At 63.6% G+C, this 223,537-nt stretch carries 211 protein-coding genes, 1 tRNA gene and 2 pseudogenes (2 of these 214 cut by a window edge); 92 read left to right on the top strand and 122 right to left on the bottom strand.

Translation table 11 applies throughout. The features are described from left to right. The 5 genes in view from AC0CMF_RS01325 to AC0CMF_RS01305 are tightly spaced (at most 57 nt apart) and all read right to left on the bottom strand, a layout consistent with a single transcriptional unit that may run on beyond the window. Positions 1–1,011, bottom strand: the 5' portion of a protein-coding gene (locus AC0CMF_RS01325) for a M24 family metallopeptidase (RefSeq protein WP_374630318.1). It extends 156 nt beyond the left edge of the window; 1,011 of the gene's 1,167 nt are visible here — the first part of the coding sequence; the start codon lies at positions 1,009–1,011; its stop codon lies off the left edge, out of view. Beyond that, positions 1,008–1,955: a D-2-hydroxyacid dehydrogenase gene (locus AC0CMF_RS01320; protein ID WP_374630319.1), complete on the bottom strand. Its 948-nt coding sequence runs from the start codon at positions 1,953–1,955 to the stop codon at positions 1,008–1,010. Before AC0CMF_RS01320 ends, AC0CMF_RS01325 begins: the two co-directional genes overlap by 4 nt. A 7-nt stretch (positions 1,956–1,962) precedes the next feature. After that, positions 1,963–3,258, bottom strand: coding sequence for a TRAP transporter large permease (locus AC0CMF_RS01315; protein ID WP_122520287.1), 1,296 nt, complete (start codon positions 3,256–3,258; stop codon positions 1,963–1,965). Beyond that, positions 3,255–3,749, bottom strand: coding sequence for a TRAP transporter small permease (locus tag AC0CMF_RS01310; RefSeq protein WP_374630145.1), 495 nt, complete (start codon positions 3,747–3,749; stop codon positions 3,255–3,257). The genes AC0CMF_RS01315 and AC0CMF_RS01310 overlap by 4 nt, the downstream gene beginning before the upstream one ends. Positions 3,750–3,806: 57 nt before the next feature. Continuing rightward, positions 3,807–4,790: a TRAP transporter substrate-binding protein gene (locus AC0CMF_RS01305; RefSeq protein WP_374630144.1), complete on the bottom strand. Its 984-nt coding sequence runs from the start codon at positions 4,788–4,790 to the stop codon at positions 3,807–3,809. 149 nt (positions 4,791–4,939) lie between these two features. On the opposite strand from AC0CMF_RS01305, the gene AC0CMF_RS01300 reads away from it, so the two are divergent. Further along, entirely contained in the window at positions 4,940–5,113 is a 174-nt protein-coding gene (locus AC0CMF_RS01300) for a hypothetical protein (RefSeq protein ID WP_374630143.1), read from the top strand. Positions 5,114–5,137: 24 nt separating this feature from the next. On the opposite strand, the gene kce is transcribed toward AC0CMF_RS01300, so the two are convergent. Together kce and AC0CMF_RS01290 are read right to left on the bottom strand one after the other, a co-directional pair. Further along, complete coding sequence (gene kce / locus AC0CMF_RS01295; RefSeq protein WP_374630142.1) at positions 5,138–6,070, bottom strand: 3,5-dioxohexanoate:acetyl-CoA acetone transferase; 933 nt, start codon at positions 6,068–6,070, stop codon at positions 5,138–5,140. A 36-nt stretch (positions 6,071–6,106) separates the two neighbouring features. Next, positions 6,107–7,033, bottom strand: a complete 927-nt coding sequence (locus tag AC0CMF_RS01290) for a 3-hydroxyacyl-CoA dehydrogenase family protein (RefSeq protein ID WP_374630141.1) — start codon at positions 7,031–7,033, stop codon at positions 6,107–6,109. A 465-nt stretch (positions 7,034–7,498) separates the two neighbouring features. Here AC0CMF_RS01290 and AC0CMF_RS01285 point away from each other — a divergent pair, with 465 nt between their 5' ends. Continuing rightward, positions 7,499–8,260 carry an IclR family transcriptional regulator gene (locus tag AC0CMF_RS01285; protein ID WP_058899587.1) on the top strand — a complete coding sequence of 254 codons (762 nt, stop codon included), beginning with the start codon at positions 7,499–7,501 and terminating at the stop codon, positions 8,258–8,260. Between the two features lie 108 nt (positions 8,261–8,368). On the opposite strand, the gene AC0CMF_RS01280 is transcribed toward AC0CMF_RS01285, so the two are convergent. The 5 genes from AC0CMF_RS01280 to AC0CMF_RS01260 all read right to left on the bottom strand — a co-directional run bounded on the left by AC0CMF_RS01280 (position 8,369) and on the right by AC0CMF_RS01260 (position 13,642). Further along, a complete protein-coding gene (locus tag AC0CMF_RS01280; RefSeq protein ID WP_122520290.1) occupies positions 8,369–9,022 on the bottom strand; it encodes a 3-oxoacid CoA-transferase subunit B in 654 nt (217 codons plus the stop codon). A gap of 11 nt (positions 9,023–9,033) precedes the next feature. Next, entirely contained in the window at positions 9,034–9,687 is a 654-nt protein-coding gene (locus tag AC0CMF_RS01275; RefSeq protein WP_058899585.1) for a CoA transferase subunit A, read from the bottom strand. 164 nt (positions 9,688–9,851) lie between these two features. Continuing rightward, entirely contained in the window at positions 9,852–12,290 is a 2,439-nt protein-coding gene (locus tag AC0CMF_RS01270; RefSeq protein ID WP_374630140.1) for a DUF3141 domain-containing protein, read from the bottom strand. Positions 12,291–12,302: 12 nt separating this feature from the next. Next, positions 12,303–13,067 (bottom strand): enoyl-ACP reductase FabI, encoded by a 765-nt coding sequence (gene fabI, locus AC0CMF_RS01265; RefSeq protein ID WP_374630139.1) that lies wholly within the window; start codon positions 13,065–13,067, stop codon positions 12,303–12,305. 353 nt (positions 13,068–13,420) lie between these two features. Then, entirely contained in the window at positions 13,421–13,642 is a 222-nt protein-coding gene (locus tag AC0CMF_RS01260) for a hypothetical protein (RefSeq protein ID WP_374630138.1), read from the bottom strand. Positions 13,643–13,839: 197 nt separating this feature from the next. Between AC0CMF_RS01260 and AC0CMF_RS01255 the strand changes: the two genes are divergently transcribed. Together AC0CMF_RS01255 and AC0CMF_RS01250 are read left to right on the top strand one after the other, a co-directional pair. Continuing rightward, positions 13,840–15,876, top strand: a complete 2,037-nt coding sequence (locus AC0CMF_RS01255; protein WP_374630137.1) for a cysteine peptidase family C39 domain-containing protein — start codon at positions 13,840–13,842, stop codon at positions 15,874–15,876. Further along, on the top strand, positions 15,869–17,704 hold the full coding sequence (locus tag AC0CMF_RS01250; RefSeq protein ID WP_374630136.1) for an ATP-binding cassette domain-containing protein: 1,836 nt from the start codon (positions 15,869–15,871) through the stop codon (positions 17,702–17,704). Before AC0CMF_RS01255 ends, AC0CMF_RS01250 begins: the two co-directional genes overlap by 8 nt. A gap of 6 nt (positions 17,705–17,710) precedes the next feature. Here the strand turns inward: AC0CMF_RS01250 and AC0CMF_RS01245 are convergent, their stop codons facing one another. The 11 genes from AC0CMF_RS01245 to AC0CMF_RS01195 all read right to left on the bottom strand — a co-directional run bounded on the left by AC0CMF_RS01245 (position 17,711) and on the right by AC0CMF_RS01195 (position 32,611). Then, positions 17,711–18,016, bottom strand: a complete 306-nt coding sequence (locus tag AC0CMF_RS01245; RefSeq protein ID WP_050472807.1) for a hypothetical protein — start codon at positions 18,014–18,016, stop codon at positions 17,711–17,713. A gap of 41 nt (positions 18,017–18,057) precedes the next feature. Next, positions 18,058–19,038 carry a GNAT family N-acetyltransferase gene (locus AC0CMF_RS01240; RefSeq protein WP_374630135.1) on the bottom strand — a complete coding sequence of 327 codons (981 nt, stop codon included), beginning with the start codon at positions 19,036–19,038 and terminating at the stop codon, positions 18,058–18,060. A 248-nt stretch (positions 19,039–19,286) separates the two neighbouring features. Next, positions 19,287–20,261: a TerC family protein gene (locus tag AC0CMF_RS01235; RefSeq protein WP_374630134.1), complete on the bottom strand. Its 975-nt coding sequence runs from the start codon at positions 20,259–20,261 to the stop codon at positions 19,287–19,289. A gap of 222 nt (positions 20,262–20,483) precedes the next feature. Next, a complete protein-coding gene (locus AC0CMF_RS01230; RefSeq protein ID WP_122520297.1) occupies positions 20,484–22,181 on the bottom strand; it encodes a carbamoyltransferase family protein in 1,698 nt (565 codons plus the stop codon). Beyond that, positions 22,181–22,435: an acyl carrier protein gene (locus tag AC0CMF_RS01225; RefSeq protein ID WP_050472803.1), complete on the bottom strand. Its 255-nt coding sequence runs from the start codon at positions 22,433–22,435 to the stop codon at positions 22,181–22,183. Before AC0CMF_RS01225 ends, AC0CMF_RS01230 begins: the two co-directional genes overlap by 1 nt. Next, positions 22,435–24,594 (bottom strand): cytochrome P450 family protein, encoded by a 2,160-nt coding sequence (locus tag AC0CMF_RS01220; protein ID WP_050472802.1) that lies wholly within the window; start codon positions 24,592–24,594, stop codon positions 22,435–22,437. Before AC0CMF_RS01220 ends, AC0CMF_RS01225 begins: the two co-directional genes overlap by 1 nt. A gap of 3 nt (positions 24,595–24,597) precedes the next feature. After that, on the bottom strand, positions 24,598–26,211 hold the full coding sequence (locus AC0CMF_RS01215; RefSeq protein WP_163001281.1) for an AMP-binding protein: 1,614 nt from the start codon (positions 26,209–26,211) through the stop codon (positions 24,598–24,600). Positions 26,212–26,222: 11 nt separating this feature from the next. Then, positions 26,223–28,901 (bottom strand): tetratricopeptide repeat protein, encoded by a 2,679-nt coding sequence (locus tag AC0CMF_RS01210; protein ID WP_374630133.1) that lies wholly within the window; start codon positions 28,899–28,901, stop codon positions 26,223–26,225. Positions 28,902–29,170: 269 nt separating this feature from the next. Then, positions 29,171–31,108 (bottom strand): adenylate/guanylate cyclase domain-containing protein, encoded by a 1,938-nt coding sequence (locus tag AC0CMF_RS01205; protein ID WP_374630132.1) that lies wholly within the window; start codon positions 31,106–31,108, stop codon positions 29,171–29,173. Between the two features lie 24 nt (positions 31,109–31,132). Beyond that, the gene (locus AC0CMF_RS01200) at positions 31,133–31,864 is read right to left on the bottom strand and encodes a hypothetical protein (RefSeq protein ID WP_208977165.1); all 732 of its coding nucleotides are present in this window, start codon (positions 31,862–31,864) and stop codon (positions 31,133–31,135) included. Between the two features lie 273 nt (positions 31,865–32,137). Further along, a complete protein-coding gene (locus AC0CMF_RS01195; protein ID WP_058899575.1) occupies positions 32,138–32,611 on the bottom strand; it encodes an SH3 domain-containing protein in 474 nt (157 codons plus the stop codon). Positions 32,612–32,811: 200 nt separating this feature from the next. On the opposite strand from AC0CMF_RS01195, the gene rarD reads away from it, so the two are divergent. Then, on the top strand, positions 32,812–33,723 hold the full coding sequence (rarD, locus tag AC0CMF_RS01190) for an EamA family transporter RarD (RefSeq protein WP_050472797.1): 912 nt from the start codon (positions 32,812–32,814) through the stop codon (positions 33,721–33,723). Between the two features lie 27 nt (positions 33,724–33,750). Continuing rightward, positions 33,751–34,080, top strand: coding sequence for a DHCW motif cupin fold protein (locus AC0CMF_RS01185; protein ID WP_374630131.1), 330 nt, complete (start codon positions 33,751–33,753; stop codon positions 34,078–34,080). Here the strand turns inward: AC0CMF_RS01185 and AC0CMF_RS01180 are convergent, their stop codons facing one another. The 8 genes from AC0CMF_RS01180 to AC0CMF_RS01145 form a co-directional block, all read right to left on the bottom strand. Beyond that, complete coding sequence (locus tag AC0CMF_RS01180) at positions 34,081–35,904, bottom strand: ABC transporter ATP-binding protein (protein WP_374630130.1); 1,824 nt, start codon at positions 35,902–35,904, stop codon at positions 34,081–34,083. Next, entirely contained in the window at positions 35,901–36,659 is a 759-nt protein-coding gene (locus tag AC0CMF_RS01175) for a DUF1028 domain-containing protein (protein ID WP_472480809.1), read from the bottom strand. Before AC0CMF_RS01175 ends, AC0CMF_RS01180 begins: the two co-directional genes overlap by 4 nt. Positions 36,660–36,662: 3 nt before the next feature. Beyond that, positions 36,663–38,447, bottom strand: a complete 1,785-nt coding sequence (locus AC0CMF_RS01170; RefSeq protein ID WP_472480807.1) for a gamma-glutamyltransferase family protein — start codon at positions 38,445–38,447, stop codon at positions 36,663–36,665. Positions 38,448–38,469: 22 nt separating this feature from the next. Further along, a complete protein-coding gene (locus AC0CMF_RS01165; protein ID WP_472480805.1) occupies positions 38,470–39,339 on the bottom strand; it encodes an ABC transporter permease in 870 nt (289 codons plus the stop codon). Beyond that, a complete protein-coding gene (locus AC0CMF_RS01160; protein ID WP_472480803.1) occupies positions 39,336–40,283 on the bottom strand; it encodes an ABC transporter permease in 948 nt (315 codons plus the stop codon). The genes AC0CMF_RS01165 and AC0CMF_RS01160 overlap by 4 nt, the downstream gene beginning before the upstream one ends. Positions 40,284–40,386: 103 nt before the next feature. Next, positions 40,387–41,898, bottom strand: coding sequence for an ABC transporter substrate-binding protein (locus tag AC0CMF_RS01155; RefSeq protein ID WP_472480801.1), 1,512 nt, complete (start codon positions 41,896–41,898; stop codon positions 40,387–40,389). A gap of 160 nt (positions 41,899–42,058) precedes the next feature. Then, on the bottom strand, positions 42,059–42,802 hold the full coding sequence (locus AC0CMF_RS01150; protein WP_082205921.1) for a FadR/GntR family transcriptional regulator: 744 nt from the start codon (positions 42,800–42,802) through the stop codon (positions 42,059–42,061). A gap of 243 nt (positions 42,803–43,045) precedes the next feature. Then, positions 43,046–43,744: an aspartate/glutamate racemase family protein gene (locus AC0CMF_RS01145; protein ID WP_472481306.1), complete on the bottom strand. Its 699-nt coding sequence runs from the start codon at positions 43,742–43,744 to the stop codon at positions 43,046–43,048. A 118-nt stretch (positions 43,745–43,862) separates the two neighbouring features. Between AC0CMF_RS01145 and AC0CMF_RS01140 the strand changes: the two genes are divergently transcribed. The 4 genes from AC0CMF_RS01140 (at position 43,863) to AC0CMF_RS01125 (ending at position 48,991) form a co-directional block, all read left to right on the top strand. Beyond that, positions 43,863–44,474: a pyridoxamine 5'-phosphate oxidase family protein gene (locus AC0CMF_RS01140; protein WP_058899568.1), complete on the top strand. Its 612-nt coding sequence runs from the start codon at positions 43,863–43,865 to the stop codon at positions 44,472–44,474. 278 nt (positions 44,475–44,752) lie between these two features. Beyond that, positions 44,753–46,798, top strand: coding sequence for a M3 family metallopeptidase (locus AC0CMF_RS01135; protein WP_374630129.1), 2,046 nt, complete (start codon positions 44,753–44,755; stop codon positions 46,796–46,798). Positions 46,799–47,073: 275 nt separating this feature from the next. Then, on the top strand, positions 47,074–48,354 hold the full coding sequence (locus tag AC0CMF_RS01130; protein ID WP_374630128.1) for a toll/interleukin-1 receptor domain-containing protein: 1,281 nt from the start codon (positions 47,074–47,076) through the stop codon (positions 48,352–48,354). Between the two features lie 220 nt (positions 48,355–48,574). Beyond that, positions 48,575–48,991, top strand: coding sequence for a DUF423 domain-containing protein (locus tag AC0CMF_RS01125; protein ID WP_374630127.1), 417 nt, complete (start codon positions 48,575–48,577; stop codon positions 48,989–48,991). 41 nt (positions 48,992–49,032) lie between these two features. Here AC0CMF_RS01125 and AC0CMF_RS01120 read toward each other — a convergent pair whose 3' ends face one another. From AC0CMF_RS01120 to AC0CMF_RS01110, 3 genes are all read right to left on the bottom strand, one after another. Further along, positions 49,033–49,788: an SDR family oxidoreductase gene (locus AC0CMF_RS01120; RefSeq protein WP_374630126.1), complete on the bottom strand. Its 756-nt coding sequence runs from the start codon at positions 49,786–49,788 to the stop codon at positions 49,033–49,035. Positions 49,789–50,004: 216 nt separating this feature from the next. Beyond that, positions 50,005–50,829, bottom strand: coding sequence for an S-formylglutathione hydrolase (gene fghA, locus AC0CMF_RS01115; protein ID WP_374630125.1), 825 nt, complete (start codon positions 50,827–50,829; stop codon positions 50,005–50,007). A 10-nt stretch (positions 50,830–50,839) separates the two neighbouring features. After that, a complete protein-coding gene (locus AC0CMF_RS01110; protein ID WP_050472784.1) occupies positions 50,840–51,967 on the bottom strand; it encodes an S-(hydroxymethyl)glutathione dehydrogenase/class III alcohol dehydrogenase in 1,128 nt (375 codons plus the stop codon). Positions 51,968–52,352: 385 nt separating this feature from the next. Between AC0CMF_RS01110 and AC0CMF_RS01105 the strand changes: the two genes are divergently transcribed. From AC0CMF_RS01105 to AC0CMF_RS01090, 4 genes are read left to right on the top strand one after another with little or no spacing between them, the layout of a single operon-like run. Continuing rightward, positions 52,353–53,606 (top strand): sarcosine oxidase subunit beta family protein, encoded by a 1,254-nt coding sequence (locus AC0CMF_RS01105; RefSeq protein WP_374630124.1) that lies wholly within the window; start codon positions 52,353–52,355, stop codon positions 53,604–53,606. A 10-nt stretch (positions 53,607–53,616) separates the two neighbouring features. Next, positions 53,617–53,922 carry a sarcosine oxidase subunit delta gene (locus AC0CMF_RS01100; protein WP_374630123.1) on the top strand — a complete coding sequence of 102 codons (306 nt, stop codon included), beginning with the start codon at positions 53,617–53,619 and terminating at the stop codon, positions 53,920–53,922. Beyond that, on the top strand, positions 53,919–56,939 hold the full coding sequence (locus tag AC0CMF_RS01095; RefSeq protein WP_374630122.1) for a sarcosine oxidase subunit alpha family protein: 3,021 nt from the start codon (positions 53,919–53,921) through the stop codon (positions 56,937–56,939). The genes AC0CMF_RS01100 and AC0CMF_RS01095 overlap by 4 nt, the downstream gene beginning before the upstream one ends. Next, positions 56,932–57,501, top strand: coding sequence for a sarcosine oxidase subunit gamma (locus AC0CMF_RS01090; RefSeq protein ID WP_374630121.1), 570 nt, complete (start codon positions 56,932–56,934; stop codon positions 57,499–57,501). Before AC0CMF_RS01095 ends, AC0CMF_RS01090 begins: the two co-directional genes overlap by 8 nt. A gap of 87 nt (positions 57,502–57,588) precedes the next feature. On the opposite strand, the gene AC0CMF_RS01085 is transcribed toward AC0CMF_RS01090, so the two are convergent. The 9 genes from AC0CMF_RS01085 to AC0CMF_RS01045 all read right to left on the bottom strand — a co-directional run bounded on the left by AC0CMF_RS01085 (position 57,589) and on the right by AC0CMF_RS01045 (position 67,481). Next, the gene (locus AC0CMF_RS01085; RefSeq protein WP_374630120.1) at positions 57,589–59,079 is read right to left on the bottom strand and encodes an inorganic phosphate transporter; all 1,491 of its coding nucleotides are present in this window, start codon (positions 59,077–59,079) and stop codon (positions 57,589–57,591) included. A gap of 100 nt (positions 59,080–59,179) precedes the next feature. After that, the gene (locus AC0CMF_RS01080) at positions 59,180–59,698 is read right to left on the bottom strand and encodes an NUDIX hydrolase (protein WP_019964806.1); all 519 of its coding nucleotides are present in this window, start codon (positions 59,696–59,698) and stop codon (positions 59,180–59,182) included. Positions 59,699–59,962: 264 nt separating this feature from the next. Continuing rightward, entirely contained in the window at positions 59,963–60,868 is a 906-nt protein-coding gene (locus tag AC0CMF_RS01075; protein ID WP_058899558.1) for a nitrilase-related carbon-nitrogen hydrolase, read from the bottom strand. A gap of 95 nt (positions 60,869–60,963) precedes the next feature. Further along, a complete protein-coding gene (locus AC0CMF_RS01070) occupies positions 60,964–61,167 on the bottom strand; it encodes a hypothetical protein (RefSeq protein WP_050472778.1) in 204 nt (67 codons plus the stop codon). Positions 61,168–61,298: 131 nt separating this feature from the next. Then, positions 61,299–63,131: a single-stranded-DNA-specific exonuclease RecJ gene (gene recJ, locus AC0CMF_RS01065; RefSeq protein ID WP_374630119.1), complete on the bottom strand. Its 1,833-nt coding sequence runs from the start codon at positions 63,129–63,131 to the stop codon at positions 61,299–61,301. 15 nt (positions 63,132–63,146) lie between these two features. Further along, a complete protein-coding gene (gene glpX / locus AC0CMF_RS01060) occupies positions 63,147–64,145 on the bottom strand; it encodes a class II fructose-bisphosphatase (RefSeq protein WP_050472777.1) in 999 nt (332 codons plus the stop codon). A 46-nt stretch (positions 64,146–64,191) separates the two neighbouring features. Beyond that, complete coding sequence (locus AC0CMF_RS01055) at positions 64,192–65,520, bottom strand: homoserine dehydrogenase (RefSeq protein ID WP_050472776.1); 1,329 nt, start codon at positions 65,518–65,520, stop codon at positions 64,192–64,194. 93 nt (positions 65,521–65,613) lie between these two features. Next, on the bottom strand, positions 65,614–66,831 hold the full coding sequence (locus AC0CMF_RS01050) for an LL-diaminopimelate aminotransferase (RefSeq protein ID WP_050472775.1): 1,218 nt from the start codon (positions 66,829–66,831) through the stop codon (positions 65,614–65,616). Positions 66,832–67,142: 311 nt separating this feature from the next. After that, complete coding sequence (locus AC0CMF_RS01045; RefSeq protein ID WP_157757164.1) at positions 67,143–67,481, bottom strand: hypothetical protein; 339 nt, start codon at positions 67,479–67,481, stop codon at positions 67,143–67,145. A 281-nt stretch (positions 67,482–67,762) separates the two neighbouring features. Between AC0CMF_RS01045 and AC0CMF_RS01040 the strand changes: the two genes are divergently transcribed. Both AC0CMF_RS01040 and AC0CMF_RS01035 read left to right on the top strand, forming a co-directional pair. After that, positions 67,763–69,586: a PHA/PHB synthase family protein gene (locus AC0CMF_RS01040; protein WP_050472773.1), complete on the top strand. Its 1,824-nt coding sequence runs from the start codon at positions 67,763–67,765 to the stop codon at positions 69,584–69,586. A gap of 27 nt (positions 69,587–69,613) precedes the next feature. Beyond that, positions 69,614–70,282 carry a DUF6653 family protein gene (locus tag AC0CMF_RS01035; RefSeq protein ID WP_374630118.1) on the top strand — a complete coding sequence of 223 codons (669 nt, stop codon included), beginning with the start codon at positions 69,614–69,616 and terminating at the stop codon, positions 70,280–70,282. Positions 70,283–70,693: 411 nt separating this feature from the next. Here the strand turns inward: AC0CMF_RS01035 and speB (AC0CMF_RS01030) are convergent, their stop codons facing one another. After that, a complete protein-coding gene (gene speB / locus AC0CMF_RS01030; protein WP_472480788.1) occupies positions 70,694–71,653 on the bottom strand; it encodes an agmatinase in 960 nt (319 codons plus the stop codon). A 232-nt stretch (positions 71,654–71,885) separates the two neighbouring features. On the opposite strand from speB (AC0CMF_RS01030), the gene AC0CMF_RS01025 reads away from it, so the two are divergent. Further along, a complete protein-coding gene (locus AC0CMF_RS01025; RefSeq protein WP_472480784.1) occupies positions 71,886–72,848 on the top strand; it encodes a DUF2167 domain-containing protein in 963 nt (320 codons plus the stop codon). Positions 72,849–73,092: 244 nt separating this feature from the next. Beyond that, positions 73,093–74,400, top strand: a complete 1,308-nt coding sequence (gene guaD, locus AC0CMF_RS01020) for a guanine deaminase (protein WP_472480782.1) — start codon at positions 73,093–73,095, stop codon at positions 74,398–74,400. A gap of 2 nt (positions 74,401–74,402) precedes the next feature. Here the strand turns inward: guaD and AC0CMF_RS01015 are convergent, their stop codons facing one another. From AC0CMF_RS01015 to AC0CMF_RS00990, 6 genes and pseudogenes are all read right to left on the bottom strand, one after another. Next, complete coding sequence (locus AC0CMF_RS01015; RefSeq protein WP_374630148.1) at positions 74,403–75,338, bottom strand: hypothetical protein; 936 nt, start codon at positions 75,336–75,338, stop codon at positions 74,403–74,405. Between the two features lie 81 nt (positions 75,339–75,419). Continuing rightward, positions 75,420–75,575, bottom strand: a pseudogene (locus AC0CMF_RS01010) (DUF4236 domain-containing protein); the annotation flags it as partial. Next, positions 75,565–76,449: an ion transporter gene (locus AC0CMF_RS01005; RefSeq protein WP_374630115.1), complete on the bottom strand. Its 885-nt coding sequence runs from the start codon at positions 76,447–76,449 to the stop codon at positions 75,565–75,567. The gene AC0CMF_RS01005 and the pseudogene AC0CMF_RS01010, both read right to left, overlap by 11 nt. 663 nt (positions 76,450–77,112) lie before the next feature. Beyond that, positions 77,113–77,586, bottom strand: coding sequence for a 30S ribosomal protein S9 (gene rpsI, locus AC0CMF_RS01000; protein ID WP_019966502.1), 474 nt, complete (start codon positions 77,584–77,586; stop codon positions 77,113–77,115). Positions 77,587–77,588: 2 nt separating this feature from the next. Continuing rightward, positions 77,589–78,053 carry a 50S ribosomal protein L13 gene (rplM, locus tag AC0CMF_RS00995; RefSeq protein ID WP_019966501.1) on the bottom strand — a complete coding sequence of 155 codons (465 nt, stop codon included), beginning with the start codon at positions 78,051–78,053 and terminating at the stop codon, positions 77,589–77,591. Between the two features lie 204 nt (positions 78,054–78,257). Next, positions 78,258–78,692, bottom strand: a complete 435-nt coding sequence (locus AC0CMF_RS00990) for a PaaI family thioesterase (protein ID WP_472480779.1) — start codon at positions 78,690–78,692, stop codon at positions 78,258–78,260. A gap of 123 nt (positions 78,693–78,815) precedes the next feature. Here AC0CMF_RS00990 and AC0CMF_RS00985 point away from each other — a divergent pair, with 123 nt between their 5' ends. The 3 genes from AC0CMF_RS00985 to AC0CMF_RS00975 all read left to right on the top strand — a co-directional run bounded on the left by AC0CMF_RS00985 (position 78,816) and on the right by AC0CMF_RS00975 (position 80,500). Beyond that, the gene (locus AC0CMF_RS00985; RefSeq protein ID WP_472480777.1) at positions 78,816–79,145 is read left to right on the top strand and encodes a DUF3088 domain-containing protein; all 330 of its coding nucleotides are present in this window, start codon (positions 78,816–78,818) and stop codon (positions 79,143–79,145) included. Positions 79,146–79,238: 93 nt separating this feature from the next. Next, positions 79,239–80,063, top strand: a complete 825-nt coding sequence (locus tag AC0CMF_RS00980; protein WP_472480775.1) for an enoyl-CoA hydratase — start codon at positions 79,239–79,241, stop codon at positions 80,061–80,063. Continuing rightward, the gene (locus AC0CMF_RS00975) at positions 80,060–80,500 is read left to right on the top strand and encodes a CoA-binding protein (protein ID WP_050472765.1); all 441 of its coding nucleotides are present in this window, start codon (positions 80,060–80,062) and stop codon (positions 80,498–80,500) included. The genes AC0CMF_RS00980 and AC0CMF_RS00975 overlap by 4 nt, the downstream gene beginning before the upstream one ends. A 54-nt stretch (positions 80,501–80,554) precedes the next feature. Here AC0CMF_RS00975 and AC0CMF_RS00970 read toward each other — a convergent pair whose 3' ends face one another. Next, complete coding sequence (locus AC0CMF_RS00970) at positions 80,555–80,986, bottom strand: CBS domain-containing protein (protein ID WP_050472764.1); 432 nt, start codon at positions 80,984–80,986, stop codon at positions 80,555–80,557. A gap of 135 nt (positions 80,987–81,121) precedes the next feature. Further along, complete coding sequence (locus AC0CMF_RS00965) at positions 81,122–81,898, bottom strand: rhomboid family intramembrane serine protease (RefSeq protein WP_472480772.1); 777 nt, start codon at positions 81,896–81,898, stop codon at positions 81,122–81,124. 454 nt (positions 81,899–82,352) lie between these two features. Between AC0CMF_RS00965 and AC0CMF_RS00960 the strand changes: the two genes are divergently transcribed. The 3 genes from AC0CMF_RS00960 (at position 82,353) to AC0CMF_RS00950 (ending at position 84,901) form a co-directional block, all read left to right on the top strand. After that, positions 82,353–82,997, top strand: a complete 645-nt coding sequence (locus AC0CMF_RS00960) for a PAS domain-containing protein (protein ID WP_050472762.1) — start codon at positions 82,353–82,355, stop codon at positions 82,995–82,997. A 97-nt stretch (positions 82,998–83,094) separates the two neighbouring features. Next, the gene (locus tag AC0CMF_RS00955) at positions 83,095–83,751 is read left to right on the top strand and encodes a PilZ domain-containing protein (protein WP_058899546.1); all 657 of its coding nucleotides are present in this window, start codon (positions 83,095–83,097) and stop codon (positions 83,749–83,751) included. A gap of 535 nt (positions 83,752–84,286) precedes the next feature. After that, positions 84,287–84,901, top strand: a complete 615-nt coding sequence (locus AC0CMF_RS00950; protein ID WP_472480769.1) for a transglutaminase-like cysteine peptidase — start codon at positions 84,287–84,289, stop codon at positions 84,899–84,901. A gap of 645 nt (positions 84,902–85,546) precedes the next feature. On the opposite strand, the gene AC0CMF_RS00945 is transcribed toward AC0CMF_RS00950, so the two are convergent. From AC0CMF_RS00945 to AC0CMF_RS00935, 3 genes are all read right to left on the bottom strand, one after another. After that, positions 85,547–86,074, bottom strand: coding sequence for a gamma carbonic anhydrase family protein (locus AC0CMF_RS00945; RefSeq protein WP_050472759.1), 528 nt, complete (start codon positions 86,072–86,074; stop codon positions 85,547–85,549). 28 nt (positions 86,075–86,102) lie between these two features. Beyond that, complete coding sequence (locus AC0CMF_RS00940; protein ID WP_082205917.1) at positions 86,103–86,432, bottom strand: DUF6949 family protein; 330 nt, start codon at positions 86,430–86,432, stop codon at positions 86,103–86,105. A gap of 89 nt (positions 86,433–86,521) precedes the next feature. Next, positions 86,522–86,656, bottom strand: a complete 135-nt coding sequence (locus AC0CMF_RS00935) for a hypothetical protein (RefSeq protein WP_282097384.1) — start codon at positions 86,654–86,656, stop codon at positions 86,522–86,524. On the opposite strand from AC0CMF_RS00935, the gene AC0CMF_RS00930 reads away from it, so the two are divergent. Continuing rightward, entirely contained in the window at positions 86,655–87,368 is a 714-nt protein-coding gene (locus AC0CMF_RS00930) for a hypothetical protein (protein ID WP_472480766.1), read from the top strand. The two genes, AC0CMF_RS00935 and AC0CMF_RS00930, sit on opposite strands and share 2 nt — an antisense overlap. A gap of 141 nt (positions 87,369–87,509) precedes the next feature. Here AC0CMF_RS00930 and AC0CMF_RS00925 read toward each other — a convergent pair whose 3' ends face one another. Beyond that, positions 87,510–87,734, bottom strand: a complete 225-nt coding sequence (locus tag AC0CMF_RS00925; protein WP_050472757.1) for a DUF3126 family protein — start codon at positions 87,732–87,734, stop codon at positions 87,510–87,512. A gap of 117 nt (positions 87,735–87,851) precedes the next feature. Then, on the bottom strand, positions 87,852–88,685 hold the full coding sequence (gene cysE / locus AC0CMF_RS00920; RefSeq protein WP_050472756.1) for a serine O-acetyltransferase: 834 nt from the start codon (positions 88,683–88,685) through the stop codon (positions 87,852–87,854). A gap of 163 nt (positions 88,686–88,848) precedes the next feature. Between cysE and AC0CMF_RS00915 the strand changes: the two genes are divergently transcribed. Continuing rightward, positions 88,849–89,652, top strand: a complete 804-nt coding sequence (locus AC0CMF_RS00915) for an enoyl-CoA hydratase (RefSeq protein WP_472480764.1) — start codon at positions 88,849–88,851, stop codon at positions 89,650–89,652. A 107-nt stretch (positions 89,653–89,759) separates the two neighbouring features. On the opposite strand, the gene AC0CMF_RS00910 is transcribed toward AC0CMF_RS00915, so the two are convergent. After that, positions 89,760–90,647, bottom strand: a complete 888-nt coding sequence (locus tag AC0CMF_RS00910; protein ID WP_472480762.1) for an alpha/beta fold hydrolase — start codon at positions 90,645–90,647, stop codon at positions 89,760–89,762. Then, positions 90,644–91,396, bottom strand: coding sequence for an alpha/beta fold hydrolase (locus tag AC0CMF_RS00905; RefSeq protein WP_050472754.1), 753 nt, complete (start codon positions 91,394–91,396; stop codon positions 90,644–90,646). Before AC0CMF_RS00905 ends, AC0CMF_RS00910 begins: the two co-directional genes overlap by 4 nt. Positions 91,397–91,624: 228 nt before the next feature. Here AC0CMF_RS00905 and AC0CMF_RS00900 point away from each other — a divergent pair, with 228 nt between their 5' ends. The 6 genes from AC0CMF_RS00900 to AC0CMF_RS00875 all read left to right on the top strand — a co-directional run bounded on the left by AC0CMF_RS00900 (position 91,625) and on the right by AC0CMF_RS00875 (position 95,946). Further along, positions 91,625–91,870, top strand: coding sequence for a zinc-finger domain-containing protein (locus AC0CMF_RS00900; protein WP_050472753.1), 246 nt, complete (start codon positions 91,625–91,627; stop codon positions 91,868–91,870). An 81-nt stretch (positions 91,871–91,951) separates the two neighbouring features. Next, on the top strand, positions 91,952–93,142 hold the full coding sequence (locus AC0CMF_RS00895) for an FAD-dependent monooxygenase (protein ID WP_472480759.1): 1,191 nt from the start codon (positions 91,952–91,954) through the stop codon (positions 93,140–93,142). Between the two features lie 98 nt (positions 93,143–93,240). Further along, the gene (locus tag AC0CMF_RS00890) at positions 93,241–93,990 is read left to right on the top strand and encodes a competence/damage-inducible protein A (RefSeq protein ID WP_472480757.1); all 750 of its coding nucleotides are present in this window, start codon (positions 93,241–93,243) and stop codon (positions 93,988–93,990) included. A gap of 16 nt (positions 93,991–94,006) precedes the next feature. Continuing rightward, positions 94,007–94,516, top strand: coding sequence for a xanthine phosphoribosyltransferase (gpt, locus tag AC0CMF_RS00885; RefSeq protein ID WP_019966479.1), 510 nt, complete (start codon positions 94,007–94,009; stop codon positions 94,514–94,516). 167 nt (positions 94,517–94,683) lie between these two features. After that, complete coding sequence (locus tag AC0CMF_RS00880) at positions 94,684–95,091, top strand: hypothetical protein (protein WP_058899540.1); 408 nt, start codon at positions 94,684–94,686, stop codon at positions 95,089–95,091. A gap of 108 nt (positions 95,092–95,199) precedes the next feature. Beyond that, positions 95,200–95,946: a L,D-transpeptidase gene (locus AC0CMF_RS00875; RefSeq protein ID WP_457167583.1), complete on the top strand. Its 747-nt coding sequence runs from the start codon at positions 95,200–95,202 to the stop codon at positions 95,944–95,946. A gap of 128 nt (positions 95,947–96,074) precedes the next feature. Here AC0CMF_RS00875 and sfsA read toward each other — a convergent pair whose 3' ends face one another. The 3 genes from sfsA to AC0CMF_RS00860 all read right to left on the bottom strand — a co-directional run bounded on the left by sfsA (position 96,075) and on the right by AC0CMF_RS00860 (position 99,657). Beyond that, on the bottom strand, positions 96,075–96,776 hold the full coding sequence (gene sfsA, locus AC0CMF_RS00870; RefSeq protein ID WP_472480754.1) for a DNA/RNA nuclease SfsA: 702 nt from the start codon (positions 96,774–96,776) through the stop codon (positions 96,075–96,077). A gap of 10 nt (positions 96,777–96,786) precedes the next feature. Then, positions 96,787–98,235, bottom strand: a complete 1,449-nt coding sequence (locus AC0CMF_RS00865) for a TrkH family potassium uptake protein (protein ID WP_472480752.1) — start codon at positions 98,233–98,235, stop codon at positions 96,787–96,789. Between the two features lie 204 nt (positions 98,236–98,439). Continuing rightward, positions 98,440–99,657, bottom strand: coding sequence for a pilus assembly protein TadG-related protein (locus AC0CMF_RS00860; protein WP_162936383.1), 1,218 nt, complete (start codon positions 99,655–99,657; stop codon positions 98,440–98,442). Between the two features lie 636 nt (positions 99,658–100,293). Here AC0CMF_RS00860 and AC0CMF_RS00855 point away from each other — a divergent pair. From AC0CMF_RS00855 to AC0CMF_RS00845, 3 genes are read left to right on the top strand one after another with little or no spacing between them, the layout of a single operon-like run. Then, on the top strand, positions 100,294–101,400 hold the full coding sequence (locus AC0CMF_RS00855; RefSeq protein ID WP_374629460.1) for a methionine ABC transporter ATP-binding protein: 1,107 nt from the start codon (positions 100,294–100,296) through the stop codon (positions 101,398–101,400). Next, positions 101,390–102,067 (top strand): methionine ABC transporter permease, encoded by a 678-nt coding sequence (locus AC0CMF_RS00850; RefSeq protein WP_019966460.1) that lies wholly within the window; start codon positions 101,390–101,392, stop codon positions 102,065–102,067. Before AC0CMF_RS00855 ends, AC0CMF_RS00850 begins: the two co-directional genes overlap by 11 nt. A 38-nt stretch (positions 102,068–102,105) precedes the next feature. Further along, positions 102,106–102,903 (top strand): MetQ/NlpA family ABC transporter substrate-binding protein, encoded by a 798-nt coding sequence (locus tag AC0CMF_RS00845; RefSeq protein ID WP_374629343.1) that lies wholly within the window; start codon positions 102,106–102,108, stop codon positions 102,901–102,903. A gap of 595 nt (positions 102,904–103,498) precedes the next feature. Here AC0CMF_RS00845 and AC0CMF_RS00840 read toward each other — a convergent pair. The 7 genes from AC0CMF_RS00840 to AC0CMF_RS00810 all read right to left on the bottom strand — a co-directional run bounded on the left by AC0CMF_RS00840 (position 103,499) and on the right by AC0CMF_RS00810 (position 110,981). After that, positions 103,499–104,608, bottom strand: coding sequence for an NAD(P)/FAD-dependent oxidoreductase (locus tag AC0CMF_RS00840; RefSeq protein ID WP_374629345.1), 1,110 nt, complete (start codon positions 104,606–104,608; stop codon positions 103,499–103,501). 90 nt (positions 104,609–104,698) lie between these two features. Further along, positions 104,699–106,435: an SLC13 family permease gene (locus tag AC0CMF_RS00835; protein WP_374629347.1), complete on the bottom strand. Its 1,737-nt coding sequence runs from the start codon at positions 106,433–106,435 to the stop codon at positions 104,699–104,701. 126 nt (positions 106,436–106,561) lie between these two features. Beyond that, positions 106,562–107,674 carry a sulfate/molybdate ABC transporter ATP-binding protein gene (locus AC0CMF_RS00830; protein ID WP_050472732.1) on the bottom strand — a complete coding sequence of 371 codons (1,113 nt, stop codon included), beginning with the start codon at positions 107,672–107,674 and terminating at the stop codon, positions 106,562–106,564. Between the two features lie 13 nt (positions 107,675–107,687). Next, positions 107,688–108,557 (bottom strand): sulfate ABC transporter permease subunit CysW, encoded by an 870-nt coding sequence (gene cysW, locus AC0CMF_RS00825; RefSeq protein WP_050472731.1) that lies wholly within the window; start codon positions 108,555–108,557, stop codon positions 107,688–107,690. Further along, a complete protein-coding gene (gene cysT, locus AC0CMF_RS00820; protein WP_050472730.1) occupies positions 108,544–109,401 on the bottom strand; it encodes a sulfate ABC transporter permease subunit CysT in 858 nt (285 codons plus the stop codon). The genes cysW and cysT overlap by 14 nt, the downstream gene beginning before the upstream one ends. A gap of 6 nt (positions 109,402–109,407) precedes the next feature. Beyond that, positions 109,408–110,430 (bottom strand): sulfate ABC transporter substrate-binding protein, encoded by a 1,023-nt coding sequence (locus AC0CMF_RS00815; protein ID WP_374629348.1) that lies wholly within the window; start codon positions 110,428–110,430, stop codon positions 109,408–109,410. A 98-nt stretch (positions 110,431–110,528) separates the two neighbouring features. Further along, positions 110,529–110,981, bottom strand: a complete 453-nt coding sequence (locus AC0CMF_RS00810; RefSeq protein WP_058900761.1) for an RrF2 family transcriptional regulator — start codon at positions 110,979–110,981, stop codon at positions 110,529–110,531. Between the two features lie 251 nt (positions 110,982–111,232). On the opposite strand from AC0CMF_RS00810, the gene AC0CMF_RS00805 reads away from it, so the two are divergent. The 10 genes from AC0CMF_RS00805 to AC0CMF_RS00760 all read left to right on the top strand — a co-directional run bounded on the left by AC0CMF_RS00805 (position 111,233) and on the right by AC0CMF_RS00760 (position 119,681). After that, a complete protein-coding gene (locus tag AC0CMF_RS00805; RefSeq protein WP_019966450.1) occupies positions 111,233–111,703 on the top strand; it encodes an Lrp/AsnC family transcriptional regulator in 471 nt (156 codons plus the stop codon). Between the two features lie 126 nt (positions 111,704–111,829). After that, positions 111,830–112,450 (top strand): RBBP9/YdeN family alpha/beta hydrolase, encoded by a 621-nt coding sequence (locus AC0CMF_RS00800; protein ID WP_162936386.1) that lies wholly within the window; start codon positions 111,830–111,832, stop codon positions 112,448–112,450. Further along, complete coding sequence (locus AC0CMF_RS00795) at positions 112,447–112,731, top strand: hypothetical protein (protein WP_058899527.1); 285 nt, start codon at positions 112,447–112,449, stop codon at positions 112,729–112,731. Before AC0CMF_RS00800 ends, AC0CMF_RS00795 begins: the two co-directional genes overlap by 4 nt. Positions 112,732–112,898: 167 nt before the next feature. Beyond that, the gene (locus AC0CMF_RS00790) at positions 112,899–113,357 is read left to right on the top strand and encodes an RrF2 family transcriptional regulator (protein ID WP_019966447.1); all 459 of its coding nucleotides are present in this window, start codon (positions 112,899–112,901) and stop codon (positions 113,355–113,357) included. A 49-nt stretch (positions 113,358–113,406) separates the two neighbouring features. Beyond that, positions 113,407–114,789: an FAD/NAD(P)-binding protein gene (locus AC0CMF_RS00785; RefSeq protein WP_374629350.1), complete on the top strand. Its 1,383-nt coding sequence runs from the start codon at positions 113,407–113,409 to the stop codon at positions 114,787–114,789. Between the two features lie 104 nt (positions 114,790–114,893). Beyond that, positions 114,894–115,457, top strand: coding sequence for an NAD(P)H-dependent oxidoreductase (locus AC0CMF_RS00780; RefSeq protein WP_050472724.1), 564 nt, complete (start codon positions 114,894–114,896; stop codon positions 115,455–115,457). Between the two features lie 65 nt (positions 115,458–115,522). Next, positions 115,523–116,500: an aliphatic sulfonate ABC transporter substrate-binding protein gene (locus AC0CMF_RS00775; protein ID WP_374629351.1), complete on the top strand. Its 978-nt coding sequence runs from the start codon at positions 115,523–115,525 to the stop codon at positions 116,498–116,500. 32 nt (positions 116,501–116,532) lie between these two features. Then, on the top strand, positions 116,533–117,708 hold the full coding sequence (gene ssuD / locus AC0CMF_RS00770; RefSeq protein ID WP_374629352.1) for an FMNH2-dependent alkanesulfonate monooxygenase: 1,176 nt from the start codon (positions 116,533–116,535) through the stop codon (positions 117,706–117,708). Between the two features lie 187 nt (positions 117,709–117,895). Further along, positions 117,896–118,750, top strand: a complete 855-nt coding sequence (locus AC0CMF_RS00765; RefSeq protein WP_197717500.1) for an ABC transporter permease subunit — start codon at positions 117,896–117,898, stop codon at positions 118,748–118,750. Further along, positions 118,737–119,681 carry an ABC transporter ATP-binding protein gene (locus AC0CMF_RS00760; RefSeq protein ID WP_374629353.1) on the top strand — a complete coding sequence of 315 codons (945 nt, stop codon included), beginning with the start codon at positions 118,737–118,739 and terminating at the stop codon, positions 119,679–119,681. Before AC0CMF_RS00765 ends, AC0CMF_RS00760 begins: the two co-directional genes overlap by 14 nt. 119 nt (positions 119,682–119,800) lie before the next feature. Here AC0CMF_RS00760 and AC0CMF_RS00755 read toward each other — a convergent pair whose 3' ends face one another. The 7 genes from AC0CMF_RS00755 to AC0CMF_RS00725 form a co-directional block, all read right to left on the bottom strand. Beyond that, entirely contained in the window at positions 119,801–120,865 is a 1,065-nt protein-coding gene (locus AC0CMF_RS00755) for an ABC transporter ATP-binding protein (protein ID WP_374629354.1), read from the bottom strand. A gap of 11 nt (positions 120,866–120,876) precedes the next feature. Continuing rightward, positions 120,877–121,710: a carbohydrate ABC transporter permease gene (locus AC0CMF_RS00750; protein WP_019966439.1), complete on the bottom strand. Its 834-nt coding sequence runs from the start codon at positions 121,708–121,710 to the stop codon at positions 120,877–120,879. 3 nt (positions 121,711–121,713) lie between these two features. After that, complete coding sequence (locus AC0CMF_RS00745; protein ID WP_026356113.1) at positions 121,714–122,637, bottom strand: carbohydrate ABC transporter permease; 924 nt, start codon at positions 122,635–122,637, stop codon at positions 121,714–121,716. An 86-nt stretch (positions 122,638–122,723) separates the two neighbouring features. Next, the gene (locus AC0CMF_RS00740) at positions 122,724–123,983 is read right to left on the bottom strand and encodes an ABC transporter substrate-binding protein (RefSeq protein WP_026356112.1); all 1,260 of its coding nucleotides are present in this window, start codon (positions 123,981–123,983) and stop codon (positions 122,724–122,726) included. 35 nt (positions 123,984–124,018) lie between these two features. Next, positions 124,019–125,191 carry a PLP-dependent transferase gene (locus AC0CMF_RS00735; protein ID WP_374629355.1) on the bottom strand — a complete coding sequence of 391 codons (1,173 nt, stop codon included), beginning with the start codon at positions 125,189–125,191 and terminating at the stop codon, positions 124,019–124,021. Beyond that, complete coding sequence (locus AC0CMF_RS00730) at positions 125,188–125,913, bottom strand: FadR/GntR family transcriptional regulator (protein WP_374629356.1); 726 nt, start codon at positions 125,911–125,913, stop codon at positions 125,188–125,190. Before AC0CMF_RS00730 ends, AC0CMF_RS00735 begins: the two co-directional genes overlap by 4 nt. Before the next feature lie 274 nt (positions 125,914–126,187). Further along, positions 126,188–126,275: transfer RNA gene (locus AC0CMF_RS00725), tRNA-Leu, on the bottom strand. Between the two features lie 679 nt (positions 126,276–126,954). Here AC0CMF_RS00725 and map point away from each other — a divergent pair. Both map and radC read left to right on the top strand, forming a co-directional pair. Next, positions 126,955–127,788, top strand: coding sequence for a type I methionyl aminopeptidase (gene map / locus AC0CMF_RS00720; protein ID WP_374629465.1), 834 nt, complete (start codon positions 126,955–126,957; stop codon positions 127,786–127,788). Positions 127,789–127,861: 73 nt separating this feature from the next. After that, complete coding sequence (gene radC, locus AC0CMF_RS00715; RefSeq protein WP_050472708.1) at positions 127,862–128,599, top strand: RadC family protein; 738 nt, start codon at positions 127,862–127,864, stop codon at positions 128,597–128,599. Positions 128,600–128,605: 6 nt separating this feature from the next. On the opposite strand, the gene AC0CMF_RS00710 is transcribed toward radC, so the two are convergent. Beyond that, on the bottom strand, positions 128,606–129,478 hold the full coding sequence (locus tag AC0CMF_RS00710; RefSeq protein ID WP_374629430.1) for a hypothetical protein: 873 nt from the start codon (positions 129,476–129,478) through the stop codon (positions 128,606–128,608). A 376-nt stretch (positions 129,479–129,854) separates the two neighbouring features. Here AC0CMF_RS00710 and AC0CMF_RS00705 point away from each other — a divergent pair, with 376 nt between their 5' ends. Further along, a complete protein-coding gene (locus AC0CMF_RS00705) occupies positions 129,855–132,056 on the top strand; it encodes a putative bifunctional diguanylate cyclase/phosphodiesterase (RefSeq protein WP_472481303.1) in 2,202 nt (733 codons plus the stop codon). A 79-nt stretch (positions 132,057–132,135) separates the two neighbouring features. Here AC0CMF_RS00705 and cueR read toward each other — a convergent pair whose 3' ends face one another. From cueR to ppdK, 3 genes are read right to left on the bottom strand one after another with little or no spacing between them, the layout of a single operon-like run. Continuing rightward, positions 132,136–132,537, bottom strand: coding sequence for a Cu(I)-responsive transcriptional regulator (gene cueR, locus AC0CMF_RS00700; protein ID WP_050472705.1), 402 nt, complete (start codon positions 132,535–132,537; stop codon positions 132,136–132,138). A gap of 1 nt (position 132,538) precedes the next feature. Next, entirely contained in the window at positions 132,539–133,501 is a 963-nt protein-coding gene (locus AC0CMF_RS00695) for an ArgK/MeaB family GTPase (RefSeq protein WP_122520354.1), read from the bottom strand. 3 nt (positions 133,502–133,504) lie between these two features. Further along, the gene (gene ppdK / locus AC0CMF_RS00690) at positions 133,505–136,168 is read right to left on the bottom strand and encodes a pyruvate, phosphate dikinase (RefSeq protein ID WP_374629431.1); all 2,664 of its coding nucleotides are present in this window, start codon (positions 136,166–136,168) and stop codon (positions 133,505–133,507) included. Positions 136,169–136,523: 355 nt separating this feature from the next. Here ppdK and AC0CMF_RS00685 point away from each other — a divergent pair, with 355 nt between their 5' ends. The 7 genes from AC0CMF_RS00685 (at position 136,524) to AC0CMF_RS00655 (ending at position 144,153) form a co-directional block, all read left to right on the top strand. Then, a complete protein-coding gene (locus tag AC0CMF_RS00685) occupies positions 136,524–138,317 on the top strand; it encodes a tetratricopeptide repeat protein (RefSeq protein WP_374629432.1) in 1,794 nt (597 codons plus the stop codon). A gap of 7 nt (positions 138,318–138,324) precedes the next feature. Next, entirely contained in the window at positions 138,325–139,236 is a 912-nt protein-coding gene (locus tag AC0CMF_RS00680) for a 4-(cytidine 5'-diphospho)-2-C-methyl-D-erythritol kinase (RefSeq protein WP_374629433.1), read from the top strand. Positions 139,237–139,446: 210 nt separating this feature from the next. Further along, positions 139,447–140,532 carry an ABC transporter substrate-binding protein gene (locus AC0CMF_RS00675; protein ID WP_374629435.1) on the top strand — a complete coding sequence of 362 codons (1,086 nt, stop codon included), beginning with the start codon at positions 139,447–139,449 and terminating at the stop codon, positions 140,530–140,532. A 1-nt stretch (position 140,533) separates the two neighbouring features. Beyond that, positions 140,534–141,586, top strand: coding sequence for a FecCD family ABC transporter permease (locus tag AC0CMF_RS00670; RefSeq protein WP_374629436.1), 1,053 nt, complete (start codon positions 140,534–140,536; stop codon positions 141,584–141,586). After that, positions 141,583–142,341: an ABC transporter ATP-binding protein gene (locus tag AC0CMF_RS00665; RefSeq protein WP_374629437.1), complete on the top strand. Its 759-nt coding sequence runs from the start codon at positions 141,583–141,585 to the stop codon at positions 142,339–142,341. Before AC0CMF_RS00670 ends, AC0CMF_RS00665 begins: the two co-directional genes overlap by 4 nt. Next, positions 142,338–143,651, top strand: a complete 1,314-nt coding sequence (locus tag AC0CMF_RS00660; protein ID WP_374629438.1) for a hypothetical protein — start codon at positions 142,338–142,340, stop codon at positions 143,649–143,651. Before AC0CMF_RS00665 ends, AC0CMF_RS00660 begins: the two co-directional genes overlap by 4 nt. Continuing rightward, positions 143,644–144,153 (top strand): hypothetical protein, encoded by a 510-nt coding sequence (locus tag AC0CMF_RS00655; protein ID WP_374629439.1) that lies wholly within the window; start codon positions 143,644–143,646, stop codon positions 144,151–144,153. Before AC0CMF_RS00660 ends, AC0CMF_RS00655 begins: the two co-directional genes overlap by 8 nt. A gap of 94 nt (positions 144,154–144,247) precedes the next feature. Here the strand turns inward: AC0CMF_RS00655 and AC0CMF_RS00650 are convergent, their stop codons facing one another. Then, complete coding sequence (locus AC0CMF_RS00650) at positions 144,248–145,183, bottom strand: polyprenyl synthetase family protein (RefSeq protein WP_208982659.1); 936 nt, start codon at positions 145,181–145,183, stop codon at positions 144,248–144,250. 247 nt (positions 145,184–145,430) lie between these two features. Here AC0CMF_RS00650 and AC0CMF_RS00645 point away from each other — a divergent pair, with 247 nt between their 5' ends. The 3 genes from AC0CMF_RS00645 to AC0CMF_RS00635 all read left to right on the top strand — a co-directional run bounded on the left by AC0CMF_RS00645 (position 145,431) and on the right by AC0CMF_RS00635 (position 146,991). Next, entirely contained in the window at positions 145,431–145,664 is a 234-nt protein-coding gene (locus AC0CMF_RS00645) for a putative signal transducing protein (RefSeq protein WP_094461948.1), read from the top strand. A gap of 1 nt (position 145,665) precedes the next feature. Continuing rightward, the gene (locus tag AC0CMF_RS00640) at positions 145,666–146,514 is read left to right on the top strand and encodes a tRNA1(Val) (adenine(37)-N6)-methyltransferase (RefSeq protein WP_374629440.1); all 849 of its coding nucleotides are present in this window, start codon (positions 145,666–145,668) and stop codon (positions 146,512–146,514) included. 144 nt (positions 146,515–146,658) lie between these two features. Next, a complete protein-coding gene (locus AC0CMF_RS00635; protein WP_058899497.1) occupies positions 146,659–146,991 on the top strand; it encodes a hypothetical protein in 333 nt (110 codons plus the stop codon). An 86-nt stretch (positions 146,992–147,077) separates the two neighbouring features. Here AC0CMF_RS00635 and AC0CMF_RS00630 read toward each other — a convergent pair whose 3' ends face one another. Then, positions 147,078–147,350, bottom strand: coding sequence for an usg protein (locus AC0CMF_RS00630; protein WP_334252634.1), 273 nt, complete (start codon positions 147,348–147,350; stop codon positions 147,078–147,080). Between the two features lie 111 nt (positions 147,351–147,461). Then, complete coding sequence (locus tag AC0CMF_RS00625; RefSeq protein WP_374629442.1) at positions 147,462–147,845, bottom strand: c-type cytochrome; 384 nt, start codon at positions 147,843–147,845, stop codon at positions 147,462–147,464. Between the two features lie 265 nt (positions 147,846–148,110). On the opposite strand from AC0CMF_RS00625, the gene AC0CMF_RS00620 reads away from it, so the two are divergent. The 4 genes from AC0CMF_RS00620 to AC0CMF_RS00605 all read left to right on the top strand — a co-directional run bounded on the left by AC0CMF_RS00620 (position 148,111) and on the right by AC0CMF_RS00605 (position 151,623). Then, positions 148,111–149,058, top strand: coding sequence for an AAA family ATPase (locus AC0CMF_RS00620; RefSeq protein WP_374629443.1), 948 nt, complete (start codon positions 148,111–148,113; stop codon positions 149,056–149,058). 11 nt (positions 149,059–149,069) lie between these two features. Then, entirely contained in the window at positions 149,070–150,323 is a 1,254-nt protein-coding gene (locus tag AC0CMF_RS00615; RefSeq protein WP_374629445.1) for a vWA domain-containing protein, read from the top strand. Continuing rightward, complete coding sequence (locus AC0CMF_RS00610) at positions 150,323–151,129, top strand: AraC family transcriptional regulator (protein ID WP_374629446.1); 807 nt, start codon at positions 150,323–150,325, stop codon at positions 151,127–151,129. The genes AC0CMF_RS00615 and AC0CMF_RS00610 overlap by 1 nt, the downstream gene beginning before the upstream one ends. 92 nt (positions 151,130–151,221) lie before the next feature. Beyond that, the gene (locus tag AC0CMF_RS00605; RefSeq protein ID WP_050472689.1) at positions 151,222–151,623 is read left to right on the top strand and encodes a DUF2000 domain-containing protein; all 402 of its coding nucleotides are present in this window, start codon (positions 151,222–151,224) and stop codon (positions 151,621–151,623) included. Positions 151,624–151,630: 7 nt separating this feature from the next. Here AC0CMF_RS00605 and AC0CMF_RS00600 read toward each other — a convergent pair whose 3' ends face one another. Both AC0CMF_RS00600 and AC0CMF_RS00595 read right to left on the bottom strand, forming a co-directional pair. Next, positions 151,631–152,143 carry a L,D-transpeptidase gene (locus AC0CMF_RS00600; protein ID WP_374629447.1) on the bottom strand — a complete coding sequence of 171 codons (513 nt, stop codon included), beginning with the start codon at positions 152,141–152,143 and terminating at the stop codon, positions 151,631–151,633. 148 nt (positions 152,144–152,291) lie between these two features. Continuing rightward, complete coding sequence (locus AC0CMF_RS00595) at positions 152,292–153,431, bottom strand: branched-chain amino acid ABC transporter substrate-binding protein (RefSeq protein WP_374629448.1); 1,140 nt, start codon at positions 153,429–153,431, stop codon at positions 152,292–152,294. Between the two features lie 193 nt (positions 153,432–153,624). Here AC0CMF_RS00595 and AC0CMF_RS00590 point away from each other — a divergent pair, with 193 nt between their 5' ends. Next, complete coding sequence (locus tag AC0CMF_RS00590) at positions 153,625–154,626, top strand: P1 family peptidase (RefSeq protein ID WP_374629449.1); 1,002 nt, start codon at positions 153,625–153,627, stop codon at positions 154,624–154,626. A 21-nt stretch (positions 154,627–154,647) separates the two neighbouring features. Here the strand turns inward: AC0CMF_RS00590 and AC0CMF_RS00585 are convergent, their stop codons facing one another. The 15 genes from AC0CMF_RS00585 to AC0CMF_RS00515 form a co-directional block, all read right to left on the bottom strand. Beyond that, the gene (locus tag AC0CMF_RS00585; protein WP_374629450.1) at positions 154,648–156,741 is read right to left on the bottom strand and encodes a putative bifunctional diguanylate cyclase/phosphodiesterase; all 2,094 of its coding nucleotides are present in this window, start codon (positions 156,739–156,741) and stop codon (positions 154,648–154,650) included. A gap of 180 nt (positions 156,742–156,921) precedes the next feature. After that, positions 156,922–158,574 carry a Na/Pi cotransporter family protein gene (locus tag AC0CMF_RS00580; protein WP_374629451.1) on the bottom strand — a complete coding sequence of 551 codons (1,653 nt, stop codon included), beginning with the start codon at positions 158,572–158,574 and terminating at the stop codon, positions 156,922–156,924. Positions 158,575–158,766: 192 nt separating this feature from the next. After that, entirely contained in the window at positions 158,767–159,567 is an 801-nt protein-coding gene (gene phnE, locus AC0CMF_RS00575) for a phosphonate ABC transporter, permease protein PhnE (protein ID WP_374629452.1), read from the bottom strand. Then, positions 159,564–160,364, bottom strand: a complete 801-nt coding sequence (phnE, locus tag AC0CMF_RS00570; protein ID WP_050472681.1) for a phosphonate ABC transporter, permease protein PhnE — start codon at positions 160,362–160,364, stop codon at positions 159,564–159,566. The genes phnE (AC0CMF_RS00575) and phnE (AC0CMF_RS00570) overlap by 4 nt, the downstream gene beginning before the upstream one ends. A gap of 17 nt (positions 160,365–160,381) precedes the next feature. Further along, positions 160,382–161,209 (bottom strand): phosphonate ABC transporter ATP-binding protein, encoded by an 828-nt coding sequence (gene phnC, locus AC0CMF_RS00565; protein WP_050472680.1) that lies wholly within the window; start codon positions 161,207–161,209, stop codon positions 160,382–160,384. Positions 161,210–161,273: 64 nt separating this feature from the next. After that, the gene (phnD, locus tag AC0CMF_RS00560) at positions 161,274–162,218 is read right to left on the bottom strand and encodes a phosphate/phosphite/phosphonate ABC transporter substrate-binding protein (RefSeq protein ID WP_374629453.1); all 945 of its coding nucleotides are present in this window, start codon (positions 162,216–162,218) and stop codon (positions 161,274–161,276) included. A gap of 246 nt (positions 162,219–162,464) precedes the next feature. Further along, positions 162,465–163,373: a Pnap_2097 family protein gene (locus tag AC0CMF_RS00555; protein ID WP_472480734.1), complete on the bottom strand. Its 909-nt coding sequence runs from the start codon at positions 163,371–163,373 to the stop codon at positions 162,465–162,467. Further along, on the bottom strand, positions 163,370–164,665 hold the full coding sequence (locus tag AC0CMF_RS00550; RefSeq protein ID WP_374629456.1) for an MSMEG_0569 family flavin-dependent oxidoreductase: 1,296 nt from the start codon (positions 164,663–164,665) through the stop codon (positions 163,370–163,372). The genes AC0CMF_RS00555 and AC0CMF_RS00550 overlap by 4 nt, the downstream gene beginning before the upstream one ends. An 11-nt stretch (positions 164,666–164,676) precedes the next feature. Next, a complete protein-coding gene (locus tag AC0CMF_RS00545) occupies positions 164,677–164,961 on the bottom strand; it encodes an MSMEG_0570 family nitrogen starvation response protein (RefSeq protein ID WP_123194618.1) in 285 nt (94 codons plus the stop codon). Next, positions 164,954–166,123: an MSMEG_0565 family glycosyltransferase gene (locus tag AC0CMF_RS00540; RefSeq protein WP_058899484.1), complete on the bottom strand. Its 1,170-nt coding sequence runs from the start codon at positions 166,121–166,123 to the stop codon at positions 164,954–164,956. The genes AC0CMF_RS00545 and AC0CMF_RS00540 overlap by 8 nt, the downstream gene beginning before the upstream one ends. Continuing rightward, positions 166,120–167,094: a sll0787 family AIR synthase-like protein gene (locus tag AC0CMF_RS00535; RefSeq protein ID WP_374629469.1), complete on the bottom strand. Its 975-nt coding sequence runs from the start codon at positions 167,092–167,094 to the stop codon at positions 166,120–166,122. The genes AC0CMF_RS00540 and AC0CMF_RS00535 overlap by 4 nt, the downstream gene beginning before the upstream one ends. A gap of 2 nt (positions 167,095–167,096) precedes the next feature. Next, positions 167,097–167,639 carry an MSMEG_0567/Sll0786 family nitrogen starvation N-acetyltransferase gene (locus AC0CMF_RS00530; protein ID WP_374629457.1) on the bottom strand — a complete coding sequence of 181 codons (543 nt, stop codon included), beginning with the start codon at positions 167,637–167,639 and terminating at the stop codon, positions 167,097–167,099. Beyond that, a complete protein-coding gene (locus AC0CMF_RS00525; protein WP_374629471.1) occupies positions 167,636–168,751 on the bottom strand; it encodes an MSMEG_0568 family radical SAM protein in 1,116 nt (371 codons plus the stop codon). Before AC0CMF_RS00525 ends, AC0CMF_RS00530 begins: the two co-directional genes overlap by 4 nt. Further along, positions 168,681–169,745, bottom strand: a complete 1,065-nt coding sequence (locus AC0CMF_RS00520) for a Nit6803 family nitrilase (protein ID WP_058899482.1) — start codon at positions 169,743–169,745, stop codon at positions 168,681–168,683. The genes AC0CMF_RS00525 and AC0CMF_RS00520 overlap by 71 nt, the downstream gene beginning before the upstream one ends. Before the next feature lie 112 nt (positions 169,746–169,857). Beyond that, positions 169,858–170,340 carry an MSMEG_0572/Sll0783 family nitrogen starvation response protein gene (locus AC0CMF_RS00515; RefSeq protein ID WP_050472672.1) on the bottom strand — a complete coding sequence of 161 codons (483 nt, stop codon included), beginning with the start codon at positions 170,338–170,340 and terminating at the stop codon, positions 169,858–169,860. Between the two features lie 11 nt (positions 170,341–170,351). Here AC0CMF_RS00515 and AC0CMF_RS00510 point away from each other — a divergent pair, with 11 nt between their 5' ends. Further along, positions 170,352–170,684, top strand: coding sequence for a hypothetical protein (locus AC0CMF_RS00510; protein WP_374629458.1), 333 nt, complete (start codon positions 170,352–170,354; stop codon positions 170,682–170,684). A gap of 69 nt (positions 170,685–170,753) precedes the next feature. Further along, the gene (locus tag AC0CMF_RS00505) at positions 170,754–172,157 is read left to right on the top strand and encodes an aminotransferase-like domain-containing protein (RefSeq protein WP_050472876.1); all 1,404 of its coding nucleotides are present in this window, start codon (positions 170,754–170,756) and stop codon (positions 172,155–172,157) included. Between the two features lie 105 nt (positions 172,158–172,262). Here AC0CMF_RS00505 and AC0CMF_RS00500 read toward each other — a convergent pair whose 3' ends face one another. Beyond that, positions 172,263–175,739, bottom strand: a complete 3,477-nt coding sequence (locus tag AC0CMF_RS00500) for an indolepyruvate ferredoxin oxidoreductase family protein (RefSeq protein WP_472480731.1) — start codon at positions 175,737–175,739, stop codon at positions 172,263–172,265. Positions 175,740–175,891: 152 nt separating this feature from the next. Between AC0CMF_RS00500 and AC0CMF_RS00495 the strand changes: the two genes are divergently transcribed. The 3 genes from AC0CMF_RS00495 to AC0CMF_RS00485 all read left to right on the top strand — a co-directional run bounded on the left by AC0CMF_RS00495 (position 175,892) and on the right by AC0CMF_RS00485 (position 182,389). Next, positions 175,892–176,371: an Lrp/AsnC family transcriptional regulator gene (locus tag AC0CMF_RS00495; RefSeq protein WP_019966625.1), complete on the top strand. Its 480-nt coding sequence runs from the start codon at positions 175,892–175,894 to the stop codon at positions 176,369–176,371. Positions 176,372–176,779: 408 nt separating this feature from the next. Next, positions 176,780–177,610 carry a phage tail protein gene (locus AC0CMF_RS00490; protein ID WP_058899480.1) on the top strand — a complete coding sequence of 277 codons (831 nt, stop codon included), beginning with the start codon at positions 176,780–176,782 and terminating at the stop codon, positions 177,608–177,610. Positions 177,611–178,441: 831 nt separating this feature from the next. Further along, positions 178,442–182,389, top strand: a complete 3,948-nt coding sequence (locus tag AC0CMF_RS00485) for a cadherin-like beta sandwich domain-containing protein (protein WP_472481300.1) — start codon at positions 178,442–178,444, stop codon at positions 182,387–182,389. Positions 182,390–182,466: 77 nt separating this feature from the next. On the opposite strand, the gene AC0CMF_RS00480 is transcribed toward AC0CMF_RS00485, so the two are convergent. Next, complete coding sequence (locus tag AC0CMF_RS00480) at positions 182,467–183,711, bottom strand: NAD(P)/FAD-dependent oxidoreductase (RefSeq protein WP_208977174.1); 1,245 nt, start codon at positions 183,709–183,711, stop codon at positions 182,467–182,469. 97 nt (positions 183,712–183,808) lie between these two features. On the opposite strand from AC0CMF_RS00480, the gene AC0CMF_RS00475 reads away from it, so the two are divergent. Beyond that, positions 183,809–184,774 (top strand): sodium:proton symporter, encoded by a 966-nt coding sequence (locus tag AC0CMF_RS00475; RefSeq protein WP_058899478.1) that lies wholly within the window; start codon positions 183,809–183,811, stop codon positions 184,772–184,774. A 69-nt stretch (positions 184,775–184,843) separates the two neighbouring features. Here AC0CMF_RS00475 and AC0CMF_RS00470 read toward each other — a convergent pair whose 3' ends face one another. Further along, complete coding sequence (locus tag AC0CMF_RS00470; protein WP_094461963.1) at positions 184,844–185,686, bottom strand: helix-turn-helix domain-containing protein; 843 nt, start codon at positions 185,684–185,686, stop codon at positions 184,844–184,846. Positions 185,687–185,819: 133 nt separating this feature from the next. Between AC0CMF_RS00470 and AC0CMF_RS00465 the strand changes: the two genes are divergently transcribed. The 4 genes from AC0CMF_RS00465 to AC0CMF_RS00450 all read left to right on the top strand — a co-directional run bounded on the left by AC0CMF_RS00465 (position 185,820) and on the right by AC0CMF_RS00450 (position 188,689). Beyond that, positions 185,820–186,212, top strand: a complete 393-nt coding sequence (locus AC0CMF_RS00465; protein ID WP_374631317.1) for a hypothetical protein — start codon at positions 185,820–185,822, stop codon at positions 186,210–186,212. A gap of 32 nt (positions 186,213–186,244) precedes the next feature. Further along, positions 186,245–186,568, top strand: coding sequence for a DUF1330 domain-containing protein (locus tag AC0CMF_RS00460; protein ID WP_058899475.1), 324 nt, complete (start codon positions 186,245–186,247; stop codon positions 186,566–186,568). Positions 186,569–186,802: 234 nt separating this feature from the next. Continuing rightward, complete coding sequence (gene purB / locus AC0CMF_RS00455; protein ID WP_055453814.1) at positions 186,803–188,131, top strand: adenylosuccinate lyase; 1,329 nt, start codon at positions 186,803–186,805, stop codon at positions 188,129–188,131. Between the two features lie 3 nt (positions 188,132–188,134). After that, complete coding sequence (locus AC0CMF_RS00450) at positions 188,135–188,689, top strand: RBBP9/YdeN family alpha/beta hydrolase (protein ID WP_374631319.1); 555 nt, start codon at positions 188,135–188,137, stop codon at positions 188,687–188,689. A 101-nt stretch (positions 188,690–188,790) separates the two neighbouring features. Here the strand turns inward: AC0CMF_RS00450 and AC0CMF_RS00445 are convergent, their stop codons facing one another. From AC0CMF_RS00445 to AC0CMF_RS00435, 3 genes are all read right to left on the bottom strand, one after another. Continuing rightward, the gene (locus AC0CMF_RS00445; protein ID WP_050472662.1) at positions 188,791–189,006 is read right to left on the bottom strand and encodes a hypothetical protein; all 216 of its coding nucleotides are present in this window, start codon (positions 189,004–189,006) and stop codon (positions 188,791–188,793) included. A 148-nt stretch (positions 189,007–189,154) separates the two neighbouring features. Continuing rightward, a complete protein-coding gene (locus AC0CMF_RS00440) occupies positions 189,155–189,922 on the bottom strand; it encodes an HpcH/HpaI aldolase family protein (protein ID WP_374631321.1) in 768 nt (255 codons plus the stop codon). A 153-nt stretch (positions 189,923–190,075) separates the two neighbouring features. Further along, positions 190,076–190,399 carry a DUF1476 domain-containing protein gene (locus AC0CMF_RS00435; RefSeq protein ID WP_050472660.1) on the bottom strand — a complete coding sequence of 108 codons (324 nt, stop codon included), beginning with the start codon at positions 190,397–190,399 and terminating at the stop codon, positions 190,076–190,078. A gap of 292 nt (positions 190,400–190,691) precedes the next feature. On the opposite strand from AC0CMF_RS00435, the gene purC reads away from it, so the two are divergent. Next, a complete protein-coding gene (gene purC, locus AC0CMF_RS00430) occupies positions 190,692–191,489 on the top strand; it encodes a phosphoribosylaminoimidazolesuccinocarboxamide synthase (protein ID WP_019964626.1) in 798 nt (265 codons plus the stop codon). A gap of 62 nt (positions 191,490–191,551) precedes the next feature. On the opposite strand, the gene AC0CMF_RS00425 is transcribed toward purC, so the two are convergent. Next, positions 191,552–192,232 carry an NADPH-dependent F420 reductase gene (locus tag AC0CMF_RS00425; RefSeq protein WP_122520380.1) on the bottom strand — a complete coding sequence of 227 codons (681 nt, stop codon included), beginning with the start codon at positions 192,230–192,232 and terminating at the stop codon, positions 191,552–191,554. 104 nt (positions 192,233–192,336) lie between these two features. Between AC0CMF_RS00425 and AC0CMF_RS00420 the strand changes: the two genes are divergently transcribed. From AC0CMF_RS00420 to speB (AC0CMF_RS00395), 6 genes are all read left to right on the top strand, one after another. Further along, complete coding sequence (locus AC0CMF_RS00420; protein WP_472480724.1) at positions 192,337–193,266, top strand: LysR substrate-binding domain-containing protein; 930 nt, start codon at positions 192,337–192,339, stop codon at positions 193,264–193,266. Between the two features lie 167 nt (positions 193,267–193,433). Then, the gene (gene purS, locus AC0CMF_RS00415; protein ID WP_019964623.1) at positions 193,434–193,673 is read left to right on the top strand and encodes a phosphoribosylformylglycinamidine synthase subunit PurS; all 240 of its coding nucleotides are present in this window, start codon (positions 193,434–193,436) and stop codon (positions 193,671–193,673) included. 20 nt (positions 193,674–193,693) lie between these two features. Beyond that, positions 193,694–193,801, top strand: a complete 108-nt coding sequence (locus tag AC0CMF_RS00410; RefSeq protein ID WP_197717507.1) for a phosphoribosylformylglycinamidine synthase-associated small membrane protein — start codon at positions 193,694–193,696, stop codon at positions 193,799–193,801. A gap of 70 nt (positions 193,802–193,871) precedes the next feature. Beyond that, entirely contained in the window at positions 193,872–194,543 is a 672-nt protein-coding gene (purQ, locus tag AC0CMF_RS00405) for a phosphoribosylformylglycinamidine synthase subunit PurQ (protein WP_058899472.1), read from the top strand. 26 nt (positions 194,544–194,569) lie between these two features. Continuing rightward, positions 194,570–194,818: a DUF2164 domain-containing protein gene (locus AC0CMF_RS00400; protein ID WP_374628949.1), complete on the top strand. Its 249-nt coding sequence runs from the start codon at positions 194,570–194,572 to the stop codon at positions 194,816–194,818. A 62-nt stretch (positions 194,819–194,880) separates the two neighbouring features. Continuing rightward, positions 194,881–195,849 (top strand): agmatinase, encoded by a 969-nt coding sequence (speB, locus tag AC0CMF_RS00395; protein ID WP_374628950.1) that lies wholly within the window; start codon positions 194,881–194,883, stop codon positions 195,847–195,849. A 25-nt stretch (positions 195,850–195,874) separates the two neighbouring features. Here speB (AC0CMF_RS00395) and AC0CMF_RS00390 read toward each other — a convergent pair whose 3' ends face one another. Further along, positions 195,875–196,123, bottom strand: a complete 249-nt coding sequence (locus AC0CMF_RS00390) for a DUF1127 domain-containing protein (protein WP_374628951.1) — start codon at positions 196,121–196,123, stop codon at positions 195,875–195,877. Positions 196,124–196,224: 101 nt separating this feature from the next. Between AC0CMF_RS00390 and AC0CMF_RS00385 the strand changes: the two genes are divergently transcribed. From AC0CMF_RS00385 to AC0CMF_RS00360, 6 genes are all read left to right on the top strand, one after another. Next, positions 196,225–197,739 (top strand): aminotransferase-like domain-containing protein, encoded by a 1,515-nt coding sequence (locus tag AC0CMF_RS00385; RefSeq protein WP_374628952.1) that lies wholly within the window; start codon positions 196,225–196,227, stop codon positions 197,737–197,739. Positions 197,740–197,911: 172 nt separating this feature from the next. Then, positions 197,912–200,110 (top strand): phosphoribosylformylglycinamidine synthase subunit PurL, encoded by a 2,199-nt coding sequence (gene purL, locus AC0CMF_RS00380; protein ID WP_374628953.1) that lies wholly within the window; start codon positions 197,912–197,914, stop codon positions 200,108–200,110. A 57-nt stretch (positions 200,111–200,167) separates the two neighbouring features. Next, positions 200,168–200,401, top strand: a complete 234-nt coding sequence (locus tag AC0CMF_RS00375) for a BolA family protein (protein WP_374628954.1) — start codon at positions 200,168–200,170, stop codon at positions 200,399–200,401. Between the two features lie 131 nt (positions 200,402–200,532). Continuing rightward, on the top strand, positions 200,533–200,862 hold the full coding sequence (gene grxD / locus AC0CMF_RS00370; protein ID WP_019964614.1) for a Grx4 family monothiol glutaredoxin: 330 nt from the start codon (positions 200,533–200,535) through the stop codon (positions 200,860–200,862). Positions 200,863–200,947: 85 nt separating this feature from the next. Beyond that, a complete protein-coding gene (locus AC0CMF_RS00365) occupies positions 200,948–201,835 on the top strand; it encodes a PGN_0703 family putative restriction endonuclease (protein WP_374628955.1) in 888 nt (295 codons plus the stop codon). 229 nt (positions 201,836–202,064) lie between these two features. After that, positions 202,065–202,595, top strand: coding sequence for a hypothetical protein (locus tag AC0CMF_RS00360; protein ID WP_374628957.1), 531 nt, complete (start codon positions 202,065–202,067; stop codon positions 202,593–202,595). A gap of 39 nt (positions 202,596–202,634) precedes the next feature. Here the strand turns inward: AC0CMF_RS00360 and ttcA are convergent, their stop codons facing one another. Beyond that, positions 202,635–203,564: a tRNA 2-thiocytidine(32) synthetase TtcA gene (gene ttcA / locus AC0CMF_RS00355; protein WP_374629049.1), complete on the bottom strand. Its 930-nt coding sequence runs from the start codon at positions 203,562–203,564 to the stop codon at positions 202,635–202,637. 309 nt (positions 203,565–203,873) lie between these two features. Between ttcA and AC0CMF_RS00350 the strand changes: the two genes are divergently transcribed. Then, on the top strand, positions 203,874–204,599 hold the full coding sequence (locus AC0CMF_RS00350; protein WP_050472643.1) for a proteasome-type protease: 726 nt from the start codon (positions 203,874–203,876) through the stop codon (positions 204,597–204,599). A 30-nt stretch (positions 204,600–204,629) separates the two neighbouring features. Next, complete coding sequence (locus tag AC0CMF_RS00345) at positions 204,630–204,911, top strand: hypothetical protein (RefSeq protein ID WP_374628959.1); 282 nt, start codon at positions 204,630–204,632, stop codon at positions 204,909–204,911. A gap of 136 nt (positions 204,912–205,047) precedes the next feature. On the opposite strand, the pseudogene AC0CMF_RS00340 reads toward AC0CMF_RS00345, so the two are convergent. The 9 genes and pseudogenes from AC0CMF_RS00340 to AC0CMF_RS00300 all read right to left on the bottom strand — a co-directional run. Then, positions 205,048–205,143, bottom strand: a pseudogene (locus AC0CMF_RS00340) (30S ribosomal protein S4); the annotation flags it as partial. Further along, a complete protein-coding gene (locus AC0CMF_RS00335; RefSeq protein ID WP_374628960.1) occupies positions 205,140–206,045 on the bottom strand; it encodes a TIM barrel protein in 906 nt (301 codons plus the stop codon). The pseudogene AC0CMF_RS00340 and the gene AC0CMF_RS00335, both read right to left, overlap by 4 nt. After that, a complete protein-coding gene (locus AC0CMF_RS00330; RefSeq protein ID WP_186391973.1) occupies positions 206,042–207,184 on the bottom strand; it encodes a sn-glycerol-3-phosphate import ATP-binding protein UgpC in 1,143 nt (380 codons plus the stop codon). Before AC0CMF_RS00330 ends, AC0CMF_RS00335 begins: the two co-directional genes overlap by 4 nt. A gap of 40 nt (positions 207,185–207,224) precedes the next feature. Next, positions 207,225–208,109 carry an ABC transporter permease subunit gene (locus tag AC0CMF_RS00325; RefSeq protein WP_058899457.1) on the bottom strand — a complete coding sequence of 295 codons (885 nt, stop codon included), beginning with the start codon at positions 208,107–208,109 and terminating at the stop codon, positions 207,225–207,227. Positions 208,110–208,116: 7 nt separating this feature from the next. Next, complete coding sequence (locus tag AC0CMF_RS00320) at positions 208,117–209,007, bottom strand: carbohydrate ABC transporter permease (protein ID WP_050472639.1); 891 nt, start codon at positions 209,005–209,007, stop codon at positions 208,117–208,119. 90 nt (positions 209,008–209,097) lie between these two features. Then, positions 209,098–210,441 carry an extracellular solute-binding protein gene (locus AC0CMF_RS00315; protein WP_374628962.1) on the bottom strand — a complete coding sequence of 448 codons (1,344 nt, stop codon included), beginning with the start codon at positions 210,439–210,441 and terminating at the stop codon, positions 209,098–209,100. Positions 210,442–211,044: 603 nt separating this feature from the next. Further along, positions 211,045–211,662 (bottom strand): 30S ribosomal protein S4, encoded by a 618-nt coding sequence (rpsD, locus tag AC0CMF_RS00310; protein ID WP_019964611.1) that lies wholly within the window; start codon positions 211,660–211,662, stop codon positions 211,045–211,047. A 239-nt stretch (positions 211,663–211,901) separates the two neighbouring features. Beyond that, positions 211,902–212,690 carry a glutamate racemase gene (gene murI, locus AC0CMF_RS00305; protein ID WP_094461976.1) on the bottom strand — a complete coding sequence of 263 codons (789 nt, stop codon included), beginning with the start codon at positions 212,688–212,690 and terminating at the stop codon, positions 211,902–211,904. Next, entirely contained in the window at positions 212,687–213,547 is an 861-nt protein-coding gene (locus tag AC0CMF_RS00300; RefSeq protein ID WP_050472636.1) for an RNA methyltransferase, read from the bottom strand. Before AC0CMF_RS00300 ends, murI begins: the two co-directional genes overlap by 4 nt. A gap of 215 nt (positions 213,548–213,762) precedes the next feature. Between AC0CMF_RS00300 and pobA the strand changes: the two genes are divergently transcribed. Continuing rightward, positions 213,763–214,932: a 4-hydroxybenzoate 3-monooxygenase gene (gene pobA, locus AC0CMF_RS00295; protein ID WP_472480716.1), complete on the top strand. Its 1,170-nt coding sequence runs from the start codon at positions 213,763–213,765 to the stop codon at positions 214,930–214,932. Here pobA and AC0CMF_RS00290 read toward each other — a convergent pair. The 3 genes from AC0CMF_RS00290 to AC0CMF_RS00280 form a co-directional block, all read right to left on the bottom strand. After that, the gene (locus AC0CMF_RS00290; protein WP_374628964.1) at positions 214,926–215,846 is read right to left on the bottom strand and encodes a helix-turn-helix domain-containing protein; all 921 of its coding nucleotides are present in this window, start codon (positions 215,844–215,846) and stop codon (positions 214,926–214,928) included. The two genes, pobA and AC0CMF_RS00290, sit on opposite strands and share 7 nt — an antisense overlap. A 322-nt stretch (positions 215,847–216,168) precedes the next feature. Beyond that, complete coding sequence (puuE, locus tag AC0CMF_RS00285) at positions 216,169–217,080, bottom strand: allantoinase PuuE (protein ID WP_050472633.1); 912 nt, start codon at positions 217,078–217,080, stop codon at positions 216,169–216,171. 108 nt (positions 217,081–217,188) lie between these two features. Further along, the gene (locus AC0CMF_RS00280; RefSeq protein WP_208991333.1) at positions 217,189–217,584 is read right to left on the bottom strand and encodes a hypothetical protein; all 396 of its coding nucleotides are present in this window, start codon (positions 217,582–217,584) and stop codon (positions 217,189–217,191) included. Between the two features lie 222 nt (positions 217,585–217,806). Between AC0CMF_RS00280 and AC0CMF_RS00275 the strand changes: the two genes are divergently transcribed. Genes AC0CMF_RS00275 through AC0CMF_RS00265 form a run of 3 tightly spaced genes read left to right on the top strand, consistent with a single transcriptional unit; the run spans position 217,807 to position 223,002 of the window. Continuing rightward, positions 217,807–218,400 (top strand): PadR family transcriptional regulator, encoded by a 594-nt coding sequence (locus AC0CMF_RS00275; RefSeq protein WP_050472632.1) that lies wholly within the window; start codon positions 217,807–217,809, stop codon positions 218,398–218,400. Between the two features lie 28 nt (positions 218,401–218,428). After that, entirely contained in the window at positions 218,429–219,529 is a 1,101-nt protein-coding gene (locus AC0CMF_RS00270) for an efflux RND transporter periplasmic adaptor subunit (protein ID WP_058900748.1), read from the top strand. Then, complete coding sequence (locus AC0CMF_RS00265; protein ID WP_374628965.1) at positions 219,526–223,002, top strand: efflux RND transporter permease subunit; 3,477 nt, start codon at positions 219,526–219,528, stop codon at positions 223,000–223,002. Before AC0CMF_RS00270 ends, AC0CMF_RS00265 begins: the two co-directional genes overlap by 4 nt. A gap of 75 nt (positions 223,003–223,077) precedes the next feature. Here AC0CMF_RS00265 and AC0CMF_RS00260 read toward each other — a convergent pair whose 3' ends face one another. Next, positions 223,078–223,537 carry the 3' portion of a CDP-alcohol phosphatidyltransferase family protein gene (locus tag AC0CMF_RS00260; protein ID WP_374628966.1) on the bottom strand. Its footprint extends 461 nt past the window's final position, so only the last 460 of its 921 coding nucleotides appear in the window; its start codon lies beyond the right edge, outside the window; it ends in the stop codon at positions 223,078–223,080.

Below are 223,537 nucleotides of genomic sequence, written 5' to 3'. Positions count from 1 at the left end.
GTCGCGGCGGATCAGCGGGCGCTCCACCATCTCGCAGCCCTGTCCGTGGGCATAAAGCCGTGTCTCGGCTGGCAGGCCGCGTGAAGTCATCCAGACATCATGGGCGGCGGCAATGTCTGCCGGAGCAGTTCCCGGCTTCATCAGGGAAAGCGTATGGTCCTGCGCTTGCCTGACGTTCTCGAACGCCTGCAGGAGGTGGTCATCGGCACGGCCCAGAACCATGGTGCGGGCGATTTCCAGATAGAGGCCGCCGGGGCCGTTGATCTCGATCAGCAGCGACATGTGATCACCCGGCTGAAGGGTGCGGGTCTGGAACGGACGGTTCATGAAGCGGGAGGGCTGCCCCAATGGGGCGGAAAGCCCCAGATAGATCCCCTGATCACTGCCAAGACGGCGGCCCACGGCTTCCGCATGGCTGGTCACGTCCCGGTCGCTCACGCCGGGGCGGATGAAATCGCAGACCTCGGCAAAAACCTTGTCCTGCAAGGCCGCACACTGCCGGATGAGAGAGATTTCCTCGGCACTCTTGATGGCCTTCACCCGGTCCAGCGCATCGGTTGCATCGGTCAGATCGAAGCGGGAAGCCAGAGCACTCATCATGCCATGCGGCAGCGCGGACGGCACCAGAACGCCCAACCGTTCCACGCCCTGCAACGCCTGAAGCAGGAGGTCCGTGTCATAATCAACCGTATAGCCGATCGAATGGAAGGACGGTGTGCCCAGAACCCGGCCCACGCCGCGTGTGGCACCCGCAGCCGTATCCGTCAGCCGGTCGGTGCCGAATGCCCCCATTTCGACCACCACCATCGGACGGTCGGCAAAGAAGACCACGGTGCGCGGATAGCCGTTGTTGGCGGGCACGTCGGTAAACCAGCGGACATAGCCGCCCATCCAGTCCTCACGCGCATGCATGACAAGGGCGTCCAGCCCCAGATCTGCCATGACGCCCCGTGCAACGGACCAGCGGCGCTCCATCTCGGACGCGGTAATGGGTGAGTTGGTCTGCATCATTTGTCCCTCTTGTCCAGACGCCCGGTCAGCGCGGAAACGCCGCCGCGCAGCCAATCGGCCATGTTGCGCGCAACCACCGGCAGCGCCTGTTCGTGATAGGTGGCGGAAAACCCGCCGATATGCGGGGTGACGATGACATTGGGCATCGACCAGAACGGGCTTTCCGGCGGCAATGGTTCGGCGGCGAACACATCCAGCCCCGCCCCTGCAATCTTTCCGCTCCGCAGCACCTCAAGCAGCGCGTCCTCATCGACACAGCCGCCACGGGCAATGTTGATCAGCCAGGCATCCGGACGCATTGCGCCAAGCACCTGCGCATCGATGATGTGATGGGTCTGCGGGCTATGAGGCACGAGGATGACGAGGAAATCGGCCTCATGGGCCGCCTGCGGCAATTCCTCCCGCCGGTAAATCCGGGCAAAGCCCGGCACCTCGGACCGCCCGCTGCTGACGCCGGTCACTGTCATGCCGAAGGCGCGGCAGATCCCCGCAAGGGTTTCCGCAATGGCGCCAAGCCCGACAATGCAGACGGTGCGCCCGCTCAGTAGCGGCTGTTTCCACCGCTCCCAGCGCCCTTGCCGCTGATTGTCCAGCATGGCCGGAAAGCGGCGGATGCCAGCCAGCATCATCAGGATGGCCAGCTCCGACATCTGCGGACCATGAATGCCGCCGCAACTGGTCAGGGCAGCGCCTTTCATCTTCGGATTTCCCAGAAGATTGTCGACGCCGGTCGTCAGGGCCTGAACCCACTCCAGCCGGGGAGCCGCCGCCAGCAGCCGGTCCTGCAGATAGGGAGCAAGGCCGATCAGCACGCGCGCGTCCGCAGCCGCCGCGATGGCCTCCTCCAGATCGCCTGTGGCGGTGATGGACAGCGAGGGAAACTGTTCCGACAAGTGCCTCGCATAGTAGGCAGCCTCGGAGTCAAAGATCACGATACCGGTCATTGATGCCTCAATAGAGCAAGCGTGGCAGCCACAGCGTCAGCTGCGGGAAGGTGAGGATGAGCCCGACCAGAAGAACGGGAGCGATGAGGAACGGCGCGATGCCGCGGTATAGCCCCGACATCGGCATGTCCGGCACCTGCGCGCGGATGATGAAGAGGTTCATGCCCACCGGCGGCGAGATCAGCCCCAGTTCCACCAGCACCACGACCAGGACCCCGAAGAGGATCGGGTCATAGCCGTAGCCCACGACGACCGGCAGGAAGACGGGCACGGTGATCAGCACCATGCCGAAGCCTTCGAGGAAGCAGCCGAGAAGAATGTAGAGGAAGATGATGATGCCCATCACCGTGAACGGCGACAGCTGGGCTTCCAGAGCCAGTTGCAGCAGGGTATCGGGCAGATGGGTCTGGACGATGAACTGGCCGAAGAGCTTGGCCCCCATGATGATGAGGAACAGGGTGCAGGACATCAGGACTGAGGCCTGAACGGCCTTGAGCAGCCCCTCCAAGGACAGGCTGCGCCGGGCGAAGCCGATGAGGATCGCGCCAAAGGCACCGATTGAAGCAGCTTCATTGGGGCTGAAAAGGCCCGTGTAGATGCCGCCGATGGTCACTGCGAACAGCAGCGCAAAGGCCCAGGCGTGACGGAGCGCTGCGATGCGCTCCTTGAACGTGGCCGAAACCTCAACCGGTGCACCGCCCCGGTGAGCAACCCACAGAGCCACGATGCCGTAGAGCACGGCCAGCAGAACACCGGGCAGCAAAGCCGCAGCGAACAGCCGTGCAACCGACTGTTCGGCGATGGACCCGTAAATGACCAGAACGATTGACGGCGGGATCAGGATACCCAGCGTGCCGCCTGCTGCAATGGTGGCCGCCGAATACCCTTCCTCATAGCCTGCGCGTTTCATTTCCGGCAGGGCGATGCGCGTCATGCTGGCAGCCGTTGCCACCGACGAGCCGCAGATCGCCCCGAAGGCGCCCGACGCTGCCACGGTCGCAATGCCCAGTCCGCCGCGCAACCCTGACAGCATGACCTGCGCCGCCCGAAAAAGATCAGACGACATGCGCGAGCCGGACGCGATTTCACCCATCAAGATGAACAACGGGATCACCGACAGGCTGTAGCTGCCGGCCGTGTCGAAGAAGGTGGTGCTGGTGATGAACTTCGCCATGTTCAGATTGTTGAGGAAGATGTTGCCAACCACCCCGACAACCGCCATCGCCAGCCAGACCGGCTGTCGCAGGAAAAGCATCACAAACAGCAGCACGATGCCGGCAATGCCGAACTGAAATCCGGTCATTCGTGCCCCTCCGGCTGCTTGCGCAGATAGTGCAGGATCTGCACCAGCGCGCCCCACATGATCCCGGCCAGGCCAATCAGCGCGACAACCCAGAGGATCCATTGCGGCAGACCCAGTTCCAGTGATTTTTCTCCCCAGCGCAGGGCATCATTCAGCGGGGCGAGCGACGACCAGCCGATGAACAGAACCATAGCCCCTGTGGCAAGGGCTGCGATGGTGCCGAGAATGCGAACCCCGGTCTGGCCAATGACCGGATCGATCAGATCAATGATGATTTCTGCGCGGCGCACGAGCACTGGCGCGGTGCCAAAGGCCACCATGACCAGCAGCGCAATCGAAACCAGATCGATGGCCCCGCGCAGCGGCCTGTTGAAGAGGGCCCGCTGCCCCACATCCACGATGACGAACAGCATCATGGCAATCAGCGCGGCGCTGGCGGTCCAGAGCATGATCCTGGACAGAAGCGGCGGCGTTGGATCAGTATCCTGCATCAAGGAACTCCGGTTCAGGGAAGAGGCCCGCCCCGCAGGGAGCGGGCCGTTCCTGGATCACTTGCTATAGGCTGCGACGAACTCTGCCCCCGGCCCGCTGACGGCCGACACGGCACGCTCGACGATGCCCTCGAAGCTGGAATGGAGCGAGTTGAGCTGCTCGCTGGTCAATTCGACGATCTTCACGCCCTGATCGGTCATGTACTTGCGCGCCACCGCTTCGCCTTCATCCCAGCGCTTGCCGAATGCCTCGGCACGGTCCGGACCTGTGGTTTCCGTGATAAGGCTGCGCTGCTCCTCGGAGAGGCGGTTCCAGGCATCATCGCTGATCACGACCGCAAAGGTGGCCGACACCAGCCCCGGCTCCAGCGAGTAGCGCGTGACCGGCCCCAGATCGAAGGACATCGCCGCCTCAAACGGGAATGCAGCCCCGTCCACCACACCGCGGCTCATGGCATCGGCGGTTTCGGCCGGCTGGACGGCTGCGGGCGATGCGCCCAGCGCCTCGATGACCTGCTGCCAGATGCTGCCCGCATAGCGGATGCGAAGTCCCTTGAGGCTGTTCAAATCCGACGGATCGGTCTTGGCGAAGTGCATCTTCAGCGGCGGTGTGACGGCCATCCAGAGAATGCGAGTTCCCTCATGTTCGGCGGCGAGGTACTGCGGTGCCAATTCGGTCAGGCGGCGCGAGGTGATCTGGCTGTCGCGGCCCGCCGACGGATAAGTCAGCGGCAATCCGGCCAGTTCGCTCATCGGGAAGCGTCCCGGCGTCGCCCCATGCAGAACAACGGTGATATCCGCACCGCCTGCCCGGACCAGATCGAACTGGCGCGGAGCGGGGCCAAGCTGCCCGGCAGGATAAAGCTCAAGCTTCAGCGCGCCATTGGTGCGCTCCGAGAGTTCCTTGCCCCAGTCGGTAATTTCGTGATTCATCGAATGGTTGGGCGGCAGATAGGTCGACACGCGCAGCGTCTCGGCCAAGGCCGCGGTATTCATGCCGATCGCCAGCGCGGCTACGGCTGCAAAGCTCGTCAGTTTCATCCTCATTCCTCCCTTGATGATGAACTGTGGGTCGTTCAGCCTGCGCCCCGCAGGGTCAGCCGGCAGTCCATAGCGCGCGGTTTCGCGGCCACAGTGGGGTAGCTCCGGCGTGCTCCTCTTCCAGCCCGCCGGAGAAAACATGGAGTTTCATGACGCTTGCGCAGGAATGCCTGCCACTTGCAGGCCCGCGCCAGCCGGATGCGCCGGACAGAGCGGAGTTCCTCCTCAACCCCGCTGTGCCCGAAGCCTTTCCGGTGAAGACCCGTCCCGGCACGGCGAACGCCACCTGCAACTCCTGCATGCGTGCACTTGCCGTGATGTGACAGGTCTTCAGCATCATTCTTTTCCTAGAACTGAACCTGATCGCCGCCCTTGAGGCCGAGGATTTCGCGGGCCTCATCGGGGCTTGCGACTTCCGAGCCAAGGCTTTCGACAAGCTGGCGGATCTTGATGACCTGTTGCGCATTGCTCTCGGCAAGCTTGCCGCGGGTGATGAACAGGCTGTCCTCCAGCCCGACACGCACATGCCCGCCCATCTGGCTGGCGGTGGTTGCCATCGGCATCTGGGCAGCGCCTGCCGCCAGGATCGACCAGCGGTAGTCGTCTCCGAACAGCTTGTCGGCCGTGCGCTTCATGAACACGAGATTTTCCACATCCGCACCGATGCCGCCCAGAATGCCCATGACGAACTGGATGAAGACCGGAGCCTTGAACAGGCCGATATCCATACAGAACTTGAGATTATAGAGATGGCCCACGTCGTAGCATTCATGCTCGAACTTCACGCCATGGGGAGCAAGGCTGGTCGCAGCTTCCTTGATATCCTTGAAGGTATTGCGGAAGATGCTCGCTTCCGAGGCCTCGACATAGGCCTTCTCCCAGTCAAACTTCCAGTCCGTGTAGCGCGCAGCCAGCGGATGAAAGCTGAAGTTCATCGAACCCATGTTCATCGAGCACATCTCGGGCGAATAGGTCAGCGCCGGCTTGATCCGGTCCTGGATCGAAAGGCTGAGCGATCCGCCGGTCGAGATATTCACCACCGCATCCGAAGCCTGCTTGATCCGGCCAAGAAACGGCCCAAAGTCTGCCGGCTCAACGGAAGGTGCGCCATTTTCGGGATTGCGTGCATGCAGATGCAGGATCGCAGCCCCGGCTTCCGAGGCAGCAAGCGCCTGTTCCGCGATCTGGTCATAGGTATAGGGCAGCGCATCCGACATTGTCGGCGTATGGATCGCTCCGGTGATCGCACAGGTTATAATTGTGCGCGGCTTTTTGGCCATGGTGGTCTCCAATCAGAAGCGGCGCTTGAGCGCGGCTCAATCTTCCAGAATTGTGTCGAGTTTCTTCAGGTGGGTGGTCACGCGGTTGCGCACGGTCTGCGCCTCTTCCGGCGTCCATTTGCGGAAGCCCTCACCGCTCTTCATGCCGAGCTTGCCTTCCGCCACGAGCCCCTCCAGGTATGGCGACGGCCCCTTGCGGTCCTCAAGGTCAGCCAGAACCGTCCGGTGAATGTCCAGCGTCAGCTCAGTGCCGACGAGATCAGCATTCTCCAGCGGCCCCAGCACGGACAGCCTGCGGCCAAAACAGGATTTGACCACCGTATCGACCGATTCCGCATCGCAGATGCCACGCTCCACGAGGCTGATGGCCTCACGCCAGAGCGCATGCTGCAGACGGTTGCCGATGAAGCCAGGAACGTCCTTCTCCACCCGCACCGGTGTCTTGCCTGCGCCCGCCAGCAACTCCGCCGTCATGTCCATGGCCTCTGAGCTGGTCCATTCGGTGCGGATCACCTCGACCAGAGGGATCATGTGCGGCGGGTTCCACCAGTGGGTGCCCAGCGCCCTTTCCCGGCGGTTCAACTTCGCCATGATCTGCGTGATCGGCATGACGCTGGTGTTCGACGCCAGAATGGCCGCTTCGGGCGCGTGAGCCTCGGCTTCGGCAAACAGCGCCTGTTTCAGCTCCAGCTTTTCCGGAGCCGCCTCAAACACGAAATCCGCGCCGGCGACGGCGGCAGGAACAGTGTCAAACAGATCGATCTGCTTCAGGATCTGCGCAATCCGCGCATCCCCCTCGCCCATCAGGCTCAGGCTGGCGGCGATGCGCTGATGCACGCTGGCAAGAGCATCTGCAACGGGATCGGTCAGGGCAACACGATGCCCGGCCCGCGCCAGTGTGAGGGCAATGCCATGCCCCATGAGCCCGGCACCAAGAACCGCCGTCTGAAAGGATCTTGTCATTGCGCAGCCTGCCATGCAGCCTTTGCCGCCCGGCAGCAGGGCGCATCTTCAGACAAGTTTGCAGAGAACCGTTTCATATCCATCGGGCAGGCCTCCCGTCCTGCTTGTTTGCGGACAAACGTCCGCGATGAACCGGGGGACAAGCCTCCGGCGCCGCATTCAGAACGCCTCCGGCACCTTCCGTGCAGGGAGTTGTGGGCTGAAAAAATAACCTGTTGCATGGTCGCAGGGACTGACACCCCGCAGCCGGACGCTGCTCAGGAAACTGCTTCCGCGAATGTTGAGCATCGGACTCTTCCCCTACACTCTACCCGCCGAAATTGCACCGCGATGTGGAATTTATATCCTGCATTACGATACAGTTTAGTTATAAGGAGGTCAACCCGGATTGCAGGCTGAATGTATTGCATTGCAGAACGCCTGCTTCTCTCGTAAGGCTGAAAAATCAAAGAGGGAGGTTACGGCATGAGCGAGACAGAATCGGCACGCTCATCAGGCATTCAGGTTATCGCGAGGGCCGCAGCGATCCTGCGGGTCCTGCGCGATCACACCGAAGGGATGAGCCTTGGCCAGATCGCCGAAAAGGTCGACCTGCCGCGTTCGACAGTACAGCGAATCGTTGGCGCGCTGCAGGCAGAGCGGCTGGTGATCGCTTCCAGTTCGGGCGGTTCGATCCGGCTGGGGCCCGAGATCACTGCTCTGAGTGAGGCCACACATTACAATGTTGTTGAGGAATGCCGTCTGCACCTGTCCGAACTGTCCAGAAAACTGGGCGAAACGGCAGATCTGTCCGTGCTGCGCGGCGCAGGGATGATCTTTCTCGATCAGGTTCCAGGCACGCACCGCCTGCGCACCGTTTCGGCGGTGGGCGATGTGTTCCCGCTCACGACCACGGCAAATGGCCGCGCCGCCCTGTCGCTCTTGCCAGAGGCACAGGCCCGCACCCTCGTCGAAGCCGAATGGGCCCGCCGCAAGCTGCCCGCTGACTGGCCAGCCTTTGCCGCCCTTCTGGCTCAGGTGCGGGAAACAGGCCTTGCCTATGACCGCGACGAGCACACGGGCGGCATCTCGGCCATCGGCTTTGCGTTCCGCGACCGCACCAACGAGGTGCTGGCAATTTCAGTTCCCGTTCCATCACAGCGGTTTGAAACGATCCTGCCGAACATCGAAGCCGCCTTACGGGACACATATGCCGTGATCGCACAAGAGTTTGCTCCGCTCGCCTAGATCACTTCCAGCAAATGCGGAAACCGGTTTTTAGCCGGCAATTGCGCCAAGCCAAGCAGGTGGAGCACTTTCGGCGGCGCGCGGTGCAGCATCTGGCCGCAGGACAGATCAGGCCAGGATCATTTCCGGCACATGGTCTGGAATGACGAGCCTTGCGGCTGTGGCGGCCACAATCGCCTCGACACTGACGCCCGGCGCCCTTTCGCGCAGGAACAGGCCTTCATTCATCGGCTCGATCACCGCCAGATCCGTCACCACAAGATCGACGCGGCGCAGCGCCGTCAGCGGCAGGGTGAGTTCCGGCACGATCTTCGATTCCCCGCGCGCAGCATGCTGCATGGCGACGACGACGCGCGCCGCGCCCGTCACCAGATCCATGGCGCCGCCCATGCCCGGCACCATCTTGCCCGGCACCTTCCAGTTGGCCAGATGCCCGGCCTCGTCGACCTGCAATCCGCCCAGAACCGTCATGTCCAGATGCCCGCCCCGGATCAGGCCGAAGCTCATGGCACTGTCGATGCTGGCCGCCCCCGGCACAGCCGTGACAAAGCCGCCGCCCGCATCTGTCAGATGCCGGTCTTCCATGCCCTCCGGCGGACGGGCGCCAAGGCCGATCACGCCGTTTTCGGCCTGGAAGAACACACCGGCAGACGCCGGCACGAAATTCGCCACCATCGACGGCAGGCCAATGCCGAGGTTCACCAGCGATCCCGGCCGGATTTCCCGCGCAACACGGCGGGCGATGAGTTCCTTGCTGTCCATACTGGCCTCCCTCACGCTGCCCGGACCAGAAGATGGTCGACCAGCACACCCGGCGTCTTCACCCCGTCCGGCGGGATCACGCCAACGGGCACAATGCTCTCGGCCTCGGCGATGACCGTCTTTCCGGCCAGCGCCATCACCGGGTTGAAGTTCTGCGCCGTCAGCAGATAGCTGAGATTGCCGACATAATCGGCCTGCCAGGCGCCGATCAGGGAGAAATCCGCCTTGAGCGGGGTCTCCACCAGATAGCGCTTCCCTTCGACCTCGATCACCTGCTTGCCGTCTTCCACCTCGGTCGCCAGCCCCGTGGGCGTCAGCACGCCGCCAAGCCCCATGCCGCCGGCGCGGATGCGTTCCACCAGCGTGCCCTGCGGCACCAGCTCGCAGTCGATCTCGCCCGCGATCATCCGCGCCTGTGTTTCGGGGTTGAGGCCGATGTGGCTGACGATCAGGCGGGAGACCAGACCGGCGGTAATCAGCTTGCCGATCCCCTTGCCCGGCATGGCCGTGTCATTGGCGATCACCGTCAGACCACCTGTCCCGCGCGCCACCATGGCGTCGATCAGGCGCTCCGGGCTGCCAACGGCCATGAAACCGCCGATCATCACGCTCGCCCCTTCCGGGATCAGTGCCGCTGCTGCGTCAGGGCTGAGTGCACCCTTCATGCCGTGTCCTCCCATGGCCCGCCGCATTCTTCAGTCCGGCGGGCGCCTTGTCCCTCATACCAGTTCCCGACGTGCTTGGCTCATCGTCAGATGGTCGAGCCCGTCCAGCACCCCTCGCCTTGTCATGGCGCAAGGCGTCTGCATCCCGCAGACCGGGTTCACGCCTAATGCGGCAGATTTCCTGCGGCCTGCTCGCCCGCGCCTTCGCTGGAGATCACCGCCAGCGGATCTTCGGCCACGTCGCCGGTCACCGGCGCCAGCTGCAGCACCTGACGGAACCGCTGCAACAGGGCGAGGGTGCGCGGTGACATTTCCTCGATGGCACCTGGGATATATTGCACCACCTTGAGGGCCAGTTCCCGCTCCGCCGGCTCACGCAGAAGCAGCGGCAGGGTCTCGATGGCCCGTTCGGTCTCGTAGGTGGCTATCAGGGTCTGCTGATGGATGATCATGGCGCGGTGTTCAGCCCCAAGCGAGCGGAAGGGCTCGTCCTTGGTCAGCACATGGGCCGAACGCTCCAGCCGGTCGCGGCGGACCTCTCCCCGGTTCTCGGCCAGCAGCACCAGCATGCGGATCACCGCCTCGGGGAAACCGCCCTGCTCGATCTGCATCAGCGCATTGGCGACTTCCGGAAGGCCCCGCAACTCGCCAAGGCTCTTCAGCGTGCGGCGGGTTTCATGCGTGCGGCCAAAGGCGCGGGCCCAGGGTGTGCCCCACATTGAATGGAACGTCAGCTCATAGGCCATGTCGCGGGTGTCACGCCAGAAGTCGATCGCCTGCTCTGTGGCCTGCACCCAGAGGGCTTCTGCGGCAAGGAACGGATTGCCGGCAGCGGCCTTGTTGCGCTCCGCCTGCACCTTTCCGGCAAGGGTTTCGACCGGCCGCATGAGGGGATTGCGGCTGGAGGCCAGCGCCCGGTTGAGGCGCATGGGGTGGAGAGCCCGGCTCATTTCGGCAGCCGTGCCGGAAACCATCTGCCGGACCACCGGCCGCACCGCCATGTCATAGGCCTGTGCCTGAATTTCTGCGGCGCGGGCAACGGCGGCGAAGGGGCGCTCGTCGGCCACGGTGTCGTCCAGCGCCCGGATGTCATCGAAACTGCGCTCGGCGAAGCCGACGGTAAAGTGCTTCCGGCCGTCCTTTTCCGTCACATCCTCGATGCGCATTTCATAAAGGCCCGGCGCCAGCGCCTCGATGGTCTTGAGCGTTGAGGCGACCTCGGAATGCTCCTTCCGCGCAATCTGCGAGGACACGAAAATGCCCAGGTGCCCGACCTGATCATGCACCATATAGACAATGCGCTGGCCACGGATGCGGATCTCGTTCACATCCGCATAGGTCTCGATGATCCAGTTCAGCGCCTGCTGCGGCGGCGTGATGTTGTCGCCGTGGCTGGCAAAGACGATGATGGGCGCCCGGATCTGTTTCAGGTCCACCGGGCGGCCCGGCTCGATGCGGGCCTCGTTCTTGACGAGACGGTTGCCGACGAAAAGCTGCTCGACGATCCAGCGGATCTCGGGCTCGGTCATCAGGAAGAAGCCGCCCCACCATTTCTCGAACTCAAGGAAGGCCTTGTCGCCCTTGTCGATGTCACGGAACAGGTCCGTGTATTTGCGGAACAGCGTGCGCCCCGGATTGAGCATTTCGAAATTCTGCACCAGATGCGCGCCGTCAAAGATGCCGCCGCCCAGATCCGACAGGAACATGGGCACCCAGGTGCCGCCCAGAACGCCTGCATTGTAGCGCATGGGGTTTTCACCCACCTTGCCCGCCCAGGCAGCGACCGGCGCGCCATTGATGACGACAGGCCCGGTCAGGTCCGGGTTGGTGGCCGCCAGCAGAAGCACCGCCCAGCCGCCCTGGCAGTTGCCCGTCACCACGGGCCGGGAAGCCTTCGGATGACGGCGCATCACTTCGCGCACGAACTCGGCCTCCGCCCGCACCACATAGGACAGGTACTGCCCCGGCTCCGGCATGTGACGGAAGGCAACGAAATAGACCGGGTGGCCTGCGCGCAGGGCCACGCCAACCTGGCTGTCCGCCTTGAAGCCGCCGATGCCCGGACCATGGCCGGCACGCGGGTCGATGATGATATAGGGGCGGCGGTTCTCATTCACCGTCACGCCTTCCGGCGGCACGATGCGCAGCAGCATGTAGTTGGACGGATAAGGCAGATCCTTGCCGTCCATGACGACTTCATAGTCATACATCAGCACCGGCGGGCAGCCGGCCGCCTCATGCTCCAGAAAGATGTCGCCGCGCTTGCGCAGCGTATCGGCCGTCAGCACCAGGCGCTCCAGCGCATCACGGGCATATTCGGCAAGGTCACGGGCAAGGGCGCCATCCCTCTGGCGCAGCAGCAGGCCATCCACCAGCGCATGGGCTGCGGCCACCGTTTCCTTGCCGCGCTGCGAATGCACTTCGGAAATCCTGCGGGAGTGGATCGCCACGGCCGTGTTGAGAATGTCCACCGTGGCCGATGCGGCGCCGATCTCGGTTTCGCTTGAGGCGAGCGCGCCCTGCAGCGCGGCCATCATATCGCCCTCGGCTCGCGGGACCTGCGGCTGGAGGAAAGGATCAAACAGATCAAACACATTGGCCATGACGGCGTCTCCTCAAGCGGTGATCGAAAAACCGCCGTCGATGTCATGGACACCACCGGTCAGGTTGCGGGCTGCGGGGGAAGCGAGGAAGGCGGCCATGGCCCCCACATCCTCGATGGTGGCAAGCTGATGCGTGGGCGCCCGCTCGGAGGCAAGGCTCAGAAGCTCGTCGAAATGGCCGATGCCGCTGGCTGCGCGGGTCTTCAGAGGTCCGGGCGAAAGGGCGTGAACGCGGATGCCCTGCGGGCCGAGTTCGGCTGCGGCATAGCGCACCGCGCTTTCCAGCGCGGCCTTCACCGGGCCCATCATGTTGTAATGGCGCACGACGCGGGACGAACCGAAGAAGCTGACGGACAGGCAGCAGCCGCCTTCCGGCATCAGCGGCTCGGCCAGCCGGATCATCCGCAGGAAGGAGTGGACCGACACATCCATGGCCAGCGAGAACCCGTCGGACGAGCAGTCGATGACCCGGCCATGCAGATCCTCACGCGGGGCAAAGGCAATGGAATGGACCAGCGTGTCCAGCCGCCCCCAGCGCTCGGTTATGCCCTGAAACAGGCCCTCAAGCTGGCCGGGCTGGGCGACGTCGAGCGGCGCAACGATTTCCGCCCCCAGTTCCTCCGCCAGCGGCCGCACATAGGGCTCCGCCTTGCTGTTCAGCCAGGTGACCGCCAGATCGGCGCCCTGGCTCCTCAGCGCTTTGGCGCATCCGTAGGCGATGGAGTTTTCATTCGCAATTCCAACGACAAGTGCCTTGTGACCTTGCAGCGAAAACACATTTCACCTCCGCGTAACCTGCGCATGCATCCTGCACCCCGATTGTTGCGGTGGCTTGGCACTTCCATGACAGTTTGCCACGGGGGTGCCGCCAGCCGGCGGGATGATGCGGCAAGGCAGAAATCAGGGTTGGGATCAGGCCGCGCACAATGGCTTGCGCGGGCCTGCCCTCGGGCAAGTGGTCAGGGAAAGTCCGGCTCCGAGGCTCTTTCAGGCTGCACACTGCCGTGGGGAGGACGGCGCAGCGCGCAAACTCGCAGGGGCTCGCAGGCCCGGCGCAGTCAGCACGAAAGCCGCAAGGCGGTCAAACTGGTAGTATTCCGCATGCCGTTTGCCTGCCCTGGCGGCAAAAATCAGCGCAAAAGCAGAGCCACACCGCCCGCAACAGCCGTCAGGGCAGCGGCCAGCATGACGCCTGCGCGGGGCAAAGCCGCAAGCCGGGCCGGACGGTCGAGATCTTCCGTCGCCGAAAGACGGGCGAGCGCGGGAGCACTGAACAGCCCTGCCCTCTTCGGGGCCATGGGGGCGGCCTGTTCCGGCGTTGGAACTGCTGTCTTGTCAGGCTTTTGCGTCACGCACCGTTTCCTCACCGCCGATTGATGCTGCCGGGGCAGATTGAGACAGATTGCAGGCCGCCAGCCCCGGCGCAAGGCTTGCGTGCGGCCGCCAAGTCCTCCATCACTCTCCAGGGACGAAGCAGGCACCAACTCCTTGCCCGGACCTTGACCCGAAAGCCCACCAGCCGCCGCGCTGCAGACTGTCCGGCCTTGCCATGCTGCCCCTTCTGCCCCGATTGCGAAACCGCCAGAAAAGCCGCCAGAGAAACCGTCAGAACCGGATTTTCCACACGCCGGATATCCGGCAGGGCGAGACTTCCGAATGCGGGATCGCGGCGCTGGCGATCCTGCTCGCCCATCACGGCAGCCCGGTAACGCTGGAGGATCTGCGCCAGCAGGCAGGCACAACACGGCTCGGTCTCACTGCCCGCCAGCTGATCACGCTCGCCAGACAGAACGGCTTTCATGCGGCGGCCTACCGCCGGACGCTGGAAGATCTGCGCCACCAGCCGCTGCCCGTGATCGCCCACAGCCGCTTCATCCATTTCGTCGTGATCGAGGCGGTGACGGACAGTCATGTGCGCATCAACGACCCCGGCTGCGGCCCTTTGCTGCTGCCGCTCCACGAATTTGCCGAAGATTACACCGGCATCATCCTGACGGTGCAGCCGCTGCGCTCTGCTGGGGCAGGAAGACGGGAACAGCATCCGCTCGCCGCCCTGCTCCGTCCCATGCGGAAGGGTCTTGCTCTGGCTGCGCTTGCTACCCTGACGCTGCAGGGAGCGGTGGCGCTGACGGCATTTCTGCTCGCAAGTCACGGCCCAGCCCTGACGCAGACCGCAACGCCGCTGCTGCTGTTATCCGCTGCCGGGCTAGGCGTCTGCGCGGCGGCTCTTGCCCGCCACCGGGCAGGGCAAGCGGCTGGCCGCGCTCTGGCGCAGGGGGTGGAGCATCAGGCAGGCGCCTTCATGGCCACGCAGGACCTGGACTGGTTTGCCCGCCGCACACCCGGCCAGACGGCCAACCTGATGGCATTTCCGGCCACAGCCGAGGCGGCAGGCTGCCGGGCCTCGCGCATGGCCGATGCCCCCGGCCTTCTGCTTCTGGCCCTCGCCGCAGTCACCGGTTTCGGCCCTTCCGGACTTGCCGTTGGCCTCTGCGGCCTTGGCGCAGCGCTGCTGACCCTCGCCATGACAAACCGCCGGGGCACACTGCTGTCGCGGATGGAAGGCTCGCTGGAAGAGCTGGCACAAACGCCGCCTGCCGTTCCAGTGCCAGCGATGCTTGCCGGAATCGAAACATGGCTTTGCGGCGGACGCAGTGATGAGCTGGCGCTGCGCCTTGCCGGCTCCCATGCGGTCAGCCTCGATCAGGCGCAGCAGTCGGGCGGCAGAACGGCAGGGCTCAACGCCTTGCAGACGCTTCTGTTTCTGGTTTCGCTTGGCGCCACCGCCCTGCACGGTCTTGCAGGCGCCCCGGCCGGCAGCGTCCTCGGTTTGTCTCTTCTGGCAGCAGCCCTGCACCGGCAGGCAGGAAAGCTGAGCGGGCTTGCTCCGGCGCTGACGCAGCTGCGCGCCCTGGCTGCCACCTTGCGCGACCTGACGGACGGCACACGCCCGCAAACAGCCGAAGTCCTGCCGCGTCCGGCCTCCGCCGAACTGACACTGCGCCTGGACGGAGAGACCATCGTCCTCAGGCCCGGCGAAACGCTGGCCGTGACGGGACCTGCCGGCAGCGGCAAGTCCCGTCTGCTGCGCGCCATCGCCGGACTTGAGCTGATGCCGGGCGCAGACATATCGCTGAACGGCGCCCCCATCAGCGCTGCAGCGGCACAATGGCCCGGCCTCGTTCTGCATGAAGACCGGCCCCTGCCGCCTTTCGCAGGCACCGTGGCGGACAATCTGCGGCTCGGCCAAAGCGGCCTGGCTGATGCTGACCTGATGGCCGCGCTCGAAACAGTGGAGCTTTGGCCGGTGCTGGCCCCGCGCGGCGGCCTTTCGCTGATGCTCACGCCTGCACGCCCCGGCCTCAGTGGCGGGCAGCTGCGCCGCCTGATGATCGCCCGCTGCCTCCTGCGCCGCCCGCAGGTTCTGGTGCTGGACGAAACCCTTGATGCGCTGGAAACAGATCTGGAAGAGCGCCTGCGCCAGCGGCTGACCGCCTCCGGCATGGCCCTTGTCCTCAGCGGCGCAAGGGCACTGACGGCGGGCACGGTCACTCACACCCTCACGCTGGGAGACCGCGATGCCTGACACCGCACAGCGCCTTGCCCGCCTTGCCGCACAGGCAGACCATACCGGCGAAGAGGACCTGCGCCGCGCCGCACTGGATGACGGACTGCTTCTGCGCCGCATCCGGCTGATACCCTCACCAGACGGCAGACAGACATGGCCCCTGCTGGATGCCGGGTTGATCATCGTCTTTTCACAGGACAGTGGCCAAGCAAAGGTGATCGACACCCGCAACGGCACGCCGGTTCTGCTGCAGGCTGATGGCCGCAGGAGCCGCGCCCCTGCCCCCGGCGATGTGATGCTGCAAGCCCTCGCGCTTGTTGCGCCGCAGGGACGCGCCGTTCCACTGTGGCAGGAGGCATGCGCCGCCCTGCTGGCGGGACTGGCTTTCAATGCCCCCGCCGCTTCCCTGATCCTTGCCCCCTCCCCGCTCTCCGCAGGCGCCGGGCTTGCCCTGATGGCGTCGGGCGGTGCACTTGCAGCGGCTCTTCGGCAGACTGCGGATCTGCGCCGCCTTGGGCTCGCGGATCTGGCCAGCGCCTCCGCCATCTGGCAGCGGCTGGCACGGGCCACGCCAGCCCAGCTGAACCAGCCCTCGGCGGCATCTGTTGCGGATCAACTTGCAAACAAGGTCATAGAGGCGCGCAAGGCCAGCCTGCGCAAGGGCGGGCGGCTTTCCGGGCTGGGCCTTGCGCTTCCCGCGCTCGGCCTGCTGTGCGCCACCGGCCTTGCCCCCCTTGCCGCAGCGGCTGCCGTGATACTGCCCGGACTTGCCCTCCGGCACTGGCTGATGCGGCGGGAGCTGGACCTTGAAGCCGCCGTGAAACATCCCTCGGCAGAGCTGCAGCAAACCTCAAGCCTTGCCGCAGCCGCCCTGCCGCAGTTGCGGCTGATGGGGGAAGCGGAGTGGCTGTTGCAGAAGACGGGAAAGCTCGAAACAGAGGTTCGGCTTCTGCAGCGGCGGCACCTGCGGCTCGGCGCGTGCCGCTCTGCCCTCGACGTCCTGCTGACGGGAACTGCGGGACTTGCGGCCTGGCTTGCCGCAGGCCCGGAAGCCTCCCTGGCCCTCGCCGGAGGGGTAATCGCCGCAGCCACACTGGCCGCCGCCGCCCTGCAGGCAAGCCGCCCGCTTCTGCCGCGCAATCCGCAAGGGCTGAACTGGCTGGAGGACAGCACGGCCGGCGCTGTCCTGCCGGCCCTCCTTGCGCCCATTGAAGAAATCCGCTGCGAAGACCTGAGTTTCCGCTATCACGGGGCGCCGGAAAAGGTGCTGGCAAATGTCAGCCTCACAGTGCGGCGCGGCGCGATTACCGCCCTCACCGGGCCATCCGGCTGCGGAAAGTCCACGTTGATCCAGCTGCTTCTGGGTTTCCAGAGCCCGGAACGGGGACGCATTCTAGTGGACGGCCAGCCACTCGGCCAGCTCGACCCGGCAAGCTACCGGCGCCGCATCGGCTGCGTCTTTCAGGACGAAAGCATCAGTCTCGACACAATCCGCGCCGCCATCCTGGGCATGGCACCGCTCCGGGACGAGGCCATCGCCCGCGCACTGCACGTCACCGGACTGGAAGAGGAAATCGCCACGCTGCCGATGGGTGTACAGACGCTGGTGGCTGAAGGAATGGTTTCGCAAAACCTTGTGCAGCGGCTGCTGATTGCGCGGGCCGTGGCGCGCGAACCTGATTTCCTGATCCTGGACGAGACGGTCACCGGGCTCGATCCGGACCAGATTTCAAGGCTGCTCGAAGCCCTGCGGAAAGACGGGACCGGGGTTCTGATCGTGACCCACAATCCCGCCATTCTGGCTCAGGCTGATACCACCCTGCGGCTCTCCAAGGGTGGCGGCTGAAGCTGCTTAGCCGAAACTGATCTTGTTATTCTTTCCAAGATCTTTCATCGACGGCCTTGCAGGGTAACCACCGGCCACGAGGTCCAGTTCACTGTCGGCCAGGGCATCGCCGGGAAGGAAGCAGGCGGTCCAGCCGTCAGGACCTTCACAGACACCCAGTGGAACCGGCAGTTCCAGGCCGTAATGGGCCTTCACGGCAGCGTTCAGATCTGCCTGGGCTTCCGCCAGAAAGGCAGCATCCTCATTCAGGCGCTTGCGCACCTTCTCAACCGTATCGACACCGAAAAGGGCATTCAGATCAATATTTTCCATTTCTCTTCTCCTTGTTGTAAAAATCCGGAACAGCCTGAACCTCAGGCTGGCTTCAGGGACTGGGGGACCAGCAGCTGCCTCGTGCGCCAGTGCTCGTCCACCTGCAGCGCAATCGGCCCGAACCGGCGGCGGACCATGGCCGCCATGCGCGGGATGCCTGTGTGAAAAACGGCAATTGAATCCGGTCCATAGGCGTTGACCTGAGCCTCGAAGGCAGCCCTGTAAGCGCCGACCATCAGCCCTGTATGCCAGAGCTTCTGCGTCAGATAGGCCGAGCGGTAACTGACGCCTTTCCGGTTCCGGTAAGCGTCCAGCGTGATCACGGGCAGCCCCTCCGCCACCACCCAGCCGATCAGCTGCCCCTCCCGGCGCACCGCGATGGAGCAGGCCGGGTCAAAGGTTTCAGGATCAGCCTCAGGCGCCATGCCGGGCCTGTATCCCGGCTCCTGCGATAACGTCCTGACAGCGGCAAGGTCCGCCGCATCCAGCGGACGCCAGGGCTCGAAACTTGCGCTGTCCGGATCCCGCAGGCGCCGCATCATGCTGGGCCACTGGTTCACAGCTTCCAGCATCGCCCCCGCCTCGCCCGTCGTGATCAGTTCCAGCAATTCCGGCGCGGGAAATCCGGCTGCGGTCAGGCAGCCTGCCAGCGCCTCCCGGTGGGCGATCCGTGAGGAAAAGCCCACATCAACCCACTGCGCACCGCGTCTGGCCGCCTCGCTGGCGAACAAGGCCACAAGCCTCCGGCCATGCCCCTGGCCGCGCAAGGGCGCGGCGACCACCAGCGACAAGAGAAGCGCCTCGTCTCCTCGCAGCAGCCCGAAGGCAAGCCCGGCAGGAAGACCTTCAACCCGCAGCCCGGCGGCGATCCACGGAGCTGTGACCGCAGCCAGATGCCCGGCCAGCCGCGGAAAGCCGAAACCGGAAAAGCCGCTGGCATCACCTTCAAGCACTGCAACAGAAGCAGCCGGAGCAGCTGCTGCCGGACGCATGCTTGCGTTGCTGAGGGCACGGGCGTTCAAGGCATCTTCTCCCATCACGGCTTTCTGTGCGGGGCAGATTCCCGCTTCACCAGTCCATCTAGAGCCGGACCAGCCCGCAGGGCAACGGCACATTTGGGGTGGATCTCATATGGGTCTCCAATGAGCCTGAGGCACAGAAAGACCCGGCATCAGGAGCCATGCGGCCAGCCCCGCAACCGGCCTGCCCAAGCAAAAATCCCGCCGGCAGCGCCAGTCTGCCGGCGGGATATATCTGGAAAATCCGGGCCTTAGCGGCTCTCCGCTCTGCCCGTCTTCCAGAGCGAGAAGAAGGTTCCAGCGCCCAGGATCGCAAAGGTGATCCCGAGCGACCATTCCGGCGGGAACTTCTGCCAGCCCATGAACTTGGCAATGAAGATCTTCGAGCCGATGAAGACCAGCAGCACCGACAGCGCATATTTGAGATAGGCAAAGCGGTGCAGGATGGCAGCCAGCGCAAAGTAAAGCGCACGCAGGCCGAGGATGGCGAAGATGTTGGAGGTGTAGACCACATAAGGGTCGGTGGTGATGGTGAAGACAGCCGGAACCGAATCCACCGCAAACACCACATCGGCGATCTCGATCACGATCAGCGCCAGCAGCAGCGGCGTGACGAAACGCGTCAGGCGGCCCGTTTCCGGGTCCTTCTGCTTCACGATGAAGCTGTGCCCGTGGATCTCGTCCGTCACCGGCAGCCGCCGCTTCAGGAAGCGGATCAGCGCGTTTTCCTCGATCTTGTGCTCCTCGTCGCCAGCAAACAGCATCTTGATGCCGGTGAAGATCAGGAAGGCGGCGAAGAGATACAGCACCCAGTGATATTGCTCGACGATGGTGGCACCAAGGCCGATCATGATGCCGCGCAGCAGGATCACGCCCAGAATGCCCCAGAACAGCACCCGGTGCTGATAGATGCGCGGGATGGCGAAGAAGCCGAAGATGAGCGCGATGACGAAGATGTTGTCCATCGCCAGCGTCTTTTCGACCACGAAGGCGGTCAGATACTGCGCGGTCGCCTCCCCGCCCATCTGCCAGAAGATGAAGCTGGAGAAGGCGAGGCCGAGAATGATGTACATGGCCGAAAGCTTGAGACTTTCGGCAACCCCGATCTCGTGGTCGTCCTTGTGCAGGACACCGAGGTCGAACACCAGCAGCGCAATGACCAGAGACAGGAAGACCAGCCACATCCACAGCGGCTTGTCGAGAAACAGCAGAAACAGGATATCCAAGATTTGCCTCACTCGCGTGACGGCGCCGTGTCATGACACGTGATTGTCCGCGAGGCGGCAGTCCGGGCATGGCATCAAGCGCACTTGATGCGGTCCGACATCACGAGGCGCCTGCTCTTGGAGTTCAGTGCGCATCGCCAGAGGGGCCCGGCCCGCTGCGCGATAGATAACAGGGAATTGAAGAAATGCAAGCAGGCGTGCCGCAAGCCAGGCGGTGTTCCTTCAACGGTCCGGCTTGCTGATCAGCAGATCCCCGGCAAGAACGGCGTCAAGGCCTGTCGTGCAGAGCACCGCAAGGGCATCCTCCAGCGTATCCACCATCGGCTTGCCCATGATGTTGAAGCTGGTGTTCAGCAGCACGGCCTGCCCCGTGTGCCGCTCCATCCCGTCCAGAAGCTCCGACATCCAGGGGTACATTTGCTGCGTGACTGTCTGGGCGCGGCCCGTGCCATCGGCATGTACCACCGCCGGCACCAGCCCCATCCGCGCCTGCCGCCATGGCAGGGTCATGGACATATAGGGCGAGGATTGGGGGCCTGTGAACCAGCTGGCCGCGTCGTGCTCCCGGACGGCAGGAGCAAAGGGCCGGTAGGCCTCACGGCCCTTGATGGCCGCGTTGACGTGGTCCTTCATCCCCGCTCTGGCCGGGTCCGCGAGGATCGAGCGGTTGCCCAGCGCCCGCGGCCCGAATTCGGCACGCCCCCGGAAGGTGCCGACAGTCCGGCCTTGCGCCAGCGCTCCGGCAACGGCGGCGGCCGAACGCCCGGTCACATCCTCGACTTGGAACCCGTTGAGATGGGACCGCAGATCACATCCACCCGTTTCCGCCTCCCTGCCGAGGAATGGCGCACCGTCCGGGCTTGCGGGAAGGGTGTGCCTCTCCTGATCCTGCATCCAGGACAAAAGTGCAGCGCCGATCGCGTTGCCGTCATCGGCGGGACAGGGTGGCACATGGATCGCCCGCAGGCCAAGCCTCGCGGCGGCAGAGCCGTTGTAGGAAGAGTTGAGCGCGCAGCCGCCGGACAGCAGGAGATCGAAAGGCCCCTGCCCGTCCTGCTGGCGGATGAGATCGAGAATGACCGCATCGGCAAGGGCGCTGTAGGCCGCCTGACCGGAGGCGGCCAGATCAGCGGCCTGCATCAGCGGCTCATGCGGTTCACGGGCATGGGCAGCCGCCATGTGCTGGATGCCTGCAATCACCTCGACCGCCGGAAAGACAAGACGCCCGTCCCGGACGGTCAGCAGACGCTCCAGTGCGCCTTGCAGATCCGGAAGAACCTTGCCAAAGGCCGCAAGGCCCATAACCTTCCATTCCTCGCCCAGCCGCCAGTCAAAGCCGCAGCGAAAGGTCAGCCAGCCGTAGAACGTGCCAAGACTTCCGGGCCCCCACGAGCGCCAGAGCCTTTTGATCCGGCGGTCCTGCATGGCATAGGCCGAAACAGCCCCTGCGTCCCCCTCCCCGTCCAGAACCAGCACCAGAGCATCAGACACCGGGGCAAACCACGCCGCCGTGACCGCGTGGCACAGGTGATGCTCATGCCGCAGAAGGTGCTGGCGCTCCGGCGCCACCCCGAGACGGAGCAGCGAATGCCCCGCCATGGCCTGCTGCGTTGCATGCAATCCGCGCATCCACAACGTATCAAGGGCCGGCAGCATGGCGTCATGCACGTTGACATCCATCTGCGCCTTCATGGCCTTCCATGAGGTGCCCACGCAGAAACGGTCGGTCTCTGGCGACGCACCGCAGGCCTTCAGCGCCCGCTCAAGATGCGGCGCATGATCGGGGGCAATGCCCCAGGCCCGCTTGTCCTGCAGGAAGCGCTCGGTTGCCTCGGCATAGACGACCTGCCCCGCTTCGTTGACGATGGCGAGAGCAGGATCATGACCGGAAGTGGAGAGGCCGAGGTACCAGGTTGTCATCAGGCTGCCATGAGGCCTTTCACGGCCGCTGCAAAACTGCCAAGCGTCTCGTGGTCGAAGATCAGCGCCGGGTCGAGTTCCACCTGAAAGGCATCCTCCACCTCACCGCACAACAGGACCGCATCGATGGACTGCAAGCCTGCATCCACGAGCGAGGTCTCAAGACCGATGGACGCCTCGTCCTGCTTCGTCAACGCCGCAATGCGGCGGACGAGAAAGGCAACGAGTTCATCACCGGGCAAAACTTCAGGCATCAGGCGGTCCTTTCAGGAGCATGCGGCAGACAGGGAAGGCTTTCCAGGGCAATGGTCTGTGACAGCGCAGCATAGGCATGCCGTTGCGGATCCAGTTGCAGATGAGGAAAACGGTCGAACAGCGCCGGGATGGCGAGACGAATGATCTGGCGCGACATGGCCGCGCCGAAGCACCGGTGCAGGCCATGGCCAAAGGCGAGATGACCGGCCGGTGCGGCACGGTTGAGGGTGGCAAGACGGAAGCGCAGAGTGGTGCCTGCAGGCACGCCAAGGGCATTCTCTGCATTCCGGGCGATCCGGTAGATGTATTTGGGGGCGGCGCACAGGCCGATCAGACGGTCATAAAGGCCTGCCCTGTCGCCGGTGTTCAGCAGCGCCTGCCGCTGTTCGGGCGGCAGCATCAGAAGGTGATGCAGGATGTTGCCCAGCGTGTGGCGGATGTTGAAACTCGCCCCATAGAGCACAAGGGTCAGCGCTATCTTGTCCCGCGGGTCAAAGCCGTCCATCTCCTCGCGCAGCAGCGCGGCAAGAAGCCCTTCGCCTTCGCCTTTGGCGGCAGCATCCGCCTCCAGCCGTGCCAGCAGCCCGGTCATGGCCGACTGGATCTGCAACAGATCGCGCATGGGCAGCAGCGGCGCCAGAACCAGCTGGATACGTGGCGCAAGATCATCAAAGCGCGCGCAGTCTTCCTGCGGGATGCCAAGCACAGGCTTGACCGTACCCTTGAACACGGCATCGGTGAAATCGCGCATGAGGTCAGGCGCAGGCACACCGGCCAGATGATCCAGAGCGGAGGCAACCGCGGCCTCCCATACCGGCTGCCAGTCTTCCAGACGGTTGCCGCCGATCTGCGCAAAGACGGCACGCCGGGCCGTGGCATGCCTTTCACCGGAGAGGAAGAACGGCGCATTGCGGGCAAAACGGATGGCATCGGACAGGTCCTCACCGGAGCGCTGCGCCAACCCTTCCAGGTGGCTCACCATATCCGGAGGAGACCAGGCCTCATCATCGTTCAGCAGCTCGCGGGCATCTGCCCGGGAGCGGATTTCGGTCATGCGCGGATTGATCCGGACATTGTCACCGGTGAGGATGCAAGGCAGATTCACGGCGGATTGCAGGACATGCGTGCGCTTGTGGCGGACAAGATCCCGTTGCAGCGTCAGTTCCGGAAAGGCGCGGGCGAGACGCGGCAGGGCTTCGGTGAGAAAGACACGGCCAAGATGTTCGCCCAAGCACTTGTGCGGCCCGAAACCGAAAGACATGTGCGCCTGCGGCCCCTGAGCGGCACGCAGTGACGTGTTGATCTCACGGATATCCAGCAGAACGGTTTCACCGGCAGCAAACGGGCATCCGCCGATCTGCGCATCCGCCTTCACCGCACGGCCAATCAGCAGTGTCGGGTTCGAGACGGAAAGGATGTGCTCGATGAACTCTTCCGGCAGGTCCGGCTCCGCCAGTTGCAGCCAGACCGCCTGAGGCTGCAGCAGCAGATCGTAGAGCATCAGGGTGAAGGTCTGCAGGACGGTGACAAAGGCCTCGGCAACCGTAATGGCCATGCCCGTCTTCGGATCAAAATCCGTCAGCGCCTCTTCCGGAGATGCAAGGAAGGCCATGAAGGAACCCGCAGGCCTGCCGGAATTCACCAGGCATGCTGCAATGCGCGCCATCGCCTCATCGATCCGCCGGAGGCGGGAAGCGGAGAGCAGCGGCTCGATCACATCATTGGCGATGATGATGAGCTCCAGCAGATCCTCCCCGCAGTCTTCCGGAACACCCATCACCGCATGGACGAAGGCCTTCATCGCGGGCTCTGCAAAGTCGCGGACAAGATCGGGATCAGGCGCGGACCGGAGACGGTCCAGCGCATTTTCCACGGCCTGCACCGCAACAGGCCGCCAGCGCTCCACACTGGCCGGGGCAAAGAAAGAAGCAATCTGGCGTCTCAGAGCGAGATGCTCTGGACCATCCATGAAGATGAAGCTGCTGCGGGAGACAGCGCGCAGGTGCGGCAGCTCGATGCCACGTCCGGCAAGCTGGTCCAGATAGGCGGTCAGTTTGCCTGCAGTGACTTCGGGATGGCGCATGACATCGCGCGCCAGTTGCGGATCGCCAACCTTCCGGGCTCCGTGAAGCCAGCTGCGTTTCGAGACAGTCGCCATGGTTCAGCCCTGCTCCCCGCCTGCAAATGCTTCATCGCCCTTGCGGAAAAGCGCTGCCACATGGGCACGGCGCACCTTGCCGCTGGTTGTCTTTGGCAGCTGCCCCCGGCCAACGAAACGGATTTCGCTCAAGGTCAGCCCCCATTCCCCCAGAATGCGGTTGCGCATGCGGGCGCGGGCTTCATCGGGCGAGTGCACCGGGCAGCGGCTGTCGATCAGCTCCACCAGCAGGACTGCCTCTCCGGACTGGTTTTCATCGCGCATGAAGGCCGCCGCTGCCATGGCATTCAGCTCCGGCACGCCCTCGCAGGCCAGTGTCTCGACCTCTGCGGCCGGTATCGTCAGGCCATTGGCAAAGAGCACATCCTTCAACCGCCCGGAGATCCAGAGCCGGCCATCAAGGATATGGCCAATATCACCGGTCCGCAGAAACAGTCCCTCCCGCCCCGGCACCGCATGTCCAAAGCTCTCGGCGCTCAGGTCCGGCCGGGACAGATAGCCGCTGCCCTGCGACGGGCCGCCAAGCCAGATCTCGCCCTGCTGCCCGTCTTCCACGGGCAGGCCGGTCTCCGCATCCATGATCACGATCTGCTGCCGCATCTCGTCGCTCAGCCAGCAGCCATGAGCACCGCCAGGGGGCGTCTGGAGACCGGTATTCCTCGCCCCGGCGGCAAACAGGGTGATTTCCGCCATGCCATAGCAGGCAAAGACCGCTTCCCGCCGCAGGCCAGCGGGCGCAAGATGACCGGCAAAAGCCTCCAGAAGGCCCGGAGGGATAGGCTCGGCACCGCAATAGGCCCGGGACCAGCCAGACAGGTCCAGTCCGGCCAGAGCCTCCTGCGGCACCTTGCGGATGACATCGGCAAAGGCAGAGGCCGGACCGCCGCTGAAGTCAGCTTGCCACTGCGAGATCACCTCAAGCCAGAGGCGGGGGTTGCGGATGAAGTCGAAGGGGCTCATCTGCACCGACATGCCGCCACTGAGCAACGGACAGAGGATGCCGCCGATCAGGCCCATGTCGTGGAAATGCGGCATCCAGTTGACGACGCGGGCTGTCTCATCCAGACCCCAGGCCCGCTGAACGGCAGCGCAGTTCTCCAGAATGTTCTGCCCGGTGATCAGCACGCCCTTCGGCGTCATCGTCGAACCGGACGTATACTGGATGAGCGCCGTATCCTGCGGCATGTCAGGCCGGGTATGTCCGTCCACGCGCAGAGGGATGTCACCGGAGAAAGGCACAACGGGCGGCGCGCCCTCCCCCAGCAGCATGCGCAGACCGTCCTCCAGCCCTTGCTGGCAAAGCACGGCCACAGGCGCAGCTTCAGTGCAGATATGGGCGAGCCGGGTGGAGACGCTGCCCCGGCGCGGCGGGGCAACCGGAATGGCAGTTACTCCGGCCAGAAAACAGCCGAGCAGAAGCGAAATGAAGGGCGCTCCGGCGGGGAACACCAGCACAACGCAATAGCCCCGAGCAGGCTCCAGCTGCTGCGCCGCAGCCTCCGCTGCCGCCAGAAGTTCATTTCCAGAGAGGACTTGCTGCGTCACGCCGCGCGCGCAGAACGCCAGGATCTCCCGTTCCTCCCGCGCCCGGCAGGCCTGCCTTATTGCCCGTTCCAATGGCCTCTGCTTCACCTGACAATGCCTCCCTGGGTGCCGCCTGTCTGCACAGACCGGTGAGACGTCACCATCAGATAATTCAACAAGTCATGATTGAGCCGTGCATTGCGCGGATCGGAGCGGAGCAGCGCCTCAATCTTGTCGAGGTAGGCCTGCGCCCATCGGCGGCACCAGACCTCTCGAGGCTCCCCCTCCTCCGCATCCGGCATCCGGATAACGTCGATTTCGATATCATCGCCACTCCACTGCGCCTGGAACCAGTAGACTGGGATCTTCATCGCCTGGCTGATCTTCGGGACGATGTCGTCGATCATCACCGGCCTGCCGAGCAGGATCCCTGAAGCGCTGCTTGCAGGGCCGAGAGGATGAAAGCCTGTCCACGAAAAGTCCCGCGCAAAGTAGACGCTCACGCCTTCACGCAAGCTGCGCACAACATCCGCAGCCAGCCTGCCGCTATCGAAACCGTGCAGGATCCTTACATCAACTTCACCTGCCCCCTGCGCCTGAGTTTGGGTCTTCGACCTAGGTCCCGTCACATAGGCCAGATTCTTCATCAGCACGGTCAGCGCAACACTGAGCCTTGCACCGGCATGCGTTGATACGATCATGGTTGGCTGGCGGCTTTCCACCCGCTCGCGCAGCATTGCAAAGGCTGGAGAACGCCCGAAGGCTGGCGGCACCGTCTCAAGCAGGACGCGCGCCGACATCAACTGATCCACATGGCCAGCCCGGCAGGCCCGGCGGCGCCATGTCACGCCGTCCATGCCAGGAGGGCATAGGGCCTCTTGAGCAAAGTACTGAGCATGCTGAAGGACCGGCCCCGACGGCCCGTCCCAGTCTGCCTCGTAAAGAAGACCGCGCAAATCCTGATCCGGGATGGGGCGTGACCAGCGGGCACGGGTTTCCGGAATGGAAACAGGCCTTACTTCTCCCAGAAACAGCTTGCGGAACCGCTCCAGCTTCCAGTCAGAGGAGGCCGGTTGGCCCGGCAGATGACGAAGCGCCAGCACCCGCGCCCGCTCTGCCTGTCCCGTATCGCACAGGGCGCTCATCAGCCAAGTGTCCAGCGGTGCATGGCCCGCCTCAACCTTCGCCTCCAGAAAGTCGAGGCAACCGGCAATGTCGCCGCGTGCCAGAAGCAGAGCCTTGCGCAGTTCAATCGCCGTCCGGTCTGCCGGTGCCTGTTCGAGGACATTGTCCAGCAGGCAGTCTGCCTCGTCAAACTGTTCCAGCTCATAGAGACAGCGGGCCTTCATCTGAAGGAGACTCATGTCACCGGGCGCGGCCGGACAAACCGTCTCCAGAAGGTCCAGCGCCTGCGGCCAGTTCCCCAGAGCATAGGCAAACCGAAGCCGCAGGATCCGGCTGGTCAGTTCGGGCAAATGCCCCTCCGCCTGCGCCATGAGGCCATCTGCACAATCCAGAAGAATAGCCGCCCCGCGAGTTCCCATCCCCTCCTGCAAGGCAAGATTGGCAAGTGTGATGATCTGCGCAAGACCGGCAGGATAGCGCCGGAATTCTTTGGACAGGATCGCCGCGGCCTCCTCTATCTGCCCTTCAAGGCGGAGCAGCGCTGCCTCCGCCAGCCGCACCGCCGGAGCCTGCCGGACGGAAGCTGCAAGCTTCTCCAGAATCTGACGGGCGGCAATGGCATCGTTCCCGCGGATGGCATCATGGAGGACATTGGCCGCATGAACGGGATTGGAGGGTTCCGCTGCAAACAGGTCCTGCGCAATCTCCGCAGACTTCTCCAGCTGCCCCTCGGCCTGCAACAGATAAAACGTCTGAAGGCCTGCAGCCGGACTGCCCTGCCCCAGCTCATCAATGTCCTGCCGGACCTTTGCGAAACGCCGGAAGGCCAGGTCCACCCAGCGCCTCTGGTCCTCGTGGCCCGCCCCGAACTGCCGCAGCCTCTCATCGGCATCGCGCATCCTGCCCATGCTCATCAGCAGGTTGACGAGCAGCCGCCGCAGCACGGCATGATCCGGCCAGCCGGCCAGCCCCTCTTCCAGACGGGCAAGTGCCGCCGCCCCCTCGAAAGCCTGTATTTCCAGCTGGATCAGGGACAGAACAAGCGAGATGTTGCCAGGATCATCCTCGACGGCAGCTTTCAGCGTCCCGATGGCGGAGGCAAGATGTCCGGCAGCAGCCTGCGCACTAGCCAGTTCGGTCAGAATGACCGGCAGCAACCCAGGAGCGGCCCCAGCGCTACCGCGCATGTCGGCCAGCCAGCCAGCGCTCTCTTCGAACCTTTGCAACTGCCGCAGCACGCTGCCCCGGCGCAGCTTCAGATGCAGATCATCCAGAGGCAGGGCAAGGGCGGCATCCACCGCAGCCAGAGCCCCTTCCGGATCACCGCTGCGCGCCAGCGCATCCACCAGCACAAGCCAGGCCCCGAGATGATCCGGCTGCTGATCGAGAATGGCACGGGACAGGCTGACCGTGCGCTCGAAGCGTCCGGCGGCCAGCGTCGAAGCGGAAAGCTGGTACATGAGATCGACGGAACCGGGAGCCTCGGCAAGGAGTGCCTCGAACCAGTCCGCGCTCTCCGCAAAACGGTGAAGGGCGCGCAAAACCTCTCCCTTGCGGCAACCCAGCCAGAAGTCTGCAGGCGCAAGGAGCAGTTCCTCCTCAACGAAGGCAAGCGCCTGCGTAAAGGCCTGATCGAGCATCAGCGCTTCGATTGCCAACCGCCCTGCTTGCGCGCCTCCATCTACCGGTTCCGCCCGAGACATTGCCACCCTCACCCGTTTCTCACACTCTGGCATGATGGCCGCATACCAAGGCTCTGAGATGCCGATGCATCACGCCTTGAAATTGCTCATGCGCCGCACGGGATGATACCCATGCTCACCCGATAGCATGACGACAAGCTTTACGCTCGCCTCATTGCTGAAATTCTCCCCTAGGGAAACAATGATTTACAGATAACCGGCGAAACGGGAAAGACTGGCGCCGCTTACCCTGCGACACTGCGGATGCTGGTTTCCGGCAGGTCCGGATCTTCATCGCTCAGAAGCAGGCGCGGCCCGCTTTCTTCCATGAAGAGCGCAGCGTCATCAAGGGTCAGCACTTCCGTCTCGACGGAGAGGCCGCGCAAGGTGCCTTTCCAGAGCGGGAGCAGCGCAGGGGCATTGAGGCCTTCCGCCACCGAGCCACTGAAGGCAAGGCGCACGGCGGCTTCCTTGGCAATGGTCTCGATGCGGCTGGCGGTGTTGACGGTGGTGCCCATGACGGTGAAGGAACGGCGCGTCTCACCGCCGATATCCCCCACCAGTGCGGGGCCTGCGTTGATCGCGATGCGCAGGTCCAGCCCGGCCTGCCCGGTGCGGCGGCGCAGCTCCGGCAGCATGGCAACCACCGCAAGGGCGCAATCCACCGCGTGCTGCTCGGGCGCCTCAACGTCATTCGGCGCGTTCCAGATCGCCATCACCGCGTCACCGATATATTTGTCGATGTAACCTTCAAAGCGGGTGATTTCGCCGCCGATGGCTTCGAAACAGGTGTTCACCACCTTCACCACCTCACGATCGGGCAGCTGTTCCGACATGCGGGTGAAGCCGACGATATCGATGAAGGCGACCACCACGCGGCGGGTTTCACCGCCCAGATCCGACAGGCGCTCCTGCTCGGCCATGGTCTTGATCACCTGCGGCGACAAGTAATGGCCGAAGAGTCGCACCAGTTCACGCTCGCGGCGCTTGAGCACGGCAACTTGCGCCACACCGGCCACCATCAGCGCGATGAAGCCTGCAAAGGGCGCAGCGCCGGCGGGCAGGACACTGCCGCCCATCAATGCCGCAAAGGCGATGGCAACGCCGCCGCCGATGAGCCCGGCCGCCACGAAAGGCAGGCTCGGCAGCGGCAGGTTCAGCCCGGCGAGCGCACCGGCAAGCGCAAAGGCGATGATCAGCCCCGCAACGGCTGCCAAAGGCGCATCCGTGGCAAAGCGGCCGGTCAGCGGCGCGCCGACCAGGTCGGCCAGAATGAAGACGCCGGACGTCGCGCTTCGCACCGGCGGGCGGCCCATCGCCCCCTCGATCGCGCCCGGAACGCCTTCCCGCGGCAGATAGCGGTCGAGGTACAGATGCTCGTCCTCATTCGGCAAGGTGCTGCCGAAGAGAATGGCACGGCCATCGGCAAATTCATGCAGCTTCGCCCGGCCCTCTTCGCTGTCCATCATGTCCAGCACATCGACCAGCGACAGGTAGGGCACGGTCGAGGCCAGCCGGGCGCCGGGAAGCGGCATGTATGGCTCGGCGATATTCGCGCCCATCAGCGAGAGCATGGCATCGACAAAGGCAGGCGAGTTCTCCAGCGGCACCGCCGGTCTGTGGCGGCGCACCACTCCGTCGTTGCTGGTGAAGATCTCGGTGGAGCGCACCCCTTCATTGCCGGCCGTTGCCGAAATGGACCGGTGCGGCACCCCGGTTGAAGTCCGGGCGACGACGACACGGCCCCGGTTCTGATACAGGAATTGCAGGAACTGGCGGTCATAGCCGCGCAGCCGCGCCTCGCCTGTCTGCGGGTCGGCAAAGGAATCGGCGCTGAAGGCAAAAACGAAATCGAGGCCGATGGCCTTTGCCCCCGCCTCGAACAATCCGGACCCCGCTTCGGCAAAGGCCTGGGACATGAACACGCGCGGGATTGCCTCAAGCCGTTTGGACGTCAGCGCCGCCTGATCAAGGCCGACGACAGCCACCGGAAACCGGTCCTGCGGCAGGGGTTCGGCAGCCGCGCGCAGTTGCAGCAGCCGGTCCGTCATCCAGCCTTCCCAGATTGCATGGATCGAGGCAAAGCCGGACACAATACCAAGCGCGGCCGCGATGAGCACCATCGCGGCCTTCAGCCTGATACGTTCTGTTGCGGCGGTCTGTGCCCGCCCGGACCCGGTCATTTAACGAGGATCACCCGGCTCAGTTCATTTCACCACGACAACAGCAGTATCGCGGCCAACGCCCGAGGGGTCGAGCGTAAACTGACGCACTTCAGCGTCCCCTGCGCCTTCCTTCGGCTTGAACATCAGCTCAACCGGCACGGAATTGCGCACGGTGCCGCCTGCCATGGCCGCAGCCGCATCTTCCGGCGTCGTCAACGGCATTTCCGACAGGGCGGTGTCGTCGAGCTTGTATTCCTTCGGCTCACCGCCATCGACGGAGATCATGACGCTGTCATAGCGCTCCTTGAGATCATCGCCGAAGCGCAGCATCAGGGACGCAGCCACCTTGTTTTCCGGACGCACGCTGCGCAGGGTCGTGGCAAGCCCCTTGCTGGCGTCGGTATCGGCGTTGGTTGTCTGCTGCTGCAGGCAGTTGCCTGGACGCAGTTCCGTTTCCTGGCCTTCGGCCACTTCGAGCCCCGAGCTGACGGCCGTCACCGTTCCGCCCGTCACCCGCACCTCGCGGCAGGAGGTGTAGTCGAGCAGATCGACATAGCCTTCGCTGCCCAGCGCCACGGCATCACCGGGGAAAAGTTCGGTAAAGGCAGACGCCTGAACGCCTTCCGAGCGGTCCAGCACCATGGCGACCGGATCCGCGGCGAAGGCAGAAACGCTGCCGAGAAGGGACAGCCCCAGACCCAGCGCCAGCCCTCGCGCCGCGCTGTGCGGCGCAAGCGAGCGGCTGTTTGAGGGGGCCTTTGTCTTGAGTGCCATTCCAGTGCTCCTTTCACATGCCGTCCCAGCCGGGAAACAGGCATGACGAATCTCCATTTGCAGATACATGATTTAGAGAAGAATGCGTCCGGAACTGTGGCAGAAGTCACAGCTTATGTGGTTTCTTTTGGGTGTTTTCGGACACCGTTTGCCACAGCTGTTGCCACGGCTGGCAAGGAACACTTCAGCCTGCGGCAAGGATTGCCGCAGGCTGGAAGCTGTCAGGGTATTTGCCACACGCCGTGGTGGACTGTTCCGCCGGCAGGCCTGTTTTCAGTTCGGGCAGGTGATGCCGATACATGCATCACCCCGCCGGTCCCGGTGCGGACGGTCGCGGTCCTGCCAATCGCGGTCGCGATGCGGCGGCCGGTCATCATACCGGCCCGGCCGGTAATGCGGTGGACGGTAATGCGGTGGACGGTAGCGGGGGGGCGGTGCCGGACGATAGTAGGGCGGCGGCACGACGACCACCGGTGGCGGCACGGGCTGATAGTATCCACCGCCTGCGGGCGCCAGATAACGGGCACTCACGAAGCCCCGGTAGCCGGCATAGAACACCTGACACCAGCTGCTGCAGGCTCCTGCCTCGACCACAGCGCCGCGGGGAATGACCAGCAGCGGGGCATAGCCCGTGCCGGGCCCGGAGCGCATGTTCAGGTCAGCCGTTGCCTGCGCTGTCCAGGCATTGGCAGCGCCAGCGCCAAGCAGCCCAAGGGCAAGGGCGATCGAAAAAGCAATCTTACGCATCCGCGAAACCTCTCGAACCGTCAATGGCCCACGCATTTGATCTTACACCATGCCATTTCAGCAAAGCACGGAAAAACCGGCAGCAAGATGGCGTCCTCCGTCAGCCATGAACATGATTGATGCAGACACAAGTGGAATGAATTGGAACCCGGAATGGTTCCGTCCTATGGAAGGAGCCCAACAAGACAAGGTCAGGCCCCATGGCGATGGACACGCCCCCCGTTCCGCAGCAGACCGGCGACACCCCCAAGGGTTTTGCCTATGCCCTCACCGCTTACGGCCTGTGGGGCCTGCTGCCGATCTATCTGAAGGCACTGGGGCATATCTCGCCTTTCGAGGTGCTGGCCCACCGGGTGGTCTGGTCCGTCCCCTGCGCCGCCCTGATCCTGCTGGCAACGCGGCGCATCGGAGATCTGAAAGCCGCCGTGCGCTCACCCCGCACCATGGGCATGGCCGCACTCACCGCCAGCCTCATCACCGTCAACTGGTGCACCTATGTCTATGCGGTCGGCTCAGGACAGGCCATTGAGGGTGCCCTCGGCTATTTCATCAACCCGCTTTTCAGCATTTTGCTGGGCGCCATCGTCCTCAAGGAAAAGCTGTCGCGCACGCAGATCGCCGCCATTGCACTTGTCGCCGTGGCCGTCGGCATCCTGACATGGGATGCGGGGCGGCTGCCGTGGATTTCGCTGACACTGACCGTCAGCTGGGGCTTTTACGCCTTCCTGCGCAAGACGCTGCCGGTGGGGCCCAATCAGGGCTTTTTCCTGGAGGTGGCGCTGCTGAGCATTCCCGCCGTGCCCTTCGTCCTCTGGCTGGAAAGCTCCGGCACCGGCCACTTCACCCATGGCACCCGGCTGGACACCTGGCTTCTCGCGTCGGCCGGGATCGCCACCGCCATTCCGCTGATGATCTACGCCAATGCAGCCAAGCTGCTGCGGCTTTCGACCATTGCCGTGATGCAATACATCACGCCGACGATCATCTTCCTCATCGCCGTCTTCGTGTTCCGCGAGCCGATGAACCCGGTGAAGCTCTCCGCCTTCGTGCTGATCTGGTCGGCGCTGGCGCTCTACAGCTATTCGATGCTGCGGGCCTACCGGGCGCGCTGACACGTCCATAATGACAAGGGCAGTACCATGCATATGAACGGCATTCCCTTCGGCACCACGGACTGGGATGCCGTGGAGCGGACGGAACACAAGGGCGAGACCGGCGCCGCCTTCTGGCGCACCCGTCACTTCGGTGGCATCCGGGTGCGCATGGTGGAATACACACCCGGCTATCTTGCCGACCACTGGTGCACCAAGGGCCATATCCTCCTGTGCCTTGAGGGCGAACTGCTGACCGAGTTGGAGGATGGCCGCACCTTCCTGCTGACGCCCGGCATGAGCTATCAGGTGGCCGATGGCGCCGAGCCGCACCGCTCCTCCACGACCTCCGGAGCAAAGCTCTTCATCGTCGACTGATCAAGCCACCTGCACCAGATGCCCGTTCGAGACCTCACGGTACTCCCGCACCGGCGGCTGGTAGCCCATGGGCCGCACAGGACTCCGCAGCTCATCGGCGGCAATGCCGCGGCGAATGCCCCGGCGCGCCGGATCAGGCACCGGCACGGCAGCCATCAGCTTCTTCGTATAGGAGTGCTGCGGATTTTCGAAGACGGCAGCGCGCGGGCCGATCTCGACGATCTCACCGAGATACATCACCGCCACGCGGTGGCTGACACGCTCCACGACGGCCATGTCATGGCTGATGAAGAGGAAGGCCAGATCCAGGCTTTCCTGCAGGTCCATCAGCAGGTTGCAGACCTGCGCCTTGATCGACACATCGAGGGCCGACACGCTTTCGTCCGCGACGATCACTTTGGGGTCCAGCGAAAGCGCCCTTGCGATGGCGATGCGCTGGCGCTGGCCCCCCGAAAATTCATGCGGATAGCGGTTCTTCATGGATGCCGGAAGCCCTACCCGCTCCAGCAGATAATCCGTCTTTTCAGCAGCGTCCCGGGCGCCACCGAGCTTGTGCTTCAGGAAGGGTTCAGCGATCGCCTGGCCAACGGTCATACGCGGATTGAGGCTGGAGAAGGGATCCTGAAAGATCATCTGCACGCTCTTGCGCATCCGCCGGAGTTCCACGGCGTCCAGTTTCCGGACGTCGAAGCCATCGAGCTGGATATCCCCGGACGAAGGTTCGATCAGCCGCATGACCGACCGGCCCGTGGTGGACTTGCCGCAGCCCGATTCACCCACGAGGGCAAGCGTCTCCCCCTGCCGCAGATCAAAGGAAATATTCTCCACCGCATGCACGGCGCCGGTCTGCCGGTTGAAGAGACCGGAGCGCACCGGGAAGCGGGTGACGAGGTTTCTCACCTGCAACACGGGCTGGCTGTGCCCGGGAAGCGCTGCGGGAGCAGGCGGTGCGGTGATGACGCCGGTGGCCGTGTCCACGACCGGAAACCGCAAGGGCGCCGCCTCGCCTTCCATGGAACCGAGCCTCGGCACGGCGGACAGAAGCGCACGGGTGTAGGGATGCTGGCCGCGGTGGAAGATATCCGCCGTCGGGCCAGTCTCCACCGCATCGCCCCGGAACATCACCACAGTGCGGTCGGCAATCTCGGCGACCACGCCCATGTCATGGGTGATGAAGAGAACGGCCATGCCTTCCTCGTCCTGCAGTTCCTTGATCAGATCGAGGATCTGCCCCTGGATCGTCACGTCGAGCGCAGTCGTCGGCTCATCGGCGATCAGCAGCTTCGGACGGGAGGCAAGCGCCATGGCGATCATCACACGCTGGCGCATGCCGCCGGAAAACTGGTGCGGATATTCATCGAACCGGCTGGCGGCATTGGGGATACGCACGCGCTCCAGCATGCGGATCGTCTCGGCACGGGCTGCGGACTTGGTCATGCCCTTGTGCCGCGTCAGCACCTCGGAGATCTGGCGGCCAATGGTGAAGATCGGATTGAGCGAGGTCATCGGCTCCTGAAAGATCATCGAGACCTCGTTGCCGCGCAGACCCCGCATCGCCTTTTCAGACAGGTCAAGAAGGTTGCGGCCATTCAGCACCACCTCCCCTTCGATCCGGCTGGACTTCGGCGCCAGCAGCCGCATGACCGACAGGGAGGTGACGCTCTTGCCCGATCCACTCTCCCCGACGATGGCCAGCGTCTCGCCGGCTGAAACATCGAAGGACACATTGCGCACCACCGGCCTCCAGCCGTCATCCGTCCGGAAGGCGGTGGTCAGGTTGCGGACGGAGAGAACGGGCTGGCTGGTCAGGTCAGGATTGGTCATGACGGTGTCCACGGCGTCGCGAAGGAGGAAGAAGCACGTCCGGCCGCCTGCCGTTCGGCTTCGAGGCTTGCGATTTTCCGGTCGATTTCGGTCCGGTCGGTGAGGCCATGCGGGTTTTCCCGCGTCGGCATGGTCTCGGCCACATGCAGGTAACGCTCCTGCGCCACCCGGTAGAGCCGCCAGAGTTCCGGCAGCGGCTCAGCGTGGTCATCGGCACGGATGCTGAGCCAGGCGTGATCCTGATCCCGGTAGATGACGAGAGCGGCAGACTGCCGGCCGCGCTTGTCGCCGCCCGCCGCTTCTCCTGCATCCATCGCACCCAGCAGCCGTTCGGCAAAGGGAGCAGCTGACAGGTCCCTGTAGGCGGCAAGGGTCCGCTCCAGCACCTGCGGACCGGCGAGCATGTTGCCAGCCACGGATACGTTGTCCTCGATGAGATGCCCGGCCCATTCGACGCATTTCTTGCCGGTGAAGACCGCATTGCGGCCCTGAGCGTCGATCAGATGCATCTGGCGCTGTCCGGCGCCGTCATCGCGTCCCGTCAGAAACTCGATGATCTCCTGCGGGCTCTTGCCTTCACCGAGCATGGCAAGCCCATCCACCCCGTAAAGCGGGCTGACAAAGGCCTGCGTGGCAACGGCCCCCACGCCGCCGCGCATGTAGGGGACGGCGGAACCAACCGCAAAGAAGCGGCTGGCAACGGCAATGCCGAGGTGGCCGGTTTCAGGATCACGGGCAACGATGGACCAGGTCATGGCTCAGCGCCCCACCGCGTAGGCCTGCATCAGGCGCGGCGTTGCCGCCGCCCGCAGCAGGCCATCGGCATCGCGGCGCGCAGCCGTCAGGCGTCCGACGCTCCAGCTGTCAGCAACCGTCACCTGATGCCCGCGCCGGCGCAGCTCTGCAATCGCCGCCGCGCCGAAGCTCTCCTCCACCATAATGTGGCCCGGCTCGGACGTGCGCGGATAGAACGAGCCGGGGAAATGGGTGGAGTGGAACAGCGGCGCATCAATGGCCGCCTGCAGGTTATTCGTGTGATGGGCATAGCGCAGGAAGAACGGCAGCTGCCACTGGTCCTGCTGGTCGCCGCCGGGCGTCCCGAAGGCCAGCGCCGGCCGCCCCTGATAGAGTGCAATGGATGGCGTCAGGGTCGTGCGCGGACGCTTACCGGGGGCAAGGGAGGTGGGCAGCCCTTCCTTCAGCCAGAACATCTGCGCGCGCGAATTGAGCGCAAAGCCAAGCCCCGGAACCACCGGCGAGGACTGCAGCCAGCCGCCGGAGGGGGTCACCGCCACCATGTTGCCCCAGCGGTCGATCACATCGATGTGGACCGTATCGCCCTTCTTCTCGGTCAGATGCGCCATGGTCGGCTCATACACCGCCCCCCGGCCGGAGAACTCGGCCAGCATGGCCATGGTTGCATCGCGCTGATGCTCGTAGCCCGGCACGGTTCCGGGGCGCAGGTCGAACGAGGCCTCAGGCCCGATCAGCTTGCGCCGCTCGCTGTTGTAGCCCTCCGACAGCAGGAACTCCGCCGGGATTTCCCCGAATTTCGGATCGCCGTAATAGACCTCGCGGTCGGCATAGGCGAGCTTCATCGCCTCGACCACATGGTGGACGAAATCGGGACCGGCCGGGTCCATCGCGCCAATGTCAAAGCCCTTGAGCAGCGCCAGCGACTGCAGCAGCACCGGCCCCTGCCCCCAGGCCTGCGTCTTGGCTACGGTCCAGTCGTGGTAATCAAAGGTCTGCGGCGCCTCGATGGTGGCGCTCCAGCCAGCCATGTCGTCAGCCGTCAGCACGCCCTTGTGCTTCTGGCCGCTCGCATCCATCACCTCGGCCGTCTTGAGGTAGTTGCCGATGGCCTCGGCGACGAAGCCCCGGTAGAAGGCATCACGTGCGGCCTCCACCTGCTCTTCGCGGCGGGTCTTTGCTTCCGCCTCCGCAATGATGCGCTTCCATGTTTCCGCCAGAACCGGATTGCGGAAGTTGGCATGCGGCTCGGGTGCCGCCCCGCCGGGCAGCCAGGTCTCGTATGAGGTCGGCCATTCCTTCTCGAAGAAATCACCCAGCCCCTTGATGGTCGCCGATACGCGCGGCAGCATCGGATGACCGTTCTCGGCGTAATAGATGGCAGGCTCCAGCACCTCGCGCAGGGACAGGGTGCCATAGTCGCGCAGCATCAGCATCCAGCCGTCGAAGGCGCCCGGAATGACGGTGGACAGCAGCCCGTCACCGGGGATCAGCTTCAGCCCTTCGCTGGTGTAATGCGCGATGGTGGCGCCTGCCGGGGCTGGCCCTTGCGCGCAGATCACCTCCACCTTGTCCGTCTTCTTGGAATAGATGACCGCTGGCATGTCGCCGCCGGGCCCGCACAGATGCGGCTCGACGATCTGCAGGACAAAGCCTGCTGCAACCGCCGCATCAAAGGCGTTGCCGCCCTTTTCCAGAATGCTCATGCCGACCGCAGAGGCGATCCAGTGGGTCGAGGTGACAACACCGAAGGTGCCGAGGATTTCCGGCCGTGTGGTGAACTCAGTCAATTTCTGTGCCTTCTTCTGCAAATCAGTGTTCGCGCGGGTCCAGCGCATCGCGCAGGCCATCGCCAAGGAGGTTGAAGCCGATCACCACAAGGAAGATCGCGGCACCCGGCCACATGGCCATCCAGGGCGCCTGTGAGAGGAAATTCTTCGCCACATTCAGCATGGAGCCCCAGCTGGCCGCCGGAGGCTGCTGCCCGAGGCCGAGGAACGAAAGGCTCGCCTCGGCAATGATGGCGGTGGCAACGGTCAGCGTCGCCTGAACGATGATCGGCGCTGTGACATTGGGCAGGATGTAGCGGAGCATGATGTCCATGTGGCCAAGGCCGACAGACCGGGCCCCTTCCACATAGTCTTCCTGCTTCACCGCCAGCACCTGCCCCCGTGTCAGCCGGACGAAAATGGGCATGGCGGACAGACCAATCGCAATCATCGCATTGGTGAGGCTCGGGCTGAGGAAGGCGGCAAGGGCGATGGCCATGATCAGGAACGGCAACGCCAGCAGCGCCTCGGTGACGCGCGAGATGACGAGATCCACCCAGCCGCCGAAATAGCCGGCCAGAATGCCGAGAGGCACCCCGATGCCGACGGCAATCAGCACCGAGAAGACACCGGCCATCAGCGAGGCTCTTGCCCCCCAGATCATGCGCGACAGGATGTCCCGGCCCAGATCATCCGTGCCAAGCCAGTGAGCTGCCGAAGGGGCCTTGCGGATCGCCGACCAGCTGGTGGCCACCGGATCGGCGATGGGCAGCAGTGGCGCAAGAATGGCCAGAGCGGAAAAGAAGGAGATGATGATGAGCCCGGCCAGCGCGCTGCGGCTGGAGCGCAGCTTCTTCCAGGAGCGGCTGCCTTCGGGCCTTGCCGCCACGGAGGGCTGTTCGATCGCGGTCATAGGCTTGCCCTCAGCCGTGGATTGAGAAGGACGTAGAGAACATCGGCAACAAGGTTCATCGCGATGAAGCCAACCGCCGTGCAAATGACGACGCCTTGCACCACCGCATAGTCCCGGTTGAAGACGGCATCGACGATCAGCTTGCCGAAGCCCGGAATGGTGAAGATCTGTTCCGTCAGAACCGCTCCGGCCAGCAGCTCGCCGAACAGCAGCGCGCTCAGCGTGACGACCGGCAGCAGCGCATTGCGGAAGGAATGCGACAGCACCACTTCGCGCGGCGACAGCCCCTTGGCCCGCGCCGTGCGGATGTAATCCTGCGACAGGACGCCGAGCATGGCCGAGCGGGTGTGCCGCATCAGCGTCGCCGCCAGCGCGGTGCCCAGCACGAAGGCCGGCATGATCATCGTCTGCAGCGAGCGGATGGGGTCCACGAAGATCGATTCAAAGCCCGAGGCCGGCAGCCAGCCGAGGTTCACCGACACCAGCAGGATCAGCATGATGCCGAGCCAGAAATTGGGCACCGACAGACCCGAAAGGGCAATGATGCTGGCGATATAGTCGATGGCCGTGTTCTTCTTCACCGCCGCCAGGATGCCCATCGGCACGCCGATCAGGAAGGCAAAGATCATCGACATGACGGCAAGCTGAATGGTGACCGGCAGCTTCTGGGCGATGAGTTCGGTCACCGGCTGATTGGTGCGCAGGGACACACCGAGATCGCCGGTCATGACGCCGCCAAGCCAGGTCAGATACTGGACCGGCAGCGGATCATTGAGGCGGTATTTCTCCCGCAGCATTTCCAGAACCGCAGGATCACGCTCCTCCCCGGCCATCACGAGGACGGGATCGCCCGGCAGAAGCTTCTGCAGCGAGAAGACAAAGATGGAAATGATCAGCAGCGTCGGAATGGCGACCAGCAGACGCTTCGCAATGTAGACAGGCATGGATGCCATCCTTCACGGCACAGGTGGGATGGGGAGCGCTGCGGAGGAGGCTCCGCAGCGCCCGTGGACGAACAGGAACCAGCCCCGCCAGGGGGCGGTTCCCTCAGTCTTCCTTTTTCAGGCCAACAAGGCGGATCATGCCATCCGGCGAGGCGACGAAGCCTGTGACATTCTTCTGCATCGCCCAGATCCAGGACTGGTGCCCGAGATAGATGATCGGCATATCGTCGTTGAGGATCACGCTCGCCGCATCATACTTTTCCTTGCGCACGGCATCATCCGTCGAGGCGCGCGCCTCGTTCAGAAGCCGGTCGACTTCCGGATTGCAGTACTTGGTGTCGTTGATGCCGCCATTGCAGGTGATGAACTGGTGGATGTTGCCATCCGGATCGACACGGCCCGACCAGTCCGAACGCGACAGCTGATAGTTTCCGCGCGTCTGCTCGTCGAGCAGCGTGGCAAACTCGGTCGACTTCAGGCTGACATCAAAGCCCGCCTCCGCCACCATCGACTGCACCACCTGCATCATCTGCTGGGCAACGGGATTGTTGGCGACTTGAAGCTCGATGGGCACGCGGTCGTATCCGGCCTCCTGCATCAGTTCCTTGGCCTTTTCCACATCACGGGCGGGAACGGGAAGCGCGGCATTGAACCACGGGCTGTTCGGCGGGAACGGCTGGTTGCCGCCAACGGCCGTGCCTTCATAGACGATCTGGTTGAGGGCATCGCGGTCAATGGACAGGGAGAACGCCTGACGCAGGCGCTTGTCCTTGCCGAAAGGATTGTCGGCCCGCGGGCCATTGGCGATGTTCGCATAAAGCGCCATGTAGCCGATGTTGACCACATCCGCATAGGTAAGCTTCGCATTCGCCTTCACCGCCGCAGCATCGGTGGGGGCAAGGCGCTCGATCATGTCGAGATCACCCGACTGCAGGTTGGCCAGCCGGACGGTGGAATCGGGGATCGGCAGATAGGTGACCTTGTCGATGAAGACCGCGTCCTTGTTCCAGTAGTCCTGGAACTTCTCCAGCACGATCCGGTCCTGCTGGATGCGCTCGACAAACTTGAACGGCCCTGCACAAACCGGGCTGGAGCCGAAGTTGGCACCAAGCTTTTCAGCCGCTGCCGGAGAGACGATCATGCCGGCCCGGTCCGAAAGCTGGGCCAGGAGCGTCACGTCAGGCTTCTTCAGCGTAAACACGACCTCGAGCGGCCCCGTTGCCTCGACCTTCTCGACCGAGGACAGCTCGCTCTTGCGGCGGGACTCGGGCAGCGTCATGTTGCGCTCGATGGTGGCCACCACGGCGGCGGCGTCCATATCCGTGCCGTCATGGAACTTCACGCCCTCGCGCAGCTTCATCGTCAGGGCCATGCCGTCCTCCGACCAGGCCCATTCCGTTGCCAGCTGCGGAATGATCTTCAGATCCGGCGACACATCAACCAGCTTGTCGCACATGGCGGTGTAGACGATGCGGCCGACAAAAGTGCGCGACTGCGCCGGGTCCAGCACATCGGCATCATCCTGCAGGCCGATCTTCAGCTCGGCGGCGGCAACGGGCAGCGCCGAAAGCGCCCCAAAGGCAAGCGCGGTCGTCAGGCGCAAAAGTCGGGTCATGCCATTCTCCTCTGTTCCATTGGTTCTGTTGGCTCACAAGGGACCGGCTTGTCTGCGCCGGCTTGTCCCGTCATCCGGGCGGTTTCCGCCCGGTGATTTCTGCTTGGGGCGGAGGCCGCCCGGTGATCTCTGCTGCGGGCGGTTTCCGCCCGGCGAAGTCTCAGGAGGCAATTGCCTCGTCAGCCGCGTCTGGTGCAGGCGCCTCGTGGTCGAGCGACGTTGCGCGGATGAGGCGCTCCTGCAGCATCAGGAGGTGCTGGCGCATCGCCTCTCCCGCTCCCGCCGGATCACGCGCGGCAATCGCTGCGATGATGTCCTCGTGCTGTGCATAGGCCATGCTGATGCCGGAGCCTGTCCGGGCCCGCTCGCGGATGTTCTGCCAGGCCTCATCCTGCCGGACCTGGTTGATCACGTCGAAAATGGTGAGGAACAGCCCGTTGCGCGCGCTCTGGGCGATCTGCCGGTGCAGGGCGCCGTCCCACAGCTCGCGGGCATCTGCGTCATCACTCTCCTTGATGCGCCGGGCAAGATCACGCATGCGCGCCAGTTCGGCAGGCTTGGCCCGCAGTGCCGCCAGCTGCGCCAGTTGCGGCTCGATCCGCAGGCGCACCTCCATGATTTCCATGAAGTCGGTTCCCGCAACAATCGCATCAACCCCTTGCGCAAGGCCGCCGGGCCGTTGCCCCGCAAAAGTGCCCGCCCCCTGCCGGCGCCAGATTTCCCCTTCCGCCTCCAGCACTTCGAGAGCGCGGCGGATGGCGCGCCGCCCAAGGCCGAGCTTTGCCGAAAGCGCCCGCTCGGTCGGCAGCTTTCCATCCGCACCGAAGTCACCTTCGCGCAGCATGTCGCGCAGTTTCTCCAGCGCGTAATTGGCATTGTCAGGATGCGGGACAGTCTGGACCATTGAGTGAACCATTTTTAAGATTGGTTCATCCTGTTGGACAATGCGGCAGTCTGTCAAGCGGCAAAGCTAAGCAAATGGCACGCCTAAAGACTGTGCAAATGCCCATCATTTTCGCGGGTAATCTGGAAGTGGTTCGATGCTCCGCCCCAGCCGCGCGCGCCTCACCCCACAACGGCGAATGATAACGGCATACTCCGGAGACAGGAGAAAGGTCTGAACCAATTCAGAATCTGGTTCAGCGCCTCAGATCTGCGCGCAAGCCGCCTGATGCAGCCAGCGGCCGAGGGTGAGGATGTCGAAGACCGGCAGGCCGAAGCGCTGGCGCAGGGCTGACGAGAACGGCGGCAGGTTGGTGCATTCCAGCAAGAGCGCGCCGGTTGAGGGATGCTCCGCAATCAGCCGCGCCGCCACCGCCTCCAGCTCCGCCTGAAGCGCAGGTGCATCATAGGCCGCCCCGCCCTCGATCAGAGCGCGAAACGCCCCACCCTGCGGCAGGCCCGCAACCGGCGTTGCCGGATCTGCGCCCACGCCAGCGAAATGCGCAGGACCAAGGGAGCCAGCATCATAGGTGATCACACCCACCGTTCGCCCCCTGGGCAGGAGACTGGCGATCACCGGGATCTGCAACAGGCTGGAGGTGGCCAGCGGCAGGGACAGACGGGCGGCCAGCACCGGCTGGCGCGCCGCCAGAAAGCCGCAGGAGGTGATGAGCGCCGCAGCACCCTGCTCCCGCAACGCCTCTCCGGCGGCCACGAAAGCATCCAGCAGATCCGCATCATCCCCGCCCACCACCTTGCGCGCCGTTGCGCCGCTGACGGTCTGGAACAGCACCGGAAACGGCCAGCTCGCCGCATTGCCCACATCGCCCGGCGGCCGTTCAAAGACGGTGTCCAGCATGATGATGCCCAGCGGCGGCATTGCTTCTGCGGCGGCATGGTCCATGGTCTGCAACGGCTTTCCCCAGACTGAGAATTGCGGCTCGCCACCAGAAAACCACTGGCAGGGCCGGACGGATCAGGATTACCTGTATCCCGGCAAAGGCATCAGGGACACCGGCACGATGAGCATCATCACCAGCATTGACGATCTGGAAAAACTCTATGGCACTGCGGGGCCCGCCTCCACCGTCAAGGAAAGCCCGCGCATCACGCCGGAATACCGCCGCCTGATCGAAGCCGCGCCTTTCTGCGCGCTGGCCACCAGCGGGCCGGAGGGGCTGGACTGTTCGCCGCGCGGCGACAAGGGCTCCTGCGTCATCATCGAGAATGACACCACCCTGCTGATGCCCGACCGGCGCGGCAACAACCGGATCGATTCCTTGCGCAATGTGGTGCGCGATCCGCGCGTGGCGCTGATGTTCCTCATTCCCGGCCATGGCAACGCCCTGCGCATCAACGGCCGCGCCGTTGTCAGCATCGATGAGGCGCTGCTGACCCGGCTGGAAATGGAAGGAAAGCGGCCGCGCTCCGTTCTCGTCATTTCCATCGAAACCATCTATTTCCAGTGCGCCCGCGCCATCATCCGCGCCGGATTGTGGGACGCCGCCGCCCATGTGGACTCCAGCACCCTGCCGACACCGGGCCAGATCCTCGCCAGCCTGTCGGATGGCAGCGTGGGCGGCGAAGCCTATGACAAGGAATGGCCGGAACGCGCCCGCACGAGCATGTGGTGAAGCAGCCGGCAACCAACGCCCACCCTCTCCTCCGTCATCCCGGCCAAGCGCAGCGCGAGCCGGGACCGGTGAGCCCGGGCGCTGCTTGCACTGCCCCTGCGCCAGAGCCGGTATACCTTGGCTCACCGGCCCCGGATCTCCGCTCCGCTCCCGTCCGGGGTGACGATGGAGAGGGTTACGAAACACAAGGCCCCCTCCGAAACCGCCCGCATTTGGCATCTGGAAACTCTTGCCCCATATGAAGGCAGAACGCCTGCCGCCAACCATTGGAAAATCTCATGTCCGGAAACCCGCTCCTCACCGTCTGGTCCACCCCCTTTGGCCTGCCGCCCTTTGCTGACATCGCCCCGGCGCATTTCCGCGAGGCCTTTGAAACGGCCATGCAGAGCGCACGCAAGGAGATCAACGCCATCGCGGATCAGGCAGAGGCACCAAGTTTTTCCAATACGATCATTGCTCTTGAAACGGCTGGCGAGGACCTCTCCCGCGTTGCCCGCACCTTCTTCAACCTGACCGGCGCACACACCAACGCTGAACTGCAGGACATCGAGCGCGACATGGCGCCGAAGCTGGCCAAGCACGGCTCCGATACCATGCTGAACCCGAAGCTCGCCGCCCGCGTGTTTGACCTGTGGGAGCGGCGTGACAGCCTCGGCCTCAGTGCTGAGGAACTGCGGGTGCTGGAGCGCTACAAGCTGGGCTTCACCCGCTCGGGCGCGGGGCTGGACGAGGCCGGCAAGGCCCGCATGGCCGAAATCGGCCAGGAGCTGGCGACCCTCGGCACCCGCTTTGCCCAGAACGTGCTGAAGGATGAATCCAGCTATCAGCTGGTGCTGGAGACGGAGGAAGACCGCGCCGGCCTGCCCGATTTCCTGCTCGCCGCAGCCGCTGCCGCCGCCCGCGACCGGGGGCTGGAGGGCAAGCACGTGATCACCCTCTCCCGCTCCTCCATCGAGCCGTTCCTGCAATTCTCCACCAACCGGGAAAAGCGCGAGGAAGCCTTCAAGGCCTGGGCCGCACGCGGCGAAACCGGCGGCGAGACGGACAACCGCGAAACCGTGGCCCGCACGCTGGCCCTGCGCGCCGAAAAGGCGCAGCTGCTCGGCTATCCGCATTATGCCGCCTACAAGCTGGACGACTGCATGGCCAAGACGCCGGAGGCCGTGCGCGCGCTCCTGACCCGCGTATGGGCGCCTGCCGTGGCGCAGGCCCGCACCGAGCGTGACAAGCTGGCGGAAGCCGCCCGCGCGGAGGGCAACAATGCCCCCATCGCCCCGTGGGACTGGCGCTACTATTCCGAAAAGGTGCGCAAGCGCGACCATGATCTCGATGAGGCGGAGCTGAAGCCCTATCTGCAGCTCGACAAGATGATCGAAGCCGCCTTCGACACCGCCACCCGCCTGTTCGGCCTCACCTTCGAGGAGCAGAAGGGCCTGCCGGTCTATCACCCGGATGTGCGCGTCTTCGAGGTGCGCGCCCGCGACGGCAAGCATGTGGGCCTCTTCCTCGGCGATTATTTCGCCCGCCCGTCCAAGCGCTCCGGCGCCTGGATGAGCGCCTTCCGCCCGCAGCACCGGGCGAAGGGTGAGGTCACCCCTATCATTGTCAATGTCATGAATTTCTCAAAGGGCGCCGATGGCGAGGCCGCCCTGCTGACCTTTGACGACGCCCGCACCCTCTTCCACGAATTCGGCCACGGGCTGCATGGCCTGCTGTCCAATGTCACCTATCCGTCCATCTCCGGCACGTCCGTGGCGCGGGACTTCGTGGAACTGCCCTCGCAGCTTTACGAGCACTGGCTGAGCCAGCCGGAGGTGCTGTCCCGCTTTGCCGTGCATTACAAGACCGGTGAGCCCATGCCCAAGGCCCTGCTCGACAAGGTGCTGGGCGCACGCAACTTCAATCAGGGCTTTGCCACGGTGGAATACACCGCCTGCGCCCTCCTCGACCTCAATCTCCACGAGATCCCGGACCCGGCGGGCATTGATGTCACGGCCTATGAAAAGACGGCGCTGGCGGAAATCGGCATGCCGGACGAGATCATCATGCGCCACCGCATTCCGCATTTCTCCCACGCCTTTTCGGGCGAAGGCTATTCTTCCGGCTATTACAGCTACATGTGGTCAGAGGTGATGGACGCGGACGCCTTCGGCGCCTTCGAGGAAACCGGCAACATCTTCGACCCCGCCACCGCCACCCGCCTCCACGACTTCATCTACTCCGCCGGCGGCCGCCAGGACCCCGAAGAAGCCTACAAATCCTTCCGCGGCCGCGGCCCGGACATTGATGCGCTGCTGGAAAAGCGCGGGCTGAAGGCGGCGTGAGGGTTTAGAGGGAGTTTGTTGCCCCGGCCCGGGGAACCGGGCTGGGGGATGTTCGAGATCCATTTCTTCGGGAGTTTGTCCATAGACATATACAACAAACAAGCTATCCCTATTTAAATCAGAAGCAGCACAACCTCCGAAACACAGATATGCTGACCGCTTGCTGAAGCTCGTTAAGCCCCCTTCACCTACACGCCCTACCTCATTGCATCTGCTCACAAAAATATGGCAACCTGCAGTTATAATAATGTGGGCTTTCTTTTTTAGGGGGGCATATGAGCAAGTTTGTTGTCTTCTTGAGCCATTCTAGCCGAGACAAGGAGATTGTGCGCCGGATAGATAAGCAGCTCAAGTCTGCAGGATTTGGCACTTGGCTAGATGAGAACGATATTCCATTCGGCAAATCAATATCGTCTGAGATCCAGAAGGGAATTGAGAGATCAAATATAATACTTCTATTCTTAAGCGATTTCTCAATATCATCCAAATGGGTTGAAAATGAATGGCAGGCTAAATTCTTTGAGAATATCAACTCAGAGAAAATTGGAGTAATTCCAATATTATTAAGTGACTGCAAGATTCCAGCATTTTTACGCGACAAAAAGTATGTAGACTTCAGAAAAAGAGGCGAATTCGACGATTCACTTGCTACCCTTCTAAGTTTTTTATCTAAACTCCGATCCACTGAGAATCATGTCGATCGAATAACCCTAGAAGAAAGAGACGGAATACTAAACAGCGTCCGAGAAATACTGGCAGATCTGGAAGGGGAAAGTATTTCTCTACCGTTTCGGCCCGGATTAAAGATCGTAAAGACTCTAAAAAAAGTTCCTCGATCCGGCAAAAGGGTCCGCCTCGATGGCTTTAAACCGCAACTTAAACCCCGTTCGATATACGATCATATACTTTCTTTAGCTCATTTGGTAGATTGTATACTACCAAACATTGACCACAAACTCAGTCCGGGGGACATTCGCGATCTGGCACTTTGTATTGCATATCACGAACTGAATGAAGTTATCTTGGGCGATATTCCTTCCTATACTAGCTTAACAAGAAGTACTCGTCGAATGATTGGAGTTTATGCGGAGGAGAGATTAAGGAGCGTTCCACCAGATCATCGCGAGAAAATTGCGAACAATTTGATTTGGATGTTTTTAAGCGACAAACATAGACAAGCATTAAAAGCAACGATGGATATTTTTGCACGTCCATCTGAGGGCGTTTTTCCGCTTTTCCGTGCACTGGATAAAATGGACCCAATCGTGGCAATTTGGCGGTATCTTCATTACTATCGAGGACAACTCGGCATCAACCCACGCGCATTTAACAGTAGAATGAAGGATTTTTATGAAAATCCAGATATCAAGAACTATATGTCCGAACACAAATTGGACACTCGCCTCATTGATTCAGTAGTTTTCCTTCAAGACAGAAGCAAGTCCTGGGATTACTACATTGACAGGGAATCAATTTTCTCCAACGGTATGATTACATGCATTCCACAGGATGTATTAATTAAGGCAATCGAAGGAATTTCATTATACTTAGAGTAAGATAGAAATATTGTGAATTTAGAAAATATAAATTGCCGCTAATGCTACGAACCATGACTGATATTTTATATATATGATTGACTGCTTAATTTGATACGCCTGCGTCCCTTTGCCATTCCCCCGCACATCGACACCGCCCCCTGCCGCCGGTAGATTTGCCGGGACAGATACTCCCCCGAGGGCGCCGTGTGGTGCCGGGGTTGGCTGATGGCGGTTCAGGATGCAGGTTTCTTCTCAAGGTTCTCCCTCTGGCAATACGGCGTCACAGGCCGCGCATCCGCTGTTCCGGGCGGGGATGGTGGCGGCTGGGCTTTGCGGGGCGGCAGGCGTCGCGCTGGCGGCGCTTGGCACGCATATGGATGCAACCGGGCTGATGAGTGTTGCCTCCGGCATGCTGCTGTTCCACGCCCCGGCGTTTCTGGGCCTTGGCGCGCTGGCGCAGTTGCGGCGGGTGCCGCTGCTGCCCGTGGCCTTCGTGCTGCTGCTGGCGGGCGTTGCGCTGTTCAGCGGCGATCTGGTCAGCCGGGCGCTCACGGCTGAACGGCTGTTTGCCATGTCCGCACCCACCGGCGGCTCGCTGATGATCTGCGGCTGGCTCGCCGTGCTGCTCAGCGCGGCCTTCGTGCGGCCGCGCTGAAGATCAGCCTCCCGGTGTGTTTGCCACGCCGGGAGCTTCCCTCAGGTCTTAGAGATGGAATTGCCGCCATCGGCGGTCAGTGCCGTGCCGGTGACGAAGGAGGCATCGTCACTGAGGAGGAAGGCTGCTGCGGCGGCGATCTCTTCCGGCCGGGCAAGGCGCTTCAGGGCATGCAGCCCGGCCACCCAGTCCAGCGAGGCCTGATCCTGCGGCGCCATGTCCGTGCGGGTGCCGCCCGGCAGCAGGGCGTTGACCCGGAGCCCCGCCGCCCCGTGCTCTGCCGCCAGAACCTGCGTCAGGCCAATGAGCCCCGCCTTTGCGGCGGCATAAGCCGCCATGCCCGGCAGGCCCGCCGCATGGCCGACGAAGGTGGAGGTGAAGACGATGGAGCCCTGCCCTCCCTCTGCCAGCATGGCCGGGATCTGCGCCCGCGCCAGATGGAAGGCGCTGGTGAGGTTGACCTCCAGCACCCGGTGCCAATTGGCCGGGCTCATCTGCGGCAGCGGCACCATGTCCCCCACCATGCCGGCGTTGTTGAAGGCCCCGTCGAGGCGGCCGAACTGGCCGAGGGCGGCATCCACCAGCGCCTGCGCATGTTCTGCCTCAGCCACATCCCCTGAGACGGCGACGGCTGCACCGCCGTCCGCGTTGAGTTCCGCTGCCAGCGCCTCCAGCCTGTCCTTGCGCCTTGCGCCAATGACGAGCCTTGCGCCCCGTGCCGCAAACATCCGCGCTGCCGCTTCGCCGATGCCGCTGCTGGCGCCGGTGATGATGATGACCTTGTCTTTCAGTTGCATGGATCTGCTCTCCGGTTGAAAACACCGGCAAGCTAGGCGGCGGGAGAAGCCGGAACGACCCGAAACCAGACCGGCAAGCCATTGTCCGGACAGGAATATTTTTGCGTTCCGCTCGCTTTCCGGGTTGCAGCGGATCGGGGAACTGGAGGCACCAACGGCAAGGGGCGGAGCCGTTCCCGGCCCCGCCCCTTGCTCATCGCATAAAGCCCTGCAGCGTTACTTCAGCCGAGCTGCATGCCATTCCACGTGATCGCGGCCGAAGGTGGCAACGAAGTTGTAGGAATGGTCATAGCCCGCCTGCAGGCGCACGGTGGAGGGTGTGCGGGTCCGGCCCAGCGCTTCCGCGAGGGCTTCAGGCTTCAGCAGGTCCAGGAACTGGTCGGACAGGCCCTGATCGACCAGAAGGTCCGAAGACCAGCCCTTGTCCGCCAGAAGGTGCACCGCATCATGACCGCGCCACAGGCTTTCGTCCGCGCCGAGATATGCCCCCAGCTGCTTGCGGCCCCAGTCCGAGGCGGACGGGTGGGCAATCGGCGCGAAGGCCGAGAGCGAGGCATAGTGGCCGGGGTGGCGCATGGCGAGCGTCAGCGCGCCATGGCCGCCCATGGAATGGCCGGTGATGCCGTGGCTGTCCGTCACGGGGAAGGACGCAGCCACGAGATCGCGCAGCTCGCGCACCACATAGTCTTCCATGCGGAAATGCGGTGCCCACGGGTCCTGCGTGGCGTTGACATAAAAACCGGCGCCCTGCCCCAGATCATAGGCCTCGTCATTGGCAACACCCTCGCCGCGCGGGCTGGTGTCGGGGAAGACGATGGCCAGACCGAACTCGGCCGCATGGGCCTGCAGCCCGGCCTTGGTCATGGCGTTCTCGTGGGTGCAGGTCAGGCCCGACAGATACCACAGGCAGGGCACGCGCCCTGCCTTGGCCTGCGGCGGCAGGTAGACGGCGAAGGTCATCGGCACGCCGCAGACATTGCTGTCATGGGTATAGACGCCCTGCACGCCGCCATACATGCGGCTTTCGGAAACGGTCTTCATCGCCCGCCCCTCAATAGACCACGACGGAGCGGATGGACTCGCCCGAGTGCATCATGTCGAAGCCCTTGTTGATGTCTTCCAGCGGCAGCAGATGGGTGATCATCGGGTCGATCTCGATCTTGCCGTCCATGTACCAGTCGACGATCTTCGGCACGTCCGTGCGCCCGCGCGCGCCGCCGAAGGCGGTGCCCATCCAGGTGCGGCCCGTGACGAGCTGGAACGGGCGGGTGGAGATTTCCTGCCCGGCACCGGCGACGCCAATGACAACCGACTTGCCCCAGCCGCGGTGCGAGCATTCCAGCGCCTGGCGCATCACCTTGGTGTTGCCCGTGCAGTCGAAGGTGTAGTCCGCCCCGCCGATGGTGTCGGCACCGCGCTTCGTCAGGTTGACGATGTAGGGAACGATGTCCTCGCCGATTTCCAGCGGGTTGACGAAATGGGTCATGCCGAAGCGCTCGCCCCATTCCTTCTTGGAGTTGTTGATGTCGACGCCGATGATCATGTCCGCACCGGCAAGGCGCAGGCCCTGAATGACGTTGAGGCCGATGCCGCCGAGACCGAAGACGACCGCCGTGGCGCCGATCTCCACCTTGGCGGTGTGGATGACAGCGCCGATGCCGGTGGTGACACCGCAGCCGATGTAGCAGATCTTGTCGAAGGGCGCGTCCGGGTTGACCTTGGCGAGCGCGATCTCCGGCAGAACCGTGTAATTGGCGAAGGTGGAGCAGCCCATATAGTGATGGATCTTGTCCTTGCCGATGGAGAAGCGCGAGGTGCCGTCCGGCATCAGGCCCTGGCCCTGCGTGGCGCGGATGGCGGTGCACAGGTTGGTCTTGCGCGACAGGCAGGACGGGCACTCGCGGCACTCGGGCGTATAGAGCGGAATCACATGGTCGCCCGGCTTCAGGCTGGTGACGCCCTTGCCCACTTCCACCACGACGCCCGCGCCCTCATGGCCCAGGATCGCCGGGAAGATGCCTTCCGGGTCGGCGCCCGACAGGGTGAAATCATCGGTGTGGCAGATGCCGGTGGCCTTGACTTCCACCAGAACCTCGAAGGCACGCGGGCCTTCCAGATTGACGGTCATGACTTCCAGCGGCTTGCCGGCCTGAACGGCGACTGCGGCGCGAACTTCCATGGGATCTCCCCTCCTTCGATGGGCAAGTCATCAATGATGATCGCCGTGTTATAAGCAGTGACGTTCATGTCAGCCACCCCCGGTAACAGATCGAGCGGCGGAGCCTGTCACGAAACGCGACACAAATTGTCCAGCCAGTCACACAGAGAGCCCTGTTCCATCAGAATTTTCCGGTCTCTGCGGCCGGTGCGGCGGACATGTCGGATTCTGACCATTGCAGGACTGTCTGAGGTTAGGATGTTGCGCTGCTGCTGGCAAAAGTGAGAGACCTGTTCTGACGGGAGGCCCCCTTGTGTCCAGCCGCCCGCGTCAGTCACACTGAGACAACAAGCCCTGCCCGGCGGCGGCGCAGCGGCACACCATGACAAGGAGCCTGCCGGCGGCCATGACGCGCTATTCCCTTCTCGAACTGGCGAAAAACGCCTTCGGCGCGCACAAGAACTGGGGCCACCAGTGGCGCTCTCCGGAGCCCAAGGCCGCCTATGACGTCATCATCATCGGCGCGGGCGGCCATGGGCTGGCCACCGCCTATTACCTGGCCAAAGTGCACGGCATCACCAATGTGGCCGTGCTGGACAAGGGCTGGCTGGGCGGCGGCAACACGGGCCGCAACACCACCATTGTGCGCTCCAACTACCTGTGGGAGGAAAGCGCCGCCCTCTACCAGCATGCGCTGAACCTGTGGGACGGGCTGTCGCAGGATCTCAATTACAACGTCATGTATTCCAAGCGCGGCGTGATGATGCTCGCCCATACGGTGCATGACGTGCAGGTGTTCAAGCGCCACATCCACGCCAACCGGCTGGCCGGGGTCGAGAACGAGTGGATGACGCCGGAAGAGGCGAAGGAGTTCTGCCCGCCGCTCAACATCGAGAAGAACATCCGCTACCCGGTGATGGGCGCGGCCCTGCAACGGGTGGGCGGCACCGCCCGGCATGATGCGGTGGCCTGGGGCTATGCACGCGGGGCCAGCGCCATGGGTGTCGACATCATCCAGAACTGCGCCGTCACCGGCATCCGCCGTGCGCCTTCCGGCGAGATCACGGGCGTGGAGACCTCACGCGGCTTCATCGGCGCAAAGAAGATCGGCTGCGTGGCGGCGGGCAACACCTCCGTCGTCATGGCCATGGCGGGGCTGAAGCTGCCGCTGGAATCCAATCCGCTGCAGGCGCTGGTGTCCGAGCCGGTGAAGCCCGCCTTCCCTTGCGTGGTCATGTCCAACACCATCCACGCCTATATCTCCCAGTCCGACAAGGGCGAGCTGGTGATCGGTGCGGGCACGGACCAGTTCGTCTCCTATTCGCAGGCAGGCGGGCTGCACATCACCACCCACACGCTGGATGCCATCTGCGAGCTGTTCCCCATGTTCCGGCGCATGCGCATGCTGCGCAACTGGGGCGGCATCGTCGACAACACGCCGGACCGCTCGCCGATCATCGGGCTGACGCCGGTGCCGGGGCTTTATGTCAACTGCGGCTGGGGCACGGGCGGCTTCAAGGCAACGCCGGGCTCGGGCCATGTGTTTGCCCACACGATTGCGACCGGCGCGCCACACCCCATCAACGCCCCCTTCTCCCTGGACAGGTTCCGCACCGGACGCCTGATCGACGAGGCGGCTGCTGCCGCCGTGGCTCACTGAGGCTTTCTCCATGCTGCTGATTTTCTGCCCCTGTTGCGGCGTCGAACGGCCCGAGACCGAATTCCGCTACGGCGGCGAGGCGCATATCGCCCGCCCGGCCGATCCTTCCGCCCTCAATGACGAGGAATGGGCCCAGTTCCTCTACATGCGCTCCAACACGCGCGGGCTCTATGCCGAGCGCTGGCGCCACACCCATGGCTGCGGGCGCTTCTTCAATGCCGTGCGCGACACGGTGAGCGACAAGTTCATCTGCACATACAAGACCGGGGAACCGAAGCCGGATCTTGAAGCCCTTGCCCGGGAGGCCGCGAAATGACCAGCCACAGCACACGCGGCGGCCACATGCGCACCGGCAACGGCGGACGGGTGGACAGGTCCCGCCACCTCAGCTTCACTTTCGATGGAAAGGAAATGACCGGCCTTGCGGGCGATACACTGGCTTCTGCCCTCATCGCCAACGGGGTGCATCTGACCGGCCGCTCCTTCAAGTATCACCGCCCGCGCGGCATCGTCACGGCAGGTTCGGAAGAGCCCAACGCGCTGGTGGGCGTCTACCGGCACGGCGACCAGACGCCGAACCTGCGCGCCCCGCAGGTGGAGCTTTACGAAGGCCTTACGGCCGTCAGTCAGAACCGTTTCCCCTCGCTGGAGTTCGATGTGGGGGCGGTCAACAATGTGCTGTCGCCGCTGTTCCCGGCGGGCTTCTACTACAAGACCTTCATGTGGCCGAAGGCGTTCTGGGACCGGGTGTATGAGCCGGTCATCCGCGCCGCCGCAGGCCTCGGCAAGCCGCCGAAGCTGACCGACCCGGACCGCTACGCCAACACTTATGCGCACTGCGATGTGCTGGTGATTGGCGCTGGCCCCGCAGGCCTTGCCGCCGCTCTTGCCGCCAGCGAAAGCGGCGCGCGGGTGATCCTGTGCGACGAGCAGGCGGAAATGGGCGGCTCGCTGCTGGCGGAAGCCGGCGCAACCGTCGAAGGCCATGCGGCGGCGGACTGGGCGGCGGCAACGCTGGCCACGCTCGCTGCACGCGGCAACGTCACCCTGCTGCCGCGCACCACGGCTTTCGGCTATTTCGTGCAGAACTTCGTCGCCCTGGCCGAGCGGGTGACGGACCATATCGCCCAACCCGATCCCGCCCTGCCGCGTGAGCGGATGTGGCAGGTGCGCGCGAAGGAGGTCGTCATCGCCGCTGGCGCCCATGAGCGTCCGCTCGTTTTCCCGGAAAACGACCGGCCCGGCATCATGCTGGCGGGCGCAGGGCGGACCTATCTCAACCGTTATGGCGCAAAGGTTGGCCGCAACGTGCTGGTCGCTGCCGCTTGTGACAGCGCCTGGACGGCAGCCTTCGACCTTGCCGCTTCCGGCGTGGATATCGCCGCCATCGCCGACCTGCGCCGCACACCGCCGGAGCATCTGGTGGCGGAAGCTGCAAGGCTCGGCATCCGGGTCGAAACCGGCTGCACCGTCACCGGTACCTCCGGACACCTGCGCGTCAGCAAGGCGCTGCTGGGCCGGTTGCGCGAGGATGGCAGCGTGGCGGCCGCCGGTGACATCAACTGCGACGCCATTCTCATGTCCGGCGGCTGGACGCCTGCGGTCAGCCTCTATTCCCAGTCGCGTGGCAAGGTGGTCTGGAATGACGAGATGCAGGCCTTCCTGCCGGGGGTGAGCGTCCAGAACGAGCGGTCCGCCGGCAGTTGCCGGGGCGTGAATGGCCTTGCCGCTGTCCTCAACGATGGCTATGCCGCCGGTGAGCAGGCGGCGAACAAGGCGGTGGGAACCCCGCTGAAGGTGCGCAGCATCCGCGCCGATGGGGCCGAAGCTGCCACCGGCGGCTTCCTTGGCGCCCTGCCGCATGACCGTGATGCTTCCCGCGTGAAGGCCTTCGTCGATTTCCAGAACGACGTGACCGCCAAGGACGTGGAACTGGCCGTGCGCGAGGGCATGCATTCCATCGAGCATATCAAGCGCTACACCACCACCGGCATGGCGACGGATCAGGGCCGCCTGTCCAATCTGAACGCACTTGCGATTGCCTCCGGCGCGCTTGGCACCGCCCTGCCGCAGGTGGGTCTCACCACCTTCCGCCTGCCCTACACACCGACGAGTTTCGGCACCTTCGCCGGGTCTTCACGCGGTGATGCCTTCGATCCCGTCCGCCGCACGCCCTCCCATGACTGGGTGGTGAAGCAGGGCGGCGTCTTTGAGGACGTGGGCCAATGGAAGCGAACCTGGTATTTCCCCAAGGCGGGTGAGGACATGCACGCCGCCGTCGCCCGCGAGTGCCGCACGGCACGGCAGACGGCCGGCCAGTTCGACGCCTCCACCCTTGGCAAGATCGAGGTGGTGGGCAAGGACGCGGCGGAGTTTCTGGAGCGCTTCTACACCAACCCGTGGAAGGGACTGAAGCCGGGCCGCTGCCGCTATGCGGTTCTGCTCAACGAAGCCGGTTTCATCATCGATGATGGCGTGGTGGGCAGGCTTTCGGAGGACAGGTTCCACGTCACCACCACCACGGGCGGTGCGGCACGCGTCTTTGCCATGATGGAGGACTTCCTCCAGACGGAATGGCCGGACCTCGATGTGTGGATCACCTCCACGACGGAACAATTCGCCGTCATCGCCGTACAGGGACCGAAGGCGCGCGAGATCATCGCGCCCTTTGTCGAGGGGCGGGATCTTTCGGCAGAAGCCTTCCCGCACATGAGCGTTGCCACCTGCCGCTTTGCCGGGCTGCCCTGCCGCCTGTTCCGCGTCAGCTTTACCGGCGAACTCGGCTTTGAAGTGAATGTCCCCGCCCGCCATGGCGCCAAGGTGTGGGAGATGATCTGGGCCGAAACCGAAAAGCACGGCGGCTGTGTCTATGGCACCGAAACCATGCACGTGCTGCGCGCGGAAAAGGGCTACATCATCGTCGGTCAGGAAACCGACGGCACCGTGACGCCTGCCGATGCAGGCCTTGAGTGGGCCATCGGCAAGAAGAAGTTCGACTTCGTCGGCAAGCGCTCGCTGGCACGGCCGGATCTGGTGGCCACGGGCCGCAAGCAGGTTGTCGGCCTGCAGCCGGTCGATCCCAAGCGGATGCTGGAAGAAGGCGCGCAGATCACCGCCGAGGCGAACCCGGCCAAGGGCACGCCTGCATTGGGCCATGTGACCTCAGCGTACTGGAGCGAGGCACTGGGCCGCACCATCGGTCTTGCCATTGTCAAGGATGGCCGCAGCCGCATGGGCGAAGTCCTGCAGGTGCCGATGCCCTCGGGTGCCATTGCCGTGAAGATCGTAGACCCTGTGATGTATGACCCGGAAGGAACCCGTCTCGATGGCTGAGATCTATACCCCTGCCGCAGGCGAAACCCCGGTTCTGCGTTACGAAGGCCTGAGCGTTTCGCGCTGCGCGCCGCTGGCCCGGCTCTCCTTCCGGGGCCGCGCCCCGGCGCAGGAGGCCATCGCTGCGGCTCTTGGCACCGCCCTGCCCCAGACACCGCTGACGGCAGCCGTATCCGGCAGCAAGGCGGCCCTGTGGCTCGGACCCGATGAATGGCTGCTGCTGGCCCCTGAAGCAGAACTCGACACCTTTCAGGCCGCAGCCGATAGTGCCGTCTCGGGCCTCGCAGCGTCGGTCACGGATATCTCGCACCGGCAGGACGCGGTGCTTGTTTCGGGCGAAAAGGCCGTCTGGCTGCTCAACACCGGCGTCTTTCTGGATCTCAGCCTCGCCGCCTTCCCGGTGGGCATGGTCACCCGCACCCTCTGCCACAAGGCGGAAGTGGTGCTGTGGCGGATTGCCGAAGACAGTTTCGTGCTCGAATCCTGGCGCAGCTTCCTGCCTTACGTGCTGGAACACATGGAAGATGCAGCACTGGAACTGGGGGCGAAGGCTGCTGTCTGAAAGAACGCGCAACGCCCGCCTGATGCAGAAACACAAAAGCCCGGAAGCGCCACCGCTTCCGGGCTTTTGTCATGATGCGGAGAGCCTTCAGCCGAGCAGGAAGGAGAGAGCCACAAGCACGCCGGCGCCGAGCAGCGCAGCAGCGGGAACTGTCACGACCCATGCCGCCAGAATCGTCATGAAATGGGCGCGGCGGACGAGGAAGCGGCGCTTCTGCTCTTCGCGGTTCCTGATCGGACGCAGACGCTTGCCCTTGCCCGCACCATCGGCCATGACGCTCAAACGGGTGCCGACACGCTGGGTTTCCCATTCACGGAAGAAACCGACGCCGAAAACGCCGCCAACAGCCACATGGGTGGTGCTGACAGGAAGGCCCAGAGCGGAGGCAAGGATCACCGTCACGGCCGTTGCCAGAGCCACGCAATAGGCCCGGATCGGGTTGAGCTTGGTGATCTGCTGGCCGACAAGGTGGATGAGGCGCGGGCCGAACAGCACAAGCCCCAGCGAGATGCCAATGGCACCGATGATCATCACCCAGAGCGGGATCTCAACCTGGCTCACCATATGGCCGGAGCGGATAACCCCGGCGATGGCAGCCACCGGGCCCACCGCATTGGCCACATCATTGGCACCATGGGCAAAGGACATGAGCGCAGCCGCACAGACAAGCGGCAGGGAAAACAGGCGGCGGACAGACTGGTTGCGGTTCTCCATGCCCCGCGCCTGACGGCGCACATAGGGCCGGGCCAGCAGCCAGGACACGATGGCGACCGCAAGTCCGGCAAGCATGGCCCCAGGCAGCCGGAGCCCGGAGGCCGGAAAGGCCTTCATCACCAGATAGGTGGAAAAAACACCCGTCATGGCGCCGATCAGAACCGGCACCCAGACACGGGAGGCAGCGATCTTGTCCGGCTGGTAGATCGTGACATTGCGGACAAAGGCAAGAAAGACAGCAGCAAGAATGCCGCCAAGCACCGGTGATGTAACCCAGCTGACGGCGATGCCGCCCAGCGTCGTCCAGTTGACCGCCGCAATGCCGGCAGCTGCCGCACCTGCCCCGGCCACGGCGCCGACAATGGCCTGTGTGGTGGAGACGGGCGCGCCGATCCAGGTGGCCAAATTGACCCAGACACCGGCAGCGACCAGCGCCGAGAGCATGACCAGCATGAAGGCGTGCGGATTGGCGAGATCCTGCGGATGAATGATGCCGCTGGAGATGGTGTTCACCACCTCACGCCCCGCCAGCAGAGCGCCGAGCGTTTCACAGACCGCCGCGATGGCGAGAGCCGCCCCCAGCGACAAGGCGCGCGCGCCAACCGCCGGCCCCATGTTGTTGGCGACGTCATTGGCGCCGATGTTCAGCGCCATATAGGCGCCGAGCGCGGCAGCGGCGATCAGCATGGAGCCGGACACGCCGCCGCCCACGAACTGCCAGGCGGCGAGCGCACAGACCATGATGAAGACAAAGGAGAGGCCGGGCGCAACGAGACGGCGCGCAGCCGTTCCGGCTGCATCCTCGATATAACCGATCCGGTCCAGATCCTTGTCGAGGGCAGATTGAGTTTCCGGTTTCTTCAATGTGCAGCGCCTCTTGGCGTCCCCAGTGACGTCCTACAAGCGGGCGCAAAAGAGCACCCGCGACAGGTTTTTCATGAATTGGCGCCGTTATTGCAGATTTTCAGGCAGCTGTAACCCGGTCGCGCTCTAGCCGCTTCAGGATATCCACCAGACCCGGCTCGCTGGCCAACTTGATCGCCTCGGCAACCGGCAGCCAGCGGCATTCCCGCTCGCCTGCCTCGGGATAGTCCTCAGCCTGTGCCTGCGCCTCGATCAGAAAGACAAGCACATCCGTGTCCACGCGAAGGCCGCTGTCGAGGCCCTTGGTGGAGCGGAAACGGCCATAGGGCTCCTGCGACACCTTTCCGGTCACGCCCGCCTCTTCAAAGGCTTCGATCATGGCCGTGCGGTGCGAGCGGTGGTCCAGTTCCGGCCAGCCTTTCGGCAGGATCCAGCGCTTGGTGCCGCGTGAGGCAACCAGCAGAACTTCCAGCTGGCCGTTGCGCACACGATGGCACAGGGCCGCGATCTGCAGCCGTGCCGGGCGCAGGAAGAGGCCGCGCAAAAGGCCCCACAGACGCTGTGTGGTAGACTGGGACGTCACTGCCGGGTCCAGATATGAGGTCGCACTGTCCACCATCGGACGTCCTTTCCCTCAACCGTGTGAAAGAGGAGGCCTGACAGGGACGAAACACCACCCTTAAAGGCTCAAATGAAAACGCTCGCCTTTATGAAATGTTCATTCGAACCGGCAAGTCAAGGCATCCTCAGACAGAATGACGTCCATAATGCGACATTCCGTTAAGTCACCTTCGATAATCCGAAAAATTTGCCGGCTAAGTTGCAAAAAGCTCCGTTCCGGCTCACGGCAGACCCGGTTTTCTGCCTTTCCGGCGCCTTGGCGTCAGACGTTCAGATCCTCGCGTTCCACGGTGATTCCCTCCGCGCTCCAGCTGCCCGGCCAAACCTCGGCCCCGCCGGCACGCAGCTGGCGCACCGCATCAAGCGGCGGATGGACGATCAGGAAGGGCTCTTCTCCGGCAGTACCGCCCGTGGGTGCGAGGGTCGCAGCAATGCCGGTGAAGCCCAGCTCGGCTTCGCAAGGGGTGAATAGCGTCGCACCGGAGATGTTGGTGTCATTCTGCGTCGTGCCGGTGGAGGCGCCCGTCACGCCGCAGACGGCAACACAAGTCATCAGTTCCACTGCCCGCGCCTTGGCACAGTCGAACACCCGGTGATAACCCGACAGCTGCGATGTCATGGACGGGACCAGCAGCAGGTCGATCTTTTCCGGCGCCAGCAGGCAGGACAATGCGGGCATTTCCACATCGAGGCAGATGAGCATGGCCATGCGCACGCCCTCCAGCTCGAACACCCTCAGCCGCTTGCCGGGCTTGAGCGTCCAGCTCTCCGGATCCTTCTCGAAGGGCGTCAGCGCCAGCTTGTCGTGGGAATGGGCCTCTCCTTCCGGAGTGTAAAGCCAGGCCCGGTTGGTGAAGCCACCGTCTTCCGCAGGCCAGGGCGTTGAACCGGCCAGAAGCGACAGGCCGTATTTGCGCGGCAGATCCGCCAGTTGCGGGGCGATCTCCTGCGCAATCCCGGCCAGGAACGGCAGTTCAGACGTGGGCACCAGTCCTTCCGGCTTGAACGAGAGGCAGGCCTCGATGGCATATTCCGGCAGCATCAGAAGCCGTGCACCGCCCTCCTTTGCCCGCTGCATGCGGGCTTCAATGGCGGCCACATACTCCGCCGGTGAGGCCGGTGCGAAGCCGAGATTGAAGGCGCAGAGGGCAATCGGAAAGTCAGTCATGGCCGGTCCATATGCTGTTGCGGGGCAAACTTACCCCTTCTGCATGACCGATTTAAGAGCGCTGGTAAAGAGACGGAAAGGTGATCTGCGGGCGCTCAGCCCGGGATGCCCAGCTTGAACAGGCTGAGCAAGGCAGCCACTGCCAGGCATTCCTGCAGGGGCACGGGGATGAAGGTGGCAGGCAGCGGCGCAGGATCGGCATCCACTCCAGCGCGGACCTTGGCAAGGCCAGCGAGCGCCCGATCGGCAGAACGGTCAAGTTCCGCAAAAACCGCTCTGAGTTCGTCCTGGCTCTTCATCAGATCCCCGCGCTGTATCCTTCAGCCAGATGACTTTACCGCGTGCCTCTTACGGCATGGTTAATGCAATGCGAATAGGGCAGAAAAACGCAAAACCTGCCCTCGCGCGCCCTATGCTGCCCGCAGGTCCCTCACAGCCGGTTCACCTGCGGGTCCGCCACGTCCAGAATGCGCAGCTGCACCCGCTGCGCGCCCTGCCAGGTGTCGATGGACAGGCTGCCCGCCACATGCAGCGTCTTGCCCCGCCCGGCCAGCAGCGCCTCGCCAAAGGGCTTTTCCGCCGCCTTGAAGGCAATGCCCTTCAGTGTCTGGCCATCGGCACCGGCCAGCGTTGCCCGCACATGGCCGTTGCCGACCACATCCGCATAGGAAATGCGGTGCGCGGGGAAGGCAAAGACCGGCTCCGGATGGCCAGCGCCAAACGGCCCGGCCAGTTCCAGCTTGTTCAGCAGCTCGATTGTTGCCCCGCCGGCCGTCAGCGCCGCATCCACCTTCATCTCGCGGCTAGCACTTGCGGTTTCCACGTCCTCGCGCAGCATCTCGTTGAAGAAGGCGGTCAGCTCCCCTTCCCGCTCGCGCCGCACGGTCAGGCCCGCTGCCATGGCATGGCCACCGCCTTTTTCCAGCAGCCCCTCCTCCACCGCCTTGCGCACGGCCCGGCCAAGATCGACACCGGGGATAGAGCGGCCGGAGCCGGTGCCCTTGCCGCTGGCGTCATAGGCGATGGCAAAGGCCGGGCGGCGGTGGCTTTCCTTGAGGCGTGAGGCGATCAGCCCGACAATACCCGGATGCCAGCCGTCCGAGCCGGTCAGCAGCACCGCAGGATCTTCCGACTGAATGCGGATGACGGCCTGTGCATCGCCTTCTTCCAGCATCACCGCTTCCATCGCCTGCCGCTCGGCATTCAGCCGGTCCAGTTGTTCGGCAATGGCACGGGCCTGCGCGCTGTCACGGGTGGTCAGAAGCCGCGCGCCGAGGGCCGCATCGCCGATGCGTCCGCCCGCGTTGATGCGCGGCCCCAGCAGGAAGCCCAGATGATAGGAAGATGGCTTGCCGCCCACCCGCGCCACATCCGCCAGCGCCGCGAGACCGGGGTTGGAGCGGGCATGCATGGAAATGAGGCCCTTGGTGACATAGGCCCGGTTCAGCCCCTTGAGCGGCACCACATCGCAGACCGTGCCAAGCGCAACAAGATCGAGCAGCGCCAGCAGATCCGGCTCCCGGCGTCCGGCAAAGGCACCGCGCCGCCGCAGTTCGCGGTTGAGACCGACGAGAAACAGGAAGGTGACGCCAACGGCCGCCAGATGCCCCTGCCCCGACAGGTCGTCCTGCCGGTTCGGATTGACCAGCGCGCGCACCTGCGGCAGTTCCACGCCGCACTGGTGATGGTCGATCACCACCACATCCAGCCCCAGCCTCGCCGCCGTCTCGAATGCCTCGAAGGAGGTGCTGCCGCAATCGACGGTCACCAGCAGCCGCGCCCCATCATGGTGCAGTGCCTCGATGGCCGGACCATTGGGGCCGTAGCCCTCGATGATGCGGTCGGGAATATGGATCACCGCTTCCTGCCCCACCTCGGCCAGATAGCGGGAGAGCAGCGCGGAAGACGTGGCACCATCCACGTCATAATCGCCGAAGATGGCAATGCGGGTGCCGGACTGGACGGCATCAGCCACCCGCGCCACCGCCTCATCCATGTGAACAAGGCTGGAAGGGTCCGGCATCAGCCCCTTGAGAGTCGGGTCCAGAAAGGCTTCCGCCTCCTCCAGCGCCACATCGCGGGCGGCCATGACGCGGGCAATCACATCGGCAAGGCCGAAGCGCTGCGCCATGGCAAGGGCGGTGAGCGACTGCGCCTGTGTCAGCCGCTCACGCCAGATCTGTCCGTTTGCAGAACGTGTCACGCCCAGCACGGTGCGCCCGGTTTCCGAAGCGGCACCTGCAATAGGTCCGGCACCTGTCACGCCCTGCCCTCCAGCTCAGTCCAGATGGAACTTTTCGACCTGGGTATGCTGGGCCTTGATGTAACGCACGGTGCCCGTCGAAGAACGCATGACCACGGTGTGGGTGGTGATGCGGTCGCGGCCGAAGCGCACGCCCTGCAGGAAGTTGCCATCGGTCACGCCGGTGGCGGCAAACAGCACGTCGCCGCAAGCCATTTCCTCAAGCTGATACTTGCGCTTGATGTCGGAAATGCCCATGCGGTGGGCGCGTTCCACCTGCTCGTCGCGGGTGATGACGAGACGGCCCTGCATCTGGCCGCCGATGCAGCGCAGCGCGGCAGCCGCCAGCACACCTTCCGGCGCGCCGCCGATGCCGGCGTAGATGTCGATGCCGGTCTCTTCCGGGTCGGTGGTGTGGATGACACCGGCCACGTCACCGTCGCCGATCAGGCGGATGGCAGCGCCGGTGGCGCGGATGTCCTCGATCAGGCGGGCATGACGCGGACGGTCGAGCACGCAGGCGGTGATTTCGGAGATCTTCACGCCCTTGGCCTTGGCCACATTGGCGATGTTCTCGGCAATCGGCGCGTCAAGGTCGATGATGCCGGCCGGATAGCCGGGTCCGATGGCCAGCTTCTCCATGTAGCTGTCCGGCGCATTCAGCAGACCGCCAGCCGGGGCCAGCGCGATCACGGCCAGCGAGTTCGGCAGGTTCTTGGCGCAGATGGTGGTGCCTTCCAGCGGATCGAGGGCGATATCCACCTTCGGGCCCTGCTTGGTGCCGACTTCCTCGCCGATGTAGAGCATCGGCGCTTCGTCGCGCTCGCCCTCGCCGATCACCACCGTGCCATCGATCGGCAGGTTGTTCAACTCGCGGCGCATGGCGTCCACGGCGGCCTGGTCGGCAGCCATTTCGTCGCCATGGCCACGCAGACGGGCGGCGGCGACAGCGGCACGCTCGGTCACGCGGGCCAGCTCCAGCGTCAGAATGCGATCAAGCGAGCTCGATGCGGCGGCGGCTTCTTTCTTCGGCATTGCAATCCCCTGAACACATGAATGGGATCATCCGCAATGGATGGTCTTAAGACAGTTTCTCGATCCGGATCATCTGCGGCCGGTCGGCCACGACACCCTTGGCCTCGATGGCCTCCAGCGCCTGACGGACCGCCGTTTCGGATGTCTCATACGTGATCAGTATGACAGGCTGAGCCTCATGCACCTCAGTTTCGGCACCATTAAGGCTGCCCGGCGCACGGCGGCGGCGCTGAACGATGGATTCCAGCGAGATATCCGCATCCGCCATGCAGCGCGCGATGGTGGCAAAGGCGCCCGGACGGTCAAACACGGACAGGCGGATGTAGTAGCCGCCCTCATGCAGGCGCATGCCCGCACGCTTGTAATCGGTCAGCACGTTGCTCGGCGCACCCAGCGCCGGGGCAATGTCACCGCGGGCGATGTCGGCAATATCCGAGGCAACGGAGGATGCCGTGGCATTGCCGCCCGCACCGGGACCGACCAGCACGACGCCGCCGACAAAGTCACCATCCACCGCAACGGCATTCAGCACGCCGTCGATGCGGGCAATGGCCGAGGTCTTCGGCACCATGGTCGGGTGCACGCGCTGCTCGATGCCGCTTTCGGTCACCTGGGCGACGCCCAGAAGCTTGATCCGGTAGCCCAGCTCATCGGCCGCCTTGATGTCGGCCGTGGTGATGGAGCTGATGCCTTCCAGATAGATGTCGTCGGCGCTGATCTTGCAGCCGAAGGCAAGGCTCGTCAGCAGCGCCAGCTTGTGCGCCGTGTCGTTGCCCTCGATGTCGAAGGTGGGGTCCGCTTCCGCATAGCCAAGGCGCTGTGCATCGGCCAGACACTCGGCAAAGGACAGGCCCTCGCGCTCCATCCGGGTCAGGATGTAATTGCAGGTGCCGTTGAGAATGCCATAGACGCGGGTGACGGAATTGCCCGCCATCGCCTCGCGCAGGGTCTTGACGATGGGAATGCCACCGGCAACCGCCGCTTCGTAGTTGAGCGAAACGCCCGCCTTCTCGGCAATTTCGGCCAGTTCCACACCATGGGCTGCCAGCAGCGCCTTGTTGGCGGTGATCACGTGCTTGCCGGACGTGAGCGCGGCACGGACGCAGGCCTCGGCCGCACCAGAGGCGCCGCCGATCAATTCCACCACAACATCCACATCGGCCGAGCGCGCCATCTCTGCCGCATCATCAAACCAGGTGACACCAGTGAGATCGAGGCCACGGTCACGGGTCTTGTCCCTTGCGGTCACCGCAGTCAGGACAACGGGACGCCCGCACTTGCGGGCCAGTGCATCCCCATTCTTGGACAGGAGACGGATGAGCGAAGCTCCGACCGTTCCCAATCCCGCGACACCAAGTCTCAAAGCTGAAGCCATTGACGATATGTTCCGGTTGATGAGGGCCAGCGCCCGCCGCGGGGCGCCAGCCGGTTTAGTCCGGGTGCCGGGAAGTCCCGGCCTGTGAGAAGGTCAGCGCGCCGCGCTGACCGGCACGACGTTGTGCAACGTTTCATCCGCCGTTTCAAGGAAACGGCGCAGGTTGCGTGCAGCCTGACGCAGGCGCTTCTCGTTTTCGACGAGGCCGATGCGCACATAGTCATCGCCATATTCACCGAAGCCGATGCCCGGTGCGACGGCGATCTCCGCCTTCTCCAGCAGCAGCTTGGAGAATTCGAGGCTGCCGAGCGCGCGGAACTTCTCCGGGATCGGCGCCCAGGCGAACATGCTGGCTTCCGGAGCCGGAATATCCCAGCCGGCGCGGCCGAAGCTTTCCACCAGCACATCGCGGCGGCGCTTGTAGGTGTTGCGCATCTCCACGATGCAGTCTTCCGGCCCGTTGAGCGCAGCCGTTGCCGCCACCTGGATCGGCGTGAAGGCGCCGTAGTCGAGGTAGGACTTGACGCGGGCAAGCGCTGCCAGCAGCCGTTCGTTGCCGACAGCAAAGCCGACGCGCCAGCCCGGCATCGAGAAGGTCTTGGACAGGGAGGTGAACTCCGCCGTCACCTCGATGGCGCCCGGCACCTGCAGCATGGAAGGCGGCGGCGTATCACCGAAATAGATCTCGGAATAAGCCAGATCCGACAGGATGAAGATGTCGTGCTTGCGCGCAAAGGCCACCACATCCTTGTAGAACTCCAGATCCGCCACATAGGCGGTCGGGTTCGCCGGATAGCACATGATCACGGCAATCGGCTTGGGCACCGAGTGGATGACCGCACGTTCCAGCGCGTGGAACACTTCCGGTCCCGGCTCGGCGGGAATCGCGCGGATCGCGGCACCGGCCATCAGGAAGCCGAAGGTATGGATCGGGTAGCTGGGGTTGGGGCTCAGCACCACATCGCCCGGCGCGGTGATCGCCTGGGCCATGTTGGCAAAGCCTTCCTTGGAGCCGAGCGTCGCCACCACCTGGGTGTTGGGGTTCAGCTTCACACCGAATCGGCGCTCATAGTAGGCAGCCTGAGCCTTGCGCAGACCGGTGATGCCCTTGGAGGCGGAGTAACGGTGGGTGCGCGGATCCTGCACCACTTCGGTCAGCTTCTCGACGATATGCGGGGGCGTCGGCAGATCCGGGTTGCCCATGCCAAGGTCGATGATGTCCGCGCCCTGCGCTCGTGCCGCCGCCTTGAGCTTGTTGACCTGCTCGAAGACGTAAGGGGGCAGTCTGCGGGTCTTGTGAAACTCTTCCATGGCGCGGGCCTCGCGTTCCTCTGCTGCTAGCCGAACACATCCGGCGGCTGTTTCCCGCCAGATTCGCTGACCACCTGGTCAGACGCAGCAAGAGGCGCATGCGGCCTGTTGCTGTGTGGCGCTCTTCTTATCAGCACCACTTCACTTGCGCACGCACCTTCAAGGGCCTGCGCCGTGTTTTTTTGGTGGCTTATGACAGTGTTCCCTCAACAGCCCGCCATGAGCTGGCCTCACCGGAACCCGGCCAAGCCCGTATGGGTGCCTGAACCTCTTCAAGGCGTGATGCGTCAGCACCCCGGAGCCTTCTTGACTTACTGCCCTTCGATTTCCTGAAGCGCCGCCTTGCCATGGGCATCGCGCAGGCGCGCCAGCTCGGCCGCGGACGCTGACGTGCCATTGCGTCCCGCCGCGGCGGCCCGTGCTTCGGACAGTTTCTTCAGCCGTTCCAGATTCGCCTCACGCGCCTCGCTGTCCAGCACGCCGGAGACTTCTTCCCCGTCCTGCGCAATCGTCGGCGGCAGCGGCGGCAGGGAATTCTGCGGGCGCGCTCCGGTAACGGGCGCGCTCACCATGCTGAAAACGGACGTATCCGGCTCGCTTGCGCAGCCGCCCAACAGCACCACCACACCCAAAGCCGCAATCGCTCTCACCGTCTCAAACCTCCGCAAGGCGCACGGCACCAGGGCCAGCGCGCAAAACATCTGGCCGCTTATAACCCCGCGAACGGCCTGCGGTCACTCGCCAATCCGGTGTTTTTCGGATTTCCCGCCAGCATCAGTTGATTATGCTAGAAATCAGCGTTCGCCCTTGATCCATTCCGTGTCATAAATCGGAACGGCAAGATTGATAATGAACGCAGCAAAGCAGCCCCAAAAGCCGCAAGGCCGGCAGCGCAGAGAAAAAGCAGTCCGAGAGGGAGGGGAACCCTGACATGGCAGATGACCGCCGGAACGCAGACGAACAGAACAATCCGGTCATGCAGTACATCGTCAACAATCCGGAAGCCTTTGCGCAGAATCTGGCGAAGATGATGGAGAACGGCGGCAAGGCTTTGGCCGCCTATCTGGAGCCCCGCGAGAAGGGGGAAGCCTCGTCCCAGACCCCGGACGAGCTGACCTCCGTCGTCAAGACGCTGGCACAGGTCGGCGAATACTGGATGTCCGATCCGCAGCGCGCCATCGACGCCCAGTCGCGGCTGTGGGGCGGCTACATCAATCTGTGGAACTCCTCCCTCAAGCGCATGATGGGCGAGCCTTCGCAGCCCGCCGTCACGCCCCCGCCGCGCGACAAGCGCTTCGAGGACCCGGACTGGAACGAGAACCAGTTCTTCGATTTCCTCAAGCAGCTCTATCTGATCACCAGCAACTGGGCCCAGTCCATGGTGAGCGAGGCCGAGGGGCTGGACGAGCACACGAAGCACAAGGCCGATTTCTACGTCCAGCAGCTGTCCAATGCGCTGTCCCCGTCCAATTTCGTGCTGACCAACCCGGCGCTGCTGAAGGAAACACTGGCCTCCAACGGCGAGAACCTGGCCCGCGGCATGGAATTTCTGGCCGAAGACATCAAGGCCGGGCACGGCGACATCAAGATCCGCCAGACGGATGCCAGCAAGTTTGCGCTCGGCAAGAACCTCGCCCTCACGCCGGGCAAGGTCATCGCCCGCAATGACGTATGCGAGGTGATCCAGTACGATCCAGCCACGGAAACCGTGCTGAAGCGCCCGCTGCTGATCGTGCCGCCCTGGATCAACAAGTTCTACATTCTCGATCTGACGCCGGAGAAGTCCTACATCAAATGGGCGGTGGATCAGGGCCACACGGTCTTTGTCATCTCCTGGATCAACCCGGATGAGCATCAGGCGCAGAAGAGCTTCGAGCATTACATGCGCGAAGGCATTCTGAGCACGCTGGACGTGATCGCCAAGACCACGAAGGAAACCAAGGTCAACGCCATCGGCTATTGCGTCGGCGGCACGCTGCTGGCCGTGACGCTGGCCTATATGGCCGCCACCGGTGATGACCGTATCGCTTCGGCCACCTTCTTCACCACGCAGGTGGATTTCACCTATGCCGGCGACCTGAAGGTCTTCGTGGACGAGGAGCAGATCGCCATTCTGGAAAAGCGGATGGCCGAGCGCGGCTATCTGGACGGCTCGAAGATGGCGTCCGCCTTCAACATGCTGCGCTCCAATGATCTGATCTGGCCCTACGTGGTCAACAATTACCTGCGCGGCAAGGAGCCCTTCCCCTTCGACCTCTTGTTCTGGAACTCCGATTCCACCCGCATGCCGGCGGCGAACCACTCCTTCTACCTGCGCAACTGCTATCTGGAGAACAACCTCTCCAAGGGCAAGATGGAGATCGGCGGCCAGAAGCTGGACCTGAAGAAGGTCACCATTCCGGTCTATAATCTGGCGACGAAGGAAGACCACATCGCCCCGCCGCATTCGGTGTTCAAGGGCTCGTCCTGCTTCGGCGGGCCGGTGGACTATATCCTCTCCGGCTCCGGGCACATCGCCGGTGTGGTCAATCCGCCCGCACGCGGCAAGTACCAGTACTGGACCGGCGGCAAGCCGGAAGGCGCCTACGAGGACTGGCTGAAGACGGCGGTGGAACACCCCGGCTCCTGGTGGCCGCATTGGGATGCCTGGCTGCGCCAGCAGGACGGCAGCACGGTGAAGGCCCGCAAGCCGGGCGCGCACCGGGTGAAAATCCTGGGTGACGCACCGGGAACTTACGTTAAGATAAAGGCCTGATCCGGAGGATCGGATTGCTGCCGCGCAATGGGTGCGGCAGATGCTCAGGGAGCGGTTTCGGGGCACGCCGTCAAGACGATGGAAAACGCAAGGCAATTGAGGCCGCAGGCGGGGAACACCCGCATCCGTCCCGCCGTCATGCCGGCCGGACAGATCCGCTGGCTCGGCATGAATGCGAAGGTCTGGCAGCGCCACGCCAGCGGCTGGAGCGTGTGGACCCGCTTTGCCACCCTGCCGGTGCTGCTGCTGGCCGTGTGGAGCCACAGCATGATCGGCCTGCCCGGCGCACTGGCGGCCACCGGCCTCGTGCTGATCTGGCTCTGGCTCAATCCGCGCCTGTTTCCACCGCCCCGGCGGACGGACCGCTGGCACGTGCGCGCCACCTTTGGCGAGCGGATCTGGCTGAACCGCATGTTCGTGCCCATTCCGGCAGAGATGTCCCGCACCGCCCTCGCCCTGTCGCTGCTGGCCGGCGCCGGCTTCATCATGGCGCTGTGGGGCGCTGCGGAAAACATGCTGGCTCTGACGCTTGGCGGCGCGGCTCTCACCTATGCCGGCAAGATGGCCTTCCTGCATCAGATGACAAAGCTCTACGCGCGGATGAAGGACAGCCACCCGCTCTACAAGGCCTGGTCCCTGACCCCGCAAAACGACAACAGCAGCCCCTCCGGCCTGTTCAGCCGCAAGCACGGATAAGAGCTGCGCGGTCAGGGGCTTTCCGCACGGCATTGCCCCTCACCGCAGCGTCGCCCCGGCCTTTTGAGCCGGGGCCTACTCGCTCGCAGAGAGATGCCACCCCCTCGGGAGCTGACGCTCATACCAAGGCGCCGAGACGCTGGCTCATCACGGCTTGAAATTGCGCAGGCGCCGCACGGGCTTGACCAACTCCCGCTGAGGCAAACTCATCGAGAGCTGGTCTTGGCAGATCTCATGTGCCCGTGCTGCCTGCTGCGGCTCACCTCACCACTCTGCAAACGAGTGGTCCCCGGGTCTGCGCTTCGCTCCGCCCGGGGCGACGCCGGATATGCGGCACGCTGGTGCTTCCATCTGCGCAGCTGCATTCTCCGCCCGTCCCGGCGTGAACCGCCGCCGGGCCATGGCATCCCCTCACCCCTGCCGCTTCTTCTCAGCCAGCAGCCCGAGATAATGCTGCGCAACGCTGGCGCCGGCGATGGAGGTGATGTCGGCATGATCATAGGCCGGCGCCACTTCCACAACGTCGCCGCCAACGAAATTCAGCGGCCCGAGGCGGCGCAGGATCATCAGCGCCTCGCGTGAGGTGAGCCCGCCCGCCACCGGCGTGCCCGTGCCCGGCGCAAAGGCGGGGTCCAGGCAGTCGATGTCAAAGGTCATGTAGGCCTTGGCATCGCCCACCCGGTCGCGGATCATCTCCACCACGCCATTGACGCCGAGCAGCTCGACCTCCTCGCCATAGAGAATTTCAAGGCCGCAGGTCTCCGGCGCATGGGTGCGGATGCCGATCTGGATCGACTTGTCCGGATCGATCAGCCCTTCTCGCACGGCGCGGCCCGTAATCGTGCCATGGTCGATGCGCCCGCCATCATCCGGCCAGGTGTCCTGATGGGCATCGAACTGCACCAGCGCCAGAGGCCCGTGTTTGGCCACATGCGCCCGCAGCAGCGGCAGCGTGACGAAGTGATCGCCGCCGATGGAGAAGAGATGCACGTCCTGATCCAGGATCTCGCGCGCCTGCGCCTCGATACAGGCCGGGATTTCGGCGTTGCGGCCATAATCGAACGCGCAGTCGCCGTAATCCACCACGGCCAGCCCCTCGAACGGGTCAGCATGGAACGGATATTGCGGATCACCATCAAAGATCGCCGAAGCGCGGCGCACGCCCTGCGGGCCAAAGCGCGCGCCGGGACGGTTGGACACCGAGGCATCAAAGGGAATGCCCAGCACCGCCGCATCCACCCCCGTGAGATCGCGGCTGTAACGCCGGCGCATGAAGGACAGCACGCCGCCATACGTGGGCTCATGCGAGCCGCCGGTCACGCTCTTGCCGAACACCGCATTGTCGGTCGGACGGGGACGCTTGAAAGACATGGGAACTCCGGAAAAGTCAGGAACACGGGGCCGCCTGCCCCACGCCGCGACCCTAGCCCAGCCATCCGGGAAAACAAGAGGCCTTGCGGGGGCATAGCCAAAGCGGAGAGCAACGTCCCAATCACTCATTAATCAACAGCCACACCCAGGGGGTGCATTTTATCAATACACATATCGCAGGGTTTGGTCTATGTAAGCAAAATGCGCAACTACAATACAGGCGTTAAACTCTATGACCATCCAATCAATCAAGGCGACATTGTACTACTATCTGACAGTCACAGTCGTTGCCTTTCTTCCATATGTTGGCCAGCCAACAATTCTCCATGCGACGACAGGAAATGAAACAACCCATTTTTTTACCGCCCCAGAAACCCTGTCCCGCGGCAGCATACATCCAATGTCCCAAGAGGCTCAGGTGATTGCCAAGGCTGACTATTGCGAATGGGTAGTCAAGGATTGGGGCTGGGAAGATTGCAATGGCATCGACAAATTTATTGTCAGCGCCATGCCAGGCGTTGATATACTTCTTATAGAAACCCCCAATACTGATGGCTACATTTCGTTATCTGATTGGAAAGAAGAAAGCAAAACTGCCATCAACTCAATCACAGAATCCTTGATCTCTGGAACAAAAATCCAGTCCCAGAAGTCTGGAAGCCCTATTGAATTCATAGGATGGCGCGCATACCCAGATCTAATTCAGGAGAAAAAAGTACTATATTATGCCACTGAATTAGAGTGGAGCGGAGAAAGAGTAATAAACATTAAGGCCTCGATCTTCGACCGAAAAGGCTACATAACAGCAAGAATTGTACCAACAAACTCCACACTAAACTCATCTGAAATTAAAGAAATAGTTATAAGAATCGCAGATAAATATTATCCAAAACAAGAAGAAAGCTATCACTCTTTCATCAGCGGAGACAAAGTTGCAAGCTATGGCGCCGTAGGCGTACTTGCAACAATGGTCGGCGTCAAATACAGTAAAGGCATCCTCTCAACTATACTCGCATTTGCTCTTGTTTTCCTAAAGAAAGCAGGATTTATTCTGCTGCTCCCCCTTGTAATGATCAAAAAGATTTTTCAAAGAAAAAAGACACAAACACCCACCCCTATCGCGCACCAGCCCTCGCAAACAGACACCACCTCTCCTGAATTAGATACTGAAAAGCAGATTGAGAACAGCAAATAAATAATACAAACTTTGCAATCATATAAGAATAACAAAACAAGAAACAGGCTGCGGTTGATCTCTCATTCAACCGCAGCTAATCGCAAGAATCACTTGCACTTCCGGCAATTTATCTCCCGCCTCTCACCCTTGTGCCGCCCCCTCCCCCTCATTAAAAGGGAAGGGTTTGGCGGCTGGATGCCCAGGTCAAGATGCCCAAATCCGGCTGCCCCGCTCATCTGCCCGCACACAGGAGATCAGACCCTTGCCTCACGCCCCCACAAAGCTGCTGCGCGGCCGCACCGTTTCGTTTCTGCGCCGTCCCATGGGTGCGGGCGATGAGGGGGCGCTGGCGGTGCATGAGGATGGCGGGCTCCTGATCGAGAACGGGCTGATCACCGCCGCAGGCGGCTACGCAGAGGTTGCCGCCAAGGCGCCGGAGGGAACGCCCGTCACCGACCACCGCCCGCATCTGATCCTGCCGGGCTTCATCGACACGCATCTGCATTTCCCGCAGGCGCAGGTGATCGCCTCCTGGGCGGACCAGTTGCTGGACTGGCTGAACGACTACACTTTCCCCGCCGAACAGCGCTTTGCGGACAAGGCCCATGGCGCGCGCATCGCCAGCACCTTCTACGACACGCTGATCGCCCACGGCACCACCACGGCGGTGGCCTATTGCTCCAGCCATCCCAATTCGGTCGAGGCCTATTTCGAGGAGGCGGAGCGGCGCGGCATGCGCATGCTGGGCGGCAAGACCATGATGGACCGCAACGCCCCCGCCGCCCTGTGCGACACGGCCCAGAGCGCCTATGACGACAGCCGCGCCCTTCTGGAAAAATGGCACGGGCGGGGCCGCGCGCTCTATGTCATCACCCCGCGCTTTGCCATCACCTCCACGCCGGAACAGCTGGAGGCGGCAGGCACGCTGCTGCGCGAGTTTCCGGACTGCCACCTGCAGACCCACATCAACGAAAACCTCAACGAAATCAGCTACACGCTGGAGCTCTACCCGCAGGATGCGGATTATCTCGCCATCTATGAGCGCTATGGCCTTCTGGGCCGCAAGACCCTGCTCGGCCACTGCATCCACATGAACGGCCGGGAGCTTTCCGTGATGCGGGAGACGGGCTCCGTCGCCGTGTTCTGCCCCACGTCAAACCTCTTCCTCGGCAGCGGGCTGTTCGACAAGGCACGCATGGACAGCGCGGGCGTGCGCATCGCCATTGCCACGGATATCGGCGGCGGCACGTCCTATTCCATGCTGCGCACACTGGACGAAGGCTACAAGGTGCTGCAACTCCAGCGCCAGCGCCTCCACCCCTATGAGACCTTCTACTGGGCCACCCGAGGCAACGCCGAAAGCCTGTCTCTCGCAGACAGGATCGGCACGCTGGAGCCCGGCACGGAAGCCGACATCATCATCCTCAACCCCGCCGCCACCCGCGAAATGGCCCTGCGCGCCGAGACCGCCCGCTCCCTGGCGGATGAGCTCTTCATTCTGCAGACGCTGGGTGATGACCGGGCGGTGATGGAGACCTATGTGGCGGGGGTGGGGATGAAGGGGGGATGAGGTCAGGGAAGAGGCGTGATCGCCCGCAACTCATTTCCCCGGGTCATATCACGGATCAAATGAAAGCACTCAAGTGCTGCCTGCACATCGATCGCGTCAAGATTGCTGAAGTTGATCGTTTCCCAACCGCTTCTCTCAATCCTGGCTGAGAGGATGTAGAATTCGCTGACCCGCCCCTTCGATGGATCCAACTGTTGCGTAAATCCCGAAACAGTCACTTGGCGAACTCGAGGTAACGCTGCGAACACCTCCCCAGCAACCCGAAATAGGGTAGCATGTGCGAGGTAACAAAAGTCACGTCTCATTTGGGCACTGCTTCGCTGCCTCCAACGGATGTTCACCCCGCGGGCAGGAGGTAGCGCTTCGCGCGCGGGCAATTCCTCCAAAGATGGAAGATCTATGTCCAGACTGATTGTCGTAGCATCATCACCGAAGTCGAATAGTATGTCGGTCGGCTTCGCCCAAACAACATCGCCAAAGCGGCTCTCAAGGGCTTTTGATTGTGCGTCCACGTCGCCAGCTTGGACACGTATGTTCAGCTCTTTGACTTCTGCCGCAAATGTATCGAAGGCGCGGACAGCGTCGCGCCATTCCTCCATCGCGTCATCGTAACGCTGAAGCAGCAGTGCATTCTCCTCCCCAATTTTTCGGGTACGCAAGAACAGTCTGTCCCAGAAACCGGGCACATTCAGGATAGGTTTCGCAGGCTCCTCCGGCAACTCAGACAACACCTCAAGCGGTTGGTAAACCGGTGCCGGAGTACTGAGATGCACCGCAAGGCAGGCTTGGAGCTCCTGATTGAGCTTTTCGACCGCATTTGAGATCAGTTGGTCAATAAGTTGAGGTTCGCTCTCCCGGACACGCCTGATCAGCGCTTGCGGCGCAGGCGCACCCTCCGGCAGCCTGAATTGCATCTGTCCATCGCTATCGATCTCCACCGAAACCTGCACCGTGGATTCTGATCTCTGCCGATCAGAACGACTTCGCCGGCCGCCGCCGATTTTCTCACGGTGAGATAGGCCGGTACCAGGAAGGCCTATGTTCCTGTATACCCCTCCAGGACCAGCACTGAACGAAAACCCCCGTGGACCGACTGACAGACCAAGACCACTTCTTGAAAAATTCACGTTCACACCCGGCGCGATGCGGATACGGCGCTGAAACCTAATTGCCATTCGGATCATCTCCTTCTCCGGCTTCAGCCGCTCTGCGGTCGCGCTTTTGCACAACTTCGCTGAATGCAGAGGCGAGGATGCCCGCAGGCATCGCAATCAAACCAATCCCCATAACTGCCGTAAACGTCGCAAAGAACCGCCCCAGAGGGGTTATGGGGACGATATCTCCATAACCAACAGTGGTGAGAGTTGCCATGGACCACCACATAGCGCGCGGAATGCTTCCAAACGCTTCGGGTTGCCCCTCGGCCTCCGTCACATAAAGCAGCGAGGCTGAAACCAGCATGAGCACGCCCGCAATGATAAGGCTGACGCATAACTCGTAACGGCGCTTTATGACAGCAGACGAAATATCCCTGAAAGCCTGTGAAAACCTGCCAAGCTTTGCGAGTCTCAGGAGACGGAACAGCCGCAACAGACGAAGCAAGACCCCCTCCACGCCAATCAACGTGAATGCCATTGTGGCAATGACAAGCAAGTCGATGACTGCAAGTGGCCTGATCACATAAGCCAGACGATTTCGGTATGAGGGGTTTTCCGGGGCGCACCACAACCTAAGAAGGTATTCCAAACTGAAGAAAACAAGGAGCACCCACTCAAATCCATAAAAGAACGACGAAAATCGACTTATGATCGTCGATTCAGTCTCAAGAATAACCAAGATGACTGAAAACAAGATCACCCAGACAACAACCGTGTTCAGGATTGACAGGCCACGGCCTTGATAAAGGTCAACATCCAGTTGCCGGGCCAGTCTTGCTCTAAGACGGATCTCAGGGGTCGCAATATTCTCAGACTTTTCCATCTTCGGCCCCGCCTTCCCCATCATATGATCACGCAGTCGAGTGCCTGTTTCCCTGGATTGGGTGATCATAGTGTCTCAAGCGTATCGGCTGCTCCTGAACAGGGTCAATACTTCTTCGTATTTAACGCAGAACTTGCAAGCGGGTTTGAACATCAAGCTCACAGCCTCCCCAACAGGTCCCGGCTCAAGGCCGGGACGGCGCGGTGGAGGGGCTTGGACCGGACGTCCCCAACATGGGGGCATCCGGCACTTTGCCGTGGCGAACGCGCCGCGTTTCGTTACGTAGTAGCGACGGTGATAACGGGTGCAAATCGCAGGCTGTGAGATGGGTTTCCCAGCGCCTGCCCGCTCTCCGCGCCGCCCCGGCCTTGTGCCGGGGTCTGGTCCGTTTCCTGAGCCTTTCCGCCCGGCTCCCGTCACGTTCCACCAGCACAGGCGGCAGAAGCCTGCAGGCGCCGGGCTTCAGGAAAAGCTGTAAGGGGTACAAAGGCACCGCCCCAAGAAAACCAGCAAACCCGCCGTTCACACCAGATCAGGCTTCTCGCAAACGTCCAGCTTCTCCATCATCATCCCCGGCCTTGTGCCGAGGACCTCTACAAATCAACGGCTTGCAGATGGCCGGGACAAGCCCGGCCATGACGATCGGGAGGAATGCATGCTTGCCCCCCAAACAAAAAAACCCGCCGGCTCGCACCAGCGGGTTCTTTTTTCGTCTGACAAGCAGCTGAGGGATCAGCGCTTGGAGAACTGGAAGGAACGGCGGGCCTTGGCGCGGCCGTACTTCTTGCGCTCGACCACGCGGCTGTCGCGGGTGATGAAGCCTTCCTTCTTGAGGATGCCGCGCAGTTCCGGCTCGTAATGGGTCAGGGCCTTGGAGATGCCATGACGCAGAGCGCCGGCCTGGCCGGACAGGCCGCCACCGGTGACGGTGGCAACGATGTCATACTGGCCATCGCGGTTGGTCAGCAGGATCGGCTGACGCAGGATCATCTGCAGGACCGGACGGGCGAAGTATGCCGTGTAGTCCTTGCCGTTGACGGTGATCTTGCCGGTGCCCGGCTTGACCCAGACGCGGGCAATCGCGTCCTTGCGCTTGCCGGTGGCATAGGCGCGGCCATGGGCGTCCAGCTTCTGGACATGAACCGGAGCTTCGACGGCGGCCGAAACGGCGCCCTTCAGCTGGTCCAAGGATTGCAGCTCAGCCATGCTCAAGCCCTCTTCGCGTTCTTTTCGTTGAGGCTCTTGACGTCGACGGTGACCGGCGTCTGAGCTTCATGCGGGTGGGTCGGGCCAGCGTAAACCTTGAGGTTCTTGAGCTGGCGGCGGGACAGCGGGCCGCCCGGCATCATGCGCTCGACAGCCTTCTCGAGCACGCGCTCGGGGAAACGGCCTTCGATGATGGCGCGTGCAGTACGCTCCTTGATGCCGCCCGGGTGGCCGGTGTGCCAGTAGTACTTCTTGTTTTCGTACTTGCGGCCCGTCAGCACCACCTTGTCAGCGTTGACGACAATGATGTTGTCGCCACAGTCAACGTGCGGAGTAAAGGTCGGCAGATGCTTGCCACGCAGATGGCTGGCGATGTAGGCAGCCAGACGGCCTACGACCATGCCTTCAGCGTCGATCAAGATCCACTTTTTCTCGACCTCAGCCGGCTTGGCAGAGAAGGTCTTCATGTGTCTGATCCGTGAATCGTCGGTGAAACCAGAACGGCGGCTTGGCAGGACACAGATCCCGCACGGCACACCGTGTGTTCGGGCAGGGTGATACGCGTTCGCCAGCAAACCGTCAAGGCGAAACATTTGCACCATGCCGTAAATTACACATACAAATCAATGATTTCAAAAACGGTAGCTGAATACCGTATAAATCTTGCCATTTCAGCCCTGCCGGCGCGGCGGAATCGAGTAGGTGGCGGTGGCGTGAGCGGCCATTTCGCCCTCCCCGTCCCCGCAAATGGCGCAATCCACCACGGCGAGCCGCTGGCCGAGCTTGAGAATCCGGCAGGTGGCGATGAGATCACCGGGTGCGGGCTTCCGCAGGAAGTTGATGTTGAGATTCGTCGTCACCGCCAGCGCCACCGGGCCGATATGGGCAAGGATCACCACATAGGCGGCAAGATCAGCCAGCGCCATCATCGCCGGGCCGGACACCGTGCCGCCGGGCCGCAGGTGCCGCTCGCTGGCAGTAAAGCGCAGGGCAGCAAGCCCCGGCGCGATCTCCTGCACCCCGTAGAGCGGCCCGTCCAGATAGACCTGCGGAAACTCGGCCCGCAGAAACGCCTCCACCTCGTCCACGCTCATCACCGGCTGCATCGCGTCCCCCTTCCCGTTCCAAGGTCACTCTTGCCGGAAACGCGGCCCTTGCCAACCGGGAGAGGCATCGGCCAAATGACGGAGGCCCGCGCCAGCCGCTGCGGGCAAGGCACAGGAGCTTTCATGAAGGACATTCTCTTCCTGCTGCGTCCCGGCTTCACGGACCCGGCCTATCCGGGTGACGTGTTCTACTGCTGGCACTGCGCCCTGATGGAGGGCATCCTCGCCTCCTTTCCTGATCTGGCACAGAAACTCGATGTGCGCCGCATCGCCTGGCCGCGCCCGCGGACAGACGTGGCGGAGCTGATCGGCGCTGAAAACCAGAGCCTGCCGGTGCTGGTTCTGACGAGCGAACCGGTGGACCCAAGCGGCGCGCCGCAGTTCATCAATGACAAGGATGAAATCCTGAAAGCCCTCAGCGCCCGCTACGGCTTCCCCCTGCCCCATCCCTGACACATCGCCACCTGGCTGCCCCTTTTGCCTGCTTCCCCGCTGGCCCGGCTGCTGTATGCTCCGGCCACATCGTGACCATGCCGGGAAAGCAGAATGCAGAAGACAGAAGACACCGCCGCAGCCGAAACCCGCCCGCTGATCGGCAAGCTGCTGCACAATGGCGTGCTGCGCCTTGTGCTGCAGCAGCCGGAGAAGATGAATGCCCTGTCGCGGGCGATGATGACCGCGCTGTCCGCCGAGCTTGAGCTGGCGGCCATTGACCCGGCGGTGCGCGTCATCCTGCTGGGCGCCGAGGGCAAGGTGTTCTGCGCCGGGCATGACCTGAAAGAGCTGATGGCGGCCCGCGCCGAGGCAGACCGGGGCCGCGCCACCTATGAAGCCATCATGCGCCAGTGCTCGGACCTGATGCAGCAGATCGTGCGCCTGCCCAAGCCGGTGATTGCGGTGGTGACGGGCGTTGCAACGGCAGCCGGCTGCCAGCTCGTCGCCTCCTGCGATCTGGCGATGGCCACGGACACGGCCACCTTCTGCACGCCGGGCGTCAACATCGGTCTGTTCTGCTCCACGCCCATGGTGGCGGTGAGCCGCAATGCCAGCCCCAAACAGGCCATGGAGATGCTGCTGACGGGGGAAAGCATCGATGCCTCCACCGCCAAGTCCTTCGGCCTCATTAACCGCATAGTTCCCGGCGACTATCTGGAACAGGTCGTGCAGAAATATGCCGAGGTCATCGCCTCCAAGTCGCCGCTGACGCTGAAGACCGGCAAGGAGGCGTTCTACCGCCAGCTCGAAATGCCGCTGGGCGAGGCCTATGACTATGCCGCGTCGGTGATGGTGGAGAACATGATGGCCCGCGACGCGGAAGAAGGCATCAATGCCTTCCTGCAGAAGCGCAAACCCGAATGGACCGGAGAATGACCATGACGCCCGCCTATCCCGACAGCCTGATCCGGCAGATCCTTGAAGAGACGAAGACCATCGCCATCATCGGCGCCAGCGCCAATGCAGACCGGCCGGTGCATCACGTGATGGAATTCCTGATTGATCAGGGCTACGAGGTCTATCCGGTCAATCCGGGGCTTGCCGGCAAGGAGCTGCTGGGCCGCACGGTTTATGCCAGCCTGACGGACATTCCCGTGCCGGTGGACATGGTGGATATTTTCCGCGCATCCGATGCGGTGCCAGGCATCGTCACCGAGGCACTGGCGCTGGCCAGCCTTCCGAAGGTGATCTGGATGCAGATCGGCGTCGAGCACGCGGAAGCAGCCGCCAAGGCGGAAGCGGCCGGGCTGACGGTGATCATGAACCGCTGCCCCAAGATCGAGTATCCGCGCCTGTTTCCTGCAGGCAGATAAACAGCCTGCCGGCACTCGCAGCCCCGGCAGGCCTGCCGGGGCCACGCAAGGCCTTTACGCCATGGCGATGTAATTGCGCATCTGCTCGGCTTCCTCTTCCACCTGTGCGATGCGGTGCTTGACCACGTCGCCGATGGAGATGAGGCCGGTCAGCTTGCCGCCGGACACCACAGGCATGTGGCGGAAGCGGCCGGATGTCATCCGGGACATGATGCTGTTGAGCGTATCGCCTTCCGAAGCGCTGATCACGGTGCGGGTCATGACGGCCGTCACCGGCTTGTTCAGGGCTTCCGGCCCCTCCGCCCCGATGACACGCACGATATCACGTTCCGAAACGATGCCTTCGATGTGCCGCTTCGCATCAGTGATCACCACCGCGCCAATCCGCTTTTCCGCAAGAAGCTTGCAGATGTCGCCGGCCGTGGCCGACGAACTTGCCGTGATCACGTCACGGCCTTTGGTATTGAGAATCGAAGCTACTGTCATGCTGCTCTCCCGATAGCTGACGTGGCACCGGCTACCTCCCAGTTCCTCCCGGCGGTAACCTGACGTTCATCATGCCCCCAAAAGCGCAGAGGATGCAAATCCTGCATTGGGCGGAGAGCTTCACTTCACGTCACATTATCGAAACCGCCGGACAGGGTCGAAATAGGGAAACAGGAGAAACCCGGCCAGAAAGCCGCCCACATGCGCTTCCCAGGCGATATCCCCGGAGGCCCCGAGAAGCTCCCCGCCCGCCACGCCGAACAGCAGGTTGATGCCGAACCACAGGATCAGGAGATTGCGGACGCGGGCATTCAAGAGGGCATCGCGCAAGGGCGCAACCGGCAGCTCATAGGCCCGCGGATCATTGCGGTTGCCGCCGGCCATCGGCCCGCCCGGCTGAAAGGCGAAACGGAACACCGCCGCCATCTGCCCGGACACGGCGGCGGAGGCGCCAATCACCGGCACAGCCTCGCCGAAATGCAGCGCCAGATGCACCAGAACGCCGGCGATGGCCGCCACCGCGCTCAGGGCGAGAAAACGGACGGTGCCAAGACGGACCGCCAAAGGCGGCGCAAAGGCAATCATCCAGGCCATGTTCATGCCCACATGCGCCCAGCTGCCATGAAGGAAGGCATAGGTCAGAAACGACCAGACGTCCGCCGCATATCCGCCCGGCACGAGCCCGGCGCCGAAAAGCTCCGCGCTGTAACGGGCGGGCCAGAAGCCGAACAGCACCAGAATCTCGTAATTGGCATCCGCGCTCAGAAACTCCGTGCGGATCAGGTGGACCACCAGCATGAGACCGGCCAGAACGGCCACCACGGCAGGAATGTTGAAGGCCTTCTGTCTTGGCGGGAGCGGGCCTTGCGGCGGCAGGCCACTGGACGGGCCGATCGGCTGGGGCTGGTTCATTTTGACCGGTTCAATCCTGACATCTGTTTCACTTGCGGACATTGAGGATGCCCGGTTCATGTCCAGACACTTAAGGATCTGCCCCGGAAAGACAAGACAAAGACAAGGCGCCCGCCGCCTTGCCGGCAACGGGCGCCTCATAACCTGTTCCGGACCCCGCACCTGCCGCAAGGCCCGGATAAATGCGCCGCAGTGTGACCGGTCCGGCCGTCCGGATCTCTTGCACCTGGCTGCAATCAGCCTGTGCCAAAGCAATTTCCGGAGCAAGCGCAAGCTTGGGGTAACCTTAAAAATCCGTTCAAACTTTAGGAAAGCCGGTGATTTTTTCACCCACCGGCGCATTTGGCATAGTAAATGCTCTGTAACCGGCAGAACCAGCGCAGGCGCGGAGAAATGTCCCAGATAAGGACACGCATGCCGCAGCGGCGCACAAGTGGCAGAAGGACCGGTCAAAATGAAGCATGGCGTCAACCGTACCCTTTATCAGTATTGGGACGAACTGCGCGGCACCCGCACCGCCCCGAACCGGTCGGAGATCGACCCGGGCCGGATTCGCGGTCTGCTCGGCGACACCTTCATCCTGGAAGCCGTCGATCAGGACACCTACCGCTACCGCCTCGCAGGAACCCGTCTTTGCTCCACCCATTGCCGCGAGCTGAAAGGCCGCAATTTCCTGCGCGGCTGGGGAAATGAGGACCGCGAAGCCCTCGCCTCCGTCATGGCCGCCATCACTGAAGATGCGGCCGCGGCGGTTATCGGCGTCGACGGGCACACCGAGCGCAATCAGGTTCTGAAGATGGAAATGCTGCTTCTCCCCCTGCACATGCCGGGCGAAGGCCGCAGCCGCATCCTTGGCGCCAGCGCCAGCTTCGAGCGTCCCTACTGGCTGGGCCTGCATCCCATTTTGAACCAGTCCATCTCCAGCCTGCGGCTGATCTGGCCTGATGAGCGCCCGTCCTTCCTGACAGGCACCCCTGCCCCGCGCCGCACGGCTGTTCCGCAGATCATCAATGGCGGACAGGCCCATCTTGCCGCGCCGTCGATGGAAGGGACGAGACGGGTCGGGCATCTGACTGTCTATGACGGCGGCAAGATCTGAAAAGTCTTGGGCTGATCTTACGCAATGTTAATAGTCCCCGCCTATCGTGTCCGTGGAGAACAAGATTCCTCCCGCATAAGATAGGGAAACAAGATCCATGACAGCAGCAGAAGCTGCCAGGCCCGCGCCCGGTCTGCCCGCCAAGGGCACGGACCGGCGCCGTCACCAGCGCGTGAAGGTGAACGTCCTCGGCCGCTTCATGCTGGAAAACCGGCAGGAATATCCCTGTCAGGTCGTCAACATGTCGCCCGGCGGCATGGCCCTCATTGCGCCTGTGGCAGGACGTGTGGGCGAAAAGGTGGTGGCCTATCTGGACCATATCGGCCGGGTGGAAGGAACGATCACACGCGAGATCGACGGCGGCTTTGCCGTGGCGCTTGCCAACACGCCGCGCAAGCGTGACAAGATCGCCAGCGTGCTGACCTGGCTGGCCAACCGCAACGAGCTGAACCTGCCGGAAGACCGGCGCCACGAGCGTTTCGTGCCGAAGAACCCGATCACCCGGATCGTTCTGCCCGATGGCACCGCCTATACCTGCCGCATCATCGACGTATCACTGTCCGGCGCTGCGCTCTCCTGCCCGGCACGTCCGCCGATCGGCACCGAGATCGCCCTTGGCCGGATGCGGGCGCGTGTTGTCCGCCATCTGGAAGAAGGCATCGCCCTGGAATTCGCCGTGATCCAGAATCAGGCCCTGCTCGAACAGCATATGGTGCCGGATGATCCGGAGGACGGCAGCACTCCGCCAGCATAGCGCCTGCGTGGCCCCTATCGGCCTTCCGGTGCAGTCAACGGAAACCGGCATTGCCTTTCAGCATGACACCACAAAGAGATCCCGGCCCAAAGCCGGGATTTTTTTTGTGCGGAAGGCCTCTCAACCAATCCTTCCTCTCAAGGCTCATGCCCCCGCCTTGCCGCAGAGTGAGGCCGCCTCCCGGGGAAGGAATTCGGCAGGGCAAATACGCCTGGCAACACAGAAAATCCCCGTATGGTTTCAGCTTTCTTTCCTCGCCCGCGCGAGGCGGAAACGGCTACCGGACAGGTGCCCGGTGAGCCAGCCTTCAACCCCGGCCGCCCGACTTCTGAAAATCCAGTTTGAAATCACCGACTTGCGCAAGATCCGTAAAACTTTATTCAAATCAAGATAAAACTCAATTCAAAATCAAATAAAATAAAGAAAAAACTCAAGTAAAATTCAGATAAACATCATGGAAAAAGCGATGACCTGACTTAGATGCAAATAAAATTGCAGATGCAATGGTGTCGTCAGCCTTGGGGAGGGCGACGACATGAAGATAAAGATCTGGAAGCCAATCATCGCATGTGCTGCCTTTGCGGTAGCCATGTATGCCACAGCAGCAAGCGCCAATCCCGGCCGCTATATGGCCATGGCCGGAGCTGCGGCAGCGCCGCAGGGACATCTCGTCTTCTGCAAGGAACATCCGGCGGCCTGCGCGGCCCGCACCGACAAGCCAGTTGTCGTGAAACTCTCGGAAGAGCGCTTCGAGGAACTGCTTTCGGTCAATGCCACCGTCAACCGGGAAATCCGTCCCGTGACGGACATGGAACAGTTCGGCGTGCCCGAGTACTGGACCTTTCCGGACAATGGCGTCGGCGACTGCGAGGAATATGTGATCGAGAAGCAGCGCCGTCTGCTGAAGGCCGGCTGGCCCGCAAGCGCGCTGCTGATCACGGTGGTGAAGGACATCAACAACGAAGGCCATGCGGTCCTGACGGTCCGCACGGATCAGGGCGACCTGATCCTCGACAACCAGATCGAGGCCGTGCTGCCCTGGTACTCGACGCCCTACCGCTACGTGAAGCGGCAGGCCACGACATCGGCAGCCGCCTGGACCAGCATTTCCGATACCCGCGTCACCACCGTGGCCAGCATCGGAAACTGAGACCCGCATACGGAAGCGCTCCGGGACGTCCCGGAGCCCGACAGAACAGCCCGGCCGCGTCCCCACCCTCCCCATCCCAACCACGGCCGGGTTCAGGGAGCCGGTCCGCCCCCGCGAGACCGGCTCCCGCCTTTTCAGGTAGTGTTTGAAACAGGCTGGCGGATTAGAAGGCTCAGCCCGTCGCCGCAGCGCTCCTCTCCCCTCTTGAGCTACCGGCTTCACACATCGTGCCTGAAGCCGAAGACAGCTTGGGGAAAGTCTGAAGTCTGGTCACTCTGACACGGTCTTTCAGCCCCCTCCCCCTCGTGGGGAGGGGTTAGGGGTGGGGGGAAAGGCCTTTCCGTCTGGCAGAGTACCCATTGATTTCAGACAGCTGCTCTTCTGATTCCTCATCAGGAAAATATCTATCCTTCAAATAGTTGCAGACTCAGCCCCCCACCCCTCACCCCTCCCCACGAGGGGGAGGGGAGCGGAGAGTCCTCGCCACAGATCAGATGCATCACTGCGGGCGATGTCCGGACCTGATGTGCGAAACCGGTAGCCTTGAGGGGGAGAGGAGTTGGGGCCCTGCTGGCAGCCCGGCTCAAACACTGCCGACTTTTCGGGGGAGCAGTCACGGGCGCAAGCCATCAGATCATCGCAGGATCACACGGGCGCCAGCCCGGCCTTGAACCTCTGCCAGTTGCGCACGTAGCCTGCGGCCGATTTGCGCAGGCCTTCTTCGGCCGCGGCATCCAGCGTCCGTGCAACACGGCCCGGCATGCCCACCACCAGCGAATTGTCCGGGATTTCCTTGCCCTCGGGGATCAGCGCATTGGCGCCCACGATGCAGTTGCGGCCGATCTTCGCGCCGTTCAGCACCGTCGCGCCCATACCGATGAGGGAATTGCTGCCGATGGTGCAGCCGTGCAGGATGGCCTTGTGGCCGATGGTGCAGCCTTCACCGATCGTCAGAGGATAGCCCATGTCCGTGTGCAGCACGCAGCCGTCCTGGACATTGCTGTTCTTGCCGACGAGGATCAGTTCATTATCACCGCGCAGCACCGCGCCGAACCAGACGCTCGCCCCCTCCTCCAGCCGCACCGAACCGATCAGCACTGCTGTTGGCGCCACCCAGCAGGCTCCGTCAGCAGCAAGTTCCGGCGTCCGGTCCTCAAGGCGGTAGAGCGTCATGTTTTCCTCCCGGTCTGTCACACCGGGATCACGACCACGAGTTGGCAAGCCCCAGCGCAAAATGCATTACGAGGACACCAGAGCACAGGCTCCACATGCCTGCAATGGTGGAGGAGGCCACCAGCCAGCCGACCGGGCGCCCTTCCAGCCGCCGTCCACGGATGGCATTGCGCATGATGATGAAGGGTCCGGCGAAGACACAGACCAGAACAACCCCCAGAATTCCTGCGATACTGTGCGCCGGGATCTGGAAACTGGGTGGCGAGTCGGTAACAAGTTGATAAGCGCTTCCAACCAGGCCCGCTGCAACGAAGCCGGCGCAGCCCATGTAAACGGCAAGCAGCAGTTCAAGAAGCACGGCATTAACCTCTTGTTAACCATCGGGACGTGAGTCTGTCCTCACGGAGACAGGAGGGGAAGTGCAAACCGCATGCCGGTTTCCGGCGGTCACGAACGGAACAGAAACCAAGCGAATGCAGCAACCATCACAGGTCTGCCCATACCGTTCTGGAACATCTGTCCTGCTTTGGCACGGAAATGCTGACGGCTGCTTTGCGCGCAGAGCCGAAAGGTGGCGGCCATGATGCCGGTCACCCTACCCAAGGCAACAGGTTACCGGCCGTTCCATTCCGCCCTGATTCTGACGCTGCTGGTGCTGCTGACCCTTGCCTATATTGCGAAGATGATTGGCGGCTGGATTGAACAGGCCTCCACCCGAATGGAGCTGCGCACGGACGAAGCCCGCCTTGTCACGCTCTGGCTTGGCGACCGCAGGGTAACGGTTCCCATGAACATGCTGCCCAAGCCGGAGCAGCGCAAGGAAGGCTCGTTCCACGAGCGGCTGACCCTGGAAGTCAACTGGCCCTCCATGACCGGCTATGCCGGCACCAACGGAAACAGGGGCAACCGGGCTGCTGCGGAACTGCCGGTCACCGTGGAACTGATGGCGTCCCGCAAGGTCGAGACGGTCATGGAGCGGATGGACACAACGCTGCGCCGCCTTGCCGCCGGAAAGCCGCAGGTGGGACAGGCCGGTCTCTACATGCTCGACATGTCCGGCAAGGCGGGCGCCAGCGAAGACGTCCTGTTCTACGAGGACGACGGCACTGGGCTTGAAACCGGATTTGCCGCCCGCTGCAGACTACCGAAAGATGCTCCGGCAAGCTGCCTGCGCGACATGCGCCTCGCCCCGGATCTCGTGGCCAGCTACCGCTTCGACATGAAGCTGCTCAGCAGCTGGGGCCGGCTGGACCGGCAGATGGGCGCACTTTTCGAGAGTTTCTTGCCTCACTGAGGCCTGGATGCCCCCAGACGGGAACGCCAGCCCGGAAAACAGAAGGGACGCGCCTTGCAGCTTTGCGCAGGGCACGTCCCTTTCAGATCAGTTCGGACAGCCGGCGCTGCTTGCCCATGGCTCCAGCGGCGGCTTGCCGGATCAATCCTCGTCGTCTTCCTCAAGGTCCATCTCCAGGATGGCCATCTGGAAGCTCCAGCTCAGGTCTTCGTCCTCGTCATCACGGAAGACAACGCCGATGAACTCGTCGCCGATGTAAACCTCGGCGGAATCGTCCTTCTTCGGACGGGCCTTCACCTTCATGGACGGCAGGTTGAACTTGCGCTGCAGATAGGCTTCCAGCTTCTTGATTTCGTCGGCTTTCACGTCTTTCGCTCCTTTCGGGTCCCCGTATTTCACGGGTGCGGAACCTACACGAACAGCGCCGTGAGCCAACCGCCGGAACCGTCTTTCCCCGGAATCATGGGCTTTCCCACAGGGGGATCACGCGTCAGGCTGTTTATCCGCCAGCAGCTGGTCCATGGACCGGGCCGGTTCTGCGCATCCCGCCTGCCCCACGACCCGCGCCGGAACCCCGGCGACGGTGGTGTTGCAAGGCACGTCCTGAAGGACAACCGAGCCTGCAGCAATGCGCGAGCAGCGGCCAATTTCAAGATTGCCGAGGATCTTGGCGCCCGCGCCGATGAGCACGCCCTTGCGGATCTTCGGATGCCGGTCGCCCTGCTCCTTGCCGGTGCCGCCCAGCGTCACGCCCTGCAGGATCGAGACATCATCCTCGATGACGGCCGTGGAGCCAACGACAAGCCCCGTGGCGTGATCCATGAAGATGCCCCGGCCGACAGGAACCGCCGGATGGATATCCACCTGGAAGATCTCGGAGGACCGGCTCTGCAGATACAGCGCAAAGTCGGAGCGCCCGCGCCGCCACAGCCAGTGAGCAAGGCGGTGCGTCTGCAGCGCATGGAAGCCCTTGAAATAGAGCAGCGGCTCCAGCAGCCTTTCGCAGGCCGGATCGCGGTCGAACACGGCCATCATGTCGACGCGGAAGATCTCGCCCAGTTCCGGCTCGTCGCTGAGGGCTTCGGAATAGGTCTGGCGGATGAGGGAGGCGGACACCACGTCGCGGCCCAGCCTGTCGCCAAGCCGGTGGATCACCGCATCCTCAAGGCGCCCATGGTTGAGAATGGTCTCATAGACGAAGGACGACAGAGCCGGTTCGCCGATGACCATCTTTTCGGCCTCTTCCCGAAGCTGATGCCATACGGGATCATGCAAGCTCACGGTTGGCTTGGCCGTCTTGAAAGTGGTGTTCACCATGGCGCGTCTCCTGTCGCAGGCCCTGTGCGCAGCCTCTGCAGCGCCGGACCTGTCATGCCGTCCTCATATAGGCCGGAGCGAGCCATAACAAAGCCCGGCCAAAAGGAAAAGAACTCATCACCGGACGCCATCCCCTCAAGGCGCCAGACAGGGAAGATATCACGTGACAGGACAATCGCACACTCCCCCGCCGGAACTTGAGATCCGGATTGAAGGCAGCACCGGCTGGCTGGTGATCGCCAATGAAAAGCGCCGCAACGCCATGACGCTGGAGATGTGGCGCGCCCTGCCCGCTGCCGTGTCCGCACTTGAAGCCGAGCGCGATGTGCGCGCCATCATCCTGCGCGGTGCGGGCAGCGAGACCTTCTGCGCCGGGGCGGACATTTCCGAGTTCGAGGAAACCCGCAAGAACGCGAAAGCCGCCCGCGCCTATGAGGACATCAACCTCGCCGCCTTCGAGGCGCTGAAGACCTGCCGCAAGCCGGTGATTGCCATGATCCGCGGCCATTGCCTCGGCGGCGGCTTCGGTCTTGCCGCATCTTGCGACCTGCGCCTTGCGAGCCACGGCAGCAGCTTCGGCATCCCCGCCGCCCGGCTCGGCATCGCCTATCCCCCGGCGGCGCTGGTGGATGTGGCCGCACTCATCGGCCCGGCGCGGACACGGGAACTGATCTTCACCGCCCGGCGCATCGAAGCCGGTGAGGCCCTGCACTGGGGCTTTCTCAACCAGCTTCTGGAAGACAGTGCACTGGAGGCCGAAGCACGGAAACTGGCGGCCACGATTGCGCAAAACGCGCCGCTGACCCATGCCGCCACCAAGGCGGCACTGACCATCCCGGCAGGCCACTCCGCACCCGATCATGACAAGGCGGAAACCGCTGCCATCGCCTGTTTTGACAGCGCGGATTTCGCAGAGGGAAGAACCGCCTTCCTCGAAAAGCGGACTCCGGATTTCAAGGGAACGTGAACAGCGCCTCAACCGCACGGGCCAGAGACCTGAAACGACTCAGCTTTCGGCCCGCAGTTGAATCAGAATCAGAACTTGAGCCAAACGGCTCAAACTCCTGATCCGACTCAGGCTTTGGCCTCCACCACCAGATCCTTCAGAAACTCCAGCAGCGCGCCGGTGAAGACGTCATTGCGGTCTCCGGCCACCATGTGCCCGGCCCCGGCCACATCGGCCAGCCGGGCGTGGGGTACGAGCTGGCGAAATTCGTCGAGATGCTCCTGGCTGACCAGTTCCGACTGGCCGCCGCGCACCAGCAGCACCGGCAGGGTCAGGCGGGCTGCGGCCGCGACGAGTTCGGCTTCCACCTTTGCCCGCAGATCTTCCCCCCCTGCATGGCGTGCGGCGATAAAGGCCGGGTCCCAATGCCAGCGGTAGCGGCCATCGGGATGGAGGCGCAGGTTCTTCGCAAGCCCGTCCAGCGAGCGCGGGCGCGGGCGGTGCGGCAGATAGGCGGCGATGGCATCCGCCGCGTCCTCCACCGTGGCAAAGCCCTCGTCCACTTTCTCGGCCATGAAGTCGAGAATGCGCGAAACGCCGCCCGCATCGACACGCGGGGTGATATCGACCAGCACCATGGCTTCGAGCCGCCCCGGCGTCTGCGCGCCCTCAGACAGCAGTCCGGCCAGCCCGCCGAGCGATGCACCGACCAGCACCGGCCGCCGGCCGTGGCTCTCCGTCACCTGTGCTGCCACGGCGGAGAGATCCCGGCCGAAATCGGTAAAATCATAAGCGCCGGAGGCCACCCACTCGCTGTCCCCATGGCCGCGCTGGTCCATGGCGTAGGCGGTGAAGCCCGCCCTGGCGAGGCGGACACCCGCCCCCGCCCAGGCGTGGCGCGTCTGCCCGCCGCCATGCAGCAGCAGCACCGGCTGGCCTGTCCCGCTGCCGAAACGGTCAACCGCAAGCCGGTTGCCCTCGGCACCGGTAAAGCTGGTGGCGGCGGGGGCGCTCATGCGGTCTGGGCCAGAAAGTCGAGGACGCCCTGCTTGTAGACCTTGTCGCCCACGGCGACCATGTGATCGCGGTTGGGGATCTCCAGCACCCTTGCCCCCGGAATGAGGTCCGCCAGCGCCTGCGGCGATCCGGCAATGTCGTCCTTGGTGCCGACGGCCACCAGCACCGGGCGGGCGATGCGGGCGACATCCTCTTCGGAAATCTTCTGCCGGGACGAGCGGATGCAGGCCGCCAGCGCCCGCTTGTCGGCGCCGGTCTGTTCGGCAAAGGCGCGGAAGGCCCGGCCCGTGCGATCGGGAATGTCCTGCAGGCTTTCGGCTTCCAGCGCCCGGGCAATCGGCTCGCCATCACCGATGCCGGTGATCATGCCGTAGCCCATGCCGCCGAAGATTGCCCGGCGCACCCGGTCCGGATGATTGAGCGCCAGAAAGGCGGTGATGCGGGCGCCCATGGAATAGCCCATCACATCAACACTGGAGAGGCCGAGATGATCCAGCAGCCGCCGGGCATCCTCGGCCATCATCGGCGCGCCGTAGTCCGCCGGATCATAGAACTTGCCGCTCTCGCCGTGGCCCCGGTTGTCGAGGGCGATCACCCGGCGGCCATCCTTGACCAGAAGATCCACCCAGCCCGGATTGACCCAGTTGACGGACTTGTTCGAGGCAAAGCCGTGAATCAGCAGGATCGGCTCGCCCTCCCCCTCATCGATGTAGGCAATGTCAGCGATATCGGATTTGAAGACGGGCATGCGGGACCTGACGTTTACGTTAAAGGCAGAGACAATTTGTCCGATACCTTAGGCGCAAGATCCGCCGCTTGGAAGTCCCCCGGAATGGCTGATCTGCCTTATGCAGGGACAGGGAACCTGCAGGCCGCCGCTGCGCACGGGAAATCCGCCAAGCCCCCTACACTTTCCGGCGCGGGGGCGGTATGTTCGCGCATCTTTTGACCCGGACAGTAATCTTGGACAGGTGCCATGGCGGATCACGTAGTCCCGCATTTCCAGAACAGCAGCGGCCACGAAAGCGTTGAGATCGGCGCGCATGAATTCATGTGCATCGGCGCGAATCCGCCGTTCGATCACCCGCATGTGTTCCTCGACATGGGCGATGAAGACCAGATCGTCTGCCCCTATTGCTCGACGCTCTACAAGTTCAACCCGGCCCTGAAGCCCGCCGAAGCCAATCCGGCGGATTGCGTCTGGGTTCCGGCAGCCGCCTGAAGCCTGACCGGCTGATGTATCTTGCGGCGGTGCCCGCCGGGCGCCGCTGATCCGGCATCCCTTTTCGGGTCAGGAGCGGCCATGACGCATCCCGTCATCATAGCCGGAGCGGGCATCGGCGGGCTGACCGCCGCCCTCGCGCTGGCACAAAAAGGTTTTTCCGTCATCCTGGCCGAAAAGGCCGCCTGGCTCGAGGAAGTGGGCGCCGGCATCCAGCTTTCCCCCAATGCCACGCATGTGCTCGCCGCCCTTGGCGTGCTGGATGCGGTGCGCAGCCATGCCTTCGAACCGCAGGAACTGACGATCCGCAGCGCAAGGCACGGCGGCACTCTTGCCCATGTGCCGCTTGGCGCCGCCGCCGCTGACCGCTACGGCGCGCCCTATCTGCTGGTCCACCGCGCCGATATCCAGCGTGCCTTGCTGGACACTGTCCATGCCATGCCGGCCATTTCCCTGCGTCTGGGCACCCGCGTGTCCTCGGTCTCCGAGGAAGGCGGCAAGCTGCAGGTGACACTGGCACAAGGGGCCACTCCCCCGGAAACGCTGGAAGCCCACGCCCTGATCGGCGCCGATGGCGTGCGTTCCGCAACACGCCAGACGATCCTCAACGGCCCTGCTCCCGTCTTCTCCGGCCGCACCGCCTACCGGGCAACCGTGCCGGCCAGTCTGATCCCGCCGCAGTTTCTGGCCGGATCCGGCATCTGGTTCGGCCGGAAGGCGCATCTTGTTCACTATCCGCTGCGGCAGGGACGGGAGTTCAATCTGGTCGCGCTGGTGGAAGAAGACTGGGATGCACCGGGCTGGTCGGAACCGGCCAACAAGGAAAACCTGCTGCAGCGCTTTGCCGGATGGCCTGAACCGGCCCAGAACCTGCTGCGGCTGCCGGATGAATGGCTCCGCTGGGCGCTGCGGGCCGTCGATGCAGGCGGCATCTGGCAGAAAGGCCGCATCGCCCTGCTGGGGGATGCCTGCCATGCCATGCTGCCCTTCGCGGCGCAGGGGGCGGCCATGGCCATCGAGGATGGCATCGTTCTCGCGCACCATCTGGCCGCCCGGCCGGATCAGCCCGCCGCCGCGCTTCAGGCCTATGTGCGCGAACGCCAGCCCCGCTCGGCCAAGGTGCAGCAGACGGCGGCCACCAATTCCACCATCTACCACCTTGGTCTGCCCGCCGCGCTGGCCCGCGACACGGTGCTGCGCCTGTCCTCGCCGCAGTCGCTGCTGCAGCGGATGGACTGGATCTATGGCTGGCGCCCGCCTGCACATGCTTGAGCGCGCGGTAAACCTGAGATAAAGCGTTTTTCCCGGCATGAATGCTGCCAGCAGCCGGGCAATTCCTGAAGGTAGAAAGCCCGGAAAGGCAACAGGCCATGCAGAGCGACAAGCCCAGTGACATCGTGACCGCCGCCTTTCTCGTCATTGGCGACGAGATCCTCTCCGGGCGGACCAAGGACAAGAACATCGGCCATGTGGCGGATGTGCTGACCATGACCGGCATCGAGCTGCGTGAAGTGCGCGTCGTGCCGGATGAGGAAGACCGCATCGTCGAGGCGGTCAATGCCCTGCGCAGCCGCTATGATTATGTCTTCACCTCCGGCGGCATCGGCCCGACCCACGACGACATCACGGCCGATTCCATCGCCAAGGCCTTCGGCGTCAGCATTGACTACGATCCGCGCGCCATGGCCATTCTCGAGGCCCATTATGCGCCCGGCCAGTTCACCGATGCGCGCAAGCGCATGGCCCGCATCCCGGCCGGCGCAGACCTCATCGAAAACCCGGTGTCCAAGGCCCCCGGCTTCCGCATCGGCAATGTGCATGTGATGGCCGGCGTGCCCAACATCATGCAGGCCATGCTGGACGCGGTGGTGCCCACCCTGCGCACCGGCCGCAAGATCCTGTCGCGCAGTGTCGATGCCCCTCTGCCCGAAAGCCGCATCGCCGATGCCCTGCGCCAGATCCAGAAGGACCACCCCGAAACGGTGATCGGGTCCTATCCCCGCAATCAGGACGGCCGCTACTCGACCCAGCTCGTGATCCGCGCCCGTGATGAAGACCCCTTGAACCGCGCAACCGAGGCCGTGGAAGCTGCCGTCGCTGCCGCCCTCAGCAATGCCTGAACAGGAAAAGACCTCCATGGAAAACCCGGACCAGCCGAAAGCCTTCCCCGTCTCATGGGACCAGTTCCACCGCGACGCCCGCGCCCTTGCCTGGCGCCTGTCCGGTCAGGGCGAATGGAAGGCCATTGTCTGCATCACCCGCGGCGGCCTTGTACCGGCCGCCATCGTGGCCCGTGAGCTCGGCATCCGCACCATCGAAACGGTGTGTGTCGCCAGCTATCACGACTACGAAAACCAGGGCTCGCTGCAGGTGATCAAACCGATCGACCCGCGCGTCATCGGCCTTGATGAGGGCGAAGGCAGCGGCGTGCTGGTGATCGACGATCTGGTCGACACCGGCAAGACCGCCCGCGTCGTGCGCGAAATGCTGCCGAAGGCGCATTTTGCCACCGTCTATGCCAAGCCGATGGGCCGCCCGCTGGTTGACACCTTCGTGACGGAAGTGTCGCAGGACACCTGGATCTATTTCCCCTGGGACATGGGCTGGCAGTTCCAGCCGCCGCTGGCCAAGACGACCGCCGGCTGACCGGGCACCAGTTGAAAGCATGGGGGCGCAGGCACGTGTCTGCGCCCCAAGTCTATCTGCGCCCTTTTTGCCACAGTGATGCGATCGTGCTGCGCCTCCTCCGCCGGTCACGGTGATTTGGCTTCACCCGCCCCCTCGCTGCCACATTCCCCCTTAATGAGGGGACCATGATGACGGCCCTGAGAGGAAATCTGGCGATTCTGGCGCTCGCTCCGGCACTTGTGATGCTGGTGCTGGCTCTTGCCGTAATGCGCCCGGCGCAAGCCCATTCCGCCTTTGTGAGGGCGGGACTGGTGAGTCTTGAGGCTCTCCAGCCTGCGCCCTACCGGGTCATCGCCAGCGTCACCCCCAAGGCCAGCACCCCGGACGACGGGGCGCCGGTTCTGCCCGGTCAGGGCGCGCCTTGCAAGATCATGCTGTGCACCGGCATCATGGGCTTTCCCCTGCAGGAGCAGCCGCAACGGGTGAGCGTGCCCGCCGGAACGCTGTTTCTGGGAGCGCCGGAGCCTTATGGCGATCCTCCCGCCCGCCAGGACGACCCGCCCCCCAAACCCCGTTCATCAAACTTTTCGTGAAAATGGAACGGATTAAGCCCCCGGAAAGTTGAATCGGGGAGCTTGTCGCCAGGAGCCGCGCCCGTGCAGCACAATGCCGCCGGCTCCAGATCAGAATTGAGGTTTTAAATGCTGCTTTCCCGTCGCCGGTTTCTGGTTGCCGCCTCGGCAACACTTCTTGCCGGCTGTAACACCCGTTATGTCCAGCCGGTCCCCTCGCCCGGCCTCGCCCGTGATGGCTACGAGGGCGCAGCTCCCTCCTACAGCCACATTCCGCCGGAATATCTGCAGATGTACGGCCCGATGCCGAACGAGCAGTTCCCGATCCCGGCGGCGGATCTGCGCCGCGTCAAGCCGCAGTACTTCCGTCAGATCGTGCCCTATCAGAGCCCTGAGCCGACCGGCACCATCATCGTCGACACGCCCAACCGCTACCTCTATCTGACCATGGAAGGCGGACAGGCCATGCGTTATGGCGTCGGCATCGGCCGCGCCGGCTTCACCTGGGGCGGTTCGGCCCGCATTGCCTACAAGCGCGAATGGCCGCGCTGGACGCCGCCGTCGGAGATGATCGCCCGTCAGCCGGAACTGGAAGAGTTCCGCAACGGCATGGCGCCGGGCCTCGACAATCCGCTGGGCGCCCGCGCGCTCTACATCTTCGAAGGCGGCCGCGACACGCTCTACCGCATCCACGGCACGGCAGAATACTGGACGATCGGCACCGCCGTTTCCTCCGGCTGCGTGCGCATGATCAATCAGGATGTGATCGACCTGTACAACCGCGTGCCCAACGGCACGAAGATCGTTGTGCTGCAGGCCCCTGCCAATGCCCCGGTCGCCGGCGGCGCGCAGCAGGACTTCGCCCTGCCGAGCTGACGCCATTTGCCCCGGTCCGCTTCGTCATACCAAGGCTCTGAGATGCTGACGCATCACGCCTTGAGGATGCGCAAGCGCCGCACGGGCTTGACCAACTCCCGATGAGCCGGGCTCATCGGGAGTTGGTCTCAGGCACGGAGTACGACCTTGCGGGTGGCGCGGATGAATTCCGGCGTCACCTCGCAGCCGATGGCATGGGCCTCGACACCGCCTGCCATGGCCTGTCTGAGGGCCGCCGCATAGGCCGGATCGATGTCGGCGGCAAAGTCCAGCTCGCTGCAATCGGGCCGCTGCACCAGATAGACCATCACCGCCCGGTGCCCGGCGCGCACCATATCCTCCAGTTCCACCAGATGCTTGGCCCCGCGTGCGGTGACCGAATCCGGGAATTCGGCAAGCCCGGCCTGGCGCATCAGATGGACGTTCTTCACCTCCACATAGGTGAGCCCGCCGTCCGCCCCTTCCAGCAGAATGTCGATCCGCGAATTCTTGCCGTATTTGACCTCCCGCCGCAGGCCGGCAAAGCCGGAAAGCTCCGGGATGAGCCCGGCCAGCAGCGCCTCTTCCACCAAGCGGTTGGGATGGGCCGTGCTGATGCCGACGAGCGCTCCGTCCGCCTCGATGATCTCCCAGGACCAGGCGAGCTTGCGGGCCGGATTGTCCGAGCGGGACAGATAGACCAGCGAGCCGGGCGCATTGAGGCCGAGCATCGAGCCGGGGTTGGCGCAATGGGCGGTGATCTCCTCGCCGCTGTCCAGCACCACATCCGCCAGAAACCGCTTGTAGCGCTTGACCAGACGCCCGCGAACGAGTGGCTTTTCGAAGTCCATTTTCTGCCTTTCAGTTTGCCCAGAAATCGCGGTCGAGCAGCACCAGCACGGTGAGAAGCTCCAGACGCCCCAGCAGCATGGCAACGCTCAGCACCCATTTGGCCCCGTCCGGCACCGACGCATAGCTGCCGCCGGGCCCGACAACCGGGCCGAGCCCCGGGCCAATATTGGCAATCGCACTGGCCGCTGCGGAAAAGGACGTCATGGCGCCCAGATCAAACACGGACAGCGCCAGAGTGACCGCGCCGACTGCGCCAATATAGACGATGAGATAGGACAGAACCGAGAAGGAGAGCTCGGGCGTCAGCCGGGTGCGGCCGAAATATTCCGGCGTCACCCGGTTGGGCCTCACCATCTTGCGCAGATGCGAGCGCACCGTGCCGAAGAACACCTGATAGCGGAAGATCTTGATGCTGCCGCAGGTCGAGCCCGTACAGCCGCCGACAAAGCACAGCATCAGGACGAGACCGGCCACCGCGCTGCCCCAGGCCTGATAATCGGTCAGCACAAAGCCGGTGGTGGAGGTGATCGACACCACCGTGAAGGCCGCTTTTCTGAAGGCTTCGTGGAAAACCAGATCCTGCGTGCCGCCCAGATGCACGGTCAGGCCCAGCGTCACCACGGCCATGAACAGCAGGAAGGCACGCACCTGCGGATCGGTCCAGAGCCGCAGCGGCCGCCCGCGCAGCGCCTGGACGATCAGCACGAAGGGCAGCGCGCCAAGGATCATGAAGAAAACGGACGTCCAGACCACCGCCGGCATGCCTGCAAAGGCGGCAAAGGAGGCATCGCGCGTTGAAAAGCCCCCGGTCGCCACCGTGGCCATGGCGTGGTTCACCGCGTCGAAGGTCTCCATGCCGGCCGCCGCATAGGCGAGCGCGCAGGCGAAGGTGAGCAGCACATAGCAGCCGGCGATCAGCCGGATATGCTGCACCGAGCGCGCCACGATCTTTTCGGTACGGTCCGCCACTTCCGTCTGGAACAGCTGCATGCCGCCGACCCTCAGGAAAGGCAGCAGCACCACGGCCATGATGGCAATCCCGGCGCCGCCCATCCATTGCAGCATGGAGCGCCAGACGAGCAGCCCCGGCGGCAGGGAATCCAGCCCCTCCAGAATGGTGGCCCCCGTGGTGGTGAAGCCGGAGACAGCCTCGAACATGGCATCGGCATAGCCGATGCCGAGCCACAGGAACGGCAGCGAGCCGAAGGCGGGCAGCGTCACCCAGGCCATCACCGTCAGCACGAAGGTCTGGCGCATGTTCAGCCCCCGGCGCAGCGTGCCGCGCATGGCGAGAGCCAGCAAGGTGCCCGCAAGGCTGGTCAGAAAGGCCGAAAAGACGAAGGCCTGCCAGTCGGCATTCTTGCTGGCCACATCCACCATGGCCGGCACCAGCATGGCCGTCGCAAGAGCGGCGTAGAGAAAGCCGAGAACACTCAGGATTGGGCGCAGAGCAATCAAGTCAGGACTTTCCGCCGGAACAACGTCACCACCGCCGCATCAGGCATCACCCCGCCGGCACATGCGCCAGACATTGCCGCGCCGCACCCGCCCTGTCGAGCCCGGATTACGCCCCATCCCCGGCTGAGGGCAAAATGAGGATAAGGCTCAGGCGTTTGCGCGGGCTGGAGCTGCTCCCGGCGCGTGTTTCACCGGGAGCAGGCATTACCGGCTTATGTAGCCGCCGCTGCCGCCACCGCCTGACTGAAGGGGCTTCAGCACCCAGTTGATCGAGTTCAGCACCAGCGTGTTGGCGACCAGCAGGAACTGTTCGCCCTGCACATCTGAACTGGCATTGAAGGTGACATCCCGGCTGGGCAGGTGGATCACGCCCTTGAAGTTTTCTCTGACGGTCGAGTTGAATATGAACTGCGAGGATGACAGGCCCGGCTTCTCGCTGAACAGAATATCGGCGTAAGGCCCGCTCTTCGGCGCGCTCAGGACGATATCCATGCCGGAGTTGAACTGAATTTTCGATGTGTCGGCAAAATAGAAGGTAACACCATCCCCCCGCCAGACGCCGCCATTGACGTTCCATCCTCCGTCCTTGATGACGTAGAGGCCCGGCTGAAAGGTCACCGAAGGCGAGCCATTGAAGTTGAACCAGCCGCAATAGACACCGGGCGACAGGCTGACACTGGGGCCATTGAAGTTGCCGTGCCACTGCGTGCATTGCGTGCTGGCCGGAGCGCTGATCCGGCCCTCATAAGGATCGGCAAGAGGGGAACAGTTCCGCTCGAGATTGCTGTAAGTCCCGCCATTATGAATGATCCGGTCCCCGCGCAGACAGATCCGCGCGGCGTTTATGCTTGACCCACCATTGAGAATGGCGGCGGGAGACGCAGTAGACCAGACGTGTATCTCGCATTCTTTTGCCGCAATATTCACGCCGCCATTGACAACGAAGGCTTGGGAGGCGGACGGAGACTTGACGATGATACAGGGGTTGGCGCCGCCCAGCCCCGCTTCAGCAAGCACACTCACTTCCAGAGTGTTGCGCCCGAGAACGCGCAAAAAATGGGTCTCGACACGAGCGGTGACGGTTACCTGGACAGAGCCGGGCTCAAAGCGGACCGCATGAACGGCAGCATCGCTGCTGATGAGCCAATTCTCCTGATTGGCCTGAAGCACCGTGGCCCCCAGCTCCGCTGCCTTGGACTGATCCCTGGTCTGCGAAACTTCCCTTGCCACCGCCATCACAGCCGCATCTGCCGCAGCCTGCAACTGCGTCCGCACCGTGACGGCATAGCCATAATCAACAGCAACACCGATGGCAGCAATCAAGGGCAATGCAAGCAAGGCGAATATGACGACGACATTCCCTCTGCGATCACCTCGTAATCGCATGATCCTGCCGGCAATAGATCTTACGGCACTGTTCACGGTTATCTCTTCTCCCCCAACGGAACAGAGCCATAAATATCAGGATCTTTTGAACAATCAATATCGATATTGAAACCGCAACAAGCATCAACTCAAATAAAAAATCAAAAGAACGCGAATAAAAGCCAATTACTTGAAATCCACAACGCAACATATACAAGGAAAAAATTTTCATAAATTGAAATACGTCGTAAAAATCAAGAAATGTACAGATTAAAAAAATTAATCAGAATTATTTCGCTTGGGAAAATAAACCGCTCCGCAACTGCATGCCATAGACGGGGCAGGATTGCAGCTGCCGGCGCGCCGAAACCAGAGAATTAATCATATAAATCTTCATGCATGAATCCCAGCACCGCTTCTGCCGGGAGTGCGGCGTATCATACACGTCAGAACACCCGGCCGCGCCCCGGAGGAGTTTCCCCCGTGCCTGAGCGAAGCCCCCGGGGACCGTTCTGAAAATTTTTTCCCCGTATTTTCCAAATTGGGCCAAGCCGATCCGGAATTGAGGCGATATAGATGACCCGGTCCCTCGCGCTGCTGGCCCGGCTCTGGGATATTAGCGTCACAATCCGTCCTCAGGCCCCTTCCAAGGCGTTGCGGGCGGCCCTCCCAACAGGTTCTGACCCCGTGAACATGCAATCCAATCCGCCCGATCCGCACAGTCTTGCCTCCGCGCCGGCGGATGGCAGCCCGGCGCCTCTGGTGCAGATCAAGGGTGTGGCAAAGATCTATCCGGCCCGCAGTGGCCATGCTGCCGTCGAGGCGCTGAAGGACATTGACCTGTCCGTCGGGCGCGGTCGCATTCTGGGCGTCATCGGGCGTTCGGGCGCCGGCAAATCCACCCTGATCCGCCTCGTCAACGGGCTGGAACGTCCCAGCCGGGGCGCGGTGATCGTCGATGGCACCGATCTGACGCAGCTGAGCGAAGCCGCGCTGCGCGCCGAGCGCCGCTCCATCGGCATGATCTTCCAGCACTTCAACCTGCTGGCCCGGCGCACCGTGTTCGACAACGCCGCCCTGCCGCTGGAAATCATCGGCGCCAGCCGGTCCGAGATCGAACGGCGGGTGCGCCCGCTGCTGGATCTCGTCGGCCTCGACGGCAAGGCGGACCGCTATCCGGGCGAACTCTCCGGCGGCCAGAAGCAGCGCGTCGGCATCGCCCGGGCTCTCGCAACCGATCCCAAGGTGCTGCTCTCCGACGAAGCGACCTCGGCGCTGGACCCGGAGACGACAGACCAGATCCTTGACCTGCTGCGCCAGGTGAACCGGGAACTGGGTCTCACCATCCTGCTCATCACCCACGAGATGAGCGTGATCAACGCCATCACCGACGAGGTCGCGGTGATCGACGGCGGCCAGATCGTTGAACATGGCCGCACCTTCGATGTCTTCACCGAACCGCAGCACCCCACCACCCGCAGCTTCGTCTCCGCCGTGACCGGCGCCGTGCTGCCGGAACATCTGCGCGCAAGGCTGCAGAGCGCGCCTCAGCCCGGCGGGCAGGCGCTGGTGCGCCTCATTTTCAAGGGTGAAGGCAGCCAGAGCCCGTTCATCAGCCACTTCTCGCGCACGCTGGGGCTCGACCTGTCCATCGTGCAGGGCAAGATCGACCAGATCGCAGGCCAAACCTATGGCCAGCTGGTCGTCAGCGTCGATGCCGCACCTGAAACCCTTGCCGCCGTTGAGGCGGGTGCCCGCTCCCACGGCCTGACCAGTGAGGTGCTTGGCTATGTTGCCTGATTTCCTGCCCCCGCACATTCTCAAGCTGATTTTTGACAGCCTGCTGCAAACCCTTCACATGGTTGCCGTTTCCGGCCTTCTGGCAACGGCGATCGGCCTGCCGCTGGGCGTGTTCCTGGCCACCAGCCGCAAGGGCGAGCTCTTCGCCGCCCCTGCCCTCAATGCGGTGCTGGGCCTCATCGTCAATGCGGCGCGCTCCACGCCCTTCATCATTCTGGTGGTGGCCATCGTGCCGCTGACCCGGCTGATCGCGGGCACCTCCATCGGCACCACGGCGGCCATCGTGCCGCTGACGATCGGCGCGACGCCCTTCGTTGCCCGCGTCATTGAAGGCGCCATCCGGGGCGTGGATCAGGGCCTGATCGAGGCGGCCCGTGCCATGGGGGCAACGCCGCTGCAGATCGTGCGCAAGGTACTGCTGCCCGAGGCGCTGCCAGCCATCACCCATGCCCTCACCTTCACCGCCGTCAGCCTCATCGGCTATTCGGCCATGGTTGGCGCCGTTGGCGGCGGCGGCCTGGGTGATCTCGGCATCCGCTTCGGCTACCAGCGCTTCATGCCCGACGTGATGCTGGCGGTCGTGCTGGTGCTCATCCTTCTCGTGCAAGGCGTGCAAAGCCTTGGCGACAGCCTTGCCCGGCGCTTCGACAAGCGCGCCCGGCATTGAAGTTTCCGCTTGTCCTTTCCCAGAACCGGAGTGCTCACATGCTCTTCAAGTCCATTGCCGCGTCCCTGACCGGCGCCGTTGCTGCCCTCACCCTCTTCGCTGCCGCCCCGGCTTTTGCCGAGACGATCAAGGTCGGCGTCACCCCCGGCCCCCATGCCCAGATCATGGAAGAAGTGAAGCGCCTTGCTGCGCCGAAGGGCCTCGACATCGAGATCCTCGAATTCTCCGACTATGTGGTGCCGAACGAGGCGCTGAACGCCGGTGATCTGCAGGCCAACTCCTTCCAGCACAAGCCTTATCTCGACAACCAGGTGGCCGACCGCGGCTATCAGCTGACGGATGTGGCCTTCACGGTCAACTTCCCCATCGGTGTCTATTCGCAGAAGCACAAGGCGATCACCGACCTGCCGGAAGGCGCCACGGTTGCCATCCCGAACGATCCGACCAATGGCGGCCGCGTGCTGCTGCTGCTGGATGACGCAGGCGTGCTGAAGCTGCGTGAAGATGCAGGCGTCAAGGCCTCCATCGCCGACATCGTCGAGAACCCGAAGAAACTGAAGATCGTCGAGATCGACGCCGCCCAGCTGCCGCGCTCGCTGCCGGATGTGGATGCCGCCGGCATCAACACCAACTATGCCAAGGAAGCCGGCCTTGATCCGGTCAAGGACCCGATCCTGCGCGAGAGCCCGAAGGGCCCTTACGTGAACCTCATCGCCGTGCGCACGCAGGACAAGGACGCCGCCTGGGTGAAGACCCTCGTGGAAACCTACAATTCCGACGAAGTGCGCAAGTTCGTCGAAGACACGTTCCAGGGCGCGGTTCTCGCCGGCTGGTAATCAGCCCGGAACGTTGACCGAAGCAAACGGCAGCGCCCCTTTCCAGCGATGGATCGGGGCGCTGTTGTTTTTGGGAGGCTGCGGCGAATGAATTGAGCACAGTGCCGGTTCTGACGCCCTGCCCCTCCCCTCACTCCGTCATGCCATGGCTTGACCATGGCACCCATGCCGTTCCCCATCCGCACGGCCAGCATCTCGAATGCCGCACCCACACAGAGCCCCGATCCAGCGCACAACATGCCGGGACGCATCAGGGTGGATGCCATGGTCGAGCCATGGCATGACGAAAGTGGAGGTTTTTAGCGTGATGGCAGCGAGGTCATTGGCGAAGCGGCGGGACGGCGCAAGGCCGCAGCGCCGGTTCTGACACTCCGGGCCACCCAAACACTCCGTCATGCCATGGCTTGACCATGGCACCCATGCCGTTTCCCATCCGCACGGGCAGCACCTCGAAGGGTCTCATCGTCACAGGGGCCCAATCCCGCGCACAATGTGCCGGGACGCATCGGGGTGGATGCCATGGTCGAGCCATGGCATGACGGATGATGGGGATGGAGGATGGGGACGGAGGATGGGGATGTTGCAGCCCCTCCCCTCACACCCCGCCTAATCCAGCAGCCCAGCGGGAGACGTCCGCCGCAGCGCGTTTTCCGGTGAGGGCGTCGGCCACGCCGAGGCCCATGAGCGGGCCGAGCTTGAAGCCGTGGCCGGAGCAGGCGCTGAGCAGCCAGCCGGATTTGCCCAGCGGCTCGCTGACGAAACGCTCGTCTGCCGAGACGGTGTAATAGCAGATCTTTTCCTCGATGATCCGGTAGCGCTCGGAGCCGCGCAGCGTGCCGGTCAGGGCCTCGCGCACGGGGGCGATGTCGGCTGCCGTGGGCGTACGGTCATCGCTGCCGTGGCCGATGCGGGTGAAACGGTGATCGCCGATCTTGAGCCGGGTGCCGTTGCAGGGTGGCAGGACATAGGCGCCATAGCTGCCGCTGCCCATGTCGATGATGATGGGGGCGTCCGCCCAGGCGGCGGCGAGATCCTGCGGCGGCTCCAGATAGAGCACCAGCTGGCGCGACGGAACGAGGCGCTGAGCGGCCTGAGGCACCAGATCGCTCACCCAGGCACCGGCGGCCACAATGACTGCATCGAAGCTCTCACGGCTGCCGTCCACCGTCACCGTAGCGCTGTCCGGGTCCACATCCGTCACGCGAGAGTGGCGCCTGAGATCCGCGCCGTTTTCTGCCAGCCAGGCGGCAAGGGCGGTGATCGTGCGGGCGGCAAAAAGCACGCCGGTTCCGCCCACCTCGAAGGCCTCGCGGATGCCGGAGGTTTCAAGCACCGGGATCATGGCCGCAAGCCCGTCCAGCGGCAGGGGGCGGATGGGGATGCCGAGCGCGTTCATTTCAGCCTCGGCGGCGGGGAAATAGTCCACCTCCCCGCGCGAGACATGCACCATTGGGCGAGGCTCGAAATGGCGCTGCCCCAGATCCTGCCAGAGCGCGTCATAGGCGCGGAAAGCCTCCGGCATCAGCTGGCCATAGCCATCCAGCCCCGGATAGATGTGGCGGGTGATGCGGTGCTCGTCGTGAGAGGTGGCCAGCGGATTGGGGATAGGGCCCTGATCAAAAACCGTCACCGCCACACCGGCCTTGCGCAAGGCCCATGCTGCCGGCAACCCGCCAATACCAGCGCCAACAATCGCAACTTTCACCGTCTCGTCTCCTGTGCCTGTCAGACCCAATCTAGACAGGAAGCGTCAGCTGCAACAGCGGCGCGCGGCCTTGCCCACAGCCTAAAAGCCTCAGGTCCAGAACAGGGCGAGCCCGGCAATGGCACCGGCACAGGCGGCCAGTGTCACCGGCCAGCCTGCCTTGAGAAAATCGGCAAAGCGGTAGCCGCCGAGCCCATAGGCCAGCGTGTTGTTGTGGTGGCCAACGGGAGTGAGAAAGTCGAGCGAGGCGCCGAAGGCAACGGCCGCCAGCAGCGGCGCAGGCGGCAGGCCAAGGCTCGCTGCCGTCTGCAGGGCAACGGGGGCAAGGATCGCCGCCGTTGCGGCATTGTTGACGAGCGGCGTCATGACGAGGGCAATCACCAGCATGGCGATGGCAGCGGGCAGCAGCTGGCCCGGCACCAGATGCACGGCCAGCGCTTCGGCCAGCATGGCAGCCGTGCCGGTCGTCTCCATGGCATCACCAAGCGGCAGCATGGCGGCCAGCAGCAGAATGATGGGCCAGTTGAGGGACTTCAGCGCCACCCGCAGATCGAGATGGCCGAGCAGTGCCAGAACCAGCACCGTGCCGCCAAGGGCTGCCTCCGGTGTCACATAGCCGGTGGCGGCCACCACAAGCCCGGCCACGAACAGCACCAGCGGCACCGGCGAGGCCTGCGGCACGGACTCCGGAGTGGTAGCGGATGCGGCCTCCACCACGATCAGGCCGTGATCCTCCGCCAGTTGCCGTGCGGCGCCAGCTGCGCCGCAGAGCGTCAGCACATCGCCGGTCAGAAGCTGCAGGTCCGCCAGCCGCCCTTCGTGCCGCCGCCCGTGGGTGGTGACGGCAGCAGGGCGCAGGTCCAGCTCCTCCAGGTCTGCAATGGCAGCGATGCGCGATCCGGCAAGGCTGCTGTGCGGCATCACCGCAAGCCGTGTCAGGGCTTCACCGGGCTCCGGCTTGACCGCAGGCGCAAGGTGGCCTTCCGCGATGAGCGGCGTGAACAACCGGGCCCGCGCTTCGGCAAAGACGAGATCACCGGGCAGAAGCTCCGTCTGCGGGCGCAGCGGAAACACATGCGCCTCCTGCCGGATGACGGAGATGATCCGGCCCTTCAGCCGTGCAGCAAGACCCTCCACCGTTTCCCCGCCTTGCGTCACGGCAAGCTCACGCACGTCGAACAGATCGTCTTCCGGACCGTCACCGGCCACACCAGCGGGAACCAGCGGAAAGATGCGCGGGCACCAGAAGAGGAGGACGGCCAATCCGGCGGCAGCAATCACCGCGCCCGCAGGAAACAGCGAGAGGAACGGCAGCCCCTGCCCCGTCGCCGCTTTCAGCGTGTTGCTGACGATGAGGTTGGCGGGCGTGCCGATGAGCGTGCAGACACCGCCGAGCAGCGTTGCGAAAGCCAGCGGCATCAGCATGGCGCGGCTGTCGTATCCGCCGGTCTGCGACAGGGAGAACACCAATGGCAGCAGCAGGGCCATGGCGCCGATGTTGTTCATGACGGTGGAGAGCACCGCGCCCGTGATGCACAGGCAGGCCAGAAGCCCGGCGGGACGCAGCCCCAGCCCGGACAGCCACTGCCCGAAGCGGATGATGATCTGGCTGCCGTGCAGGGCCTCGACGATCAGCAGCACCGCGATGACAGTGATGACCGCCGGATGGGCAAAACCGGCAAAGGCTGCGCTGGCGGGAACAAGGCCAGACACACAGGCAAGACCAAGCCCGGCAAGCGCAACGGTTTCGATGCGCCAGCGGTCGAGCACGAACACGGCCAGCATGCCGCCGAGAAGCGCCAGAAGAAGTCCCTGATCAAACGTCACGCCGCCCCTGCCGCCATCCTGTCCGGCTGTTCCACTGCCGCAACTCTAGCCGGGCCAGGGCGAAAGCCCAAGCCCGGCGAAAGGAACTGACGAAAAGGACTGGCGAAAGAACCCGGCAACCAGCCCTCAGCGTGATGCGGCCCGCGCGGATGCGGGGGAGCCTGCCTCCTCCCCGGCCGCACCGGAGACGGCGGCCCCGCCATTGGACGGAAACACCTTCCAGGCAAGCGGACGGAAGGAAATCTGGCTGCGCAGCGAGGCCGGATGGCCGACGGGAACGTCGATCTCCACCTTGTGGCGCGAGCCGCCGAGTTCCAGTTCAAGGCGCCGGGAGCCGGCATGGCGGCGGCTGGCGGAAACCGTGCCGGCAAAGCAGCCGCCGCAGCCCTGCGTGATGTCCACCTGATCCGGGCGGAAGAACAGTGTGCCATCCCCTTCAGCAGCGCCCTGTGCGGCAAGGCCGGTGGGCCGGTCGTCGAGCCACACCTGCCCGCCCTCGATCCGCACCGGAACCTCCGATGCCTCGCCGATGAAGCGGTGCACGAAGGGCGAGCCGGGATTGTCATAGACATCATCGGCCGAGCCCACCTGCTCGATCCGGCCCCGGCTCATCACCACGACCCGGTCGGCCAGCTCCAGCGCCTCTTCCTGATCATGGGTGACGAAGACCGTGGTGTGGCCGGTGGTGTCGTGAATCTCGCGCAGCCAGCGGCGCAGATCCTTGCGCACCTGCGCATCCAGCGCGCCGAAAGGCTCGTCCAGCAGCAGCACGCGCGGCTCGATGGCGAGCGCCCTTGCGAGGGCCACACGCTGGCGCTGGCCGCCGGAAAGCTGCGCCGGATAGCGCTTCTCAAGGCCGGAGAGCTGCACCAGATCCAGAAGCTCCAGCGCCCGCCTGCGGATATCCTCCTTCAGCGGGCGGAAGGCGCGCGGGCGGACGGAGAGGCCGAAGCCGATGTTCTCCAGCACGGTCATGTGCCGGAACAGGGCATAATGCTGGAAGACGAAGCCGATCTGCCGCTCCTGCACGCTGCGGCGCGAGGCGTCCTCCTTGCCGAAGAAGATCTGGCCGCTGCTGGGTGCTTCAAGCCCGGCAATCAGCCGCAGCAGCGTGGTCTTGCCGGAGCCGGATGGCCCCAGAAGGGCGATGAGTTCGCCGGAATGAATGTCCAGAGACACATCCTCCAGCGCATTGGCGGCACCGAAATCCTTGCGGATGTTACGGATGGAAAGCTCCATGGGTCAGGCTCCATCAATGGCCGCGCGAGGCGGACAACTGTCCGGCGTAGCGCAGCTCGATTGCGGTCTTGAGGATGAGGGTCAGCAGCGCCAGACCGGCCAGCAGCGAGGCAACGGCAAAGGCAGCGGCAAAATTGTATTCGTTGTAGAGGATCTCGATGTGCAGCGGCATGGTGTTGGTCACGCCGCGAATGTGGCCGGAGACCACCGACACGGCACCGAACTCGCCCATGGCGCGGGCATTACACAGCAGCACACCATAGAGCAGGCCCCAGCGGATGTTCGGCAGCGTCACCCGCCAGAAGGTCTGCCAGCCGCTGGCCCCGAGGCTGAGCGCAGCTTCCTCATCGCCCGTGCCCTGCTCCTGCATCAGCGGGATCAGCTCCCGCGCCACGAAGGGAAAGGTGACGAAGACCGTCGCCAGCACGATGCCCGGCACGGCAAAGAGGATCTCGATGCCATAGCCCTTCAGCCAGGGCCCGAGCACGCTTCCGGAGCCGAAAAGCAGCACGTAAACCAGCCCCGAGATGACCGGAGACACGGAGAACGGCAGATCGATCAGCGTGATCAGGAATGCCTTGCCCTTGAACTCGAACTTGGCGATGGCCCAGGCCGCCGCCACGCCGAAGACCAGATTGAGCGGCACGGCAATGGCCGCAACCAGCAGGGTCAGGCGGATGGCGGACAGAGCATCCGGATCCTGCAGGGCAGACACCCAGGCGCCCGGCCCGTTGCGGAAGGCTTCGCTGAAGACCGCAAGCACCGGCAGAGCCAGAAACACCGTCAGGAACAGCAGGGACAGAAGCACCAGCAGCAGCTTGGCCAGGGGGCTTTCGCTGATGGGTGAGGAGCGGGTCAGAAAGGCAAGATCAGCCATGGCCATATCTCCGGCGGCTCCAGGCCTGCGTCAGGTTGATCACCAGCAGCATGACGAAGGAGATGATCAGCATCAGCGCGCCAATGGCCGTCGCTGCGCCATAGTTGAATTCCTCAAGCCGGATCACGATCAGCAGCGGCGCGATTTCCGTGACATAGGGAATGTTGCCCGCGATGAAGATCACCGAGCCGTATTCCCCTGCCCCGCGGGCAAAGGCGAGCGCGAAGCCGGTGAGGCTGGCTGGCAGCAAAGCGGGTAGCAGCACGCGGAAGATGGTCTTGAACCGGCCTGCCCCAAGGGTCGCCGCCGCTTCCTCAACTTCCCGGTCCAGATCCTCCAGCACCGGCTGCACCGTGCGCACCACGAATGGCAGCCCGATGAAGACCAGAGCAATGACAACGCCCGGGAAAGCATAGGCGATCTTGATGCCATAGGGCGCCAGCAGCGCGCCAATGGGGCCGTTGGGGGCATAGATGGCCGTCAGCGCGATGCCCGCCACAGCCGTCGGCAGGGCAAAGGGCAGATCGACGATCGCGTCGATCACACCGCGCCCCGGAAAGCGGTAGCGCACCAGCACCCAGGCTGTGATCAGGCCGAAGACCAGATTGATCAGGGCCGCGATGAACGCCGCCTCGAAGCTGACCCGCAAGGCCCCGACCGTGCGCCGGTCGGTGGCGATGCGGATGAATTCGTCAAGCCCCAGCCCGGCGGCGCGCCATGCAAGCGCCGCAAGTGGAATGAGGATGATCAGCGTCAGGTAGGTCACCGTGTAGCCGAGCGTGAGCCCGAAACCGGGAAGCACGCTCGGCTGACGGAACCGCCACCGCGCCTGTGGAGTGATGGCTGCCATCTGTTCTTACTGCGCCGGCTTGTAGATCTGGTCGAAGATGCCGCCGTCACCGAAGAACTCGGGCTGCACCTTGGCCCAGCCGCCGAAATCCTCGATGGTGACGAGTTCGACTTCGGGGAAGCGCTTCAGATCCTCCGGATCGGCCAGTTCAGGGCTCGCCGGACGGTAGTAATGCTTGGCTGCAAGGGCCTGCCCCGCCGGGGAATAGAGATAGTCAAGATAGGCCTTGGCCACCTCTTCCGTGCCCTTTGCCTTGGCATTGCCTTCAACCAGTGCCACCGGGGGCTCGGCCTTGATCGAGATGGACGGAACGACAATCTCGAACTGGTCCGGCCCCAGTTCTGCCAGAGCCAGGAAAGCCTCGTTCTCCCAGGCCAGCAGCACGTCGCCAATGCCGCGCTGGACGAAGGTGGTGGTGGAGCCGCGGGCTCCGGTGTCAAGCACCGGCACATGGCGAAGAAGCTCGGTCACATAGTCGCGCGTCTTGGCTTCATCACCGCCATAGGTCTTCTGTGCCCAGCCCCAGGCGGCCAGGAAGTTCCAGCGCGCGCCGCCGGAGGTCTTCGGGTTCGGGGTGATCACCTCAATGCCATCGCGGACCAGATCCGGCCAGTCCTTGATCTCCTTCGGGTTGCCCTTGCGGACAAGGAAGACGATGGTGGAAACATAAGGCGCGCTGTTGTTCGGCAGCAGGCTGCGCCAGTTTTCGGGGATCTTGCCGGTGGCCGAGGCGATCTCGTTGATGTCGGCCTCAAGCGCCAGCGTCACCACATCGGCTTCCAGCCCGTCGATGACCGAGCGGGCCTGCTTGCCCGAGCCGCCATGCGACATCTGCACGGTCACGTTGTCTCCCGTCTTCTCCTTCCAGAAGGCGGCGAAGGCGGGGTTGAATTCCTTGTAGAGCTCGCGGGTCGGATCGTAGCTGACATTCAGCAGCGTCACGTCTGCGGCAAAGGCCGGGGCCGGCGCTGCAAAGGCAAGCGCGAGGGCAACGGCGGCGGCGGATTTCAGAAACCTGATGCGTGTCATTTGGGGAACCTCCCTGCTATCAACGCATTTAATCTCTATCGATTTTGTCGAGTTTAAAAACAAACCGCCACTGCAATAAAGCCGAAATCGTAGAAAATTTATCCAACAAGACGGGCTGGATTGGATTCCGGCAGCCCCTGACCCTTCAGGCAGTCGGCAATCGTGGTGTTATCGAGGATGGCGCGGTTGGCTTCGGCAACCTTCGCAAAGACCCGGCGGATCTCGCAGGCAGCCTCGTCCCGGCAGGTGTCGCAGCGCCGGTAGGCCGTGCGGCTGAGGCAGGGAAGCGGCGCCAGCGGCCCCTCCACGATGCGCAGGATCTCGCCGAAGGTGATGAGGTCGGGCGACTTGCGCAGCATATAGCCGCCCGCCTTGCCGCGCCGGCTGACGACCACCCCGTTGTGCTTGAGATCCAGCAGGATCTGCTCAAGGAATTTCTTCGGAATCGCCTGGGTTTCGGCAATATCCGCCGTCAGCTGCACCTCGTCCGTCCCGTTGCGGGCGAGCGCGATGACGGCCTTCAATGCATATTGTGCCTTGAGAGATAACACGTGCGTCTCTGTTCCCCGGTCCAGGCTGCAAGGCAACCGGCCGCCGGACCATCCGGCGGGAACCACGAAGGGGCTGCCCGCATTGTAGGGCATCCGGCCGCGGAGGGAAACAGGAACACTTTTCTCCCGCACAGCCCTTTCGGAGAATTTGCAATGCTCCGCAGCGCAAGGGCGCAGAACGGAGCCAGCTTGACAGGAGAAGCTTCCCGGCGAAATATATCTACTAATTCGATATACATATTGGAGAAGGCATGTCTCTGGACCTCATCGACCGCAAGATCATCGCCGCATTGCAGGCGGATGCCACCTTGTCGATTGCCCAGCTCGCCGACCGGGCAGGCCTCTCCCCCACGCCTTGCTGGAAGCGCATCCAGAAGCTGGAGCAGACCGGCATCATCCTTGGGCGCGTCGCGCTCGTCGCGCCGGAGCGGATCGGGCTGGGTCTCACCGTCTTCGTCGAGATCGAAGCAGCGGACCACACGCCGGAATGGCGCGACAGCTTTGCCCGCATCACCGGCGCCATGCCCGAAGTCATGGAGATCCACCGCATGGCGGGGGACGCCGACTATCTGCTCAGGGTCGCCGTGGAAGACATGGCCGCCTTCGACGCCTTCTACAAGCGGCTGACGGAAAGCGTGCCGCTGAAGAATGTCACCTCCCGTTTTGCGATGGAGCGGATCAAGGCCACCACGGCCTATCCGGTCGACGTGTCGCGGAGATGAGTTTGCCGCCGGACGGGACCGGCAGAGAACATCCATGCTCTTCGGAGCACTGCCTTTGGAATTCAAAAGTACAGCGAACCAGTAGATGATCAACACAGTGTCAACAGCAGCCATATGGAGATGGCAATGACTGTCACCCTGATCATTCCAGGCCTTGGCGGCTCCTGCAGCAATCACTGGCAGACCTGGTGGCTGAAGACGGATCCGTCGGCCATTTGGGTCGGCCAGGACGACTGGAGCGCGGCTGATCCCTATCAATGGGACGTGACCATCGTGCGGCATCTGCGCGAGCATCCCGGTGCCAATATCGTGGCGCACAGCCTTGGTGCCACGGCCATTGCCCGCGTGGCGGCGCGCTGGCCCTCGGTGGAAATCGGCACCGCCCTGCTGGTCGCCCCTGCTGATGTGGAACGCGGCATCGGCGCCCAGCGCCTCGGCCACTTCGGCCCGCTGCCGCGCGAGCGGTTCGAGTTCAACGCCGCCGTTGTGGCAAGCCGCAACGATCCCTGGATGACCTTCGACCGGGCCGGCCGGCTCGCCGATGACTGGGGCGCACGGCTGATCGATCTCGGGGCTTCGGGCCATATCAATCCGGACGCCGGTTTCGGCCCGTGGCCGGTTGGCAAGACGCTGCTGACCGACCTGTCGCTGATCCCCCGCTATCCCGGCGGCCGCAGCGCAAGCCCGCGCCGCCGCACCGATGACGGACGCACCGTCACAACCCATGAGAGGAGGCACGGAACATGACCGGACGACGCATCACGGCCGCCAGCCCGGCCAACGGCACCACAACGCGCAAGGACATCATGCGCCTCGCCGCCTGGATTGCCTTCGTTGCGGCCTATGCACTTGTCGTTGCCGTGCTTGCCTCCCCGCGCGGGGCCATGGCGGGCAGCAGCAGCGGGGTGCAGACAGCCCCAGCCAGCGTTCCCGCGCAGGCAGCCGCCACCCGGACAGATGGCAACCTGCCGCGCACACTGGCGCTGGCCGGTTTTGCCGCTGGTTCCGCCCATGGCCCCCGGTACTGAACCTCACCGGGTAGTGCTATTCCTCCCCGCGCCGCCGGTTCCCCGGCCGCGCAGCCTTCCGCCGTGGCGGAAAGCCTTTGGTTCTGGCCAGAAAGAACAAACCGGTCTATATGGACGATCAATAAAATGGATGAATAGGGTCCATTGTCCTGCGGAGTCCGGTTTCCATGCTGTCCATGAAAGGCAAATACGGGTTGAAGGCCATGTGCCATCTGGCAGGCCTGCCCGAGGGACAGGTTGTCCAGTCGTCGGAAATTGCCGACGCCAATTCGATTTCCAAGAAGTTTCTCGATGCCATTCTGGCGGACCTGCGCCACGCAGGCTTCGTCCATGCCCGCAAGGGGCGCGGCGGCGGCTACTGCCTGACACGCCCGGCGGAAGACATCATGGTGGGGCATGTGCTGCGCGTCCTCGACGGACCGCTCGCCCCCATCCACTGCGCCAGCCGCACCGCCTATCACCGCTGTCACGACTGCCCGGACGAGAACGCCTGTTCCGTGCGGCTGACCATGCTGGATGTCCGCGAGGCAATCGCCTCGGTTCTGGACACCAGATCCATCGCATCCATGCGACAGATGGCCGAGGCCGAGGAGAGCGAGAAGATCGCAGCCCTCCACGTGTCCTGATGCGAGGCACATGCCGCGCCCCGGCCGCCAGAAACCGGGAGAACGCAGCATGACGCATCACATCGCCATCATCGGGGCTGGTGCCAGTGGAACGCTGCTGGCAGCCAATCTGGACAGACTGACCGCGGGCCGCATCCGCATCTCGCTGATCGAACAGGCAGACCGCATTGCCCGCGGCATCGCCTATGCGCCCGTTGACCGGGGCCATCTTCTCAACACCCGCGTGCGCAACATGAGCGCCTATGCCGATGCGCCGGATCATTTCGGCGAATGGCTGGCCACCCGGCCCGGGGATGCAACGCCGGCCTGCTTCGTCACCCGCGCCATCTACGGCGACTATCTGGAGGCGCAGCTGCGCCCCGGCCTGGAGCGGGGCAGCATCCGCCTGCATGCGGCCTCCTGCACCGCCATCGAGACCCTGCCCCGCAGTGTCGCCCTGACCCTCGACGATGGCTCCACCGTCATGGCTCATGCCGCCGTGCTGGCCACCGGCCATCCCTCCGGAGCGTCTGCAGGCTCTGCCCTCTCCAACCCTTGGCACGCCCTGCCGGATATTGCCCCCGATGCCCCGGTGATCTTCATCGGCAGCGGTCTGACCATGGTGGACTGGGCGCTTTCCCTGCTCGACCGGGGCCACACGGGGCCGATGACCGCTCTGTCCCGCCACGGCCTTCTGCCGCAGGCCCACAGCAGCGCCCATCCGCTGCGGCTGTCGGCAGCTGACATTCCGCTTGGCACAAGCACGCAGTTTCTCACCCGCTGGCTGCGCAAGCTTGCCGCTGAGCATCAGGCGCGGGGCGGCGACTGGCGTGAGGTGCTGGACGGCATCCGCCCGCATATCCGCACGCTCTGGCATCATCTGACGGCGGAAAACCGCAAGATCTTCCTGCGCCATCTGGCGTCCTTTTGGGAGGTGCACCGCCACCGCATGCCGCCCCAGTCTGCCGCAAGGATTGCGCAGGCCCTTGCCAGCGGCCAGCTGAAGGTGGTCAAGGGCCGTTATCTCTCGGCCCGAAGAGCCGCAGACGGCACGGTCGAGGTGTCCTATCAGCCGCGCAGCGGCGTGGTGCGGGAGCCGCAAATCCTGACGGCCGCCGCAGCCCTCGACTGCCGGGGCATCCGCCGCTCGCCGGAAACACCTTCCACGCCGCTGTTGCAGGACATCCTGGAGAATGGGACAGGCCGCATCGATCCGCTTGGCCTCGGCCTTGATTTCGACAGCGAGTCCCGCCTGCTCACCGCCAGCGGCCAGCCGCATCCCCGCCTGTTCGGCATCGGTCCGGTGACACGCGCCGCCTTCTGGGAGATCACGGCAATTCCGGAGATCCGCGAACAGGCCGCCCTTCTGGCCCGGCGCCTCAGCCAGCCGCTGGCAAGCGGCCAGACGGCAACAGCACCGGCAAGGGGAAAGCTTCTGCTGCCGCCAGTGTGAGGGAGAACGGAGTTCTTCTCTTTGCGGCTCTGACTATGGAATGGACCGGAGGCATGAAAGTTACTTAGTCTATCTACATTATAGACCAATAACGGACATGCCTCATGACACAGCCGTCCATCGTCAGCCTCTCCGGCAGTTCGGGATCCGGATCCAAGACCCGGGTCCTCGCCGCCACCGCCGCCCGCCTTGCCGCCGAACGTTTCGGCCGCACCACCCGGGTATATGACATCTCGGATTTCCAGCCCTTCCTCGGCAACGCCCAGCGCGCCGAGGATCTTGGCCCCGATGCCCAGACGGCTCTTGCCAGCCTGAAGGCCGCAGAGGCGGTGATCATCGCCGTGCCGGTCTACAAGGGCAGCTATCCGGGCCTCTTCAAGCACCTCATCGACCTGCTGCCGGTGGACTTCTTCGCCGGAAAGCCGGTGCTGCTGACCGCCACCGGCGGCGGTGACAGGCATGCGCTGGTCATCGAGCATCAGCTGCGCCCGCTGTTCTCCTTCTTCAGCGCGCAGACGCTGGGCACCGGCGTCTATGCCAGCGAGCGGGACTATCTCGACGGGCGCCTTGTCAACGAGGCGGTGCTTGCCCGCCTCGACCAGGCCGCCGGAGAGCTTGCCCCCTTCCTTGGCCGCCCGCAGCTCAACGCCACTGCCGTGGGCCACTAGGCCCAGCCCCATCCGCCCGCCGGAGCGGTTCTCCGGTCTTTCCCAGATGAAATGGAGCGAAATCCATGACCTTGACAATCGACCGCCGCAACGCCCTGCTTCTCGGCTTCGGCGCCTCTGCCCTCGGCCTTTTCGGCCCCTCGTTCAATGTCCGCGCACAGACCGTCAAGGAAGTGCGCATCGGCTGGCAGAAGGGCGGCGTCGTGGCGCTGCTCAAGGGGCGCGGCCTGCTGGAAGAGCGCCTTGCCCCGCGCGGCATAAGCGTCTCCTGGGCGGAGTTCACCTCCGGCCCGCCGCTGCTCGAAGCACTGAGCGCAGGCGCCCTCGACTTCGGCACCACAGGCGATGTGCCGCCACTGTTTGCCCATGCGGCCCGTGGCAATCTGGTCTTTGCCGGCGCCTATACCGGCTCGGACACCGGCTCGGCCATTCTGGTGCGCAAGAATTCCGGCATCACTTCGCTCAAAGATCTGAAGGGGCGCAAGCTCGCCTTCAAGCGCGGCTCCAGCGCCCATAACGTCGCCCTGCAGCTGCTGCGCACCGCAGGGCTTTCGCTGGATGACGTGGAGCAGGTGGACCTTTCTCCGCCGGACGCTGCCCCCGCCTTCGCCAATGGCTCCATCGACGCCTGGTCGATCTGGGACCCCTACACCGCCAGCGCCGAAAAATCGCCGGAGACGCAGGTGCTGGCCACCGCTGACGGGGTTGTCCCGGCCTATGGCTTCCTCTCCGCCAACGGCAAGTTCGCCGAACAGAACGGCGAGCTGCTGGCTGAACTGATCCTCGCCCTGCGCGAAGTTGGCGAGGCGGCCCAGAACGACCTGCCCGGCACCGTCAAGGCCTTCGCTGCCGCAACCGGCCTGCCGGAAGACGTGCTGACCACGGTGGCCACCCGCAAGGGCCAGAACTACGGCGCCATCGGCTTCGTCGAGGAAAAGCACATCGTCTACGAGCAGGCGCTCGCCGACGACTTCCACGCCCTCGGCATCATTCCGCGCAAGCTCGACATCCGCTCGGCCGTATGGACACCGAAATCCGCCTGATCCGGCGCAACACCCTTTCAGGAGCCTGACCCATGTCACAGGACAAACTCGATTTCCTCTGGTTCATTCCCACCTCCGGCGACGGGCCCTATCTCGGCTCGTCCGAAGGCCACCGCCCGCCGGAGCCGCAGTATCTGCGGCAGGTGGCGCAGGCAGCCGATACGCTGGGCTATGACGGTGTGCTGCTGCCCACCGGCATCTTCTGCGAGGAAAGCTTCATCACGGCTGCCGATCTCGCCGCCCATACGGAAAAGCTGCGCTTCCTCGTCGCCATCCGCCCCGGCACCGCGTCGCCGGCCTATTATGCGCGCCTGTCCACGGCGCTCGACCGGGTGTCGAACGGACGCCTGCTGCTGAACATCGTGGTTGGCGGCAACCCGGCGGAGCTGGCCGGTGACGGCATCTTCCAGGCCCATGACGAGCGCTATGACTTTGCCGAAGAGTTCTTCACAGTCTGGGAGGATCTTCTGGCCAAGGGCGAAGCGCATCTGGATGGCAAGCATGTGCGCGCGCTCAACGCCCGCCTGCCCTTCCGCCCGGTGCAGAGCCCGCGCCCGCCGCTCTATTTCGGCGGGTCCTCGGATGCGGCCATCGAATTCGCGTCCGGCCGGGTGGACAAGTACCTGACCTGGGGCGAGCCGCCCGCGCAGGTGGCCGAAAAGCTGGACCGGGTGCGGGAAGCCGCCGCCCGCAAGGGCCGCGAAGTCTCCTTCGGCATCCGCCTGCATTTCATCGTGCGGGAAACCGACGAGGAAGCCTGGGCAGCCGCAGACCGGCTGATCTCGAAGCTGACGGACGAGGACATTGCCAAGGCGCAGGCCTGGCTGAACAGCCAGTCGGACAGTGTCGGCCAGCAGCGCATGACCGCCCTGCATGGCGGGCGGCGGGACCGGCTGGAAGTCTCGCCCAACCTGTGGGCCGGTGTCGGCCTTGTGCGCGGCGGTGCAGGCACTGCCCTTGTCGGCTCGCCGGAAACGGTGGCGGAGCGCATCCGCGAGTATCAGGCGCTTGGCATCGATACGATCGTCGGCTCCGGCTATCCGCATCTGGAAGAGGCCTACCGGGTGGCGGAGCTGCTCTTCCCCGTCCTCAAGGGCACGGCCAAGCCGCAGCAGCACGCCGCGCGCTTTGAAAACATCAGCCCGCAGCGCGGCGGCACGGAGACGGCCCGGCCGGAATTCCGCCCGAAGGTGGCCAGCGCAAGCTGACACTGAGGCCCATTGGCCGCACCGGTTCACCTGAGCCGGATCCGGGGCGCGGCGGGACGGTTCTCCTCCCGCCCCACCGCCGCGCCCCGCTCCTTCCTCGAGTGTCAGAGCGAGACCAGGACCACACGCCCGAAGCCCCTCAGACGTGAGTGAAGCAACCGCCGGACAGAGAAAAGGACATCGTCTCATGAGCACCAGTGATCTCATCTACGCCGGGGATCTGCCCTCCCGCCCGCAGCTGCGGCCCGGCGCCTTGTGGCAAAGCCTCAAAACCCTGAAGCGCCCGCTGGCCGCCCTTGTGCCCTATATCTTCCCCGTGGGGGTACTGCTGCTGTGGGAGGCAGCTGCCGCCGCCGGGCTGCTGCCGGACACCTTGATGCCGCGCCCCAGCGCCGTTGCCGTCTCGGCCTGGGAAACCCTCATCAGCGGCGAACTCTTCACCCATCTCGGCGTTTCGGCCCTGCGCGCCCTGTCCGGCCTTGCCATCGGCGGCAGCATCGGCTTCCTGCTCGGCCTTGCCAACGGGGTGAGCCCGCTGTTCCGCGAGGCGACGGACACCACCTTGCAGATGATCCGCAACATCCCCAATCTCGCCCTGCTGCCGCTGGTCATCGTCTGGTTCGGCATTGGCGAAGGGGCAAAGCTGTTCCTCGTGGCCATCGGCGTGTTCTTCCCGATCTATCTCAACACGCTGCACGGCATCCGCAACGTCGACCCGCAGCTCATCGAGATGGGCAGTGCCTATGGCATGAAGCGGACGGAGCTGTTCCGCAAGATCCTGCTGCCCGGCGCGCTGCCCTCCGTCTTCGTCGGCCTGCGCTATGCGCTCGGCATCATGTGGCTGACGCTGATCGTCGCCGAAACGCTCTCCGCCTCATCCGGCCTTGGCTACATGGCCATGAAGGCGCGCGAATTCATGATCCTCGAAACCGTGGTTCTGTCGATCATTCTCTATGCCCTGCTCGGCAAGCTTGCCGATGTCATCACCCGTGCGCTGGAACGCCGCGCCCTTGCCTGGAGCCCCGCCTATGCCGCATCCTGATGGACATTTCCCGGCCTTCCTCGACGGCCACCCGGCAGCCGCACTCGCCGCTGCCGCCCTTCCCGAAGGCTACCTGCACCTGTCCGGCCACAGGGCGCAGGATGAAGACCATACGCATGAGAACCACGCAGACAGGCAGGACGAAAGCCGGCCCGCAGGCGGCGCCGCCATCCGCGTGCACGGTGTCTCCAAACGTTTCGGCGGGCTGACGGTGCTCGACAGGCTGGATCTGGACGTTGCCCCCGGCGAATTTCTCGCCATCGTCGGCAAGAGCGGCTGCGGCAAGAGCACCCTGCTTCGGCTTCTGACCGGCCTCGACACCGCCACCGGCGGCAGCATCGCCGTAGATGGCAAGTCCCCGCAGAAGGGGTCGGACGACATCCGCCTCATGTTCCAGGAGCCGCGGCTCCTGCCATGGGAGAAGGTGGCCGGAAACGTTGCCATCGGCCTCAGGCATGGCATTGAGACTGGAAACGCCGGCCGGTCCGCCGCAACAGGCGCAGCCGCAACGCGCACCAGCGCCCTGCCCCAGCCCGTGGCCGAAGCGCTGGAGGCCGTGCAGCTTTCGGACAAGGCCCATGTCTGGCCTTCCACCCTGTCCGGCGGCCAGAAGCAGCGTGCAGCCCTGGCCCGCGCGCTCGTCAGCCACCCGCGCCTGCTCGCCTTCGACGAGCCCCTGGGCGCCCTCGATGCGCTGACACGGCTGGTGATGCAGGAGCTGATCCTCAAGGTGAAACAGCAGACCGGCTTCACCGCCATCCTCGTCACCCATGACGTGGCCGAAGCCGTGGCCCTCGCCGACCGGGTGATCGTGCTCGACGAAGGCCGCATCAAGGCCGAATTCCCCGTCCCCCTCCCCCACCCGCGCGCCAAGGCCAGCACCGAAGCCGCCCGCATCGAGGCGCAGATCCTGGCGGCGATTTTCGGGTGATGGCGTAAAGGAGGACGCAGCCCTTTCCTTCAGCCCGCCCGGACAGCGGCCTCTCTGCAGCGCAGTCCGTGGCGGCACTGGCCGCAGACGGCAACAGCCTGATGACGCCCCTGGCGCCTTCAGACGCGGTTGCCGTCTTCGTCGAACAGATGCAGATGTTCGGCCGGAAAGCTGACCCGCAGGCCTGCTGCAGGTGTGAGGACGGAGCGGTCAAGGGTGAAGGCCTTGAACGCCTGGCCATGCAAGGCCAGATGCAGGATGATGCCGAAGCCCGTGGGTTCCACCAGATCGACACCGGCCTCCCAGTGCCCCTCGTCAGAGAGGCTGACATGCTCGGGCCGGATGCCAAGCGTCGCCGGGGCGCCATCCGCCAGACCGCCGCGCGGGGACAGGGGAATGGCTGTTCCATCGGCAAGGCGGAACTCCGCACCGCCACTGCCGGTATGGTACCGGCCTTCGAGAAAATTCATGCCCGGCGACCCGATGAAGCCGGCGACGAAGAGGTTGGCCGGCCGGTCGTAAAGATCGAGCGGCGTCCCGACCTGCTGCACAACGCCGCCATGCATGGCAACGATCCGGTCGGCCAGGGTCATGGCCTCGATCTGGTCGTGGGTGACATAGATCGAGGTGGCGCCCAGGTCCGCGTGCATTTTCTTGATTTCGGCGCGCATCTGTTCGCGCAGGCGGGCATCCAGATTGGACAAGGGTTCATCGAACAGAAAGGCTTTCGGCTTGCGGACAATGGCCCGGCCCATGGCAACCCGCTGGCGCTGGCCACCGGAAAGGGCCTTCGGCCGCCGTTCCATCAGAGGCTCGAGGCCAAGTTTGCCGGCAGCCTCCCCGATCATTTCAGCGATCAGTTCCTTCGGCGTTTTGCGCAGGCGCAGGCTGTAGCTCATGTTTCCGGCGACGGTCATATGCGGGTAAAGCGCATAGGACTGGAACACCATGGCGATGTCCCGGTCCTTCGGCGGCAGATCGTTGACCCGCTTTCCGGCGATATGAATGCCGCCCGAACTGACGTCCTCCAGCCCGGCAATCATGCGCAGAAGCGTGGACTTGCCGCAGCCGGACGGACCGACGAGAACGATGAATTCACCGTCCTGGATGTCGAGATCGACACCGTGCAGAACCTCGACCACGCCGTAGTTTTTCCGGACGTCCCGAATTTCGATTGAGGCCATGAGAAAACCTTTCAGCCTTTGACCGCGCCGGCCGTCAGACCCTGCACGAGATAGCGCTGGATCATCAGGAAGAAGAGACAGGCCGGGATCAGCGCAAGCACGCCGGCAGCCATCATCTGTCCGAAATCAACGGAGAATTTGGAAACGAAGGTCAGCAGTCCGACCGGGAAAGTCGCCGCGTCCGTGCCGGAGATCAGCATCAGGGCGAACAGGAGTTCACTCCAGGCCGCGGTGAAGACGAAGCCAAGGGTCGCCGCGATGCCCGGCAGGGTGAGCGGCAGAATGATCTGGCGGAACGCCTTGAACTGGGTCGCGCCGTCGATCATCGCCGCCTCCTCCAGATCCTTCGGAATACCATCGAAGAACGACTGCATAAGAAAGGTCGCGAAGGGCACGTTGAAGGCGGAGTAAACGATCACCAGCCCGGTGAGGCTGTTGGTCAGGCCGAGCGGCGAGAGGATCTTGAAGATCGGGGCGACCAGCATCACCAGCGGAAACATCTGGGTGATCAGCATCAGGGCGATCAGCCAGTATTTCGCCCGGAACGAGAACCGCGACAGGGCATAGCCGGACAGCGAGGCGATCAGCGTTACCACCAGCGCGGTCGAACCGGCGACAATCACCGAGTTGCGGAAGAAGGTCGGGAAGGCGCTGTGCCGGAGCACGAAGTCGAAATGCTCGTAGGTCGTCCTCGACGGCCACATCCGCACCCCTTCGCTGTAGAGCAGATCGTTGGGTGTAACGGCGACCTTGAGCAGCCAGTACAGCGGAAACAGGGCAAAGACCACATAGCAGAGAATGGCCAGGCGATGGGCCGCGACGAGAGAGAATTTGCGGACATGCATGTTTCAATCCTCCTTCAGAAGCGTCTGGCGGAGGAAGACGATCAGCATCGAATAGACCAGCAACAGGATCAGCAGCACCAGCGCGATGGCCGAGGCATAGCCAAAATCAAGACGCTTGAAAGCCTGGGTGAAGATATAGCTGGCGACGATCTGGGTCCGGTCCGCCGGCCCGCCATTGGTCATCACCACGATCAGATCAGCAAAATTGGCGATCCATACAGTGCGCAGCAGCACGGTAATGGCGATGGTCGGGGCAAGGAAAGGCAGCGTGATGGAGAGGAACCGCTTGATGGGTCCGGCGCCGTCGATGGCCGCAGCCTCATAGAGATCACGCGGAATGGACTGAAGCGCGGCAAGCAGGGTGATGGCAAAGAACGGAATGCCCCACCAGACATTGGCGGTGATCGGCCCCCACATGGCCAGGTGCGGATCGGACAGGATATTGTTCGCCTCACTGCGCAGGCCGAGGGCGAAAAGCCAGTGCGGCAAGGGGCCGATGACCGGGTTGAACAGCCAGGCCCAGTTCAGGCCGGCAAGGAATGTCGGCACCGCCCAGGGCAGAAAGACGAGCGCCTGCACGAGACCGCGCCCGCGGAACGGCTTGTTGAGCAGCAATGCCAGGATCAGCCCGAGGCCGAACTGCAGAAAGACGGAAGCACCCGTCCACCACAGCGTGTTCGAAAGCGCCCGGTAGAAGGCTCTGTCGCGGGCGAGAGTCTGGAAATGCTCCAGCCCGACGAAGCCGCCGGAAAAGGGGTTGAGCAGCTGAATATCACGGAAGGCATAGGAGATGCCGAGAACCAGCGGCACCAGCATGACCGCGGCGATCAGGAACAGCGCCGGGGCGCTGTACAGATAGGGTTCCGCATCAAGGGCAATGCGCCGCAGCAAGGGCGGCCTGCCCCGGGACTGAACAAGGCGTGTCATCGTCTTCCGCTTCTCTCGCGTCGGGATGGCGTGAGGCCCTGGCGGCGCAGAACGCCGCCAGGGTAAGGCTGCACGGGAAAGGGCAGTTATTTCTTGGCGAGAAACTTCTGCTGCGCCTTGGTCATGTAGTCCGCCCACTTGGCGGCCAGTTCTTCCGGCGTGATGTCGCCGAGCAGGGCTTCCTGCGATGTCTGGATCGCCAGGGAATCCTTGAAATAGGCGAATTCTTCCAGATAGGTCGGCATGGTGGTCGGGATCGCGTCCGGATCCTCCAGAACCTTGAACCAGCCCTTGAACTGCTCGCTGGCATAGAACGGATCATCGGACGCAGATTTCAGGGCAGGCAGCGCCCCGGTGCGCTTGTTCCAGGTCAGGTTGCCTTCCGGTCCTTCAAGCGTCGCGATCAGCTTCCAGGCGAGATCCTTGTTCTGGCTCTTGGCCATCATCGACCAGCCGGCATAGCCGATGGTCGGGAAGGTCTTGCCCGAGGGTCCCTTCGGCATGGTCGTGACGCCGAAATCCTCCGGCTTCATGCGCTCGGCAATGGCAATCAGCGCATCGGGGTCCTGGTCCAGGAACGCGCAGGTGCCGCTGTAGAAGCCGGCGACGATCTCGTTGAAACCCCAGTTGATGGAATCCTTCGGCGCATAGCCATTCTTGTACAGGTCGATCAGCCAGCTGATGCCCTTCTGCCAGCCCTCGCTGTCGAATGTCGACGTGCCGTCTTCATTGAAGAAGGTATTGGACCCGGCCATTGTCGCGCCGAACATCACCCAGCCGTTCAGGCCACCCGGACCGCCGCGCAGGCAGTAGCCGTATTTGCCCGGCAGGGCGGAGACCTTGCGGGCGGCTTCGGCAAACTCGTCCATGGTCACGGGGGGTTCGGAAACGCCGGCTTCGGCCAGCAGCTTCTTGTTGTAGAACATGGCCCGCAGATAGAAGCCATAGGGCAGCATATAGGCCGTGTTGTCGATGTCGCGGCCAAGCTCCAGAGCCCGGTCGGACAGATCTGCGGTGACTTCCCAGTCGCTCAGATAGGGCTCCAGGCTCTCCAGCATGCCGTTGTTGGCATAGAGCGAGAGCCAGGTGTCCGGCATTTCCATCACATCGGGAATCTCACCGGCGGAAACCATTGTGGCGAATTTCTGGAACGCCTCGCCCCACGGCAGGGAGATGATCTCGACCTTCGTTCCCGGGTTTGCCTGCTCGAATTGCGCGACGATGGATTTCAAGGTCTCCGTCCGGGCCGGGCTGGTAATGACTTCAACCAGCTTCAGCGTCGTATCGGCCAGTGCCGTACCGGACATCATCGAGGCCAGCAGGCCCGCTGTCAGCATTCTTTTCATCATTGTACTTCCCCTCTTTTTGAAGACATGATTTTTTATTGGTTTTGGGAGGCAGCGAACGCAGCCTCCAGATCGCGCCACAGGGCCGTGGTTCCCTCCAGGCCCACATGGATGCGCACGGATCGGGGGTCGATGCCGAAGGCCTGTGCCGAATTGGGCTGCGCCTTCTGCTGCAGGACGACCTCGCCGGGGACGATCAGGCTTTCGTGGCCGCCCCAGCTGACCCCGAGCTGAAACAGCTTCAGGTGATTGCAGAAACCGGCGATGTCCGTGCCCTCGCGCAAAGTGAAGGAGAACAGTCCGGAGGTTCCCTCAAGGCCCGGCGGCAGCCGGTTCGCAAGCGCGGGATGGAACACCTCGCCGACCTTTTCATGGGCTTGCAGACGCCGCGCGATTTCCAGCGCCGAAGCCTCATGCGCCTTCATGCGGACCGGAAGCGTGCGCAGGCCGCGGATGAGCAGCCAGGCATCGAAGGGCGACAGCTTGCCGCCGAGATAAGGCAGAGCTTCGCTGCGGATGCGGCCGATCAGCTCTGCCGAGCCTGCAACAACCCCGGCCACAACATCGCTGTGCCCGCCCAGATATTTGGAGGCCGAATGCAGCACCAGATCGGTGCCCAGCGCCAGGGGGCGCTGAAAGACCGGTGTCGCCCAACTGTTGTCGATGATCGAGATGACGCCTTCCTTGCGCGCCAGTGCCGCCAGCGCCCCGACATCATGGGCTTCCATGACCCAGCTCACCGGGCTTTCGAGATAAAGGATCCTGGCACCGGGAAGAGCCCTGGCGACCGCGTCCTCATCTTGGCCATCCACATAGGTCACCTCGACACGCATGCGCTTCAGGATCGTGCCGAACAGGCGGAAGGCATCGGGATAGACATGCCGCACGGCGACGATCCGGTCTCCCGGCTCAACGAAAGTCAGGATGGAAGAGGCAATGGCGGCCATGCCGCTCGCGAACCCCAGCGCATCCTCGCCGCCCTCAAGCTTTGCCAGCATTTCCTCGAAGTGGCGGACGGTGGGGTTGAGGCCGCGCGAATAAACCGGGCGGACTTTCTCGCCGCGGTAGGTCTCCAGCATTTCCTCATAGCTTGCGAATGTAAAAAGCGACGTCTGCACGATGGGCGGCACCACGGCACCATAAGCATGGGCCTCATCGTGAGCCGCGATCAGGGAAAAGGGATCCAACGGGCTGGAACCGTCATTCATTTGGACATTTCCTTAATATCTTCCTCGACCACATCGAGAATTTTCAAGGTTTCGCGCCGCGCCGCTTCCGTGTCCTGTGCGGCAATGGCGTTGAACAGGGTGCGGTGATAGGGAAAGGAGCGGCGGGCAAAATCCGCCCGGTTGAACGGCCGCTCCCAGAAGCGCTCGAAAGCCTCGCGCATCTGCTCCAGAAGCTGCCGGAACAGCGGATTGTGCGTGGCATCGTAGATGGACAGGTGAAAGGCCAGGTCCTCCGGACCGGAGGTGCCCTGCTCCAGATGCACCCGCTCCATCTCCATGAGCTTCAGTTCGATGATGGCAAGGTCTTCGCTGGTCCGCTGCCGCGCCGCGACAATGCTGGCTTCCGCTTCGAGGCCGCGCCGGACCTCCAGCGTCTTCAGCAGCACATCGCGCAGGTTCGCCGTGTCCAGCGACAGCGGCATATGGATCGTGGCGGAAGTCACCGGCTTGATCAGATAGGTGCCGCTGCCCTTGCGGGTTTCCAGCACGCCGAGCGCCTGAAAGTGACGGATCACCTCGCGGATGGTCGAGCGGCCGACCGCCAGCGCATCCATCAGCTCCCGCTCGGCCGGCAGCCGGTCACCGGCCTTCAGTCCGGCCTGCGAGACATAAGCTGCCAGCGCTTCCGTCACCTGGCGCACCCGGTCCATGGGCGCCAGCGGCGCGATCACCGGTCTGCTGCTCTCCCCGCTGCCCTTCATGCCGCCCCCGTTCGATAGATCAAAATTGGTCTGACATCTTACCAAAACGGCTGCATGAAAGTTTGTCAAGGGGCGTTCAGGCCAAGGCTCCGGACGGCCCGCACCTCCAGCCCCCAAAGGCCCAAGCGCCGCAGCGCCTTAACCGGCATCCGCGGGTTCAGGTCCCTTTGCAGCAGATATGCAGACGCCCGCGGCCAATGGCCGGCCGGGAAGGCAAACGGATCGGAGTGGAGTACTGGGGGACGATTTGGAAGTTATGGGGGCTGATGCAGTCTGGTGCGGACGACGGGACTCGAACCCGTAAGCCGTTTGAGGGCGGCGGATTTTAAGTCCGCTGTGGCTACCAGTTTCACCACGTCCGCATGTCTGGGCCGGAGCAAAGGCGCGCCCTTTGGCGGGTCCTGTCCGGTCGGCGTCAGGCCCCGATAAAAGGGCATTGGCCGGTGGCCGGGGAGGCTGTCTCCGGCGCGGGTATGAGGTAGCGGCAGCCGCGTCCGTCTGCAAGTGCAAATTGGTGCGGACGGGCAGGCCCTTGCCGGGCCGGAGCAAGGTCGGTCGCGGTTCTGCGTGCTGGCCGGGCCAAGGGTAGTTTCCGGCTCATCTCCGGCTGTTGAAACGGCCTGCCACTCCCCTTTTCCCCCAGGGGAATCGCATATGGAATTTTTGGATTCGGATCTGTCGCCGCAACGCATTTCCGGATTCCAAAATTACCCTTCGCAAGGACTGAGCGTTCGATCCTTGCGCAGACGGAAGAGATTTCCGCCATATGCGATAGCCCTGCCTTTTCCCCCGCCTCCCCCAGCCTGCGGCAGGAAAATTCTTCTGCGGGGGCTGACACATCTTTCCTTGCAAGCCGGGGCCGCTCATATTAGGCGACAGAACAGACAGGCGAGCCCCATGACAACAGGCAGCATGCCGCCCCGGTCTGGTGCCCCGCGCCAGAGCAACACGGCCTTGCGCGCCAAGTCCTCCAAGTCCCATGCGCAGCGGGTCCTTGACCTTCGGCACAGGGCGGAGGCGAATCGGATCAGAACGGAACCTATGGTCACCTATATCGACGCAGCCACCGCCCCGCTCAAGAACACCGGCCAGGTGCGGCTCTATTCGCCGGAAGATTTCAAGGCCATGCACAAGGCCGGCCAGGTGACGGCCGAATGCCTCGACGGCCTTGCAGATCTGGTGAAGCCCGGCGTGACCACGCAGGAGCTGGATGATTTCGTCTACCGCTTCGGCCGCGACAAGGGCGTGCTGCCGGCAACGCTCTATTACCGGGGCTACACCAAGGCGAGCTGCACCTCGATCAACCATGTGGTCTGCCACGGCATCCCCAATGACAAGCCGCTGCGCGAGGGTGATATCGTCAACATCGACGTGACCTTCGTCGTCGATGGCTGGTATGGCGACAGCAGCCGCATGTATCCGGTGGGCGAGCTGAAGCGCTCGGCCGAGCGGCTGATCGAGGTGACCTACGAGTCGCTGCTGCTGGGCATCGAGGCTGCCCGCCCCGGCAACACCACGGGCGATATCGGCTATGCCATCCAGACCTTCGTGGAAAAAGAGCGCTGCTCCGTGGTGCGCGATTTCTGCGGCCATGGCGTCGGCCGTCTGTTCCATGACACGCCCAACATCCTGCACTATGGCCGCAAGGGCGAAGGCATCGAACTGAAGCCGGGCATGATCTTCACCATCGAGCCGATGGTGAACCTCGGCAAGCCGCAGGTGAAGGTGCTGAGCGACGGCTGGACCGCCGTCACCCGCGACCGCTCGCTCTCGGCCCAGTTCGAGCATGCAATCGGCATCACCGACACGGGCTGCGAGATCTTCACGCTCTCGCCCAGGGGCCTGCACCGGCCCGGCTTCGACAAGCCCGCCTGAGCAGGATAGACTGACCGGAGCAGCCACACCTCCCGCATACCCCTCTTCAGCTCTTCTGACCACGGAACGCGGCATGCCGAAGGACGACACGGGCGACAAGACGGATGAGGCGCAGGGCGGCTTTTCGGAGCGCGCGCCCGCACCGCATTATACCGGCCACCGGGAGCGGCTGCGCGACCGGTTCCGCCAGCACGGGGCGGATGGCTTTGCCGATTACGAGCTGCTGGAACTGTGCCTGTTTCTCGCCATTCCGCGCGGCGACACCAAGCCGCTGGCGAAAGCCCTGCTGCAGCGTTTCGGCTCCTTCACCAATGTGCTGGCAGCCTCACCGGCCCGCATTCAGGAGGTCAAGGGCGCCGGGGAGAAGGTGGCCGATGCGCTGAAACTGCTGCAGGCCTGTGCCACCCGCTACGCAAGGGGCGAGATCGTCGACCGCGAGCCCCTGTCCTCCTGGTCCAAGGTCGTTACCTATGTACGCGCCGCCAGCGGCCATGCGGACCGGGAAGAGTTCCGCATCCTGTTCCTCGACAAGAAGAACGGCCTCATCGCCGACGAGGTGCAGCAGCGCGGCACGGTGGACCATACGCCGGTCTATCCGCGCGAGGTGATCCGCCGGGCGCTGGAGCTTTCGGCCACGGCCATCATTCTGGTCCACAATCACCCGAGCGGTGATCCGACGCCGTCGCGCGCCGATATCCAGATGACGAAGCAGATCATCGACATCGCCAAGCCTCTGGGCATCGAGGTGCATGACCACATCATCGTGGCGCGCGGCGCGGAAATCAGCTTCCGGGGCCTGCAGCTGATCTGAGGGCTGTCACATTGAGGCTGGACCGGCTCCACGTTCATGCGCCCGGTGCGCGGCTTCGCACAACCAGCCCCAGAACATCAGATACCAGTCGCGCACGCCGGTGAGGAAGGCAGGCGAGAGCTGCAGCTCCCCCTGATCGCGGCGCTGCACCAGCCACCCGGCGGCCTCCGCCTTGTTGATGACATTGCGCACATGGGAATGGGAGATGCCCAGCTGTGCGGCGGCCTGCCGTGCGGCGAAGGGCAGCCAGAGTGCCCGCTCCGGCGCGCCGTAATGGGCCTTCAGCAGGATCAGCGCCAGCCGGTCGCCGCAGTCGAACCGGTCGAACCAGGGCCAGGCACCTTCCCCCGCCAGCGATTCCCGGGTCAGGCGCACCATGTCATGGGTCTCGGCCACAAGGCGCAGGCCATAGACGGGATCGGTCTGCAGACGCTGATGAAGGTCCGGCCCCGGCAGCGGCAGCCCGGCCACTTCGGCACAGGCCAGATGGTGGGACAGCCAGGTCTTGAGACCGTCCAGCATCAGCTCCGTCGGCTCCAGCCGCTTTTCGCGCCGGTTGCCGGAGGCCTCAACCGCCCGCACATAACCGGCCAGCTTCAGCAGGCCAATGAAGCTCGCCAGCGTGCGGCTGCGGCCCATCTGCTGCTGCAGGACGGACAGCGTGGCGGCCTCCCCCTCCCCAAGCTGCGCCCGGCAATGAAGGATCGCCAGCAAGCCCGCCGCATGGGACTGCAGGCTCTTGCCGAAGATCTTGTTGATCAGCCGCTCGCCCATGTGCATGGGCAGGATGTTGTCCGCGCAGCGCAAGATTGCGGCCGCATAGGCATCTTCATCCATCTGCTGCGGCCAGCCGCCGCGTGTTCGCGCAATCTGATCCATGCGATCTCCCGTTTCAGCGGCACAATACCAGTTCCAGCTTCCCGAAAAAGGTCCCGAATGCATCTGCGGCGGCCCGGCCGTGCCTGAGACTGTCTGAATCTTCAAATGCTTAGACGTCGAACATGACGTTACGTAATCATTGCTTCACGCCGGTATAACAAAACAGCCGGGGAACCTCTCCAACAGGCCCATTCTTCAATGCAGCATTACAATTTGTCTCTTCATGAACTGACCTTAACCAAGTCCATCCGCCATTCTTTAAGTCTTTTCCCGGAGACTAAATTTCAGAAGCCGGGGACGGGTCAACATGGATCAGGGAATAGGGACGCAGGGAGGAAAGATAGCAAACACAATCATCATTCCGGTGATTGGCGTGATGCTGCTTGCCGTCGTGTTTGTTTTCGCAATTCTCATCTGGTCTTCGGCCCTGACCGATACTGCCGCAGAGGACAGCGAGCGCAACCTGATCGAAGGATCGCTGGCGCTGCAGCTGGACCAGCTGAGCAACCAGCAGGAAGCCGCCGCGGTCTGGGACGATGCCTATTTCCGGGCAAAGCGCGGCTCGGAAGAAGCCGCCTGGCTGCTGCACCGGGTTGCGATTTCGCTGTCTCAAATGCACGGCCACACCAGGACAGCCATCCTGGACCGCAATCTGTCAGCCATTGTCGCCTATGATGACGATGGTGCAGCCAACTGGCTTGACGAGACGCTGCTCAACGCCCTTAGCGGACCGGTGGCCCGGGTCAGGGCCAGCTACATTGCAAGCTTCAAAAAGACGCCCTCCGGCACCTACAGGTTTCAGCCGGACTACCGGGCCAATCACCGGACCATCTTCGAAAACGGTGTTGTCCTGGCGGGCGGGCGGCCGCATTACTTCAGTGTGACGGCAATCTCTCCGCAGACGCACAACATCGGCGCAGATCGGGATGCGCCGGCCGTGCTGCTGAGTTTCGTCGCCATGACCCCTTCGGTGCTCGGCCGTCTCTCCGGAATGGCAGGTATTGCCGGGATTGAAGCAGGGCCGGTCCAACAGAGCCGCAGCGATGTGGCCTCAATCCTCGTCATGGATCCGTCCGGCCAGCCGGTGACGCGCCTCAACTGGCGCTCGTCCCGTCCCGGTTCGCTGATGCTCATGCGCATCCTGCCTGTGCTTGTTCTGCTCGTGCTGGCCATCGCCGCCATGACCGCCCTTCTGCTGAACTATGCAAGGCAATCGACCCGCAAGCTCGCCAACAGCGAGGCCCGCGCCATCTACGCCGCCCAACATGACAGCCTGTCCGGTCTGCCGAACCGTGACTACTTCAGCCGCATGCTGGTGGAGGCTCTTGCGGACTATCAGGACGAGCGCAGCGCCAAGGGGCTGACGGCTGTCATCTACATCGATCTGGATCACTTCAAGGACATCAATGACACGCTGGGCCATGCGGCAGGCGATGAAGTCATCAAGGCGGTGACGGCGCGCCTGCGCACCATCGTGCCGCCCACGGGCATGCTGGCGCGCATCTCGGGCGATGAATTCGCCATGATCCTGTCGGGCTGCCGCTCGCGCTCCCTCATCGAATATCAGCTCAGCCACATCCAGGACGAGCTGAGCCGCCCGCTGTGGGTTGCCGGTAGCGAGCTCTACGTCAGCCTGTCCATGGGCGCAGCCATTGCCCCGCAGGACGGCACCACCGCAGGAGAACTGCTGCGCAAGGCGGACATCGCACTCTACGATGCCAAGGCCAATGGCCGCCGCCGCTGGTCCTTCTTCGATCCCGCCATGGAAGAGCATGTCCACACCCGCGACAAGATCGCCCGCGACCTGCGCCGTGCCATCGACAATGACCTGCTTTCGGTCGCCTATCAGCCGCAGCTGGACAGCCGCACCGGCCGCGTTGCCGCTGTGGAAACGCTGGTGCGGTGGACCCAGCCGGACCATGGGCCGATCAGCCCGGCCATCTTCGTGCCCATTGCCGAAGAGACGGGCCTGATCAACGACCTGGGGCTTTGGGTGCTGCGCCGTGCCTGCCGGGATGCCCATAACTGGCCGGACATCACCGTTTCGGTCAATATTTCACCGACCCAGTTCCGCCATCCGCGCTTCATCGATCAGGTGATCGAGACCCTCTCCGCCTTTGACGTTGCGCCCTCGCGCCTTGAAATCGAGGTGACGGAGTCCGTCTTCGCCGGCAAGGACGACACCGTTCTGACGGCCATGAAGCGGCTGAAGGAACTGGGCCTCAAGATCGCGCTGGATGACTTCGGCTCGGGCTATTCCAGCCTCAGCTACCTGCGCCGCTTCCCCTTCGACATTCTGAAGATCGACCGGGACTCCATCTCCCCGGTGGATGAGAGCCCGCAGGCGCAGGCGATCGTGCGCACCATCATCGATCTGGGCGCGGCCCTCGGCATGACCGTGGTGGCCGAAGGCATCGAAACCGCACCGCAGGTGCAGTTCCTCACCAGCGCCGGCTGCGAGCGCATGCAGGGCTATTACATCGGCCGCCCTGCCCCGGTCGAAACCGTCTCCGCCCTCATCCAGAGCATCAGCCTTGACCCGATGATCCTGCGCCCGGCCAACCGCCTCGCCGGGTAAGACCGTGCGGCGCTTGAGCCTTTTCAAGGCGTGATGCGTCAGCCATCGAAAGCCTTGGATAACAGCATCCGCTGTCAGTTCAGTGTCCTGACAGCCCGTCAATGATGGCGCAGTCTGGACAGCTGTCGCCCCGGCAGGCCTCGACCATCGCGGTGAGATCGTCGCGCAGATCCATGAGCTGACGGATCTTGGTTTCCAGTTCCGCCAGATGCGCCTCGGCCACAGCCTTCACACGGGCGCTGCTCCGGTGCGGGTTCTGGCGCAGCTCCAGCAGGCTGCGGCAATCCTCGATGGAAAATCCCAGGCTGCGGGCGCGCTTGAGAAACTGCAGCCGCTCCACATCCGCCGGCGAATAGGCACGGTAGCCGTTGTCCTGCCGCAGCGGGCGCACCAGCCCGATGTCCTCGTAATAGCGCAGTGTCTTGGCCGGAAATCCCGTCAGTTCCGAGACTTCGCCAATGCTGCTGCCGGCCTCTGTCATGTCAGGTCTCCGTTGCAGCCTCGTCCGGCACCACCTTGACCACCAGACGGCGGTCCGCCAGCCGCATGGCCGCGAAGGGGCCACCCGCCGCGCGGATCAGCGCCGCCGGGGCGAGAAGATGGCTTCCGGCCTGACCATAGCGGGTCTTCAGATAGTCCGCCACCCAGGCCTCCTGACGCTGGGCAAAGCGCCGCGCCGCAAGCCCGCCAGCCTCCAGAAACACCCGGTGCGCTTCAATCGCCTCGTGCAGTGCCTCAAGGCCGCTGCCGTCCTGCGCACTCACCGGCAGCACCGGCACCTGCCAGCCCTCGCGCTCCCGGTCGCTCAGGGACAGGGCGCCCTTCACATCCGCCACGGCACGGGCCGCATAGGCGCCCATGTCGGCTTTGGTCACCACGATGATGTCGGGCAGTTCCATGACGCCGGCCTTCATGAACTGCAGGCTGTCGCCGGAGCCCGGCTGGATGCACAGAACGAGCGTATCGACCGCGATCGCCACATCCGCTTCCGACTGGCCGATGCCGACGGATTCCACGATCACCGCCTCACGCGCCGCCCGCATCACGGCAATGGCCGCCAGCGCATGATCCGAAAGCCCGCCCAGCCGGTCCCGCGCTGCCATGGAGCGGATGAAGATGCCCGCATCCTCAGGGTCTGCCGTCAGCCGTGTCCGGTCGCCCAGCAGCGCCCCGCCCGAGCGGCGGGAAGAAGGGTCCACGGCAATGACACCGGTGGTCTTGCCCGCGCCCCGCAGCGCCTTCAGCAGGCTGTTGGTGAGCGTCGATTTGCCCGCACCCGGCGGGCCGGTGAGGCCCAGCACATGGCCCGAGCCCTCCCGGCAGGCCGCATCCAGAAAGGCATCCACCTCCGCCAGCCCGTGACCGGTCTCGATCCGGGTCAGCGCCCGGGCAAGGGCGAGCTTGCCCCCGGCCCTGAGCGCTGCGATGGCCTCACTGCCCGCCATGCCTCATGTCCGGCGCAGATAGGACTGCGCCGCCGCAAGCCGGGCAATGGGCACGCGGAAGGGCGAGCAGGACACATAGTCGAGGCCGACGCTTTCGCAGAAGGCAATCGAGGCCGGGTCACCGCCGTGCTCGCCGCAAATGCCGAGCTTGATGTCCGGCCGCACCGCCCTGCCCCGTTCGGCTGCGATGGAGATCAGCTCGCCGACGCCGTCCCTGTCAATGGAAACGAACGGATCCTGCTCGATGATGCCCTTGAGCTGATAGGTGCCGAGGAACGACGCCGCATCATCACGGGAAATGCCGAAGGTGGTCTGCGTCAGGTCATTGGTGCCGAAGGAGAAAAACTCCGCCGTGGCGGCAATGTCGCCGGCGCGCAGGGCAGCGCGCGGCAGTTCCACCATGGTGCCGACCTGATAGGACACGGCAACGCCGGTTTCCTTCGCCACGGCCTCCGCCATGGCGTCGATGCGCCCGCGCACGAGGTCCAGCTCCGCCTTCAGGCCCACGAGCGGCACCATGATCTCCGGCACCACCGGTGCGCCGGTCTGCCTGCCTGCCTCGACAGCTGCCTCGAAGATGGCGCGGGCCTGCATCTCAGCGATCTCCGGATAGGAGACCAGCAGACGGCAGCCGCGATGGCCCAGCATTGGGTTGAACTCTTCGAGGTCCAGCGCCCGTTCGCGCAGCTTCTCCGCGTCAATGCCCATGGCAGCGGCGACTTCCGCAATCTCTTCATCGGACTTAGGCAGGAACTCGTGCAGCGGCGGATCCAGCAGGCGGATCGTCACCGGCAGCCCATGCATGATCTCGAACAGCTGCACGAAGTCATCCCGCTGCATCGGCAGCAGTTTGCCCAGCGCCGCGCGGCGGCCCTCCTCCGTGGAGGCAAGGATCATCTCGCGCACGGCAATGATCCGGTCGCCGTCGAAGAACATGTGTTCGGTGCGGCAAAGGCCGATGCCTTCGGCGCCGAACTGCCGTGCGGCGCGAGCATCCGCCGGCGTTTCGGCATTGGTGCGCACCTTCATGCGCCGCACCTCGTCGGCCCAGCCCATCAGCGTGGCGAAATCACCGGACAGCGCGGGCTGCAGCATCGCCACCTCGCCCACCAGAACCTGGCCGGTTGATCCGTCGATGGTGATCACATCGCCCTTGGCAAGCGACCGCCCGCCCGCCGTGAGGGTGCCATTGCGGTAATCGATGCGGAGCGCACCGGCGCCGGAGACGCAGGGCTTGCCCATGCCGCGCGCTACCACCGCCGCGTGGCTTGTCATGCCGCCCCGGCTGGTCAGAATGCCTTCCGCCGCATGCATGCCGTGGATGTCTTCCGGGCTGGTCTCAACGCGCACCAGAATGACCTTGCGGCCGGCAGCCTTGGCCTCTTCGGCCTCTTCCGAGGTAAAGACAATGGCCCCGCTGGCCGCCCCCGGGGATGCCGGAAGACCGGTAACGAGGATGTCGCGCTTTGCCGCCGGATCGATCGCCGGATGCAGCAGCTGGTCCAGCGCCTGCGGCTCGACCCGCAGCACCGCTTCCTCGCGGCTCAGCAGCCCTTCGTTCGCCATGTCGACGGCAATCTTCAGCGCCGCCTTGGCCGTGCGCTTGCCCGAACGGGTCTGCAGCATCCACAGCTTGCCGCGCTCGATGGTGAATTCCAGATCCTGCATGTCCCGGTAATGGGCTTCCAGCCGGTCGCAGATGGTCTGGAATTCGGCAAAGGCCTCGGGCATCAGCACCTCCAGGGAGGGCCGTTCGGACCCTGCCTCAAGCCTTGCCTTCTCGGTGATGTCCTGGGGCGTGCGGATGCCGGCCACCACGTCCTCACCCTGCGCATTGACGAGGAACTCGCCATAAAGCGCCTTCTCGCCCGTGGACGGATTGCGGGTGAAGGCAACGCCCGTGGCGGAGGTTTCACCCATGTTGCCGAAGACCATGGCCTGCACATTCACCGCCGTTCCCCAGTCGGCCGGAATGTCATGCAGGCGGCGGTAGGTCTGGGCGCGGGCCGTCATCCAGGACTCGAACACAGCCCCGATCGCCCCCCACAGCTGATCCATCGGATCCTGCGGGAACGGCCGCTCCAGCTCGTCTTCCACCAGCGCCTTGTAGCGCTCGACAATGCTGATCAGTTCTTCGGTAGACAGATCCGTATCCAGCGAGTGCCCGGCCTCATCCTTCACCTCATCGAGGATTTCCTCGAAGGCGTGGTGATCAAGGCCCATCACCACATCGCCATACATCTGGATGAAGCGGCGGTAGCTGTCATAGGCAAAGCGGCGGTCACCTGCGGCCCGCCCGATGGCTTCGACCGTCACATCGTTGAGACCGAGGTTGAGCACCGTGTCCATCATGCCGGGCATGGACACTCTTGCACCGGAGCGGACGGACACCAGCAGCGGGTTCTGCGCATCGCCGAAGCGGCGGCCGGTCAGTTCCCCGGCTGCGGCAAGGGCCAGCTCCACCTGCTGCGCCAGATCGTCCGGATAGGTCTTGCCCTTGTCGTAATACCAGGTGCAGACCTCTGTGGTGATGGTAAAGCCAGGCGGCACGGGAAGGCCCAGATTGCTCATTTCGGCAAGATTGGCCCCCTTGCCGCCGAGCAGGGTCTTCAGACCCGCATTTCCTTCCGCAGTTCCATTGCCGAAGCCATACACCCACTTGGTCATGCTGCATCTCCCGTTACGCGTCCCGCCACCGGGCTGCCTCCTCCGGCGGAAAGCTGAACGCTGACCTCGCGCCCGTTATTCCTGCAATGCCGGACCGGAGCGCACAAGGCTTTTTTGCACCGCAACGCAAAGCACCAGTTGAACAGGGCTTGGCAATTGGCCGAAGGTCGAATGCGGCAAGACGTCTGACAATCATCAGGCTGGCATCGCGAAGCTTTGTGATAAATGTGATCAGGTGATACCACCAAAGGCGGGGCTCCGGCTTGCCCCGGCGCCACAAAGCCGCCATCGTATCATGAAGATGTGGGTTCACATGGAATCACGATGGCGCATACCATCGGTCCTGAGAGGTAAGATGACGACGTTGACCGACGTTCCAGCGCAGAAGCGCAAGATTTCCGCGGGCCGCTGCAGCCGCCTGCTGCTTGGCGTGGCGCTTCTGATGGTCCCGGTGCAGGTGCAGGCCTCTTCTGGCGAGCCGGTAGCAACACAGCCGCAATATGGCACCCCTCAGGATCTTCCCGTCACCCAGGCAGGCAGCTATCTGGCAGCGCGCCTTGCCGCCCGCTGGAACGATTTTCCCTCGGCTGCCGCCTTTTTTGAAGAGGCGCTCGGCACCGATCCGGAAAACGGCCTCCTGGTGGAACGCGCTTTCATGCTGCGCATGGCCAGTGGCGACTTTGAGGATGCACGCATTCTTGCCGAGGACATGCAGGCCCTGAAGATCCGCAACTTCATGGCAAGCCTCCTGAAAAGCCTTGATCTGGCGCGCGACGGCAGCTTCCGCGAAGCCTCCCAGACGCTGGAAAGCGATGGCGGCGGTCCGCTTGCAGATCTCACCGTCGGTGTTTCCAAGGCCTGGTTCGACCTTGGAGCGGGCGACCTGAAAAAGGCGCTTGCAGGTCTTGATGCGCTGAAGGGCCCTGACTGGTTCAATGTGTTCAAGCACAACCATGCCGCCCTGATGGCCCAGCAGGCCGGGCGGATGGACATCGCCCTGACGCGGATCAAGCAAGCCTATGAGGCGGACCGCGGAGCGCTGAAAGTTGCCGATACCTATGCCATTCTGCTTGCCTCTGCCGGCAAGAAGAAAGAAGCCCTCGCGGTCCTCAACCAGTATGATCAGCTGATCCCAAGCCACCCCATCCTCTCCGCCACCCGCACGCGGATCGAGAAGGGGGAGACGTTTGGCCCGGTTGTCGCGGACCCGCTGACGGGAATAGCTGAACTTCTGAGCGGCCTCGGCTCGGCCATCGGCAATGACGGCGCAGAAGAACTGGGCGCTGCCCTGCTCAACCTGTCGCTGGATCTCAACGGAGATGGCGATTTTGCAGCTCTCGCCCTTGGCGGGCTGTATAACCGGCTGAATGCGCCGGACCGGGCCATCACCGCCCTGGAGCGTGTGCCGGAGAGTTCACCGCTGAAGCGGGACGCGGAGATCCAGATCGGCCTCAACTTCAACGCCCTCGACAAGGTAGATGAGTCCCGCCAGCATCTGCAGGCCCTCATCGACAAGGACCCGGCCGATCTTGAGGCGATCATTGCGCTTGGCAATGTGCTGCGCTCCCGCGAGATGTTTGCAGAGGCCGAGGTGGTCTACACCAAAGGCATCGACACGGTGGACAAGCCTCAGCCGGAGCATTGGGGCCTTTATTACAACCGCGGCATTTGCCGCGAGCGGCTGAAGAAGTGGAACGAGGCGGAGGTCGATCTGCGCACGGCGCTGGAGCTGTACCCGGACCAGCCGCAGGTGCTCAATTATCTGGGTTATTCGCTCGTTGATCAGGGCATGAAGCTCGATGAAGCGATGCAGATGATCCAGACGGCCGTCCGCCTGCGCCCCAGCGACGGCTATATCGTCGACAGCCTGGGCTGGGCCTATTACAGGCTCGGCCGCTACGAGGAAGCCACGCGGGAACTGGAGCGTGCGGTCCAGCTGCGCCCGGCCGATCCGGTGATCAACGACCATCTGGGCGATGCCTACTGGAAGGTGGGGCGCCGTCTGGAGGCCCGGTTCCAGTGGAACCATGCCCGCGACCTCAACCCCACGCCGGAAGATCTTGTGAAGATCCTCGACAAGATCGAAAACGGCCTGCCCGACACGCCTGCGGCCGTCGAAGCCAGCGCCCCGCCGAAGAACGGCGGCTGATCCGGCCATGAGGGGGAACGGAGCATCATCCGGCGCGGACACCGCGCCGGTTTTTTCCTGCCTTGCCAGAGCCAAGGTCAATCTGGCCCTGCACATTACGGGGCGGCGGGAAGACGGCTATCACCTGCTGGACAGCTTCACCATCTTCGCTGAAACGGGCGACCAGCTGAGCCTCCGGACCGCGGCAAGCTCCTCCTTCACCGTCTCCGGCCCCTTTGCCGCCGCGCTGGAAGGCGGCGGCCCGGCGGACAGCAATCTCGTATTGCGCGCCATCGCCGCGCTGCAGAACGCGTCCGGCCAGTCTCTGCCACCCTTTGCCGTGCATCTGGAAAAGAATCTGCCGGTCGCCTCCGGCATCGGTGGCGGGTCGGCGGATGCGGCAGCGGCTCTGAGATTGGCCCAGGAGGCCACCGGCCTTGCGGTGCCTTCGGATGCGCTGCAATCCATCGCGCTGGACCTCGGGGCGGACGTGCCTGTCTGCCTTACCGGGCGGCCCGCCCGCATGTCCGGCATCGGCGAAACCCTTGCTCCGCTGCCCCCCCTGCCCCGCTGCGGCCTGGTGCTGGTCAATCCGGGCGTATCGGTCAGCACGCCTGCCGTGTTCCGCGCGCTTCAACGCCGCGACAATCCGCCCCTGCCCGCACTGCCTGAGGAATTCTCCAGCCGCGAAGATCTCATCCGCTGGCTGGACGGCACCCGCAACGACATGCAGGCCGCAGCCATCACCCTGTCACCGGTCATTGCCGATGTGCTGGCCGCGCTGGAAGCTCACCCGATGGCGGAGTTCTGCCGCATGTCCGGCTCCGGCGCCACCTGCTTTGCCCTCTGCGCGCCGGAGGCAGCGGGCGCACTGGCAGATGACCTGCGCCAGCGGCACCCCGGCTGGTGGATTGCAGCCAGCGAAGTGAGCGCCGGATAAGGGTCCCGCCAGCGGACAACGGGTAAGCCATTCCCGCATTCTTTGCGCCCGGAACAATCGTGACACTGGGCATGCAGCCGGCGTCATGCGATCGACCCCGGCCATCGCATGACGTTTGGGCATCCTAATTTATGACAGGGATATTAAAAATCTTGACATTTATATTCATATTTAGGATGTGATCCCTGAGAAAACTTTCAGGGGATCTTCATGTTTTCCAGATGGAACAAGCTGCCGGTCGCACTCGCGCTCGTTCTGGCCCAGCCGGTCAGCTCGATGGCGGATCAGATCACGATCACCGACCACGAAAACCGTGAGGTTGTGCTGGCAAAACCTGCCGAAAGGATCGCATCCATCCCGATCCCGATGGCATCGACGATCATCGCCATGGATGGCGGAACCTCGAAGCTGGTCGGGATGAACCCGACCGCAAAGTCGGCGATCGTCGAGGGTGTGCTCGGCAGGATATTCCCCGAAGCCAAGGACATCCCCTCCGGCATCACTGCGCCGAACTTCATTCCGAACGTCGAGGAACTGGCGGCCACCAATCCCGATCTGGTCATCCAGTGGGCAGACCGTGGCCCGGATCTGGTCGATCCGATCGTCAATGCCGGACTGACCGCGCTTCTGATCTCCTACGGAACCGAGGAAAAGACCAAGCAGTATCAGGCCATGGTGGCAACCGCGATGGGCAAGCCCGAACGGGCGGAGCTGATCAACGGCTGGCGCGATCAGGTGGCCGCCGAAATGGCAGCAAAGTCGAAGGACATCCCGGACGGGAACCGGCCGAAAGTGCTCTATCTCGGCCGTGCGCTCGAAACGCTGACCGCTTCCGGCGACAAGGGCAACTACAACGCCTTCTATATCAATCTGACCGGCGCGGCCTCGGCATCGGCCAATCTCGAAGGCCAGGGCACGACGATCAGCCCGGAGCAGATTGCCGAGTGGAACCCCGATGTCATTCTCCTGAACAGCTTCGAGGCCAGGCTCGGCGTCGACCGGGTCTATGAGGATCCGATCCTGTCGCTGACAAAAGCCGCTCAGGAAAAGCGCGTCTACAAGATGCCGCTTGGCGGCTACCGCTGGGATCCGCCAAACCAGGAAAGCCCGCTGACCTGGATGTGGCTCGGCAATCTGATGCATCCGGACATCTTCCAGTATGACCTGCGCAGCGAAATGAAGAAGGCTTACAGGACGCTCTACGGCTACGATCTGACCGAAGAGGACATCGATGGCATCCTGTGGATCGGCATGCAGGGCGATGCTGCCGGTTACGCCCAGTTCAGGGCGAAGTAAGATGACGATCGCCGCAGCTGAAAACCGGCGCGGAAGGCCGGCCGGCCTGCAGATCGGGGCGTTCGGGCTCATGGTTCTGGCGCTGTGCGCCAGCATGCTGTTCTCGATCGGCGCCGGACGCTTTTCCGTCGATCTGACGCGCATTGCCGAGATACTGGCGGCGGCGGCGCTCAACCCCGGCGCGGCACCGGCCGAGATGGACGAGCGCATCGTCCTGCTCGTGCGTCTGCCGCGCGTGCTGCTGGCGGCGTTGTCAGGTGCCGCACTTGCCGTTGGCGGTGCGGCACTGCAAGGCGTATTCCGCAATCCTCTGGTCTCGCCGCAGGTGCTCGGCATCAGCCAAGGCGCGGCCTTCGGCGGCGCACTTGCCATTCTGTTCGGCTATTCCGGCATGGTGCTGCTCGGCATGGCCTTCGTTCTGGGCCTGTCGGCGCTGGTTCTGGTCGGGCTTCTGGCCCGCATCAACGGCCGCACCGAGGTGATCACGGTGATCCTCGCCGGCATGATCATCGGGGCGCTGTTTGCAGCGCTGGTGTCCATCGTGCAGTTCGTTGCCGACCCCAACACTTCTCTGCCTGCCATCGTGTACTGGCTGATGGGGTCGTTCTCGACCGCCACCTGGCCGAGACTGTGGCTTGCCGTTCCGGGCATGGGCCTTGGCCTTGCCGCCGTCTGGCTGCTGCGCTACCGGCTCAATCTTCTGGCGCTTGAAGAGCAGGAAGCCCGCTCGCTCGGCGTCAATCCCGACCGGGAACGCTGGTACATCTTCATCGCCATTTCGCTGATGACCGGCACCTCGGTGGCGGTGGCTGGCATCATCGGCTGGATCGGCCTCGTCGTGCCGCATGCAGCGCGCATCCTGGTCGGCGAAGACCATCGCGCGCTGATCCCGGCCTCGGCGCTGCTTGGTGCCGCCTATCTGACGCTGATTGACACCATGGCGCGCACGCTGACTGCAGCCGAGATCCCGCTTGGCGTCCTGACCGCTCTGGTGGGTGCCCCGGTGTTCGGCTACCTGCTGCGGCGCCATTTCAGGGAGACGAACCGCGCATGATCGGGCTTCACGATGCGTCCGTATCCTTCGGCGCCCGCACGCTGTTTTCCGGCATCACCTTCAACGTGCCCGTTGGCCGCTCCATGGCCGTCCTCGGCCCCAATGGCCGCGGCAAGACCACGCTTTTACGCGCCATGCTCGGCTTTCAGCCGTTGGCAAAAGGCAGCCGCAGCGCACCGAAAACTGCAGGCTACGTGCCGCAGCACGGCGCCTCGCAGGCAAAGCTGTCCGGCCTTGACGTGGTGATCATGGGCCGGGCCGCCCGGCTGGGCCTGTTCGGCCAGCCCTCCGCGGAGGATCACGCAGCAGCGGAAGAAGCACTGGCCGAGGTTGGTGCGTCCCATCTGGCCGGGCTTCGCTACGACCGCATGTCCGGCGGCCAGCGGCAGATGGTGCTGATCGCCCGCGCCATCGCCACCGGATCGCCCGCACTGATTTTCGATGAGCCGACCTCTGCCCTCGACCTCGGCAACCAGTCGCGCACGCTGGAGCTTCTCAACACGCTGCGGCTCCGCCGCGACAAGGCAATCCTCTTTACCACCCACGACCCGAACCATGCCCTTGCCGCAGCCGACGATGTTCTCCTGATGATGCCGGGCGGCCGCGAGATTCATGGCACCGTCGATGAGATGATCGAGCCCGGCAATCTCTCCGAACTCTACGGTGTCGCGATGCGATGGGTGGACATCACTGGACCTGCAGGCGAGATGCGCCGGGCAATCCTGCCGGCCTTTGCCGGAATAGAGGCCGCATGAGCACGATCTATCTGAAATCCGCCTATGACGCCCCCTCGGAGGCGGTGCTGGCGGCCGCAGCCGAAGGCCTGGTGACAATCGTCGGGCAACCGGAGCTGACTGCGGACATGCTTCTGGCGCACGAGGGCCTGATCACCGGCAATCAGCTCGACCAGAATGCCATGCTGGCGTTGAAGGACGGGCTCGCCGCCTTTCTCAATGCCGGCGGACGCTGGTTCTTCAACGGCCATATGCTCCGCCCGCTGGTGGATGGCATGGCGCAGTACCGGCCAATCGAGGCGCCGAAACGAGCCGATTTCAACCTGTCGTCCGTCAACCCGCATCCGCTGTTTTCCGGTATCGAGCTCTCGAAGCTTGAGACCAACAAGGGTGTGGCGGGCTTTTACGGCAGAGGCTGCAATCCGATGCCCGAGGGCGCGGTCGCGGTTAACGGGCTGGGCCCGGCAAACGTGCCGGTCGACTGGGTCTGGGCGCGGCCGGAAGGCGGGCGGATCTTCTCCCATGCCGGAAATGACCTCGGCTCCATAGGGCTGGAATGGGACCTCGCGGGCGAGTTGATGCGGCGGATCATCGGCTGGACCCAGGGCGGCGCCTGCTTTGCCCCCTGGCCCGCCGCACCGTCCGCACCGGCGGCCGATCTGCCGCTGGCAGAACCTGAGACCTACACCGGCATGCGCAATCAGCGCCGGACCGGACGGCGGCGCGTGGTCGCGCCCTCCTGTGGCACCTATTACCATATCCGCAGTCTGGAGGGCGCGCGCTACACTGATGTCTTCGATGTGATCTGCGCGCCCGAGCAACTCGGTGACGTCCTGCAGCCCAGCGATATTCTCTGGGTTCCGTGCCGCACGCCAGCGCAGCGGATGATCGCTCAGAAGCCCGTGCTTGCCCGCCACCTGGAGGCCGGCGGCACGGTGATTGCGCTTGGCGAGAGCCGGTCCGACCTGTGGCTGCCGGATGTCAGCTTCACCGGAACCCCGACGAACTGGTGGTGGTGGCTCGACCCGGCCGCCGATCTCGGCGTGCGCGTCACCGGGGCTGCTGCCAGCCATCCGCTGATGGCCGGGATCGGCAGCAAGGACGTGACATGGCATCTGCATGGCTGGTTCACGCCGCCGGATGGAGCCACTGTTCTTGCCCGCGACGGTGATGGCCGCACCATTTTCTACGAGGACAAGGTCTCGACACCCGGAACGATGATCCTCTCCTCACTCGACCCGATGTTTCACCATGGCTCGCATTTCATGCCCGCGACGACGAGCTTCCTCGACCGTTTCGTTCCCAACCTGAAAGCCCTTGCAGATGACTGATTTCATTACTGTTCTGGACAACGGCCGTCCGCTTGGCTTCACCTTCGATGCCATCAACGCCTATCACGGCGGCGGCTTTCCCGGCGGCGTCGCCCACGCCCTGAAGGCGATGCAGGCAGCGTTTCCACGGCTCTCCGATACGCCGCTGGAGCGGCGCGAAGTCACGATCGTGACAGCCTTCTCCGGCCCCGGTGGGCACGATGCGCTGGAAATGGTGACCCGTGCACTGACCGGGGGACGGTTGACCGTCGACAAGGCGATTGGCGGCAAGGATGTCATCACCGATCACCCGGGGCCCTACGTCTTCCGCTTCAGCTATCGCGGGCGGACGGCAGAGGCCGTGATCAGGCCGGGGCACGTGAAAGAAGAATTCGTCACCCTGGGCGCCAAGAAGGACAAGACACCCGGCGAGATTGCCCGGCACGAGGAATTGAAGGCCGAAATGGCCAGCCGCCTGCTGCCGCTTGCTGCGGAAGACGTCTACGCCGTCAGCGTGTCGTAAGGCTCTGCCCGCCCGCCGGTATCAATCTGCGGGCGGGCGGGGCTTCAAAGTTCACCAGCATATTGCTGAAATGACGGCCTTTGCCGGGTGAGCCTCAGCTCACCCGGGCGATGCAGAATTCGACGGCTTCGCGCAGGGCGTCCGTCAGCGGGCCCTGCGGCAGTTCATCGAGGGCGGCCATGGCGCTGGCGCCATACTGGCGGGCGCGGACAATGGTTTCCTCGATGGCGCCGTGACGGCGCATCAGGGCAATGGCTTCTTCAAGATCGCCGTCGCGGATGTCACCCTCTTCCAGGCAGCGCTTCCAGAAGGCGCGCTCGCTGTCCGTGCCGCGCTCCAGGGATACGACGACCGGCAGCGTGATCTTGCCCTCGCGGAAATCATCGCCGACCTGCTTGCCGAGATCCGCGCTCGACCCGCCGTAATCCAGCGCATCATCCACGAGCTGGAAGGCAAGGCCGAGATCCATGCCATAGCGGCGGGCGGCAGCACGCTGGGCCCCCTCGACACCGGCGATCACAGGCCCGACTTCGGCAGCAGCCGCAAACAGCGCAGCGGTCTTCGCCTCGATCACCTTGAGATACTGTGCCTCATTGGTGGAAATGTCCTTGGCCGCACCCAGCTGCATCACCTCGCCCTCGGCGATGATGGCAGAGGCTTCGGCGAGAATGCGCAGGGCTTCCAGCGAGCCCACGTCCACCATCATCTTGAAGGCCTGGCCGAGCAGATAGTCGCCGACGAGAACGCTGGCCTGGTTGCCCCAGAGCTTGCGCGCCGCCAGCTTGCCCCGGCGCATGTCGCTCTCGTCCACCACGTCGTCATGCAGCAGCGTCGCCGTGTGCATGAACTCGACGCTGGCCGCGAGGATGACGTGGCCCGTGCCGCGGTAGCCGAACATGTCCGCCATGGCGAGGGTCAGCATGGGCCGCAGGCGCTTGCCGCCCGAGTCGATCAGGTGCTTGGCAATCTCGGGGATAAGCTCGACATTCGAGCCCGCCTTGGACAGGATCAGATCGTTGACCTGCCCCATGCCGCCTGCCGTCAGATCGACGAGCGGCTGGATTGCGGGCTTGGCTTTCTTCAATTCGGGTGCGGAAGCGGCGACGGCTGCCAAAACACTCTCCCAAGGCTGGTTTTGGCGGACAATAGGTCGCCGAGCGTCCCCCCGCAAGGGATCAATCGTTTGACAAGGCAGTGAACAGTGTTGTTCACCACCGGAAAAGACGCATAAACCATATGTCTGCACTGCGCTCTATTCAGAGAGGGAAACCGGGATCATGGAAGAACTGCTGAAGACCAATGATCTGGTTCTCATTTCAGCTGTGGGAGCGATGTTTGACGAGGCCGGGATCGCGCATTTTGTCGCGGATGCCAACATGAGCATTCTGGAAGGCTCGCTCGCCATGATTCCCCGGCGAATCCTTGTCCCTGCCGATCAGATCACCGCCGCCCGCCGCCTGATGCGCGACGCGGGCCTTGGCCATGAGCTGACACCGGAAGAAAGATCCTGACGTGACGCGCCAGATCCCTCCTGCCCCAGTCACTCCTGCCCCTGGCCTTGCCGCCCTTGCGCTGCCGGAAGGCGTTGCCACCACACGCGATGCCTTTCTGGGCGGGCTTGTCACCGTCGAGCAGCCGGCGAAAGGCTTCCACCGTGCCGGCCTTGATGCGGTCTATCTGGCAGCAGCCCTGCCCGATGGCACAAAGGGCCATGTGGTGGATCTGGGCGCAGGTGTTGGCACAGCGGGCTTCTGTGCGGCAGCGCGCCTGCCGGATATTCGCGTCACTCTGGTAGAGATCGATCCGCTGGCCGCGCTTCTGGCCCGGCGCGCACTGGCTGATTCCCTCAATAACGCTTTTGCACCCCGCGTGAGCGTGCTGGAGGCCGATATCACCGCCAAGGGCTCCCAGCGCCATGCGGCAGGGCTCACCCCTTGCATGGCCGATCACGTGATCATGAACCCGCCCTATTACCAGCCCGGCCAGTTCCGTGCCTCTCCCTCGGGCGAGCGGGCCAGCGCCCATGTGCTGGACGAGCGCGGGCTGGAGCCATGGGCGAAGACGGCAACCGACATCCTGCGCGAAGGCGGAACACTCACCGTCATCTTCCGTGCCGATGGCCTGCAGGAGTTGCTGGATGTGTTTCAGGGCCGGTTCGGTGCCATCGACATCATCCCCCTGCGCCCGCGCGCCGATGCTGCCGCCACCCGCATCCTGCTGCGCGCCATCCGCGCCAGCAAGGCGCCGCTGCGGCTGATGCCGGGCTTTGTCCTGCATGAGGGCGATGGCTCTAACTTCCGGCCGGAAGCCCGTGCCGTCATGCGTGACGGCAAGGGGCTGGGGATACAGCCAAGGTCCTGAAACGCCCTGACCGGCAGATTTGGGGTCAAGTTCTCCGGCCGCCGGAATCTCCCGGTAGATCTTGTGACAAGGATGCTTCACCAGCGCCGGAAGGGATGGCGAAGCAGACCGGAGCTCATGAGAAATACCAGGGAGTAGAAGCTCATGTCTGAACTTGATCCGCTTACCCAGGCCCGCCAGCACATCGAGAAGCACCTCATCCTGAGGGCCTCGTCCGATGCCGCCTTCCGCGAGCTGCTGAAGAGCAACCCGCATGCGGCCATCAAGGAGCTGATCGGCAATGACCCGATCCCCTCCTACAAGATCACCGTGGTTGAAGAGGCCCCGGGCGAAGTCGTCCTCGTGCTGCCGCGCTCCATCGGGCAGGACGAATTGCCGGACGATCTGCTGGACTTTGCTTCCGGCGGCACTAGTTTCTCGGCCTTCATTCTCTACGGCCCCCCGTATCCGGATGGCGGCGGCTGCAAGAAGAAGTGATGAAGCCCCGACAGGGTTAGGCTCCACCTTCAAGAAGGTCCACGGCAGGGGAGAGGCCTGCCGTGGAAAGTGCAGGGGCGGCGGTCCTAATGGATCAGGAACTCGCCCTTGGCATAGCGCACATCGCGCGGGCCGATCAGATCCTGATGCGCCAGACGCACCGAGTGGATGAAGGCGTGAATTTCCCGCTCCCAGAACGCCAGAAACCGGCGCAGTTCCGGAAAATTCGGGGCCTTGTCCTCGGTTTGCCAGAGGAAACTCTGCAGAAGGGCGGGATGATCCGGCATCCTGTAGAGGATTTCAGCCGTCAGCAGCCCGTAGCCTGCCATCTGCTTGCGGAAGTCTTCGCTTGTGCCCATGGAACACCTCATGCCTTGACGAAACCACGGCAAAAGTGTCGCGCCAGCGAAGTAAACGCGCAATTAAAAAACGAGTCTTCCTCATATTTTTCAATATGTTAGCAGCAGACTTCAGTGAGTGCTGCCAGCACCATCTGGGCTCTGGATGCTCTTCAGATAGGCAATGAAGGATGTCACATCCTGCGCTTCCAGCGCCACTTCCGGCATGTCCGGATGGCCTGTGACGATGCCCTCGGCCAGGCTTTCCGCCAGATCCTCGACCGGATAGCGCTGCCCGAGATCGCGGAAGGCCGGAGCGTCCGCATTGGGCGAGGCATCATCCACACCAACGGCATGGCAGGCCGCGCAAGCCTCTTTGGCGATCAGCTTGCCGCGCTCCACCTGCGCCGCCTCTGCGAGTGTCCCCTGCGCCTGCACCACACCAACGCCCGGTGCAGCGAACAGAATCACCGCCACGGCCGCAGCGCGCAGCCCTCGCGTGAAAAGCTTGGTCATGTCCCTCTCCCTCAAGGTTTCTGCAGGTCTGCCGTCGCATGCCCCGCAGATCGTCCACCCTCAGCGTCCCTTTGCGTGCCAGCCCCCCTTCTGCTTCGCAAGTCCGTCAAAACCCTCAGCCTCCTGTACCAATGGCCAGCCGCGATACGTCAGCACGGAAATACGGCAAAAGGGGCTGTCGCTTGCCCGCAGCGCCTATATGTTAGGGACAACGACAAGACCTCCGGCCTTCAGGCCGGGCCGCACGTTCCGGGAGCCCTTCCGCATGACCACCGCCCGCACGCCCCTTCCCGATAGCATCGACGGCACCCTGGCGCTGCTGGATCAGGGCGGTTACGTCGCCGGCCGTGATCTGGCAACCGTGCTGCATCTGGCGCTGCGCATGAAGCGGCCGCTGTTTCTGGAAGGCGAGGCCGGCGTCGGCAAGACGGAGATTGCCAAGGTTCTGGCCGCCACGCTGGGCCGCAACCTCATCCGCCTGCAATGCTACGAAGGTCTCGACATCGCCTCTGCCGTCTATGAGTGGAACTATGCCGCGCAGATGGTGGAGATCCGCATTGCGGAAGCGGCTGGAGACACGGACCATGCGGACCTCTCCCGCTCCATCTTCAGCGAGCGTTTCCTGATCAAGCGCCCGGTGCTGCAGGCGCTGGAGCCCTCGCTCTCCGGCCCGCCGGTGTTCCTGATCGACGAGCTGGACCGCGCTGACGAAGCCTTCGAGGCCTTCCTGCTGGAGGTGCTGGCCGACAATCAGGTGACCGTGCCGGAACTGGGCACCATCAGGGCGCAGGAGCCGCCCGTGGTGATCATCACCACCAACCGGACGCGCGAGATCCACGATGCCCTGAAGCGCCGCTGCCTCTATCACTGGGTCGACTATCCGGATGCAGAGCGGGAGCTGGCCATCGTGCGGCGCAAGGTGCCGGGCGCACCCGAACGGCTGACGGCGGAAATCGTCGCCTTCGTCCAGCGCCTGCGCGCCACCGAAGACCTGTTCAAGCAGCCGGGCGTTGCCGAAACCCTCGACTGGGCCACCGCACTGACCGAACTGAACGAACTGGCGCTGGACCCGGACATGGCCAATGACACGCTGGGCGTTCTGCTGAAGTATCAGGACGATATCGAACGGGTGCGCGGCTCCAGGCTGCGTCAGATGGTGGAGGAGATCCGCAGCTCACTGCCATCCACCGCAGCCGCCATGCCGAACGTCTGAGCGCAGCGCCCATGACCACCCCCGCCGCCCCGCAAGCAGAACAGGCGTCCAGCCTCGATGGGCGCATGGTGGCGAATATCGTGCATTTCGCCCGCACCCTGCGCAAGGCAGGCCTTCCGGCTGGCCCGGCTTCCATCATCGACGCGGTGCGGGCGGTGGAGGTGAGCGGCATTGCCAGCCGCGAGGACTTCTACTGGACGCTGCATGCCGTCTTCGTTCACAAGCGCGAGCAGCGGGTGCTGTTTGACGAGGCTTTCCGCATCTACTGGCAGAGCCGCGGGCTCATCGAGAAGATGCTGGCCATCCTCTCCCCCGTTGCCCCGCCGCGCGGCACGCCGGAAAAGCCCAAGGCCGGACAGACCCGTGTCTCTCAGGCCTTCAAGGCCGCCCGCGAGCGCGAGCCGCGCGAGGAGCAGCCCGAGGTGGAGGTGGATGCCCGCTTCACCGTCTCCGGCCGTGAGCTGCTGCAATCGCGGGACTTTGCCCAGATGACCGCTGACGAAATCGAAACGGCCAAGGCGGCGCTCCGTGCCATGGCGATGCCGAAGGACACGATCCGCCGCCGCCGTCTCGCCCCTGCCCCGCGCGGACGCATCGACCCGCGCCGCACGATGGGTGCGACCCTGCGCGCAGGCGGGGCGATCATCGATCTGAAGCACCGCAAGCCGCAGGAAAAGCGCCCGCCGCTCATCGCCCTGTGCGATATCTCCGGCTCCATGAGCCAGTATTCCCGCCTGCTCCTGCATTTCATGCATGCACTGACGGAAACGCGGCCCGCCGTGCACACCTTCCTGTTCGGCACGAGGCTCACCAACGTCACCCGGCAGTTGCGCATGAAGGACCCGGACGAAGCGCTGGCCGCCTGTTCCGCCGGTGTGGCCGACTGGTCCGGCGGCACGCGCATTGCCACTGCCCTGCACGAGTTCAACCGCCTCTGGTCCCGCCGCGTGCTGTCGGGCGGGCCAACGGTGCTGCTGATCACCGACGGGCTGGAGCGGGACACGGACGAGGATCTGGCGCGGGAAATCTCCCGCCTGCACCGCTCCTGCCGGCGGCTGATCTGGCTCAATCCGCTGCTGCGGTTTGACGGGTTCGAAGCCAAGGCCAAGGGCATCCGGGCCATGCTGCCGCATGTGGACGAGTTCCGTGCCGCGCATTCGCTGGATGCCGTCGCTGATCTCGTGCGCACTTTGTCGGGCGAAAGCGCCGGGCCATCAGCGGCCTCCACCGACCCGCGCCACTGGCTGCGCAAGGCGGGCGTCTGATGCGCGCCAACCGCTATCATCATCTCGGCTGGCTGCAGGGCATTGAACTTTACGAAGCCGATTTCAGCACCCAGACCTTCAGCCGCCACGCCCATGAAGGCTTTGCCATCGGCGCCATTGCCGAAGGGGTTGGCGGCTATCTCTGCCGGGGCGAGCAGATGCTGCTGCCCGCCGGCTCCCTGTCGCTGATGAACCCGGAAGAGCCCCACACCGGCCACGCGGCGGCCGGCAGCGTGCGCTACAACATGGTCTATGCCAGCGAAGCCGCCGTGCGGACCCTGCTGGACCTCAAGGATCTGCGCGGCTTTGCCACCGTCGCCCCAAGGGACGAAGGCCTGCAGCTGACGCAGGCGCTGAGCCGCCTTGCCCAGCGCGTCAATGCTCCCGCTGCCCCCGGCTGGCGGCTGGCCGTGGAAGAGGTCATGCAGGCCGTGCTCGGCCTTGCCTTCACCCGCCATGGCCGGGCCGCCCTCAGACCTGCCGGTCAGGAACCGGCAGCCGTGAAACGCGTGCGGGAGCGGATTGCGGAAGGCGTTGCCTCAGGCGACGATCTTTCGCTTGAGGGCCTTGCGGCCCTTGCCGGGCTTACGCCCTCCTACCTGATCCGCAGCTTCTCCCGCGCCACCGGCCTGACGCCCCATGCTATGGTCCTGCGCATGCGGACCAGACAGGCTCAGGCGCTGATCCTTGACGGCATGGCACCGGCAGATGCAGCGCTGGCGGCGGGCTTCTGCGACCAGAGCCACATGATCCGCCAGTTCCGGCGCCAGCTTGGCATCACGCCCGGCGGTCTCATCCGCCACTGATCCGCGCTCTTCACAGGCAGGCGGAAAGGTCAATTTCATCCAAGACCACGGCTCCGCACGCATGGCATGGCTGCCGCAAAAGGAGCCCTGCCATGACTTTGAAACCCGTCATCATCCTGTCCACCAGCCTGCCGAAAGGATTGCAGGCCAATTTTGCCGCCATTCTGGGCATGAGCCTCGGACGGCTGCATCCGGAGCTGATTGGTCCCGCCACACAGGACAGCGAGGGCCATCTGCTGGAAGGCATCACCCAGGTGGCCGTGCCCATTCTGGGAGCCCCTGCCGAGGATCTTCAAAGTCTCTTTGCCGCCGCAGAGAGCATGCCCGTCCGCCTCGCCTATATGCGTGCCGCCTTCGAGGCGCGGAACTATGCGGATTACACGGCGCGCATCGCCGCAGCCCCCCTGAAGGATCACGAGCCGCAGGCGATCCTTGTCGCCGGGCCGCGCAAGGCCGTTGACCGCCTGTGCGGCGCCCTGCCCCTGCTGAAGTGAGCCAGCCTCACGGCAGCGCGATCACCGGGGTGTTTTCACGCACGCGCTGGATCAGGTCGGCGATGTGTTCGTTGTGCATGCGGATGCAGCCATAGGACACCGGGCGGCCGATGCTGCCGGGGCGGTTGGTGCCATGGATGGCGAACTCACCGCCTGCCAGCGTCATGGCGGCAACGCCCATCGGGTTGTTGGGCGCACCGCCTTCGATCCGGTCCGGCATGTCCGGAAAATCGCGTTTCACCACCGCGGGCGGAATCCAGGCCGGGCGCAGATAGCGGCCCGTCACATAGGTACGGCCGGTCCAGGCCTTGCCCTTCTTGCCGACCGCCACCGGATAGGCCAGCGCCTGCCCCTCTCCCAGCACCAGATAAAGCCGCCGCTCGCTGTTGCGGATGACGATTGTGCCCGGCGCAAGCCCCTGCGATGCAAAGGCCACGCGCTCTGCACGGGCATGCACCGGCGCGGCAGTGGCAAGACCCAACAGGCCGCCACAAACCGCCACAAGCAAAAGCAAACGCATGATCACGGCAATAGGGCGCATAAGTTCCCCCGGCACACCAGACAGGCACAGACGTTGGTGAGGCCGGACGTCACACAGCCTCACCCGGCCAATCTAGCGCAGGTGCCGAACAGAGGGCATTGCCCGGAGGCGTATTCTTAAAAAAGCGTTAACGCGGCAGGTCCAAGGGACGGAACCGGCCATCCTGCCAGCGGTACCAGGAAAGGCCCGTGCCCTCCCGGTCCCCATCGGGCAAGAACGAGACTGTGCCGCTGACCGTGTCAAAGCTGCCGGACTGAAGCGCTGCGGCCACGGGCGCGAAGTCGAAGCTGCCGGAGGCGCCGGTAGCTGCCGCGAAGAGCTGGACGGCGGCGTAGCCATCCGTGGCATAAGGAGACGGCACCATGCCCGCAGCCCGCATGCGGCTGGCAATCTCACGGGCAGGACTGTCCGGAACGGCGGCCGGATCGGCCATGAAGGCCACCTCGACACGGTTTGCCGCCTCGCCTGCGGCAGCGCCAAACTCCATCCCCATGGCCGCGTCGCCAGCCAGCACGGGCACTTGCATGTCCAAGGCGCTGAGGGCGGCGGCGAGATGCCCCGCATCTGTCGCATAGGCGCCCAGCACCACCACATCCAGCCGCTCCCCCTTGAGCGCCGAGGCCAGAGGCTTCAGGTCCCGTGCACCCGCATCAAATTCCCGCTCCAGCGCAGGAGAGAGCCCCTTTGCCTGCATCGCAGCCTTCACCCGGGCGGCAAAATCCTTGCCATAGGCGCTGCGGTCGGTGACGAGGCCGATGCGCTTGTCCGCAAACTCCTGAGCAAGACGCTCCGCGATGAAAGGCGCGGTGGCATCTTCGCGCGGCCCAAGCCGGAAGAAACCCGGCCCCGGCCGTGCTTCGGTCAGTTGCGGCAGCGCGGAAGCCACCGTGATCTGGATGCGCCCCGCCTCCGCATAGACGGGCGCTGCCGCCAGTGTGGCGCTGGAGCACAGGTGCCCGATGACGAGTTGCACGCCCTTGCCGGTGAGCTGATTGGCCAGCGCCGCTGCCCGCTCCGGGTCGCAGCGGTCATCGGCTTCCTCCAGCACCAGCTTTTCCCCGCGCAGGCCGCCACTGGCGTTGATGTCTTCAACCGCCAGCCGCGCCCCGGCCAGGATCTGATCCCCCAATGGCGCAAACTGGCCGGAAAAGGCGGCGGCAACGGCAATGCGAATGTCCGCCTGTGCGGGAGCGGCCAGCACACCTGTCAGCACACTGGCCATCACCAGTCCCACAGCAAATGGCGCCAAGCTCTTGAACTGCCGCATGAATCAACGCCTCATCAAATACTGGCCTCCGTCGCCGCCCGCATCCTAGCCAAGGCCGCAGCCGGATGCCACCTTGAACCGCGCCACAGGCATGCCCCTTTTCAACCGGCAGCAAAGCCTCCTAAGCTCGGAAGATATCCCCGGCGGCCAACGGCTGCTGCAACACAATGCAAGCACCGGAAGGAATAAGACCTTGCGCAATCTCATCACGGATGTTCCGGGTCTCAGCGTTGGATCGGCAGAGGATATGACGCTGAAGTCCGGCGTGACGGTGCTGCTGCCGGATGAACCGGCGGTGGCTTCCGTTGCCATTCACGGCGGCGCGCCGGGCACACGTGATACGGCCCTGCTGGAGCCGGACCAGACCGTAGAGAAGGTCGATGCGCTGGTGCTTTCCGGCGGATCGGCCTTCGGGCTTGATGCCGGGGCCGGTGTGCAGGCCGGGCTTGCCGCCATGGGACGCGGCTTTCAGGTCGGCCCCGTGCGCGTGCCGATCGTGCCCGGCGCCATCCTGTTTGACCTGATGAATGGCGGGGACAAGAACTGGGGAGACTACGCCCCCTACCGGGAGCTTGGCCGTGCTGCCCTTGAGGCAGCGGGGCTGGACTTCTCGCTCGGCAGCCATGGCGCCGGATGCGGTGCCACCACCGCAAATCTCAAGGGCGGGCTCGGCTCCGCCTCCCTGCACCTGTCCGGCGGCGCCACCGTCGGCGCGCTGGTGGCCGTCAATGCGCTTGGCCGGGCCACCATGGGCGATGGCCCGCATTTCTGGGCAGCGCCTTTCGAGCGGGGCGATGAATTCGGCGGCCTTGGACTGCCGTTCCCCCTCCCCGCAGACACAGCCGTGCCGCGCACCAAATTCGATGCCCTGCGCGCCGGTGCCAACACGACGATCGCCATTGTGGCCACCGATGCCATCCTGACCAAGGCAGAAGCCAAGCGCCTGGCTGTCATGGCCCATGACGGCCTTGCCCGGGCCCTCTGGCCTGCGCACACGCCGATGGACGGGGATCTCGTCTTTGCGCTCTCCACCGGCCGCCACAGGCTGGCAGAGCCATTGGCGGACATGATCGAACTGGGCGCCGCCGCTGCTTCCAGCCTCGCCCGTGCCATTGCCCGCGGCATCTATCATGCCACCCCGGCCAAGGGCGATACGCTGCCCGCCTGGCGGGAGCATTACGGCAAGGGGAAATGACGCCCGCGAGGCTGGCCCGGATCAGGCGACTGCAAGGCCACACATGACGCCGGAAGTTTCATCAGCTGGCGCCGGGCGGTGCCAGAGATAGCCCTGACCGAAGCGGCAGTTCATGGAGGCGAGCTTGCGGGCCACGTCCTCGGTTTCGATGCCTTCGGCCGTGGTCTCCAGACCAAGACCGTGGGCCATGGCCAGAATGGTCCGCACCAGGATTTCCTGCTGCGGGTCACTGCAAATGCCGTTCATGAAGGAGCGGTCGATTTTGAGGGCCGTGATCGGGAAGCGGTGCAGATAGCTGAGTGCGGAATAGCCCGTGCCGAAATCATCGATGGCAATGCCGATGCCCATGGCCGCGATCTGCTCCAGCGTCTCATGCACACCGCCGCCCTCGCTCAGCAGCAGGCTTTCGGTGATCTCCAGTTCCAGCCATGCCGGCTGGCAGCCGGTGGCGGCAAGGCAGTCACGCAGCCGGATCAGAAAGTCGCCATTCATCAGCTGGCGCGGCGACACGTTGACTGCGATGACCATGGCCCGCGCAGACGCATGATTGACCTGAACCGCAAACTTGCAGGCCTCGCGCAGCATCATGTGGCCGATGGCGATGATCTGGCCGGTTTCCTCGGCTACCGGGATGAACTCAGCCGGGTTGATGTTGCCAAAACACGGATGAACCCATCGGCACAGCGCCTCCGCACCGGCCGGATAACCGGTGGCCAAATCCATCTTCAATTGGAAGGCAGCTTTGAACTCGCCGCGTTTGAGCGCGCCATTCATCATGGTCTCAAGCTTGAAGCGCTTCTCGATGGTTTCGCCCATCTGTGTCCTGTAAGCGCGCGCGCAATTGCCGCCAGCCTGCTTCGCATCGTAAAGGGCAAGATCGGCAAAGCGGAACAGCGCCGGAGCACTGGCACTGTCGCCGGGACCCGCGGCCACGCCGGTGCTGACAGACACCTGAAGCACCGCGTCCTCAACCATCATGGGCTGGCGCATGGCCTCAACAAGCCGATGTGCCTGAGCCATTGCCTCGTCAACGTCCGGCAGGTCAGGCAGAACCACGAAGAACTCATCGCCGGCGAGCCGTCCGATGAAGGCGCGCGCGCAGACCGCACTCTCGATCCGCCGCGCCGTCTGGATCAGGACCGCATCTCCTGCCGCATGGCCCATGGTGTCGTTGATCGTCTTGAACCGGTCAAGATCCACCACGATCAGGGCACAATGGGTGCCATCTGCCGCTGCGCGGTCCAGCTCGCACTGCAGCCGGTCCTGAAAGGAGGCGCGATTGGCAAGGCCGGTCAGACTGTCGGAGAAGGCCAGTTCCTGCAGCTTTCCGTGCAGCGCGTGGCGCTCCTGCTCATAGGACACGAAGGTGCGCATGGCCGCCGCCATCTGGCCGATTTCGTCGGCGCGTCCGGTGTCCTCAACGGTCACATGCGTGTCGCCGTCCGCCAGCTGCTTCATGTTGGCCGTCAATCGCAGCACCGGGCCGGTGATACTGCCGACGATGGCATTGACCCAGAGCAGCAGGAGCACTCCAACCGCCCCGAAAATCAAGGCGAAGCGCAGCAGATGGTTCCAGAAGGAGGTGTTCACGTCGTCCAGATAGACCGCAGAGGAAATGACCCATCCCCACGGGGCAAAATGCTCCGACCACGCGGCCTTGGGCCTGCCGCGGGTGGTGACCCCATCCAGTGTTCTTGCGCCCTTGTAATAGGTGACGCCGCCCCCGTTCAGGCCGTTGCGGATCATATCCTGGGTGTGGCGGGAGCCCCAGGCGCTGGTGCCTTCTTCAGCCACCGTATTGCTGACCACCCGGTTTCCGGTCTCATCAAAGACGAAGACGCGCGCACCGCCATTGAAGATCATCGCCCGGATGGCATCGCGTGCCTTGTCCTTGGCAGCATCCTCGCTCAGCGTCCCATCCTGCGCCAGCCGGTAGCTTTCTTCCGTAATGGAGCGGGCGGACTCGACGAGCGCGCGCACCTTTTCCACGTGGCCGCGCTCCAACTCACCCCGCAGGATGACCAGATTGATGGTCACCACGAGAACGACGAAGGCTGCCATGATCCAGACAGGCAGAAGAACCTTGTTCCTGACACTCCACTGGCCGAGGTTCATTTAACAACCCTACGAAAACCTTTAAAGGCACACTGAAGCAAAGGCATTAAACTCAAATTAATACAGGAAAAATCATACAATGAGCGCATAAAGCAATATCAAACCGGAGAAATTCATTAAAATTGAACGTTAGGTCACCCAAAAGAAAACAATCAAGAATTGCAACATCAAATACCTTATTTAATCTACTGGTTTTCCCGTATCCTGCTGAACACCATCCCGATTTAACGTCAGAAACCAGCGGTCCAGACGCCGGTGCGCCTTCCAGGAAGCCCGGACGCAACGGCGCATGTGCTGGATCTGCAGAAGACTGCGTTCGATCGTCTCGACATGTTCGCCTGCCAGGCTTGCGCGGGACAGGAGAGAAGCCTTCGTCAACTGGTAAAGTGTCTCGGTTTCAGTCATCGCCGCTTCAACCATTTCGGGCGGGAGCGGGTTCTCCCGGGAAGGCTGTCCTGCGGTCAGGGCTTTCAGTGCAGACTGGCGCATGCGCTCCACGTCCTGACGGGCCTCTCCCTCCGGCTCCAACGCGGCAACAGAGACGGCTGCCGCCGAGAACTGCGCAACCTCCTCCAGATGCTGCACCCCGCGGATGACATCGGGAATGGCCTCGGAGACCGCTTGCGGCATCGCCTCCTTGTTCATGTGCTCGATAAAGCTGCGGATGGCCCGGCCAAGCGCGAGACTGCCGGTCAGGCGTGCGTCAAGCTCGCCGGTGGCCACGCGCGGTTCAGCCAGACAATCGCGTGCGAAGGCATGCGTGATGCCGGACAGCCTGTCCGTCTCCAGCAGCAGTCCGCGCAAGGCCAGTTGGGGAACCGGACGCAAGGTCGGGTCGAGAAACTCCGGACGGCCGATCTTCTCCTGCGCATTGACGAAACGGTGCTCCAGCCAGTTCACCAGTTTGCCGGTCAGGGGCCAGATCAGGATCAGGCCCATGCAATTGAACAGGGTATGAAAGACAGCCAGCACCAGGGCGATATCGGCAGCACCTGAATCACTTCCTGATACATCTGCCGCAAGCCATTGAGCCAGCTGCAATAATGGATAAAGCAGAACAAGCGCGGCGCAGGCCGTCAGGCCGTTGAAGGCAATATGGGCGGCAGCCACCCGGCGGGCGGGCGGCGTTGCCGAGAGGGCTGCAAATCCGGCCGTGGATGTGGTGCCGATATTGGTGCCGATGACGGCGGCAGCGCCAAGGAACACCGGCAGCCCCGCGCCCGCACTCGACGTCAGCACAAGCGCCATGGCGGCACTGGAGGACTGGGTCAGAAGCGTGAGGCCAATGCCCACGGCCACAAACACGGGAATACCGAGCAGCGGCGACTGGGCAAGGCTGGACAAGGCTGCAGGCACGGCCACGTCACCAAAGGCCTGCTGCAGGAAGCCGATACCGAGGAAAAACGCCCCGAACCCGGCCACCGCCTGACCGAGCCCGGAGAGCCGGCCGCGTGAACCGGCCGCAACCCGGATGACCATCCCCGCCCCCAGCAGCGGCAGGGCAAGGTTGACGATATCCAGCTTGAAGCCAAGCGTTGCCACCAGCCAGCCGGTCATGGTGGTGCCGATGTTGGTGCCGAAGATGACCCAGACAGACTGGGCCAGCGACAGAAGACCGGCGTTGACGAAGCCGATGGTCGCAACGGTGACAGCAGTGGACGACTGAACGATCGCCGTTACGGCAATGCCGGCAAGGATGCCGCGCCAGGGTGCGCCGGTGGCGCTGCGCAACAGCCCCTCAAGCGCCTTTCCGGCCGCCAGCTTGAGGCCGTCGGTCATCATCCACATACCGGCGAGAAACAGGCCGGTCCCGCCGAGCAGCAGCGCGATCATGATGAATAACCGCCATGAAAGCAGCCCGCGTGAGCACGCCCCCCGGCCGCAGGGAAGAGCCTTTGATTACGGATGATGACGGTCCTCCTGTCATGCTTCTGTATGACGAAGCATGACATTGCCATATCCGGAGATTGGACGCACGTGCAGCCGGAAAGACACCTATGCCGCTGCGTGACAGGGGCAACTGCATCAGATGATCGCGTGCCTCACCTTGGCAGAGACCCATTCGGAGACCACAACGGTCGCCAGGATCACGAGAATGATCAGCATGACCTGAGGCCAGGCGAGAACATTCAGGCTGGCCTGAAGCTGAGCACCGATGCCCCCTGCCCCGACCAGGCCGAGGATCGCGCTTTCTCGGATGTTGATGTCCCAGCGGAAGACGGAAATGCCATAGAAAGCCGGCAGGACCTGCGGCACGATCCCGTAATTGAGGATTTGTGCCTGGCTGGCGCCGGTGGCGGTGATAGCCTCGATCTGCGCCTGATCCGTTTCCTCAATCGCTTCATAAAGCAGCTTGCCAATGAAGCCGACCGAGCGGAAGGCGATGGCAAGGATCCCGGCCAGCAGGCCCGGTCCGAGGATGGAGACCAGCAGAAGGGCCCAGATCAGGGAGTTGATCGAGCGGGACGCTACAATGCAGAACAAGGCGAAAGGCCTGAGCAGCAGGCGCGACGGGGTGGTGTTATGCGCGGCCAGAAAGGCAAGCGGCACGGCAATCAAGATGCCCAGAAGCGTGCCCAGCGTCGCAATGTTGATCGTGTCCCAGAGCGGTGCCCACAACTTCTCCATATAGGACCAGCGCGGCGGCAGGGCGCGGCCGATCAGGTCCCCGGCCGCATTGGGCGCATCATAGACAAACAGCCACATGGTGCGCGCTGTCATGGTGTTCCAGCACCAGACAAACAGCGCCACGACGAAAACCCAGAACACCCATAGGGCGAGTTGGGTCTTTGGCGTGCGGTGACGCCAGATCTGCGTGCCGGTCATTTCAGCAGCCTCCGCAGATGGCCGGAGCCATATTCAGCCACCATCACAATGGCAATGATAATGAGCAGGATCGCGCCGGCGCTGTCATATTCATAGCGGTTGAGCGCCGTGTTCAGCGTTCCGCCGATCCCCCCTGCCCCGACAATCCCGATCACCGCGCTTTCGCGGAAATTGATATCGAAGCGGTAAAGGCTGAGCCCGATGAGGCGCGGCATCACCTGCGGCTGGATCGCGTAATTGATCAGTTGCAACCAGCTTGCACCGGTCGCGCGGATGGCTTCGGCCTGCGCCTCATCGATATCCTCGATGTCCTCGGCGAGAAGCTTGGCGATGAAGCCGATCGTCGCAAAGGTCAGCGTCAGAAAGCCGGCAAAGGCGCCGAACCCGAACAGGGCGACGAAGAAGATCGCCACGATGATTTCCTGCAAGGCGCGGCTTGCAGCGATGATGCTGCGGCAGATCGCATAGATCCAGGCAGGCGAGACATTGCGCGCGGCCCCAATCCCGATGGGAACGGAAATGAGAATGCCTACCACGGTCGAGGTGAAGGTCATCGTCAGGCTTTCCATCAGCCCGGCCGAGATATCACGCCAGCGGGAGGTGAAATCCGGCTGCAGGAAGCCGCCGATGAACCGCAGGCCGCGCTCCCAGCCTTCGGCCATGCGGGTCCAGTTCACATCGACGCTGCCGATGGCAAGCACCAGATAGGCAACTGCACCAACCGCCAGCAACACGCGCCAGTGGCGCGACTTGATCATCTGGGGCGGGCGCCGCCAGCTCGTGGGATAGCTGGTCATATCACTGGCACCGGACACTAGAGCGCCCCCAGCATTTTTTCGGTTTGCACACGCTCGTCAGCCTCGGCCTGAGCATCCTCGGCCGCGCCCTTGCGCATGGCTGTCCAGTCTTCGGCGCCGTAAATCCGCGTCAGAACCTCTTCTGTCAGACCGGCCGGAGGGCCATCAAACACCACGCGCCCAGCCTGCAGGCCGATGATGCGGTCCGTAAACTGCTGCGCCAGCACCACGTCGTGGATGTTGATGATGGCCGGAAGGCCGCTCTCGCGGCAAATCTCGACGATGAGCCGCATGATCTGACGGCTTGTCTTGGGGTCGAGGCTCGCCGTCGGCTCATCGATCAGCAGCAGTTCAGGCTCTTGTTCAAGCGCCCGGGCAATGCCGACGCGCTGGCGCTGGCCGCCCGACAGGGCATCGGCACGCTTGTTCACATGGGCGGAAAGGCCGACCCGGTCCAGCAGCCGGAAGGCGCGCTGGATGTCCTCGGGCGGAAAGCGGCGCGTGAAGGAGCGCCAGAAGGGCACATAGCCCAGCCGTCCCGACAGCACGTTCTCCATCACCGTCAGGCGCTCCACCAGCGCGTATTCCTGAAAGATCATGCCGATCCGCCGCCGCGCCCGGCGCAAATCACCCGCCCCAAGGGCCGTAATATCGAGCCCGTTCAGCAGCACCTTGCCCGAAGTCGGCTGGACCAGCCGGTTGATGCAGCGGATCAAGGTGGACTTTCCAGCCCCTGACGGTCCGATCAACCCGGCAACCTGTCCCTTTGGCAAATCGAAGGAGACATCCGTCAGGGCCTTGTCGCCGGTCTTGTAGGTTTTGGTCAGCGACTGGATGTGCAGCATGGGTGGCCTTCTCAAAACGGACAGGCGGGGTCATCCCCGCCTGTCTTGTGCATTTCAGGAAAGATCAGTTGCAGGTGTACTGAACGCCCATGGCCGCATCGATTTCACGCACCACCGACCAGTATTCCTTGAAGGTGATGGGGATGAACTGTGCTTCACCAGACTTGGAGAATTCCTTTTCCAGCGAGGAGCCGGCCCAGTTGAAGCTGAAGAAGGCTTCGCGGATCTTCTCCTGCAGTTCCGGCGTCAGGTTATGCGCTGTGCCGTAACCGGTGGTCGGGAACGTGTCGGACTTGTAGATCGTGACGATCTGCTCGGGCTTGATCACTTCGCGCTGGATCATGCGGGACATGACCGAGTTTGCGATCGCAGCAGCGTCGTAGTCCTTGTTCGCCACACCGAGGATCGAGTTGTCATGGGCGCCGGAGAAGGCCGGCGTGAAGTCACGGCCAGCTTCCATGCCATATTGCGCCTTCATCAGGGCGGAAGGCGCCTTGAAGCCGGAGTTCGAGGTTTCAGACGTGAAAGCCATCGTGCGGCCCTTGATGTCTTCCACCTTCTCGATACCCGCACCCGGATAGGTGATGAATTCCATCTCGTAGCCGAAGGAGCCATCGGCCTTGGCCATCATGGCAAAGGGACGGAAGCCTGCGCAGGCAATCGCCAGCGGGTTGGAGCCGGTGTTGAAGCCTGCGACATGCAGGCGGCCGGCGCGCATTGCCTCGATCTGGGCTGCATTGGACTGAACCGGGAAGAACTGCACCGGCTTGCCGGTGACCGCTTCCATGTGCGCCAGGAAATCCGACCAGGCTTCGGCGTAGACAGCCGGATCCTCCACAGGGGTATAGGCGAAGATCAGCTGCGCCGGATCGACAAGCTGAGCAGGGTCAGACGGAACATCTGCAACCATGTCACCATCAGCGTCGGTGTAGCGAGCGTCCAGCTTGAACTCGGCCTGAGCAGCCGTGGCAGCAAGGATCATTGCGGCGGAGAGCAGAAGATGTTTCATGGATCATCCTTTCCTGACGTTTGGTCACCTGTACGTTCGGGGTATTGCAAGTTTGTGACACGTACATTTCAGGCAGATGACATTGCTCCGGCACCGGCTTATCCGGAGCCAAAACTGGCCGAATTCAGGATGGACTTTCGGGATACACTTACCGGCTTATACCAAGGCTCTGAGATGCTGGCGCATCACGCCTCGAAATGCTCAAACATCGCACAGGCTTGACGAAATCCCGATGAGGCAGGCTCATCAGGGATTGGGTGTTGCGGCTTTATCCGCCTCAGCCTCGCCATGACCGAACAGGACGGATGCGATCACGGAGCCATCCATGCGTCCGACCGTGCAAAGGCCCACCGGCTCAGTGTCTTGCCGCGAACACAGACGGATACGCAGGGTTTCGCCCTGGTCGATATTGCCCGTGAACAGCACCACATGCGGCTTCTCGAAGCGCAACGCTGCGGCCTCTGCCCCTTCCCACTGCCAGAAGGCCCGCGCTGCCGCTGCCAGAAACTCGGCAAAATAGAACAGCCCCGCGCCGTTGAATTCCTCCAGGGGGCATGGCTGAAACAGGGTTTCATTCCAGCAAGGCAGCGCGGCGGTATCGAGTGTCCGCAACAGACCGGCGGCCCCGGCAAGGCGGCTCGGCCTGACAGACCCGCTGACATTGGCGTTGCGGAGCATGGAGCGGCGGACCGAGCGGTTTGTCCCGGAAGTGCGCGCAACGAATGCCGACTGCAGAACCACGGCTCCTGCAGGCACCCCGTCCACACACAAGGTGAAGAGGCTTTCGCATCTGGCATGCGAGACCGGGTAGAGGTTTGCCGCGATCGACAGGACCGCGTTGGCCCTTGCCTGCGAAAACCGGACATTGCAGCTCAGGGCCGAAATGGCCGCATAGGCCTCCTGCCCGTCCGGTGTGCGGAAATCGGCATTGTCCATACCGAGATCGCGCCCAAGCATCAGCCAGTGGCGGTGCGCCAGCTCCTTCAAAAGCCAGGTGCGCGAAAGACCGAAGGGCGTGAGATGCGGCATGCCCAGAAGGATCTCCGGGCACAGCCCCCTGTCCAGCAGGGAGGGCAAAGGCAGGCTGGAAGCAGCACTGCCATCACTCATACCGGGCAATGCAGCCCGCACCGTCTGCAAGGAAAAGACTGTCAAAGGCCCCGGCCTCCAGCCTGTGCGGCACGCGGTGCAGCTTCATGCAGCCCCCTGTTCCTCAGGAAGCCCGTGAGCTGCCCGGCGACATAATCGGCATCCTGCGCGATGCTGAGGAACCGGCCTGATCCCCAGGTCCACAGCCAGGGCAGTCCCAGCACATAAACGCCCGGCACCCCGGTGACGCCGCGCCGCTGGACCGGATAGCCGGTGCCGTCGAAGATGGGAACCGCGGCATAGGACCAGTCCGGTGTGAAGCCCGTGGCCCAGATGATGCTGGTGATGCCTGCGCCATCCAGATCAAGCTCCGTCACCTCCTGCGCCGGCTCCCACAGCGGCACATAGACACTGGCCGGCGGGGCGGTGATGTTGTTGCGGGCAATGTGCTGATCGATCAGGGCATTGATGCCGTTATAGACCCGGTCTGCCTCATCGAGGTTCCGGCGCAGGTTCTGCCGGAACTGCATCGTCGCCCCCTTCGCCGTTTCGAAGCGGCCATAGAGCTTCATGCCTTCCAGGGCAAATTTCCGCAGGTCGATATCGCGCCCGCCATCGCGGCCGGTCAGATAGTGGTTGGTGTCATGCTTCTTCTTCGTCATTCCGTCATGTTCGACGGTAATGCCGTATTGTCCGATGTCTGTCAGCCAGTCGACCACATCGCGCCCCCGGTAGAACCGGGCACAGCGCGGCGCATTGCCTGTCACCAGATGCACCTGGCGGCCGGCCAGATGCAGATCCTCCGCAATCTGGCAGCCCGACTGGCCCGAGCCAACCACCATGACGCCGCCATCCGGCAGGCTCTCCGGGCTACGGTAATCAGCGGTATGTATCTGCAGGATGTGATCCGGCAGGCGTTCCGCCGCGCGCGGGATGAAACGGTTCGCATAAAGACTGGTCGCAAGGATCACGGCATCGGCAGTGACCACCCCCTTGCTCGTCTCAACGCGGAAGCCGGAAGGCGTCTGCTCGACCAGAGACACCCCGGTATGCTCGAAGACAGGGGCATTCACCTTGGCCTTGAAGCGTTCCAGATAGTCGAGGATCTCGTCCTTGACCATGAAGCCGCCCGGATTTGGCCCGTCGTAAGGGTGGTCCGGCAACTGGCACTGATAGTTGGGGGTCACCAGACAGAAGGCATCCCAGCGCTCGTCCTGCCACTTGTGGGCGGCCGTTTTCCGCTCAAAGACGGCGTGATCGACGCCGGCGCGGGACAGGTAGTAGCTGGCGGACAGGCCCGCCTGCCCCCCTCCGACGATCACGGCGCTGTAGTGGCTTTGCAGGGATGGGGTGCTCATGACTGGACCTCTCAAAGGATGAATTGCCTGACCGCGACACAGGCGGCCGGGGTGTTGAAGAGAGCGGCGCGCTGTTCGATGCGGGCGAGCTGCCCCAGCGCCAGCGAACAGGCAAAGCCGTAGCGAAGCTTGACCCTGTCGCTGGCAAGGGTCAGCGCCTCGCGGCTGCGGGACAGAAACTCATCGAGCGGATAGGTCTGCCCCTCCTCGAAAAAATCGCGGATGACAAGGGAAGGCGAATAGCACTCCTCCTGCGAGCCATCCGGCCAGACGACGACGAAGCGCATTTCAGGCATTTGCGGGCTCCCTCTCTGCAAGTGAGGCCAGATAGACCGGCAGATGGGCAACAGCGGCCCTGTGCCAGTCATGCGCAGCGGCAACGGTGAAGCCTGCAGCGGTGCAATGCGCCGCCACTTCCGGGCGCAGGGCCGTGAGCATGGCCCCGGCAATGGAGGACGGGCTGTGCGGGTCGCACCAGAGTGCGGCGGCCTCCGGCACGTATTCGGTGAAAGGGGAAATGGCAGACAGAACCACCGGCAGTCCGCTGGCCATCGCTTCCAGTACCGCAAGGCCGAAGCCCTCCTTGACCGAGGCAAAAACCAGGGCATCGGCCATCCGGTAAAGCTGCGGCATATCCTCGTCCGCAACGGCGCCAATCATGTGGACCGCGCCCGAAAGCTCAGGCCGGGCCGCCAGCGCAGCCTTGAAGGCGGCCTGGTAATCATGGTGGTCGAGCAGGGAAACGCCTCCGGCGATCACCAGCCGGGCCGCTGGCAGAACCGCGCGCGCTTCGGCAAAGGCCAGCAGGATGTTGAGCGTGTTCTTGCGCGCTTCCACTCCGCCGATGGCAAGAAAGACCGGGCCGCCGCCGGATACCCCGAGCCTTGCAGCAAGTCCGGCGCCATCATCAGCCGCCCTGCCCGGCCTGAAGCGCTGGCAATCGACGCCATTGCCGGTGCAGGTGGCGCTGAGCCCCCGGCGGGCCAGATCATCCGTCCAGTGCCGGCTGACGGTGAAAAGCGCATCGGCCGCCGCAATGGAGCGGGCCTGCAGCGCCATCAGCCTCGGATCGGCAAATTCATCAAGATGATGCACCGTGCGCAGGAACCCGGCAATCTGGCCGCAGGCAGCCAGATCCGCCAGAGCATTGCCGGAAATGCCGTCATGGGCATGAAACAGGTCAAAACCATCCGTGCCGCGCTGCCGGAAGAAGGCGGTGTAGTCGCGGATGCGCTGTTCCACCATATCCGTCATGCCCGCAGGCGCCTGCGGCACCGCAAAGGCCTCCGCGCGGACCTTCGGCTGGCGGAAGAAGCCTTTTCCGGAAGCATCAGGAGCAAACAGCGTGACCTGATGGCCCAGAGCGGCAAGAGCCTCGGACACCTGCATGGCATGAACCACACCGCCGCGCGGATTGGTCGAATGGGTCAGCATGGCAATGCGCAGGCTGCGGCTCATACGGCGGCCTCCGCTTGCCTGAACTGCATCAACGGCTCTGCGGCATAGTCGCGGATGATGGCCGAGCCCGCAGACGAATGAACGCTCACGTCTGTTCCGTGCCTGACCTCGCCGATCACCGCAGCAGTGAGATCACGGCTTGCGAAGAGGCCCAGAACGTCCGTCACATGCTGGCCGGGAACCGACAGCAGAAAACCGAAACTCGGGAAGGTGGCGAGCCAGCGCTCCAGGGCAACGCCCGGCGGAACCGGAATGGCCTCAAGATCAAGGCTGATGCCAACGCCGGAACATTCCGCCAGCATGATCGCCGTGCCGGCAATGCCGCCCTGACTGATATCCTTGGCCGCCCGCGACCAGCCCGCCTCCGCGATCTGCGGCAGCAGGTCGAGATCGGCCCGCAGCCGCTGTGCCGGGGCACCGGTTGCCGCCTCCCAATTGTTGAACGGTTCCCGGTAGCGGCCCCGGTGGTCCACAACGGCCACCAGATGCTCTCCCGGCCTTGCATCAAAGCTGGTGAGCAGGCAGCTGGCCCGGCCGAGGACGGCTGCGGCGAGCTGCCCGCGGTCCGCCGTCAGATTGGTATGGCCCCCGGCAACCGGCACGCCATAGACCTCCGAGGCCGCCTTCATGCCCGCCAGAACCGGACTGGCCCCGGCCTCATTCTGTGCCCAGAGCGCATCCACCACGGCAACCGGCCGTCCGCCCATGGCCGCAATGTCGGACAGGTTCACCATGATGCTGCACCAGCCGGCAAACCAGGGATCCCCGGCGACGAACTCGTTCATGAAGCCTTCGATGGCGAGGAGCAGATAGCCGCTGCCATCGGCAATGGCCGCGCAGTCATCGCCCACGGCAACGGGGCCGCCTGCGAGGTTCAGCTGCTGCGCCGCAACGGCGATGTCCCGCTTGGCGGCAATCCCCCGGCTGGAGCGCAAGGCCTTGACGATCTGGTCGAACTCTTCTGCCCTCATCATCAGGCCGCCTTTCTCGGCAGAGCCGTAAAGCCGGCCTGAGGCGTGTAGCAGGGCGGATAATGCGCAAGATCCGCCTGCATGCGCAGGTGCGGCTTGCCGTGAAGTTCCACCTCCTCCAGCACCGTCCAGCGCATGCGGCGGAACAGAAGCCCGTTCTGTTCCTGCACATGGGCAAGAAACGTATGCGCGCCCATGGCATGGGCGGAGGAGACCGCAAGCCGGATCAGGGAAGCCCCCAGGGCGCCAACCTTGCGGTAATCCGGATGGACCGCAAGCCGGGAGCCCCACCACACGCCGGGCTGCTCCTCATGGATGCGCACGGTGCCCGCAACCGCATCAGCCACCACGCCCAGCATCGCCAGCGCCACGATGGGGATTGCGGTCTCGTCGATCGCGTCACGGTCACTGCCGCGAAAGATCCGCTGCTCCTTGCAGAACACCGCCTGACGCAGCGCATGGGATTGCTCCCGCTCCCAGGAACAGGTGGCAAACTTCACCTGATATTCAGCGGCCCGGAAGGCCTGAACCGGCTCGATCATCATGCCGTCAGCCTCCGCTCATAAGTGGACAGCGCCGAGCAGGCCCCGCATTTGCCGCAGCCGGCCTTGATATCCACGGCCTTCAGCCCGCTCGTCACCAGCATTTCAGCCAGAGGCTGGAGAATTGAATGCATAAACGCCGCAGACGGCGCCGGATGGCTTTCTAGCGGGGTGCCGGAGATCGGCACGAAAGGAACAACGAAGGGATAGACACCCAGCGCAGTCAGCTTCCTGCAGATGTCCAGAATGGCCTCCACACTGTCGCCGAGACCGGCGAGGATGTAGGTCGAGACCTGCCCGCGTCCGAACACCTTCACGGCCGCTTCGAAAGAGCTCATGTATTTGGAAACCGGCACCTGCGCCTTGCCGGGCATGATGCGGGCCCGCACCTCGGGCGTGACCGCCTCCAGATGCATGCCGAGCGTATCGATGCCGGCCTCACGCATGCGCTCGAACCAGACATCATCCTCCGGCGGCTCGCACTGGCCCTGAATTGGCAGAGTGACCGCAGCCTTGATGGCCCTTGCACTCTCGGCCAGCACCGCCGCACCCCGGTCACTGCCTTTCGGCGTGCCCGTTGTCATCACCATATGCTTCACACCGTCCAGCTCGACGGCAGCCTTCGCAACTTCGGCCAGTTGCTCCGGCGTTTTATGGGCAATGGTCCGCCCGGCGGCCAGCGACTGCCCGATGGAGCAGAACTGGCAGGTCTTGGTGCGGCTCTGATAGCGGATACAGGTCTGCAACACGGTGGTTGCCAGAACATCACGGCCATGCAGAACGGCGATCTTGGAATAGGGGATGCCATCCGCCGTGCTCAGCTCATAGAAGCGCGGCCGCAGCGGAAAGCTGACCTCCGCCAGAACCTTGCCGTCGCGGCTGATCCGGCTGCGGCCCTGCTCATCCGGCTTTTCCACCATGTAGGGGCTTTCAAAAGCCGCCGCCGTGTGGACCGGCACCATCACCGTCATGCCATCAACAGTCATGGCCTTGTGGTCGGAAGGCCCGGCACCACCCCGGCGGCTTTCGTGCCCGGCTTTCGGGTCAACCAGCCTCACTCCGCAGGACTGCAATTCGTTGATCAGGGTTTCTGTCGCTTGCGGGCGCTGCAGCATGTCCATCGGTGTTGCTCCCTGTATCGGCGGCTGCCGGGTCGGTGGAAAATCGGGAAAAGGCGGGTTGGGTGACCGTCAAAGGAGCGGCTGGCCGGTTGTCGAGCGAGAGCGACAGCAGTTCGGGCCGCGCGTAATGGCCAACCGAATCCATCATCCGCTTGCGCTTGAGAATGAGGCTCATGTCGAGGTCGGCGATGGCCAGCCCCTCGCCTTCGGTTACCGGAGTGGTGAGATGCTTGCCTTCCGGCGAAATGATTGCCGTCATGCAGCCGCCGCGCAGCGCCTTCTGCAGCCGTTCGTCAGGGGTGATCGAGCGGATCTGCTCATCCGTCAGCCAGCCGGTCGCATTGACGGCGAAACAACCGCTTTCCAGCGCGTGGTGGCGGATCGTCACTTCCATCTGATCGGCAAAAATCGGCCCCACCAGAGAGCCCGGGAACTGGGCTACATGGATTTCCTCATGCTGGGCCATCAGGGCGTAACGGGCGAGCGGGTTGTAATGCTCCCAGCAGGCGAGCGCCCCGACGCGACCCGCCGCGGTTTCAACCACAGTCAGGCCCGCCCCGTCGCCCTGCCCCCAGATCATCCTTTCATGAAAGGTCGGGGTGATCTTGCGGCGTTTCAGAACGAGGCTGCCATCGGCATCAAAGATCAGCTGCGCATTGTAGAGCGAGCCATGGTCCCGCTCGTTGACGCCCAGAACCACGACCATTCCAGCCTCGCGGGCGGCGGCGGCCACAGCCTGGGTCGCACCGGAGGGAACCGTGACGGCCTCCTCATAGAGGCGCAGATGCTCCTGACCCGACAGAACGGGCGGCAGAACGAAGGAAAAATAGGGGTACCAGGGGACGAATGTTTCCGGAAAGACGATCAGCTCGACGCCTTTCCCGGCGGCCTCACGGATCGTCTCCAGTACCCGGGCGAGTGTCTTCTCGCGCGAGGTCAGATCGGGCGCTATCTGGGCGGCGGCGACCTTGACTGATTTCCTGGCCACGGGCGATCTCCTTGGCTTCACGGTTGAATTCCCGGCGGACTGCAGTGCCTCACGGCATGCTGCAGACCGGCCGCAGACCGGGGTGCAGGCTGGCCCGCACCCCGCAGCAGGCTCAGAGCGTCCAGGTGTCGAGGATGAAGGCGCCGTCGCGGCGGTGGATGAGGATCAGGTCCAGCACATCCAGCGGATTGATCGGCTTGATGCCCGGGATCAGCGAAGGCTCGCCATGGCCGTAAAGCGCCTGCAGGGCAAAACGGCAGGCATAGACCTTGCCGCCCTCCTCCATGAAGCCCTTGATCTGGTTGTTGAAATTGAGATGACCCGGAAAGGCTTCATCACCCAGCTTCGGGAAGCCGCGCTGCACCCCGAGCGTGACGCCGGGGCCATACAGCAGAACGGAGGTCTCAAACCCCTTGCGCTTCAGGCGCTTGGCCTGGAGCAGGTTGACGAGGCCGATCGATCCCTCAAAGGCCACCGTATGGAAGGTGATCAGGGCTTTTTCGCCTTCCTTCGCCTGAACGTCCTCAAAGACCTTCTCTTCATAGTCGACAAAAAAATCACCGGCTTCGTGGGCGGGTTTGGTTACTGCAGGCATCGAAGGCTCCTGTGACTGAATATCTGCCCTCCTCTTCGGGGCAGCACTCATTTTGCAAGCAGCATGCCAAATTGAATCCGCTCATAAAGCAGTCATTTTCATATCGTATGCATTCAATTATGCATTCAATTTCTCACATCTCGCAATCTGAAGCCCAAAATCCAGACAATATCCTGCCTGCTCTTCCGGCAGAATGCCATACTCTTGATCCATTCAATATGCAGTCTTTGGGCAGCTTTACTGCCATTACAGATCCCATTGCGGCATTCGGGGCAGAATGCGGTGCCAGCCATGGCAGCCCCTTCGCGCTGCCGCACCTGCGGCAACTTGCGCGCCCCAAGTAGCCACGAAACAGAGGTGACAGGGATTGAATGCATGAATATACAGTCATTCAGCGAATTGAAGGGATCACCATGACCGAGTGGACGCCGGATCTGCGGCGCAGCAGCAGCCCGCGCTATATGGCGATTGCAGATCTGATCGAGATGGACCTGCGCAGCGGCATTCTCGTGGTGGGGGACCGCCTGCCCGCGCAGCGGGAGCTGGCGAAACGGCTCGGCGTGGATTTCACCACCGTGGCCCGCGGCTATGTGGAAGCCAAGAAGCGCGGCCTGATCGGCACCCATGTGGGACGCGGCACCTTCGTGACGGGCGGTCAGGACCGGGAGCGGCGCGGCTTTGCCCTGGACGCGGCACCAGACGCCAGACGGCTGTCTGCCGCCGACTATTCGATGAACATGCCGCCCGACCCGGATGATCCGGAACTGGTCGAGCGCATGCGTGAGGGGCTCTGCGCCGTCGCCTCCTCCATGGTGCCGCTGCTGCGCTATCAGGGCTTCGGCGGCTCGGAGATAGACAAGGACGCTGCCGCCGCATGGCTGGGGCGGCGGGCTCTGGTGCCGTCACAGGAACGCATCTTCGTGACCCCCGGCGCCCATCCCGCCCTGCTGACCATCCTGACCCTGCTGGCCAAGCCTGGTCAGGTGATCCTGTCCGAGAACATCACCTATCCCGGCATCCGCTCGATTGCCGCCCAGCTCAGGCTGAGCATGTGCGGCCTGCCGATGGATGAGCACGGCATCCTGCCGGACGCACTGGCCCATGCCTGCGCCACCCGCTCGCCCAAGGCCCTCTATCTGAACCCGACCCTGCACAACCCGACTACACTGACCATTCCCGTGCAGCGCCGGGAGGAGATCTGTGCGGTTGCCCGCAAGTTCCGCCTCCCCATCATTGAAGACGACGCCTATGGCTTCATCCCGCTGCATGCGCCGCCACCGCTGGCCTCGATGGCCCCTGACCTGACATGGCACATTGGCGGGCTGGCAAAATGCATCGGCGCAGGCCTGCGCCTTGCCTTCGTCGCCGCCCCCGACACCAAATCCGCCTGGCCCTTTGCCGCCGCCATGCGCGCCAACTCGGTCATGGCCTCACCGCTCAACATGGCGCTGGCGACCCGCTGGATCGAGGACGGCACGGCCGACATGATCCTGCGCTTCATCCGCAGCGAAACCAGCGCGCGCCAGAAGATTGTCGCAGCGCATCTGCCGGCCGGCAGCTACAGCGCCGATCCGATCAGCTTCAACATCTGGCTGCCGCTGACCGAAGGATGGACCCGGTCCAGTTTTGCCGCCCACATGCGCCACTCCGGCCTCGGCATTGTCGCAAGTGATGCCTTCACCGTGGACAGCCAGCCTGGCGAAACCGTGCGTGTGTGCATCTGCGGCCCCATCACCCGTGAAAAACTGCGCCACAGCATCGAGTTCATGGCCCACGCCCTGGAGGGCACGCCCGAGATGGCCGGCTCCTTCTTCTGAAATCTGGCAGAGCAAACCGGAAACAAGGAAAACCGGCACCTGTCAGGTTCACTCTGAACCAGACAGGTGCCGGCAGATTGCCGCTTGGCTCACCAGGAGCCGGTATTACTCGGCCGCCGCTGCAAACTCCGGCGTGTCTCCCTTGAGCCGCTCAAGCAGTTGCCCGCGCTTGGCTTCTGCCTTCTTCAGGTTCTCCTCCTTCACCGGGCCATAGCCGCGCACCAGATCCGGCACGCGGGCCAGTTCCACCAGCAGGCCGTAGCTGGCCTTGGGCAGCGCCGCGATGATGGCCTGCAGATCAGCCGAATAGCTTGCCACCAGCGCCCGCTCGGCACGGCGCTCCGCCGTGCGGCCGAAGGGGTCGAAGGCGGTGCCGCGCAGGCCCTTCATCTTCGACATCAGGCGGAAGGCACTGAACACCCAGGGGCCGAAACCCATCTTGGCCGGACGCCCGGTCTTCGGGTCCTTGCCCCGCGACAGCAGCGGCGGGGCGAGCATCACCTTCACCTTCTTCGGATCCTCGAACTGCGCCTTCAGCTTCTGGGCAAAAGCCGGATCGGCGTAAAGCCGCGCCACCTCATACTCGTCCTTGTAGGCCATGACCTTGTAGAGCATGTCCGCCGCCGTTTCAGTCAGGCGGAAGGTGCCGGGACCGTGCGCTGCATCGGCTGCCCGCACCGCATCGATCAGCTTGCGGAACCGGGCTGCATAGGCGGCGTCCTGATAGAGCACCAGCTCGCGCTCCTGACGGGCAATGCGCGCGTCAAGCGTTTCCGGCTCCAGCTTTTCCGGCTGCGGCAGGGCGGTGAGGATCTTTTCGGGAGCCGCCGCCAGCACACGCCCGGCTCGGAAGGCCTTCACATTGGCCTTCACCTGCGCGCCATTCAGATGCAGCGCCGTTTCAATGGCTTCCGCACTCACCGGCAGCGCGCCGCTCTGGAAGGCCATGCCCACCAGCATCATGTTGGCATAGATGGCATCGCCCAGCAGCTGCTCGGCAATCGTCGCCGCATCCGCCGCCTTGCACAGGATGGAGGCCGCCTCCAGCGACTTGAGCATCCGCGCCTCGTCGAAGGAAAGCGTCTGCTTCAGCACGAATTCCGCCGTCGGCGCCACGCGGGTGTTGGCAAAGACGCGGGTGGCGGAGCGGTTGGTCAGGGCCAGTTGCTCGGCATTGGTGGCCACCACCATGTCGGAGGCAATCAGCACGTCCAGGCTGGCGGTGGGCACGCGCGGTCCCTCGATGGAGCGGGCCAACGAGGCAAAGCGCACATGCGAGGTCACCGGCCCGCCCTTCTGCGCCAGCCCCGTCATGTCCAGCGTCGAGGCCTGCTTGCCATCCAGATGCGCCGCCATGGCCAGCACGGCGGAGATCGTCGTCACGCCCATGCCGCCGATACCGGCGATGAGAAGATTCAGCGTCCGCTCCAGACCGGGCAGTTCCACCGGCGGCAGTCCGGCCAGCAGGCCGTCCACGTCCACGCCGTGGGTTTCCGCCTTGCGCAGCGCCGCGCCCTCGATTTCCACGAAAGAGGGGCAGAAGCCCTTCACGCAGGAGAAATCCTTGTTGCAGCTGGACTGGTTGATCTGGCGCTTTTCGCCGTAGCGGGTCTTCACCGGCTCCACCGACAGGCAGTTGGACTGGACCGAGCAATCGCCGCAGCCCTCGCACACCCGGTCGTTGATGAAGAGCCGCAGATCCGGGTCCGGATAGGCGCCCTTCTTGCGGCGGCGGCGCTTTTCGGCGGCGCAGGTCTGATCATAGATGATGACGGTGACGCCATCGACTTTTTGGAACTCGCGCTGCACCTCCATCAGGTGATCCCGGTGCAGCACCTCCACCAGAGGCGCCAGATCCTTGCGGCCGGTATAGGTTTCCGGCCGCTCGCTGACGACGGCAATGCGCTCCACGCCTTCGGCTTCCAGCTGGCGCGTCATCTGGGGCACGGTGAGCGGGCCGTCATGCGGCTGGCCGCCGGTCATGGCCACCGCGTCGTTGTAGAGGATCTTGTAGGTGATCGGCACCTTGGAGGACACCGCCTGGCGGATCGCCAGAATGCCGGAGTGGAAATAGGTGCCGTCGCCCAGATTGGCGAAGACATGGGTGTCGCGGGCAAAGTCCTTCTGCCCCACCCACAGCACGCCCTCGCCGCCCATGGCGATCTGCCCGTCAGTGGTGCGGCCCGCCTGTTCGGTCATGGCGTGACAGCCGATGCCGGGCAGCGCGCGGGCGCCTTCCGGAACAACGGTGGAGGAGGAATGCGGGCAGCCGGAGCAGAAATAGGGAATGCGCGCCGCACGCTCCGCATGCCCTTGCGCCCACATCACCTGAGTGTTCATGCGGGCGCTCACCTCCCGCATCCCGTCGGTCACCACATCTTCCGGCAGATAGCCCAGAAGCGCCCGGATGATTTCGGCGACGGAAAGCTCCAGCACGTCGGAGAGCATCGGCTCGCCTTCCGGCGTGCGCTTGCCCCAGATGCGCGGGCGGGCATCGGCCGGCCAGTGATAGGAGATCTCCTTGATCTGCGGCTCCAGGAAGGCGCGCTTGTGCTCCACCACCATCAGCTTGTTGAGGCCGCGCGCAAATTCGGCCAGCCCCGAAGGCTCCAGCGGCCAGGCGAGCGCCACCTTGTAGACAGCAAGGCCGATTTCCTTCGCCCGCTGTTCGTTGATGCCGATGAGATCCAGCGCCTGCAGCAGATCCCGGTAGGCCTTGCCCGTGGCGACAAGGCCAAGGCGCGGACGGCTGGCGCCGAAGGCCACCCGGTCCAGCCGGTTGGCCCGAACATAGGCCTGAACGGCCGGAAGCCGCACGTCACGCAGGAGGCGCTCTGTTTCCAGCCGGTTGCCGAGGAGCAGCACACGGTTGAGGTCATGCAGCAGCCAGGGGTCCTGCTCGGGGCGTACGAAACGGAGCCGGTCCGGATTGACCGAAATGGTCGCCGAAGCATCCATCGTATCGGCAAGGCAGATCAGTGCCGACCACAGCCCGGCAAAGCGCGACATTTCGAAGCCATGCAGGCCGAAGTCGAGCACATCCTGAATGTCGGAAGGGTTGAGCACCGGGATTTCCGCATGCTCGAAAAAGAACTCGCTCTGGCCCGGAAGGATCGAGGACTTGGCCAGATGGTCATCGCCCGCCAGCGCCAGCACCCCGCCGTTGCGGTCCACGCCCGAGGCATTGGCCTGTTTCAGAACGTCCCCGGCCCGGTCCACGCCCGGCGCCTTGCCGTACCAGATGCCGAACACGCCATCGAAATCGGAGCCCTTGCCATGCAGCCGCAGCTTCTGGGAGCCCCAGACGGCCGTTGCGCCCAGCTCCTCGTTGATCCCGGGCTTGAACACCACGTCATGGGCTGCAATATGCTTGCGGGCACGCGTCAATTCCGTGTCATAGCCAGCCAGAGGCGAGCCGCGGTAGCCGGAGATGAACCCGCCGGTCCGCAGGCCAGCAAGATGATCCAGCCGCTGCCGGTCGAGGGCGAGGCGCACCAGCGCCTGAATGCCGGTCAGGTAGATCCGGCCGCCTGTTGCGGTATATTTGTCGTCCAGCGACACCACGGGCGCGTAAGCGTTCATCGGTTCCCTCCTCGGCCGCCTGATGCCCGCCTTCTACTCCCGGGTGCCAGAGCGGTTTCTCAAACACCAATATCCTCCTTTTCGCGGGTGATTTCTGTGCTATTGTGCCGCCAGCCAAGCCCTTGGCCGTGATTTTCTTCCCCGACAGGCCCATGACAGAGAATTTTCTTCTTGATCCCTCCGATATCCGCGTCCTGCGTGTTCTCCAGAGGGACGCTTCCCAATCCATCGCCGAGATTGCCCGCGCGGCCGGCATGAGCCAGACGCCCTGCTGGCGCCGCATCAAGAAGCTGAAGGAGATGGGCGTCATCCGGCAGGTGGCGGCCATTGTCGACCGGGAAGCCGTCGGCCTCGGCTTTGTCGCCTATGCCTTCGTCAAGCTGACCGTGCCCAGCCGCGAGAACATGGAGACCTTCGACAAGCTGGTGCATCACTGGCAGGAAGTTGTCACCTGCGAACGCATCACCGGCGCCGTCGACTATCTCATCAAGGTGGTCACCGAGGACATCAAGGCCTATGACAACTTCCTGCGGCTGAAGCTGCTCGACAACACGCTGGTCTCCGACGTGCAGTCCCGCATTGTCGTCAACACGGTCAAGGACACCGTCGCCCTGCCCTTGCGCGAGCGGTAACACCGGCCCTGATGCCGCCTGCCTTCTCCGGATTTGATCAAGCCCGCGCGGCCAGCAGTCAGGCCCAGCAGTCAGGCATTGCCCGCAACGCAATTCGCCCCCTTTCACGCCGTCCCTGCACACCGGAACACCCGGCGGGCCAGCAGAAAGCTGGCCACTTTGCCAGGCGGGCCCAACTCAACCTGCACATGCAGGTCAAACGGCTCACAAAAAATTTCGCGACGGCAAGTCCAAGCCACAGCAGAAATCCAAGAGAAACAAAGTTAAATCAATAATAATAATCTATATCAAGAAAAATACAGCAACGGCACTTCACAATAACTCCACTCATCCATCCCCATCAATGGGCGGCAGGCACACACGTAGGCCGTGCGCGCCTGACCGCATGAAACCAAATTGGAGTTCAGGATGAGAAAGCAGCTCAAACCCGCTCGCATCTTCGGCCAGGGACTGTCCACCCTTGGCGCCCTCGCCATGCTGGGTGCAGGCAGCACCGCCCTCGTGATCGGCACGTCAGCTCCGGCACAGGCCTGCAACATGGAGTCCTACATCGGCAGCGTCTGCGCCTTTGCGTTCAACTGGTGCCCGCGGAACTGGCTGCCGGCAGACGGGCGGCAGATTGCGATCAACGGCAATCAGGCGCTCTACAGCCTGATCGGCAACCAGTATGGCGGCTCCGTGCAGAGCGGCCAGTTCGCACTGCCGGACCTGCGCGGCCGGGCGATTCTGAACTACGGCACGGGCCCCGGATTGCCCAATCAGGTCTTCGCCACCCAATCCGGCGTGGCGACCACCACCCTCACCGTGGCCAATCTGCCGCCGCATAATCATGGCGCCACATTTACCGGCACGGGCGGCGGACAGCAGACAGTGAATGTCCCTGCCTCCGCCGGCACCCTGGGCGTTTCAGCCAAACTCAATGCGAAGGATGAATTCGCCGTCCCCCTCATTACCCCCAACGCTTATCTGGGCAAGCCACCCACGTCAGGCATCCAGGCTGCGAATGTCTATGTGCCGTCCACGAGCACTGGCGCAGACGTGGAACTGAGCGGCCTCGACGTGCAATTGACAGGTACCGCCGGCAATGGCCCCATCAGCTTCACCTACCAGTCCGGCATTACTGGCGGCGCAGTGACAATCGGTAATACTGGCAATGGCCTCGCCTTCTCCAATCAGTCACCGTCGCTGGCGATGAGCTATTGCATCATGATCAACGGCCTTTACCCGGACAGGCCGTAACGGAAACTCCCCCATAAATTGTGCGGGCAGCGTTGCAAAAGCGTTGCCCGCACACGCGAAGCATGGCAAGAAAACCAAGGAAAAGCACTCTATGATTGCGTGACCTGCTGCAGTGATTCACGCAAAAGCCAGATTGTTCTTGCGTCACACCAGCCTTGTGCTGCCGGGACCGGGAAACTTTGCGGGTTTTAGAGGACTGTTTCTGAGGGGATGAGTTTGCAGGATCACGGTATCCTGGCCATGGGGGAATGAAGCATGCGGGGCATCACAGGCAACCAGGCAGCGGTCAATGCAAAGCCGCGCTGCAGGACGGCCAGCCGGCATGAAACGCCGGGAGTGAAATCCGGGAAATACCAGGACACCATGCGCGCCTGGCCGCGTCTCTCCCCCCTGCATTTTGTCAAGTATCTTGCCCTGCTCGTCAGCCTTGTGGTCACGGCCACATTCTTGACTGCCCCCCAGGCAGAGGCAGCTGCATCTCAAGCCTGTCAGGATCTCAATGCTGATTGGTCCGGAGGGCAGACCTACTCAGTCTCCGATATGGCCGGGGGCACGCTCAACGACTTTCTCTTCCAAGATTATCCGGTTCTAACTGGCGAGACAATTTCGTGGCACGCAACGGCAACAGCCGATGGCTCAGGAAATACATCTGCCAAGTTTGAAGTTGGCGCGCTCAGCGGATTATTCTCTGAAACAGCAATAACTTCCACCGATGGTTCCTTTTCAAGGGTCGGGTCACATACATTTCCTGACGATGACGGAGCATACATCCAGCTGGACGCATTCCGGAGTAACACAGGCATAACCACCGGTGCTTCAGTCACCTTGCGTGTGTCTTGCACGGCAAATCCGCCAATTACCCTCTCCCCCGCTGCAGGCGCACTTCCGGCCGGACAAGAAGGCGCGATCTACAACCAGACCATCACCGCGTCCGGCGGTGCGGGTGCCTATACTTATGCCGTCACCGGCGGCAGTCTCCCTGCAGGTGTCAACCTCAACGCCAGCAACGGCGAACTGACCGGCACTCCCACAACCGCAGGCACCGCGAACTTCACAATCACAGCAACGGATACCGATGGCGCCTTCGGCAGCGCCGCTTACTCCCTGCAGATCAATGCACCAGCCTCGACCGTCGCCACCCTGGCGAACCTTGTCCTGTCACAGGGCACGCTCGATCCGGTCTTCGCCAGCGGCACCACCAGCTACACCGCTTCCGTCGGTAATGCCGTCACATCGCTGACCGTCACGCCGACCGTTACCGACGCAAATGCGACCGTCACCGTGAACACTGTTCCGGTCACCTCCGGCAACGCCTCGGGTGCAATCAATCTCAACGTCGGCAGCAACATCATCACCGTGGTGGTCACCGCCGAAGACGGCACCACGACAGAGACCTATACGGTGGACGTCACCCGCGCCGCTGCAACCGTCGCCACCCTGTCGAACCTCGTCCTGTCGCAGGGCACGCTCGACCCGGTCTTTGCCAGCGGCACCACCAGCTACACCGCCTCCGTCGGCAATGCCGTCACATCGCTCACCGTCACGCCCACCGTCACGGACGCAAATGCGACCGTCACCGTGAACACTGTTCCGGTCACCTCCGGCAACGCTTCAGGCGCCATCAACCTCACGGTCGGCAGCAACATCATCACCGTGGTGGTCACCGCCGAAGACGGCACCACGACGGAGACCTATACGGTGGACGTCACCCGGGCCGCTGCAACCGACGCCACCCTGTCGAACCTTGTCCTGTCGCAGGGCACGCTCGATCCGGTCTTCGCCAGCGGCACCACCAGCTACACCGCCTCCGTCGGCAATGCCGTCACGTCGCTGACTGTCACGCCCACCGTCACGGACGCAAATGCCACCATCACCGTGAACACTGTTCCGGTCACCTCTGGCAACGCTTCGGGCGCCATCAACCTCAACGTCGGCAGCAACGTCATCACCGTGGTGGTCACCGCCGAAGACGGCACCACGACGGAGACCTATACGGTGGACGTCACCCGGGCCGCCCCGGCCTCCACCGATGCCACCCTGGCGAACCTTGTCCTGTCACAGGGCACGCTTGATCCGGTCTTCGCCAGCGGCACCACCAGCTACACCGCCTCCGTCGGCAATGCCGTCACATCGCTCACCGTCACGCCCACTGTCACGGACGCAAATGCCACCATCACCGTGAACACTGTTCCGGTCACCTCCGGCAACGCTTCGGGTGCCATCAACCTCACGGTCGGAAGCAACGTCATCACCGTGGTGGTCACCGCCGAAGACGGCACCACGACGGAGACCTATACGGTGGACGTCACCCGGGCCGCTGCAACCGACGCCACCCTGTCGAACCTTGTCCTGTCGCAGGGCACGCTCGATCCGGTCTTCGCCAGCGGCACCACCAGCTACACCGCATCGGTCGGCAATGCCGTCACGTCGCTGACCGTCACGCCCACCGTTACTGACGCAAATGCCACCCTCACCGTGAACGGCACATCCGTCACGTCCGGCAGCGCCTCGGGCGCCATCAATCTCAACGTCGGCAGCAACATCATCACCGTTGTGGTCACCGCCGAAGACGGCACCACGACGGAGACCTATACGGTGGACGTCACTCGGGCCGCCCCGGCCTCGGCCGATGCCACCCTGTCGAACCTCGTCTTGTCGCAGGGCACGCTGACGCCCGGCTTTGCCAGCGGCACCACCAGCTACACCGCCTCCGTCGGTAATGCCGTCACGTCGCTCACAGTCACGCCCACAGTCACGGACGCAAACGCGACCATCACCGTGAACGGCACATCCGTGACGTCCGGCAGCGCCTCGGGTGCCATCAACCTCACGGTCGGTGACAACACCCTTACCATCATTGTCACCGCCCAGAACGGCACCACGACCGAGACCTATACGGTCACCGTCAACCGTGCCGCGCCGCCGGCAACCATCACCCTGTCGCCCGCAGGCGGTGCCCTCACCGCCGGTCAGGTGGGCACCGCCTACAGCCAGACCTTCACCGCATCCGGCGGCACGGGCCCCTATTCCTATGCCCTCACCAGCGGCGCCCTGCCCGGTGGCCTCAGCCTCAACACCAGCACCGGCGAGGTGACCGGCACGCCAACGGCGGCAGGCACTGCGAACTTCACCATCACCGCAACGGATGCCAACACCGATACGGGCAGCGCCGTCTATTCCCTGCAGATCAACGCCGCCCCCGCATCAATCAGCTTCTCGCCCGCAGGCGGCGCCCTGCCCGAGGCCATGGCCGGAGAGGATTACACCACCACCATCACGGTGAGTGGTGGCACAAGCCCCTATCTCTTCAGCGTCAGCGCCGGGGCACTGCCTCCCGGCATGGTTCTGAACGTTTCGACCGGTGTGCTGAGCGGTCCGCTCGATCCGGACACGGAAGGCAGCTACAGTTTCACCATTCAGGTGAGCGATGCCAACAACGCGACCGCTTCGGCCGCCTATACGCTGGAAGTCCAGACGCGCGCCGTGACTGTGACCGACAAGGTGGTGACCGTTCCCGCCGGAGAAACGCCCGGCAACGTCAATCTCGCCACAGGAGCCACTGGCGGTCCCTTCATTGAAGCAAACATTGTGTCCGTTGAGCCCTCCAATGCGGGCACCGCACGCATTGTGAACAGCCAGTTCGCTCAGGCTGGCGGCGGTGGTTCGGCAGGCTTTTATCTGAAGTTCACGCCGGACCCGGCCTATTCCGGCCAGGTCACCGTGCGCTTCTCGCTGACCAGTTCTCTCGGCATTTCAAACACCGGCAGCGTGATCTACAACCTCGGATACAATCCGCAAAAGGTCGCTGCGGAAATCGACAGCCTTGTGCGGGGCTTTGTCCGCACCCGGCAAGGCCTCATTGCGAACGCAGTGAAGGTGCCGGGCCTGCGCGACAGGCGGCGGATGCAGACGGCAAACGAGATCGTCAGCATGCGGTTCACGCCCTCGGAGCGCGGCATGTCCCTTGGATTTGCCACGAGCCTGGAGCAGATGAATGCGGCCAGCAATGCCCTGACACCGGGCCTCAAGGCAGAGGCGCTGGCGTTCAACGTCTGGATCCAGGGCACTGCTTCTGCCCATACACGCAAGCAGAATGACGGCCGCTGGGGCAACTTTGCCATGCTCTCCGCCGGTGCGGATTATCTGCTGGCCGATTGGGCACTTGTTGGTGTGTCGTTCCACTATGACCATATGAGCGATCCCACCCCGGGCGGCGCAAGACTGAGCGGCAACGGCTGGCTGGCGGGCCCCTACGCCTCCATCGAGGTCTACCGGAATGTCTTCTGGGATACGCGCCTCTTCCTTGGCGGATCGGCCAACGACATCGACACCCAGTTCTGGGACGGCGGTTTCGACACCACCCGCTGGATGGCCGATACGGCCCTGTCCGGCGAATGGCAGCTGGATTCGGCCACCACCCTCTCCCCCACCCTGCGGGCGGTCTATCTGTCGGAGAAGATCAAGGACTATGGCGTCCGCAATGGAGCTGGGGACGAGATCCTCATGGATGGCTTCATCGAGGAGCAGTTCCGGGTCAGCGGTGCCCTTGAACTGGCACGGCTGTTCATTCTGGACAATGGCATGCTGCTGACGCCCGCCCTTGAACTCACGGGCGGCTATGCCGGACTTGGCGGCCGGGGTGCCTTTGGCGCCGCCGAGGGCAGCCTGACCCTGACCGATGGCTCCAGGTGGCGGCTCAATGCCGGTGTGAAAGTCAACGTGGAAGGAGACGGCAGCACGTCCCTCACCGCAAAGGCCGGTGCGGGCATCCGCTTCTGATACCAAGGCGCTGAGATCCTCAGGCGCGAAACGGACCTAACCCTTTCCCGGTGCGTCAAGACCACCGGGAAAGGGAATTACAGAAACCGGAGGGGGGACAGCGGCGCAGGGTCGATGACCGGCGGCACGCCGGTGATGAGATCGGCCAGAATATGGCCGGTGACCGGCCCCAGCGTAAAACCGCAATGGCCATGTCCGAAGTTGAGCCACAGGCCGCTCTCGCCGGGGGCAGCGCCCAGCACCGGCAGACTGTCCGGGAAACAGGGGCGTGAGCCCATCCAGGCACCCGGTTCGGCAGGAACCGTCAGCGGAAAGATCTCGCGCGCCTTGCGGAAGGCCCGCTCCACCTGCACAGGCGTCGGCGCCGCATCCCGTTCGGCCAGTTCAATGCCCGTCGTCAGGCGGATGCCCTTTTCCATCGGCGCCAGAACATAGCCCATTTCCGCATCCACCACGGGCCGCGACAGCCCCGCCCCTGCCCTCGCCTTGTAGTGCTGGTGGTAACCGCGCTTGACGGCGAGCGGGAAGCGGTAACCGAAGCCTTTCAGGATATCCATGGACCATGGCCCCAGACACAAGGCAACGGCGCGCCCGCGCACCGGCCCCTTGTCCGTGGCAATGGCCCAGCCCCCGTGCGAGCGCGTCAGGCGCCTTGCATCCCCGGTCAGGATCTCGCCGCCCTTCTCCGCCAGCGACCGGGCAAAGGCCTTGGTGACGGCGCCGGGATTGGACACCGATTCGCTCTCGGGCCAGAAGATGCCGCGGCACCCTTCGGCTGTGAGATAGGGCTCCAGTTCGTTGAGGTCGAGCTCGTCCATCTCGTGATAATCGACGCCGAAGATCCGGGCATAATGGCGCTCGGCCGCCGTCGCCTCGAACCCTGCCTCCGTGCGGTAGACGTAAATGGTGCCCGTCTGCCGGTAATATTTCAGCGCCTCCGCGGCTTCCGCCAGCACCCTGTGCTCGCCGATGGCATAGGCCTCCAGCGCATTCATCGCATGGGCAAGGCGCTGCACGCCCGTGCGGCTGCCATGGCGGCGGAACGCCATCAGCCAGGGCAGCAGACGCAGCACCGTGGCAAGGCTGTAATTGGCGCCGGGCCAGCGCCCCAGCGCGATGTTGAGCAGGAATTTCGCATCTCCGGGAAAACCGGGCGGCAGGAATCCGTTGCGCTCTATGATCCCGGCATTACCATGGGACGTCTCTTCGCCGGGCTGGCGGCGGTCGACAAGGGCAACGTCAAGCCCCCGTCGCTGCAACTGCAGGGCGGTCGAGGTTCCGACCATGCCGGCGCCAAGCACGATGACGTCAACTGTGCGCACCTGCCACCCTTCCAGCCCTGCCTTCACCCGCCCGAGTTGCTTAACATTCTGACGCTTATAGCCTCTTTCGCCAACACCTAAAGGAGAGAATTACCGTATGGCCCTTTCCCTCACAGGCGCGCTCGGCTGGCTGGGCCGCCGGGGCACGGGGGCGGTGGCCCTGAGCGCCTTCGCCGGCATGGTGCTGCCGGGCCTCTCCTCCCTGGCGCGGCCCTTTGTGTCCGAAGCCATTTTCGCGCTGCTGGTGCTGGCCTTCCTGAAAGTGGACCAGACCGCCGTTCTGGCCCGGCTGCGCCGCCCCGGGCTGGTGCTGGCGGCCAGCCTCTGGATGATGCTTCTGCTGCCCACGGGCGCCGCCCTCCTCGCCGCGGCGGCGGGCTTGCGGGAGGTAGCGCCCGATCTAGCCATGGCGCTGTTCATCGTCACGGCAGCCCCGGCCATCATGTCCTCGCCTGCCTTCATGTATTTCCTGAAACTCGACGGCGCGCTCAGCCTCACGGTTCTGGCCCTGTCGATGCTGCTGGTGCCGCTCACCGCCCCTTTCACCGCCTATCTCATTCTGGGCGAGACGCTGCCGCTCGACAGCCTGACACTGGGCCTCAAGCTCTTCGGCCTCCTGGCCGGGTCCATGGCCGTGGCCGCGCTGCTGCGGCGGCTGGCAGGCGAGGCAAGGATCGCCGCCGCACAAGATGTGATCAGCGGCGGTAACGTGCTTTTGCTGTTCTTCTTCGCCGTCGCCGTGATGGATGGTGTGGCGGCAAGCTTTGCCAGCCGTCCGATGGTGTCGCTCGGCATCGTGGCCCTCACCTATGCGGTGTCGCTGACACAGGCCGGCCTGACGCTGCTGGTCTTTGCCCCGGCCCTGCGCAGCGATGCCTTCGTCATCGCCTATTCGGCCGGAAACCGGAATATGGGGCTGATGGTGGCCGCCCTCGGCGGCACCCTGCCGGACCTTGCCTGGCTCTATTTCGGCCTGGGCCAGTTGCCGATCTACACCCTGCCCTACCTGCTGCGCCCGCTGGCCCGCAGGCTGACGGCATCAGCCCCTGCAAAACAAGCCTAGCAACGCCGTGGCTTGCAGGGGAATGACGGCTCACCCGGCGGAAGGCAGATCCAGGTCAGGTGTTACCCCTCAGGAACTGCTTGTCCTTGCCGGAACGAGGGAGGCCATGCGCAGGGCAGTCTCATGGTCGGCGGGCAGGAAGGCTTCAATCGCAAGCTCAGACAGGGTCACGTCGAGCGCTGTCCCGAAGATCGTGGTCGTGCTGATAAAGGAGAGCAGGCCTTCTTCAGTCTGCAGCCGCAGGGGAACGGCGATACCCTCAGCACCGGATCGGCCGCTTACCCCCGCCATCTCGCGGCTTGTCGCGGCCGGATAGCCCCGCAGCTCTGCTTCAAGGGCCTTTAGAGAAACATCAGCAGAGGCTTCGATCTGCGCGGCAAGCCGGGCCAGAACATGGCGGCGCCATTCGCCGAAGTTCACAATCCGCGGCGCCAGCCCTTGCGGATGCAGGCTGACACGGAGGGCGTTCACCGGCGGCTCCAGCAGCTTTGGATCCACACCGGCGAGCAGGATGGCAAGCGCACCGTTGGCGTCGACCATGTTCCAGTGGCGGTCAACGGCCAAGGCGGGGTGCGGCTCAAACCCCTTGAGGATGGTTCCGACGGCCTCACGGGCCGCTGCCATTCCCGGATCTTCCAAGGCGCGCCCCGCGAACATGGGGGCATAACCGGCAGCCATCAGCAAGGGGTTCCGGTCTCTGAGCGGCACATTCAGCTGCTCCGCAAGGCGTAAAACCACGTCCTTGCCCGGCACCGACCGGCCCGATTCGATAAAGGAGAGATGCCGTTGCGAGATACCGGCCTCCAGCGCCAGTTCAAGCTGGCTGAGCCTCCGGCGCTGCCGCCAGACGCGCAGCATCGCGCCGATTGAACCGGGATCTGTGACATTGGCGGAGGCTGTCATGGTTGTCATGCACGCAAAATAGCGGGAGCCGGAGCTTCGAGGCTATTACCTTGGAGGTAATCGCCTTCAGAAGCAATCCGGTGAAGTCTGGGCATGGCAGAAGCGGGATGGTCCTGCTTCCAGCACTCGACAGGACAGTCCAATGCCTTTTCTTTCCCTGAAAACCATCCTTCTCGCAGATGCTGCAGCCTGCCTTGCCATGGGCGCGCTGCTGATTGCCGGGGCCTCGCCCCTGGCAGCCGTCACGGAGATACCTGCGGCACTCTCCACCTGGGCTGGCGTGCTTCTTCTGCCCGTCGCCGCCTTCATTGCCGCCGCCGCGTTCCGCTTCAGCCACATGACCGCAATGGCAGGGATCATCATCCTGGGAAACATCGCCTGGATCGTGGCCAGCATGGCACTGCTCGTCATGGACCTGATTGCGCCCAACGCTTTTGGAACGGCGTTTATCATCGCCCAGGCTCTGGCCGTTACCGTCCTCACCTGGCTTGAAACCAAAGCAGTGGCCCGGCGTTTCCATGCTCATTCCGCTTGAGCCCGAATGTCTGCATCAGGAAGGACTGAGACATGACAGCCTATGCCATCGCCCGGATCTGCAAGGTCGAAATGGGTCCCGAAATCGTGACCTATCTGGAAAAGATCGACGGAACCCTCGCGCCCTTTGGCGGCCGGTTCATCATCCACGGCGGCGGAAAAACCGTGCTGGAAGGTGACTGGACTGAAGACCTCGTCATCATCGCCTTTCCGTCGATGCCAGATGCGCAAGCATGGTATGCATCTGCGGCCTATCAGGCGATCCTGCCACTGCGAACGGAAAACGCCGCTTCGGATGTCATCCTCATGCAAGGGGTGGATGCAGATCACCGGGCAACCGATATTCTTGCCAATTGAGCAAATCCGCTTGCTGCGCGCCTCTGCCGGTCCTGACGGCAGGCGCGCAGCGGCTTCCTGCTGGTGCGGCCTGAAACAGCCAAGCCATGCCGATACGCCGGAGCGGGCTCGGGCTGTAGTTTGGCCAAATCTTCGCTTTCGCTCAGTTTCGTGCCCCTTCACCGCCGCATGGCATTGAGCCTCTGGCCGGTCTCTGATAGACCCCAGCCAGTTTTCCCAGAATGAGGACCCGCGATGATCCCGCGCTATTCCCGCCCCGACATGGTTGCCATCTGGTCTCCCGAGACGAAGTTCCGCATCTGGTTCGAGATCGAGGCCCATGCCTGCGACGCGCTGGCTGATCTTGGTGTGATCCCGAAGGAAGCGGCGCAGACCATCTGGGAAAAGGGCGGCGCGGCCACCTTCGATATCGAGCGCATCGACGAGATCGAGCGCGAGACGAAGCATGACGTCATCGCTTTCCTCACCCATCTGGCCGAGATCGTCGGTCCGGATGCCCGTTTCGTTCACCAGGGCATGACCTCCTCGGACGTGCTGGACACCTGCTTCAACGTGCAGCTGGTCCGCGCCACCGACCTTCTGCTGAAGGACATGGATGCGCTGCTGGCCGCCATCAAGCGCCGCGCCTTCGAGCACAAGGACACGGTCTGCATCGGCCGCTCGCATGGCATCCATGCCGAGCCCGTCACCTTCGGCCTGAAGATGGCCGAGGCCTATGCCGAGTTCGACCGCTGCCGCAAGCGCCTGATGAATGCGCGCGAGGAAATCGCCACCTGCGCCATTTCCGGCGCCGTCGGCACCTTCGCCAACATCGACCCGCGTGTGGAAGAGCATGTGGCGCAGGCCATGGGCCTGAAGGCGGAGCCTGTGTCCACGCAGGTCATCCCGCGTGACCGTCACGCCATGTATTTCGCCACGCTCGGCGTCATCGCCTCGTCCATCGAGCGCGTGGCCACGGAAATCCGCCACCTGCAGCGCACGGAAGTTCTGGAAGCGGAGGAGTATTTCTCCCCCGGCCAGAAGGGCTCTTCCGCCATGCCGCACAAGCGCAACCCGGTGCTGACCGAAAACCTGACGGGCCTTGCCCGCCTCGTGCGCGGCTTCTCCATTCCGGCGATGGAAAACGTCGCCCTGTGGCACGAGCGGGATATCTCCCACTCGTCCGTCGAGCGCATGATCGGCCCCGACGCCACCGTCACCCTCGACTTTGCGCTGGCCCGCCTCACCGGCGTCATCGACAAGCTGCTGGTCTATCCGGAGCGCATGATGGGCAACATGGACCGTCTCGGCGGCCTCGTGCATTCCCAGCGCATCCTGCTCGCCCTCACCCAGGCCGGTTCCTCGCGTGAGGATGCCTACCGTCTGGTGCAGCGCAATGCCATGAAGGTCTGGGAAAGCTATCAGGTGTCAGGTTCGGCCGGTGTGGACTTCCTGAGCGAACTGCTGAACGATGCAGATGTGCGCCAATATCTGTCGGAAGACCAGATCCGCGACCGGTTCGACCTCGGCTATCACACCAAGAACGTGGACGTGATCTTCCAGCGCGTCTTCGGGGAAAGCTGACCCATGAAGATCGCCGACGCCGACATCCTGCTCATTCCCGGCTATGCCAACAGTGACCCCGGTCACTGGATGCGCCGCTGGGAAGAGAAGATGGCCAACGCGCGGGTGGTGGAACAGGACAACTGGTTCACGCCCTCCAGGAAGGTCTGGATGGAGACGCTGCTGGCCGCCATCGAGGCGGCGGAGCGTCCTGTGGTGCTGGTCGCCCATTCCCTCGGCTGCATTCTGGTTGCCCATGGCGCCCATGTGCTGCCGAAGGACAAGGTGAAGGGCGCCTTCCTCGTCGCCCCGTCCGACTGGGACCGGCCCGGCCTCGTGCCGGCCTTTGACGGCGGCGATTTCGTGCCGGTGCCGCGCATGCCCCTGCCCTTCCGCACCCATCTGGTCGCAAGTCAGAACGACGCTTACTGCGACTTCGAGGTGGCCAAGGGCTTTGCCCACAGCTGGGGCGCCACGTTCCAGGATGCGGGCCATGTCGGCCACATCAACCTTGAAAGCGGCCACGGCCCCTGGCCGGAAGGCATGATGTCCTTCGCCCATTTCATGGCGCGGATGTAAGTGTAACCCTCTCTCTATGAGCCAGCCTCATCGAGAGAGGGTAAACTCTTTTGCGGCGGGAAAGCCTTCCAAACTCCCTAGACAGCCTTCAGGTCGTACCTCTACGCAACCCGGTCGCGGGGCTGAATCATGTCGCGGATGTGCTTGCCGGCCAGGATGCTGGCCGGAATGGCCAGAACCAGGCCGCAGGCCGCAGCCCCTGCCAGCATCAGCGGATTGAAGTGGTCGAGACCATAGACCGACAGCGGCACAAGAGCGCCGATGCCGGCCATTGTCGGTCCGATGACGATGAAGAGAATCGCGGCAAGCTTCCACATGACACAGGCTCCGGTTACGGATGCCCGGCGCGCAGGAGCACGCCGCAGCATCCCGATCACCGCGCCTGCCGTCCGGGCGCCACTGCCCCATGCCGATGATCTTCCCCGTCAAGTTGCGCTGGCCGGAGCGGATGGTCCTTGATCCGGATCAAGCAAGCCGCGCCAGAACGTCGCGGAAGGCGCCCTGAATGACCGGCAGATCCATGCCATGGGCGAGCAGACGGTAGCCCATGGCCTCAGCCGCCTTCACATCCTCCGGCGTCATGCAGAAATAGCCCGCAAGGCGCCCGGCGGCGCGGGTCTTGCCGATGATCAGTTCTGCGGCCTCCCGAACGGCCTCGCTGTGGGGGTTGAGCGCCGCGCCATTGGACAGCGTCAGCGACAGATCACCCGGCCCGACGAACACCCCGTCAATGCCCGGCACAGCCAGAATCTCATCCAGCGCGGCGACGGCCTCGGGTGTTTCGATCATGGCAAAGGCCAGAACCTCGCTGTTGGCGCCGGCGAGATAGTCCGGCATGGTCTGCCCGGCCAGCATCGAGGCGCGCACAGGCCCCCAGCTGCGGCTGCCCAGCGGCGGATATTTCATCGCGGCGGCAAAGGCTCTGGCGTCTTCCGCAGAATTGATCATCGGCGCGATCACCGCCTCTGCCCCCGCATCGGCGGCACGGCTGGCCATGGCATTGCCGCCCACGGGAATGCGGACGATCCGGTGCGCTCCGCCCAGCGCCACGGCGGCCAGACAATCGCGGATACTGCCCGCATCATGAATGCCGTGCTGCATGTCCAGCGTCACCGCGCCAAAGCCCGCCCGCGCCATGGCCTCGGCCACCACGGGCGCCGGCAGCACGGACCAGGCCGTCACCACCGTTTCATCCGCCTTGAACCGCGCTGCGAGTGTCTTCCTGTCTGCCATCTGGGCCTCCCTGTTCTGGCCCCATCAGACAGGATGTCAGACAACCCGGCAAGGCAGAATCAGGCTGCATCCGTTCGCCGTCCCCATACCCAGCAAAAAACCTCCGCGCCGGTGGCACGGAGGTTTTTCGTCATGCGCCGTACGGATAAAAGGTCAGATGCCCTTCTGGATCTGGTCGATCGCGGTGTGCATCAGTTCGTCCATGGTGCGGCGAATCTGGTGGTCGGACTGTTCCACATGGCCCTTGTCGAAATCGGCGCGGATCTTGCGGAAAACGTCCTCATCGCCAGCTTCCTCGAAGTCGGCGCGCACCACTTCCTTTGCATAGTCATCTGCCGCTGCAGCAGAAAGCCCAAGCTTTTCCGCAGCCCACAGGCCCAGAAGCTTGTTGCGCCGGGCGTTCGCCTTGAAGCGCAGTTCCTCGTCATGAGCGAACTTGTTTTCGAAACTCTCCCCACGACCGTCAAACGTGCTCATGAAATGCCTCCTCTTGTGCAGACAGCAAACCTTCAACCACCTGCGTGGCCCCATTCATATGGTATCTGTTCCGCGCTCTGCATATCCCCCGCAATGATGCAAATCAACGCACTAGCGCAGAGATTGCCGCGACGTGAGCCGCATCCGCAAATGATTACCCCGGCTCCATTGTACTTTTGCAAAGGATCGTTTAAGTTCCGCGCCGCTAATGCGGGGCTAATTGTCGATGTTGAAGGAAATGGCCAGCACTTGCGCCACTTCAAAATCGCATGCACAGGAGTTTCCCGCATCGATGGATTTTCTCAAGCAAACACGGTACGTGCCCATGAATCGCCGCCGGCGTATCTATGAAGGCAAGGGCAAGATCCTCTATGAGGGCCCTGAGCCTGGAACCTTGATCCAGCATTTCAAGGACGATGCAACCGCCTTCAACGCCAAAAAGCACGAGATCGTGGACGGCAAGGGCGTGCTTAACAACCGCATCTCCGAATACATCTTCAACCAGCTGAATGGCATGGGCATCCCGACCCATTTCATCCGCCGGATGAACATGCGCGAGCAGCTGATCCGCGAAGTCGAGATCATCCCGCTCGAAGTCGTGGTGCGCAATGTTGCAGCCGGTTCGCTCGCCACCCGCCTCGGCATCGAGGAAGGCGTGCAGCTGCCGCGCTCCATCATCGAGTTCTATTACAAGAACGACGCCCTCAACGACCCGATGGTCGCTGAAGAGCACATCACCGCCTTTGGCTGGGCCACCCCGCAGGAACTCGACGACATCATGGCGCTCGCCATCCGCGTCAACGACTTCCTGTCCGGCCTGTTCCTCGGCGTCGGCATCCGCCTTGTCGATTTCAAGATCGAATGCGGCCGCCTGTTCGAAGGTGACATGATGCGCATCGTCGTCGCGGACGAAATCTCGCCGGACAGCTGCCGTCTGTGGGATATCGCCACCAACGACAAGATGGACAAGGACCGCTTCCGCCGCGACATGGGCGGGATGCTGGAAGCCTATCAGGAAGTCGCGCGCCGTCTCGGCATCCTGAACGACAACGAGCGCCCGAACGGCTCCGGCCCGACGCTCGTCCAGTAAGGCTCAACACCCTCAAGGCCCCGTCCGGCAGCTGCCAGACGGGGCCTTTTGTGTTAGTAAGCCTACGGCAAGACCTCCATACCCTGTTTGCGCCAGGCCCCCTCCTCCACAAACGCATCCCGCGTGGTTGCCGCGAGCATGCGTTCCAGCTCTGCCCTGTTCAGCCACATGCAGTATGCCGGCCGGGCACGCTCAAAACGCCAGCCTTCACTCAACGGCCCGGCATCCGCCACATCGAAACCGAACTCTTCATAAAGACGGGCGACAAGAGCCTTCGCATCCGCATCATCCCCGGCAATCGGAAGCGCGCGCCGGTCAGTTGCGCCGGATGGCCTTCCATCCTTCGAAAGATCAGCCATGACGATGGCATTGAACGCCTTGACCACACGCGATTGCCGCAAATGCGCCGCCAGCAATTCGCTCGTTGTCGTTTGCTGCCGGTCCAGCTCTTCAATCGTGCCATCCCGCTCCGGGTAGTAGTTGTTCGTGTCGATCACGATCTTGCCTGCGAGCGGCAGGACAGGGATTGACCTGTAGGCCTTCAGCGGCACGGCAACAACGGCAAGATCACCGAATACGGCCGCTTCTTCCGCCGTTCCGGCAGCGCAGCCGAGCGCACCGCGCACGCTGAACAGCGTGTCTGGTCCACGGGAGTTGCTGATCATCACCTCATGGCCATTGGCGGCGGCAAGCTTCGCAATGGCCTGACCAACAAAGCCTGCACCGATAATTCCTATTCTCATGACTCACTCCCTTTTCAGGTGTTGCAGCCATGATCTAAATTAACAACCAATCAGGAATAAATTTCACATACGACTCAACACTAACAACATCAGGTAGGCAATTGATGGACAGGCTCACCAGCATGGCTGTCTTCGTGAAGGCTGCGGATCTTGGCTCCTTTGCCAAGGCAGCGGCTGCACTGAACCTGTCGCCGCAAATGGTCGCCAAGCATGTGCTCTCCCTCGAAGACCGGCTCGGCATGACCTTGCTCAACCGGACGACACGGCGGCAAAGCCTGACCGATATCGGCCGGGCCTATTACGACCGCTGCAAACTTGTGCTGGCCGAAGCAGAGGCGGCGGACGGTCTTGCCAATGAAATGCGCAAGACCCCGCGCGGCATCCTGCGGATCGGCGCGGGCAAGACATTCGGAGCTTTCGCACTGGCTCCGTTCCTCAAGACCTGGCTGTCGGAGCATCCGGACGTGGAGGCCGACCTGGTACTCGAGGACCGCTACACCGACCCGATGGACGAAGGACTGGATGTGATCATCCGCATTGGAGAGCTGGCGGACACGAATCTGATTGCTCATCCGCTGGCATCCTACCGCCTGATCACTTGCGCTTCACCGGCCTATCTTGCCGAGCACGGCACGCCCGTTCATCCCTCAGACCTCGAAAGCCATCAATGTCTGGGCTTTGCCAGCTGGTCACGCACCTTCGGCTGCGAGTGGACATTTGCAAAGGATGGCAGAACTCAGACAATCAATGTGCAGGGGCGGCTGCGCAGCAACGACTGGGCGGCGCTGCTGAATGCTGCTGTTGCAGGAATGGGGATTACACTCGGCCCGGAACGTGTCCTGTCGGCGGAACTGACGTCAGGACGGCTTGTCCGGGTGCTGCCGGATTATGATGGCCCGGCCAAACCGGTGCATCTTCTTTATCCGGCATCCCGCCGTCCGGCGGCAGCCTTGCGGGCCTTCATCGAGGCTGCCGTGAGAGAATTCGGCGATCCCCGATCAAGACGGCAAAAACCATTGCGCACCGGCACCTGATCCACCGGAACAGGGAGGAAACGGTGCTGCCCAAGTGCAGCGCATCAATATGTCCTTAAGTTTGTGCCTATGGGGCGAAGCCCCTTCCGTCACGGGGCTGGTTGGTGTAAGCAGCGCGGCAGAAAAGGGCCGCATTGGCCATGGCGATTAACGGAAAGACGAGAGCGATGAAGGCACGTGTCACCGTCACCCTGAAGAACGGCGTTCTGGACCCCCAGGGCAAGGCCATCGAAGGGGCGCTCGGCGCTCTCGGTTTTGACGGCATCAATGGCGTGCGCCAGGGCAAGGTCTTCGACGTGGAGCTGAGCGACCGCGACGCGGCCAAGGCCCGCGAGGAACTGACCGCCATGTGCGAGAAGCTGCTCGCCAACACCGTCATCGAGAACTACGCCATCGAAATCCTCTGAGGCAGACTGAGGCTGCGGCCATGGATCCGGATGCACAAAAGGCGATCCGCTTTCTCCTGATCAAGGCCGCCATCTTCATCCTGCTGCCGGCAGGGCTCAGCCTTCTGGCTGTGCTCCTGCTGCTCTAGAGTTTGCAAGGGCCGCCGAGGCCCATCCGATCCGCCGCAGTCCGCCAGGACGACACACGGGAAGCCTGCCATGAAGTCCGCCGTCATCCTCTGCCCCGGCCTCAACCGTGACCGTGACATGCTCTACGCACTGGAGCAGATCACCGGCCAGAAGCCTGCCACGGTCTGGCACACGGACACGGACATTCCGGATGTGGACCTGATCGTCATCCCCGGCGGTTTCTCCTATGGCGATTATCTGCGCGCCGGTGCCATTGCCGCCCGCTCGCCGGTGCTGCAGGAGGTGATCGCCCGTGCCGCCAGGGGCGTGCATGTGCTGGGCGTGTGCAACGGCTTCCAGATCCTCACCGAAGCAGGCCTGCTGCCGGGCGCGCTGATGCGCAATGCCGGGCTGAAGTTCATCTGCAAGGAAATCGAGCTGGAAACGGTCAACGCGAAGACGGCCTTCTCCAACGCTTTCCGGCAGGGTGAAGTCTGGCGCTGCCCGATCGCCCATCACGACGGCAACTACTTCGCCGATGCCGAAACGCTGAAGGCCATCGAGGACAACGGTCAGGTGGTGTTCCGCTACGCCAACGGCTGCAACCCGAACGGCTCGATCAACGATATCGCCGGTGTGATGAACAAGGCCGGCAACGTGCTCGGCATGATGCCGCATCCGGAGAACCTGATCGAAGACCTGCAGGGCGGCACCGATGGCCGCAAGATCTTCGAAAGCCTGCTCGGCCAGCTGGTGGCCTGAAACGGGCAAGGCGAGGGATGATCTCCATGAAGAAGCTGGAACTCCCCCGTGACCTGCAGACCCGGATTGCCAGCCGTGTTTCGGATTTCTGCCGGGACGAGCTGGATGTGGACATGGGCAACATGGACGCGCTGCGGCTGCTGGACTTTCTGGCACAGGAGGCCGGCAGCGCCTTCTACACCCTCGGTGTCCGCGATGCTGCTGCGCAGGCGGCAAAGCGCTTCGAAGACCTCTCCGACGATCTGGCAGGCCTCGAGCGTCAGGACTGGCGCTGAAACCCTCTTGTCCTTCCCTGCCCGCACCGGGCATGCTGGGAAAAACGGGCAAGGGGCACAGCATGGACGACACATTCTTTCAGCCGGTATCCGGGTTCGAGCTGCCGCGTTTTGCCGGCATTCCCACCTTCATGCGCCTGCCGCATGTGAACATTGCCTCACCGGAGGCTGAGCGCGTTGATATCGGCCTGATCGGCGTGCCCTGGGATGGCGGCACCACCAACCGGGCGGGAGCCCGCCACGGGCCGCGCCAGCTGCGCGATCTCTCCACCATGATCCGGCAAGTGCATCCGCATACAAGGGTCAATCCCTTCGGGCTCGCCAATTGTGCCGATATGGGCGATGCACCGGTCAATCCGGCCGACGTGCAGGACGCATTGGCGCGGATTACCGGTTTCTACGACCAGATCGTCGATCTCGGCATCACGCCGCTCACCGCAGGCGGTGACCATCTTGTCTCGCTGCCGGTGCTCCGGGCGCTGGCCCGCAGCGGCCCGCTGGGCATGATCCATTTCGATGCCCATACCGATCTCTTCGACAGCTATTTCGGCGGCTTCCGCTACACCCACGGCACGCCCTTCCGCCGCGCCATCGAGGAGGAGCTGCTGGATCCGGAGCGCGTCGTGCAGATCGGCATTCGCGGCACGATGTATGACGGCGAGGACATCGAATGGGGCGAGGCGCAGGGCGTGCGCATCATCATGATCGAGGAACTGATGGAGCGCGGGATCGATCACGTGATGGCTGAGGCCCGCGAACGGGTGGGGAGAACACCGGCCTATGTCAGCTTCGATATCGACGTGATCGATCCCGCCTTTGCCCCCGGCACCGGCACACCGGAAATCGGGGGCATAACCTCGTTTCAGGCGCAGCGGCTGATCCGCCGTCTGGCGGGCGTCAATGTGGTGGGCGCGGATCTGGTTGAGGTTTCACCTCCCTTCGATCCGTCCGGCGGCACCGCGTGGCTCGGCGCCTCGCTGATGTTCGAGCTGCTGTGCATCCTCGCAAACTCACGAGCGCAACAGGATTGACCGCCAGCACCGCACGAAACAGGCATCAGTCGCGCGGCCGCTCCCGGTAGACCCAGAAAGGCCGCGCAGCCTCCTGCGCCGCCTGCTCCCGGGTGATACCGATATCGGCCAACTCGTCATCCGTCAGTTCAGACAATTGCGCCCGTGTCCGGCCAACAGTCAGCCACATGGCCAGCGTCGCGATCACGGCTTTGAGCAGACCGGAAAAGCGGCGTGCCGGACGCGCTTCACGCAAGACAATTTCTGGCTCTTCGCACTGATGAACGTGGGACATGTCACTCTCCAAGCAGTACAATTGATACAATCTCGTTTCATTGATCCCGTAACGCTGTATGAATTGACTCACTTCCCGGTGCAAGCTATAGAATTGTCACCATGACAAATTGGCTCCCTGATCTCACCTCGGGCAAAGGCCCGCTCTATGTGCGGCTCGCCCAGCGCATTGCCGATGACATTGTCTCCGGCGCCCTGCCTGCAGGGGCAAAGCTGCCGCCGCAGCGGGACCTCGCCTATGATCTCGGCGTCACCGTTGGCACCGTGGGCCGCGCCTATGGCATCGTGCGCGAGCGCGGGCTGGTCAGTGGCGAGGTGGGCCGCGGCACCTATGTGCTCGCTGGCGGCGCAGCACCGCAAGCCGCCGGCCCGGTGAGCGGGGCAGCCTCCCCACCTCTGTCTTACGCCCTTGAAGAAAAGCCGGTTGTCACGCCTGTCAGCACCCCCGCCTGGACCCATCTGGCGATGGCCAATCCGGATCCGGGCTTTGGCGGCACCCGTCACGCCGTCGCCCCAACCGGTGCCTTGCGGCTGGACAGCACCTCCGCGCCGGAAGTCGGGCAGGCACAGACGATTGAGCGGGTCATATCCGGAATAGCCCGCGAAATGCCGCATGAGATCGCCAGCTACACCCGGCTGGTGCCGGACAGCTGGCGGCTGGCCGGCCAGCAGTGGCTTGCCCGCTGCGGCTGGACGCCCGCATCGGAAACGATTGTTCCCACCACGGGCGCACGCGGCGGACTGATGGCCATCATCAGCGCCACCACGATGCCGGGCGACCGGGTGGTCTTTGAGGAACTGACCTACAGTTCCATCGCAAGAGGCGTCACCCTGACCGGCCGCCAGCCGGTGGCCGTGGCGCGCGATGACGAAGGCCCAATTCCGGAGGATCTGGCCCGCCTTTGCGCCCAGCAGCACCCGCGCGCCATCTTCCTGATGCCGACCGTACACAATCCGACGCTGGGCCAGATGGGCAAGACACGCCAGGCAGAGATCATCGCCATCGCCCGCGAGCACAATCTCTGGATCATCGAGGATGAGGTCTACGGCTCCCTGCATGCAGGCGGTATCACGCCCTTTGCAGAGCTTGCTCCGGAGCGGACCTTCCATGTGGGCTCGCTGTCCAAGTCCGTCTCGGCAGGCATTCGCGGCGGCTGGATCGCCTCTCCGCCCAGTCACGCACAGCGGCTGTTCACGGCTCACAACATGCTGACGGGAGGCCTGTGCTTCCTGATGGCGGAACTCGCCGCCCGGCTCGTGCTTTCCGGCACTGCGGATGACTTGCGGCAGCGTATCTTGCAGGAATTGGCCGCCCGGCACGAGATCACGCAGGGCCTTCTTGCCGGACAGACCTTCAATGCCTCCCCGCAGACGCCCTTCATCTGGCTGAAGCTGCCGGAGCCCTGGATGTCCGGAACCTTCAAGACCGCCGCCGCCGCGCAAGGGGTGCTCGTGGATGACGAGGACGAGTTCAAGACCGGCCGCAGCGCCCGCGTCCATCACCGGGTCCGGCTCGGCACCAGCAACACCCACACGCGGGAAGAGCTGATCAAGGGTCTTGGCGTCATCCGCGATCTTCTGCGCAATGCCAGTACCGGTTACGACAGTTACGAGTGAAGCTGCCGCAGGCTTCAGGAGCGCAGACAGAGGCAGATGACGCCAGCAAAAACGCTGACCGCAAAATAGCCCCAGGAAACCGCGCAACAGTCTCCCATTCCTGCCGATGATCTGTTAAACCGGCCCCGAACATCATCCCCGGCACGACCCTGCCAGACGACTGCGGACGCCCATGATCCCCAACGACATCAAAATCACGCCAGATCTCGTCGCGGCCCACGGCCTGAAGCCCGACGAATACCAGCGCATTCTGGATCTGATCGGCCGCGAGCCGACCTTCACCGAACTCGGCATCTTCTCGGCCATGTGGAACGAGCACTGTTCCTACAAGTCCTCGAAGAAGTGGCTGAAGACCCTGCCCGTCACCGGCGAGCGCGTGGTGCAGGGCCCGGGCGAGAATGCCGGTGTCGTGGACATTGGCGATGACGACGTGATCGTCTTCAAGATGGAAAGCCACAACCACCCGTCCTACATCGAGCCCTATCAGGGTGCAGCGACGGGCGTGGGCGGCATCCTGCGTGACGTCTTCACCATGGGCGCGCGCCCGGTGGCGGCCATGAATGCCCTGCGCTTCGGCGCCCCGGACCATCCGCGCACCCGCCACCTCGTCTCCGGCGTCGTTGCCGGTGTCGGCGGCTATGGCAATTCCTTCGGCGTGCCGACGGTGGGCGGCGAGGTGGAATTCCACCCGCGCTACAACGGCAATTGCCTCGTCAACGCCTTTGCCGCAGGCCTTGCCAAGAAGGACGGCATCTTCCTGTCCAAGGCCGAAGGCGTCGGCCTGCCGGTCGTCTATCTGGGTGCCAAGACCGGCCGCGATGGCGTGGGCGGTGCGACCATGGCCTCGGCCGAGTTCGACGACACCATCGAGGAAAAGCGCCCGACCGTGCAGGTGGGTGACCCCTTCACCGAAAAGTGCCTGCTGGAAGCCTGCCTTGAGCTGATGGCCACCGGGGCCGTCATCGCCATTCAGGACATGGGCGCGGCCGGCCTCACCTGTTCCGCCGTCGAGATGGGCGCCAAGGGCGACCTCGGCATCGAGCTGGACCTCGACAAGGTGCCGGTGCGCGAAGAGCGCATGACCGCCTATGAAATGATGCTGTCGGAAAGCCAGGAGCGCATGCTCATGGTGCTGCGCCCCGAGAAGGAGCAGGAAGCCGCCGCCATCTTCCGCAAGTGGGGTCTGGACTTCGCCATCGTCGGCATGACCACGGACACGCTGCGCTTCATCGTCAAGCACCAAGGCGAGGTCGTGGCCGACCTGCCGATCAAGGAGCTGGGCGACGAGGCCCCCGAATATGACCGCCCGTGGGTGGAGCCGGTGAAGCGTGCCGTGCTGGATGCAGCCAGCATTCCCGCCCCTGCCGATTACGCCGCTGCCCTGCTGCAGTTGGTGGGCGGCGCCAATGGCTCGTCCCGCCGCTGGGTTTACGAGCAGTATGACACGCTGATCCAGGGCAACAGCGCAGCCCGTCCGGGCGGCGATGCCGGTGTCATCCGCGTCAATGCCGCAGGCAAGGGCCTTGCCTTCTCCGCCGACGTGACGCCGCGCTACTGCGAGGCCGATCCCTTCGAGGGCGGCAAGCAGGCCGTCGCCGAAGTCTGGCGCAACCTGACCGCCACCGGCGCCGAGCCGCTGGCGGTGACCGACAACCTGAATTTCGGCAATCCGGAAAAGCCGGAAATCATGGGCCAGTTCGTCTTCTGCATCAAAGGCATCGGCGAGGCCTGCCGCGCGCTGGACTTCCCCATCGTCTCGGGTAACGTCTCGCTCTACAACGAGACCCATGGTCAGGCGATCCTGCCCACCCCGGCCATTGCCGGTGTCGGCCTGCTGCCGGATGTGAATGTGCGCGCCTCTTCCGCCTTTGCGCAGGACGGTGACGTGATCTTCCTCATCGGCGGCACCGGCACGCATCTGGGCGCCTCGCAGTATCTCTACGAGGTGCTGGGCCGCGAGGAAGGCGCACCGCCGCCGGTGGATCTGGCAGCCGAGCGCCGCAACGGCGATCTGGTGCGCGGCTGGATCCGCGAGACCCGCGTTTCCGCCGTGCATGACATCTCCTCCGGCGGCCTTGCCGTGGCTCTCGCTGAAATGGCCATGTCCGGCAAGCGGGGCGCAAAGGTGAAGGTGGATGGCCCGGCCCATGCCGCCCTCTTCGGCGAGGATCAGGCCCGCTACGTGGTCACCGTCAAGGCCGATGAGGCGGACGCAATCGAGGAAGACGCGCTGGACGCAGGCGTTGCCGTGGAGCGCCTCGGTGTGGTGGGCGGCAGTGAATTGACTGTCGAGGGCATCCTCACCATATCCGTTGCAAAGATCAAGGAAGCACACGAGAATTGGTTCCCCAGCTTCATGGCGGCCGGCTGACGGCTGCCAGGAACCGCGACACGCGGATGGAACTTCAGAGGGAAGAGGACTGACCACATGCCGATGGACGCAAACGAGATCATCACCCTGATCAAGGCCGCCCTGCCCGACGCAACCGTCGAGGTGCGCGATCTGGCGGGCGACGGCGACCACTACGCCGCCAACGTGGTCTCGGAATCCTTCCGCGGCAAGAGCCGCGTCCAGCAGCATCAGATGGTCTATCAGGCGCTGAAGGGCAACATGGGCGGCACGCTGCACGCCCTTGCCCTGCAGACCAGCGTCCCCGATTGAGGAATGGACTGAGACTGAACCGGCGCGGGCCAGCCGGTGCCGCAAGGCGCAGGCCCGCAGCTGATTTGTAAAACGCACAGGCCGGCCCAAGCCCGGCCCATCAGGGACAAGGCTCCCGGAAGGACATGGCAATGAGCATCCAGGACTGGATCAAGAACGAAGTCGAGACGAACGATGTCGTGCTGTTCATGAAGGGCACGCCGAACTTCCCGCAGTGCGGCTTCTCCGGCCAGGTCGTTCAGATCCTCGACTACATCGGCGTGCCCTACAAGGGCATCAACGTGCTGGAAGACGCTGACCTGCGCCAGGGCATCAAGGACTTCACCAACTGGCCGACGATCCCGCAGCTCTACGTCAAGGGCGAATTCCTCGGCGGCTGCGACATCGTGCGCGAGATGTTCCAGAACCAGGAACTCCAGGCCGTCTTCACCGAAAAAGGCATCCCCACGACAGCCGCCTGATGCCGTTGAAGTGAGCGTTTGAAAAAGGCCGGAGCGTCAACCGCTCCGGCCTTTTTGTTTTTTGGTGCCTGCTTCGATCTACCGTATGGCTGCAGATTTTCGCAGCAAAAATCCCGGCTATACTGCCCCCATGGATGAGCATGGCAATTCAAGTCACCACATACGGAGCCGCGCCTTAGCCGCTTTGCGGGAAGCCTTCTTGCGCCAGCGGCCAGGCGTTCAATTGGACGGCAGGGGCTATGCAACTAATGCCAGTGACACGGTTTTACCGTTGGTATCTCCCGGCGATTTCGAGGCCGATCTCAGCGCAGGTGATGGCCGCGAGCTTCAGACAAAATTCAAGGCCGTGCACTCCTCGTCCGGCTTGTGTGTGAACTGCTTCTCCCCCTTCCGCCGCAGCATCTCCAGCCTGTCCCTGCCAGCAGGTGCCCCCTTCGGCAGGCTCCAGTTCGAGCGGAAATGCCCCACCGGCCTGCGAGGCGGACGGGCACCCAATCTAGATGTTCTTCTTGATGGCCTGGAAAGTGTGGTGGGCATCGAATCCAAACTGACCGAACATCTTGGCAAGCACCGTGCAGGTTTCTCACCTGCCTACGCTGAGCAGATCCGGGATACACGGCGGCAGAACGGATATTTCCAGGAAATGCAACGCCTCCAGGAAGAGCCTGATCATTACCTCTGGCTTGACGCTGCCCAGTTGATCAAACATGCCTTTGGTCTGGAACATACATACAGCGGCAGACCCGTAACACTCCTCTACCTGTTCTGGGAACCTGCCAACCCCGCCACCAGCCCGGTCTTTGCAGCCCACCGCGCTGAAACCGCAAGATTTGCAGAACGGGTTCAAGGATCGAGCCCAGGCTTTGCGGCAATGAGTTACCCGGAGCTCTGGACCTTCTGGCGCCAGACAGCTCCGTTATGGCTGTCAGAGCATCTAGCCTCGCTGGAGGCCCGGTACCTGGTCCAGATCTAGAAGCTCAAGCCGGTGCCAGCACATAAAGATCCCGTAATCCGCTCCCTGTGAGGGGCCCCAAGCAGAAGATGCATAAGTACACACGCTTATTCTTGCGTGCTGTTCTCCCCCGCACCTCCCCATGAACCGCAGATGAACGGCGGGTTCCGGTGCGGTACAGGCGGGTTTTGGCAGTCTTCGGGACATGAGGCGGGCGAAGGGCCGGCCGGAGTGGAGCGGGGATGGCACCATGGGGATGAAAGCGCTGAGACTGGCAGCACGGCAGGCACGGAGACAGATCCGCAGGATCGCCCGTACACTCACAAGGGCACTGAAAACAGCACTGGCCAGGACACAGGCCAGGACGCAGGCTAGAACGCAGGCCCTGCCGCAGGCGGGTAAGGCAGCAAGGCGCGGCAAGGCGGTTCAGGCGCTGCGTGCGGCGGCCGTGGTGCTGCCGCTGACGTTTGCGGCCACTCTGGCGGCCGTGGTGCTGATGGGCAGCGGTTCCCGGCAGAAGGATGTGGAACTGGCCCGCATTGATTGCGCCCGGCTGGTCATCTTTGCCCCCGCAGGCAGGATCGATGCGCAGCAGGCCTGCAAGGCCCATGGCGGGCTGGCCGTGCAAGCCGCAGAGCAGCCGGATGCCGGGCTCACCATCCTCATCCGCAACCAGCCTGCCGGCGGCTTTGAAGGGCGCGATGCTGTGCCCGGCCCGGACAGGAGCGAGTTTTCGGGCGCAGGTCAGGCCCGTGCAGAGCTGTCAGCTTTCCGGGCCTGAGGCAAACTGCCGGGCCGCACGTCTTGCCGGGAACTGCGACTACTCAGCCGCGAAGAGATTGCGCGTCATGGCAAGGCCTGCGCCGCAGGGCTCTTCCGCGTCACGCGCTTCACCGCCGTTGTTCTCGCCGGGGCGCAGGGAGGCAAAGTCGAAGAGGTTGCGGTCGAGGAGATGCGAGGGACGCGTGTGGGCCAGCGCCCGCGCCATGACGCCGAGGCGGCCCGGAGAGGCGCGCTCCCAGTCCATCAGCATGCGCTTCACGTCCTCGCGCTGCAACCCATCCTGCGAGCCGCAGAGATTGCAGGGAATGATCGGGAACTGCATGCCGGCGGCGAACCTTGCCACATCGCTTTCGGCGCAATAGGCAAGCGGGCGCAGCACCATCAGGTCGCCCTCGTCATTGACCAGCTTCGGCGGCATGGAGGCAAGCCGCCCGCCGTGGAAGAGGTTCATGAAGAAGGTTTCCAGAATGTCCTCGCGGTGGTGGCCCAGCACGATGGCTTCGCAGCCCTGCTCCCGCGCGATGCGGTAGAGGATGCCGCGGCGCAGGCGCGAGCACAGCGAGCAATAGGTCTTGTGCGCCGGGATCTTCGCCGTGACGATGGAGAACGTATCCTCGCGCACGATGATGTTCTCGATGCCGTTCTTTTCAAAGAAGGCGGGCAGGATCTCCGGCGGAAAGCCCGGCTGGGCCTGATCGAGATTGCAGGCCAGAAGATCCACCGGCAGCAGCCCGCGCCACTTCAGGTCCATCAGCACCGCCAGCAGCGTGTAGCTGTCCTTGCCGCCGGACAGGCAGACCAGCCACTTCGGCCGTTTCACCGCGGCATCCGCAGGCACCATGCCGTAATCGTCAATGGCCTGACGCACCTCACGCAGGAGGCGCTTGCGCAGCTTCTTGAACTCCACCGTCGAAGGCGCGTTGCGCAGCATCACCGGGCAGCCGCTGTCATCCTCCGGCAGGTCCATCAGGGCTGCGGATGCGGCAGCATCGGCGGAGAGGCCCGCCTCGGGGCCGCTGGTCAGGTCGGTGGCACTCATCGTAATGGTCCGGATTGCGAAAACTGGGCGAAAACTCGCGGGCCCTTGCGCATGCGGACTGCCGCCGCGCGCCCGGCCCTTTCCCTTAGACGTCAGAATGGCTGCTTGTAAAGGCCCGCAAGGCCACGGGGCGGGGAAACCCTGCCGGGGCAGCGTTGGGGGAGGCAGCATTTGGGCATGGGGCGCAAATGGGTTAGACAGGGAAAATGACAATCACTCGCGCGAGTCGGCCCCCGCATGACCTATTGCCTCGGCATCCTGCTTCGCACCGGCCTGATCCTTGCGTCAGACTCCCGCACCAATGCAGGCGTCGACCAGATCGCCACCGTCTCCAAGATGTCCACCTTCGAGACACCGGGTGAGCGCATCATCACCGTGCTGTCGGCAGGCAATCTCGCCACCACGCAGGCCGTGATCTCGCAGCTGAAGCAGAGCTATGGCAGCGGCGACTTCCACCGGGACATGACCCAGTCGCTGACCCTGTTCGATGCGGCCCAGAAGGTGGGTGACACCCTGCGCGAGGTGCTGAACCGGGATGCCTCCTTCGTGAAGCCCTATGGCGATCCGGCCGCCTCCTTCCTTGTCGGCGGCCAGATCCGCGACGAGGAGCCGCGCCTGTTCCAGGTCTATTCCGCCGGCAACTTCATGGAAGCCTCCGAGCGCACGCCCTTCCTGCAGATCGGCGAGACCAAATACGGCAAGCCGATCCTCGACCGGCTGCTGACGCTGGAAACGGACCCGGCAGAGGCCGCGAAGCTGGCCCTGCTCTCCTTCGATGCCACCATCCGCTCCAACCTGTCGGTCGGCCCGCCGATCGACCTGATGGTCTATGGCAAGGACAGCCTGACGGCAGAGCACCTGCACACCTTTGACGAGGACGACGCCTATCTCCTCACCCTGCGCCAGGGCTATTCCCAGGGCCTGCGCGACCTCGTGCGCGGATTGCCCGTACCGGAGGTGTGAGAAACAAAAATAGCAAATAAAGAGGGTAATATGACTGAAGTTATCATTGAAATTCAAAACATTATACCAGCAACCGGCTGGTTTTTTGGAGACCGCCACCTCCTCACGAACCCGCTTTCCGAGTATGAGCCCGTTGTCATCTTCGTCCAAGCACTAGTTTTCGACGCCAACTACCCCAAACTGGGAACCGAAAAGAAAGTAATACCCCTTGGAGCAGAAAATTATTCGGATATAAATTCACTTATTGGACTAAACTACTCAGAGTTTGAAAAAGAAATTTTCTATATTACTCAATATGAGAACAATTTATAAGATCTATAATAATATTTTTGATTTTAAAACATACAAGAGAACTAGGAACCTTCTTTATAGTCAGAAGCTGATGCCTCCAAAAAACACAAAAAGGCCACCCCGGAGGGCGGCCTTTTCTCCAGCGGGGCTGGAAACCTTAGCGCGAATAGAATTCGACGATGAGGTTCGGTTCCATCTGCACCGGGTACGGCACTTCCGAGAAGAACGGCACGCGGGTGAAGGTGACGGTCAGCGCCTCACAACCATCTGCGCCAGCTCCTGGGCGCGCGTGAGGCAGGCGGGCTGCTGGTCGCGGAAGCGCTCAGCGCCGATCTCCATGATCAGCGCCGTATCCGGCAGGAAGCTCAGCTCTGAAAAGATGTCATCCCAGGGAATATCCCCCCAGCCGATCGGCAGGTGCAGGTCGCCAATGCCAAGGGCTGTGGCTTCGGCAGGGTGGAAGAACTTTTCCATCGTATAGGGCCGCCCAAAACTGTCATGAACGTGCAGGTGGCCGGTGACCGGTGCCATGGCGCGCAGTTCATCGCGGAAATCGAGGCCCTTGAAGGTGGATTCGATATAGGCATGGCTGAAGTCGATGAGGGCGACGACATTGTCATGACCGATGGCTCTGACCGTCTCAGCCACCTGGCTCGGCGTCTGGCGGTACTGGCCGCTTTCGGTGGTAAAGATGTTTTCAAGCGCGATGCGCACGCCGTAACCTTTGGCCACATCGGCCATTTCGGACAGGGCCTCGCGTTCCATCTGGTCAAGATCGGCGCCATTCTCGCCAGCGCCAAGCTGGGCGGCGCCTGAATGATGAACGAGAATACCGGCGCCCAGGCGGTTGCACATCTCCAGCATGGCCCGCACCACCTGCTTCTGCAGGACCAGATGCTCGCGGTCCATGAAATTGGAGCTGATCTGACCGTGCAGCGACAGTTTCTTGAACGGGTACTGGCCAGCGATGCTGGCAACGCGCTGCAAGCGATCCTCGATGATGCGGCCGCCCGAGACGATTTCCTCGCCATAGATGCCGATCTCGCAGGCGTCAGCGCCGGTGTCTGCGATCTCCCGCAGCGATGCGTCAAGCGTGGTGAGGTCGCCCTTGCCTGTACGGTTGCAGAAACCGACGGCGGAAATGATCTGGGTCATGCAAGAACTCCGGTATGGTGGGTCATGGTTGCGCTGCTGCGGACAGCGGCGATATCTGTGGCCGGGAGGGAATATTCGATGCGGCGGCCGGTCTCGCTGTCGAAAAAGTGGAGATGTTCGGGCGGAAGCGACAAGGCGATGGTGTCACCGGCGGAGACGTCTGCGTCTTCGCCAACAGCTGCGGCAAAGGTCTCGCCGGCGATCTCGCAATGCAGGACACGGCCCACACCAAGCTCCTCAATAAAATCGATGCGCGCCGGAAGGCCTTGCCTCCCCTTGACGAGGCGGCAATGTTCCGGGCGAATGCCGATGGTGACGTCACGGCCGCCAAGCGCGCGGGCGGCCAGCGGGCCGATAGGAACCGGTTCGCCGTCGAGCCGCGCGATTGCAGTATCCGCCTCGATACGCGCCGAGAACAGGTTCATCGCGGGGGATCCGATGAACGATGCAACGAAGGTACTCGCCGGGCGGTGGTAGATGTCGAGCGGCCGGCCGGCCTGCTCAACGTGGCCGCGGTTCATCACCACGAGCTGGTCGGCCAGCGTCATCGCCTCCACCTGATCATGGGTAACAAACACCGATGTGGCCGCAAGCCTCTGGTGCAGCTTGCGGATTTCGGCGCGCATGGTGACGCGCAGCTTGGCGTCGAGGTTCGACAGCGGTTCGTCGAACAGAAAAACCTTCGGCTCGCGGATGATGGCGCGGCCCATTGCCACACGCTGGCGCTGGCCACCGGAAAGCGCGGCCGGCCGGCGGTCGAGAAAATCCTGAAGGCCAACGATTTTTGCGGTCTCGGCGATCCGCCTTTCACGTTCCGCCTTTGGCACGCCTGCCACCTTCAGCGCATAGCCGATGTTCCCAGCAACCGACATGTGCGGATAAAGCGCGTAGTTCTGGAACACCATCGCACAACCGCGCTCACGCGGTTCCAGCCGGTTGACGACGCGTCCGCCGATTGCAATCTCGCCGGAGGTAATGTCTTCAAGGCCTGCGATCATGCGCAGAAGCGTGGACTTGCCGCAGCCGGACGGGCCCAGGATGACCACAAATTCACCCGAGGAGAAGAACAGATCGATCCCGTGCAGCGTCGGGGTCTTGCCGTAAGTCTTGCGCACCGCGCGGATCTGGATATCAGCCATGATTGTATCCTCGTATCTTCGGAACGACGGCTCGCGGCGGTCACTTTTCGGTGGAGACCAGGCCACGCACGAACCAGCGCTGCAGAACGGCAACGACAAGCACCGGCGGCGCCATGATGATCAGCGAGCCTGCAAGCGTGACGTTCCAGTCCGGAATGCCGTTGTCGGAAGGCAGAAGCGCCCGCAGCGACACCATCACCGTCTTGTAGGAGGGATCCGTCGTCATCAGGATGGGCCAGAGATACTGGTTCCAGCCATAGACGAACATGATGGTGGTGAGTGCCAGCATGTTGGTGCGCGACAGCGGCAGCAGCATGTCGAAGAAGAAGCGCACGGGGCCTGAGCCATCCATGCGGGCGGCTTCGGCCAGCTCGTCCGGCAGGGTCATAAAGAACTGCCGGTAAAGGAAGGTTCCGGTGGCCGTTGCAATCAGCGGCAGTGTCAGGCCGGCATAGGAGTTCAGAAGGTTCCACTCGATTGCGATGTCAATGCCGGAAAGCCCGAGGAAGAACTTCACCGGCTGGAACAGATCGGCCGCCACCGCATAGGTCGGCACCACGCGGACTTCGAGCGGCAGCATAAGCGTGATGAACACGCTCCAGAAAAAGACATGCTTCAGCGGCGTGCGGAAGAACACGATGGCAAATGCGGTGCAGGCCGAGAGCGCCACCTTACCGGCCGTCACCAATGCGGCCATGATCAGGCTGTTTGTCATTGCCGTGCCAAGGTTCGCCCGCGTCCAGGCTGCACTGACATTGGCGAGGAACTCCCCCTGCGGCACGAAGCTGAACGGGACAGCATTTACCTGCGGCATGGTCTGACTGGCGCCAGCTAGCACCACGATGAAAGGTCCAAGCAGGACGAGGAAGCCGGCAGCCATGATGGTGTAGGTCAAGGCGTCGGCATAAGGGGTGCGCTGGATCATGGCAGCCTCACTTGTAATGCACCCGCTTCTCGATGAAGCGGAACTGGATGAAGGTGAAGACCATGATCAAGCCGATCAGGATGATGCTTTGCGCCGACGCGCCGGAATAATTGAGCCCCTGGAAGGCCTCGTCGACGATACGGTAGACCATCACCTCGGTGCCGCGGTTCGGGCCTCCACCGGTGACGGAATGCACGATGCCGAAGGTATCTGCCCCGACAAACCCCTCGGTCATCATGGTCACGAGCAGGAAGAACAGTGTGGGCGCCAGAAGCGGCACCTGCACGTCGATGGCGCGGCGAAAGGGGCCGGCGCCATCCATGGCGGCGGCTTCGCCGAGCGCCCGCGGCACCGATTGCAGGCCGGCGAGCAGGAAGATGAACGTATAGCCCGACCACTTCCAGATGAAGATGATGATGACCAGTGCCAGTGCATGGCTGCCGTATTTCGCCGGGTTCCAGAGATCGGGCGACAGCGCGTTGATCGACGCAGCAAGTCCCCGCTCGGGCGACAGGATGAAGCGGAAGGCCATGCCGGCAGCCGGTCCTGCAATGGCGAAAGGCAGGATGTAGAAGAAGCGGAAGAAGCCGGAGCCGGGCAGCTGCCGGTCCACCGCCAGCGCCAGCGTAAGGCCGATCAGAATGCAGAAGAACGGACCAACCGTTGCAAAGATCAGGCTGACGATCACCGAATTCCAGTAGAAGGGATCGGCCAGCACCTCTCTGAAATTGGCAAAGCCGACAAATTCGGCCACCCCGCCAAACGGTGGCTCAAGCGTGAAGGCCCAGTTCACGACGGCTGTTACCGGCCAGTAGAAGAACAGAAGGATCAGAATGAGTTGTGGCAGTGCAAACAGCACGGGCAACCACCAGCTCTTGAAAACGGCGCGTTTTTCCATGAGTTGACCAATGGCACGGGGATCAGCAGGAGACTGAGCCTGCCGGCAGTTGCGGCAGGCTCAGTCGATGGTGTCAGTCAACAGACGGGATCAGTTCAGCTTCTGACCGGCATAGGTCTTTTCGAAGCGGCGCAGGACGGCGTTGCTGCGCTCGGCAGCCTGGTCCAGTTCCTTCTGAATGCCGGCGTTCTGCATGAAGACCGCTTCCAGCGCGGTCGACACTTCCTTGCGGATCTGCGTGAAGCCCCCCAGCCGGATGCCACGCGTGTTTTCCGAGGTGGGCGTGTAGGTCAGGCTGGCAATGGCCAGTTCGCGGCCCTTGTAAGGCGCCTTGTCGTAGAAGCCGTTGGCCTTCATGGCATCAAAGCCGGTCTTGGTAACCGGGATGTAGCCGGTGACCGTGGACCACCATTGCGCCATTTCCGGCGTGGCGATGAAGTTGAGGAAGGCAGCCGCACCCTTGTATTCCGCCTCCGGACGGCCGGCCATGACCCACAGCGAAGCGCCGCCCACGAGCGAGTTCTGGCGCTCGGTGCCGGCCCAGACGGGCAGCATGACCACATCCCATTTGACGCCTTCCGGCAGGGTCTTCCCGACGGTGCCATGATCGGCAATCGAGGTCTGGATCATCTGGCAGGTCTGCGAGGTGAAGGCGGGCACGATATCCATGCCGAGCTGCTTGGTCTTGACGACGAACAGCTGCTCGTCCTGCATCTTCTTGAAGAACTTCACATGGTCAACGAACTTCGTCTTGTTGAATACGACTTCGGCGTCGAGCCCCTGATAGCCATTGGCCTTGGTGGCAATCGGCTGATTGTGGATGGCGGAAAACTGCTCCAGCATCGGCCATGTGTCGAAGTTGAAGCCGAGCGGGCAGTCAAAGCCTGCGGCCTTCAGCTTGCGGGCAGCTTCTTCCACCTGTTCCCAGGTGTCCGGCGTGAAGGTGATGCCCGCCTTTTCAAAGGCGCTGGCATTGTAGTAGAGCATCGCCGTGGATGAGTTGAACGGGAAGGACTGCAATTCGCCGGAAGCGGTTGCATAATAGTTGGCGATGCCGCCGAAATAATTGCCCCAGTCGATCGTGTAGCCATTATCGGCCATCAATTGCTTCGCCGGAAGGAAAGCACCGGACAGCATCAGGTCGAGTGTGCCGGCGTCGTAGATCTGGGTGATGGCGGGCTGTTTCTTGGCGCGGTAAGCGGCAATGGTGTTTTGCAGCGTGGTGTCATAGCCGTTCTGCGAGGTGCAGACGATCTCGTAATCAGCCTGCGTTTCGTTGAACATGCGGCACGCATCCTGCACGCGTTCGCCCAGATCGCCGGAAAGCCCGTACCAGAACTCAAACTTGGTCTTTTCTGCAAGAGCCGGTGCAGGGGCCAGTGCCGAAGCAGCCAACAACCCGGTAAAGATGGTCTTCAGAACGGAAATTTTCATAGCACGCACCTCGCTTTCGGAAAGACTTCCAGCCCACCCCTCCGGAAATCCATGACTTCCTAGCGAGAATTTGTGAACCATCGCGTTCAATTACGTGAATAATCAATGAATTTAAGATTACATAGATGGTGAAAAGAAATATCCATCAAAAAAAATCATGAAAATATGTAGAGATGTCTATTCAATTACTCAAAACCAAAAATATATCGAAATTTTTATCTGATTGACAACCGAACACCCGCATGGAGCGTGTTTGAGAAAGCAGACTGCGCCGGGACTGCATCCCCTCCCCATCCCTGACGAGACAGCGGCAACGGCCGGGCTATGCGGGGATACGCCCCGGATCGGGTCACCAGATAGCGCGCCGAAGCCTTTGACCAGACCGGACCGCTTGATGAGCCCGGCACCCGCCTGAGCGGTCACCATTTTTCGGCCTCGCCTTGAACTCCGGCTCCAGATGGCTGCCACGGCCCAGGATGCTGGCAGCAAGAACGGGGCGCAGCCCCTCGGGGAACGCCTGCCTCCGGCAGCGCATACATCCGCCCCCAGAATGCAAAAAGGCCGCCCCGGAGGGCGGCCTTTTCTCCAGCAGGGCTGGAAACCTTAGCGCGAATAGAATTCGACGATGAGGTTCGGTTCCATCTGCACCGGGTACGGCACTTCCGAGAAGGACGGCACGCGGGTGAAGGTGACGGTCATCTTGCTGTGGTCAGCGGCCAGGTATTCCGGCACGTCACGCTCGCTCGACTGGGAAGCCTCGAGAACCAGAGCGAGCTGCTTGGAGCGGTCGCGGACCTCGATGACGTCGCCCGGGCGGCAACGGTAGCTGGCGATGGTGACGCGCTTGCCGTTGACCTTGACGTGGCCGTGGTTGACGAACTGACGGGCAGCGAACACGGTCGGGACGAACTTGGCGCGGTAGACGATGGCGTCCAGGCGGCGCTCCAGCAGGCCGATCAGGTTCTCGGAGCTGTCGCCCTTCATGCGCGAAGCTTCGGTGTAAACCTTCTGGAACTGCTTTTCGGAGATGTTGCCGTAGTAGCCCTTGAGCTTCTGCTTGGCGCGCAGCTGCACGCCGAAGTCGGAGAGCTTGCCCTTGCGGCGCTGGCCGTGCTGGCCGGGGCCATATTCACGCTTGTTGACCGGGCTCTTGGAGCGGCCCCAGATGTTCTCGCCCATGCGGCGATCAATCTTGTACTTTACGCTGTGGCGCTTCGACATCGCTGTTTCCTTGTGTCGGTTGGCTCATTTTATAAGGAAACGCGCCCTCCTTTACCCCGTTCGCAAGGAACAGGATCGACAGGGGTCCAGCTGAACGGCGCCGGCCGGAAAACCCCACGGGTGCGTGGACCGGCGAGGCAAAGCCCCGCACGGATCGCGGGTGCATAGACGAGGCAGGGGCGAATGTCAAATGCAGGCAGGCATCTCAGCCGTTTTTGCGCGCAATCCTGCGGTTTTTCCTAAACCAGCAAGGAGAGGCCAAAGCCCTGCATCAGGCGGCGGGTGGCAAAATCCGGCGAGTCTGACGTGAAAACCACGCGGTCAGGCCGGGAATCGGCGCGCAGCACGTCCATCACCGGCACGATGCGCCGCGCCTGCCGGGCGATGGCCTCCGCCGGATCGATCCAGTCCACCGGCCAGGGGGCAAGGCGGCGGAAGACATTGGCAAGGAAGGGGTAATGAGTGCAGGCCAGCACGACGATATCCGTGCGCGCGCCTTGCCTTTCATAGAAGCACTCGCGGATCTCGGCCGTCAGCGCCTCGTCATCAACGCCCTCGCCCCGGATATAGGCCTCCGCCATGCTGGCGAGACTGACCGAGCCGACCAGCCGCACATGGCACTGGCTGGCAAAGGACTGGATGAGATCGCGCGTGTAGGCACGCTTCACCGTGCCGGGGGTTGCCAGCACGGAAACAAGACCCGACCGGGTGCGTTCCGCCGCCGGCTTGATGGCCGGCACCGTGCCAACGAATTTCATGTGCGGGAAGGCGGCGCGCAGGTCCGCCCCGGCAAGGGTGAAGGCCGTGTTGCAGGCCACCACCGCCACTTCCGGGTCAAACCGGTGCAGGAGATCGCGGAACAGGGAGATGAGCCGCGCCTTCAGCGCCTCCTCCTCCCAGCCGCCATAGGGAAAGCCTGCATCGTCGGCCACATAGACAAAGCTGCGCTCGGGCATCAGCACCCGTGCCTCGCGCAGCACCGTAAGCCCGCCTATGCCTGAGTCAAAGACGAGCACCGGTTTTGTCATTCGTGGTCATCCTCTCGCGCAGCCTCTTCGCCCGCGCCGTCCTCACTGACACGGCGGGCGCCATCCGGCTGATCCTTGCGCGGCCGTGTGGGCCGGCCTTCCAGTGCCGCGATGATGCCGCGAAGCGTCTTCACTTCGTGGTCGGTCAGCGTGGCCTTCTGGAAGATATTGCGGATATTGCGGACAATGTGTGGCCGCCGCTCGACGGGACGGAAAAAGGACACCCGGTCCAGCGCCCCTTCCAGATGCTCGAACAGGCGCAGGATATCATCCTTGGCCGCAGGCGGGTTGGCATCCACATCAAGCCCGAAGGGCAGAGCACCGGCGGTGGCCGTCTTGCGCCATTCATAGGCGCAGACCAGCACCGCCTGGGCGATGTTGAGCGAGGCGAAGTTGGGATCAACCGGCAGGGTCAGGATTTCGTCCGCCAGCGCCACTTCCTCATTGTTGAGGCCCCAGCGCTCGCGCCCGAAGAGATAGCCCGTGGCCATGCCCTTGGCGCCCAGCGGCACCACGGTGGCAGCTGCCTCGTCCGGCCCGCGCACGGGCTTGGCGACTTCGCGCGAGCGGGCGGTGGTGGCGTAAACAAAGGTGAGATCGGCAATCGCCGCCTCCACGCTGTCGAACACCTGCACCTTGTCGATCACGTGGTCGGCACGGGAGGCGGCCGCGCGGGCCTTCTCGCTCGGCCAGCCGTCACGCGGGTTGACGATGCGCAGGTCGGTGAGGCCGAAGTTGGCCATGGCACGGGCGGCCGTGCCGATGTTCTCGCCAAGCTGCGGTTCGCACAGGATGACGGCCGGCGGGCGCACGTCCACGCTCAGGGCTTCATCGCGGATATTTGCGTTTCTGGTCATGGGCCGGGGATTTAGCGGAAAGCGGCGGCAAATTCCAGCGCCAGCAGCAGCGATGCGTCCCCTTGCGGCCAAATTGTCCAACTGATTGCGGCGGATCGTCCATTCAAGCGGGAGGGCGGCGCAGCCATCATGGTCCCAAGAGGACGGGCAAGGCCGTTTCCCTCACCGGGGAAGCGCGGGAGATCCCGTCCGCATGAGGAATGAGGAGGAATTCCATGCGCACCCAGGTCGTCATCATTGGCGCGGGCCCATCCGGCCTGCTGCTGTCCCAGCTTCTGCATCTGTCCGGCATCGATTGCCTCGTGCTGGAGCGCAAGAGCCCGGACTACGTGCTCTCGCGCATCCGAGCCGGGGTGCTGGAACAGGGCATGGTCCACATGCTGGAAAAGGCAGGCGTGGCGGAGCGCATGCACAAGGAAGGCCTGCCGCATGACGGCTTCACCTTGTCGGTCGGCGAAACGCGCCTGCGCATGGACCTCAAAGGCCTGACCGGCACACCGGTGATGGTCTATGGCCAGACGGAAGTGACCCGCGATCTGATGGAGGCCCATTCGGCCCGGGGCGCGCAGGTGATCTATGACGCCGAAGACGTGACGCCGCTCGACTTCGATACGGATCATCCCCGCGTCACCTGGAAGAAGGACGGGGTGACACACGAGATCGCCTGCGACTTCATCTGCGGCTGCGACGGCTATCATGGCGTCGCCCGGGCGAGTGTTCCGGAAAAAGCCATCACCACATATGAAAAGATCTATCCCTTTGGCTGGCTTGGCATTCTCTCGCATGTGCCGCCCTGCGACCATGAGCTGATCTATTCAAATCACCCGCGCGGCTTCGCCCTCGCCTCCATGCGCTCGCACACGCTCAGCCGCTACTACGTGCAGGTGCCGCTGGACGCGCCGCTGGAAGAATGGCCGGACGAGCGCATCTGGGACGAGCTGAAGCTGCGCCTTGGCGAGGAAGCCGCCGCCAACATGAAAACCGGCCCTTCCATCGAGAAGAGCATCGCACCGCTGCGCAGCTTTGTCGCCGAGCCGCTGCGCTTCGGCCGGCTGTTCCTGGCCGGTGACGCAGGACACATCGTGCCGCCGACCGGCGCCAAGGGGCTGAACCTTGCCGCTTCGGACATCCACTACCTGTCGTCCGGCCTTATCGAATATTACGGCGAGAAGTCCAGCGCAGGGATCGACGCCTATTCGGCCAAGGCGCTGGCACGCATCTGGAAGGCGGAACGCTTCTCCTGGTGGATGACCACCCTGCTGCACCAGTTCCCGGAACTCGGCACCTTCAACGCCCGCATCCAGCAGGCCGACATAGACTATCTGGCCAGCTCCAAAGCCGCCCAGACCAGCCTTGCCGAAAACTACGTGGGGCTGCCTTACTGAGGCGGATCCTGCCGGGCAGCCTCGGAAAGGGTGCTGTCCGGCGCGCCGCCGCCCGTGTGGCGGGCGCGGAAGTCGGCGGGGGCTTCGCCGGTTTCCTTGCGGAAAACGCGGGAGAAATAGGCAGGATCCTCGAAACCGAGATCATAGGCCACCTGCGAGACGGAAAGCCCCGAGAAGGCCAGCAGGCGCTTGGCTTCCAGAATGAGCCGGTCGCGCACGTTCTGCGCCACGGTGCGGCCCGTAAACAGGCGGCAATAGCGGTTGAGCCGCTGCACCGTCAGGCCCATTTCAGCCGCATAGACCTCCGCCCCCTGCCCGCTGCGGAACATGTCTTCCACCAGTTGCCGGAAACGGAACAGCGAGAAGCCGGGCGTCCGGTCGGCAGAGCCTGCCACCTCTCCGGGAAAGACAATCAGCAGGCTGAGCGCCACCAGCGGCCGGAAGAACGCCCGCCGCCGCGCGCCCTCGTCAAACTCCCGCGCCATCTCGCCGAAATAGAACGATAGCTGTGCCTCATGCCCTTGCGGATGCAGCAAGGTGTTGCCGGCCGAGGTCAGCGCCGCCCGCTCCGCATCGCTGCGGCTCTCCCCGCCTGCCACCAGATAGTCGGGTGTGAAGGAAACCACATAGCCTTCCGTTTCCGGTGAAAAGCTCCAGCCATGCAGCACGCCCGGCGGGGTGAAGGCAATGCCGCCCGCCCGGATCTCCCGCTCCCCGTCCGCCTCGATCAGCCGCCCGCCGCCCTTCGAGATATGGAGGATCTGCGCCAGATGCTGATGGGCATGCAGCTCCAGCTGCCAGCCCAGCGCCAGCGACCGCGCCCGGATCGTTTCAATGTGAAAGAAATCAAATTCGGAAGCCCCTTCCGTCTCACCATAGAGGTGATAACGCGGCAGGGATGCAGCGGCGCTCATGGGGCGAGGCCTAACTGGAAACACAGCAACAGCCGCTTTTCACGGCAGGCCTCTCCGCCCCCCTCCCCCTCGTGGGGAGGGGTGAGGGGTGGGGGGCACAGCTCCGGCATCCTTTGAAAGCTTTCCTGGACGGGCACAGAGAGATGGGACGAGGGCCACTTTGAAGCTTGAGCCGCTTCAGCGTTCGGCTGGCTCAGAGCCCCCCACCCCTTACCCCTCCCCACGAGGGGGAGGGGAGCTGAAGCGCCGCACCATGCGAACGAGCCTGCGCTCTGCCATCCGAACAACCCGTTCCCCATCACATCCCCTCCCCGGCTGCCATTCAGCCTGCCGCGTGGTGGGCGTGCCAGTGCCAGGCGATGTCGATGCGCCGGGCGAGCCAAACCTTTTCATGTGATGCGACATAATCGAGGAAGCGCGCCAGAGCCGCAGCCCGGCCAGGGCGGCCCACGAGACGGCAGTGCAGGCCGATGTTCATCATCTTCGGGCTGCCCGCCTCGCCTTCGGCGTAGAGAGTATCGAAACTGTCCTTCAGATAGGCAAAGAACTGATCGCCGGAGTTGAAGCCCTGAGGCGTCGCAAAGCGCATGTCGTTGGCGTCCAGCGTATAGGGGATCACCAGATGCGGGCCGGAGGGGCCTTCCACCCAATAGGGCAGATCATCGGCGTAACTGTCGCTGTCATAGAGGAAGCCCCCCTCCTCCATCACCAGCTTGCGGGTGTTCATGGAGCAGCGGCCGGTGTACCAGCCGAGCGGGCGCGAGCCTGTGACTTCTTCATGCAGGCGGATGGCCTCCTGCATGTGCGCCCGCTCTTCCTCTTCAGCCATGTTGGCATATTCGATCCACTTGAGCCCGTGGGAGGCGATTTCCCAGTCGGCCTCCTTCATGGCCGCAACCACATCCGGATTGCGAGCGAGCGCGGTGGCAACACCATAAACGGTGACAGGGATGTTGCGGCTGGTGAACATGCGCCACAGGCGCCAGAAGCCGGCGCGCGAGCCGTATTCGTAGATGGATTCCATGTTCCAGTGGCGCTGGCCGGGCCACGCCTGCGCCCCGACGATTTCCGACAGGAAGGCTTCGGAGGCGGCATCCCCGTGCAGGATGTTGTTCTCCCCGCCCTCCTCGTAATTGATCACGAACTGAACAGCCACATTGGCCTCGCCGGGCCATTGCGGATCGGGGATCTGGCGGCCATAGCCAACGAGATCACGCGGGTAGGATGCGTCCATGCGCCTTCAAATCCTTTTGCAAATCAACTCGCAAACAGGATCCATGGAAGCCGGAACGGACCGCTTTGGCAAGCCGTGTTCTGACAGCAGGCGCTGCAAAGAAATTAATCAGCCGCGCCGCACCGGCCGCTGCGGGCTGGCGCGGACCGGGACAGGGATCAGCACCGGCTCGCCCGGCATGGCGTGAAAAGCCTGCTCGCGGCGGCCACGGCCGCGGTCATTCCCGCCATCGCGCGGCAGCATCATGACGGCCGTTCCCATCGCGGCTGAGCCCAGCGTGATGATGAAGCCGAAGGCGAGCAGGATAACGGGCACCGCCGGATCACTGGCATTGGCGACCAGATCATAGAGCCCGCCCGCATTGGAGGCAAAAAGACCGCCCACCACCACCAGCGCCACGGCGGAACCGGACAGGGCATTGACCGCCAGAAGCCGCAGCAGCGGATTTTCAGGCAGAAGCTTGCCCGGACGAAGTCTCAGACGCAGACGGGACAAAACGGGCATGAACGGAGCCTCCTCATGCGGCGAAGCAATTTCGCCATATTGAAACAATGCCCCTCCCAGCCCTGGCAATCAATCCTCCAAAAGGCGGCAAAACGTCTCTTTGAATTTTATGTTTCCGCCCCCTTAAAGATCGTTCCGTAAACACTATATACCCAACCGATATATATCGATATGATACGTCGAAAGCTCCGTGTGCGGGCTTTTTGCGAAGGAACCATCCATATGAGTGTACGCCGCCTCTGCCTTGCCATGCTCTCGGAGGGAGATGCCACAGGATACGAGATCCGCAAGGAGGCGACTTCAGGCTGTTTCAGCTACTTCGAGGATGCGAGCTATGGGTCGATTTATCCGGCACTGGCAAAGCTGGAGAAGGAAGGTCTCGTCACCATGCGGGAAGAGAAGCAGCCCGGCAAGCCGGCCCGCAAGGTCTACAGCATCACCCAGACCGGGCGCGACGCCCTGCTGGACATGCTGAGGGAGGACTTGCCGCCGGACATCTACCGCTCGCCCTTCCTTCTGGTGGCCATGAGCGCGGAGCAGGTGGGCGGTAAGGCCATCCGCAGGGCGATTGACCTGCAGATCGAACAAACCCGCCACAAACTGCAGCAGTTGAGCGAGCTGAAGTCCAGGATCACGGACAAGCCGCTCAACAGGGGCATACTTTGGGGCATCAACTACGGCATCGACTGCATGATCCAGAAAATCGGCTACCTGGAAGCCAATCGCGCCGAGCTGGAGGCGATTGCCGACGGTGACGGCAATGGATCACAGCCTCAGGCGGCTGCACCTGTCCAGACACCGCAAGCCGCCGAATAAGCAGATCCTGACCAACGGAGCGAATTTCATGCGTGTTAATTTCTCTGTGCTGCTGGCCGCAGGCATTGCCGGTGGCGTTGGCCTGTGGATGTGGAGCGGCACTCTGGTGGTCGGTGGACTGGGGGACGAGGCCCATGCCGCACCGCCCATTGCCGAACGGCAGAATGCTGCGGATGTGAAGCCCTTCCGTGTCCAGGTGGCCCGGCTTGTGGCCGAACCGCGCTCGGCCATGCTGGAGGTGCGCGGCAGCACCGAAGCCTTCGCCAAGGTTTCCGTGCGCGCCGAAACGGCGGGGCGGATTGTTGAACGCCCGGCCCGCGAAGGCGGCACGGTGAGCGCTGGCGATGTGCTTTGCATGATCGACAAGGGCACCCGCGAGGCCCGCGTGCTGGAGGCAAAGGCCGTCCTTGCCCAGGCCCGCGCCGATTATGACGCTGCAACGCAGCTCAGCTCGAAAGGCTTTGCCACGGAAAACCGGGTGGCTGCGCTGAAGGCATCGCTAGATGCCGCCGATGCGCGCCTGCAGGAAGCCGAGCTGGAGCTGGACCGCACCGTCATCCGCTCGCCCATTGCCGGCGTGGTGGAAAGCCCGATGGCGCGTGTCGGCGATCATCTTTCCGTGGGCGCGGCCTGTGGCACGGTGGTCAATTCCGATCCGATGATCGCCGTCGGTCAGGTGTCCGAGTTGAATATTTCAGGCCTCAGCCTCAACATGCCGGCCACCGTCGAGCTGGTCGGCGGCACGAGGATGGAAGGCCATGTGCGCTACATCGCACCGGCAGCCAATCCCGACACCCGCACCTTCCGCGTGGAAGTGGAACTGCCCAACCCGGATGGCCTTGCCCGCGACGGCGTGACCGCCGTTACCCGGCTGGAGCTGTCGCAAGGCCTGGCCCACCGCGTCAGCCCGGCGATCCTGACGCTGGATGATGATGGACGCGTCGGGGTGCGCAGCGTCGATGCGGACAACCGGGTGCGCTTCCTGCCGGCCGCCATAGCCGGCGGCGAGGCCGATGGCATCTGGATCACCGGTCTTCCGGACACGGTTGACGTCATCATCGTCGGACAGGACTTCGTCGGGGAAGGACAGCTGATCGAGCCGGTGATGAACACGGGAGCAAACGGATGACCAGTGCGCTTGAAGCCATTCTGCGCCGTCCCAAAACGGTGCTCATGCTCCTGCTGGCGCTCGTCTTTGGCGGGACGCTCAGCTACATAACCATCCCCAAGGAAGAGAACCCGGATATCGACGTTCCGGTCTTCTACGTCTCCATATCCCAGCAGGGCATCTCGCCGGAAGACGCAGAGCGCCTGCTGGTGCGTCCCATGGAAACGGAGCTGCGCGGCCTTGACGGCCTGAAGGAACTGACGGCCATCGCCTCGGAAGGCCATGCCGGCATCGTGCTGGAATTCGACATCTCCTTTGACAAGGACAAGGCGATGTCGGATGTGCGCGACAAGGTGGATCAGGCCAAGTCCAAGCTGCCCGCCGATGCGGACGAGCCCACCATTTCCGAAACCAACTTCGCGCTCGCCCCGACCCTGACCGTTGCCCTGTCGGGCAGTGTCCCCGAGCGCACGCTCTACACCTATGCCCGGCGCCTGAAGGACCAGATCGAGGCCGTGGACACCGTCCGCTCCGCTGATCTGGCAGGTCACCGGGAAGAGCTGCTGGAAGTGCTGATCAACAGCCGCAAGCTGGAATCCTACGCGATCACCCAGCAGGAGCTGATCACCTCCCTGACGCAGAACAACCAGCTGGTGCCCGCCGGCTTCCTCGACAGCGGATCGGGACGCTTCAACGTCAAGGTTCCAGGGCTTCTGGAAACGGCGGAAGATGTCTATTCCCTGCCGCTGAAACAGGCGGGCGAAGGCGTCGTCACACTGGGCAACGTGGCTGAAATCCGCCGCACCTTCAAGGATGCCACCTCCTTCATCCGCGTCAATGGCGAACCGGCGATTGCGCTCAATGTGACCAAGCGCATCGGCACCAATGTGATCGAGAACAATGCCGCTGTCCGTGCCGTCATTGCCGAGGCAACGAAGGACTGGCCGCAGACAATCCGCGTCAGCGTCATGCTGGACATGTCGGAGAACATTTTCGAGGTTCTCGGCTCGCTGCAGTCCTCGATCCTGACAGCCATCTTCCTCGTCATGGTGCTGATCGTCGGCTCGCTGGGCCTGCGCTCGGCGCTTCTGGTCGGCCTTGCAATTCCGACCTCCTTCATGGTCGGCTTCCTGATCCTGGCCGGGCTTGGCTACACCGTGAACATCATGGTCATGTTCGGCTTGGTGCTGACCGTGGGCATGCTGGTGGATGGCGCCATCGTCATGGTGGAATATGCCGACCGCAAGATCGCCGAGGGCATGGAGGACCGGGAGGCCTATATCCGTGCGGCCAAGCTGATGTTCTGGCCGATCTTCTCCTCCACGGCGACGACCCTTGCCGCCTTCCTGCCCATGCTGATGTGGCCGGGTGTGGCCGGCGAGTTCATGAGCTATCTGCCCATCATGGTGATCATCGTGCTGGCCGCCTCGCTGCTGACGGCAACGGTCTTCATCCCGGTCACCGGCGGCCTCTTCGCCACCGTGTTCCACTGGATGGCACGCCATGCGGCGGTGGTTCTGGCCCTGGTCTTTGCGGCCCTGGCCGCCACGACGGTTCTCACGGCTCCGGCCCTTGCCGCGCTGCCCGCACTTGCCGTGAATGGCCTTGCCATCGCAGCCTTCATCCTGGCCGGTTTTGTCAGTCACCGGCTGCTCGTCCCCGCCGTCGCCATCCTGAAACGGCGCGCGGCGCTGCGCGCCGAAGAGGCACGGCAGGAGGCGGAGGTCCTCTCCGGCAACCATGCTTTCGACGTCCGCGAGGTTACCGGCCTCACCGGCTTCTATGTGCGAGGACTGAAACTGCTGGCCGGGAATCCCATCGGCAATCTCGTAGCCCTTGCCGCCATGGCCGGGCTCTGCGTCTTCATCACCATCGGCTTCATGACCCACAGCACGGGCGTCGAATTCTTCGTCGATGAAGAGCCGAAGCAGGCGGTGGTGCTGGTCTCTGCCCGCGGCAACCTGTCCGCAGCCGAGGCCCGCGACATCGTCATGGGCGTTGAACGGGAAGTGCTGCAGACCGCCGGCGTGATGAACGTGGTCACCTCCGCCTTCCCCCCCGGCGGCAGCGGCGGCGGCCCGTCACTCGATGGCCCGCGTGACAAGCCTGCCGACGTGATCGGCGAACTGCAGCTTGAGTTCGAGGATTATTGCTGCCGCCGCAAGGCCGTGGAAATCTTCCGGGAAATCCGTGAGCGCACGGCCCCTCTGCCCGGCATCAAGGTGGAAATCCGCAAGATCGAGGGCGGCCCGCCGACCGGCAAGGACATCCAGCTTGAAGTAAAGTCCACCGACTACAAGACGCTGACCGAAACCATTGCCCGCATCCGCGAGCATGTGAACACCATGCCCGACCTGATCGATCAGGAGGATGACCGCCCCCTGCCCGGCATCGAATGGCAGATCACCATCGACCGGGCCCATGCCGGGCGCTATCAGGCCAGCATCGTGCCGGTGGGCAGCATGGTGCAGCTTGTCACCAACGGCGTGCTGATCGGCAAGTACCGCCCGGCAGACAGCGAGGACGAGGTGGACATCCGCGTGCGCCTGCCGCGCGATGAACGCACGCTCGACCGGTTTGACGAGCTGCGCCTGCAGACGCCGCTTGGTCTGGTGCCGCTGGCCAACTTCATCAAGCGCGAGGCGGCACCGAAGGTCTCCTCCATCACCCGGCGTGACGGCCTTTATTCGATGATGGTGAAGGCCACCGTCGATCCGGCGTCCGGTTTCACACCGGACGACAAGGTGAAGGAACTGGACAGCTGGCTGAAGACGCAGGACTGGCCCTCGAATGTCCTCCTGGCCTTCCGCGGCGCCGACAAGGACCAGAAGGAGTCCGGCGAGTTCCTGATGAAGGCGATGATTGCATCGCTCTTTCTGATGTTCCTGATCCTGCTGACCCAGTACAACTCGTTCTACCAGACCTTCCTGACCCTCACGACCGTGGTCCTGTCGGTCTTTGGCGTGCTGCTGGGCATGTGGGTGACGGGGCAGAAGTTCTCGATCATCATGACCGGCACCGGCATTGTCGCGCTGGCGGGTATCGTGGTGAACAACGCCATCATCCTGCTGGACACGTTCAACCGCTTCCGGGAAGACGGCCTGCCCACGCTGGACGCCATCCTGAAGACCTCGGCCCAGCGCCTCAGACCGATCATGCTGACTACGATCACCACGATTGCCGGGCTCATTCCGATGGCCGCCCAGATCAATCTGGACTTCCTCAACCGGGAAATCGCCCTCGGCGGCGTCACCTCCGGCTGGTGGGTGCAATTGTCGACGGCGGTGATCTTTGGCCTCGGCTTCTCCACCCTGCTGACCCTGCTGCTGATTCCGGTGATGATCGCCATGCCCGGTGTCTGGGTGGGCCTTGCCGTGAGGCTCTGGCAACGGATGACCGGCAAAAGACCTGGCTCCGGCTCGGGATCAGACGAGGGCGCAGGCCGGCAGGCCGCCAACAGCCCCGGAACCCCGATGACCAGCGCTGCGGAATAGACCCAAGGCCCAAAAAGCAAAAGCCCCCGTCCGATGGATGGGGGCTTTGTTCATTGAGAAGATCTTACCAGGCCGTCAGGGCGTATCACTGCCCGCCTTTTCGCCGGGATGATCAAGGTCCGGCCCGCTCTCATCCCCGCCGCTTTCGTCCCCCCCACTTTCATCCCCCTTGTCACCGGCCTTTGCCTGCGTCTTGTCCGCGCGCACATGCGCCCGGTAGCTGCGCAGGGCAAAGGGGATCGACGCGAGATAGGCCAGCGTGCCCACGGTCAGCATCTGGAACGGATAGCTGACAGTCAGCGCCACCACCAGGACGGCCAGCACGAAGAGCGGCAGCACCAGATCGCGCCGGACGCGCATGCCCACCTTCTTGCCGGAATAGGTCGGCAGGCGGCTGATCATCAGGAAGCCGATTGAGACCGTGTAAAGCGCAACGACCGGAGCAAATGCGGGCCAGTGCGGCAGCACACCCAGAAACTCCAGATAGATGGGCAAAAGCACCGTCAGCGCACCGGCCGGAGCCGGAACGCCGGTG

The organism is Pannonibacter sp. CBAS1226 (assembly GCF_055685825.1).
This window is presented reverse-complemented; position numbering and strand designations above follow the sequence as displayed.

What these genes read in the sequence shown, in the direction of transcription:
- AC0CMF_RS01320 (WP_374630319.1), bottom strand. Translation starts at nt 1,955, where the DNA reads ATGACCGGTATCGTGATCTTTGACTCCGAGGCTGCCTACTATGCGAGG.
- AC0CMF_RS01315 (WP_122520287.1), bottom strand. Translation starts at nt 3,258, where the DNA reads ATGACCGGATTTCAGTTCGGCATTGCCGGCATCGTGCTGCTGTTTGTG.
- AC0CMF_RS01310 (WP_374630145.1), bottom strand. Translation starts at nt 3,749, where the DNA reads ATGCAGGATACTGATCCAACGCCGCCGCTTCTGTCCAGGATCATGCTC.
- AC0CMF_RS01305 (WP_374630144.1), bottom strand. Translation starts at nt 4,790, where the DNA reads ATGAAACTGACGAGCTTTGCAGCCGTAGCCGCGCTGGCGATCGGCATG.
- AC0CMF_RS01300 (WP_374630143.1), top strand. Translation starts at nt 4,940, where the DNA reads ATGACGCTTGCGCAGGAATGCCTGCCACTTGCAGGCCCGCGCCAGCCG.
- kce (WP_374630142.1), bottom strand. Translation starts at nt 6,070, where the DNA reads ATGGCCAAAAAGCCGCGCACAATTATAACCTGTGCGATCACCGGAGCG.
- AC0CMF_RS01290 (WP_374630141.1), bottom strand. Translation starts at nt 7,033, where the DNA reads ATGACAAGATCCTTTCAGACGGCGGTTCTTGGTGCCGGGCTCATGGGG.
- AC0CMF_RS01285 (WP_058899587.1), top strand. Translation starts at nt 7,499, where the DNA reads ATGAGCGAGACAGAATCGGCACGCTCATCAGGCATTCAGGTTATCGCG.
- AC0CMF_RS01280 (WP_122520290.1), bottom strand. Translation starts at nt 9,022, where the DNA reads ATGGACAGCAAGGAACTCATCGCCCGCCGTGTTGCGCGGGAAATCCGG.
- AC0CMF_RS01275 (WP_058899585.1), bottom strand. Translation starts at nt 9,687, where the DNA reads ATGAAGGGTGCACTCAGCCCTGACGCAGCAGCGGCACTGATCCCGGAA.
- AC0CMF_RS01270 (WP_374630140.1), bottom strand. Translation starts at nt 12,290, where the DNA reads ATGGCCAATGTGTTTGATCTGTTTGATCCTTTCCTCCAGCCGCAGGTC.
- AC0CMF_RS01255 (WP_374630137.1), top strand. Translation starts at nt 13,840, where the DNA reads ATGCTGCCCCTTCTGCCCCGATTGCGAAACCGCCAGAAAAGCCGCCAG.
- AC0CMF_RS01250 (WP_374630136.1), top strand. Translation starts at nt 15,869, where the DNA reads ATGCCTGACACCGCACAGCGCCTTGCCCGCCTTGCCGCACAGGCAGAC.
- AC0CMF_RS01245 (WP_050472807.1), bottom strand. Translation starts at nt 18,016, where the DNA reads ATGGAAAATATTGATCTGAATGCCCTTTTCGGTGTCGATACGGTTGAG.
- AC0CMF_RS01230 (WP_122520297.1), bottom strand. Translation starts at nt 22,181, where the DNA reads ATGACAACCTGGTACCTCGGCCTCTCCACTTCCGGTCATGATCCTGCT.
- AC0CMF_RS01225 (WP_050472803.1), bottom strand. Translation starts at nt 22,435, where the DNA reads ATGCCTGAAGTTTTGCCCGGTGATGAACTCGTTGCCTTTCTCGTCCGC.
- AC0CMF_RS01220 (WP_050472802.1), bottom strand. Translation starts at nt 24,594, where the DNA reads ATGGCGACTGTCTCGAAACGCAGCTGGCTTCACGGAGCCCGGAAGGTT.
- AC0CMF_RS01205 (WP_374630132.1), bottom strand. Translation starts at nt 31,108, where the DNA reads ATGACCGGGTCCGGGCGGGCACAGACCGCCGCAACAGAACGTATCAGG.
- AC0CMF_RS01200 (WP_208977165.1), bottom strand. Translation starts at nt 31,864, where the DNA reads ATGGCACTCAAGACAAAGGCCCCCTCAAACAGCCGCTCGCTTGCGCCG.
- AC0CMF_RS01195 (WP_058899575.1), bottom strand. Translation starts at nt 32,611, where the DNA reads ATGCGTAAGATTGCTTTTTCGATCGCCCTTGCCCTTGGGCTGCTTGGC.
- rarD (WP_050472797.1), top strand. Translation starts at nt 32,812, where the DNA reads ATGGCGATGGACACGCCCCCCGTTCCGCAGCAGACCGGCGACACCCCC.
- AC0CMF_RS01185 (WP_374630131.1), top strand. Translation starts at nt 33,751, where the DNA reads ATGCATATGAACGGCATTCCCTTCGGCACCACGGACTGGGATGCCGTG.
- AC0CMF_RS01180 (WP_374630130.1), bottom strand. Translation starts at nt 35,904, where the DNA reads ATGACCAATCCTGACCTGACCAGCCAGCCCGTTCTCTCCGTCCGCAAC.
- AC0CMF_RS01175 (WP_472480809.1), bottom strand. Translation starts at nt 36,659, where the DNA reads ATGACCTGGTCCATCGTTGCCCGTGATCCTGAAACCGGCCACCTCGGC.
- AC0CMF_RS01165 (WP_472480805.1), bottom strand. Translation starts at nt 39,339, where the DNA reads ATGACCGCGATCGAACAGCCCTCCGTGGCGGCAAGGCCCGAAGGCAGC.
- AC0CMF_RS01160 (WP_472480803.1), bottom strand. Translation starts at nt 40,283, where the DNA reads ATGCCTGTCTACATTGCGAAGCGTCTGCTGGTCGCCATTCCGACGCTG.
- AC0CMF_RS01155 (WP_472480801.1), bottom strand. Translation starts at nt 41,898, where the DNA reads ATGACCCGACTTTTGCGCCTGACGACCGCGCTTGCCTTTGGGGCGCTT.
- AC0CMF_RS01150 (WP_082205921.1), bottom strand. Translation starts at nt 42,802, where the DNA reads ATGGTCCAGACTGTCCCGCATCCTGACAATGCCAATTACGCGCTGGAG.
- AC0CMF_RS01145 (WP_472481306.1), bottom strand. Translation starts at nt 43,744, where the DNA reads ATGGACCATGCCGCCGCAGAAGCAATGCCGCCGCTGGGCATCATCATG.
- AC0CMF_RS01140 (WP_058899568.1), top strand. Translation starts at nt 43,863, where the DNA reads ATGAGCATCATCACCAGCATTGACGATCTGGAAAAACTCTATGGCACT.
- AC0CMF_RS01135 (WP_374630129.1), top strand. Translation starts at nt 44,753, where the DNA reads ATGTCCGGAAACCCGCTCCTCACCGTCTGGTCCACCCCCTTTGGCCTG.
- AC0CMF_RS01130 (WP_374630128.1), top strand. Translation starts at nt 47,074, where the DNA reads ATGAGCAAGTTTGTTGTCTTCTTGAGCCATTCTAGCCGAGACAAGGAG.
- AC0CMF_RS01125 (WP_374630127.1), top strand. Translation starts at nt 48,575, where the DNA reads ATGCAGGTTTCTTCTCAAGGTTCTCCCTCTGGCAATACGGCGTCACAG.
- AC0CMF_RS01120 (WP_374630126.1), bottom strand. Translation starts at nt 49,788, where the DNA reads ATGCAACTGAAAGACAAGGTCATCATCATCACCGGCGCCAGCAGCGGC.
- fghA (WP_374630125.1), bottom strand. Translation starts at nt 50,829, where the DNA reads ATGAAGACCGTTTCCGAAAGCCGCATGTATGGCGGCGTGCAGGGCGTC.
- AC0CMF_RS01110 (WP_050472784.1), bottom strand. Translation starts at nt 51,967, where the DNA reads ATGGAAGTTCGCGCCGCAGTCGCCGTTCAGGCCGGCAAGCCGCTGGAA.
- AC0CMF_RS01105 (WP_374630124.1), top strand. Translation starts at nt 52,353, where the DNA reads ATGACGCGCTATTCCCTTCTCGAACTGGCGAAAAACGCCTTCGGCGCG.
- AC0CMF_RS01100 (WP_374630123.1), top strand. Translation starts at nt 53,617, where the DNA reads ATGCTGCTGATTTTCTGCCCCTGTTGCGGCGTCGAACGGCCCGAGACC.
- AC0CMF_RS01095 (WP_374630122.1), top strand. Translation starts at nt 53,919, where the DNA reads ATGACCAGCCACAGCACACGCGGCGGCCACATGCGCACCGGCAACGGC.
- AC0CMF_RS01090 (WP_374630121.1), top strand. Translation starts at nt 56,932, where the DNA reads ATGGCTGAGATCTATACCCCTGCCGCAGGCGAAACCCCGGTTCTGCGT.
- AC0CMF_RS01080 (WP_019964806.1), bottom strand. Translation starts at nt 59,698, where the DNA reads ATGGTGGACAGTGCGACCTCATATCTGGACCCGGCAGTGACGTCCCAG.
- AC0CMF_RS01075 (WP_058899558.1), bottom strand. Translation starts at nt 60,868, where the DNA reads ATGACTGACTTTCCGATTGCCCTCTGCGCCTTCAATCTCGGCTTCGCA.
- AC0CMF_RS01070 (WP_050472778.1), bottom strand. Translation starts at nt 61,167, where the DNA reads ATGAAGAGCCAGGACGAACTCAGAGCGGTTTTTGCGGAACTTGACCGT.
- glpX (WP_050472777.1), bottom strand. Translation starts at nt 64,145, where the DNA reads ATGCCGAAGAAAGAAGCCGCCGCCGCATCGAGCTCGCTTGATCGCATT.
- AC0CMF_RS01055 (WP_050472776.1), bottom strand. Translation starts at nt 65,520, where the DNA reads ATGGCTTCAGCTTTGAGACTTGGTGTCGCGGGATTGGGAACGGTCGGA.
- AC0CMF_RS01050 (WP_050472775.1), bottom strand. Translation starts at nt 66,831, where the DNA reads ATGGAAGAGTTTCACAAGACCCGCAGACTGCCCCCTTACGTCTTCGAG.
- AC0CMF_RS01040 (WP_050472773.1), top strand. Translation starts at nt 67,763, where the DNA reads ATGGCAGATGACCGCCGGAACGCAGACGAACAGAACAATCCGGTCATG.
- AC0CMF_RS01035 (WP_374630118.1), top strand. Translation starts at nt 69,614, where the DNA reads ATGGGTGCGGCAGATGCTCAGGGAGCGGTTTCGGGGCACGCCGTCAAG.
- speB (WP_472480788.1), bottom strand. Translation starts at nt 71,653, where the DNA reads ATGTCTTTCAAGCGTCCCCGTCCGACCGACAATGCGGTGTTCGGCAAG.
- AC0CMF_RS01025 (WP_472480784.1), top strand. Translation starts at nt 71,886, where the DNA reads ATGACCATCCAATCAATCAAGGCGACATTGTACTACTATCTGACAGTC.
- AC0CMF_RS01005 (WP_374630115.1), bottom strand. Translation starts at nt 76,449, where the DNA reads ATGATCACCCAATCCAGGGAAACAGGCACTCGACTGCGTGATCATATG.
- rpsI (WP_019966502.1), bottom strand. Translation starts at nt 77,586, where the DNA reads ATGGCTGAGCTGCAATCCTTGGACCAGCTGAAGGGCGCCGTTTCGGCC.
- rplM (WP_019966501.1), bottom strand. Translation starts at nt 78,053, where the DNA reads ATGAAGACCTTCTCTGCCAAGCCGGCTGAGGTCGAGAAAAAGTGGATC.
- AC0CMF_RS00990 (WP_472480779.1), bottom strand. Translation starts at nt 78,692, where the DNA reads ATGCAGCCGGTGATGAGCGTGGACGAGGTGGAGGCGTTTCTGCGGGCC.
- AC0CMF_RS00985 (WP_472480777.1), top strand. Translation starts at nt 78,816, where the DNA reads ATGAAGGACATTCTCTTCCTGCTGCGTCCCGGCTTCACGGACCCGGCC.
- AC0CMF_RS00980 (WP_472480775.1), top strand. Translation starts at nt 79,239, where the DNA reads ATGCAGAAGACAGAAGACACCGCCGCAGCCGAAACCCGCCCGCTGATC.
- AC0CMF_RS00975 (WP_050472765.1), top strand. Translation starts at nt 80,060, where the DNA reads ATGACCATGACGCCCGCCTATCCCGACAGCCTGATCCGGCAGATCCTT.
- AC0CMF_RS00970 (WP_050472764.1), bottom strand. Translation starts at nt 80,986, where the DNA reads ATGACAGTAGCTTCGATTCTCAATACCAAAGGCCGTGACGTGATCACG.
- AC0CMF_RS00965 (WP_472480772.1), bottom strand. Translation starts at nt 81,898, where the DNA reads ATGAACCAGCCCCAGCCGATCGGCCCGTCCAGTGGCCTGCCGCCGCAA.
- AC0CMF_RS00960 (WP_050472762.1), top strand. Translation starts at nt 82,353, where the DNA reads ATGAAGCATGGCGTCAACCGTACCCTTTATCAGTATTGGGACGAACTG.
- AC0CMF_RS00955 (WP_058899546.1), top strand. Translation starts at nt 83,095, where the DNA reads ATGACAGCAGCAGAAGCTGCCAGGCCCGCGCCCGGTCTGCCCGCCAAG.
- AC0CMF_RS00950 (WP_472480769.1), top strand. Translation starts at nt 84,287, where the DNA reads ATGAAGATAAAGATCTGGAAGCCAATCATCGCATGTGCTGCCTTTGCG.
- AC0CMF_RS00945 (WP_050472759.1), bottom strand. Translation starts at nt 86,074, where the DNA reads ATGACGCTCTACCGCCTTGAGGACCGGACGCCGGAACTTGCTGCTGAC.
- AC0CMF_RS00930 (WP_472480766.1), top strand. Translation starts at nt 86,655, where the DNA reads ATGATGCCGGTCACCCTACCCAAGGCAACAGGTTACCGGCCGTTCCAT.
- AC0CMF_RS00935 (WP_282097384.1), bottom strand. Translation starts at nt 86,656, where the DNA reads ATGGCCGCCACCTTTCGGCTCTGCGCGCAAAGCAGCCGTCAGCATTTC.
- cysE (WP_050472756.1), bottom strand. Translation starts at nt 88,685, where the DNA reads ATGGTGAACACCACTTTCAAGACGGCCAAGCCAACCGTGAGCTTGCAT.
- AC0CMF_RS00910 (WP_472480762.1), bottom strand. Translation starts at nt 90,647, where the DNA reads ATGAGCGCCCCCGCCGCCACCAGCTTTACCGGTGCCGAGGGCAACCGG.
- AC0CMF_RS00905 (WP_050472754.1), bottom strand. Translation starts at nt 91,396, where the DNA reads ATGCCCGTCTTCAAATCCGATATCGCTGACATTGCCTACATCGATGAG.
- AC0CMF_RS00900 (WP_050472753.1), top strand. Translation starts at nt 91,625, where the DNA reads ATGGCGGATCACGTAGTCCCGCATTTCCAGAACAGCAGCGGCCACGAA.
- AC0CMF_RS00895 (WP_472480759.1), top strand. Translation starts at nt 91,952, where the DNA reads ATGACGCATCCCGTCATCATAGCCGGAGCGGGCATCGGCGGGCTGACC.
- AC0CMF_RS00890 (WP_472480757.1), top strand. Translation starts at nt 93,241, where the DNA reads ATGCAGAGCGACAAGCCCAGTGACATCGTGACCGCCGCCTTTCTCGTC.
- gpt (WP_019966479.1), top strand. Translation starts at nt 94,007, where the DNA reads ATGGAAAACCCGGACCAGCCGAAAGCCTTCCCCGTCTCATGGGACCAG.
- AC0CMF_RS00880 (WP_058899540.1), top strand. Translation starts at nt 94,684, where the DNA reads ATGATGACGGCCCTGAGAGGAAATCTGGCGATTCTGGCGCTCGCTCCG.
- AC0CMF_RS00875 (WP_457167583.1), top strand. Translation starts at nt 95,200, where the DNA reads ATGCTGCTTTCCCGTCGCCGGTTTCTGGTTGCCGCCTCGGCAACACTT.
- sfsA (WP_472480754.1), bottom strand. Translation starts at nt 96,776, where the DNA reads ATGGACTTCGAAAAGCCACTCGTTCGCGGGCGTCTGGTCAAGCGCTAC.
- AC0CMF_RS00855 (WP_374629460.1), top strand. Translation starts at nt 100,294, where the DNA reads ATGCAATCCAATCCGCCCGATCCGCACAGTCTTGCCTCCGCGCCGGCG.
- AC0CMF_RS00850 (WP_019966460.1), top strand. Translation starts at nt 101,390, where the DNA reads ATGTTGCCTGATTTCCTGCCCCCGCACATTCTCAAGCTGATTTTTGAC.
- AC0CMF_RS00845 (WP_374629343.1), top strand. Translation starts at nt 102,106, where the DNA reads ATGCTCTTCAAGTCCATTGCCGCGTCCCTGACCGGCGCCGTTGCTGCC.
- AC0CMF_RS00830 (WP_050472732.1), bottom strand. Translation starts at nt 107,674, where the DNA reads ATGGAGCTTTCCATCCGTAACATCCGCAAGGATTTCGGTGCCGCCAAT.
- cysW (WP_050472731.1), bottom strand. Translation starts at nt 108,557, where the DNA reads ATGGCCATGGCTGATCTTGCCTTTCTGACCCGCTCCTCACCCATCAGC.
- cysT (WP_050472730.1), bottom strand. Translation starts at nt 109,401, where the DNA reads ATGGCAGCCATCACTCCACAGGCGCGGTGGCGGTTCCGTCAGCCGAGC.
- AC0CMF_RS00815 (WP_374629348.1), bottom strand. Translation starts at nt 110,430, where the DNA reads ATGACACGCATCAGGTTTCTGAAATCCGCCGCCGCCGTTGCCCTCGCG.
- AC0CMF_RS00805 (WP_019966450.1), top strand. Translation starts at nt 111,233, where the DNA reads ATGTCTCTGGACCTCATCGACCGCAAGATCATCGCCGCATTGCAGGCG.
- AC0CMF_RS00800 (WP_162936386.1), top strand. Translation starts at nt 111,830, where the DNA reads ATGACTGTCACCCTGATCATTCCAGGCCTTGGCGGCTCCTGCAGCAAT.
- AC0CMF_RS00795 (WP_058899527.1), top strand. Translation starts at nt 112,447, where the DNA reads ATGACCGGACGACGCATCACGGCCGCCAGCCCGGCCAACGGCACCACA.
- AC0CMF_RS00790 (WP_019966447.1), top strand. Translation starts at nt 112,899, where the DNA reads ATGCTGTCCATGAAAGGCAAATACGGGTTGAAGGCCATGTGCCATCTG.
- AC0CMF_RS00785 (WP_374629350.1), top strand. Translation starts at nt 113,407, where the DNA reads ATGACGCATCACATCGCCATCATCGGGGCTGGTGCCAGTGGAACGCTG.
- AC0CMF_RS00780 (WP_050472724.1), top strand. Translation starts at nt 114,894, where the DNA reads ATGACACAGCCGTCCATCGTCAGCCTCTCCGGCAGTTCGGGATCCGGA.
- AC0CMF_RS00775 (WP_374629351.1), top strand. Translation starts at nt 115,523, where the DNA reads ATGACCTTGACAATCGACCGCCGCAACGCCCTGCTTCTCGGCTTCGGC.
- ssuD (WP_374629352.1), top strand. Translation starts at nt 116,533, where the DNA reads ATGTCACAGGACAAACTCGATTTCCTCTGGTTCATTCCCACCTCCGGC.
- AC0CMF_RS00765 (WP_197717500.1), top strand. Translation starts at nt 117,896, where the DNA reads ATGAGCACCAGTGATCTCATCTACGCCGGGGATCTGCCCTCCCGCCCG.
- AC0CMF_RS00760 (WP_374629353.1), top strand. Translation starts at nt 118,737, where the DNA reads ATGCCGCATCCTGATGGACATTTCCCGGCCTTCCTCGACGGCCACCCG.
- AC0CMF_RS00755 (WP_374629354.1), bottom strand. Translation starts at nt 120,865, where the DNA reads ATGGCCTCAATCGAAATTCGGGACGTCCGGAAAAACTACGGCGTGGTC.
- AC0CMF_RS00750 (WP_019966439.1), bottom strand. Translation starts at nt 121,710, where the DNA reads ATGCATGTCCGCAAATTCTCTCTCGTCGCGGCCCATCGCCTGGCCATT.
- AC0CMF_RS00745 (WP_026356113.1), bottom strand. Translation starts at nt 122,637, where the DNA reads ATGACACGCCTTGTTCAGTCCCGGGGCAGGCCGCCCTTGCTGCGGCGC.
- AC0CMF_RS00740 (WP_026356112.1), bottom strand. Translation starts at nt 123,983, where the DNA reads ATGAAAAGAATGCTGACAGCGGGCCTGCTGGCCTCGATGATGTCCGGT.
- AC0CMF_RS00735 (WP_374629355.1), bottom strand. Translation starts at nt 125,191, where the DNA reads ATGAATGACGGTTCCAGCCCGTTGGATCCCTTTTCCCTGATCGCGGCT.
- AC0CMF_RS00730 (WP_374629356.1), bottom strand. Translation starts at nt 125,913, where the DNA reads ATGAAGGGCAGCGGGGAGAGCAGCAGACCGGTGATCGCGCCGCTGGCG.
- map (WP_374629465.1), top strand. Translation starts at nt 126,955, where the DNA reads ATGGTCACCTATATCGACGCAGCCACCGCCCCGCTCAAGAACACCGGC.
- radC (WP_050472708.1), top strand. Translation starts at nt 127,862, where the DNA reads ATGCCGAAGGACGACACGGGCGACAAGACGGATGAGGCGCAGGGCGGC.
- AC0CMF_RS00710 (WP_374629430.1), bottom strand. Translation starts at nt 129,478, where the DNA reads ATGGATCAGATTGCGCGAACACGCGGCGGCTGGCCGCAGCAGATGGAT.
- AC0CMF_RS00705 (WP_472481303.1), top strand. Translation starts at nt 129,855, where the DNA reads ATGCTGCTTGCCGTCGTGTTTGTTTTCGCAATTCTCATCTGGTCTTCG.
- cueR (WP_050472705.1), bottom strand. Translation starts at nt 132,537, where the DNA reads ATGACAGAGGCCGGCAGCAGCATTGGCGAAGTCTCGGAACTGACGGGA.
- AC0CMF_RS00695 (WP_122520354.1), bottom strand. Translation starts at nt 133,501, where the DNA reads ATGGCGGGCAGTGAGGCCATCGCAGCGCTCAGGGCCGGGGGCAAGCTC.
- ppdK (WP_374629431.1), bottom strand. Translation starts at nt 136,168, where the DNA reads ATGACCAAGTGGGTGTATGGCTTCGGCAATGGAACTGCGGAAGGAAAT.
- AC0CMF_RS00685 (WP_374629432.1), top strand. Translation starts at nt 136,524, where the DNA reads ATGACGACGTTGACCGACGTTCCAGCGCAGAAGCGCAAGATTTCCGCG.
- AC0CMF_RS00680 (WP_374629433.1), top strand. Translation starts at nt 138,325, where the DNA reads ATGAGGGGGAACGGAGCATCATCCGGCGCGGACACCGCGCCGGTTTTT.
- AC0CMF_RS00675 (WP_374629435.1), top strand. Translation starts at nt 139,447, where the DNA reads ATGTTTTCCAGATGGAACAAGCTGCCGGTCGCACTCGCGCTCGTTCTG.
- AC0CMF_RS00670 (WP_374629436.1), top strand. Translation starts at nt 140,534, where the DNA reads ATGACGATCGCCGCAGCTGAAAACCGGCGCGGAAGGCCGGCCGGCCTG.
- AC0CMF_RS00665 (WP_374629437.1), top strand. Translation starts at nt 141,583, where the DNA reads ATGATCGGGCTTCACGATGCGTCCGTATCCTTCGGCGCCCGCACGCTG.
- AC0CMF_RS00660 (WP_374629438.1), top strand. Translation starts at nt 142,338, where the DNA reads ATGAGCACGATCTATCTGAAATCCGCCTATGACGCCCCCTCGGAGGCG.
- AC0CMF_RS00655 (WP_374629439.1), top strand. Translation starts at nt 143,644, where the DNA reads ATGACTGATTTCATTACTGTTCTGGACAACGGCCGTCCGCTTGGCTTC.
- AC0CMF_RS00650 (WP_208982659.1), bottom strand. Translation starts at nt 145,183, where the DNA reads ATGGGGCAGGTCAACGATCTGATCCTGTCCAAGGCGGGCTCGAATGTC.
- AC0CMF_RS00645 (WP_094461948.1), top strand. Translation starts at nt 145,431, where the DNA reads ATGGAAGAACTGCTGAAGACCAATGATCTGGTTCTCATTTCAGCTGTG.
- AC0CMF_RS00635 (WP_058899497.1), top strand. Translation starts at nt 146,659, where the DNA reads ATGTCTGAACTTGATCCGCTTACCCAGGCCCGCCAGCACATCGAGAAG.
- AC0CMF_RS00630 (WP_334252634.1), bottom strand. Translation starts at nt 147,350, where the DNA reads ATGGGCACAAGCGAAGACTTCCGCAAGCAGATGGCAGGCTACGGGCTG.
- AC0CMF_RS00625 (WP_374629442.1), bottom strand. Translation starts at nt 147,845, where the DNA reads ATGACCAAGCTTTTCACGCGAGGGCTGCGCGCTGCGGCCGTGGCGGTG.
- AC0CMF_RS00620 (WP_374629443.1), top strand. Translation starts at nt 148,111, where the DNA reads ATGACCACCGCCCGCACGCCCCTTCCCGATAGCATCGACGGCACCCTG.
- AC0CMF_RS00615 (WP_374629445.1), top strand. Translation starts at nt 149,070, where the DNA reads ATGACCACCCCCGCCGCCCCGCAAGCAGAACAGGCGTCCAGCCTCGAT.
- AC0CMF_RS00610 (WP_374629446.1), top strand. Translation starts at nt 150,323, where the DNA reads ATGCGCGCCAACCGCTATCATCATCTCGGCTGGCTGCAGGGCATTGAA.
- AC0CMF_RS00605 (WP_050472689.1), top strand. Translation starts at nt 151,222, where the DNA reads ATGACTTTGAAACCCGTCATCATCCTGTCCACCAGCCTGCCGAAAGGA.
- AC0CMF_RS00600 (WP_374629447.1), bottom strand. Translation starts at nt 152,143, where the DNA reads ATGCGTTTGCTTTTGCTTGTGGCGGTTTGTGGCGGCCTGTTGGGTCTT.
- AC0CMF_RS00595 (WP_374629448.1), bottom strand. Translation starts at nt 153,431, where the DNA reads ATGCGGCAGTTCAAGAGCTTGGCGCCATTTGCTGTGGGACTGGTGATG.
- AC0CMF_RS00585 (WP_374629450.1), bottom strand. Translation starts at nt 156,741, where the DNA reads ATGAACCTCGGCCAGTGGAGTGTCAGGAACAAGGTTCTTCTGCCTGTC.
- AC0CMF_RS00580 (WP_374629451.1), bottom strand. Translation starts at nt 158,574, where the DNA reads ATGATCGCGCTGCTGCTCGGCGGGACCGGCCTGTTTCTCGCCGGTATG.
- phnE (WP_374629452.1), bottom strand. Translation starts at nt 159,567, where the DNA reads ATGACCGGCACGCAGATCTGGCGTCACCGCACGCCAAAGACCCAACTC.
- phnE (WP_050472681.1), bottom strand. Translation starts at nt 160,364, where the DNA reads ATGACCAGCTATCCCACGAGCTGGCGGCGCCCGCCCCAGATGATCAAG.
- phnC (WP_050472680.1), bottom strand. Translation starts at nt 161,209, where the DNA reads ATGCTGCACATCCAGTCGCTGACCAAAACCTACAAGACCGGCGACAAG.
- phnD (WP_374629453.1), bottom strand. Translation starts at nt 162,218, where the DNA reads ATGAAACATCTTCTGCTCTCCGCCGCAATGATCCTTGCTGCCACGGCT.
- AC0CMF_RS00550 (WP_374629456.1), bottom strand. Translation starts at nt 164,665, where the DNA reads ATGAGCACCCCATCCCTGCAAAGCCACTACAGCGCCGTGATCGTCGGA.
- AC0CMF_RS00545 (WP_123194618.1), bottom strand. Translation starts at nt 164,961, where the DNA reads ATGCCTGAAATGCGCTTCGTCGTCGTCTGGCCGGATGGCTCGCAGGAG.
- AC0CMF_RS00540 (WP_058899484.1), bottom strand. Translation starts at nt 166,123, where the DNA reads ATGAGCCGCAGCCTGCGCATTGCCATGCTGACCCATTCGACCAATCCG.
- AC0CMF_RS00535 (WP_374629469.1), bottom strand. Translation starts at nt 167,094, where the DNA reads ATGAGGGCAGAAGAGTTCGACCAGATCGTCAAGGCCTTGCGCTCCAGC.
- AC0CMF_RS00530 (WP_374629457.1), bottom strand. Translation starts at nt 167,639, where the DNA reads ATGATGATCGAGCCGGTTCAGGCCTTCCGGGCCGCTGAATATCAGGTG.
- AC0CMF_RS00525 (WP_374629471.1), bottom strand. Translation starts at nt 168,751, where the DNA reads ATGCTGCAGCGCCCGCAAGCGACAGAAACCCTGATCAACGAATTGCAG.
- AC0CMF_RS00515 (WP_050472672.1), bottom strand. Translation starts at nt 170,340, where the DNA reads ATGCCTGCAGTAACCAAACCCGCCCACGAAGCCGGTGATTTTTTTGTC.
- AC0CMF_RS00505 (WP_050472876.1), top strand. Translation starts at nt 170,754, where the DNA reads ATGACCGAGTGGACGCCGGATCTGCGGCGCAGCAGCAGCCCGCGCTAT.
- AC0CMF_RS00500 (WP_472480731.1), bottom strand. Translation starts at nt 175,739, where the DNA reads ATGAACGCTTACGCGCCCGTGGTGTCGCTGGACGACAAATATACCGCA.
- AC0CMF_RS00495 (WP_019966625.1), top strand. Translation starts at nt 175,892, where the DNA reads ATGACAGAGAATTTTCTTCTTGATCCCTCCGATATCCGCGTCCTGCGT.
- AC0CMF_RS00490 (WP_058899480.1), top strand. Translation starts at nt 176,780, where the DNA reads ATGAGAAAGCAGCTCAAACCCGCTCGCATCTTCGGCCAGGGACTGTCC.
- AC0CMF_RS00475 (WP_058899478.1), top strand. Translation starts at nt 183,809, where the DNA reads ATGGCCCTTTCCCTCACAGGCGCGCTCGGCTGGCTGGGCCGCCGGGGC.
- AC0CMF_RS00470 (WP_094461963.1), bottom strand. Translation starts at nt 185,686, where the DNA reads ATGACAACCATGACAGCCTCCGCCAATGTCACAGATCCCGGTTCAATC.
- AC0CMF_RS00465 (WP_374631317.1), top strand. Translation starts at nt 185,820, where the DNA reads ATGCCTTTTCTTTCCCTGAAAACCATCCTTCTCGCAGATGCTGCAGCC.
- AC0CMF_RS00460 (WP_058899475.1), top strand. Translation starts at nt 186,245, where the DNA reads ATGACAGCCTATGCCATCGCCCGGATCTGCAAGGTCGAAATGGGTCCC.
- purB (WP_055453814.1), top strand. Translation starts at nt 186,803, where the DNA reads ATGATCCCGCGCTATTCCCGCCCCGACATGGTTGCCATCTGGTCTCCC.
- AC0CMF_RS00450 (WP_374631319.1), top strand. Translation starts at nt 188,135, where the DNA reads ATGAAGATCGCCGACGCCGACATCCTGCTCATTCCCGGCTATGCCAAC.
- AC0CMF_RS00445 (WP_050472662.1), bottom strand. Translation starts at nt 189,006, where the DNA reads ATGTGGAAGCTTGCCGCGATTCTCTTCATCGTCATCGGACCGACAATG.
- AC0CMF_RS00440 (WP_374631321.1), bottom strand. Translation starts at nt 189,922, where the DNA reads ATGGCAGACAGGAAGACACTCGCAGCGCGGTTCAAGGCGGATGAAACG.
- AC0CMF_RS00435 (WP_050472660.1), bottom strand. Translation starts at nt 190,399, where the DNA reads ATGAGCACGTTTGACGGTCGTGGGGAGAGTTTCGAAAACAAGTTCGCT.
- purC (WP_019964626.1), top strand. Translation starts at nt 190,692, where the DNA reads ATGGATTTTCTCAAGCAAACACGGTACGTGCCCATGAATCGCCGCCGG.
- AC0CMF_RS00425 (WP_122520380.1), bottom strand. Translation starts at nt 192,232, where the DNA reads ATGAGAATAGGAATTATCGGTGCAGGCTTTGTTGGTCAGGCCATTGCG.
- AC0CMF_RS00420 (WP_472480724.1), top strand. Translation starts at nt 192,337, where the DNA reads ATGGACAGGCTCACCAGCATGGCTGTCTTCGTGAAGGCTGCGGATCTT.
- purS (WP_019964623.1), top strand. Translation starts at nt 193,434, where the DNA reads ATGAAGGCACGTGTCACCGTCACCCTGAAGAACGGCGTTCTGGACCCC.
- AC0CMF_RS00410 (WP_197717507.1), top strand. Translation starts at nt 193,694, where the DNA reads ATGGATCCGGATGCACAAAAGGCGATCCGCTTTCTCCTGATCAAGGCC.
- purQ (WP_058899472.1), top strand. Translation starts at nt 193,872, where the DNA reads ATGAAGTCCGCCGTCATCCTCTGCCCCGGCCTCAACCGTGACCGTGAC.
- AC0CMF_RS00400 (WP_374628949.1), top strand. Translation starts at nt 194,570, where the DNA reads ATGAAGAAGCTGGAACTCCCCCGTGACCTGCAGACCCGGATTGCCAGC.
- speB (WP_374628950.1), top strand. Translation starts at nt 194,881, where the DNA reads ATGGACGACACATTCTTTCAGCCGGTATCCGGGTTCGAGCTGCCGCGT.
- AC0CMF_RS00390 (WP_374628951.1), bottom strand. Translation starts at nt 196,123, where the DNA reads ATGTCCCACGTTCATCAGTGCGAAGAGCCAGAAATTGTCTTGCGTGAA.
- AC0CMF_RS00385 (WP_374628952.1), top strand. Translation starts at nt 196,225, where the DNA reads ATGACAAATTGGCTCCCTGATCTCACCTCGGGCAAAGGCCCGCTCTAT.
- purL (WP_374628953.1), top strand. Translation starts at nt 197,912, where the DNA reads ATGATCCCCAACGACATCAAAATCACGCCAGATCTCGTCGCGGCCCAC.
- AC0CMF_RS00375 (WP_374628954.1), top strand. Translation starts at nt 200,168, where the DNA reads ATGCCGATGGACGCAAACGAGATCATCACCCTGATCAAGGCCGCCCTG.
- grxD (WP_019964614.1), top strand. Translation starts at nt 200,533, where the DNA reads ATGAGCATCCAGGACTGGATCAAGAACGAAGTCGAGACGAACGATGTC.
- AC0CMF_RS00365 (WP_374628955.1), top strand. Translation starts at nt 200,948, where the DNA reads ATGGCTGCAGATTTTCGCAGCAAAAATCCCGGCTATACTGCCCCCATG.
- AC0CMF_RS00360 (WP_374628957.1), top strand. Translation starts at nt 202,065, where the DNA reads ATGGGGATGAAAGCGCTGAGACTGGCAGCACGGCAGGCACGGAGACAG.
- ttcA (WP_374629049.1), bottom strand. Translation starts at nt 203,564, where the DNA reads ATGGACCTGCCGGAGGATGACAGCGGCTGCCCGGTGATGCTGCGCAAC.
- AC0CMF_RS00350 (WP_050472643.1), top strand. Translation starts at nt 203,874, where the DNA reads ATGACCTATTGCCTCGGCATCCTGCTTCGCACCGGCCTGATCCTTGCG.
- AC0CMF_RS00345 (WP_374628959.1), top strand. Translation starts at nt 204,630, where the DNA reads ATGACTGAAGTTATCATTGAAATTCAAAACATTATACCAGCAACCGGC.
- AC0CMF_RS00335 (WP_374628960.1), bottom strand. Translation starts at nt 206,045, where the DNA reads ATGACCCAGATCATTTCCGCCGTCGGTTTCTGCAACCGTACAGGCAAG.
- AC0CMF_RS00330 (WP_186391973.1), bottom strand. Translation starts at nt 207,184, where the DNA reads ATGGCTGATATCCAGATCCGCGCGGTGCGCAAGACTTACGGCAAGACC.
- AC0CMF_RS00325 (WP_058899457.1), bottom strand. Translation starts at nt 208,109, where the DNA reads ATGATCCAGCGCACCCCTTATGCCGACGCCTTGACCTACACCATCATG.
- AC0CMF_RS00320 (WP_050472639.1), bottom strand. Translation starts at nt 209,007, where the DNA reads ATGGAAAAACGCGCCGTTTTCAAGAGCTGGTGGTTGCCCGTGCTGTTT.
- AC0CMF_RS00315 (WP_374628962.1), bottom strand. Translation starts at nt 210,441, where the DNA reads ATGAAAATTTCCGTTCTGAAGACCATCTTTACCGGGTTGTTGGCTGCT.
- rpsD (WP_019964611.1), bottom strand. Translation starts at nt 211,662, where the DNA reads ATGTCGAAGCGCCACAGCGTAAAGTACAAGATTGATCGCCGCATGGGC.
- murI (WP_094461976.1), bottom strand. Translation starts at nt 212,690, where the DNA reads ATGACAAAACCGGTGCTCGTCTTTGACTCAGGCATAGGCGGGCTTACG.
- AC0CMF_RS00300 (WP_050472636.1), bottom strand. Translation starts at nt 213,547, where the DNA reads ATGACCAGAAACGCAAATATCCGCGATGAAGCCCTGAGCGTGGACGTG.
- pobA (WP_472480716.1), top strand. Translation starts at nt 213,763, where the DNA reads ATGCGCACCCAGGTCGTCATCATTGGCGCGGGCCCATCCGGCCTGCTG.
- AC0CMF_RS00290 (WP_374628964.1), bottom strand. Translation starts at nt 215,846, where the DNA reads ATGAGCGCCGCTGCATCCCTGCCGCGTTATCACCTCTATGGTGAGACG.
- puuE (WP_050472633.1), bottom strand. Translation starts at nt 217,080, where the DNA reads ATGGACGCATCCTACCCGCGTGATCTCGTTGGCTATGGCCGCCAGATC.
- AC0CMF_RS00280 (WP_208991333.1), bottom strand. Translation starts at nt 217,584, where the DNA reads ATGCCCGTTTTGTCCCGTCTGCGTCTGAGACTTCGTCCGGGCAAGCTT.
- AC0CMF_RS00275 (WP_050472632.1), top strand. Translation starts at nt 217,807, where the DNA reads ATGAGTGTACGCCGCCTCTGCCTTGCCATGCTCTCGGAGGGAGATGCC.
- AC0CMF_RS00270 (WP_058900748.1), top strand. Translation starts at nt 218,429, where the DNA reads ATGCGTGTTAATTTCTCTGTGCTGCTGGCCGCAGGCATTGCCGGTGGC.
- AC0CMF_RS00265 (WP_374628965.1), top strand. Translation starts at nt 219,526, where the DNA reads ATGACCAGTGCGCTTGAAGCCATTCTGCGCCGTCCCAAAACGGTGCTC.